Genomic DNA, 230,686 nt, shown 5'->3' with positions numbered 1-230,686 from the left:
GACCACTTTTCATCTGGTTCTCAGCTTCTGTAGTCTTAGTCTCAGTCAAGTCAGCCTTTACTCCCTTTTCGAATTCTTCCAGGGATTTATAATCGCTGTAGTACTCCTTGACAAAGTCCATGTTGTATTCAGGTACGTTCTCAACCTTCTTGCTGTTAATCTTTACTTCAAAGGTTGCTTCTTTGCCTGCTATATCCGGATTGTTCTCATAAGGATCTGGAAAAGTGATATCGAAAGTTACGGTATCGCCAACTTTCTTGTCAATGAGTTCGCTTTCAAAGCCCGGAATCATATTTCCGGAACCAATAGTCAAGCTCTGACCCTCAGCGCTGCCGCCGTCAAATGCCTTGCCATCCATGGTGCCCTTAAAGTCGATATTAACAGTATCTCCGTCCTTTACAGTACCCTCAGTTACGTCTTCAGAAGTCTTATGGGCTTCCAGTCTCTTCTGAATTTCCTCTTCTACTTCCTTGTCGGATACAGAAACAGAAACCTTCTCATATTCCAGTCCTTTATATTCTCCTACAGTCACGTATTCAGACAGATCGTAATCGCTGTAAGGTTCACTTTCACCGCAGGAAGTCATCGCAAAAACTGACGCCAGGCAAAGCACTGCAATCAGACTGCTTGATAATAGTTTTTTCTTCATGTCATTCCATCCTCTAATCTATAATACTTTGTCCGTTACCAGACTATACACATTCTAACACGGCTATCAGCAGTTTTCAAATGTTATCACGAGAATTCACATAAAATACACAATTTTTCACATGATTAAAAGACTATGATTGTGCTTCCAGTCTTTCGACCGCCTTTCTCGCTCTGTTTCTCTTCCTTGCTGTTGCGGACACTGTAATATATACCAACATGAGGACGGTTGCCAGATACGGAACTGCCGCCGTCAAATCACTTGGCACGCCCACGGACTGCAGCCTGATACCCAGTGCCTGCAGGAAGCCAAAGAGCAAGGCAGCACCGAATACTTTCGGCGGATTTGCCATACCGAATACCACGCATGCAAATGCGATAAAGCCGCGGCTTGCGCTCATGCCCTCTGTGAAGCAGTTAAGGAATCCTAGAGACAGATGTGCTCCTGCAAAACCACAGAAAATACCGCATAAAATACTGGAAATCACTTTCATCTTAACTGGACTGATACCTGCTGTCTCCAGCGCTTCCGGATGTTCTCCCGCCGCACGCAGCCAGAAACCGTAAGGGGTTCTATAAAGAAAAATCCATACTAGAATCACAAAGAGCCAAGACAGATAGACAAACAGAGAGTATCCGCTGAGAATATCTCCCAGTACAGGAATATCCTTAATCAGAGGAATTTCAATCGGGTCAAGCCCCTTGATGTTTGCGTCAGTCCAGGTACCAACCTTTCCGAACACGGAACGGAGCATGAAGATAGTCAGACCCCCTGCAAAGGTGTTAATCGTCATACCGATGATAAATTCATCACTCTTCAGCTTTACAACAAACAACGCAAAGAATAGCCCCACCAGAATTCCTACAAGAACCGCCGCGAGAATGCCCATCGGTGCGCTGACAAACATAAAACTGAATGCAACAGCAAAGAACGCCCCCATCAAAATCATGCCTTCCATGCCGATATTCATAATGCCGGCGTGCTCAGTAAAAAGCCCGCCCAGAGCAGCAAGAAGTACCGGAGTTGCATTACGAATGGTGTTTTGGAATAATCCAACACTGAATAGTCCTAAAATTTGATCCCACATTTTATTTCAGCTCCTTTCTTGCTTTTTTCTGTAATTTTTTATGTTCCAGCCATGTATTGATACCCTTTTCAGCAGCCATCAGGAAGATGATGATAGAGAAAATGATATCGTAAATCTGGGTGGAAACGCCAACCATCATATCCATATAAGCTGCGCCTACGCTCATAATCGCAAAGAAGAAACTCATGATGATGATCCCAACAGGGTTGTAGTTCATAATCATAGCAACCAGCATGCCATCGAAATAGAATTCGTTGCTGACAGCTTCGGTCATGTGGCCCTGAGATCCATAAACCAGGAACATACCTACAAATCCGCAGATTGCACCAGAAGCAACCATAGACCCAATCATCAGCTTACTGCTTGGAAGTCCTGCAAATCTTGCAAATCTTTCATTCTCACCGGTTACCTTAATCTGAAGACCTGTGCTGGTCATCTTCATCACATACCAGATAAAAAATGCTACTACTGCACCGCCGATAAAACCAGTGGTCAAATTGGATGCCTGAATCAGCTTTGTAAAGCGAAGCGTATCCGGAAGATACTCTGTACCCTTTGCAATAGCCGCACTAGGTGCATTCCATGGTCCATTTACAAGATATGTACAAACCTTGATTGCCACGGTATTTAACATAATAGTCGTAATGACTTCGCTGACACCAAGCTTTACTTTTAAAAGCGCCGGAATCCATGCATAAAAACCGCCTACTACAACGGCACCAATAAATGAAAGTACCACTACTACAATAGTCGGGAGATTGGAGCACCAAAGACCAATCATGGTCGAAGTCAAAGCGCCAAAAAACAGCTGCCCTTCACCGCCGACGTTAAAAAGTCCGCCCTTTGCACCGATTGCCGTAGCAAGTCCCAAAAGGCAAAGCAGCATAGCGCGCTCTAAGGTATTACCGATAAAACGGGGACTTCCCAGAGCACCTTCAATCATCGCTCCGTAAGCTTCAAAAGGATTAAATCCTGTCAGTACCATCAGCACTGCGCCGATGAGCAGCGCTGCGATAATGCAGGCTGCCAACGTTCCGATATATCTTACATTAATTTTTTCCTTTAGCTGATTCATGCCTGCACCTCCGCTTCTTCATTTCGGTGTCCGGTCATGTAGTAACTGATACCCATCTTATCAATTTCGCCTTCTTTGAACTCTCCTGTGATTTCACCTTCGTACATGGTGATAATCCGGTCACTGAGACGGAATACTTCGTCCAAATCTGCACTGACCAGCAAAATTGCACAACCTTCGTTACGCTTGTCGATGATACACTGATGAATGAATTCAATGGCGCCTACATCCACGCCTCTAGTCGGCTGAGCAATGATAACAATCGGCGTATCAAAGGAAAATTCTCTGGCGACGACAACTTTCTGCATATTGCCGCCGGACAAAGAGCCAACCTCTGTGTTAACACCAGCGCCTCTCATATCAAACTTTCTAAACAGCTCATTGGCATACCTAACAATGGAAGATCGTTTTAGGTGAATCTTATATTTGGAAAACTCAGGCAACGTTTCCTTGCCGATAATCAGGTTGTCCGTAATGGTGGACTTAGTAGATACACCGGTGGCAATTCTGTCCTCCGGAATATGAGCAAGGCCTAAATCACGAACCTGTCCCGGACGCAGACGAGCAATATCTGTGCCTGATACTTTTACTGTACCTGCCTCAATATGGCGCATACCTGTAATCGCCTCAAGAAGCTCACTCTGACCATTACCTTCAATTGCTGCAATGCCCAAAATCTCACCTGCATGTACCTGCAAATCCACGCCGCGAACAGCAAGAAGACCGCGATTATCTGCAACCTGAAGATTCTCTACTTCAATCATCACATCGCCCGGCGTTCCTTTCTTCTCCAGTTTATCAAAGAGTACGTCACGACCTACCATCATGGAAGCCAAAATCTTTTCGTTGACATCTTTAGTCTGCTCCACGCCTACCAGCTGACCCTGACGCATCACGCCAACTCTGTCAGAAATCGCCATAACCTCGTTAAGCTTATGGGTGATAATAATAACGGTCATTTCTTTTTCTTTGACAATACGTCTGATTACATCAAATAATTCCTCTGTTTCCTGCGGGGTCAGTACTGCCGTGGGCTCGTCCAGAATCAAAATATCAGCACCCCTGTACAACGTTTTTAAAATTTCGACTCTCTGCTGCAGTCCTACGCTAATTTCTTCAACCACAGCCTTTGGGTCAACTACCAGACCATAATCCTCCACTAGATTCGATACCGCCTTTTCGGCACCTTTTAGGTCATAAAAAAATCTGTTCTTCCTCGGTTCTTTACTGAGCACGATATTCTGCGCCACAGTAAAAGAGGGAACCAGCATAAAGTGCTGGTGCACCATGCCTACGCCATGTTCAATTGATTCCGTCGGCGTATGCTTTTCCATCTTGCTGCCTTTGATATAGACATTGCCGCTGGTCGGTGTGTTAATACCGTAAAGAATATTCATCAGAGTACTCTTGCCTGCACCATTTTCTCCAACCAGCGCGAAAATTTCGCCCTTCCTGATATCAAAGGAAACGTTATCATTTGCCAGTACGCCCGGAAACTGCATGGTCACATTTTCAAACTTTACAATCGTCTCCTGCAAAATTGTTTCCTCACATTTCTTAGTCTACATAAATGAAATAAGGCGCGGCGTTAAAACGCCACGCCCTAAATGGTTTATTGCTTTTAAAATTTAGAATACTGTATCTACTACGATATCTCCTGCAGTAATCTTAGCCATCTGTTCATCTAAAGCCTTGATGATATCATCAGAAACCAATACCTCTGCATCTTCCGGACCATATGCAACCTTTACATATTCGCCATCGGAACCAGCGTAGAATACCTGTCCGCCAATCCACTTGGAATCGTCGGAAGTGAAATCCTTTACGTAGTCAACGATAGACTTCTGTACGTTCTTAATCATGGAGCACAGAATCTCGTCTGCATACTCGGACATAGTGATTCTCTGATCCTGGTCAACGCCGATGCACTTAATTCCCAGTTCTTTTGCTTTCATGATAGCGCCGTTACCGGAACCGCCTGCTGCACAGAAGATAATGTCAGCACCCTTGGATGCCTGATCCTGTGCGTGTTCAGCACCAAGGTTAGTGTCAGACCAGTCGCCAGTGTAACCCTTGATTACCTTAACATCTTTGTTCAGGTCTTTACCAGCCTGCTCTGCACCCTGCTTGTAACCAACATAGAAGTCGTTGATAACAGGAATGTCAGCGCCGCCGATGAAGCCAACTACGTTGCTTTCGGTCATGGAACCAGCGATATATCCTACCAGATAAGAACCCTCGTTCTGCTTGTAGGAGATACAAGTCAGGTTAGGAATGTCAGCATAATCATCAACCACATTGTCAACCCAAATAAACTTAGTATCTGGATACTCTTTTGCTACAGTGCCAATCATAAGCAGTTCGGAACCTACACCGATTACTACATCAGAAGATTCTGCAGCAGTTCTCAGGCTCTGCTCGTATAAAGTCTCGTCAGTATTACATTCAGTAACTTTTACCTCGAAACCCTGTTCCTTCAACTCATTCAGACCTGCATTTGCAGAGTCGTTGAAAGACATGTCGCCCAGCTGCGTTGCAATAACTCCAGTAATTTTAACAGCCTTTGTTTCTGGCGCGTCAGCATCTCCGCCATCGTCGCTTGAGCCGCAGCTTGCCATAAATAAGGACATGGAAAGTACCATTACGGCAGCCAAGGTTAATGAAATAAATTTCTTCATCTTCATCCTCCGTATTATCATATTTGTAATAAATATTTTGACTAAATTTTACCACAACTATTTCATATTATCAACACAATTCCGCAGATTAAACAAATGTATACAAAATCATTTCTGCCTTTTTAAACCCAAAATTCAGCTGCTCCTTATCGTGACAGTCACTCCCCAGAATCACAGAACAGTCGCTCTTTGCAAGCTCCCGCAAAATAAAGGCCGCCGGATACGGCACACTGCGATAACCTCTCGCCATAGCACCGGTATTGATTTCGATAATCGGCTTTTTTTCAGAAGCCAGCACCTGGTCCAGTGCCGAAAGGGCTGCCGCCTTGTACCAGTCCGCCTCTTCATCGAAGTATTTATAGCCTTCGTTAAACTTGGTCACCAGATCAAAATGTCCTAAAATATCGCAGCCGGTCTTATCTACAACGTCAGCTACAGACTGAAAATAGCTCTCTACATAAGCTCTGTAGTCGCCGCCGAAGTACTTCTCCACGTCGGCTATCATATCCTGCTCGGACTTGTCCACACACACCGGTGTACCATCCTTTGCAAGGGCATAATGAACAGAGCCGATGATATAATCATACGGATAATCGTCTCCTTCGCCAAGGTAATCCCGCTCAACACCAAGGTAGATGTCAATCTGCCCCTGGTACATCTCCTTTAGACGCAGCACTTCCTCTCTGTATCGCAAGGTGTTTTCCCTGCTCATGCAAAACTCCTCATCGTTGACCGAATACTCGTGACCGGAAAACCCAAGGGCACAAAACCCGAGGTCGATGGCTTTTTTTACCATCTCCTCAGGTTCATCTTTTCCATCGCAAAAACAGGTATGGGTATGCAAATTGAAATTGCCTTTTGGGTTTAACAAAATCATTTCATTTTCTCCTGTTTCACTTTATGATCTATAATATGACGGGAAGCCAGTTCACTCATCACGTCATCTACAGTGATTCCCATTTCTACCATAAGTACCATCACATGATACGCAAGGTCTGCAATTTCGTAAATCGTCTCCGCCTTGTCATCCGCTTTTCCTGCAATAATGACTTCGGTGCACTCCTCGCCGACCTTCTTCAAAATCTTGTCGATTCCCTTTTCAAAGAGGTAGGAAGTGTAGGAGCCCTCCGGCATTTCCTCCTTGCGGCTCTGCAGCATTTTGTAGAGACCTTTTACAGAGAATCCCTCGGTTTCTTCTATTTCCAGCTCTCCCATTACAGGAAATTCAAAGCAGGAATCGCCGCCCAGATGGCAGGCAGGTCCCTCTTTGTTGACCATGACAACCAGTGCGTCACGGTCGCAATCAGCCGTAATGCTGACGATATGCTGCACATTGCCGCTGGTTTCGCCCTTTCTCCACAGTTCCTGTCTGGAACGAGACCAGAAGCAGGTTCTCTTTTCCTCCATGCTGATTGCAAGGCTCTCCCTGTTCATATAAGCAAGCGTGAGCACCTTCTTGGACTGTGCATCCACCACAATGGCAGGAATCAGTCCCTTTTCATCAAATTTCAATTCTTCTATTTTTACCATAATCTTCTCCTGCTGTCTTCTTTAATATATTTTACTTTTTGTGTCAAGCCCATGAAAGCCATAAACCATGTTTTAGTACCTAACTGCTGTTTTTGTAAAAAAGGTACTAACACACCCCAATCATCGTACGCATTATATGGAAATCAAAGAATAAATCCCCACATAATGAAAGAATTATTCATGGATAAATGTATCATAAGCAAAAAAACGTGATAAATCTCCGTCAAATTCCAAATAACTTCTTCAAAAAAACTTCGATTAACATAATATCACTCCGAATCTTAGTACCTTTTTCACAAAAATCCGGAATAGGTACGAAAATTCCAATATCCATACCGATCTACTTCCTCACGTGAATACCGGCTGCTGCCAGCTGATTCTTCAAATCTGAAATCGCAACTTCTCCAAAGTGAAAAATAGATGCTGCCAATCCTGCATCAATGGCCGGAATCGCTCTGAATAAATCTATAAAATCAGAAATGCTGCCCGCACCGCCTGAAGCAATCACAGGCACGGACACCAAATCATTTACCGCACGCAGAAGCTCGATATCAAAGCCTTTCTTTACGCCGTCAGTATCAATACTGTTGACCACAATCTCACCCGCACCGCTGGCTTCGCCCTGCTTAATCCATTCCAATGCATCAAGCCCAGTATCCTCTCTGCCGCCTTTTGCAAAAACATGAAAACTGCCGTCAACACGTTTCACATCGACAGAAAGCACTACGCACTGATCACCATATTTCTTGGCAGCCTCTGCAATAAGTCCTGGATTTTTGATAGCGCCAGAGTTGACAGAAACCTTATCCGCGCCGCATTTCAGCACCCGGTCAAAGTCTGCAATGGTGTTGATACCTCCGCCAACAGTCAGGGGAATGAACACTTTGGAAGCCACTTCCTTCAGAATCTCCGTAAACAGCGCCCGCTCTTCAAAAGAAGCGGTAATGTCATAAAATACCAACTCATCCGCACCGTTTTCGCTGTAATATTTGCCAAGCTCCACTGGCGAAGAGACGTCTGACAATCCTTCAAAATTCACACCCTTTACCACTCTGCCGTTTCGCACATCCAAACAGGGAATAATTCTTTTGGTAATCATTTTGCTCCTCCTTCATCAAAGAGGGCCGCAAAGACGTCTGCCTGCTCAATAGATTTCGCCAAAGCGATAGCTTTTTGCAGATCGATTGCGCCGTTATAAATCGCTTTTCCGATGATAGCGCCGTAAACGCCCATATCAAGAAGCGCCGCCACATCCGCCATAGAAGACACGCCGCCGGAAGCTACAATATCGACGGGATACTTCTCTGAAAGCTCTTTGTAAAGCGCCTGATTCGTTCCCTGCATAGCGCCGTCCTTTGAAATATCCGTACAGATAATGCAGCTGACGCCGTCATCTGCCAGCTTTTCAAAAATCTCATCTACGGTAATCTGAGACACTTCTTTCCAGCCATGAATTGCCACATGCCTTTCCGAAATATCCACGCCTACCGCAATTTTTTCTTTATATTTCCTAATCATTTCTGTAGTAAATTCCGGCTCTTTTACAGCAACAGTGCCGAGAATCACCCGGTACACACCGGCGTCAATATACCGCTTGATGGTCTCTTCGCTGCGGATTCCTCCGCCGATTTCTACTTTCAGACCGGTTTCTGCCGCTAGGCGTTTTACCACCTGAAAATTCGGGGTATCGCCGTCCTTTGCGCCGTCTAAATCTACCACATGGAGAAACTCTGCCCCCTTCGCCTCAAACTCCTTGGCATAGGCTACCGGGTCGTCTCCGTATACTGTCATCTGGTCGTAGTCGCCTTTTAGCAGGCGTACCACCTTGCCATCACGCAAATCGATGGCAGGAAAAATTTTCATAACCAAACTTCCTTTCTCTCTTTTATAGCTCGCAAAATGCACGCAGAATCTTCATACCGATTTCGCCGCTTTTTTCCGGGTGAAATTGAACGCCGTAAACGTTATCCTTTGCAACTGCCGCCGTCAGTTCTGCCCCGTATTCTGTCGTTGCAATGGTCGCTTCCTCGCACTCACTTCCATAATAGGTATGGACAAAATACACAAAATTGCCCTCTTCCAGATATTTGAATATCGGGCTTTTTTCTTTGTCCTTGGGGAAATGAAGCCCATTCCAGCCAATATGAGGCACCTTGTAACCGCAAGGCACCACACCCTCCATGGTGACAATTTCACCGGGGATTAAACCCAGACCTGCATGCTCACCGTATTCATAACTTTTCTCAAAGAGCAGCTGCATACCGAGACAAATGCCAAGAAGTGGTTTTCCTTTGGAAACTTCCGAAAGCACCACCTCAGCCATACCGCTTTCCCGCAGTTTTAAAGCCGCATCACCAAAAGCGCCGACACCGGGAAGTATCAGCTTATCTGCTTTTTCAATCACCGCCGGATCGCTGGTTAATACCGCTTCCTGTCCGATATAACGGAAAGAACTTTCCAGAGAAAAAATATTTCCTACGCCGTAATCTATGATGGCAATCATTTACAGCACTCCCTTCGTGGAAGGAATTTCGTCTTTATATTCCTCGTCAATTTTTACTGCTTTTGCCATAGCTCTGCCGAAAGCTTTGAACATGGCTTCAATGATGTGGTGGGTATTCTCCCCTGCAAGCTGCTTAAAGTGCAAAGTCACCTGCGCCTTTCTTACAAAACCAAGAAAAAATTCTTTCACCAGTTCCGTGTCAAAATCTCCCACTTTCTCACATGGCATTTCTACCTGTAAGCCCAGATAATCTCTTCCGGAAATATCCACTGCGCATATCATCAAAGTCTCATCCATAGGCAGAATGATATCGCCAAAGCGGCAGATTCCCCGCATGTCTGCGAGCGCCTCAGAAAAAGCGCTTCCCAGTACGATTCCAATGTCTTCTACGGTGTGGTGGTAATCCACGTCTGTATCTCCCTGACAGCTGACTGTAAGGTCAAATCTGCCGTGCCTTGCAAAGAGGGTCAGCATATGGTCTAAAAATCCACAGCCTGTATGAACAGCGCTTTCCCCTCTGCCGTCCATATTCAGCTTCAGACTGATTTGGGTTTCCGCTGTATTTCGATTGATTTCACTTGTTCTCATCTTTTTACCTCAAAATTTCTGATACTGCTTCTAAAAAGCAATCCATCTCTTCTCTTGTTCCAATGGTAATTCTATTGTACTGGCTGATTGCCTCTTTGTCAAAGTGGCGAATCAAAATGCCTTTTTCTCGCAGTTTTTCATAAAGAACCCCACCGTCCACATCGGGAGATTTTGCAAAGAGAAAATTGGCCTTAGACGGCACCACCTCAAAACCCATAGCAATCAGCTTTTCTGCAGTATAGGCTCTGGTTTCCATAATACGCCTGCAGTTTTCCATATAGTATTCATTTTCGGAAAGGGCTGCAATGCCTGCAGCGCTGGTCAGTCTGTTGACATTGTATGGATTCGTAGAAAACTTGATTTTTTCAAGATCCGCAACCAGCGCTGCTGACGCGATGGCAAAACCCAGACGCGCCCCCGCCATGCTCCTCGATTTAGAGAAAGTCTGCACCACCAGTAGATTCTCATATTTATGTATCAATTCTACCGCGCTGTCTGCTCCAAAGTCTACATAGGCTTCATCGATGAGCACCACCGATTCTCTGTTAGTTCTAACGATTTCCTCCACCTGCTGCAGGGAAAGAGCCTGCCCCGTCGGTGCGTTGGGATTTGCAATGACAATCATGCCGTCCTTACAGACATAATCCTTGGGATCGATGGAAAAATCTGGTTTCAGTGGCACTTTCACATAATCGGTTTCGTAAAGGTCCGCAAAGACCTCGTAAAATCCATAGGAAGTCTCCGGAAAGTAGACCTTGCCGCCTTCGCCCGCAAAAGCCATAAAGGCAAAGTTTAAAATGTCATCGGAACCGTTGGTTACAAACACGTTGTTTCTCTGCACCCTGTAAAGATTTGCGATGGCCTGCTTCAAATCCGACGAATCCGGATCCGAATAAAGACGTAGATTTGCAGCCTCACCTGCGTTTAATGCTGCAATGGTAGCAGGTCCCGGCGAATAAGGTGATTCGTTGGTATTCAGCTTAATCATCACCTGATCTTTCGGCTGCTCTCCCGGCGTATAAGGCTTTAATTTCCTGTATTTTTCTACCAAAAATTTACTCATTTATTTTTCCTCTTTTTCCTTCAGCTGGGAAGCCAGACTGTCACGAATCTGCTCAATCTCTGCCGTCTTAAACTTAAAGCCCGCCTTATTGGCAATAAGTCTTGCGCTGATTGGCACAATAGTCTTTACCACTTCCAGATTATTTTCCTTCAGGGTCTTTCCCGTCTCCACGATATCCACGATGACATCTGAAAGCCCCAGAATCGGTGCAATTTCAATAGAACCGTTGAGTTTGATGATATCGATGTCTCTGCTTTCCCTCTCGTAATAGGTTCTCGCGATATTTGGAAACTTTGTTGCAACCTTTAAGGTTCGCTCGGTGTTGTCGCGGAAAGTACTCTTTGCGGCAACCGCCATTCTGCATTTTCCAAGCTCCAAGTCCAAAAGCTCATAAACTTCTGGCTCGTATTCCAGCAAAATGTCCTTTCCCGCTACGCCGATATCTGCAGCTCCACGCTCCACATAAATAGTCACATCCGACGGCTTGACCCAGAAGTAGCGAACCCCCACTTCTTCGTTTTCAAAGATCAGCTTTCTGTTATCCTCTTTAATAGACGGACAAGGGTAGCCCGCCTTTTCAAACATATCATAAACCTTCTGCCCCAGTCTTCCCTTGGGCAGAGCCACATTAATCATTTCTTTCAAGGATTTTTACCTCCCCATCTTCCAGTTTCAAAAGTTTCCTGTAAGTCATTTTCTCCGGAATACTGCGCTCCAAAAGGACACTTTCGCCCTTGTCACGCAGATCCTTAGCCTCCTTCATCAAAAGGCGTAAATCCGATTTCTCATCGTAGAGAAAGACCACATCAAAGTCGTAGACTTTTTCACTAGGGTCAAGTCTGTCCAAAGAATCCAAATATACCGCAAAGCCAATAGCGCCGGCTTTCTTCCCCATTCGCTCCATCAGCTGATCATACTGACCGCCGGAGAGAATACTGTTTGGAATGCCCTTTATAAAACCTTTGTACAAAATACCGCTGTAATAGCCCATATCGTTGACGATGGAAAAGTCGATATTGATATTCTTTGCCAGCTTGTTGACCGCCAAAATGCTGCAGATGGTTTCAAGTTCGGTCAAGGCCACTCTTACCTCATCGGAAAGGCTGGCTTTTTTCAGAGCCGTTAACACCTTCTTATATCCTCCATAGGTTGATACCAAAGTCTCGATGGACTGATATACCGTTTCTTCGATTCCGTTCTCTTCACATAGCTTGCGAATTTCGTGCAAATTTTTTTCCGCGATGCACTTCAAAACCTGCCGCTGCAGCTCCTCGCAAAGCGGCGCAAGCACTGCCTTAATGACGCCCATATGGGAAATTTCCAAAACGTAGTTACTGCTGATTGTCGCAAGGCTCTTTGCCGCCAAAGCGGTTACCTCACAAATATGATAAAGGTCGATATCACCCATGCATTCAAGCCCCGTCTGCATAATTTCTTTATATGTATGAGAGGATTTAGACGCACGGTAAATGTTCTCGCTATAGTAAACTTTCTCTATATATCCTTCGCTGTGATGATAATTCTTAATAATGGAAAGTGTTAAGTCTGGCTTTAAAGCCATCAGTTTTCCGTTGTCGTTAAAAGTGATCATGCTGTCAATCTGCAGGAATTCCTTATTCTTAACGTAAAGATCGTATTCCTCAAATTTTCCCATCTTGAACTGTCTATAGCCGTACTTCTGGTATAGGTTTCTCAGTTCAAAAGTTGCTCTTTCATCACTTTTCAGTAAACTTCTGCTGATTTTCATTGTCTGTCTTTAACTCCTTTCAGCTTTCGTAGGGCACACTTTTTCCTTAAGTTCCGCCCTTCGCTTTACTATTTTACCACATTAAAGCATTAAATCAAGAGGCTCGCACTATGTTTTTATGTTTTTTTTGCTATACAAAGCGGAGGACCGATTCTCAGATCGCCGACCCTTCGTCCTGCTGCCAGTGGCGGATAAAATGCATATATTCGCACAAAAGAACCAAAATATGCACAGCCCTCTGCATATATTTTAAAAAAAACTTTAATATATGCATATTCTATGGTTTTGAAAAGGAATTTTATCACTTCCTTGCCGATATTTTTCGTTTTCTAGATGCTATTGTGCATATATCAAACACTTTCTCCAAAAATATGCACATCAGTGTGCATATAATCGGCAAAACTTCTGAAAATATGCACACTACAGTTTTCCGGTAGTGCACACTCATCCATAAAAAAACTGCCCGCTTTCATAATATGTAAGTAGACAGCTTTCGCTTATTTTCTCATCAACTTGTGAATCTGGTCAAGCTCTTCCTCAAAGTCCTTGGAAACAGCGCCTGGATTTCTGCGAAGAATGTTCACCGCTCTTCGGTACTCCTTATCGGTACGCTCTGCCAGTTTCTGTCTATGAGTCTCCAGCCTTTCATAAAAGTCCACACGCTCCTGCAGCGCTTCCTGCTTATCGGTAAAATAGTTTTCTGCATAATCGCGAAGTGCTGCCAGTTTTGTCTCATACTCTCTTCGGGATTCTCTCAAATTTCGCTCAAAGCGATTGCGGAACTTTTCTGCTTTCGCCCCCTGCTCTTCCTTAAATTTCCGAATATCATCTTCAGCAAGGGCATAGACAAAATCAATTCTGCTCTGCAGTCTGCGCAGTTCCTCGTTGCTCTCTGCTTTTTTGATCAGCATAGCCTTTAAATCCAGCGCTTCGTTTACAGAAATGGTCATATCCACCGAGATCAATATGACAAGCGCCATTGCCGCAGCATCAATTGCTCCCATTGGAATCTGCAGCACTAGTTCTTCAATGGGAGGATGCAGCACTCTGACCAAAAGAATGGAAAATCCGCCCCACGCCAGAGATACAAATAGACAGATATGCCCATTCAAATTCAGCCTGTGCTGTGAGTAATCCCAATAGCGCACGCCAAAAATCTTCTGCATCGCCGCACCAGTGCAGTACTCCAGGATTGTCGAACTAATCATGCCAAACAGATAAATCAGTGGCAGGCTGTTGCGCACACCTAAAGTGGCAAAGAGAATCACAATTGCACCCGACCCATAAATCGGCAAGAATGGTCCATGCATAAAACCTCGATTTTCAAAATGTCCTGTGCGAACAGACACATACACAGTCTCCCAAATCCAGCCCAGAAAACAATATATAAAAAATAGAAACACCCACTGTGTCGGACTATAATACATCGGTTTTCTTTCCCTCTTTATGACATAGTTCCGTATTCGGACAGCTTCCGCAATGGAAATTGCACTTTTCTTCGTTAATATATCTCTCTGCTTCATTTTTCGATGCCATGACAACGGTGGCAAAGCCAATCAGCCCCAATACCACAGCTACCACAACGATATATCCAATATGACTAAAAAAATATTCCATTTTATATGTCCTCCAACTCGTTTTTCGTTAATCCGCCTTCTGCCATTTTAGCACAAGAAACGCCGAATGAAAACAGGCATATTTTTCAGCCCTACGGCAGGGGTGCGAAAAATTATCAGCGAATTGAACTGTGACAAAAGTGACAAATTTCTTGATTTTTGTCACTTTTATCAAGATTGAATCCCGCAGCAAGAGGTTCGTTTAATCATTCCTCGAACACTTCTCAGCGTCAATGGCAAGCACCAGCATCAGCACATACAGCGCGTCCTTTGAATCTTCGATATCCAGCACGTAAGTATCTGTCCAGTGGAATAACTCTTTGGAAATCACGGCTACCTTTCTTCCATCGACACCGATGACTTCGTAATCCCATTCCATGAAATCTCCTTCGATATGCCAACCGTTAAAGTCGATATGATACCGTGGCTTCAGAAATGAAAACTCCTTGCTGATACTTCCGATATATCCCTCTCCTTCGTAGATTTCAAACTTAGGCAGCCATGTCAATACTTTCTCCCTGACTGTTCCGACTTCACTTCCCCGCGCGTCAAAAATTTTCAGGCAATGTCCCCAGGCAAGCTGCCCCTGCACCGTGTACACCGGTCGTTCTGATTCATCATATATATCATAACTGTCAAACCATGAAAAAAATCTCTGTTTAAATCTCAGCTTCATCCCGTACCTCTCATTAAAATCAAATTACCTGAAATTATTATACCACAAGCGCAGCACCTGGTGCTGCGGCGGCGTATGCCGCCTGTGCCGTAGGCACAGAGTTTGTGATTCAATGTTCTCTCAGGCGTCAGAATCTTCAATTCTGCTAACGCCGTGAGGTTATTATACCACATATTGATAGCAGCAGAAAGAGAAATCGCAGGTGCGGAAAGGCAAAACCTTGAAAACTTTTGCGGCTTTGTTCGCGGATTACCTGTTGCAGTTTCATGGGTTTGTCGTGATTACACAGTACATGCATCTTGAAAAAATTCCCATTCTATCGTATAATTAGAAGTAAGAAACCTGAAATCATGTGAATTTATATGAAAGGACAGAAATTATGAAAAGAAGAAAATTATTATCCCTCGTTCTTGCTTTTGCGTTGGTTCTAACCACTGCTTTCGCAGGTGCGGAAAGTATCTTTGCGGGGACTGTGTCTGACGCAGCTGGTACCCCAGCCACAGAAATTACAGCACAGGGCGCAAATTCAACAGAAGATATCAATGCATATGTCGCCAGAATGACCACAGGCAGTGACAATGTTACTGTCATTCCGGTCAAAACAACAAAAGGCGGCACCTTGGCAATTCCACTTTCCGGCGTTGAAGTAGGAAAAGGCGTTACCGTAACCCTGCACTCTACTTCTGCTGCAACCAGCGGAGACAAAATTGGCTACTCCAAATATCTAAGCAGTTCAAAAGTAGAAGACACCCTGTACGCAAAAGTAAAAAAAGCGGGCACTTACTATTTGAAGTTTGAAACTGCAAGCTACAACGCTGGCATGCCGCAGTCCGTAGGATTTCGCGCTATTCTCTATCCTGCAGGCGGCACGCTGACCAAAGGCAAAGTATTCTACGGCGCAAGTCCGGATAACAGTGGCGTTTCCTACTATAAGGTAACCGCCCCTGGCAACGGCTATCTGACTGTTAGCTTTCCAGAAAGACTAACCGACTACTCTAGTTTCAACATTAAACTGATGAATTCCAAGAAAAACAGTCTGTTCACCAACTTTGAATATCTGTCTTCCAGCAAGGCATACAAGACCACCATCGGCGTTGCGAAAGGCACCTATTACATTGCGGTAAAGAATTCTGACAATGCTTACGGTATCAAAGTTTCTTTCACCAGCGTCAAGGAAAGCAGCGGCTCTTCCAAGAGCAAGGCAAAGTCCATTTCCAAGGGCAGTACCAAGAAAGGCATCATCACTGCAGCGCAGAGTGCAACTTCTGGAGACTGGTACAAATTTAAAATAACCAAAACCCAGTATGTCAAATTTACCTTTAAAGTAAAGGCTAACGGCGGCGGCAGTTCTGGCGGACTGAAAGCAGCTTTCTATCAATCCGGTAAAACCTATCCGGCTACCAGCGTCAACTGTTACGGCGATGATGGCAAAGAAGTGCAGCTATACACCATCGGCAAAGGCACTAAGCTGGCGCCGGGCACTTACTACATCAAGGTCCAGAAGTATAGTCACGGAAATGGTTACTATACGCTGAAATGGAACAAGTAATAAAACTATAAGTATACAAAAACACCGGCTTATCATCAGTCGGTGTTTTTATGTTCAAAACTAGCCATGCATTCAATGCGTGGTTTCTTATATATAAAAAAGGCGGGAATACTCCCGCCCATTGTTTTTAGTTTTCTTTCAGTTTGGCTACCAGTTCGCCTGCTTTAACCTGCTGGCCTTCGTGTACATAGATTGTGTCTACGACGCCCTTTGCAGTTGCCAGAATATTGGTTTCCATCTTCATCGCTTCGATGACTGCGATCGGCTGTTTTTCTTCTACCGCTTCGCCTTCCTTCACCAAAATCTTCAGGATATTGCCCGGGATATTGGCGCCGATTTCCATCGGATCGTCCTCGTTTGCAAAACGTGCAGTTGCGATGGAAGAAACAGCAGACTGCATATCTTCGTCCTTAATCTTAACGATTCTTCTGTTGCCGTTGACTTCAAATACCAAATCGCGGTTGCCTTCCGGATCTACGCCTCTGATTTCGTGCAGCTTGATGACCAACACTTTTCCTTCCTCCAGCTTGACTTCACAGGTTTCACCTTCGGAAAGACCGTGGAAGTAGATATCGCTGCCCATGTATCTAAAGTTCCCATCCTTTTTCAGGCTCTTGTGGTAGTCTTCAAATACTTTAGAGTACATTGCATAACTGATGATATCCTGCGGCGTTGCATCTATTCCCAGTTCATCTTTCAGATGCGCTTTGATTGCACCGAAATCTTCCGGCGGTAAAAGTTCACCAGGTCTGCAGGTAATCGGTGTTTTACCTTTCAGCACAACTTTCTGAATATCTTCTGGGAAACCGCCTTCTGGCTGCCCCATCATACCTTCAAAGTAAGATACAGTGGAATCCGGGAAGTCGATATCCTTACCCTTTTCAACGATGTTCTCCGGTGTAATGTCGTTCTGTACCATAAAGATTGCCAAATCGCCCACTACCTTGGAGGACGGTGTTACCTTGATGATATCACCCAGCATCTGATTTACTGTTTTATACATATCCTTTACTTCCTGGAACTTGTGTCCAAGGCCGAAGGATTCTACCTGCGGTTTCAGGTTGGAGTACTGCCCGCCAGGGATTTCATACTTGTAGATTTCCGCAGTGGAAGTCGCCATATCGGATTCAAAGTTCTTGTAAACCGGTCTAACATCTCTCCAGTATTCGGAAATCTTCTGAATACCGTCAAGATCTATGCCTGTATCTCTGCTACTGTTTTCAACAGCAGCAACCACAGAGTTCAGCGCTGGCTGAGAAGTCAGACCGCTCATACTGTTAAATGCTGCATCTACTACGTCTACGCCTGCCTGTGCAGCCATCAGAATGGTAGCCACACCGTTTCCACTGGTATCGTGGGTGTGCAGATGAATCGGCATATCCACCTCTTCCTTCAGCGCTTTCACCAGCTTATAAGCTGCCATCGGCTTGAGAAGACCGGACATATCCTTGATGCCCAGAATGTGAGAGCCTCTCTTCTCCAGCTCCTTTGCCATTCTGATATAGTAATCCAGATTGTATTTGGTTCTGGAATCATCCAGAATATCTCCGGTGTAGCACAGGCATGCTTCTGCAATTTTGCCCTGTTTCAAGGTTTCATCCAGAGCTACTTCCATACCCTGAATCCAGTTCAGAGAGTCAAAGATACGGAACACATCGATACCAGCAGCCGCAGACTGCTTGACGAATTCTCTGATTACATTATCCGGATAGTTCTTGTAGCCGACTGCGTTGGCCCCTCTGATCAGCATCTGGAACATAACATTAGGAATCTTGGCACGCAGCGTTTCCAGTCTTTCCCATGGAGATTCCTTGAGGAACCTGAAGGAAGTATCGAAGGTTGCACCGCCCCACATTTCGATGGAGAACAGGTCTTTGCCGTAAAGCGCCATTGCCGGTGCAATCTTTTCCATATCTACAGTTCTGACCCTGGTTGCCATCAGGGACTGCTGAGCATCTCTTGTCGTGGTATCCGTAATCAGCAGTTTCTTCTGTTCTTTGGTCCATTTTGCAACAGCCTCCGGTCCTTCCATGTCGAGAAGCTGCTTAGTTCCTTTCAACGTGTTGATTTCGGTCATCGGAATCTTCGGGAATACCGGCACGTCAAACTGCGGCTTGACGCCTTTTGTCTCATTGACGACTTTATTTCCGATGAAGTTTAAAACCTTCAGTTCTTTATCATCAGCTTTTCTGATATTGAGCAGCTCAGGGTTAGCCCCGATAAAGCCGGTATCACAATCGCCCGCTTTAAAGGTAGGATGATTCAGTACATTAAGTAAAAAACCGATATTGGTCTTAACGCCTTTAATCTGAGTTTCACGCAGGGCTCTGATCGCCTTTCTGGTCGCGCCCTCAAAGGTATTGGAATATGCCGTAATCTTAACCAGTAAGCTGTCATAATATGGAGATACGACAGAACCGGTAAATCCATTGCCGCCGTCCAAACGAATGCCGTAGCCGGAAGCACTTCTGTAAAGTTCGATGGTTCCGGTATCAGGCGCAAAACCGTTGGCAGGGTCTTCTGTGGTAATTCTGCACTGAATCGCATTTCCTCTCATCTGAATATCTTTCTGGCTTCTGATGCCGACTTCGTCGGAATCAAGCGGATATCCTTCGGCGATGAGAATCTGAGATTGTACGATATCAATACCGGTTACCATTTCTGTTACCGTATGCTCTACCTGGATTCTCGGATTCATCTCGATAAAGTAGTGATTGCCATGTTTATCCAGCAAAAATTCAACTGTACCTGCACTTCTGTAGTTTACGGCTCTTGCGATTTTCAGCGCATCTTCGCAGATTGCCTTTCTCTTTTCCTCAGTCAGACACAGCGCCGGCGTAAACTCGATAACCTTCTGGTGTCTTCTCTGAATGGAGCAGTCTCTTTCGCAAAGATGCACTACATTGCCGTATTTGTCTCCCAAAATCTGCACTTCGATGTGCTTCGGGCTTTCTAAATATTTTTCAATAAAGATGTCGTCGATGCCGAAGGCTTTCTTCGCTTCGCTCTTTGCACTTCTATACTCCGGCAGCAGATCCTGCTCGTTTCTGACAATACGCATACCGCGTCCGCCGCCGCCGGCAGCAGCCTTGAGCATAATCGGATAGCCGCACTTCTGTGCAAACTCAACAGCTTCCTTTTCAGTTTGAATTGCCTTTTCTACACCTGGAATAGTAGGAACGCCTACCTTCATTGCGACCAGTTTGGACTGAATCTTGTCGCCCAGACTTCCCATCATCTTGTCAGTCGGTCCGATAAATTCGATGCCTGCGTTTTCACATGCCGCTGCGAACTCCTGATTCTCTGAAAGGAATCCATAGCCCGGATGAATGGCGTCTACACCCTTGGCTTTTGCTAGCTCGATGATTTCCTCGATGGCAAGGTAAGCCGCAACTGGCGCTTTGCCTTTGCCAATCTGATAGGATTCATCTGCTTTGGTTCTGAACAGCGAATTCTTGTCTTCTTCTGAGTAAACTGCAACGGTTCTAATCCCCAGCTCGTTACAAGCACGGAAAATTCGAATTGCAATCTCGCCTCTGTTGGCGACCAGCACTCTCTTGAATTTTTTAATTTCTTTCATTTTTCTCTCCCATTCTCTCATCTCACAGGTTCAGAATTTTTCCGCCCCAGAGATGTATAAAAAAATTAAAATAATTTAAAAAACTATTGAATGATATGAATATCAACCTGGGGATAAGGAATCTCAATACCCGCCTGGTCAAAAGCAATTTTTACATTTTCCTCTAAATAATATTTTACATCAAAATAGTCCTCTGTGGAACACCAAACTTTCAAATCCATCAAAATCGCATGGTCTCCATGGGACGATACACCGATAACAAACTCCGGTTCTTTTTGCGCCTTGGGACAACGCTCAGCAACAGCAAGCAGGATTTCCTTTGCTTTTCCGATATCCGCCTGATAACTGATGCCAAAGGTACAGTCCACTCTGCGCATCTGTTCTCTGGAATAATTGGTTAAAATTGATGTGGTAATGGTCCCATTGGGAATGGTCACCACTTTATTGTCAAAGGTATGCAGCTTCGTTGTCAAAAGGTCGATGGCGTCAACCACACCTATAGTTCCGCTTACCTCTATGGTATCATCTTTGTTAAAAGGTTTGTTCATCAATATGATGATGCCGCCTGCCACATTGCCGAGGCTGTCCTTAAGAGCCAGCGCAATGGCAGCGCCGCCTGCGCCCAGCACTGCAACTAGTGATGCCGGACTAATTCCCAGCATCGGCAGCACCGATACGATTAGTACGATCCACAGAATAATCCGGGTAGATTTTAGAATAAATAAATACAATGCTTCATCCAGATTGGATCGCTCCAGTGCCTTTTTCTCAATCCGCAGAATAATGCGAATGGCAATCCAGCCAAGTAGGACGACGAGCAGCGTTGTTCCAAGATCTATTAAAAGTTCTATGTTTTTTTGAGACATATATTATCTCCCTGATCTTCTTCTTTCAATCTCGCGAAGCAGCTTTTTGCGCAGCCTGATATCATCCGGTGTAATTTCTACCAATTCATCGTCAGCAATAAATTCCAACGCTTCTTCCAAAGTGAAAGTTCTCGGCGGTGAAAGTTTAACAGCATCATCATTTCCCGCTGCACGCATATTGGTGGCTTTCTTCGCTTTGCAAGGGTTTACCTCCATGTCATCACTTCTGGAATTCATGCCTACAATCATGCCTTCGTAAACTTTGGTTCCTGGATCCACAAACATCTGCACACGCTCACTGATACTAGCCAGTGCGTAAGGAGTGCATACGCCCTCTTCAATGGCAATGGCAACGCCGTTGGTTCTGCCTGCAATATCTCCCTTGTATGCTTCAAAGGTAAGGAATCTGCGCTCCATAGTCCCCTCTCCGTGGGTGTCGTTGATAAATTCAGAGCGGTAGCCTAAAAGTCCTCTTGTCGGCACGTGATATTCCAGCTTGGAATAGCCGTTTTCGCCGGTCATCTGCACCATAATCCCTTTACGGAGATTCAGTTTAGAGATTACTGTTCCAGTATATTCATCAGGCACGCTGAGCACCACTTCTTCAATAGGCTCCAGCTTTTTACCCTGTTCATCTTTTCTGTAAATCACTTCCGGCTTGGAAACCGCCAGTTCATATCCTTCTCTTCTCATATTTTCAATAAGAATAGAAAGGTGCAGTTCCCCTCTGCCGGATACTTTGAAACTGTCAGTGGAATCTGTATCCTCCACCATCAGACCTACATTGACCTCCAGTTCCTTGTTCAGTCTTTCCCTGATATGTCTTGAGGTGACAAATTTGCCAACTTTTCCGGCAAACGGCGACTTGTTTACCATAAAATTCATAGAAAGAGTCGGTTCTTCGATGTGAATCATCTCCATCGGCTCAGGTTTTGCCACATCGCAGATAGTCTCACCGATAGAAATATCTGCAATACCGGAAACTACGACAATATCACCGCACTCAGCCTGCGGCACTGCTATCCGCTTAAGCCCTCTGTATACAAAGACCTGATTGACCTTTCTCTGTACAATCTGACCGTCTTCCTTTGCAACGGCTACAGTCTGCCCTTCCTTCAAAACACCTCTCGTGATTCTGCCGATGCCTAATCTTCCGATATAGTCATCGTAAGCCAGCGTGGATACCTGCAGCTGCAGCGGTTCTTCTCGCAAATCAGCATAAGGCTCGCAGTGCTCGATAATCGTGTCAAAAAGCGGCGTAATGTCAAGACCTGCAAATCCTGCCGGCGTGTGTTTCATTTTCACATCACCTTGTTCTACAGAAAGCCCCTCCGCCTCCTTCGGGTCACGAACCGCAATCCCCTGTCTTGCAATCCCGTAAAGAATCGGAAAATCAAGCTGTGTATCGTTTGCATTTAGATCCATGAAAAGTTCATAAACCTCATCCACGACCTCATCAATTCTTGCGTCTTTTTTATCTATTTTATTAATGAATAAAATCGGATTCAGCCCCTGTTCCAAAGATTTGCTCAGTACAAATCTGGTCTGCGGCATCGGTCCCTCGCTGGAATCCACCAACAAAATTACCGTATCCACCGTCTTCATAATACGTTCCACTTCTGAAGAAAAGTCCGCATGCCCCGGCGTATCTACAATATTAATCTTTACATCACCGTGCATCACAGAACAGTTCTTGGAATAGATGGTAATGCCTCTTTCCCTTTCGATGTCATCACTATCCATAACACAGTCAGCAACTTCCTCGTTTGCTCGAAATACTCCGCTCTGATTGAGAAACGCATCAACCAGGGTGGATTTTCCCGCATCGACATGAGCGATGACTGCTATATTAATTATCTTTTGTTTGTCTGTCATTTCATTACCTTCTTTTTTTGAAAAAAATACTTATTAATTTTACCACGTTAACGCATCTTGTTCAATAGTTTGTGCAAGGTTTTTGTATTTTTTTGTTAAATTTTTATAATATTCATCTATATTTTTTGTGTATACAACTACAGTTCACCTTCCGGCGTTCTTTTGCATACTATAACGTATGATTAAATTTAGGAGGACTACTTATGCCTAGTGTTTTTTTAAGCCCCTCAACCCAGGAATACAACCTTTTTGTAAACGGCGGTACCGAGGAATACTATGCCAATCTCATCACCGATGCCATGATTCCTTATCTCAGAGCAAGCGGCATCACTTTTTCCAGAAACAATCCTGGCGGCACGGTGAGCAACTCTATCGCCGATTCCAATGCCGGAAACTACGATCTGCACTTTGCCATTCACTCCAACGCTGCACCGCCCAATCTTGCCGGCGCTATCAAAGGTCCCGACGTATATTATTACAGAGACTCCGCTGCCGGAAAAAGCGCTGCCGAAATTACCGCAAACAATCTAAAACAGATCTATCCAAATCCGTCTCTAGTCACTGCAGTTCCAACCACCACCCTGGCAGAACTGCGCCGCACAAAGGCTCCCGCCGTTCTGGTAGAGGTCGCCTACCATGATAACGTCGATGACGCTAACTGGATCAAAAACAATATCAACGCCATTGGACGCAACTTCGCACTTTCCATCGCCGATATTCTCGGCGTTCCTTTTGTAGAGGCCTGATGCTTCACAGCTGATCTATCGTAGGATTTACATGGTAAAAGTCACGCAGCGCTTCATACTGCCGCTGCGCTCTCTCTGCTCGGCTACTTCCTGCATTTGCATTCTTTACAGCCTTTATCATGATATTTCTTGCCGTATGCGCAAGGCTGGTAAATTCAATCATCGCTACATCATAGCCGCAGGCTTCCAGTTTAAGGCCGCGCAGACCGTCTGTCAGGTATTCTGTCAGGCGGTCTTTTAAAATTCCGTGTTTCAGCATAGGCTGATGGATTTCGCTCTTAATCTGAGAAAACAGCTCATGCTGGCAGCAAGGCACTGACAAGATTACCTTAGTATTCCAAGAAACTGCATTGATGAGTGCATAATCTGTAGCAGTATCACAAGCATGAAGCGTCACTACCATATCCGCATAGTCTGCGGTGTAGTCTGCAATATCACCCCGCAAGAACTGCAGTCCGTCGTATTGCAAATCTTCCGCAATTTTACTGCAGAACTGAATGACATCCTCTTTCAGATCCAGTCCGATAATTTCCACATCCCGCTCTTTCAAAATTTTCAAGTAGTAATAAAGCGCAAAAGTAAGATAAGCCTTGCCACAGCCAAAGTCAATGATTCGCAGCGTCCTGTCCTTTGGGAGAGACGAAAACACCTCCTCCACGATTTCCAGATACCGGTTAATCTGTCTATACTTGCTGTAGTGTTTTTGTATCACATTTCCGTCTTTGTCCATAACTCCAAGTCGCACCAAAAAGTCGCAAGGTGTCTTTTCTGGAATAATCCGCCTCTTTTCTCTGTTGTGTTCCAGGGTTGGCATGCCTTTTGTGGCAGGCTTTGTGGTAATTCTCGGCTTTTCCGGCTTTGCTGCCAGCACTTGCAAATCCTCAGAAAGCGTAAAAATGTTTACTTGTTTAAATTCCTCTCGCACAAGACGCATCGCCAAAGCTGCCGCTTCCGACTCCGAAAGATTCTCGTGAGTCACCTTTTTTTCGAAGGTACGCTCTGCCTGAAAGCACGACTTTCCCGAAATCTTCAGTGGTCTGATGGTGACCTTTGTACAAGCAAGTGATTTTTTGCGCTTGCCGGAAAAGATCATCCGTACCAATTCACCCGTTGAAAATATATCGTTAAGCAGTGTCTGCAATGTTTCCATTTTCTATAGTTCTCCTCTAGTTTATTCCTGTCAGATTCATCAGCTGCGGCGTCAAATAGCATTCAAGTACAGCTGCGACAATCAAAAGCGGTATTACGACCATCACAAAACCCTTAGCAATTCCATTGAGCTTAGGTAGAATTTTTTCATCCCTTGCCTTTCCGAAAATTTTCATGGTGAGGATTTTGCAAAGATAGATGCCCATAGCCATGGAAAGAAAAAAGGCTGGAAGTTCAAAAATCCCGTGAGGCAAAAGTCCAAATATAATAATCTTGGTCAGGCTGACAGCACCGCTTGCCTGCACGATTCCCAGCAGTGCGCCGATCATCATTGCATTGGAAAGCAGCGCCCAAGCAGGTAGGAATATAAATGGGATGAATCCGATTCCTACACAGGTAGCACAAGCAAAAAGATTGCTGCGAAAAAGGGATAGAAGCGAAAGTGTTCCATCTTTTCCTGTCACAGCTTCTACGTTTGGCATATAAAGCGCCAGCGCACTCTGTGCATCTTGGCTGTTTTCATAAAAATAAAAGCTAAAAACTGCAGTCACCACGATGAACACGACTCCTACAGCCAAGGTCATTTTCAGTAGTTTTTCTCTCATAAGCATCTCCTGTTTATCCGTAAATCTTTGCCAGAATCCACAGCATGGAATTAGTTGGAAGAATTCTGTACAAAAGCCCCAGAAATTCATTAGAAAGTCCGACAATTTTGTGCGCAGGAAGTTTCTTTCGCCGAACTAGTGCGCATACAGTGTCCGCCACCTTCACAGGGCTCATGCCGTTTTGCTCAGACTGTTCCATCTTTGCAACCGATGCTGCGATCCTTCCTTTATAAGTATCATCGCCCTCTGCTGTCTTTACTCGATTTTCTGTAAACTCAGTTTTCACATCGTTGAGCATGACAGTACAAGTTTCCACACCAAAAGGCTTCATTTCTATACCTAGTGCATCACTAAAGGCATTCACCCCGGCTTTGCTGGCTGCATAATAGCTCTGGAACGGAATAGGAAAAATTGCCGCAAGAGAGGAAATAAAGATAATTTTTCCTCCACCCTGCGCTCTCATCCGGTAAGCCGCCTGCTGTGCGCAGGCGATAGCACCGAATACATTGACTTCAAATTGTCTGCGATAATCCTTTTCGCTGGTAAATTCCGCCGCACCGGAAATCCCCATGCCTGCATTGACAACCAGCAGATCAATACAACCTGCCTTTTCCTGCACTTTCTCAAAAGCAGCAGCCACGCTTTCCCTTTTCGTCACATCGCAGCTAATCCAATCTATTTCAGAAAGATTTGCACTGCTTCTTGCAAGCCCAAAGACCTGGTATCCATCTGCAAGCAACGCCTTTGCGATTTCCAGGCCGATGCCCTTGGACGCGCCGGTCACTACTGCACATCTATGTTTCATACGTTATTTCATCTCCCTTTTATCATCTGACTCCAGTTTGCGATAAATCTCTTTGCGTGCACCTCTTGTGCGAATCAGACTTCTCATCCAGAACACGATAAGTAGAATCAGGAAGAGCACGCCTGCATCCATACGCCACTGCAAACTCCCATCTAATAAATCTATGACTGCAATTATCGCTGCAATCACAACAACCATGATTAAATCTTTAATTTTCTTGTTCAACTTGCTACCTCATTTCAATTCTTCTCTTATTGCTCAGCGCCATATACCCCGATATAGATTCGATTTCGACCGCTTCCATGCTCACGCAGAAGCCCCTTCTCGCAAAGTCTTCTCAATAGCTGGTAAGCTTTTGTAGTTTTTATTTGTAAAAGAGACTCTGTTTCTTTTCGGGTAATAAAGCCCTTTGCTCTCACATGGCGTAAAATACGTTCCTCTTCTGTGATATAAGGGATAGGCGCACCTTCTGAAGATGCATAAACGTATCTGATTTCCGGCATCTTAATACCCCCTAAAGCAAGTTCCTGCGCTTCATCACCGATTTGGTTCTTTTCATAAACTGTATCCTCATCAGAATTGCGGTTCGGAAGTGTTACTCGAAACGCGCCCTGTGCTGTCTCAATCTTTGGCTGTTTCGGCTCTTCCCTATACATCCGCATAATCTTGCTGATGCCTGTACCATAACTTTCAATCAGGCCCATCCTATAAAAAATTGAAGCCAAATTAGGATTTCTTGATTGAGAAACCCCTATAAGAATCGCTTCAAGGGATAACCCCTGCACCAGACCACCTAAAGAGATAAATTCTACACGATCCTCATAAATATTGACCAGCGTGCTTGCACTGAAAGCATAATCCCGATGTACAATGCAGTTGATCAAAGCCTCTCTGACTGCACCTTCTGGATAATCACGCCGATCAATTCTGTTTAATCCAGAAAAAGTGGCCTTTGTCTTATTACTCAAATCAATCAGTTCATACACACTGCGCAACTGCTTCAAAAGCGAACCAGAAAATTCTTTCCTGCTAAGAAAAACTTCCTTCTCCTTACCCTGAAAAATTGCGACTTTAATACTGTGTTCACACTGATCCGACAAGAGCTGCGCTAAGTTGGTGTAAAGACCGTCCTCTCCAATCAAATGCAGATTTCTCATCTGGGATATGCCAAACTCGATTTCTTTTTGCTGCATCTCAGCCTCTAACACAGAAAATGTAAGATTCTGCTCCATACTGCGACTGTCCTCATAAGATTTACCGCTGCCGTCCAGTATCAGCTTTCTGATACCCTCATCACTAACGGGCAAACAGGCGCTGCCCTGCCTGATATAAACCCCCGAAGGTCGCAATCCCTTGCTCTTTAAATAATACGGTCTTCTAGTTCCCACCTGCACTTCAATCTCAACAACTGCTTTTCCTTCTATCTCAACGGTTCTAATCTGTACAAAAGGCATGACATCCGGCATAATCCCATCAGAAAGAGCACTGGAAACCTGTAACATCACCGCATCCGAATCATCTACCCCTCTTACGCTTCCGTCATTTCTGATTCCAATATAAATGCTGCCTCCTTCTGCATTGGCAAAGGCAATGACTTCTTTCTTGATATCACCTGTGAAAACTTCTTTCCATTCCACGTCTATATTTTCAATCCGCTTCATCTCAGTTTCCCTCCTACAATAACTTCTTTCTTTTTATTATAACCAAAAAAACAAAAAATTCAACCGTAAAAGAAAGAAAAAGAAAGATTGTGAAATAAAAAATTCTATAACAAATGAAAAACAAGAGTCCATAAAGTCGCCAAGGACTACAGACTCCTGCTTTCTATGCATAAGTCTAATATTTTTTCTTTTCAGTGCATTAGAAAAAACGATTTTCAACAGAAAAAGGTTGCTTTATCGCAACCTTTTTGACTATAAAGATGGCCTGGTTTATTCCTTCAAATCCCAGTCGATAGCACTCTGCCCGCTGTCTTCCAAAAAAGCGTTAGCCTTTGAGAAATACTGTCCGCCGTAAAAGCCGTTATACGCAGACAGCGGGCTGGGATGAGCTCCAGTCAGAATCAGATGATTCGAATTTGTAATCAGGCTTTGTTTTGATTTTGCATTACCGCCCCAGAGAATGAACACCATAGGTTTTTCTCTCTGGTTGAGAAGCCTGATTACCTGATCGGTAAATATTTCCCAGCCCTTTCCTTTATGGGAATTAGGCTGATGTTCACGTACGGTAAGACATGTATTAAGCAGCAGCACCCCCTGCTCTGCCCATTTAACAAGGTAGCCGTGATCCGGCGGATTGAGCCCCAAATCATCCTTTAACTCCTTAAAAATGTTCACAAGTGAAGGCGGCTGTTTGATACCCGGCCGTACGGAAAAGGACATGCCGTGAGCCTGCCCCGGACCATGATAAGGGTCCTGACCCAAAATCACCACCTTGACATCATCATAGTCTGTATACTTTAGCGCATTGAAGATGTCATGCATATCCGGATAAATAGTTTTGCTCCTGTACTCCGCAATTAGAAACTGCCGCAGCTTTTGATAATATTCTTTTTCAAATTCTCCTGCTAATATTTCGTCCCAGTGATTTCCTATATTTACCATAATGATTTCATCCCTTCTGCGGGTTTTCAAGACCCATTTCTTCATATCTGAGCCATCTGCCCTTTTTAATATAAATCAGCATCATAACAGCACCAATCATCCATGTAATTGGATATCCTAGAATCAGCAAATTCAGCTGATGCGCAAAGCTGAGACTGGCTTTAATCCAAATTACCCTGCAAACGCACAACGAGAAGATGGAAATGACCATACCCTCAAAAGTTCTTCCGACACCGCGAATTGCGCCGATGGCAATCTGCAGAATCGCTAAAACCCAGTAGAATGGATACATATACTTCATCATATAAATGCCTGTCTCGATAACCGCCTGCTCGCCAGTGAAAATCCGAATAATGTATGGACCAAAGACCAGCATCACAGCACCTGCAACCAATGCATAAGCAGTACCCATGCCGATGGACGTTTTCATACCATGCTTGATTCGGTCAACCTTCTGCGCACCGAAGTTCTGTCCGCAGAAGGTCGTTGCTGCCATGCTGATACTTAAAACCGGCAGCAGAATAAAGCCGTCTACTCTGTTAAATGCTGCATAAGACGCCATAACTGTAGCACCAAAACTGTTGACACTGGACTGTACGATGACATTGGACAGTGAAATTACAATGTTTTGTACACCTGTTGGCAGACCAATTTTTACAATCTTTGCCAGTAAATTGTCGTAAAAGCGAATCGCTTTGAAGTGCAGTTTATACATTTCATTGGTGCGCCGCAAAAACCGCAGAATAAAGAAACAGGAAATAGCCTGCGCAATATCTGTCGCAATAGCCGCCCCCACTACCCCCATTTTAAGTACTGCAACAAAGATAATATCCAAAATAGTATTAGATACCGCCGCAATAATCAGGTAAATCAGTGCACGTCTGGAGTTTCCTACGGCATTTAAAATACCCGCCAGCATGTTATAAATGACTGCAAAAAAATGCCCCGCAAAGAAAATCTGCAGGTATGCCTTTGCATCTGCAAACACCTCTTCCGGCGTATTCATCCAGCGAAGAATCCATGGTGTAGTCAGAAATCCTACGACTGACAAAATAATGCCTGCGCAGATGGCAATTGCCAAGGTAGTATGAATTGCCTTAAACACACCATCTTTATTCTGCGCACCATAAGCCTGAGAGGTCATTACTCCCGCACCTGCCGAAGCACCAATACAAAATCCGATAAGAAGCTGAATGATAGCGCCGCTTGCACCTACTGCTGCCAGCGCCTGACTTCCTACGATGTTGCCTACAATTACAGAGTCCACAATATTATAAAGCTGCTGAAACAGATTCCCTAAAATCAGCGGAATTGAAAAAAGGAGGATTTCCTTCCAGATTGTGCCCGATGTCATTAAAGTGTTATTTTTTTCCATTTGATATCTCCTTTCCTCTAAAGCGTTACTTTCATGTAAACACATTTTCAGGCATAAAGTCAAGAGGTTATGCAAAGAAAAAACAATCTCCTCTTTTTTTCTTTCTTTTTTCATGTTAGAATAGTTTCATGAATAAGATATATATTTCAAAAGACGCAAATGTCAGACTAAAAGAATACTTAGAAACACTGGGTTACAGTTTGGAATTTGTAACATCAGATGGCATTGTCGATAAGGCAATTTCCAGTCATCCCGACACTTTTCTGTGTAAAATGGGCGTTGAAACCAATTCGCCTATTTTTTTCGCTGCTGCAGAAGACCTAGGCAAAGATTATCCTGCTGATGTAAGTTTTAATGCTGCCTGCACCGGCAAATATTTTATTCACAACCTTTCCCTGACCAACGAAAAACTGCTTCTCGCAGCCAAGGAAATGGGCATGGTTCTTATCGATGTTCATCAGGGCTACACCAAATGCAGCACGGTTATCGTGGATGAAACCTCTATTATCACCTACGATGAGGGAATTATCAAGGCTTGCAGCCAGTATCCGGATATTTCCGTACTTCGGGTTGCCCCTGGATTTGTTCGCCTTGACGGCTACGATACCGGCTTCATTGGAGGCGCTAGTGGAAGAGTCGGCAAAGAAATCATCTTCCACGGCGATTTGTTCGGGCACCCGGATTTTTCTTCCATCTTGGATTTTATCGAAAAGCGTGGACTTGCCTGCAAATGGTTTCCGCAGTTTAAGCTGACCGATATCGGGTCGATTTTATGAGCATGCGGGCTGCTTTGCGCTGAGATTGCGCTGAGACGGACTGGCTTTCGCTACGCAAGGCTGGGTTCCTGGCTATGCCGCCGCTCTGGGTTCAGACGTTGACAAATTTCTTGGTTTTTTGTATTTTTGTCAACAAATGCAAAGAAAAGAATCAATTTTTTCATCATTTTAATGCATTACTTTGACAAAATTGACAGATTTCCATTATTTTGTCAATTTAGTCAATGTTTTCAACAAAAAACCATGACAAAATTGACAAATTTCTTGATTTTTGTCAATCCTGTCAATATTTGTGTAAAATATCGGGTTTCCAATCAAGAATATGCTTCATTTATTGACAAAAAACCTTAAATAATAGGAATTTGTCAATACACAAAAACAAACAAGAGAGCAAATACAATTTGCAAACCTTGCAGTATATTCCGGAGATATCAAAAAATGCGGAAGGATGCGCACCGTAGAAATCACAAAATCAAAGATTTTGGATTTTCTGGCGTTTGACCTGCCATCGACTTCAGGCAGAAACCAGGCTAGGACTTCATGTAATGGAGGTGAAAGAAAGTGAAAAAGCATGCCATTATCCCCATCTTCATCCCTCATAAAGGCTGTCCCAACGACTGTATTTTCTGCAATCAGAAAAAGATTACAGCAAGGCAGCATGCGCCGACAGAGGAAGATGTTGTAAGCACTATCGAAACCTGGCTCTCAACACTGGAACCTGCTGGCACAGAAACGATTGAAATCGCTTTCTTCGGCGGCAGTTTTACGGGGATTCCAATAGAGGAACAGTCTGCCTATCTCGCTGTCGCCAAACGCTACAAGGATGCGGGTAGAATTCACAAAATCCACCTGTCCACAAGACCGGACTACATCAACGAACATATTTTAGACAATCTGAAAGCCTACGGCGCAGATGTCATTGAACTGGGTGTTCAGTCCTTTGATGACGAAGTTCTAAAACTTTCTGGAAGAGGGCACGACAGCGCCATCGTATACAAAAGCGCTCAGCTGATCAAGGACTACGGTTTTGAACTGGGGATCCAGCTGATGATCGGGCTTCCGGGAGATTCCCTCGACCGCTGTATTTTTTCGGCAAAAGAGACTGTTAAAATCAGTCCCTCCATTGCACGGCTTTATCCGACGGTGGTGATACGGGATACCGCCCTTTACGACCAGTATCTTTGCGGTCAATACATACCGCTGACACAGGAAGAAGCGGTGCTTCGCACCAAAGAAATGTACAAAATCCTCACAAACGCCGGTATCAACATCATTCGCGTCGGGCTGAAAAGCACAGATATCATAAACGAAGACGGCGATATCAACAGCGAAACTTATCACCCCGCTTTCCGCCAGCTGGTCTTAAGCGAACTGGCAAAAGAGGCGCTGGAAGCGCTTTTATTGGAGACAATGCTTCCGCAAAGCGAGACTGTGAAGGTAGACTTTTACGCAAACGGTAAAAACTTCTCAAATATGGTAGGACACTGCGGCTGCAACAAGGCGTATTTCCGAGAGAAATACCCGAACCTGCGAATTTTATATAAGGTCAATGACGCACTTTGCGACCATCAATTTGAAATTAATATTAAAGGAGATAAATAAATGAAAGAAACATCAAAAGCTGTAGTTACAGTCATAGGAAAAGACATGGTAGGAATCCTCGCCAAGGTTTCCACTGCCTGTGCAAATGCTAACGCAAACGTAATCGAGGTAACCCAGTCCGTACTGGACAGTTTTTTCTGTATGGTTATGATTATTGACATTACCGAAACTTCCCTTTCAATCGATGAGCTGCAGAAGTCTATCGCTGAAGCAGTTCCTGCTATGCAGGTTCATGTCATGCACGAGAATATCTTTAACTCCATGCACAGAATTTAATGGAAGGAGGGATATAAGAATATGCTGAATATGAGCGATATCATGGAAACCATTACCATGATTCAGGAAGAAAACTTAGATATCAGAACCATCACCATGGGCATTTCCTTAATCGACTGCGCTGACAGCGATATCGATAAGTCCTGCGAAAAGGTTTACAACAAAATTCTCCGCCTTGCCAAAGACCTGGTCAAGACCGGCGAATCCATTGAAAAAAAATACGGTATTCCTATCGTAAATAAACGAATTTCTGTTACCCCTATTTCCATGTTGGTGGGCGTTTCCGGCGGCGATCCCGTAAAATACGCAAAAACGCTGGACAAAGTTGCCCACGAGGTAGGCGTGAACTTTATCGGTGGCTTTTCCGCTCTGGTGCAGAAAGGCTTCAGCGCTGGCGACAGAGAGCTGATTGAGGCAATTCCTCGCGCTCTTGCAGAGACCGAACTGGTTTGTTCTTCCGTCAACGTAGGTTCTACTAAAGCCGGAATCAACATGGACGCAGTTAGACTCATGGGCGAAAAAGTACGACAGGCATCTGAACTGACGAAAGATAGACAGTGCATTGGTGCTGCCAAGCTGGTAGTATTTTGCAATGCCGTTGAAGATAATCCGTTTATGGCAGGCGCTTTCCACGGCGTAGGAGAAGCCGACTGCGTACTCAGCGTCGGTGTTTCAGGTCCAGGCGTTGTGCGTTCCGTCTTATCAAAGATGCCGGATGATGCACCGCTTAACGTAATCGCCGAAGCCATCAAGAAAACAGCATTTAAGATTACTCGTATGGGTCAGCTTGTCGGTATGGAAGCAGCTGAAATGCTCGGTGTTCCATTTGGAATTGTAGACCTTTCTCTGGCGCCGACTCCTGCCGTTGGCGATTCTGTCGCCCACATCTTAGAAGAAATCGGACTGGAGCAGTGCGGCGCTCACGGCACAACAGCTGCCCTTGCTATGCTCAACGACGCGGTTAAAAAAGGCGGCGTAATGGCATCCTCCAGTGTCGGCGGGCTTTCCGGTGCTTTCATTCCAGTCAGCGAAGACGCAGGCATGATCGCAGCTGCCAGAAACGGCGTACTTTCCATCGAAAAACTGGAAGCTATGACTGCTGTCTGCTCTGTAGGTCTTGACATGATCGTAATTCCAGGAGACACTGCCAGCGAAGTCATTTCCGCAATCATTGCAGATGAAGCAGCCATCGGTATGGTCAACTCCAAAACAACTGCGGTCAGAGTCATTCCTGCCATTGGACTTTCTGAAGGCGACGAACTTGACTTCGGCGGACTGTTGGGCTACGGACCGGTTATGCCTCTGCGTAGCCAATCCCCTGCCAAGATGATTCACCGCGGCGGCAGAATCCCTGCACCGCTACAGAGCTTGAAGAATTAACATTAGGAAATTAGTATTAAAAAAACCTGTCCGGCTTTTTCATTTGCCCGGCAGGTTTTTATTTTCCATTGAATTTTCGTACCTATTCCGTTTTTTTGCAAAAAAGGTATCAAAAATTAGGAGTTGTTTCATGCTAACTAAAAGGTTTTGAGCAAATGGACCAAAATTTATTGTACCTTTCTGTTTTTCAACGGAATATTTTCATGCAAATATTCCATTATACGAAAGTTTATTCCTTGATTTCCATATAATAGGAAAAATTATTCTGAGGGTTTAGTACCTTTTTTGCAAAAATCGCCTAAAGGTACCAATGATACATTTTGTTCATTTGCCATACCCACCTGAAGCTTTGCTCCGAGGAAGGATAGGGTTGTTATTTTAATATGAATCTCAGTCCCCCGGCGTTAAATGGATTACCGCAATTTCCGGCCGGTTAAGAAACCGCACCGGCACCGGACTGCTGCCGAGGCCCCCGCAAATAAAGAGCTTCATAGCGTCCATTTCGTAAAGACCCTTGGTATAAAAAGGTTCGCCGCCGGCAAGTTCCGGAAACCATGTTCCCCTGTTGTTCAGCCCGCCGACAAAGGGCAGCCGTACCTGTCCGCCGTGAGTATCTCCGCACATCGCTAAATCCACGCCAAAATCAGAAAAGGCTTTAGAATTGCTGATATGGGCCGCCAGAATATTGTATCGGCTCTCATCCAGTGTGAATTCATTATGCAAGTCGAAGGCGTCGGAATAGTAGACATTATCAATTCCATAAAGGCGCAGGCTGGTTTTCCCTATCTCAATATCACGACTTTCATATCGGATCACCTCTACTCCTGCCTTAGAAAGTCTCTCCTCGAACTCTGAATCATTGTCGTGTTCCCCATTTACTGCATAAACCGGATATTCTTCTGCAAGATCAGAAAGCAGCTGTTCTGCCACCTCCGCTCCCCGACTGTCGCCTGCAGAAAACATATCTCCCGTTGACACGATAAAGTCTGGTTTCGCTGTCTTAACTGCTTCTATCAGCCACTTGTTGTCCTCACCGAATTTCCACCCATGCAAATCCGTAATCTGTACGATGGTCACTTCATCTTGTATTTTTTCACTCTCGATGGTCACTTCCGTCGTTGTAAGCGTAAAAGTGCCATAGTACCAGATTCCTGCCAGAATCAGGCAGTACAGAATAAAGTGCAGGCAGCCATGATGTTTTCTTCGTCTCTTCACTTTTATTTCATTCATTTTCGTTTCAGACTGCGCAGGTAGTCTTTCGTCTCCTTGTCAATTCTATAGCTTTCAATCGCTTTTTGCAGTGATTTGTTATGAATCCATTTGTCCAGCGTCTGTCCTTCAAAAAGCCCGACAGTGCTGTCATACTGCTTAATCAGAGCAAAGCTGTAATACCAAGCAATTGCCATGTTGATATAATAGTCGTCTCTGTGTATCTGTGCTAAAATTTCCAGCATTTCCGGTCTGAATTCATCATCCAGAAATAGCTGCAGCTGAGTTACAATCCCATATCGTACCGTATAAGTATCCGCACTTTTCATCCATTCCAAAGTCTTGTTATAAAGCCTGTTTAAATCCTTCTTAAATGCCTTCGGCGTAAAGCTGTCGCAGGTCGCCCAGTTATCGATATAAGGCAAAAATTCCTCTGTCATGGAAAGCGCTGTATCAAAATCCTTTGCAATCTGTTCGATGAGAAATGCGTGAAGATTGTTTTCTTCATAATATTTATGCGGTAATTCTGTCAGGAATGCGGCAATCTTCTGATCTGCTGCCATCTTCTTTGCAAGTTCCTTTGCCAGCTTTCTGAGAGCCGGAGTACGTACGCCGATGATGTTCTCCTTCTCATAACCCGGCATGAGCCTTGCGTGAAAATCCCTATATTTCAAATCTTGCAATGCAAATAATTGTTCTTCAATTTGCTTCATTTTCAGTTACCTTTCTCTTATAAATTTCTTCCAGTATATCATCAATCCACTGTAATGTCATCGCATATCTTTCTCATAAATCTCTTACAATTTTCTTAAATCCGATTATACCTCTTGACAGATAGTACTACGCATTGTATAGTATTACACGAAAGGGGGTATAATCCATGATTAACCCACAGATGAAAAAGGGACTCCTCGACGTCTGCGTACTGTCAGTACTCAGCCGAGGCGATTCCTACGGATACAAAATCATCAAGGATTTATCCGACTATATCAAACTGTCAGAATCCACTTTATATCCCATTTTGAGGAGACTGGAAGCATCTGACTGCCTGATGGTCTACACCGTAGAGCACAACAGTCGTCTTCGCAAAATGTACAAACTGACAGAAACCGGCAAAACCCAGATCAGAGAATTCCTTACCGGCTGGGAAGAAATTGAAATTATTTATCGATACATCAAGGAGGGATTAGAACATGAATAAAGAAATCTTTCTGCACCAGCTGCGAATCAGGCTGACCCAACTTCCGCCACAGGAGACACAGAAACGACTTGATTATTATGCTGAGCTCATCGACGATATGGTCGAAGACGGTGTCAGTGAAGAGGCTGCAGTTGCCAGTTTTGGCGATGTAAATCTGCTTGCACAGCAAATTCTTAGGGAAGCTTCCCTGTCTCATCTAGTAAAAGCAAAAGCTACACCAAAGAAAGGATGGACAACAACCGCCATTATCCTGGCTGTCATCGGTTCTCCTCTCTGGGTGCCCCTGCTATTTGCGTTCATTGCAGTCATCGGCTCTATCTTTATCGTCATCGCAGCAGTCATCATTGCTATCTTCGCAGTAGTCATATCCATTGGATTTGCTGGGATTATACTGCTATTTAAAGCATTTACGCTAACAAGCAGTGGTATCGGTTATGTGCTGCTCACCATCGGCTTCAGCTTTATCTTTGTTGGTCTGTGCCTTCTGGGCATTCTTGCCGCAAAGGCTGCCGCAGTCTACCTTACTCAATTCTCACGCTATATCTATGGGCAGATAAAGAGTCTGTTCATCAAACAGGAGGTGTAATAGATGAAACACAGTACAAAAATTATCCTACTTGCCTCTGCAGGTCTGATTTCTTTCGGTCTCATTCTGTCCATTATCGGTCTAATCTGCGGCGGTTCTCTAACAAATATTATGGAGAGCGACCTCTGGCGTTTTGTAGGTTTTAAAAAAGTTCACTACGATAATACTTTTGAAAATGACAATACATATCACATCTCCGCATCTTCCATTCGTTCCATCAGTATCGACTGGATTGACGGCGATATTTCCGTCACCCCTTACGACGGCGATGACATCATTTTAACCGAATCCTCAAACAAAGAGTTAGACGATGAATACTGCCTTCGCTACCGGATTAAGCACGGCGTTCTTCAAGTCGAATACTGCAAATCCAACTACTATATCGGTTTTTCCTTCTCCGATAATGATGATAATCTCCCAATTAAAGCGTTGGAGATAAAAGTTCCCAAAAATATAGCGGAAAGTTTGCAGGAACTGGACGTTGACGCAATATCTTCCGACATCTATCTGGAAAATATCGCGGCGCAGGCGCTGTCTATTGATACCATTTCCGGAAACTTAACGGGGAATCTCCTGCTGGCTGATGACATCACCTTCGATTCTACCTCCGGCTCCATGGATTTAAAGCTGTCGCATTGTCCTTCTTCCTTTGAAATGTACACAATCAGCGGTGACTGTGTTGTGTATCTTCCAAAAAAGCCTAGTCTGGATTGTGACTTTGACACCATCAGCGGCAATTTCCACAGTGAATTTGACATCAATTTTAAGGATGAAGACGAATTCATCATCGGCAGCGGCAAAGCTTCCTTTGAATTTTCTTCCACCAGCGGAGACATGACCATAAAAAAACTGAAACTTTAGGAAATTCTTCCAATCTTCTTTGACCCTTCCCGGGAATTATGTTAAAATATTTTTAAGTATTTTAATTGCTGGGGAGGGCTTTTTTATGTGCGCATTTGTAGCATTCAATCAGGTAAAAAAAGTATATCATATGGGAGAGGTTTCCATCGAAGCACTGAAGGACGCTACCTTTGAAATAGAAAAAGGTGAAATCTGCGTCATCGTTGGCGCTTCCGGTGCAGGAAAGACCACCCTTTTGAATATTTTAGGCGGTATGGACACCTTGAGCGGGGGCTCCGTCATCTTAGATGGTACCGATATTTCAAAGTTCGACAAGAAACAGCTGACTGCCTATCGCCGCCATGACATAGGATTTGTGTTCCAGTTCTACAATCTGGTACAGAATCTGACCGCCCTCGAAAATGTCTCGCTGGCAACCCAGATTTGTAAAAATCCGCTGGATGCCCGCACCGTTATGGCGGAAGTGGGACTCGGTCACAGAATGAACAACTTCCCTGCCCAGCTTTCCGGTGGTGAACAGCAGCGTGTCGCCATCGCTCGCGCCCTTGCAAAAAATCCAAAGCTGCTCCTCTGCGATGAGCCCACGGGAGCTCTTGACTATAACACCGGCAAAGCTATTTTAAAACTGCTACAGGATACCAGCAGAAAAAATGGCATGACCGTCGTTATTATCACGCACAACTCCGCGCTAACTGCCATGGCTGACAGGATTATTCATATCAAAAACGGCACCGTTTTTTCTGAAGAAAAGAATCAACATATTGTTCCTGTTGAAGATATCGAATGGTAAGAGAGGTCGCCCATGCTAAAGAAATCTACATTTAGAGAAATCAAATCAAGTCTTGGTCGCTATCTTGCCATTCTCGCCATCGTCGCTCTGGGCGTAGGCTTTTTTTCCGGACTAAAGGTCACCCGGCAAGCCATGATTGCCACAGCAGGAAACTATCTTGATGCAAACAATTTTTTCGACTATCAGGTCATGAACTCACTGGGTTTCGAAGAAGAGGATGTCACTGCTATGGCAGCCCTTAAAGACGTAAAAAACGCCGAGGGCTCTATCAGCTGTGACGTGCTTTATCATACTGATAATGTAAAAACCGACCAAGTGCTGAAACTGCATTCCCTGCCTGAGAATATCAATACCTTAACTCTAAAAAGCGGTCGCATGCCAAAAGCTGCAAATGAATGCATTATCGACTACAACCTCCTCGATGAAGATCCCATAGGCTCTGTAATCCATTTGTCCAAGGATAACGAAGATGACACACTGGACATGCTGACCCATGACACCTATACCGTTGTGGGAACCTGTGTTTCCCCCATTTACCTGAATTTTGAAAGGGGCTCCACCGCTCTTGGAAATGGATCCGTTTCCGGTTTTGCCTACCTCGGAGACGGAGGTTTTGATACGGACTATTACACTGAAATTTACCTGTCCCTTGTTGAAAATTTTCCCATTTACACCAGTGCATACAAAGATCTCATCTCAAGAACGGAGGATGCCGTACAGACACAGGTTGACATACAAGCAGACCGCCGCTATGACGCTATCGTGACAGAGGCACGCAAAGAGCTTACAGAAGCTCAGAAAGAATATGACAAAAACTACAAGAAATATCAGAACGAAAAAGCTGATGCCCAGCGAGAACTTGCCAGTACCTATCAGAAGTTGACAGACGGCAGAGCCGAAATTGCCAAAAACAAAGAGAACTTAAACAAGCAGGAAAAACGCCTCAAAGATAATCAGGCTAAGGTAGAACAAGGGCTTGCTGAAACCGCAAAAAAACGAGAAGAATTTGAAGCAAATAAAGCTTATCTGCCACCGGAACAGGCTGCACAGACCGAAGCGCAGCTTTCTGCTGCCGAAAAAGAACTGCAAAAGAATCTAAAAGAAATTAAAACAGGTTTTACGCAAATAAGCGAAGGCAGAAAGAAGCTTTCCAAGTCCGAAAAAGAAATCGAAGACGGCTTCACCGCCTACTATAAAGGCAAAGCGGAAGCAGATGAAAAGTTTGCAAAAGCAGATGCGGAATTTAAAGATGCACGAATAGAACTTGCCGATGCCGAAAAAGAAATCGAAGACATCGAAACACCTGACACATATGTGCTGGACAGAAATACCAACATCGGCTACGCCTGTTTCGAAAATGACTCCGGTATTATCGATGGAATCGCAAAAATCTTTCCGATTTTCTTTTTTCTGGTAGCAGCCCTTGTGTGTATGACTACCATGACAAGGATGATTGATGAACAGCGAACCCAGATTGGCGTTCTGAAAGCTTTAGGCTACAGTAACGGCGCGGTCATCGAAAAATATATGTTCTATTCGGGAAGTGCCGCTTTAATTGGCTGTATCATCGGCTTCTTCTCCTGCTGTTACATCTTCCCGATTATCATCTGGCACGCCTACGGCATGATGTACGATTTCAGCGCAGACCTTGTCTATATCGTCGATAAACCGCTGGCAGCCTCTGCTCTTGCAGTTTCTCTGCTGTGTTCCATGGGGACTACCCTGTTCTCCTGCTATGCAGAGTTCAGAGAAGTGCCTGCCCAGCTGATTCGCCCCAAAGCCCCGAAAAATGGAAAGAGAATTCTTCTGGAGAGAATTCCTTTCCTCTGGAATAAGCTGAGCTTTCTCTATAAGGTATCGTTTAGAAATATTTTCCGCTACAAAAAGCGTTTTTTCATGATGGTACTGGGTATCAGCGGCTGTACTGCCCTGCTTCTGACAGGTCTCGGCGTCAGCGATTCTGTGCGAAACTTCGCTGACTATCAGTACGACGAAATTCAGGTATACGATTACAGCATCACATTTAATAAGGAAATGACAGAAACTCGCCAACAGCGCTTTTCTGAAAAAAATGCTTCTTCTATAGACAAGCTGATTTATCTCCACCTAAGCAGTGCCGACCTAGTGACAGAGGACGCTATAAAATCGGTCAACTTGATTGCAGCAGACAGTTCTGACTTTGGTGATTTCATAAGGCTTCATGATAACGCCGGTAATCCAATTTCCTACCCGAGCCAAAAGGAAGCGGTTATCTGCAGAAAGCTGGCTAACACCTATAATCTTTCGCCAGGCAGCGATTTTATTCTGCGAAACAAAGATGGAAAGGAAGTTCATCTTACCGTCAGCGCCGTCTGCGAAAATTACGTGCAAAACTACATCTATATTTCACCGAAGGCTGTAGAAAATGACTGGGGCGGTCTTCCGGAAATAAAAGCTGCGCTGGTTTATGCCGCTTCTGATTCTGCTGCAGACGGCTCAAATGCAGATACGGGCGATAACACCGCGCATATCTACAGTTCTTCCGCCAGCGTCCTAAATGATTCCTATGTAGCTGCAGTTTCTATCAACCACGATTTCAGAATCCGCGTAGAAAACATGATGGAAAGTCTGGACTACGTTATTCTGTTGGTTATCCTCAGCGCTGGCGCACTGGCGTTTATCGTGCTTTACAACTTAACCAACATTAACATTACAGAGCGAATTCGGGAAATCGCTACCATCAAAGTGCTGGGCTTTTATCCTGGTGAAACCTCTGCCTATGTGTTCCGCGAAAACTTTTTCCTGACAGGAATCAGTGCCCTCGTAGGACTTATTCTGGGGAAAGTACTCCATGCTTTTGTCATGAGCCAAATCCAAGTGGATTTAATTTGCTTCGACGTGCGAATCGCACCGCTCAGCTACGTACTTGCCGTGATTCTTACATTTGCCTTTGCCACAATAGTCAGTCTCGCCATGTACTATAAGCTGGAGAAAATCAGCATGACTGAATCACTAAAATCCATCGAATAAAACATCATGCTTCGCTGCGTATTTGCATACTTGCACAATTATCCACGACAGAAAAAAAGTTTTCTTAAAAGGCAATTTCGCCAAAAATAAGAAAACTTTTTTCTGTAGTCAACAAACGCGCAGCAGGCTCTCGTCTATTCAATATATCCTACTACATCGCCTGCCTTAAAAACATGTTCATCTTCGATGAGAATTTCTTTGAGGATGCCGCTGACCGGCGCCTTAATCTCTACGGTTTTCTTGTCCACTTCACCCTCACAGACGGTCTGCCCCTCCTTAACAGCTTCTCCCACTTCCACCAGCCATGTGATGGTTCCTTTTTTTGCTGTTAAATCAATAGGCTGCTTCATACACTCACAGTTTCTGTAAGGCTGCGGCTTTGGCAGCAGACTTTCCGGCACGATAATTTCCTTTGCCATCTCTTACGCCTCCTTCTCATCTTCTTCATAGAACGGACATTTCTCTTCCAGGCACTGGGCATTTTTCCCATGGTATCTGCATTTGATGTCATCTGAAATCTCCATATGTAACCCACATTTTTCGTTGATATACGGCACACCCTCCTGCGCCGCCAAAAAGGAAGTCCTCTTGCAGCACCTAGGTCCCGGATATTTGGAAATCGCAATCAGACTCTTACCAGTTCCCTCGTTTGCCCACTGCCAGTTTTCCACAGAAAGAGGCGACGCTCCGGTATATACACTGATAAAAATGCCAATGCCTACTGCCGCACCACAAGTACCGCAGTTTCCACAAAATCCAGGAGGCACGGTCTTTGCCCGTTCTTCTGTTAGCACAAGCCAGTTATCCAGTTCCTCCCAGGATTTTCCCTCCTGAATCGCCGCAATGCACAGCAACGCCGCCGGCATGATAAAGTGGTGATACGGACAGTGCATAGGCATGCCCTCCATGTTCATCAGCTTCATCAGCGCTTCGTCCGCTTTGAGATTTTTTCCCTCTTCATATATTTTTTTACAGACCGCTCTCATATCTGTAAAAACTTCATCTTTCATTATAAATGCCATGATTACTCACTCCTTCCTGCTAAAAAATTCAATATATCTTCTTTATTGGATGTTCCAAAATATGCCTCAAGCTTTATTCCCTTCAGGGCTTTTTCTATGGCGCTGTAAGAAAATTCAACGCCCTGCAGTCTCGCAGAGATTTCCCCAAAATCTTCCAGCCCCAAATAATCTCCGCTAAAAGAACAACTTTTGATTTCGCTACCCTTGATATTTCCATGAAAGGTCACTGTACCTACAGGAAATCTGCAGCTTGCCTCCATGGTACATATCGGATTCCTGCCGAAATTCCATTGTCTGTTTCCATATCTGCGCTCGATGAGAGTCGCGATTTCCTCTTCTTCATCTGGGCTCATTTTCCCAATGAGTTGACAACTTTTTGATAGTTCCTTTCCCCAGTCTTCAAAGAAAATATCTGCACTGATATGTCTAAGCGCAGGCACCAGTCCACGCAGATTGGAAACTCTGCTGCGTACAGAGGTAACGCCTTTCGACACTAATTTTTCCTTCTTTGGCGTCAGAACTTTTTCCATAGCAGCAAGATTACAATCAAAGAGAATGCAACCATGAAAAATCCCACGTTCTTCTCTCTGTGTCATGGCTGTACCGCTGATTTTCACTACATTTCCTGAGGAATCCGTCATACAGATGTCGTTTCTGCCGTTTGCAAAACATGGTGCGCCGCAGCTCTGCAGATAGCTTATCATCATCTGCAATCCCTGCGCTGCCTTCTCCTCAAAGACCCCATCTGGGAAAATGAAGGAAAAATTGATATTTCCCAAATCGTGAAAGACTGCGCCGCCTCCTGTCAATCTCCGCACTATTCCGATATGCTCACGTGCCGCAGCTGCCTCATCAACTTCTGCCAGCGTGTTCTGATGTCGACCGATGATAACTGAGGGGTTGTTGCGCCAAAGATAAACGGTATCTTCCTCCACATGATTAAAAAGCATCTCTTCCCTTGCCAAATTATGACTGGGGTTATGACTTCTTTCGATGATTAAATTCATAACAGACCTCGCACGGCTTCCTTTAATAGTTCTCCCTCCGTAGGGTGCGGAAATACCTGCTCCAAAAACTGCTCTGCAGTCATCTCAGCAGCAATCGCTGCCTGTCCGATTTGAATGATTTCTGAAGCCAAATGAGAAACCACATGAAAACCTTTTAAGATGTGGGGTTCTTTTTCCATGACTGCCTTTGCAAATGCGCCCTGCGTGCCGAAAATCACGCCGCCTGCCATCATATCTGTCGAAAGATAACTTTCTACCATGCCTTCTTTGCAAATACTGCCTGCTGCCGCTGCCTCAAGGGGCGTAAAGATACACTGGGCAGTAACGATGTTTGGTTTTATGCGTTCGGTTCTTTCCCCGGTCACCGCCGCACCAACTTGTCGGCCATCCTCTGCTGCCATATCCGCTGTAAAATGTACGCCTTTGCAGTCTCCAATCAAGTGAATTCCTGCCGTCTGTCCTTTAATCAACGGAAGCTTCGGCTTTCTTCCGCAGCAAAATACCATATTCTCAAAAACACCGGATACGCTGTTGGTCTCAAGCTGTACACCCAGGCTTCTCAGGTAGGAGGCCATGGCATCACTGATGTCCTTATCCCATCCCGGCAGAATTCGCGGCATATGCTCGTGCAGAGTAATCTGAACGCCCGAGGACTGTAAAATCACCGCAAGTTCCACCCCAAGGACGCCGCCTCCAATTATATCAAGTCGTTTTGGCAGATTTTCCAGCGTAAGAAGCTGTTCTGCAGTAAACTGCTGCTCTGCGGTAAAGTTTTCTGCACTGATTGGCTCTGAGCCAGTGGCAACAATAATTTCATCACACATCAGACAGGTTCCATCTGCCAGTGACACCTTGCCGGTCTCTATCTGGCTAACCTCCGCTTCTAACAGCTGAACCTTCTGCTTCTGCAGCATATATGTCATGCCGTACACAAGCTGCTGAATCTTCCCAGTAGCTAACTTACGCAGATCCTTCGGGGTTAGCTCCGTTTTCGCAAAACCGCTTCGAATTAGAGTCTCTGCCGATTTTATCACCTGCAAATAAACTCTGGTCGGAATACAGCCGCTGTTGACACAAGTACCTCCGATAGAGTTCTTTTCTATTAAAACTGTTTCAATTCCTCGGCGTCTAAGCCCCATTGCCGCCTCATAGCCAGCCGGACCGCCACCGATTACGATGACTTTCATGGAAACGGTCACCTCCTGTATCAGTGTTTTGGTAAAACTCTCAATTAAAACCCAATCTATCACTAGATATTATCTATTATAAAACTTTGTCTTATCTATTGCAACAAAAGCAGTACGAAGATTTTTGTATTCCGTGGTAAATCTATTGCATTTTTGCCGGCAGATGATAAAATAAGCTTAACAATATATTTTGTCGAAAAGGGGAACATTATGAAGAAAGCTAAACAAATCGGCGTAATTGCTTTGTTTCTTGCAGCAGTCTGCCTCATCTGTTTCTTTTTCGGACGCTCGGTTGGCAAATCTGCCGGTGTTTCCGAAATTGATGCAGTAGTGCTGGAGAATAAACTGACGGAAATTAGTGAGCTCGCCACGATTACTTACTCATACACCAATATGGCTGAATTTGAAAATAGTAAAGATTTTTACGGAATTAAACTTCCTTTCACCACCAAAGGATTTATCATTACCTACGATGGAGAGATTAAAGCCGGTGTCAATCTTTCCAATGCTGAGATTTCAGTTTCCGGGCAAAAGATTTCGATTACTCTCCCTGAGGCTGAAATTCTGTCCCATCAGATTGAGGAAGACAGTCTGGAGGTTTTCGACGAAACCACCAGCATTTTCAACCCGCTAAAGGTCACCGACTACAACAGCTTTAACAAAGACCAGAAAGCTGAGATGGAGAAAAAAGCCACTGCCAAGGGGCTCCTTACCGAAGCAAAGAAAAAAGCTGTAGATACAGTCAAGGGCTTTATCTTGCAGCTTATTCCGGAAGACTGGACAGTCGAGGTTGTCTAAGTTCTTCTTTGCACATCTCCTATTATTTTCCGAAAAATGTAGGTGGAATGTAGGTATAGAAAAAACCAACGGGCAAAACCGTTGGTTTTTTAATGATTTTCTGGCGGAGGACAACGCTTTGTACTTCGTACAAAGCTCCTACAGGAGCCTGCGAATATTGAACAGCAGAGGATCGCAGGCTCCTTTCGCTCTCCCATTTTGCATTGCGGGCGAAGTCCTGCGCAAAATGGGGATGGGACACTCTCACCCACGCGTGGATTCTCGCCCCATTAGATGCTAAGTCAAAAAATAAAAATGACACCCATCAGAGTGTCATTTTTATTTCTGGCGGAGGACATGGGACTCGAACCCACGGGGCTGTTACACCTTACCGCATTTCCAATGCGGCTCCTTAGCCACTCGGTCAATCCTCCAAGCACCATTATAATTTACCACAAGTTGAGGAAGATTGCAAGTAGTTTCTGCTATGTTTTTAAAACATTTTTTTGCAGCAGGTTTTTGATGCAAAACAAAACCTTTACTCTGCGCATAATTCTCTACCTATCTTTATTTCATCGTGCTACAGCAAATATCTTTGATATTGCCTGTCAGGCAGTGTATTACACACAAAAAAAGCGGCGCAGCCATATCTGCTTCCACGAATTTTCCGCTGACCGCACCAGGGTCTGTCCTGTCGTGTCCTGCAAGAGTTGTCCCCCGCCAAAAAATCATTGAAACGCATTCTGCCCACATTGACCCTGTTTACACATATTTTCATATTTTTCCTATTTACCCATTGACAAAGTAGGAAAAAACATTTATACTCATATTAACTTCACAGACAGGAAATTGAAAGAAAGGAGTCCCTATCATGAAAAATTACAATTCTGCTTTTGTAATGATAAATATGATGACAACTATGTACATGTGGATGTTCTCCCTGTGCATGTCTTTAAGTGCAGCAGAATTCGGTTGGGTCTCTCCTTCAAAAGTACGTCGCGTTATCGCTTAAACGATACACAAGGTTCAGTTACGTATCAGCCCGGAAGACAAATCGAATCTTCCGGGCTGTTTGATTTTTGTAAGAAAGGAATTAAGACAATGAAACACTATTTTCAGGAACTTGTCAGAGAGAATTTCCGATTCGGACGAATGTGACTAATCCGCATCACTGATGCTAAGCAGTAAATCTATATTATAAATGTAAAATCATATAAACAGAAAGGAAAATAATCATGGCAAACTATAAATTTGAAACACTCCAGCTCCACGTAGGACAAGAAACTCCAGACCCAGCAACTGACGCTCGTGCAGTTCCAATTTACGCTACAACTTCTTATGTATTTCATGATTCTGCACACGCTGCAGCACGCTTTGGACTTGCTGACGCAGGCAATATTTATGGTCGTCTTACCAATTCCACCCAGGACGTACTGGAGCAGCGCGTTGCCGCTTTAGAAGGCGGCAACGCCGCACTGGCGCTGGCTTCCGGCGCAGCTGCAATTACCTATACCCTGCAGGCGTTAGGGCAAAATGGCGGTCACTTTGTTTCACAGAAAACCATTTACGGCGGCAGTTACAACCTGCTGGCTCATACCCTACCTGGCTTTGGCATTACTGCAAGCTTTGTGGATATTCACAATCTGTCTGAGGTCGAGGGTGCTATCAACGAAAATACCCGTGGAATTTACATCGAAACCTTAGGAAATCCAAACAGTGATATTCCTGACATTGACGCGCTAGCACAACTTGCCCATAAGCATGGGCTGCCTCTCATCGTAGACAACACTTTTGGCACGCCTTATCTGATTCGTCCCATTGAACATGGCGCTGACATCGTCGTCCATTCTGCAACTAAATTTCTTGGCGGTCATGGTACAACTTTGGGTGGCATTATTGTAGACGCCGGCAAGTTTGACTGGGCAGCCTCCGGAAAATTCGACCCAATCGCCGCTCCAAATCCTAGCTACCACGGAGTTTCCTTTGTGGAAGCTGCAGGTCCGGCGGCCTTTGTCACCTATGTCCGCGCAATCCTGCTTCGTGACACCGGAGCGACCATCTCTCCATTTGCTGCATTTTTGCTCTTGCAGGGTGTAGAGACTTTATCCTTGCGACTTGACCGTCATGCAGAGAATACAAAAAAAGTTGTGGAATTTCTTACAAAGCACCCTCAGGTAGAAAAGGTAAACCATCCGTCTCTGCCTAATCATCCGGATCACGACTTATACCAGAAGTTCTTCCCAAACGGCGGTGCTTCCATCTTCACTTTTGAAATCAAAGGCGGCATTGCCGAAGCACACAAGTTTATCGACAATCTGCAGATTTTCTCTCTGCTTGCTAACGTAGCTGACGTTAAAAGTCTGGTGATTCATCCGGCTACAACGACCCACAGCCAGCTTAATGAAGAAGAATTGGCAGAGCAAGGTATCAAGCCGAACACCATTCGTCTGTCCATCGGCACAGAACATATTGATGATATTATTGCAGACCTCCAAGGCGGATTCAATGCAGTAAAATAAAATCCTTCTAAAAAGGCTTCAGCGAAAATGCTGAAGCCTTTTGTTTAACTGATTCAACTTATTATTTTACAGACTCTTCTACCACGTTCATCATTTCTTCGATATTAATTACGCCGGTATGTCTGACTTCTTTCTTATCTAAATCTTTTAAGCCCTTCGGCACGCGCACGCCGGTCTTTGCTGCCAACGCTTCCACATAGCGGAATCCATTTTCTTCCTCTCCAAGGCCGATTGATTTTGCAACGCTTTCAGCAAACTTATAAGCGCTAGCCGTGGATGCAATGACGGTCGGTGTGGTATCCCCTGTCTCCTTGCGATAATCTTCATAAACCTTATACGCCACTGCAGTGTGGGTATCCATAAGATAGCCATGCTCCGCATACATCTGGCTAATAGTCTCGTTGGTTTGTGCAACATCCGCATAGCCGCCATAAAAATCAGCAAGGCCTGCTTTGATTTTATCGCTGACTTTGTAAACCTTTTCGGTGTCTAACTGCGCCATCAGTGCCTTGATTTCCTCTCCATTTCCGCCGGATAAATGATACAGAAGCCGTTCCAGATTGCTGGAAATCAAAATGTCCATGGACGGTGAATTAGTCAGATAAAAGTCTCTCTTGATATCATATATACCTGTATTGATAAAGTCTGTCAAAACTTTGTTTTCGTTGGAAGCACAGATAAACTTGCCCACAGGAATGCCCATCTGCTTTGCATAGTAACCTGCCAAAATGTTCCCAAAGTTTCCGGTCGGCACCACGATGTTCATCTTTTCGCCATTTTTAATCGCACCGCTTTCCACCAGCTTTATGTAGCTGTAGACGTAGTACGCAACCTGTGGCACCAATCTGCCGATATTGATGGAATTAGCCGAAGAAAGCTTACACCCAGAGGCTGCCAGTTTTTCGGCAAATGCGTTGTCATTAAATATTTTCTTTACGCCAGTCTGCGCATCATCAAAGTTTCCGTTGATAGCAAAGACATGGGTGTTTGCACCCTCCTGAGTAATCATCTGACGCTCCTGCACCTGACTGACGCCCTGATTCGGGAAAAATACGATGATTTCTGTTCCCGGCACATCTGCAAAACCCTCCAAGGCAGCTTTTCCGGTATCTCCAGAGGTTGCAGTCAGAATGCAAATCTTCTTATCTTCATTTTCTTTCTTGATGGCAGTGGTCAGCAAATATGGCAGAATAGACAGAGCCATATCCTTAAAAGCTGCTGTTCTTCCATGATACAGTTCCAGAAAATATGCGCCGCCTGCTCTGACAATCGGTGCAATATCCGCAGCTTCAAATTTTTCATCATAAGCGCCGTTGATGCAGTACTGCATCTCTTCCTCAGTATAGTCATCGAAGAAAGCACCGATTACTGCGAGAGCAATCTCCTGATAGGTTTTTCCCATCATATCTTCTATATTAAACGGAATCGCCGGAATCTCAGTCGGAACGTAAAGACCCTTATCTTCAGAAAGTCCCTGAATAATCGCCTGTGCCCCTGTCAGTTCCTGCTTGCTCCCTCTTGTACTCTTAAATTTTCTCATTATAGCTTTCTCCTTCTATTTAAAATTTATAAAAATAAAAAATTCTACTAGACAACAATCATTTTTAAGTATATAATAAATAGCGTGAGATTTCAACTGCTCATTGATAATTTTTAAATATGCTTCCATGGTCAAGTGGTCAAGACGCAGCCCTCTCACGGCTGAATCAGGGGTTCGACTCCCCTTGGAAGTACCATAAACAACACCGCTCAAAACGTACTAATTTCAACGATTTGAGCGGTGTTTATTTTCCGTTAAAAGTACTATTTTATGCCTTTTTATGCTAAAAGCTCCTTTCTGCGGAATGCGCAAGATAAATTGACTATTGCATAATCTCTTCATTCGTGGTATATTGGTGTCAAGAGGAAACCCTTGAAAACGGTCAACCTGTAACGATTGAAATAACCGCTAAGTTTGTCAGGCTCAGGCGGTTATTTTATTTCCTTCACAATTCTGTAAAGAATCAGCAGATAAACTACATCAAATATGTACTCTGTCCGAATAGCAATATCCGTCATCGCTACCATAAGTTGAACATGCAACCCATAATCCATTAGCATATTCAACAATATAGCCCTCTTTTTCTGATATATTTTCACAAAGAAGCCAGCCTATTCCATCTTTGGAATAGTCCATGCCCCGCCCATATATCCTCCAACAATCCAAATATCATTGGCATATAAAATAATTTCCATTATCTAAGCTAGCAATCCATAACCCGTTTCCATAATAAATATTTTATTAAAAACCCCAAAAGTACTAAATCACTTCCATTTCACAAGTCTATGTAAAGGCACTCAGCCAGAGTGAGTGCCTCTTTTCACTAATGCATGCGGTTAAAACTCACTTCTTTACCCGTTTCGCTTTTTCCAGTGACTTTTGACCAAACAATCCGTCAGCAGTGATACGCTGACGGCGCTGAAAGCGCTTTACCGCATCTTTTGTTGCAGGTCCGTAAATACCGTCAACATCCAGAGAATTTCCATACCAGTTTAGAAATTGCTGCAGCTGTCTGACCTTTTTTCCACGGTCACCCAGAATGAAGTAGCCACGCTTTGGCAAGGTAATGGTACCGGTATAGGTATGCTTTTTCTCTCCGCTTCCACTACTAGTTTCATAATTTTTGTAGCACCAGTTTAAATCAAATTTGCCGGGCACATTCTTAAAACGCCCTACATCACTGTACTGCCACATAGCGGTCCTTCCTTTATAGGAATTCGTATCATTATACTGTGCTACCCACACATCAATTCCCTGTAAACTGCCTATTTTTTCAGTCAGCCAAGAGTAAGAAGCATAGACCCCAGCCTTTCGACCCTGTTTGCGGACCTCTTTGACAAAAGCTTTCACTACTTTAGTAAGTGCTCGCTTTGACAGTCTGCCCAGGGTCATAGCGTCCTCTACATCCATCCAGATTGGATAGTCGAAGGTCTTTCCTTTGCACAAAGCCACTGCGTGGCGAGCCTCTCGTCTAGCCTGAGACACCGTTACTGCGGTCGAGTAGTAATATGCCCCAAACCCCAGATTTGCTGCACGCGCCATCTGATAGTTATGAGAAAAGGTGCTATCCTCCATCGTTCCGCGATAGCCGCCTGCTCTTGCAATAACAAAGCGGACACCCGCCTTTTTCATCCTGTTATAATCAGCTTCCGTCAGCCTGCCGTTCCAATAACTAACATCAATGCCTTTCTTTTTTGCCATAAAAAACACCCCAGGTTATCCTATGCCGAGGTGTCCATTTCTGTGCTATTCCACAGCTTCCATTATATAAAATTATTCCTGTGTCTCAGGCATTTTGCTCAAATATTCTTCTCGAACAGCTGGCACATAGTACGTGCTGTAGCAAATGAGGTCATCATCTTCATCAATACGCACATCAAAAGCATAGTAAGGCATGAAAATATTGCACTGCGGTCCCGTCAGATATACAAGAGATGAACGCTCAATATTATCAAGAGACGGCAGCTTCGTATTGCCTGCCACGTACTTTCCCTTCTTGAGAAGTTGTTTTGCCTCTTCAGCTGTAATAATCGGGTACTCCTCAATCTTCTTGCCTGATGCCAGATTATCCATCATCATAATGCCGATTAGCTGTCCCTCATCGTTTAGTTCAAACCTCATACGCTTCAGGTTATATCCCACAATCTGCTCCTGCAGATTTTCTCCCCCGTCATAACCGGATAAAATCCAATGCGGCTTTCTCTCCTCATCGTAAAATATGCGAACACTGACCCTCGGGTTCGAGAATTCCATTAATCCCCCGTACTGTTCCAAAAGATACGCGGTCACCTGCTCCGCTTCTTCACTGTCCATTTCAGAATCTGCTGTCTTATGATCCTGCAGAAGTGACTTTGGCTGTGCAAATTTTATTTCCGTAAAATTATTATATGTCACAGTGATATTGCCATCGTCTGTATACGCAGTTGCCTTAAATGCTTTCTGCAAAGTTCCGTCTTCTGGCTTCGTATCATCGGATTTCTCTTTTCTCTCATACTTGATCTCATCTATCGTCATATTCATTTCAGCTGCAGCTGCCCGCAGTTTTTTGTCCAGAAAGGCATCGCTGACCGGTATCGCTTTTTCATCTGCCTCTCCTGCATAAGCGATGTTCTCATATACCGGAAGAAACTCAACCTCAGTATCTTCTTCCCATGGGTTTCCATCCTCTTGTGTCGATGGGTTTCCAAGCTTTTTCTTTGGCTCTTCCGCTTTCGTCGCATAGCGTTCAACTGACAAAGTCGGCAGCTTATCGCTCTCTTCTGCTGCCACATTCTGACCATTTCTATCGGAAGACCCATTTCCGATTTGCTCACCAGACGGCAGTAGCTGCACAGCGCCCAGTACGAACATCAAAAAACATGCCGCCGCTATACTGCTATAACGAAACCACTTCTTCCGCTGCATGCTCCTTCTCTGCGCTGACTGAAAATCTGCTGCTTCCTTAATATATGCATCATCAATTTCATTGATATGAAATAAAATATCCTCTTTCTTCATAACACGATTCCCTCACTTTCCAGAGATTTTTTCAGTTCTTTTCGCATACGAAAAAGCATGGATGTAATTCGGTTCGGATTCATCGAAAATTCCTCTGCAATTTCCTTAACAGAACACAAATACCAGTACCGTTTTACAAATACTATCCGATTCAATCTGGACTGCCTTGCCAGAAATTGATTGATAACCTCGACTACTGCCATTTCATCCGCCAGCGTTTCCACCTCTGAACGTTCACCGACACATTCCTCCAGTTCTGACAAAGCCAGCGCAACCTGTCCTTCCCCTCGCTTTTGGGCATTGCGCCCTTTATACCGGTTCAGCGCCAAATTTCTGGTTATCTTCCCCAAATAGGTGGAAAGCTGTACCGGTCGTTGAGGTGGAATTGCATTCCATGCACGCATGTAGGCATCATTGACACATTCCTCCGCGTCCTCGCTGCTTCTGAGGATATTGTAAGCTATGTAATTACAATATTTTCCGTATTTCTTGTCCGTCTCCGCAATAGCTTCTTCGCTTCGTGCAAAGTAAAGCTCTACGATTGTGCTGTCCTCCATAGCCATCTCCCTTCCCTAATCATCACCACTTTTTTTCTTCTCTATTGCAACTCTAACTTCATTTTATCAGGTGGGAAAAAAAATCGCAAGAAAAAAGGAGCAATACTGCTGCTTACGCATTGCTCCCGCATTTCATTTATTTCGATTGCTCCAGTTCGAGCTTTCGTTTCATATAGGTTGTTCCTGAAAATTTATTATGTTCATTCATCAGAATTTTCGCCTTGGCAATGTTGCCCTTTTTCAAAGCAATCAGAATCTCCGTATGGTCATTAATACTCTGCTTGCGGTTTTCGCTGACAGCCTGATAAGCAAAAGTGCACATATTGATTTGATTCTGCGTCTTTGCCGCACACTCTCTGATAGTCCTGTTGGTACAGTATTCTATCATAGTCTGATGAAAACAATCAGATGCCTTGTGAGAACCTTGCTCGTCATCGGTTTCATAAGCAGCTTTCTGCTCCGCAATGATATCCTCCAGTTCTTCAACGAGGTATTTTAGCGTATCCAGACCCTGATATGTATCAATGACGATATCAAAGAGATAGCAGTTGGCTTCAATCAGTCCCGCTTCTTCTTCCTCCGAAAGCTTGATAATACTAGGTCCTACATTATGCTTCTGCTCTACAAAACCTTCCTGAATCAGTCTATTAATAGTCTCTCTTACAGGGGTTCTGCTGACAGAAAAGGTTTTCGCCAGTTCCTCAATATTTAGTCTGTCTCCCGGCACCAGTTCCCGATTCTGTATTTTTTGCAAAATCAGGTCATAAATCTGATCGACAAGAGACGTTCTCTTTACTTTCATCTTTTCACTCCATTAGAACGGTCTTGGTTCTTCTCTTCTGCTGTTTTCTTTCTTGATAATATTGCTGACAACTACCCACATTATCAGTGCCAACACTGCGAAAATTAAAATAGCAACAAATGAAGAGTCATAAGCACCGCCGGATTTTTCTACCAAGCTGCTGCTGATGGTTGGTCCGATAATCGCTGCCGGAACCAAGTTGAACATGCCAACACCAAAGTTTACAGCAAAGTACTTCGGTCCGTAATATTTCTGAATCAATGTAGAACAGATGGTCGGGTTCGCTCCGTACGAAAGACCCATCGCTAAAAGTCCTACCAGAATCAGAATCATGGAACCGGTCTTTGCTCCCAGGAGCAGTGCGATGCCCCCTACAAACATGAAGATAATATCCACCATCATAGCAGTTTTTCCGTTGGTTTTATCGTAAATGCCGCCGACAATCACACGACCTGCGCCATTAAATACAGATACTACCATACCTACGATAGCCGGTGCACCGAATGCCACAGCGATAGACGCGGCGCTGTTGATGACCATCAGACCGCCCACACTAATCAGCACACACCAAAGCAGGAAGCACCAGAAAGAAGCAGTTTTCATAACACTTCCAATAGGGTCTCCATAAAGTTCTTTTGCCTGTCCACCGCCTGCAGGTGCCTCCGGCACTTTAATAAAGAAAGAGCCAACTCCCAAAACTACGAATATCATAATACCCAAAATCATAAAAGTGGTAAAAATCCCTTTGGAAGCAATCAGGCTGGTTGCAACGCTTCCAAGAATCAGCGCACCAAGACCGAATCCCATCATCATAATACCGCTGCAAAGACCTGGCTTATCTGGGAACCACTTATTCATGGTGCCGATTACACAATTATAGGTAAGACCTACGCCGCTTCCACCGAAAAATCCATAAAAAATATACAGCATAATCAAGCTGGAAGAAGAGTTTTCCGGATTCAGACGAGATACACCAAAAAATCCAATCAGCAGACAGACTGCAGATAGCAGGATAATCAGCTGCGGTTTGAACCTGGCTGCCAGTTTACCAGCAACAAATCCGCCCACGCAGAAGAAGACCATAGAGATAGTAAAAGTCATAGAAAGCTGTGACAGTGACCAATCTGTATAAACTTCGCTAAAAGGCGTTCTAAACAGTGACCAGCCATAGATAAGGCCACAGAAAATTAACAGCAATGTACCCACACACAGATACAACCATCGTTTGTTACTTGTCATTGAACGATTCTCCTTTTCTTTGAATTGAATTTGCGGTATCCTGGTCTGCCTTAGAGAAAAAAAGCGGATGAAATAAAGGCTATTCCACCCGCCGTCCCTCAGACAAACGCTTTATACCTAATGTATTTATAACTATTTTATAGATTTTCAAACAAAAAGTCAAGCAATATTCTTATACACTGGTGTTTTTCCGATTTATTCGCCAAAAACACACCAGACAAAGCAGAATTTGTACCCTAGAGGACGCCGGCGTTGCAAGTCCGATAGAAAACAGTGCTGCGCCGATGACTTCAACCTCCTTTGCATCTGCAAAAATCCCTGCCATGATTTCACCATGAAAAAATGAAAAATATCCCATAAAAATACCTGCAAGCAGAGAAGTTGCAATTCCCCATGCCAATGCCTTTTTTGCTCTGTCCAGTTTTTTTGCACCCACATTCTGTGCTACAAAGGCAGACATAGACTGCATATATGAGGAAGGCACCAGCATGACGAAGCCGCAGAGTTTTTCGGCAATTCCAAGTCCCGCCGAGGCAATAAGTCCCATTCCGTTGACAATAGCTAAAATCACCAAAAAAGATATACTCACTAAAAAGTCCTGCAGTGCAATAGGCGCACCCAGAGTCAAAATACGCTTTACCATAACTGGATTCATCGTGATTTTATCCTTGCTTAGCTTAAACGGAAGCTTTTTCCTCTTTATAATTCCCAGAGAAATCATCACACTAACAGCCTGCGCCAGTATGGTTGCGACAGCCGCACCCGATACTCCCATTTTCAAAACGGCCACAAAAAACAGATCTCCGCAAATATTAAACACACAAGCAATAGCAACTGTAATAAGTGGCATTTTTGAATCTCCAATTCCCCTAAAGATACTGCCAATTACGTTATATGCTACAATAAAAATACTGCCTGCGCTGCAGATTCTGATATAATATACTGTAAAATCAAAAGCCTCTTGCGACGCTTGCATGAGTTTTGCCACAGGTGCTGCAAAACCTACCATTACAGCTGTCATTATCAATGCAATCAGCGTAAACAAACAGATACCGCTTCCGATGACAGAACCAGCTTCTTCCGTTTTTCCCTCTCCGATTTTCTGTCCTGCAGAAATAGTGCAAGCAGCACTGGAAAGGCAAACCGCAAAAGCGCTGGTAAGATTGATCCATTTATAAAACTTCTTTCTTCCTTACGCATAACGCCTCCTTTCTAAAAATCACACAACTTACAATCAAGTTGTAAGGGGCTAACCTGTTACTCATTACTCGTTTCAATAAATAATAATTAAATCGCTAGCGCCTATTATTCCGTAAAAATGGGTGGTTCGCTCGAACCACCCATTTTATTTATGCTGCTGTTTTCTTTTAGGATCTCTTTTTTCTAATTCCATATACTGTGCCGCAAAGTCCAAGGACTGCTGCGCCAAGCACTGCAAGCCATGTCAGCATATTTGCTGTATCGCCTGTTCTTGGAATCCACCAAGGCAGTTCATCTGTATCTGCCGGTTCATTCTCGTTCAAAATATCCTTGATTTCGCTCGGGTCTTTGATATTCTTATCTGGTTTCCCGTCTCCATCTGTATCGATATTGGTATCTGGCTTGCCGTCTCCGTCCGTATCTACATTCAGATCCGGAATACCGTCGCCATCGGTGTCGATATTGATATCCGGAATGCCGTCGCCATCGGTGTCGATATTGATATCCGGTTTGCCGTCCCCATTGGTATCTACATTTACATCCGGTTTGCCATCTCCATTGGTGTCGATGTTGATATCTGGCTTGCCGTCTCCGTTAGTGTCGATATCCACATCTGGTTTGCCATCTCCATCTGTATCCTTGTTGATATCCGGTTTACCGTCTCCATTGGTATCTACATTTACATCTGGTTTGCCATCTCCGTTAGTGTCGATATCTAAATCTGGTTTACCATCTCCATCTGTGTCCTTGTTGATGTCTGGTTTACCGTCTCCATCTGTATCGATGTCCACATCCGGTTTACCATCTCCATCGGTATCCTTGTTGATGTCTGGTTTGCCATCTCCATTGGTATCTACATTCACATCCGGTTTGCCGTCTCCATTGGTGTCGATGTCCACATCCGGTTTGCCATCTCCATCTGTATCCTTGTTGATATCCGGTTTACCGTCTCCGTCTGTGTCGATGTCTACATCAGGTTTACCGTCCCCATCGGTGTCGATGTTGATGTCCGGCTTATCATCTCCGTCTGTGTCGATGTTGATGTCTGGAAATCCATCATCGTCGGTATCAATGTTAATATCTGGAATCCCATCATCGTTAGTATCTTTATTGATGTCCGGATCCAGAATCGTCGGCTTGATGATATTATAATTGATGTCAATAGTACATTTATTTCCATTTTCGTCGGTTACAGTCACGCTGACAACATACTTACCCGGTACAGAAAAGTCAATCGGATTAGTTTTCAAATCAATTGGATTACCATCTTTATCATAAACTTTAATGTCTTCGGCTGCTGCCTGAATCGGCTTTCTATCGTCACCTGTTCCCTCCATCAGCGGATAGCCTGCCTTACTGGTAAAGACGTATCTGTCATTAATCAGCTTAACAAAATAATCAACATCTGCTTTTGGTTTATCTTTGCTTACCTTTTCATTAATTCTGTCTTTAAAAAATCCATGAATTGGCCAGGTATCCGGCTGATCTGGATCAACGTTTGGATCTGGATTCTTCGGATCCGGTTCGATTCGCTCTGACCCTACAATCACCAGTTTGTTGCCATCTACTTTTTCATCATCTTTCAAATCGTCTTTGTCCTTGGTTATGACTGGCACTGGAGAATTGATGAATGGGAACTTGGATACGATTTCATCCAATGTCGGCGGCTTCGGGTTATCTCCAGGCGCCGCATCAGGATCTTCCCATGCAACCAGCTGTGCTTTTGTCGCGTTTTCAAAGTAATTGGTTCCCTGCACATATTCCGCAGTCACAACAAAATCTCCCGAATCAAGCTCCGGTACTGCCGGATATTTATCTTTTTCAAAGTCAAATGTCTTTGTAATGCTGCACACATTTCCAGTCACCGTCAGCTCATCTGCACTGGTCTTACTCAAATCAATCGGAGCACCTACCTTTACGCCGTTGATATAGAACTGTACCAATCCAGTCGGCGCTTTACAAGTCGCCTTGGTTCCATCGCCCGGCTGTACGGTTGCCTTCAGCTGCACCTTCTTAATTTTTCCGTAATTCAATTTATCAGAAGGATCATCCAGATTCTGCTCAATGGCATAAGTTGCCTGTACCTTGGACGGTACTTTTTCAATGATTGCCCAGCCTGTTGCTCTGTGACCCCAGTAACTTTCCGCAAATTTGCCCTCTGCATACTGCGTAGAAGTTACGGTCAGCTTATAGATTCCTGCATCAGTTGGCATCACATTGTTGCCCGCCATTTCCTGTTCCGGTTCAATCGCCTCGCCATCTTTTTTATCATAGCGCTGCACCTTAATCTTTACTTTCGTGCTGTCGCTTAACGTTTTCGCAATTTCCTCATCCGTTGTAATGGGATCATTTTCCCAATCATAACTCTCAAAAGCAATTCCATCGTACTTTTTACTCAGTGTTTTCGTCCATTTTTCTGGTAAATCAAAATCGATATATCGTTTCAACGTTGGCGTTTTGCCTTCTTCTACCTTTGGAATAAACAACGGGTCAACTGGCTTCGGCTTCCCATCTTTGTCTTCTACACCCAGTTTTACCGTAATTTCCTTCCCTACCGCGGTAGATGGCAGCCACAGATATAAGTTACCATCATCAAAACGTCCCGGAGAGCCGTAATCATACTTTTCACCGCCAATGAGCAGTTCCCAACCATAGACATAATCGTCAGTAATCCCTTCTGCAGACAAGTTGACTTTGGTCATAAATACTTTATTTTTTTCATTGGTGTAGTCTTCGCTGCCCCATGCTGTATCTCCAATTCCCTGGAATTTATTGGTACTTGCGCAGCGTACAGAGCCGCCGCTGATTACAACGTGACCACCTGCACCGCCTAAGTCCTTATAACTGCTGTTGGATACAGGCAGCAGGGTGCCGCCGGTCACTTTAATCGTGCAGCCCTTTGCGGTCGTTCCGCAGGCAGCACCAAACGCGTTGCCGTGACCGCCTCCGGTAGATTTTAAATATCCACCATTAATAACAATATCTCCACAGTTCCCTGTACCGGTTGCCGCTGTAGATACTTCTGTCTGTGCTGCGCCTCTCTGTCTGGTATTCGTATTGCCGGCACTCCATCCCGCACCGATACCAGCGCCATGATAGGCACCTGTCGCATCAATCTTGGCAGAGTTAAAAATCATTAAGCCGCCCTTTGGTCCCATATCAGGGGAGCCTCTAACCTTGCCTGCACCAGTTCCAATGCCAGAACCGCCGCCTTGTGCGCATTCACCGGAACCATAAGAACACTTAGCAGTAATGTCACCACCGTTAAAAATCATAGTGCCCGCATTTTCCTGCGGTCCAGTTCCAATGCCAGCAGAAGAATCTCCACCGGAAGCAACTAATTTTCCTCGTTTCGCACTGTTCAGTTTGCTCAGCGGATCACCCTTCTTCAGCTTTTGACCGTTCATCAAAGTTACATCTGCACCAATGACACCGTTTTCTGGTGTAATCATATTGCCTGCACTGTCTCTGTTCAAAACACTGTCATCAATAATCAGCGTAGAACCCTCTCCACAGTGTAACGCCGCCGTCGCATTGGTCGATGCATTCAGCGTATTGGTGGTATCGTCTGCCAGCGTAATATGACACTGGGTCGGCGTCATGAGATTGAACGGCGCATAGCCGGTAATATTGACGCCTGCCAGCGTAATATCCGCTTGAATATTAGGGCAGATTTCAATGGTCTGCGCTGTTGCAGCCGCAACATTTTTGTTTTTAATCGTCAGCGGCGTATTCGTCTTTACCTGCAGTACCTTTCTTCCGCTGATATCCGCAAGTTCATAGTCTTCTCCCTCTTTGCCGCCAGACACTAAAAAAGCGCCTACTTCTTTTTCCTCTGTAGGATCGTCGCTTGCTTCATCCGCCAATGCCATTGAGCGCATGACAGAATTTGCTTCTTCTGTAGGATCTTCTTCGACAGGTTCTTCATCTGTCGACACGTCTCCGTCAGTAGGTGCATCCGCATCCGGTGGATCGAGTGGGTCATCGCCAACCACTAAATCGCCTTCCACGCTGAGTTCTCCACCTACTATGACATCGCCCCCTATCTCCATGCTTTCGATTCTGCCTGCAGGTGCGTCAACCGCATAGGACTGACCCCCCCCCCAGCAATTTTTCGGAAGAAAGCAATCCTCCGCTAAACGCAGAGATTGCAAAAAACATGCATAACAATAGAGCTAATGTCTTCTTGTTAAAAGGTTTCACTGGTTTGCCTCCTTTTCGTTCTAAATTTCTAGCTCAGTCTGTTTGTCTAAACTTCAGAGTTTTATTACAAAAACGACAATACAAAGCACTGTCTCCTTTATCACACCTGAGACACGTACTTCCAATATCAATTTTTCAATAAACACTTCTAAAGATTTCCCTTTATTATACTACGTTCTGACAAACTGTGTCAAGAAAATCACTAATTCCGCTTAATTTTAATTCGTATTTTGAACCCAGTATTTGTTAGCTGTGTTTTCCATATTAAAATCCAAAATAATATAGAATTAATAATATTGACACCAGACATATATGTTGATATACTAATTATATCAAAGTTTTATCGTAGTTTTCAAAAGTGCATTAAAATTTTTCAGAATGACAGAAAATGAAGTTTTTTATAATTACTACGCATAAAACAAGGCGGTTATAGCTATTTGACAAAGAAATAGGAGCCAGCATATGAATCAGAAAAAAAGTATAAAATCCGGCGATGCATCAGTTATCATGGAAGCGTTGGAAGAACGTGCATTTTTCAGAAAATCCGCCAAAGAAGAAGTCGCTGCGTGGGCTGAGCGGAAGGCACAGCAACCGCCTATTCCACCAGAAGTTCAGAAAGCAGAAGAGCAGAAAGCCCTTCGAAAGGGAAAAGTCATGTTGGCATGCTTTGGCGTAGCAGTACTTGGGCTGATTTTATTTTTCATGAGATATGTGTGATATCTCTGGTAAATTCTTAAAATTCATTTTAAAAATAGGAGGTACGCCTTATGAAGGTAATGAAAACGCCGAAGGATATGGCATAATGAAGAAGCGGTCCGTAGAAAGCGGCAAGAAAATGGTATGAAAACGAAAAAAGAAGCCGCCTTTAACGGAAGAAGAGGTGCAGGAAAAAATGCTCCGTGAACGCCGCAAAGGATTTTCAATTGCTATCGGACTCAGCACCGCTTTTGTGGCAATCTTAGTTTTCTTTTTAATTGTAGATACTGATACTATTATGTTTATTTAGTTCGCCCTTTTTTTAGGGCGAATTTTTATTTGCAACAGTAATTCAACCACGAATCCGCCCCTTTGCTCTTATTTTAGGGATAGAAAGGGCAGATTTAGGATTTTTACTTTAAAAACGCAGGAGTTTTTTCAGAAACTCCTGCGTCATCAATTTACATATTTATTTGAATGCTTCCTGTACAGCTACCGCTACAGCCACGCTGGCGCCAACCATCGGGTTATTTCCCATACCTAAAAATCCCATCATTTCAACATGTGCAGGTACTGAAGAAGAGCCTGCAAACTGTGCATCAGAGTGCATTCTTCCCATAGTATCTGTCATGCCGTAGGAAGAAGGACCTGCTGCCATATTGTCCGGGTGCAGAGTTCTGCCTGTACCACCGCCGGAAGCAACAGAGAAGTACTTCTTTCCTTCAAGGACTCTTTCCTTCTTGTAAGTGCCTGCAACCGGGTGCTGGAACCTGGTTGGATTGGTGGAGTTACCAGTGATGGACACGTCCACATTTTCGTGGTGCATAATTGCTACGCCTTCCCTTACATCAAAAGCGCCGTAGCATTTTACTTTCGCTCTGTCCCCCTTGGAGTACGGTGTTTCTTTGACAACCTTCAGCTCCCCAGTAAAGAAATCAAAGTCTGTCTGCACATAGGTAAAGCCGTTGATTCTGGAAATAATCAGCGCCGCGTCCTTGCCAAGACCATTTAAAATTACTCGCAAAGGTTTTGTTCTGACTTTGTTGGCGGAATTTGCAATACCGATTGCGCCTTCTGCCGCCGCAAAGGATTCATGACCTGCAAGGAATGCAAAGCACTCGGTTTCCTCACTGAGCAGCATAGACGCCAGATTGCCGTGACCGATTCCGACCTTTCTGTCGTCCGCTACAGAGCCAGGAATGCAAAATGCCTGCAGGCCTTCTCCGATTGCCTTTGCCGCCTCTGCCGCGGTTACAGCTCCCTTTTTCATTGCGATAGCTGCACCAAGGACATATGCCCAGCAGGCGTCCTCAAAGCAGATAGGCTGAATTCCCTTTACGATTTCGTAAGGATCGAAACCCCTATCGGTACACATTTTACGGGCTTCCTCCAAATCCTTGATTCCATATTCTTTCATCGCCGCTTCAATTCCGGCGATTCTTCTATCGTAGTTTTCAAATAATTCCATCCCGGCACCTCCTATTCCTTACGCGGATCAATCTTCTTGACAGCTTCGTTAAATCTGCCGTAAACCCCGCTGGCTTTCTCGATAGCTTCCATTGGATCCACACCACTTTTGATAAAGTCCATCATACGACCGATGTTTACATACTTATAGCCGATGATATTGTTATCCTCATCAAGACCTTCCTCTAAAATGTATCCTTCTGCCAGCTCCAGATATCTAGGACCCTTTGCCGCAGTGGAATAAATAGTGCCAACCTGGCTTCTGGTGCCTTTACCCAGGTCTTCAAGTCCTGCACCGACAGCAAGTCCGCCTTCTGAAAAAGCAGACTGACTTCTTCCATATACAATCTGTAAAAACAGTTCTCTCATCGCCGTATTTATTGCGTCACAGACAAGGTCTGTGTTTAATGCCTCTAAGATTGTTTTTCCGACCAGAATTTCTCCTGCCATGGCTGCAGAATGAGTCATGCCGGAACATCCCAGCGTCTCAATCAGAGCTTCCTGGATTATGCCGTCCTTAACGTTGAGGGTTAATTTGCATGCACCCTGTTGCGGCGCACACCAGCCGACACCATGTGTCAATCCTGAGATATCTGCAATTTCTTTTGCCTGCACCCATCTGCCTTCTTCGGGAATAGGCGCTGGTCCGTGATTTGCATCTCTTCCAACGATACACATATTCTCGACTTCTTTTGTATAAATCATCTTCTACCTCCACTTAAGTTTCGTTACTTCTTTTAGTATATCATCGGCAGCGCATTTATTCAACTGGTTTTAACTGTATCTTCGACGATGATGAAGGTCAATCCCCCTAAATCACAAAGAAATTTTTCTGTTATGATGACTTAATGTAAAAAAGGGTCAATTGCCAAGGTGAATTCCAGTTTGCCTAAGTAAATGTCAGGTACGCAAGAGTGGAGGATGTAAAAAGCTATGGAAAGTAGTGAAATTGATGCCAGAATAGGGTAAAATAGTGTTAATGCAGGGAAATTCGGGCATAACAAAAAGCCGTCAGCATTCATATTTTTATTTTTGCCAGAGTGAATTCTGCCGGCTGATGGTCTTGTGAAACTAGCGATATATCCCGGTAATCCATTAAAAATTAAAGTTCTAGCAGTTCATCGTGTTTTACGTAGCATTTGCGTTCTTCGCACCATAAAGGCTGGGTGTCTGGTCCTTTCCAGCTGTCCCATGGACCGGCGGAATAGCCGTATTCCAGACGGTAGGCTTGCAGATAATTTAACTGCCAGCCGTCGCTGTCCAGATACTCCCATGGATTGGATTCAATCTCATGACCAGAGCGAACCCAGTTGCGAAGCATGTAACGTTCGCTGCGTGTCATGGGAACAACATCTTCCATTTCATGGAGTGCACAAAGGTTGAACTGATAGTCGATGGATTGTTTATCGTAAATGGTTCGTCTTTTCACAGGGATGCACCTCCTTTTCTAAAGATGGAAGACTTCAGGGTAACTTCTTTGGAAGGAATTCTGCGGCAGCCGAGAAGGTGAAGGGTTTCGGCACCGAAAAAGAATGCAAACATTTCGTGAGGGCATTTGTTGCTTAGGCTTTCCCTGCAGTAAGAATTAATATGATGCATCATGAGTGAAATATCCTCTTGGCAAAGGTGGTCGAAAGAAGTACCTTTCGGCAGGAAATAGCGGATAAACTCGTGATTGCGCTCAATGGATCCTTTCTGCCATGAAGCCTGCGGATCGCAGTAATAGACTGCGGTACGCTTTTTACCGGAAGGATCTTTTTCAATGGCTAGAGGATTGGAAAATTCACTGCCGTTATCGGTAAGGATTAGCGGAAAGAGGTGGCGAAACCGTTCTGATCCCAAAAGGTCATACAGTTTTTTAAAGACATCTGTGACGGATCTGGAATCATTGTAGTCACGCAGAAAGGCCAGCATGAATTCTGCTTTGACAAAATGAATGGTTAGAAGGACTTTGCCGCCTTTCTTTCCTTCAACGGAATCCATTTGGACAACAGGATAGTTTGGATGCTCTTCCATAAATTTTTTAAAATCCTCAAAGGTTCTGCCTTCGCGGCATTTACGGTCGACTTTGAAAGTCTTTTTCTTTTTCCGCGATTTGAAACGGACTTTCCTTGGAAGGTCAAGATTCTTTGCGGAAATCAGTCCGGCATCAATGATTCGGTAAAGGGAGCGTTCGCTAATCATCAGGGAATCGGTATTGGTTACACAGATATGATGAAGGGATTGTCCCTGACGGATTAGCGGAGAGACAATGCGGTCGAAATGCTGCAGCTCTTCTTCGGAAAAGGTAAAGCCTTTGCGGGATTCAGTCAGTTTGCTGCGGTATTCTTTGTCAGCTTGCTTGGCACGGTAAAAATGTTTTTCTAAAGTGCAGTGGGGTCTTGTTTTACAGCCATTACACACGTAGGGTGGCTTGTCCAGTTTTGGGCAGCTGTAAGCTTCAAAATCAGGACAGAAACGACTGCACATACCGCAACTCCTACAGAAGCGGTAATTTCTTCCTGCGTTGCAGGGAAAACACAGTCCGCCGACAAGACAGACATTACGTTTGGTGCAGGCATTGTACTTTTTGCGGAATCCGCCAATACGTTCAACCGACAGATGCGAACGGACTTCCTTTGAGATTGTGGAAGGATCCTTGTCAAGGGCGGATGCGATGGCTTTAAATGATGTACTATTGGAAAGCTGGGTTTCGATGACCATGCGGTCAGACAGTGTAAGATGTTTTTGATTTGTCATGATTGTTACCTCCATTGACCGGGATATGTCTTAAGGTAAATATATCATAAAAATGTGAGAAAAGCAGTTTGTCAGAGTAAATTCTATGTAAGTCTTTGCCATTTGAAATTCCAGTGATACGCAGAATTTATTTTGGCAAATAATATAATGTAAAAAAGTTGAAACTTTTTGCTGCCCTTTAGGACTCTATTTATATGAAAACATTTTATCTGGAGGAAGAACAAATCATTATGGACGCAAAAACACAAGCACAAATCGCAGCAAATATCGGATACTTACGCCGCCTTTTCGGCTATACGCAGACTGGACTTGCGAAAGCTCTGGACATGTCAAGATGTACTTATGCCTTACTGGAAAACGGCGAACGGCTTCCTACCGCAGATGTTCTGCTTCTTCTGTCGGATTTTTATCATATCAGTGTAGATACAATTTTACAGCTGGACTCCCAGAAACTTGTCAATGATGTGATTTTCGCAGACCGTTGCAGCAAACAGCAGCGCAATCTGCTGGAGTTGTATAATCAGTTGTCTCCTGAAGGAAAAAGAAAACTGATTACCAGATCCAAACAGCTTATTCTGGAAGAAGATATCGGCGAAGTCCCATCCTATCGCACCGCTTTATAGAAGAACGCCTGCAAACACAAAGAATATAGCCTGTGCAATGCGCACAGGCTATATTCCAACCTATAACATAATACTATATGGATCGTTTGTCCACAATCAGAATTTATCATATCTAATCTGTAGAAGTCAATCAAACTTTAGTCCTATTTACTTTTCTATGACCGCTTTTCTCTGCGGCATCCTGCACAAAAGCCGTAAATCACAGAATTTTTACACTGTAGCTGAAATCCGTGATCCTTTGCAACATGGCTCGCAATCTCTTCCATAAAGTGACAGTCCAGATGCTCAACAACACCACATGCCACACACTTCAGATGTAAATGCTCATCGCATTTGTGAGTCCGTTCTACATATTGATAGGTCGCCTTTGTACTCTCGCCATTCGCCTGAGGCATATATTTGATTAAATTTCCGTCAGCTTCTAATTTTTCCAGATAACGATAAATAGTCGTTACGTTAACCGGATGATTTGCCGACTGCATATGGGCATGAATTTCACTGACACTGACGGGCCTTTGCCCCGACTCTTTCAGATAGGACAAAATCCCAGCCCTGGCCCCTGTCTTATATTCTAATCCGCTTCGCCTAGTCATCATTATCCTCCCTATAGGCAAAATTCAATTATGATACCCCAGACTACACTAAAGATGTAAAGCACCGCTGCAATAGTCATATTTTCGCGTAAATGTCTATTTTCTTTAAAGAGCACTAAAAGCCCCATGCCTGCACTGACTAAAAGTCCACTGAACATCGGCCCTGCACCGATGATGCCATCCAAATAAAGCTGTGTAATCACCACTGACGCCGCACAGTTTGGAATCAGCCCCACAAGGGCGGAAACCGCCTGCCCAAGTACTGGCACATTGGAAAAAATCCTGTATAGATTCCCCTCTCCGACTAGCTCAATGGCGCCTCCAATTGCGACAGAAATCAAGAAAAGGAAAAAGAAAACTTTTACAGTATGCAGCACTGCATCAGCCAGCACGCCTGTGCCGCAATGACATGGCTCCGCAGGCAGTTCGAACTCAGAAGAAACCTTATTTCTTCGCGCCATAAATCCAAACAATATCTCTGCTAAAAAACCACTAATCATGGCAATGATAACCTTGGTCAGCAGAATCTTTACAATAACAGTTCCCGGCACTTTTTGCGAAATCAAAATCGGCAGCATTTCGTCCGAGGTTGACATATAAATCGCAATCAGCGTGCCAAAAGTCAGCACTCTATTCATATAGAAATACGAGGCTGCGGTAGAAAAGCCGCATTGCGGAAATGCTCCCAGAAGGCTTCCCCAGACAGGTCCGAACTTTCCGGCTCTCTGAATCATGCCTCTGGCGTGGCTGCCAGTTGCTCGTTCCAAAATTCCCATGACAAGATAAGTCAAAAAAAGAAACGGTATCAACCGTAAACTATCCATTAGTGCGTCTAGTAAAACTTCTGTCATATGCTCCTCTTTCAATTTAAATTTGCAACTCATTTGCATTTTATATTATAGCACCCCGCTATGCCAAAAGTCAAGGCATAAAAACAGCACACACCATGGCAATCATGGGTGTGCCGCATTTATCATTACAATTGTCCCAATATAGTATCCACCACAGCCGTTGCTACCTGGTCTTTTCCCATCAGTTCCAGCTGCCGTACTTCATCTTTTGTAATCAGTGTCACCAGATTGGTGTCAGTGCCAAATCCTGCACCGTCATCCTTCAGGTTGTTTGCCACAATCATATCTGCATTCTTGCGAAGCAGCTTTGCCTTAGAATTTTCCAGCATATTCTCTGTCTCCATAGAAAAACCGCAGAGAAACTGTCCATCCCTCTTATGTTCACCAAGGTGCTTCAAAATGTCCTGCGTCCTTTTCATCGGAATAGACAAATCGCCATCCTTTTTCTTTACCTTCTGATCACTGACATTGATCGGGGTATAGTCACTGACCGCAGCAGCTTTAATGATGATATCCATCTCTGCACTTCGCGAAACCACCGCTTCAAACATATCTGCTGCGCTTTCTACAGAAACTGTATCTATAAACATAGGCGGCACCGCTGTGGTCGCTGCCTTTACCAAAGTCACCTCTGCACCTCTGAGCATACATTCCTTTGCAATAGCAAAGCCCATCTTTCCGCTGGAATGATTGGTGATAAACCGAACTGGATCCATGGACTCTCTGGTAGCCCCTGCCGTTACCAGTACTTTCTTTCCGACCATGTCCTTTTCTCTTGCAACAGCCTTCTCAACATACTGAAACAGCACCTCAGGCTCTGGCATTTTTCCGCTGCCCGTATCACCGCAGGCCAGGTAACCAGTGGCAGGTGTAATCACTTCAATGCCATAATGCTGCAAAATCTTTATATTGTCCTGTGTGATTGCATTCTCGTACATCGCCGTATTCATCGCCGGTGCTACAATCTTCGGGCAGGTTGACGCCAAAAAAGTGGTAGTCAGCATATCGTCTGCAAGACCGTGCGCTAACTTCGCCATCACGTTAGCAGTTGCTGGCGCCACCAGAAACACGTCAGCCTTCTTTGCCAGTGCCACATGTTCTACATTGTGCTGAAAATTTCTATCGAATGTATCCACAACGCATTTATTTCCTGTCAGCGTCTCAAAGGTGATAGGATTGATGAAATTGCACGCATGTGCAGTCATAATCACATGCACCTCTGCCCCTGCCTTTACCAAACTGCTGGCAAGCGCTGCGCACTTATACGCTGCGATGCCGCCGCTGACACCTAAGAGAACGGTTTTATCTTTTAGCATAGTTTTCTCCTTAAGATACTCGTAGTTTTCCTTATCAGTATACGCCATACCCTCAGAAAAAACAAGAAGAAAGAACCTCCGATTGTCGATGATTTGTCAATTATCCGTTGCTACAGTCCCATTACGCCCAGTCAGAATGGGCAATTCGTTCTTACAATCCTTTCGCCTTCAAATCCTTCACTAATTCCACATAAAATTCTCGCACATCAAAGCCGGGAATATTTTCTCTGTTCAAATCAATCACATCGCCATGGGATACGCCGCGTTTGCCCTCCGCCTGAATTTCAATGCACCGGCTTCCCCATTTCATGGATTCAACCGATACCAGTCCGTCATTGGCTCCGTCAAAAAGTTTCACAAAGCGGTAGGTCAAGTTCAATGGAAACTTTCCGTATCCGGCTCTGTTCATTTTCGATGCCACACTTTGGCAGTAAATTCCATACTCCTGCACTGCCGCTTGCTCCGGTTCACGCATCTTCTCATTAAGAGCCTTGCAGCCACTTTCTGTGAGGTCAATAACAGCCGCTAGAAAATCCGGGTTCGGATCGCCCAGATATTTGACTGTCTGGTTATAGGTCTTTGCAATTTTTCCCCTAACCTTTTCCGGCACATGATAAAACAGCCACTCTGCGAATTTACAGCCGCAATGCGGCGTATTGATAGTAGTCAATGATGCAATTCGCGGCGCCGCTCCGCACATCGCAAGCGCATATCTGCTGTCCAAACCGCCTTTTGAATGTCCTATGATATTAACCTTTTCTGCTCCAGTCTTCTGGCAGATTTCTTCAATTCTTGCCGCAATCTCTTCTCCGCAGTCCGCTACTGAATCCGCCGACTGCTGTTTTCCATAAAAAATTTTCGCACCATTTCTTTGCAGTTCTCTCGGAATCCTGCCCCAGTAGTTCAGATATTTAAAGTCCCTGAAAAACACGCCATGCACCAAAAGCAGCGGATATTTTGTATGACAAACTTCGCTCTCTGCCCTCACTCGGTTCAGCTCAGCTTTCTCTGTTTCTGTTTCCACCTCTCGCTGTACAAGGTTAATTAGTTTCAACAAAACCAGCAGATTTACCACCGGAATTAATCCGGTAAAGGCGGCAACCAGCCTCCATTTCATGCCCAGCTGCGTAGATGTTAGATAAATCCGTATCATGCCGCACCAGAACAAAAGAGTCTCTATCCCTGCGCAAATCAGACCTATCGGTATTACTGTCCACCAGCCGGGCCAGGCGGTCAAAATCCAGCTGAATCCAATGAGGCAACACGCTGCAGAAGTCCATAAGAACACGCGCAGCTGCACCGTTCCGCAATACATCTGTCTGATGATTCGACTCTCAAACTCGCTCTTGCCTCGCCTCGGCACGCCAAGAGGCACTATGATAAACCAGATAGCAGCCAGTATCGGCAAAAATATAATAATGTAATATAATTTTTCCATAACCGAAGTCCTCTTTCTTTGTTAAAATGTCATTGCTACTATCACATCTATACTTTCGTACAAAGCAGCATTCTTTATATGATTAGAGTTATTTCTATTTCATTATATTATAGTTTTTTGTCATAATAAAGAAATAAATTGTTTTCGCCATGATTTTTCTATGTATTATCCAAATCCGCACCATTTTAGGATAAATATAAGTCAATGGTGCGTTTTTGCATTTCTGCAGTCTCTATGCTGCACCATATGACGCTCCATGAAAGACAATGGTGCGCCAGAAACTATATCGCAGAATAAATTCTTAAATTTTCACCCCATTTTAGGGATTTATATCCATAAACCAACATACATATTCCATAATATTCCATTTAATTCCAGAAATTTCACTTGTTTCAATGCTTAAATAAAAAAACCCGCACCATGAGACCTCATTTCGTCATATATGGTGCGGATGTCGATTTTTTCTCTTGAAAAATGCACCTTTCAGGGTATTTTCAAGAAAAATGGTGCAGAACGATTTTAGTTCGATTTACTCAGCATATGCTGCTGCTTGCCGATAAACATATAAAAGTATAAATATAATCTTAACTTTAAACATACTTTCTCATATACTTCAATGCATTCTTTTCAAGGCGGGATACCTGTGCCTGACTGATGGAGATTTCCTCTGCTACCTCCATCTGAGTCTTTCCTTCAAAAAAACGCATTTGTAAAATGTGCCGCTCTCTCTGAGAGAGTTTATTCATAGCTTCCGACAAGGAAATGTTTTCAATCCAGCGTTCATCGGTATTCTTCGTATCCTGCACCTGATCCATTACAAAAATTGCGTCCCCATCATCGTGGAATACCGGCTCAAAGAGAGAGACCGGTTCCTGAATGGAATCCAGAGCCAGCACTACATCTTCCCGTTCCACCTCAATATCCTCAGCAATCTCTGTAATAGATGGCTCTCTGGAAAGCTCATTAGAAAGCCGCTCCTTCGCCTGCAGCGCCTTGTAGGCAATATCCCGCAAAGAACGGGAAACCCTGATGCTGTTGTTGTCGCGCAAATATCTGCGTACTTCGCCGATAATCATCGGTACAGCATATGTGGAGAACTTCACACCGTGACTCAAATCAAAATTATCCAGCGCTTTAATCAGCCCGATACACCCTACCTGAAACAAATCATCGGGATTTTCACCGCGGTTGTTAAAGCGCTGAATAACGCTTAGAACCAGCCTTAAATTTCCCGTAATAAATTTTTCTCTGACCTGTTCATCTCCCGCTTTGATTGCACGAAGCATTTCCTGCATTTCGGCGTCCTTGTACACCGGAAGCTTTGCCGTATTGACACCGCATATTTCAACCTTATTCGCCATGATTCCACCAGCCTGTTCTATCAAGATTTCCACTTCAATTGAAAAAATCCCTGCCGCACACATATCTGCCGCTAATACTGATTTGCCGAAAATGCAAAAATGCAGCTGTTTCATCAATTAAAGTATGTATTTCCTATTCATAGCTTGCACTGGCAGGTATAAAAAATGCCCAGCAATTTATCCCAGTTTCTGCACCTCTTTCTGCAGCCGCTCAATAATTTTCTTTTCCAGTCTGGAAATATAACTTTGAGAAATTCCCATGGCATCAGCTACTTCCTTTTGGGTCATCTCTTTACCATTTTTCAGACCGAAGCGCATATCCATAATCTGCTTCTCCCGCTCATTTAACTTTGTCATCGCATGATACAAAAGATTCCTGTTTACTTCTTCTTCCAGTCTGGTGCTGACGATATCATTTTCCGTTCCCAGAATATCAGAAAGCAGCAGCTCATTGCCATCCCAATCCACATTGAGAGGTTCGTCAAGAGATACCTCGCTCTTTCGTTTCACATCCCTGCGCAAATACATAAGAATTTCATTTTCAATGCAGCGAGACGCATAGGTGGCTAGCTTTATGTTCTTATCTATTTTAAAAGTATTGACGGCTTTGATTAATCCTATCGTCCCAATCGAAATTAAATCTTCGACATTTATCCCCGCATTTTCAAATTTCTTGGCGATATACACCACCAGACGCAGATTCCGCTCGATAAGTACCGCCCTCGCCTCCTGGCTTCCCTTGGCATACTCCTGCAGCATTTTCTGTTCCTCGTCTCTGGCAAGAGGCGGTGGCAGCACATCGCTTCCCCCTATGTAAAAACACCCGCGTCCCGAAGTTCGAAACACTCTCTGCAAAAATTCCCTGATCGTCCTTAAAATCTGCATAAATACCCCTTTCCAGCATACTTTCCGGCAAAAGTATCTGTCCGTTTCCTTTTCCCCCTGATAAAAATTCTTTTCCCTCGCAAACTGCCAGAACCGGTTTTTTTACAGTCTGCGAAAGAACTGTCAAGGCATCAATTCTATAGCCGTCCAGCACTCCTTTTTCTGTTCCTACGGTGTGGTACGGCACGGCGGTATACCTCGCTTGCGGCATTTCCATGGTCTGCAGCAGTTTTTCCATGACCTCCCTGCGCACCACAGCTACCGGCTTTCCTGTAAACGGCTCAGAAAGAAAATTCCCCGAATCAATAAATCCCGTCAATTCCCAGCTAACCTCTCCCAGCTGCAAAATTACCGCAACTTCCGTCCTCATCTTCCTTCTTCGCTCCTTTACAAGACTTAGTACCAGCCTAATGAAAAGCGCCCCAAAGGATGCTGCCGCCGTTATCGTCATATAGGTTGCAGCCGGCATATATACGCCCCCTGCGGAAACCGCCCCTTCCCAGGAAAACATACCAAGAAAGGCAATAGCTACACCGCCGTAAAGGATTGTCACTGTGAAAAAAAGCGCCCCCAACAGCAGCACCCTTTTCATAGACTTTTTCCCAAAAGCAAGCAGTGAAATCAGTAGCACAAATCCCATTTTCCCAAGAAATCCAAGCAGGGGCGATACTGTTATAAACATAGTAAAGGCATACGCCCCGCAGCACAGACTGCACAAAATCCCCCGCAGAATTTTAAGTGGCTCCCCTGCCGCCTTTGCAGTAAAGTACAGTATAATCCCACCTGTTATAAAGTTCTCTAAAAAAAGATATTCCCCATAAACGACCAATAAAAAACGCCTCCTTCGCCGGTACTTATCAAGTATAGCGAAAAAGGCGTGTAAAATTTGTCAAAATCAGTCGTCAGAGAAAAATATTCTTATATAATCCCCCGCGCACCTAACACAACCAGCGAAATGCCCGCTGCAAAAACCAGAATAAGATAAACCGCCACCATGCATTTTCCCCTGCGGCAACGTTTCATTTCGCGCTCAGCTTCCTGTCTGCGTTCCTCTTCTGTCATAACACTCTCGCGTGCTTTCTGCGCCAGATATTCCTCTGCACCCTTTCTGACAGAAGCCTTAAAAAAAGCATCTTTGTCCATCTTCCTAAATGCATTTTGTATGTATTCCCGCATAATTCCTCCCGTTTACACGCCAATAAATTCTTTACAAAAATTGATAAATTCCCCAAAACCAGCCACAATGCCATATAGAATCTCCGCCACCATAATAAGCGCAAAGAATGCAAGTATCATCTTTCCGATTTTCCATCTCTTTGAATACTTCATCCCCTATACCTCCCTTAGGTCTGATTCTGCCAACAGCTACATAATCTCCTTTAAAGAAAACGCCAGTAATAGAAGCACTCCAGCAGCAAACAGCACCAAAATCAGCTTCCCTTTGGCCTTTTCCCGGCGCTCATCGTCCTCGATTTCCTCTCTGGAACGGTAGTCATGTTTGCGGCGCTCTACATACTCTGCGACTTCCTTATCAGAGTACTCCTTTGCCGATTTCCAGCGATTTTTCTTCTTTAACTGTTTAATGTACTCTTGCGTTTCCTTGTTGCTCATAGTTCCGCCCTTTCTCCCTCATAAACAATGACCGCCGGACCGCTTAAGTAAAGGTCTTTTACCTTGCCGTCCTCTCTGATTACATCTACGTAAAGAATGCCCCCTGGCATTTCTACCGCCGTGTGGTCGCCGGAAACCAGACCCTTCTCCGATAAAACGGTCACCACAGAGCCGGTTCCCGTTCCGCAGGCATAAGTAAAGTCCTCTACGCCCCGTTCAAAGGTACGTTCAAAAATCGTTCCATTCTCTGTGATTTCATAAAAATTCACATTAGCACCCTTGGGCAAATCCGGATGCTCCCGCAGCGCTTTTCCAAGTTCCCAAATCGCCGCAGGTTCCGTCTTTGCAAGACCCGGATACTCCACCACCAGATGAGGGAGTCCCGGATTTCCAAGCTCCACATAGGCAGTATTCCAAACATTACCGAGGGCATTCAAATTCACATCAAGAGCCAGCTTTGTCACATCGTTTAAGCGAATCTGATAATCCATAGCAGAAAGCCTCTTGCCGTACACTGGTCCCGCTGTGGTTTCCACAGTCATGGACTCTCCTGCGATACCCTTTTCATAGCCGTATTTACAGATGCATCTTGCTCCGTTTCCGCACATTTCGCCGATAGAGCCGTCAGCATTGATAAAAATCATGCCGAAGTCGCCCCCTGCTTTGGGCTCTACAACCGCCATCAGACCATCCGCCCCCACCGCCATTGCCCGCGGGCAAAGAGTTCTCGCTATATCGCAAAGGGTTTCCACAGGCAGATTCAAAGTTCTGTTATCAATGATGATAAAGTCGTTGCCTGCACCCTGCATTTTCGTAAATTTCATTCTGCTGCCTCCTCTTTCATTGCCAAATCTTTAAGCTCCGCGAGAGGAATCTCTGCGCCTTCAAGTCTGCGGTTTTCATCACTCCTTACAGAAATTCCAATCTGTTCAACCTTGATATAAACCGTCCGGTTTTCCTTTCCTTTAAACTTTTTAAACTGTCCTGCCATAGTTGCTGTAGTAAAGGACAAGCCTGTCACATCTGACTGCGCTGCCTTCATCACGCTACCGCAAGCCGGACACTTAAAATAGTATTCTCTATCCAAAAGTTTCCACTCATCACGAGTCAGCCACTTCGGATTTTTTTCCTTACAAAATGGACAGATCGTAAAAGTTGTATCGGCAAAACGCTGCGGAATGTCATACATACTTGCCGTGTCACGTTTAAAATTACTCATACGTTTCTCCTTGATTGCAGTATAGCATATGTTTCCTTAGAGTTGCAAGAAAAACTGTTGCTTCACTACATTGAAAGTTTTCTATCATTTCTTCAAAGAAGTTCAATCTCCTAAATAGCAAAATAGGAAAGGCAACCGCAAAGAAAGGATTGTTTCGTTACGGTTGCCCTGTGTTTTACATTTACATTAAAGCTGTTCGTTCATCAGCATATCATCATAAGACTGACGTTTCACTACAATGCGGGACTGTCCGTCGCGGACGAACACCACTGCAGGAATCGGGTTCTTATTGTAATTGCTTGCCATAGAGTATCCATATGCGCCTGTGGAATAAATGGCAAAGATGTCTCCTGTTTCCGGAGTCGGAACCTTTAAGTCATGAATCAGAATATCACCGGATTCGCAGCATTTTCCGCAAACTGTTACAGTTTCAGTTTTTTCAGCGTCTGCCTTGTTTGCGATAACGCCGGTATATTCCGCCTGATAAAGCGCCGGTCTGATATTGTCAGTCATACCGCCGTCAACAGAAACATACTTTCTGATGTCTCTAATATCCTTAATGCTTCCGATGGTATAAAGACTAACTCCGGCTTCAGCAACAATGCTTCTGCCCGGTTCGATGACTACCAGCGGTTTAGGCAGATCTTTTTCTGTAAACCACTGATCAATTCTTTCCATCATTGGGTCAAGGAAATAACTGTACGGCGGTCGTTTCTCATCTACATAAGTCACGCCAAATCCACCGCCCAGATTGAGTTCCTTTACTGTTTCTCCATAGGTATCTTTAATTTTTCCAGCCAGTTCTAAGATGATTTCCAGCGCCTGCAGATGGGAATCATTATCTAAAAGCTGAGAACCCACATGGAAATGCAGTCCATAAAACTCTACATATGGAGAATCGATTGCGGCTTTTATCTGCGGCATAATCACATCGTCATCGAGAGGAATTCCGAATTTGGAATCCTTCTTTCCGGTGACAATATAGTCATGACTGCTGCTTTTCACGCCAGGAGTTACTCGGAAGAGTATTTTGATTGTCTTATCCTTCTCCTTACAGATTTCTTCAATCATTGCAAGTTCAGAAAGTCCGTCTACAATAATTCTTCCAATTCCATACTCGACAGCAAGTTCAAGCTCGCTGCGCAGCTTATTATTTCCATTAAATTCAATGCGTTCAGCAGGAAAACCCGCTTTTATTGCGGTATACAGCTCACCGCCGGATACCACGTCTACACACATATTTTCGTCTTTTACCAGTTTAGCCATTGCCAGAGGGAAAAAAGCCTTTGCCGCATAGGCAACTCTTGTTCCTGGATATTTCTCCACGAAATCTCTGCGCAGTTCGCTAAATCTGTTTACAATATCGCGCTCAGAGTAGACATACAATGGTGTGTCATACTTCTGCGCAAGCTCTACAGTGCTGCATCCATCAATGTATAATGTATGCTCTTTTATTTCTCTCACCATTATCTTGCCTCTCAATTCTGCTATCTTTCTACCTTAAAAACTATACTCTTCTTTTCTGTGTCCATGGTGCAAAGTGCACCCATCGGAAGTGTCATCATCGGCTTTCCATGTCCTGACTCTACATTGTACATTACAGGAATATCAAGGTCCTCAAAGATTTCTTCCAAACACTTATAGACATCATAGGCTGGGCATTCTTCATTGACAATTTTCGTAAACTGTCCCAGAATAATCCCCGCGCAGTCTGCCAGCTTTCCGGCATTCTTTAAATGGTACGTCCATTTCTCAATCTTTGTTACAGGCTCACAAACCTCTTCGATGAATAAAATCTTACCCTTCGTGTCCGGTTCATAAGGCGTTCCAATGGCGGCAGAAAGGAGGGAGAGATTCCCTCCAATCAATCTGCCGGATGCCTTACCTGTTTTCATGACGTCTATTTCACAGCCCTTTGGATTGCAGAATTCAAATGTATCTTCTGCCTCCAGCGCTGCAAAAAATGACGCTTTTGTTTCTTCATCGAAACTATCTACCATATTGGAAGATACCATAGGTCCATGGAACGTAACCAAGTCACACTGCTGATTCAGCGCAAGGTGTAAACTGGTCACATCGCTGTAGCCTACGAAAACTTTTGGATTCGCTTTTACCAAATCAAAATCTATGTACTCCATAGCACGGCTTCCGCCATCGCCTCCGCGAATACAGAAAATGCCGTTCACTTCGGGATCTGCGAACATCTTATTGACCCATTCGCCACGAGTCTTGCCGCTTCCTGCCATATATCCGCCATAATCCTGGTCTAAGTTATCTGCCAGTTTTACCTGAAATCCAAGGTCTTCTACTGCCTTTTTACACTCTGCAACTCTATCAGTTCCAATCGCGGAACTGCTGCAAATCAGACCTACTGTATCACCTTTTTTTAATTTTTTTGGGTAACGCATTTTTATCTCACCCTCTATTAAAACCACATGATGTTAACAATCAGAGTTGCTGCAATCAGGGATGCCAGGTCACCTAAAAGACCAGCTGCGATAGAGTGTCTGGTGTTGCTGATTCCTACAGAACCGAAGTATACAGCTACTACATAGAAAGTGGTTTCAGTAGAACCCAGTGCAACAGAGGCAATTCTACCAATCTGGGACTGAGTACCGTACTGCGCTAACAGGTCTGCCATCATACCTTCTGCACCGCCGCCGGAGAAAGATCTCATGATTGCCATCGGCAGAACTTCAGACGGTAAACCGATTACGTTAGTTACAGGAGCAAGCAGGTCGCAAATGAAATCCATTGCACCGGATGCTCTGAACATACCGATAGCACAAAGCATTGCTACCAGGTAAGGAATAATCATAATGGCTGTTGAAAAGCCTTCTTTTGCGCCTTCTGTGAATACAGAATATACAGGAACTTTTTTACAAATTGCGTAAAAGGCTACCAGTGCAACAACAACTGGAATCGCCCAAATGGATATCGCTTCTAATACTGCTGTCATGTTCTTACCTCCTTAGAATGAAACTCTTCCGCCGTCTTTAGAGCTAACGGAAACATAATTTTCCGGCAGAACAATCGGATTGTCGCCGATGTACTCTTCGTTGATTTCCAGAGTACCTGCTGCCAGTTCCTTTTCGATTACGTTTTCCCACTTCCATCTCTTCATCTTCTGGAATAAGATAGTGCAAGTAACGCCCACGATAGTGGAGATAGCGGTTGCAATGATAACCGGTGCGATAATTTCAGCAGCACCCTGTGTCTGTACTGCAGAACGAAGACCCATAGCGGTTACCGGAATCAGAGTAATAGAGGTTGTAGAAACTGCCATCAGCATGCACTGTGCATTAGTAGCAATACCCCTAGTAGGGTTTAATGTCTGCAGTTCAGCCATCGCTTTCAGACCAAACGGAGTAGCAGCGTTACCGATACCTAAGATATTAGCAGCGAAGTACAGTGCCATTGCAGAGTTAGCAGGGTGGTCTGCCGGTACGTCAGGGAACAATAAACGCATTACCGGTGCGATTGCTTTACCAAGCTTTTCGCAAAGACCAGCTCTTTCCATTACTTTCATCAAACCGCAGAAGAAAGCCATGATACCAATCAGACCTAATGCGATATCAACAGCAGTCTGTGCAAAGTCGAAGACATTGTTCAGAACTGCCTCAATGTTACCAGTTACGCCGCCGGCAATAACTGCGATGACAACAAATGCCACCCAAATGTAATTCATCATAATTAAATATCCTCCTTAAAAAATGCGTATAGGTACTACACGATTCTTAATAATTGCTGATTTAAATTTCATTTCAAAGTTCTATGGTACAGTCTGCAGCCTTTCATAAAACTAAGAAATAATTCTTAAATCACTTGGCGAAAATCTATAGAGCAATATTCATGCCAATTCTTTTCATTCAGGCATGATTTTTGCTTGTATATATGCTTGGAAGGAAGCTTCCAGCAAAACAAAATAAAGGAGATCATTTCATGCAAGGACATTTTTCAGTCATTAATAAGCGAGGTTTTATTACCTCCTGTATATTAATCTTTATCAGTATTTTAGGATTTGCGTACAGCCTTTTCAGACAGGTAGGCGGCGGCTCCAAGCTGTGGATTGTACCGCTTATCCTTTTTGCCTGCTTCGCCCTAATCAGCCTTTTGATTCTTCGCGGCGTCGCTACAGCCGGCATTGATGTGCAAAACGGTCAGGTCATATTTGCCGCCGCAGGTGGAAATGGGCTCAGAGCACCGCAGTTTTCCCTGTCTGACTTAGAATCCGTTCAGCTTTACAACAGCGATGGTCCCATTGCAAATCCGGAAAGTTCCGTCCTTGCTGGAGCAAAGGTCGTCTTTACCACCAAAAATGACCAGCAATTTGTATATTATCCTGTAACGATTACATATAAGCAATTTCTTAATCTGAAGCAGGGACTTACTCAGCTTCAGTCACTATTATAAAATATTTCTATTTTTTAAATCTGACCTGCAAATCGCAGGTCTTTTTCTTACAATTTTTTACAATACTCTCCAAAATAGTCCTATATTTAGAACTTATAATCCGTAAATCCGGACAATTTCATAATTAACACTGTTGCAATCCTCATTTCAGGAAGTTTTTTTAGGCATGATTCTTGCTACTATTATCATAGTATAGAACTATATGCTGTTTCATCAGGAAATAGCACTCGGCTTTTTATATAGGAAAAGCCCAAAGAAAGGATCAATCATTATGTACAAAATTCAGTATCATTACACCAATCTTGCCAAGCAGGTTTTATTCGGCGTATGCTTTGTCTATGTCCTGCTTCGTTTTTTGATTATGGCAGAAATTATTATCTTCAAGATTGACGGTTATTACCAGGCGACCAACATTCCATTAACTCTCGTTATGTATCTTGTAATCTTCGCCCTGATTGTCTTCCTCTTCAGAGGTCACAAATACTGCTACAGCACTTATGACGAAAAGAGGCTGACCTACCACAACAGTCTTTTGAAAAGAAGTCGCAGCTTGGATTTTTCAGAAGCGCAGGTTGCCGTATTTGATACCAAAGGCGTCAGCTTTTACGCAAAAGACGGCGACAACTTTGAAAGTGCGAAGCCAATCTTCTTCCTGCCCTTTTTTAGAGACGGAAAAATCGAAGCCATACAGATTAACAAGTTTTACAAAATGTTAAAAGAATTGCCCGGCATGCGTGTTATCAAGCGTTTTCACGTTCTGCCTGGCTACGAAAAGAAATGGAATTTTGTCACCATCGCATATGGCTTCCTCGCGGTCATCGTATTTATGAACTGCGCTACCCCACTGACCGTATGTATCGTACTGCTCCAAAATCACTAAAAAAGGAGACTATCAAAACAATGAAACAATATGGCAATTTAGTAAGACTATTAGATATGGACCCCGATTTCATCATCGAACTGGTCTACGCAACAGCAGATAATTTTACAGGCAGCATCGTCTATGATTCTCCTGAATGCTATATCGATGTGGATACGGCTAAGCGCCTGATTATTGCCAAGAATTTAGCAAAGAAAGATGGCTATCGCATGAAAGTTTGGGACGCATTCCGCCCAACAAGCGCCCAGCAGCGATTTTGGGATCTGCTTCCCGACAATGACTTTGTCGCCTATCCACCGGACATGGAGACCATTACAGAGTTTAAGAACTCCCACATGAACGGTCAGTGCGTTGACGTAACCTTAACGGACATGGATGGTAATGACATCCTCATGCCAAGCGCTTTTGACGACTTTACAGAAAAAGCCCGCCTGGATTGTCAGACGACTTCCGGCGAGGCTCTTAAAAATGCTACATATTTGCGCGACATCATGGTTCGCGCAGGATTCAGTCCTTACAGCGGCGAATGGTGGCATTTCTATGATAGAAATTCAGTACCAGTAAGATACACAGAGACTATCCCTAGATAGTCTCTGTTTCATTTTTGTTGTCATTTCCATTGTCTGCCCGCATCTGTTCCTGCTCCATGCAGGCTTTCGCCTTGGCACTTTTCTTTTCTAATAAGTTCTGCATCATGCTCTTGTCATGGTTCTTCATGATATATACAAAAGACAGTGCAATAATCCCAAGGCCGATGAGGATTTTAATCATTGAAATTACCTCCCGATTACGTCTTTTAAAACGCGCAGTGCATTGCCGCTGCTGATTAAATCGATTTCATCACAAGTGAAGTGTTTCTCCATAGCGCCGATTAATTTACCAAAGCCAGCATAGTTCACCAGTTCACCGTTATCATCAATTCCATCAAAGTCGGAGCCGAATCCGATAGCTTCAATACCAGCTTTATCTCTCATGTACAACAGGTGCTCCACAATCCAGTCGATTTTCGGTGCTTCTTCGTCATCTTTTAAAAACGGTCCGTTAAAGTTTACACCGACAACGCCGCCTGCATTACCCAGAGTTTTCAGCTGATCATCAGTCAGGTTACGTCTGTGGCTGCAAAGGGCTCTAGCACAGGAGTGAGAAGCAACAAACGGCTTCTTGCTGTATTTTGCAACATCGTAGAAACCACCTTCGGACAGATGAGATACGTCGATTACCATGCCAAGACGGTTCATTTCCTCTACTACTTCAATACCAAACGGTTTCAGACCGCGCAGGTGTTCTTCCTGATTGTCGCTGCTTGGAAAACCAACAGAATTTTCAAAGTTCCACAGAACAGTCAAAAGTCTTACTCCCATATCGTAAACTTCGTGAAGTCTTTCCATTTTTCCATCCAAGAATACACCGTCTTCGATGGTCAACAAAGAAGATAAAATACCCTCTTCCTTGTTTTTCATAATGTCTTCCACAGTGTAAACCGGTCTGATGTGTGCCTTGTTTGCTTCCATAACCTGCTGATACCGAGCGTACATCCCCTTGATGATATCATAAGGATCCATCGTTTTCATCTCGCTTCTGGATATGTACATCGCAAAGAACTGCGCTAAACTGTCATTTTCCTTTAACAATTCCACGTTGATGGAAAGATCAGCATTATAAAAATCAAGTTCCGGCTTTCTCCATGCTTCAAGAAGTGTGTCGCAATGCATATCTACTATTTTCATTTTGTCTTCCTCCATTTATTATACATCTATCATATACTAAAAGCAAAAATTGTGCCACCTTTTTATATCATAAGAATTGTATCGGCACAAGACTTGCATAAGAATAGTAATCAGAAAAGAAAACTGATTACGGAGGGTTCCATGAAATATACAAGTGAAGAAATCAAAAACAAAGTAAATTCAGTCTATGACGAAGCTGTTTCACTGCGCCGTCATCTGCATATGTATCCCGAACTCAGCGAGCAGGAATACGAAACCAGCCGTTTTATCTGCGAGCAGCTAGATAAAATGGGGATTCCTTACGAAAAGGATATTGCAGGCTGCGGTGTCTCCGCCGTTATCTACGGCAAGAACAAAACCAAGGGTGTGGCACTGCGTGCCGATATCGATGCGCTTCCCATTACAGAAAAGGTTGAAATCCCATTTAAATCGAATAATCCTAATATTATGCACGCCTGCGGCCACGATATTCACACCGCAATCCTTCTTGGCACAGCAAAAGTTTTAAACGATATGAAGGAAGATTTACCCGGATCTGTTAGACTTCTGTTCCAGCCTTCTGAAGAAACCATCGGCGGTGCTCGCCAGATGATAGAAGCAGGCTGCCTGAATGAACCAGCTATTTCCGCAGTTTTGGGACTTCATGTAGACTCCGGCACCGATGCTGGCAGCGTAGAATTTATTCCTGGCTCCATGAACGCCGCGTGCAGCGAATTTTTCGTTACAGTAAAGGGAAAATCCTGCCACGGTGCACACCCTAACGATGGCATTGACGCCCTGCTTCCTGCCTGCACCATGGTATCCAGCCTGCAGTCCATCATTACAAGACGAATCGACCCAGCTGAATCGGTGCTGATTACCGTAGGAAAATTCAACAGCGGCACCAAAGAAAACATCGTCTCTGGCGAAGCTGTTTTCTCCGGCACCATGCGCGCCCTAGATATGAAAAACATGGATAAGCTGCGAACCTACCTCAAAGAACTTTGCGAGGGAATCGCTGCATCCTACGGTGCAAGCTGCGAAATCAGCTTTTCCGGCAGCTATCCAACGCTGGAAAACGACCCGCAGCTCTTCGACAGCGTGATGACAACGGCCAAGGAAATGCTGGGAGAAGACAAGGTAAAATTGACTGTAAAGCCTAGCCTGGGTGCTGACGATTTTGCTTTTTTCTGTCATGAAAGCCGCGGACTTTACTATAATATCGGTATCAGAAAACCTGGAGAAGACTTCGCTCACCCGATTCATAGCGAGCTGTTTCACCCGGATGAGGAATGTATTCGCACAGGCATGCTGGTGCAAATCGCCAGCGTACTGAAAATTTTAGAGGAGGAAGCATAAACATGACAAATACAGAAATCCTTCGCGACACACAAATTGTCGTCGATTTAAATAAGCTGGCTGGTAATATAACTAAAATCAAGGAGATGGTCGGCGCTGACGTCGACATCATGCCGGTTATCAAAGCCAACGGCTACGGTCACGGCGCCTGCGCCATCGCACAGACTTTGATGGATTGCGGCGCTTCCGCCCTGGCGGTTGCCACACTGACCGAGGCTTTAGAGTTAAAAGAAGCATATCCCGACTACCCAGTACTCATCATGGGCTATACCCCTGACAGGCTGCTCCACTGGGTTGTAGAAAAAGATATCATTCAGACCATCTGGTCCATCGAACAGGCTGAGAAGCTTGGACAACTGGCAGGTTCTCTTGACAAAACCGCCTGCGTTCATATCAAGGTGGACACCGGTTTTCACCGTCTTGGAAAATGTCCTTCTGATGAATTCGCAGCAGAAATCTCCGATATTTTCAAAGTTCCTCATCTTGCAGTACAGGGGATTTTCAGCCACCTAGCTCTCGCCGGTCTCTCTGAAGACGAGGAGCAGTACCAGCAGTTCACCGACTTTATCAAAAAACTAGAAGCCATAGGCTGCAAGTTCCGCTACAAGCACATTGCAGACAGTATCGCCTGCGTGGACTATCCGCAGTATCGCATGAATCTGGTGCGTCCGGGCGCTCTGCTTTACGGTATGAAAGGCGCTCAATACGCGGATATCAACGTAGAGCAAATTCTAACCTTTAAAACAGCAATTTCTCAGCTCCATGAAATTCCCGCAGGTGAAGGTCTCAGCTACGATTATCTCTGGAAGGCGGAGCGTGACAGCATCATCGCAACCCTGCCATTCGGCTACGCCGATGGCTATCCAAGAAACCTCCGAGATAAAGGCTATGTCATTATAAACGGCGCCCGGGCGCCTATCGTCGGCGTTATCTGCATGGATCAGTGTATGGCGGATGTCACCGATGTGCCGGATGTCTGCTGCGGTATGGAAGCCATCATCTACGGAGATGGAAAAGACGGCTCCATGACTATCGCAGAAGCAGCATCCCTGTCCGGCACCAACAAAAATGACATCATTGCAAGACTGACCGCAAGACCGCCAAGGGTTTATATTGGTAAATAGCCCTTGTTGCTGACAGGTGTTGATGCGCGTGCATATTTTAGATGAAACTGCCAAATATATGCACAGTACTGTACATATTTCCTAAAAAAAGGCTAAATATATGCAGAAAAAGGCAGTCAATTCGATTTTATCTTTCGAGTTGACTGCCTTTTATCGTCTCAATCTGCATATTTCACTGAAAATCCCTCAAAATATGCACACCTGCAAAGATAAACGTGCATATTTTAAGGGATTTTACTAAATTTATGCATACACAGTAGCAAATCGATCTTGCAAGCGCAGCGCTCCCTGCATCACTTAGAACAAAGAGTTATAGAAATCACTGCCTGCACCGAAAACAATCTGGCGCAATGCCATCAGTTCATCCATGTTTTCTGCGCTGATTCCCACTGTCATAGAATCAATTCTCTTAGTGCCAGGTACGCGCATTGCCCCATCAGCCAAATTCACCTGCTGAAAGGTCACTTCCATTTCCGGCTTTTCAGGTACAGCAACCGGCTTTCTGCTCTTAGCAGCTCTGACAGCTTTTTCCGCAGTGTCTCTCAGCATTTTCTGAGTCTGGGTTCTCGGCAGACATCTTGCACAAAATCTGCCCTCTGCATATTTTACGACTACAGTCTCCACTTCAGGGTCAAAAGTCTTCGCCTCTGCTTCCAGTGCCTGATCACCTGTCACCATGAGAAGGGGCACACCCTTTTCTGCTGCAAAGTAAGAATTCATGCCAAGTTCGCCTACACTCATGCCGGAGACCTTTAAATCTCTGATAGTTGCCGGATTAAAGGTATGATCCAAAATTGCATTCTGTGTGCCGAATTTAGCATGATAACCTACCAAAATCAATCCGTCAAATGACTCATCAAGGCCGTGAACCATAGAATTTCTGCGGGTGTCCCCTCTGGTAATCTGCGCCCTTTCATCCAGCATTTCCACTTTGATATTCTGAGAAATATTATGAGAATCGCAGACTACCACTTCTGTAGCACCCCCTGCGAAAGCACCGTCTACAACTGCGTTTACTTCCTCCGTCATAAAAATTCTTGCCTGCTGATAACCTGCCCCCACCTCTTCAACATCTTCCGGTGCAACGATTCCGTTAATGCCTTCCAAATCCGCTGAAATAAAAATCCTCATACTTAATTCCTCCGTTAATATTTTATGTTATACTTTTTTAGCTTGTCATAGAAAACCGTTCTGGACATATCAAGTTCCTCCATCGCCGCCTGTTTATCCCCATTGTATTTAATCAAAGCCATTTCTAAAATGCGGGCTTCTTCCTTTGCCAGCATCTCCTTCATAGTCACAGGAATATTTCCCTTTCCGATTTGCAGATGCTCCGAATAGATAATGTTGGACTCACACAGGGTAATCGCACGCTCAATTGCGTTTTCCAGTTCACGCACGTTACCTGGCCAGTTGTAGGAAATCAATTTCTGTAAAGCTTCACCAGAAAACTGTTTTTGTTCCAGTCCATAAGTATCGCAGACCTTCTCCAGAATCTGATTAATCAAAAGATAAAGGTCCGCTTTCCTTTCCCTAAGAGACGGGATCTCGATAGGAAATACGTTGATACGATAGAACAAATCCTGGCGGAATCTGCCCAGCGAAACTTCTTCTTCCAAATTTCTATTAGTCGCTGCAATCACACGCACATCCACTTTAATCGGCTTGGAAGAGCCGACTCTGTAAATGGTTTTGTTCTGCAGTACATGAAGCAGTTTCACTTGAATATCCAGCGGAATTTCACCTATTTCGTCTAGAAAAATCGTGCCGCCGTTGGCTGCCTCAAAGAATCCTGTCTTTCCTTCATTTTTTGCACCAGTAAAAGCACCCCCCACATATCCGAACAGTTCACTTTCAAATAAAGTCGGTGCAATAGCATTACAGTTTACTTCCACAAAAGGTGCGCCGGGCATGCCGATAGAATGAATTTCCCTCGCCAATTTGGATTTACCGGTCCCACTTTCTCCGGTAATAATCACATTAAATCTGCTTTTAGCCGCTTTCCACGCCATATATTTGACTTCCCGCGCCTTGTTGCTCTTGCCTGCAAAGCCAGAAAAAGCGTCTTCTGGATAGTCAAGGTTTTGTATCCCCCCTATCGTATTTTGTTCTTCAATTCGCTGAATAATCTGATCACGTTCGCTCAAAAGTCTCTCCAGATGTGAAGCATCCGATAGCAGCAAAAAGGCTCCATCAGCGCCAGCCTCATCTTCATCGGTCCACTTTACAATGCTGCAGTTAAAAGGTCTTTTATTGATTTCATAAAGCTGATTATAAACCTTTTCCTCCGTACCCTCCAGTACAAGCTGCAGTTTCTCTGTCAAAGGTGACTGCTGAAACAAATCCCAAAATCGCTGACCTGTCACATCCACATCCGTGTCCTCTACGCTCTTTGCCTGATAGGTTGCACCGCGTAGCAAATAGCCTAAATCTTCCTGTCTGACACTATACCCTTTTGCCTGAAAAAATTTAATATTACCGGTAATCCCGTCAATAATTACAACGTTTCCAACGGAATTAGAATATCTCAGTCTGTGAACCATGTCATTGACAGAAATCAGCGTTTCTTTTTTTCCTGTGTCAATAATGGCCTGAATATGAAATCCCCAATAATTCACGTCCAGTTTCATAGGGACATTCAGGGAGTGTTCTCTGATATATTTGTACTGCGGTTCAATCTTCTTATTTTTGTAAACACCGACCGCTACCAGCATGTCTCCTCTATGGATACCGGCATCATTGATATTGAGAAGCGTCAATTCTTCTCTGCCCATCAGACCATCGTCATCACCCAGCTTGTTGTCCGCAATAACGACAATATCACCTTCACAAATCTGCCCCGCATCATGTCCTGTCTTTGCATTAATGATAATCCCCGTTGTCTCTTTGGCCTTGCGATTGCAAAGCTGTATTTTTCCTTCGCTGTCAACAAAAATAATGCCCTGATTCATACTGTTCATCAGAAGCTCGATAGCCTCTTTCACATTACTTCTGTGCATGTTTTTTCCCTTCCTTCTTTAATCCCCGCTCTATTCTTATGCAAGAATCAAGCCAAAACTGTCTTACCAAAAAACAGGGTAGCCGATAACGTATTCTATCGACACCCTGTCAGATTGTTACATATTGTCAGCTGCTTCTTTTATTTTAATAATGGCGTCCTCTACAAGCTCTCCGACCGGCAGCATACTTACGCCTGCCACCAGATTATCACACCTGTTCATCGGAACCAGCACCTTAGCTGCATGACTTTGCCCTACGGCAACTGCCATATCAGGTGTCACTTCTCCAAGAAGCGAATCTGCAATGACAATACCGATAGGTCCAGCAATAATATCCGCCCGCTGACTTGCTACTATGACCGGGTTTTCTCCTGTTGCAGCCTCATCAGCCCCAGCCTTTAGCATAGTAGCCGTCGCAACAGCGTTGGTTCCCACCGCCATAATCTCCGCCCGTGAAAACTCTCTTCTGATTCCTTCTACAAGCAGCTTTCCCAATCTGCCGCCTTGTCCGTCTATTACTAGAAAACGCATGGTTCCTCCCTCAATGCCTTTTATCAGTACTATTCTACCACATCTTGAAGGAAAAGCAACGATATACGTTTATAATATTTTTTATCTTTTATAGGGCTACAATCCTATCGCTGATATGTTCCACCATAGGAAGATCGTGGGCGATAATCAGCATCGTCAGATTTCGCTTTTCGCACAACTCTTTGAGCAGATGAATAATCTGTGCCTGCAGAGAAACGTCAAGAGAGGTAATAGGTTCGTCTGCGATGAGAAAATCCGGATCTGTAATCAGTGCCCTTGCGATAGCCGCACGCTGCCTCTGTCCACCGGAAACATGGTAGGGATGCCTTTCTGCAAGTTCCGGAGAAAGTCCAACCAGTTCCATCATCTCCTTTACCTGCTCTTTCACTTCCGCCCTGCCCAGCGCTTTCCCTTCCTTTTTTCTGCTGGAAATCTGCAGCGGCTCTGCAATAATCTGAAAAAGACTCATACGCGGATTAAAAGCCGACGCACTATCTTGAAAAATCATTTGTTTTTTACAATCCGGCGCAAAAGTAATCGTACCGGCTGACGGCTTTTGAATCCCCGCAAGACATCTTGCAAGAGTCGATTTTCCGCAGCCGGAAGGTCCTACAATGCCGACGATTTCCCCTTTTTCAATGGTAAGAGAAAAATCTTCAAAGACCTTGTGTACACGTTTTTTTCCAAGGGAAAAATATTGAGAAAGTCCGCAAATTTTCACTAGCGGCTCTGAATCCACCGCCGCAAAAGACGCTTCTTCTCTAACTCTTCCATGAAAGTGACTGCCGCTCTTTCCATACTGCGCATAGTGCAGAAGCTGCTTCGTATACCCATGCTGCGGATTTTCAAAAATCGCCCCAGTCTTAGAGTTCTCCACAATAACACCGTCCTTCATGACGATAATTCGATCCGCCATCTCCTTTGCCAGTCCCAAATCATGGGTCACAAAAAGTATGCTGCAGCCTGCCTCACTGCTAACTTCTCGCAGCAGCTTGATGATCTGCCCCTGGGTATCTATATCCAGCGCCGTCGTCGGCTCATCACAGATGAGCAGCTTCGGATTACAAGCAAGGGCAATGGCAATAGCAACTCGCTGACGCATCCCGCCGGAAAAATGATGGGGATACTGATGAAAACGCACTTCTGCGTCCTCAATTCCCACCCGCCTCAGCAGGGAAATCGCCCTCGCTTTCGCTTTGCTTTTGCTGATTTTCTCGTGACGTAAAATCGGCTCCGTAATCTGACTGCCCACGGAAAACACCGGATCCAGAGAAGACATGGGGTCTTGAAAGACCATAGCGGCGCTGCGACCGCGCACATCTGTCAATTCCGCCTCAGTCATATGCGTCACATCCCGCCCGCAGAGATAAATATGTCCGCTGTCCACTTCTGCATGACGGCTATGCAGCATCATAACTGCACGACAGGTTGCCGTTTTGCCGCAACCCGACTCACCAACCAGAGCCACCTTTTCTCCGGGAAAAATTTCAAAATCAATCCCCTTTACCGCCTCCACTTTCCCGCCTGCACCGTGAAAGGACAATTTGAAGTTCTCTATTTTTAAAATACTATCCATAGTTTTACTGAATTTCCCACTCTGCTATATTCCAGAACACACCTACGCCGTGATGACCCAGCACTGTATTTTCTGTGATTCCCTTTACATTCTCACGTACTGCATAGGAGGCATCCACGTAAGCGATGAAGCTGTACGGCATAGCCTTTGTCAGTTCCTCCTGAAATTCCATATAAAGCTCTTTTCTTGCGCTGTCATCTTCTGTATGTCTTGCTTTTTCAAGAATCCTGTCAACTGCCGTATTTCCATAAGCGGTGTAATTATCGCCAGCACCGGTAGAGAAGATTTTATAGGTGTGGTCATCCGGATCAAAAGGACTTCCCCAGCCGATGATACAGCAGTCCTGATTTGCCCAGTCTAAAGAAGCTTTCGCCTCAGCTGTTGCATTAATTCCGATTGACCGAAGCTGTGCTGCACACATTTTCGCCATATCAACTCGCACTGAATCATCCGCCATGGCTGAAATGACAAATCCCAGTTCTTCTCCATCTTTCTCATAATAGCCGCTTTCTCCTTTTGTCCAGCCGGCTTCTTGTAAAAGCGTTTCTGCTTTCTTTGGATTATAGTCGAAACGCTCCATCTCTTCATTATTGTAAGCGCCCTTTTGCAGCGGTGAATAAGCCGCTTCCCCCTCGCCAAGAAGAACGCTTTTAACAATCGCGTCTCTGTCGATGGCATAACTGAGAATGCCGGCAAGTTCCGGATTTTCCGAAAATACAGGCTTAGCAAAATTATATGCAATGGCTCTGTAGTCTGCGGTTTTCATCTGATATATCCGGTATCCGCTCTCCTTTGCTACACTGGCGGAAGTCTTCGCCGTAATCATTGCCATATCGATTTCTCCAGAGCGAAGCTGCATGGCTCTTGCGTCAATCTCTGGAACAATTTTGAAAATCACCCGTTCAATTTTTGGTGTTCCACCGTAATACTGGTCAAATCGTTCCATGGTAATGGACTGACCTTGATCCCAAGAAACCAGTTTATAAGGACCTGCGCCCACCGGATTCTGATTGAAACTGTCAGTTGCCGGATCCCTCTCTTCCAAAAGGTGCTTCGGCAGAATGCCAATAGTCATGTAATCAGGAAATGCCACATTGATCTGCTTCAGTTTTATTTCTACGGTCAGATCATCAGGACAGTTTATCTCCTGAATATCTGTATAATTGGAAATAATTTCCGACTGATTATTCTCATCCAGAATCAGATCTAGTGTAAATTTTACATCAGCAGAAGTCAGCGGCTGTCCATCGTGAAAGGTCAGACCTTCTCGAAGTTGAAACGTATAGGTAAGAGTTTTCTCATCAAACTCCCACGTCTTTGCCAGCCCAGGCACTACATTATTCTCCGCATCATGCGCAGTTAACCCAGCAAACAGCAGCAGGTTGATCTCGCCATGCTCATAAAGTGCCGGATTGATGGCTGTATAATCCTGACTACCATATACCAGCGTGTTTTCACCAGCCGCCATTGCAGACACGGTGCTGCCATTTTCACTGCTATCTCCGCAGCCTGCCAGCGCCACTCCCACTATAATTACCAATATCATACATAATATCGTTGTCAATATTTTTCTTTTCATCTTCATTTTCCTCTTCTATAAGTTACTGTGAAGTTTGTTGTTTTGTTTTCTCACTGATTCTCCAATCGCAGTTACACAAACTAGCGTCACAATGAGCACCGTGCCAGGCAGAAGCACCATCCACCAGTTCCCGGAAAGCATCGCCTCCTGCGACATGGACAAAAGACTTCCCCATGACACCATGGTAAGCGGCAGCCCCAGTCCCAGAAAGCTCAATGTGGACTCTGTAATCATCGCCTGCCCGATATTGGTCACTACCATGAACATGATGGAAGAAATAAAATTAGGTAAAAAATGTCTCCATAAAATATACCAGAATCCACCCTCCATGGTTTTGACCGCCAGCACATAATCACTTCCCCGGATTTGTCTGACCTCGCTGCGAACTACCTTTGCGATTTGCATCCAGCCGGTCAGTCCGATGATAACAGCCAGGGAAAGCACTGTGGTTTTTCCCCAAAGAGCCTGCAGAAAAAGAATCAGTAAAATCTGCGGCAGACTCATGATAAGTTCTGAAAACCGCATGAGCAAATCACTAATCCATTCACCTGCCAGCCCGCTAACTGTCCCGTAAACCACCGCAATAGCTGTGGAAATCAACCCACTGATCAGTCCGATTAGGAGAGAAGCTCGTCCTCCGTATAAAATCAGAGTCAGTAAGTCTCTACCCATGGGGTCTGTTCCAAAGGGATGGGCTATACACGGCGCTACGCTTGCGGCACTGCTGTCCATCATTTCAGGGGAATAAGGCGATAGCACGCCTGCCAACCCGCAGCAGATAATAATCCCAAGAAGCGTGCAGAAAGCTGCCTTTGGCAGTTTTTTCTTAGGACTCATGCCCTCACCTCCCGAAATGTTTTCTCGTACTCCATGCGCGGATCAAGCCATTCGCTCAGAATTTGCGCCAGTATATTAAATACGACCACGATAGCGCCAGTCAGAAGTGTCAGCGCCATCAGCATATTATAATCCTGATACATAGCAGCTTCAAAACCGAGCATGCCAAGCCCCGGATATCCGAAAATCATTTCTACCACATAAGTGCCCCCAAGAATATGAGGCAGGGAAATCGCCATGATGACAAACATAGATGGCATAATATTGCGTAAGCAATGTTTTCTCATAATAGTCTTTGCGTCAATGCCTTCGGCTTTGCAAAGGAGCACGTAGTCCTTGCGGGTTTCCGCGAGCAGCTTGTTTCTCACCATATAGGCATAATACCACAGATGTTCTAAAACCATAACTGTCACCGGCAGAATCAGATGTAAAAAGCGATCTGTCAAATTTTCTCTGTTTCCAAGGGAGTAAGCGCCTCCTGCTGGCAGAATTTTCAAGGTTACCGCAAAGAGCAGAATCAATACCAGCGCCAGAAAAAAGGACGGTACATTGGCTGAAATGACACCAATTTTGCAGATGAGCCGGTCGGAAAGACTTCCCTCTCTGCGTGCGCAGAACATGCCCAATAAGATTGCAAATCCAAAGGTTAGCCCGTAAGACACACCGCCAAGAATCAGGGTGTTTGTCCACACATTTCCAATCACTGCCTGCACAGGCTGTTTGTACTTATAAGAAAGCCCTAGATTACCATCCAGAAAATTTTCAGCCCACCGCAAATACTGAGTCAGCATGGAATCATTGAGTCCCAGACGCTCTCTGGCAGCTTCCTGCTGCATGGTGCTCATACGCTCTATCCCGTCGCCGTAGTAGGCTTTAAGCGGATCACCTGGACAAAGACGAGCAATCACAAAGATCGCCACAGATAGAAGCACTAATATGATAAAAAGCTGCATTAATTTTTTACATATTTTTCTCATTAGATTTTCTCTTTGATATCCCTGATAGAAAGACCCTGCGCTTCCGCTATTTCCGCTACCTGTGCGAACTCCGGCTTTTCTCTGGTAACTCCATAGCCGCTGCAAACCTTCACATCAACTTTGCCCCAAGGCGTCTGTCTTGTCTCTACTCTTCGCTTGAGAGTAAAGCGCTCCAGCCCATATGCGCGCACCCCGATGGTGGTAGTGTGTTTTAAAATCAGCTCTGCAAACTTTTCTTTTTCTTCCGGTCTACACATGCAGACCAGTTTTACCGCCGGACGGGACTTTTTCATGATAATCTGCTCAAAATACACATCTAATGCGCCCTCTTTTAAGAGGGTTTCCATAGCAAAGCTCAGTTCTTCCCCTGTCATATCATCAAGGTTTGCTGCAAGCTCTACTACTTCATTGGCTGCAGCTTCCGCAATACCATCATCTCCCAAAAGCACTCTGACGCAGTTTGGTCTTTGCTCAAAGTCTTTTGTGCCCATACCATAGCCTATTTTTTCTACGGTCATGGCAGGCATAGTTTCAAAAGATGTTCCAAAATATTTCAAAAGAGCTGCGCCTGTCGGCGTGCACAGTTCCCCTTTGATTTCTCCGCCGTAAATCGGAAGTCCCTCAAGAAGCAGCGCTGTTGCAGGCGCTGGTACAGGCAGTATGCCATGGGCGCATTTTACGCTGCCGGATCCGACATGAATCGGCGATACCACAATGCGCTGTACTCCGATTTTTTCCATGAGCAGACAGTTTCCAACTACATCTGCTACTGCGTCCAGCGTTCCCACCTCGTGGAAATGAATTTCCTCCATGGTCTTTCCATGCACCTTCGATTCGGCACTTGCAATCAGTTTATAGACCGCTTTTGCATCAGTCTTTACTTTTTCAGCAACCTCCATAGCCTCTATCAGTTTGTAAATCTCCGCAATCCCGCTGTGATGATGGTGGTGTTCAGCGTGAACATGTTCATGATCGTGATGTCCATGGTGGCAAACACCTTCCTCTATACCGTCAACAGTAACTCGTATATGACTTCCCGTCACACCACACTTTTCGGACGGCTCCAAGGCAACTGTCACCTTCTCCGGCAGAAGGCTGTTCAGTTGCTTTAAAACTTGCTCTTTATCTTCTATCAATTCCAAAAGCGCCGCCATCAGCATATCCCCTGCAGCGCCCATATTACACTCTATATACAAAGTCTTCATTTATTTTCCACTCTCCATATTATTGATCAAATTTGCCTGATATCCAGCGCCAAAGCCATTGTCGATATTGACAACACTGACTCCGCTGGCGCAGGAGTTCAGCATGGACAAAAGTGCTGTCACACCGCCAAGGGCTGTGCCATAACCTACGCTGGTAGGTACCGCAATCACCGGACAGTCTGCAAGACCTCCGATGACAGAAGCAAGGGCTCCTTCCATCCCTGCAATAGCGATAATCACCCTGGCGCCCATAATTTTTTCTACATGGGCGAGAAGACGGTGAATACCCGCAACCCCTACATCGTAAAGCCGCTCTACACGATTACCCATGATTTCGGCAGTCAGCGCAGCTTCCTCTGCAACTGGAATATCGCTAGTGCCCCCTGTGGCAACCAGAATATAGCCTTCGTGCTTTGGCGCAATTTTTTGACCGACAAGTCCAACTCTTGCTTCCGCAAAATACGTAAAAGGAATATCCCTTTGAAAATATTCTGCAGCTTCTTGACTCATACGCGTAATGAGGATAGTCTTCTGCCCGCTGTTCCAAAGACTATGAGCGATTTTATCAATCTGCTCAGGACTTTTTCCCGCCCCATAAATAATCTCCGATGCACCCTGGCGGATCCCTCTGTGATGATCCAGCGATGCGATATCAATTTCCTCAAAAGGCGCCATTTTCAGTCCTAACAAAGCTTGTTCTACATCTATCTGTCCTGCAGCTACTTTCTGCAGCAGCTGCCTTACTTCGTGCTGTTCCATAGTTATTCCTTTCTGTTTTCCTTTATCGTGGCTGCATATCCAGCAGTATTATATTGAAATATGGTTTTAACGCTTCGGTTACGGACTCCCTCACAGCTACAAATTGATCCATTTGTGCATCTGGCAGTTGTACTCTGGCGCTGTCATGGAACATTCGGATCCGAAAATCAGAAAATCCCAGTTTCATCAGTGCAGCCTCTGCGCCTTCTATCCGGCACAGCTTTTCTTCGGTGATCTTTTCGCCTGTAGGCACTCTCGTCGCAAGGCAGGCATAAGATGGCTTATCCCAGGTAAAAAGCCCAGCCGCTTTCGAGCGATCTCTAACCTCTTTTTTTGTCATTCCGCAAAGCCTCAGCGGTGACAGAACTTTCATTTCGGAAAGCGCCCGCATGCCCGGTCTGTCCCCGGCATCATCAGAAGCATTAGTGCCGTCAATGATAACATCGTATCCGTCTGCTTTTGCCGCCTCAAGCAGCCTATCGAAAATGTGCTTTTTACAGTAATAACATCTGTTTTCCGGATTTGCTGCAACGGTTTCGTCCTCCAGAATATCGCACTCCAAAATGCGCAGCTTTGCAGAAAGCTCTGCAGCCAACCTCTTTGCATCCGAAAGCTCAAACTGCGGCTGAAATTGACTCTTTGCAAAATAGGCAGTCACATCCGCTTCCCATCTTTGCGCCGCATAAAGTAAATACGCAGAATCCACTCCGCCTGAAAAAGCCAAAGCTACCTTTCGATTTTCTTTAAAAAACTCTTCTAAATTTCTATATTCCATGTTCATCCTCTCTCGACAAAACAAAAACGCCACGAACAAAGCTGGGTTTCTGCGAAACCCTATCTGCCTTCGTGGCGCAATCTTTCTAATATGTAATTTATGATGCAATGTTTATCAGAACTTTTCAAAGTCTGCACGCAATTTCTTCATGAAATCTAATATATTTATTGTACCCCAGCCCGGCTCAAAAATCAAGTTTTTTTGAGCCGGAACCTGTTATCCCTAAGCTTTAAAATAGCCCTTTGATATGATACACCGAAAAAAATGTATTTGATTTCATGGATTTTATAATTAGTTTTGATAATTTAATTTTCCCCAACACCGAAATCGAATAAGGACACATTCTTCCCTGGCGACTATTCTATTATAGAAAAAACAGATTCGTTTATTGTTGTTTTTTACAGCATTTGAGATGTAAAATTCGTCTAAGATATATATAATTAATCATCAGAATCATTACCCCAATCAAATTTACAAACAAATGATACTCCCTATAGATAGTGCAGTTATATCTACTTTCATTTGTTTGCTGCGGCTGCTGAAACTATATAATAGATACTCCATTTCCATAGTAAAATCAATAAAAAAAGAAGTTATCAACATTCCATTTGAATGTCTAAACGCCACCATAAATGACAATAGTCCCAAGAGAAAAATTGGCATTAGAAAAATCTTCTTAAAGTATACAGGCTTACATAATAGTAGGTAGGACCCCACAATTGCAGCATCTAGCCCACACCATGCAATGTGTATAAAACTAGCCGTTCCTTCAACTGTAATATCTTGGAGCAAAGCGTTTATCTCCCAAGCAAAATTTATAAATATTGCGATTGGCGGTATATTCGTATTCCGATTTTTTACGTTATATACAATTATTAGTATATATGTAACACTCCAAAACAGACCTTGCAAAACGTCAAAATTCTGCATAAATGTCTTCCTTTCTCACTATAATGCGCAAAAAGACAACCTATAAAGGTCGTCTTTTTGCATATAAACTCTACATCAATTAAATCCTTCTCCAGGCTTTTGTTGACCAAGGGGTGTAAATCTTCTGATCTCCAACCACTTTATAGCCCCTTACCTTGTAGTAGTAAGTTCTGCCTTTCTTCAGTTCCTTGTTATTGATATAGTTTTTCTTTGTTGTTGTCTTGAAATATGGAGTCTTTCCAAATCCAGAGTATCTCTTGGTGGATTTATATACTTCATATCCGTCCAAACCAATGTCCTCGATGTTCTTTGGAACAGTCCACGTCACCTTAATTGCCTTCTTTCCGTTCAGCTTCGTCAGCTTGGAAGTCAGCTTAATCTTTGCTCCCTGCACTGCTGTGATTACTTCTTCGTCAGGAAGAGGTCCCAGCGGTGTATCCGGATCTTCGATTTCTGTCGGTGGCTGCGGCTCTACCGGTGTTGTCGGTTCCGTAGGACCCGGATTTGGGTCTACTGGAGGATTTACTGGACCAACTGGTATTGACGGTTCAGCAGCGCCGCAATCCCTGCATATTCCATTTTCATAAATGTGCTTACCTGTCGCCAGCACAACCTCGGACTCAATCAAAACTTTATCACACACACTGCACTTACTCCCAGCTGTCTTTCCATCCTTTACACAAGTTGCAGCTGTTTCTTCTATATCAACCGGTGTATGCGCTTCAGTTTTCGGAACTATCTTCTGCGCTTTTAATACAAGACCGCAAACCTCACAGTGACTGCCTTCAGTTAATCCAGTTGCAGCACAGGTTGCTTCCACAGCTTCATCAGCTACTGCCTTATGTCCCAGCTTTTCAATTACTACGCCGTTCATTTCTTTGTAGTCTTCATCAAAATTCATATGACAAGCGCTGCAAGTGTAGTGTGCAAGAATTCCATCTTCTTCACAGGTTGCCGCTTTACCCTCTATTAGTTTACCGTAATCATGACCTTTCGCATCAAGTATCATCTTGAAAACAAAGTCCTGACCATCTGCTGTGTACCGATAAACCGCTTCACCCGCCTCAGTACAGCTTGGTTCATCAACCTTCACCACATATGCCTCACTGCCGAGAACCGGTAATGTCTTGGTTTCTTCATTTCCACACGCACCACGTGCACATACTCTAGTTAAGACGCCTGCCGCCTCCTCTGTCGGATTAACAGTTACTTTCCACGCACCATAGTTATGACCCAATGCTGTAATAGTTACATCCTGCACTTCATTACCATCTTCATCGAAATTCCCATCGCAGCGCTGGCAATGTAAATGTGCAATAATGCCGTCTTTCTCACAGGTCGCTGCTTTTTCCTCTACAAAACGCTTACTGTGACCAAGCGCCTCAAGGCTTATATCTACCATAACTGATTCATCATTTTTCAGTGTATATCTATCCAGCCCTGTATCAGTACAATTCGGTTCTGTCACACGCACACACGTATAATCGTCTTCACTTAACATCGGAAGAATCTCTTCCTCATAAATATCCTCACATCCGATACATCTTCTGGACATATGTCCCGGTGCCAACTGGGTCGGTTTAGTATCAATCTCCCATTCGCTATAGATGTGTCCGGCTGCGTTAAGCTCTACCTCAAAGGAAAATGCCTCTTCGGTTTCCGTTTTATAAATGTAGATTGCGATTCCTCCCTCTGTACAGGTCGGCGCAGGATTCATCGCCACATCATATTCCTGGCTGTCTTCTGATAAAACCGGAAGTGTTACACTTTCTGTTTCTTCGCATATGCTGCAAGTTCTTTCCAGCGTACCTTCTGTCATTTCAGTTGGCGCTGCAGTGCACTCCCATTTTCCGTACTTATGACCGGAAGTAATCGTATACTTATATGCTACAACCGGACCAATCTGTTTACCGTCTTTATATGCAGCAGCTTTGATGGTGTATTCTACATCCTTGTCGCTATCACATTTTAGTGCGATCGGATTCTCATAAAGAGAACTGTCCGCAGTTGGATCACTTCCGTCCGTTGTATAACGAATTTCTGCTCCTGCTACACCCTCTATCCTGAGATCTACAGACTTATCACCCTCAAAGATTCCTTCCTTCTCGTAATCTTTGGCATCTACACTGGCAATCGGACTGCCTGCAGACCATTTACCCTTATTATAAGTATAGATGTATCCGGCTTTTCCTTCTGTGATTTCTGTAAATGCTTCGTCAGCATTGCATAACTGCGCCGGCGTAATTGCTATCTCATGGAAAGTCGCATCTGTATTGCTCTGTGTTATCTCATGTAACTTTCTGCTTCCGTCTACAGCATTTGATAATACAAACTGACCGGTTCCCTTGCTGCTGATAATATTGCCGCCGCCAGCTGTCGTATAAACGCCTCCATTTGCAGTCATTGTGCCGTTAATATCAATCTTTGCGTCTTTTAAATCATTTGCAGTACGGGTATATCTTTGCTGCTGATTTGCCACATACGCCGCAGCATAGAAATCCCGATTGCCAGTAATATAGCCTTTTCCTATCCATTCCTCTCTATCGTATACAAACAGATCTGCTCCTTCAGTTACTTCTAATTCACTGCCTTCTTCAATCGTTATTTCAGCACCCGGAAGCAAAGACATATCTTCGTTCACATGCATTGTTCCCTTCCGCATAATGATGGAAATATTTCCATTAATCGGAAGAACATAATCAGATGAATGCACGGTCTGCGAAATAATAGACAACTTTACATTGAGAGAAATTTCATTTACATTCAATCCGCCATTAACATCCAGATAAAGTCTATCGTTTGTTTTATCATATCTCTTTATCAGATAGCTGTTCTCATCTGTCAGCATATAAAGTCCGCCGTCACCGATAAAAGAAATCTCTGCGCTTGTATTAGTTTTGGCCGCATAAATACTCGTGTAGCCTTTTAATTGCGCACCTTTATAAAGTTTGAGCGGCGCTTCAATGTTCTGTATATAATATTGGGAGAACGGAAATACCTTTTCGCTTGCTTTGTTCAATTGAGATGTACAGCTTCCGCCTCTCCAGTCTCTAATCTGGAAGTACTCATAAACCTGTGCGCCCGGATTTGCCTGTACAAGTCCGTCTCCGGTGATATATCCATAAGCATAGAGTGATGCACCGGACTGTAGATCTATTCTTCCACTATCTGAAAGTTCTATATGGCTGTATGCACCTACGACAGCCCCAACATTCGGCTGCTGCGAAGAATGGGCCGCGCTGACACTGATTGCACCGCCGCTGGCTACAGTTAATGTTCCATTTACAGTCAATTTCCGATACTCTTTTCTCGTACCAGTTGTCGCAATTCCTGGTTTCGTTGTATAGCAGGTGTTTGCATCATCAAAAGGAATCAATAAAGTTACGCCGCTTGGAATCGTATAATCCCCTTCCATCACGCCGTTTCTCAATAGCGTGATGACCTTCGAATCACTGCTTTCTGCTTCACTGATTGCTTCATCCCAGCTAAAATAAACCTTTGAGCCTACTCCAAGCATCGGATCGGATGCTTTGCTGAATTTTGCAGAAATTGTTCCATCCTTAGTTGGGAAAAAGGAATAGCTTACATCCGTTGATAAAAGTTTATCATCCAGATACCAGCCCATAAACTCGTATTCCGTTTCACCTTCTCCGGTCTCCAGCAGATATCCTTCCGCCCCTGCCTTTGTGAATGTTTGGGTTTCGCTGATGGACTCGCCGTCTACGGTGTAACTGCCGTGTTCGGCCTCTGCAAAAGTTATGCTGGGATTCTCATTTTTCCCAAGCTGTATATCACTTATATCAACAGATGTCGTCTTCTCATCTTCTGCTGAGGTAATTACGATATTCACAGATGCGCCTGGCGCTAATTCAGTTTCAAAATCCCCGTTAAATAAACTCGTGTATGTCTCTTCGCCTATCTGCACGGAGCCTCCATTTGGGGTGGCTTTAAAAGCGAAATACAAAGTTTCTGCTTTATCGCTGGCATTTTTAATTACAAGTGTTGCCGTTGATGACTTTGCACTGCTGCAGCCGCCTCCCGCAGTTCCCGTTACGGATCCTGTAATTCCAGTGCCATCTTTTACTTCCCATGTGCCGCTTCCTTTTTCGCTCAAGCTGATATTCTGGTCGCTCAGCGCACCGGATATGCCTGCAAAAGCAGAATTTGGAGCCAAAATCATTGCAAACAGGCTAAACAGCAGGATTGCAATCAATAATTCCATGGATACACGTTTCAGTACACGTTTCAGCATTTCAAAACTCCTTTTACTAATTCCTTCTAAATTGCACTAACTCTCTTCTATCTAAACTGTTTTTTAACATTCTTATATTCAACTTTACTTCTTTGTTCCCGCAACTCTAAATAAACTGCGCTTCCAATAATAGCACTCAATACTGCCCAGATATGACCATAATGAAATGGTCCGAAAACCAGTTCTCCTGCACGCAGCCATTCTTCGCAAAATCTGAAACTACCATATGCAATCATATATAGTGGCCAAAGCTCTCCTAATTGAGTGCCCTTTCGATTTTTTATATAGAAAAAAATCAATAATCCGATATGAAATATAATCTCTAATTCTCGCGTCGGCCAGCGAAGGGATTCGCTTCCTGGCAAAAACTGCCCCTGACAGCAGCCGCTTACAATACAAGCAATTCTTGCAAATATCAGGGTTGTAATCGTACACATGACGAAAACATCAAATACATCATAAAACGGTCTGCGAAATAGTCTCGCGCCTATGAAATACACGATAGGCAAAAGAAAAATACTTCCGAAAAGAGACTGACCGCTTTCTAACGGGTTTCCCCATGTTTCTAATCCTGCAAATAACTTAACACACACCACTCCTGCGGCTGTATTTAAAGCAGACATAACAGGAATTAACGATGAGGGAATCTGTAGTCTGTGACGAAATATCCACAGCCAGCCACAACCTATTGCCGTGGCAAAAATCAAACAAATCAGTAATATATGTTCCTCTATCCAGGGAAAAAACACTTCTATATCTCCATTCCCTTATAATATCATTGTTGCTCTATCATCCGACTTTGATAAAAGGGCAGTCTGCGAAGACTGCCCATATCATCTTAATGAAACTATTAGGCACAGAACTATTTGATGGTTCTCCATGCTTTGGTTGACCACTGGGTGTAAACCTTCTGATCTCCCACCATCTTATAGCCTCTTACTTTGTAGTAGTAAGTCTTGCCTTTCTTCAGTTCTTTGTTATTAATATAGCTCTTCTTAGTAGTTGTCTTAAAATATGGAGTCTTTCCAAATCCAGAGTATCTCTTGGTGGATTTATATACTTCATATCCGTCCAGTTCTAACTCTTCAACTGCCGATGGCACTGTCCAAGTTACCTTTACTGCTTTTTTACCGTTCAAGGTTGTCAGCTTAGAAGTCAGCTTAATCTTAGCACCCTGTACTGCAGCGATAACTTCTTCATCAGGAAGAGGTCCCAACGGTGTATCAGGATCTTCGATATCTGTTGGAGGCTCTGGATCCACCGGAGTTGTTGGTGTAGTTGGACCAACTGGAGGAGTTACCGGCTGGTTGTCAGTAAATCTAGCAACAACTTCCATATCTCCAGTTACTCGCACGGTACCAGTAACTCTTGTATCTCCGATATACCATCCATCAAAGGTTGCATTTTCCTTTTCAGGAGTTTCTGCCGGCAGAGATACGCTTTCGCCGAACTTTGCAGTTTCTACAGTCTTTGTTCCTTCATTAATGAAAGTAATATCGTAATCGCCCAGAATAGTAACATTTACAGTTTGACCGTTAGCCTGACCTACTGCATCATCAAACATTTTAACAAAGAATGCGATAACAACTCTTGCGTCGTCAGCCGTTCTCAAAGTATCCAGCGGCTCCTGAATTTCGTCAGAGAATGCCAGGTCACTTCTTACTGTAACACCTCTCTTTAAGGTTGCAGCAGAACTGCTGACCTGTAAAGAGCTTCCCTTTGGCAAATATATTTCGATATTATTGCCATTCTCCGTAGTTACGCCTGTTTCTAAGTGTGCAGCATCTCTAATAGCAGCTTCAGAACCGCCAAGACCGTTCTGACTGCTTGGATTTACTGTGCAGTCCTTATCAAAGATTAATTTTTCATAGCCAATCTTTATATATGCGCCTGCCGGAATAAAAATCTTGCTGTCATCTGTTCCTGCAGTTACCTCCACCATATCAACTAATTTCTGCCAAGCTGCTCTGACTTTATCAGCACCGCCGATAGGGTTTGCCTCTACAGTAAACGTAGAAGGGTTCTTATCGGTAGCCTCTACTGCATAAGAAAAGTCAAGATTATCTACTTTTCCTTCTAAAACAGCAGATTCAAATGCAAAAAGATTCTGCAGCGCAGCACTTAGCGGAATACCTTTAAGATCAATTCCAGTATTAAGAGTATAGCTTGCTTCTCTCAGCCCTGTAATTCCAAGTCCAGCGATGTTTTTCATCTTCAACGTAGCAGTTGCTGAGTTTGCATCTACTTTTTCACCGACAATCTTAGCAACCACGCTGTAGTCATCATAAGCGGTTACAGATGCAGTCGTATCCCCAGACTCAAGTGCAAAATAAATTTTGCCGTTGTCGTCCCAGTTCTTTTCTGCAGCAAACGCCATCGTCGGCATAAAGCAAACCAGCATAGCTACTGTCAGAACTAAACTCATTACTTTTTTCATTCTTTCATCTCCTTTACTTAATATTAATAGTTTCATCTATATCATAGCTTTTGCTATCATACCACCTTAATTGGATTTCTCATGGTCGGCTCCAGTTTCCTTAAATATGTGCTAACCCCTCATAGAAATGTTTTAGCTGTCTGAAGAGAGGGCATCACATATTTGAAACATTTTATCCTTTTTTACTTATATATTATAGTACTCTACCCACGCCCCTTTGTCAAGTTATTAGAACTGAGAAGGTAACACCTGTGCGAACAGATTATCAAGCGTTTACAACCATTACAAATATTAAAATTTCAATGTTTCCATTCAACTCATTCATAGTTCTGACGCCATTTATTTTTTTATTATACCAAAACACAGTTAGAAATTTGTTATATTTTTGACAATACTTCGATTTATTACAGAAATCCATTTTCCCCAGAAAGAATCTACGCCAATCTTCCACAAAGGAAAGCTTCAGATGCGCGCCCGCAAACATTGTTATCCTCAGACAATAAAACAGCCCTCTGCAAGAATCTTCCCTCGCAAAGAGCTGCGGCTACAACCTTATTCCATATCTTCCAGCCTGCCATGTTTTTCATAGCGGCTGACACGACTGATTTTATTCTCATCGTCCACGAAGATTACGCTCGGCGGATTTTCCGATGCCTCTTCCGGCGTCATCTGTGCATACGCCATGATGATGACCTTATCTCCTTTCTGCACGCAGCGAGCTGCTGCGCCATTAAGACAGATAATACCGCTTCCTGCTTCCCCTGCAATGGTATAAGTCTCAAAACGCGCCCCGTTGTTGATGTCCACAATCTGCACTTTTTCGTATTCCAAAATGCCGGAAGCTTTAAGAAGCTCTACATCCACAGTAATGCTGCCCACATAGTCAAGTTCTGCCTGCGTTACTGTTGCACGATGAATTTTTCCTTTTAACATCTCGATGTACATGATTTTCCCCCTTAGCCTTCGTAAATAAAGTTGTCGATGAGTCTGGTCTTTCCGATATAGACTGCCATAGCTACCAGCACCGGCGGCTTCATCTCAGTAATCGGTTCCACAGAAACTGCGTCTACAGCCTGTACATAGTCAATCTTTGCCATAGGTTCTGCCTCGATGACCTTTTTCATGGCGGAAACGATATCGTCAGCAGATTTCTCACCGCTCTCTGCCATTTCGCTTCCCAGCTTTACCGCCCGTGAAAGCACCAGTGCCGCCTTGCGTTCTTCCGCGTTCAGATAAGTATTTCTGGAACTCTTTGCAAGACCGTCCGCTTCACGAATAATCGGGCAGCCGACAATTTCAATGCCAAAGTTCAAATCGCGCACCATGCGGCGAATAACGGAAAGCTGCTGCGCATCCTTCTGTCCGAAGTATGCTCTGTCCGGCGTCACGATGTTAAACAGTTTAGAAACCACCGTGCACACGCCGCTGAAATGAATCGGTCTGGACTTTCCGCAAAGCTCTCCTGTGAGGGCGCGCATGTCCACAAAGGTGCAGGCATCGTCCGCATACATTTCGGAAGGTTCCGGATTGAACAAAAGGGCTGCTCCTGCGTTTTCGCACAAGGCTGCGTCTCTATTCAAATCTCTCGGATAGCTTTCCAAATCCTCGCCTGGTCCGAACTGGGTCGGATTGACAAAATCGCTGACAACAACTCTATCGTTTTCTGCTGCCGCACGAAGAATTAAACTTTCGTGCCCTTCATGGAGAAAGCCCATGGTAGGCACCAGTCCTACGGTAAGCCCCTCTGCTTTCCAAGCCTTGACGGCCGTTCTGACTTCTTCTATGGTTTTTACGATTTTCATTCTCTTTGCTCCCTATTTTTTAGTACAATTTATTTATTACATCATCAGAAATTTTAAAAGTATGTTCTTCCGCCGGGAACGTACCTGCCTTGACCTCTTCGATATAGCCTGCAATGCCTTCCCTCATAGCTGCGCCAACATCAGCAAAACGCTTTACAAACTTTGGCTTAAAGTCGGAGAAAATTGCCAGCATATCCTGATATACAAGAACCTGTCCGTCACAGCCATTTCCTGCGCCAATACCGATGGTCGGAATAGAAATAGTCTCACTGATAATCTTTGCCAGCTTACCCGGAACGCATTCCAGCACTACTGCAAAAGCGCCTGCTTCTTCAACAGCCTTCGCCTCTTCAATCAGCTTCTTTGCTGCCTCTTCGCTCTTTCCCTGCACCTTAAATCCGCCAAAAGCATTGACAGACTGCGGGGTCAAACCGATATGGGCAACCACTGGAATAGATGCCTCTACAATAGCCTTAATCTGCGGGCAAACCGCTGCGCCGCCTTCCAGCTTTACAGCCTGACATCTGCCTTCTTTCATCAGTCTTCCGGCATTAACCACTGCATCATAGACGGAAGTCTGGTAACTCATAAAAGGCATGTCCCCAACTACCAGTGCGTTCTTAGTTCCTCTTGCAACCGCCGCAGTGTGGTGTATCATATCCTCCATGGTTACAGACAGTGTGTCCTCATATCCCAGCATAGTCATGCCCAGGGAATCTCCTACCAAAATAGTATTTACACCGACCTCATCCATCAGTTTTGCAGTAGAATAATCATATGCTGTCAGCATAGTGATTTTATCTCCGTCCAGTTTCTGCTGCTTTAATGTTGCCACCGTGTTTTTCATTGTTCTAACTCCTTTTTCAATTTCCTGTAATCTCTACTCGGATTTTTTCGTTCTGCAATCTTAACAAGTCTTACCGACAGCGTTCTATAGGCCGGCAAAATCTCCTCGTCTAAAGATTCTGCCGCTTTAAGCGCCTTTATATGCGCCGCCACGGTTTTGTCATCTCCTCGCTCGCAAGGTCCTGTCAGGGCTTTTTCCGCCCCGAACGAGGTCACCGCCTGCGCATTGCCCAGTATCAAAGGCGCCAACGCCTTCTCTGCGTCTTCCTGTTCAAAGCCGCACTGCTGTAAAAGTTGCGCTCCTATATCAGCAAGAGCAATCATCTGATTGCTGACCATGACTGCCGCTGCATGATAAAGGGTTTTCACCTCTGGACTGATGATTCCCACCTTGTTTCCAAGAGCTTCAAAGCACTGCCTCATCTCGTCAAGCCTCGCCGGGCTCCCTTCAATAGCAAAATATGCTTTTGGAAGTTCTTTGTAGGATTCGTACTTGCTGCTGATTGCATAAAGAGGATGAATGGAATACCTGAAGGCCCCCCTATCCTCCGCATTAAAAAAAACGGTCGATGGAATCGAACCGCTGCAATGACAAATATTCTTATCTTCAATAGGCAAACTGCGCATGTCATCCCAAATCTCACTGATACAGCCGTCGGGCACTGTAATGAAAAGGGTATCACTGTCGTTCACAATATCTGCTAAAGTTTCGTAGTATCTGCTGCCTGTAAAGGCTGCTGCGTCTTTGGCGGACGCGGGGCTTCTGCTGTAATAGCCGCTAAGGGATATACCACCCTCCGCCAGATACTTTCCCAGTGAGAAGCCGACCTTTCCGGCTCCTATAAAACCTGCTCTCATACCTATCACCTCCTGATTTTCTCGGGGAGTAGATATGCGCTAAGCTCTTCTGCCTCCAGTGTCGTTCCGTCAAAGCGGATACAGTCCAAAGACATTTCCTGTTTTAGATAAAAATTGGTATCGCTTCGGTTCATGAATGCCATCCATGTTTACTATAGCATTTTAACGCAGGTTTGTACAGTGTTTTTTGTTAGAAATACACGGCAAATACACGAAAAACGTTTAGTGATTTTCTGGGACAGACAAAGCTGACAGTTTTTTAGATTTTTGTCAGTTTTGTCTGTGTTTCTATCAAAAATCCTGACAGAGCTGACAATTATTTTTGATTTTGTCAGCTCTGTCAGGATTTCGGGCGTATTAAGATGGGGTTCTTCACGATTTGCTGACAAAATCCTGCATGCTGCTCTCATTTTGTCAGTATAGATGGTTAATAATATTTTTCATGCGTTTACCGTAGTTAGAAATACTGTATGGGTTGCTGCTGACTGCTGCAGATCGTCTGCAAATTTCTCCGGGTTAGATTCTTGTTATATTTCCAACAACACTCTCTATTTTTTGCTTTACCACAAAACAATCTAATTAAAACGAGACTGCAGCCCGGTTTAAACCAAACTGCAGTCTCTCACACTGTAATAACGATACGTCCCAGTATTCTTTCTGTTTTACGCCGTTCACGTCTTTACAGTCTCGACATTTCTCTCCATTTTATGCACATCTCTTCACCCTCTTGCAGCTATTCTCTGCCCTTGCGTCTTTGACAGACCGACATTGCTGCCAGCCCGCTTCCTGCGAGCAGAAGTCCTGCAATCCAAAGAGGCAGTCCACTGCCATCACCAGTCTGTGGTACATCACCAGTCTGCGGTACAGCACCTGCCGAAGAATGATCCAGCTCTGGCACATCCGCTAAAGGCGGCTCCATTTCCGGTACATCAGCAAGCGGTGGTTCCTCATCTGGTATCTGCGGATATTCAGAAAGCGGTGGTTCCTCGTCCTCGATATCAACTGGCTCCTTCGGAATCCATGTTGCAGTATAAACCACATTTCCCGTCACAGTATCACTGATTGTAATATCCCAGCCAGCAAAGACATATCCCTCTCTTTCTGGAATACCATCTTTAAATTCCGGGGTTGTTTCCCCATAATAAAGATTTGAGTTAATCTGATCTGTAAAAACATCTTCCCCTTCTACACCATCGGTATAAATTACAGTATAAGTAATCACCGGCGGTCTCGGTTTTACTGTCTTCACAGGTTCCCAGACTGCTACATAAGTGACATCCCCTGTTACAGTTTCGCTGATTTCTTTGTCCCAGCCGACAAAAGTATAACCTTCGCGAACCGGGGTTCCGTCAAATTTAGGTGTATCTTCTCCCAAACTCAGATTCGGATATACCTGTGTTTCAAAAACTTCATCATCTTCCACGCCGTCTTCATAGGTGACAACATATGTTTTCACATCACTGCCGCCTTCATTATACGGCGAATATGGTCCACTTACGTCTGCAAAACTCTCGTTTGCAAACACTACCGTCCCTGCTAAAATAAACATAAATAGAAGGGCGGCAGAACAAAAGAATTTTTTTACACTGCTTTTAAAAAGCATCTTTTTATCACTTCCTCTTCTTTCATTATTATTTTATTACTGCTCTAAAAAAGAATCGCTTCCATTTCCCAGAGCTACTTTGAATCTGATGTGCTTAATTTTTGATTCACTGCATCAGAAATGTCGACCATTTTGCTTTCCAGATATGCGCCCGGGCACTCCGTCTTTTTTGAAAACATTTTGTGCAAAGTCAGGTTCCCTGCAGCATCACCAGTATACACCAGCTTTTGTATCCCATTACGCCTGCAGATATCTGCACACAATGCAATAAGTTTCTCATAAGCGGCATCGCTGACATGCCAGCTGCCGCCGATTTCATCATTGGCGACTTCAATAGTAACTGCCATATCATCATTTTCCTTGCTGCTGGAGCTCCATGGACGGTTGCCTTCCTCTACATAAAGCGCCACTCTGCCGGTGCTGTCTATGGCATAGTTAGAAGAGGCTTTTCGGTCACTAGTCGAAAAATCTTTTCCTACCTGTTCCAGTGTAAAATTACCCGCCATATGATGAATTGTAATTTTTTGTATTTTCTCACCTCTCGGAAAATCCGCATTGGCAGTCAGCCAGATATAATCAATCATTGAACTGTTTCTTTCAATTACTTCCTGCTCTTCTGCTGCAGAAAGTTCCCGTCCTACCGTATCAGGAATGCTGGACATGAAGCGATACGCCATCAGCAATACAAAACAAGCCATGACACAAAATCCCAAAAGCAGCATCTTTTCGCCAGTATAACGCTTTTTATTTTTCATTTGTATGTTCTTTTTTCCCATGAAAATCGAGCTCCTTCTAAGTCCCTATACCACACAGCAATATACATTATATGCAAAATACAGCGCAAAACTGCCAAAAATTAGTCTTGTTACCTTTTCACTGATTACCTGCTTTTTCGCTTCATCATCCTCTGTTGTCAACATAACAAACGGCACCGCCGCCACATAAAGGAATGTCGTATCCATAAAGCTGTGCACCAGCGCTGCTGTGAAACCGCTCCTCTGTGCTGCACTCTCTTTTTTCTTGTAGTGCCGCAGTACAATAATCAGCAGCATTGCCAGCGCCACTAACCCCAGCTCTACGCCCACATGAATAAAAATATTGTGGATATGCCAGGTGTTAAAGTACTTATCGCTGTCCTGCAGATTAAGAATCCGCCACTGCTGCGGTCCCACACCCAGGATAGGATTTACAAAAAAATATCCTAAACCATTTCGCATCATACCAATCCGTTCTGCAAAAGTTGCAGTAGCGTTAGGTCTTAACAGAATTGCACCCAGTGCACCCAATGTGCCGACGCCTACCATAAAAAACGAAGTCAATGGACTTTCATTTAAAAACCGCTCTAATCGGCTCCACATCACTATGGCGATGAGACAATAAATAAACATGACCGCACAGACCCACGGCGCATTGGTTTTGTCCCCTGCGATATAAAGAAGTAATCCTGTTCCCACACCGAATCCAACTCTGGCAAAAAGCGAGGCAATCTCATTCATGGTGTATCTCCGCAAGACTATCATAACCAAAAGTCCGATTGCCATAGACAGAAAAGATCCCATTGAAAGGGTCAGCGCAAGGGCAATCAGCAGAAGCGGTTCCGCGTAAGAAAAGACACGGTTCCACCCCCCCTCATCAGTTTTTTTGTCCTCTTTACAACTGATAGCCGCAAACCAGCCTATGATGAGAAATGTCCCAAGCGCATTGGGATTCCCAAAGACTCCACCAAGTCTGCCGGCGTCCCCCTGCAATGCATCTGCCACAAACTGCAGGATTCCCATTGCCGCAATCATGCTCATCCAGACCACACTGAGTCGTTTTAAAAGAACTCTTTCCTCTGCGGATAAATATGAAAGCAGCAAAAGCATCACTGGAAAAATCGACTGAGTCGATGCAAACCCTTTAACAAAATTCCCATAAACCGCATAGGATGAACAGGCACTCATCACATTATAAAAAATCAATGGCAGCAAGATCCACAAATCTACCTTCGCTGCAGGCTGCATCATACCCGTCATACATAAAATGATACCCACAAGTCCTATCACTAAAACAGTGCCGGTTTGACAAAGGGTCAGAATAAAGAAAGCGAGAAACAAAAGGAGCAAAGTTACATGCTCCATCCAACTGCTGCATTTTTCTTCTAAACTATTGCCCATCTTTTCTCCTCCCCGAATTATAATATGCATGCAAAAAAAGCGTACTCTTTCTTCCTCTATACAAACTGCATATAAGTGCGCCTAAAAAATATCCCAAAACTCAAATCTAATCCTCAATCTAATATATTTTATCATAAGGCAACATGGCTTTCAAGATAATTATTTTCCCTCTTCCTCGTGTTTCTTTCTCTCTTAACGAATACAGCCGGGCGTCTTACTCTTCTTGTAAGATCCCCGGCTGTACCCGCTAAATATCTAAATTACACACTTTTGATTGTTCTTCGACTTTTATACTCTGTTTTTTCTTTTCAGGCTTACTGCTGTTACTGCAGCGCCACCTGTCGCAAACAGTAATAATCCTGCCCACAAAATTAAGCTGCTGTTGTCTCCAGTCGTTGGAATGTCAGAAAGGGGTACATCAGCATCGGAAATATCTGTCATCGGCTCATCCGGCGTATCTGGCGTATCCGCAAGAGGCGGCTCTTCTTCCGGCAAATCTGCAAGCGGTGGCTCTTCTTCCGGTAAACCTGCAAGAGGCGGCTCTTCATCATCAATATCTACAGACGTATCCGCGCCATCTGTATCATCTAAATCCGGAAGTTCCGGTGTTGTGCCCGGCTCACTTGGTCCAGGCTGCTCCGGTGTTGGCACTGGAGTCGGCTCCACTGGCTTCGGCTGCTCCGGTTCCGGCGTTACACCCGGTTTTTCTGGATCAGGTGTTACAGTTGGTTCATCCGGCTGCTCTGGTGTAACACCTGGTTCTTCTGGATCAGGCGTTACAGTTGGTTTATCTGGCTGCTCTGGCGTTACACCCGGTTCTTCTGGATCTGGTGTTACAACGCCCGGTGATTCCACACTGCCATAAGAATCATATGGGTCATAAGCATCATAAGAACCATAGAGTCCCTCAATACTGTCATCTGCGAAAACAACCGTCCCCGCTATTACAAACATAAACAAAAGGGCGGCAGCGCAAAAAAGTTTTTTTAGTCCACTATTAAATACCATTTTGGTCGCTCCTTTACTTTTTTCTTATAATTTATACCTCTATTATAAACATCGCCGGTTAGTTTTTTGTTATATGGTCGTTATATAATAAAAAAATCCGGACTTTTTTTCAAAAAGTCCAGATTTTTTTTCTAACCATTTTTCAAATCTTATACGCTCTGCCACCTGATAACTTTTTTCTGAATCCATGTCACCAAGGCAGAGAGCAAAGTTACCACAAAAGCCACCACCATGATACCGGCAATAACCTTTGTGTAATTTCCGTAAGTGTTATAATTTACAATGTAATAACCCATTCCTACAGTGGAGCCCATCATCTCAGCAAAGGTCAGCATCATCACTGCTGTCGTCATGGTGACCCGAAGTCCTTTGACAATACCCGGAATAGAGTAAGGCAACAGGATTTCGAAAATCATGGAAAAGCTTTTAAGTTCCAATGACCTCGCCGAATCGATAATATTTTTGTCGATTGATTCCACAGAAATAATCGTCTTTAAAAAGGTTGGCCAAAAAATTCCAAGAATAATAACCACCACAGAGGCACTGCGAAAGCTGGGCATAAGTGCAATGACATAAGGAGCAAAGACTACCGATGGAATCGGTGCCAGCACATTCGCAATTGGGTAAAACACTTCTTTCAGCCGCTTATGCCAGCCGCAAATCAGTCCCAAAAGCGTGCCACAGGCAAGTCCTACCAGCACACCGAGCAGAAGAATTTCCATAGAAGAAAGGATTCCTACTCCCATTTCCAAATAGTCCGTCCGAAAAGCATGGAACACGTTTTCTGGTGCCGGAATCAATACGGGATGACAAAGATTCAACTTAGTCACCATGATTTCCCAAATCAGAAACAGTGCCCATAAAATGGAAATAATGTCCGACGCCGAATCTCTCTTATTCGGAAAACGGACCAGCCTGTAAAGATAATATCCCTCCATCAATGCCGCCGCGCACAAAAAAGAAACATAGCTTTCCGTTGCCTTTTGGGCAGGAAGTAATATCGTTACGATGAGCGCAAAAAGCAGCAGATGGCTGATAACAATAGACATGCGTGTTTTCTTTATCATTCGTACCACCTCGCAAGCTCCGCTTTCAGGCTCAAACAGTCCACCTGTCCCAGTTCGTCACAACAGCAGCTGTTGATCTGGCTGTCGATGTATTTTTCCTGCGCCACTTTGCCATCTTTGATAAACACGATACGGCTAGCCATAATCATAGCTTCCTCTAAATCATGGGTCACAAAAATGACGGTCTTTTTTTCCTCACCGTTTTCCCATAGCTGGTGCAAAAGCTGCTGCAGCTCTTTTCTGATCTTGGTATCCAGCGCCCCAAAAGGCTCGTCTAAAAGCAGAAAAGGTGAATCCATTGCCAGAGCTCTTGCAATGGCTGTTCTCTGACGCATGCCGCCAGAAAGCTGGTAAGGGTATTTATCTACTGCATCTGCCAGCCCTGCCTTTTCCAGAAAATAGACTGCCCTCTGCTCCATCTCTTCCTTAGAAAAACGATCCGTTTTTTTCATGGCAAAGAGAACATTTTTCTTCACTGTCATCCATGGAAACAAAGAATACTGCTGAAAGACAATAGTCCGGTCCGCTGACGGACCGGCTAGTTCTTTTTCATCTATATAAATTTTGCCTGTCTGCGGCCGATCCAGCCCTGCTGCAAGACGCAGCAGGGTCGACTTTCCACATCCGGAGTGTCCGATTACGCAGAGGAACTCCCCGTCTTTTATATCTAGGCAAAGATCGCTGAGCACTTTACTGTCTCCCCCAGGATAAGTAAAATCCACGTGTTCAAATCTTATCATAATTAGTTATTCGCCTCAAATTCTTCTAGTAATGTTTCATAGATGTCTTTGTTTTCACCCTCGGCAATGAGGTATTTCAACGCGTCCTCATAGATGGACGTATCGATGTAATCGTTGATATCGTACTGAGTATTTGCATCGATATCACCGTTAGCTTTCATAACTTCATAGAAATCAGCTACTTTTTTCTTGTTCGGATCAAGAGATACCTTCATGGCATTCTTATATGCGTCAGTGCCGTACATAATCGCCTCTACATAGGCGGCATCCTGTCCGGAATATTTAACCAATGCTTCAATGCTGGCTTCTTTATCGTTTAAGAAAGTGGCGTATCCCCTCAGCGCAGCCATTTCAAACCTTACCAGCGCATCTCTCTTGGTTTCGATTGCTGTTCTTGATGTAGTCTGTCTGCAGCAAGGGAAATCACTTTCAAAGTCACCCACCTGGAAACCAATATGTGCGCCGGTCTGTTCTGCAACATAACCGTAACCGCTGTTTACCATACCAATATCCACTTCACCTTTGTTCACCGCTTCAACGATAGACTGGGAAGAATCCAAATAGATAAACTCTGCATTAACCCCTGCTTCTCTGAGAAGACCTTTCATAATCATATGACCGGTTTCCATTCTGAAACAGCCGAATTTCTTTCCTTCAAACTGAGAAAGCTCTGTATACTTCTCGTCACCCTTTACGATACCTTCGCTGCCCTCAGAAATGGTTCCGCCAAAGATAACAACATCAGTACCCTGAGAAATAAATGAACAGCTAGGAATTGAACCAAACGGTAAAATATCCAGTTTATCCATGCTGACAGCAGTCAGACCGTCCGGCAGAGAATTAATCTTCTCAAACTGCACATCAATACCGGCTTCGTCAAAATATCCCAGCTCCTCTGCAATTATAATGCAAGCAGTTTTAATGTCCTTACCAATCATGCCGACCTTCAAGGTTACAACTTCTTCTGCTTCACCAATCTTCTCGCCTTCATCGCTTCCGCACGCTGTTAAAGCCAGTGCAGAGCAAATCATTGCCAGGCAAAGAATCACAGATAATATTTTCTTTTTCATCACTTGTTCCTCTCTGTTTCTTTATTAGACTTCATCAACTACAAGTGATGGTACTATGACTTTTCAAAAAAATCAATAGGACTAAGTCAACTACTCGAAATTCTCCAAAAGATAGAAAAAATTCTACCAAAACCGACTTGCCGCTTCAAAAAGAGCCTCTCTTTCCTCTTCGCTAGCTCCCATTCTCCGGCAAATATCCGTCAGCTCCTCTTTTGAAAAGACAAAACCGTCTTCTGTGCAGAGCTTTGTAAACTGGTCTTTTCTGATACCGGTCTGTCCGAAAGACATCTCACCGGAGGTGATTTTTCTATCGTACAGCCGGAAAAATAATTGTTTGAATGTCATGCTTTCTCCCTCCATTTCTATTCACTTCTTCTGCTATTCTGCCTAACGCCTGAAATAAATTCTCGTGTTATGGAAAATCACCCTTTGTCTCACATAAAAAAATCCTAAAATACGCAAAACTTTCGCAGCGAATTAAAAGCAGCCCTTAGCTTCAATTTATCTAAAAAACATATAAATCATCATTTTTCCACAGTCAGAAAACAACTATCTGGTGATATGCCTCAGATCTTTTCTTTTTTCATCACCGTCTTCTTCCTTGTAAAGAAAGAAGACAGTTTGTCCGGCGCACCTGAATCGAATGAACCTCTTATAAAATCGCCTCGTCAAGAATAATAGTAAAAGGACCGTCGTTGAGCAGGGATACTTTCATCTCTGCGCCGAATTCTCCGGTTTCCACCACCGGCACGACCTTTCTGCATTCTTCCACAATGTAGTCATAAAGGGCTTCGGCTTCCGCTGGTGCGCCGGCGTCCACAAAGCTGGGGCGGTTGCCCTTTTTGCAGTTTGCGTAAAGGGTGAACTGGGATATGAGCAAAAGCTGACCGTCTACATCGGCAAGAGACAAATTGGTCTTGCCGTTTTCGTCTTCGAAGATTCGAAGCCCCAGTAGTTTCTTGATGTACTTGTCCGCAATTTCTTTGGTATCTTCTTTCCCTACGCCGATTAGCACCAGAAACCCTTTGTCAATTTTTCCCTTTATCTGATTATCTATAGTCACCGCCGCTTCCGTGACACGCTGAATTACAAATTTCATGTTTTTTCCTCCGTGTAAAATAAAATAGTCAATCTCTCAGACCTCTAAAACAATATAACCTGTTTCATCAAAATCATCAATACTGTTTTGTATTTTTTATTACATCATTCTCCCGCTTTGAAGTTGTACAGTGGTTTCAGTCTATCTAACGTATTTCACATGTCTGAGTTTTCTTCGTCAGGAAATAGGATTCGCATATAATTCCGCCGTGCATATAAAATACGGTCAATGTAAATGTCCTGCCCTGAAATGCGATAAAAGATTAAATACATGCCGATTACTAAAAAACGGTATTCACTTTCTGTATCAATGATAGATGACAAAGATGCGCCAATTTCTGCAAAGTCCTCTAACCTACTCACTTTATTAATAATTTTATCAACCGTTTTTGCTGCCGCATCCACGCTGCATAAATCAAAACTGATATAATCCCAAATCTCATCAAGATCTTTCAATGCTTCTGGTGAATAGTGCAGTTTATTTCCCATTTGCTCTCATCTTGAAATGTGCTTTCACATCATCGGCCGAAAGCCATCCCTTTTCCTCTCCCGAATTCTTACCCCGCGCAAGCTCGTTCATCAAAGCTATGGTTGCCTGCATTTTTTCAAAGTCCCGCATATCCACAATCGCATAGCGGCCTCTGCCATTTTTGGTAAGAAAAACAGGCGCGCCAACCGAAACGTCTCGCAGTACTTCACTGTAGTTTCGCAAGTCGGAAATCGGTTTAATATTTGGCATATAAATCAGCTCCTTTCATCGCTTTCATCATACACTATTTTGCTGTAAAATTCAACAGCAAAAATTACAGCAGATAGCGTAAGCACATAAAGTAGCAGTATGCATTACGTGAGATTGCATAGTCTGCACAGTAGTTATTCACCTGCTGACCGCTGGCTTTACAATCCTGGATGATACTTGGGTCACTGTTGAAGTTTAATATTTTTCGTTACAGTTTGAATTTCGTTGATAGATACCCCTCCGAGTTTAGAAAGTGCGCAAAGTTGACAAAGTTTTTCAACTAGAGCTATTATCTCAAAAATTCAGGTTGTGTGAAGACCTGCGGTGCTTTACCATTTATGTAAATACATAACGGCATCAATTTGATGCCGCTACTCACCTGCTTTTTAAGTTGTTCAGAATTACTTGTAAGATTACACTACTCTCAAACCGCCGTAAAAAAACGTGATGGCGTTTATAAGTTTGACTACCATATGAAATTACACTACTCTCAAACAATCGCTTACAGTGCTCTCTTCAATCTCATGTTTGACTACCATATGAAATTACACTACTCTCAAACTCTTTGTCTGCTTTATCTTCCATTTTCTACGTTTGACTACCATATGAAATTACACTACTCTCAAACAAATCTTGATTGCGCTTCTGATTTGGGTGAGTTTGACTACCATATGAAATTACACTACTCTCAAACAGCAAGCGCAGGAGCTTTTACAGAAGCGAAGTTTGACTACCATATGAAATTACACTACTCTCAAACAGGTTTATTGATTCGACATAATAAAAATCAGTTTGACTACCATATGAAATTACACTACTCTCAAACTGATAAAATCATTTGATTTTACTACTAATTGTTTGACTACCATATGAAATTACACTACTCTCAAACAGCGTCGTTGTCAGGTTTAAAATGATATCAGTTTGACTACCATATGAAATTACACTACTCTCAAACAAGCCGCGTTTCTTTCTCCGCAAGTTCGTCGTTTGACTACCATATGAAATTACACTACTCTCAAACTAAGTTCTGAGATATAATTACGTTCCTCAAGTTTGACTACCATATGAAATTACACTACTCTCAAACTTCGAGGGTTGTAATAGTCTGACCGCCCTGGTTTGACTACCATATGAAATTACACTACTCTCAAACTTCGAGGGTTGTAATAGTCTGACCGCCCTGGTTTGACTACCATATGAAATTACACTACTCTCAAACTTATAGTGTCCGCTCTACCTGCTTTAGACAGTTTGACTACCATATGAAATTACACTACTCTCAAACAAAAATCATGGTGTCAATTGGTTCAGTTGGGTTTGACTACCATATGAAATTACACTACTCTCAAACCTCAATTCTCAAGCACAGGCCACTACGCCCTCGTATCCATATGGTAAAACACTAGTGTATTTCACATAAATCTTTATCAATTATATACTCTTTTTTTATTTTTGGCAAACGCAACTGTCTGTTTTCTACAAATACAATGCACAAATCATAATGTGCTACCGCTTTTTCTATATGTTCATAATCCTCTTCATCTAAATATCCACTGCAATTTGCAATGATAAAGAGTTCCTTCTTTAGCAGTTTGTGCATGACAATCATATAATCTATCAGTTTTTCAACATATAATCCTGCCGGATCGGTCAAATGTACGCCGCAGTTTTTTAGAATATCCGAGACTGCAAAATCCGAATTATACTCGATTTCATAATCCGCGGCAAAACGCAGTTTCTCCAGCACCCCAAAGAGACTTCCGTAAATCTCACTAAGTTCAGAAACCAACTCCTGTTCCTGCGCAGCCGCCTCAAGCTCGGCAAAGAGCTTCTTTGAAATTTCTTTTTTCGCAAATGTCAAATCAAACGGGGATATAACAAGATCGCAGCACTTGATAAGCTCCAATTCTTTCTCGTCTTCCGAAAGGGCAAAAGCTGAGCACTCCTTTCCAAGCTGTCCGTGAAGACTTACAAGAAAATGTTCAAAAATAGCAGGACTTTCAAGGATAATTGAAAAAAGACCGCCTCTTTTCAATTCTATGGTAAAATTCAATTCGTAATACGTCAGTCTCATAATACTATCACCCTGTCATCTGAATCCACAATTGTATTTTGACCGCTTCCGACGACGAACTCCATTCTGTTATACTGTTTTTCCGTAATTACTAGCATTTGCACCAAACCCCGCGCAGGTTTATTGCTTCTGACCGCCTGCACGATTCCATCAGCAACCGTAGTATTCAGCGCTAGCTTGCAGTAAACACTTTCCTGCATCATCAGAAATCCTTTTTTGATTAAAAACTTGCGAAAATTCCTGTATTCTCTCTTATCTTCCAGAGATTCTGTCGGCAAGTCAAAAAATACAATTACTCTCATATATCTATAGCTCATCTCTATAAAATCTAATCAGCGATATATCGCCTTCATTGAGTGCGTCAAACAAACTCCTGCAGTATATCTTAATCGCATTGCTGACATAATGATATTTTCCGTCAATTTCCACGTTCTCACTGAGAAGATACACCAGCTCCATCTTCTCTTCCCGTTCAAATTTGACCGGTGACATTTCCCAGACTTTTTTATCCACCAGTATTCTGAACGGTTCCATGAAATCCGACGCCAGATTGAACTGGTTAAACATATTATCGTGAAAAAGTCCCAGCTGGGTCATATAGCCGCTGGCTGTAATTTCACGATTAAAATAGGAAAGCAGAATGCCATACCCATAGTTCAGCGCAGCATTGACTGAGTTTTCCTGACTTCTGGAAAAATCCATTCCAAATAACGCATTGAAGTAAACCTTCGCGGCATGACCTTCTCGATTGGTTTCATCTCCAAAAGAAAGTTCTTTTATATACTGTTTCAGCGTATCCGCCTGCTGGTAGCAGCCTCTTTCTTCCAAATGTAATGCCTGCTTGCGAATTTTTTCTGCAACAATTTCTGTCCAAACAGCTTTCTTGCTGCTGTCGCTCCATCCGATCTGTCTTTTTATCTTGATACTGGTATCATGACTGCCGTAGTAAGGCAACAGTTCTGAGTGAGGATTATGCTGTTCATCGCAGAAAATCACTTTCACCTTTCGCTTGGTCAGTTCACACAGCAGTACCACCGTAAGGGATACTGCTGTGGATTCAATCATCAGAAGACCGATTTCACTCAAGTGAACGCGCTTCGTCTCGTCCTGCTTTCTGACAACCAGGTAGTCCATCTTGTAGTCAAGCTTTGCGCAGCCTGTAATCACAACCGTCCGCCAGCTCATATCAAAGCTCGATTCTGTTTTCAAAGAGACCGGTGACAGACTGATTGACAAGGATTAACTTGCTCTTGCCAGCGGTATTTTTATTGACCGAAATACTTCCAGCATTCGCACTTCCTCCCACGGAAGTCAAATCTGCTTTCGTATTAATATCACAGCGAACCATATTCAGGATTTGGTTGATTACTCTTGCCTTATCTCTTAAGGATAACTGCAAAAACCTTTCTCCGCCTACCTCCAGCGTTTTCCACTGATTAGCAGGTCTCTTCTCATACACCGTCTTCAGTTTTTCCGTCAAAATATCGTAAAGATTGATTAAGCTTTCCTCACTCAGTTTGTCCCTCTTTTCATCTACATCAAACTGTACGTTCTTCTCCAGATACTTTTCGATATGGCGTATCAGTTCTTCACAGAAATCCAGCTTGGGTTGTAAACTATTTTTAAATAATATATTTTTAGAATCTACACCCCGAATTCTCATCGGATATCCATCCACGCGAATCAGTGCATTCTTCTTGATACAACCGCGAAGAATGCTTACATTTTTCAAGCCCTTTATCTTCGTGCAGTACTCCAGGTAAGCGTCCGGCTTGTGCGGCAGCATATTTGCAACATAAATAGGCACTTCCATGATGTTCCTGATTCGTTCACCCTTCTTTCCGTCAAACTCGATAAACGCAAAATACGAGGTATTCGGGCTCTTGTATCCGCCATACTTTTCCGGATCCAGGCCAGCCTTTAGCGGTATGTTTGCACCTTCAGTTTTCTTAGCAATAGTCGCATTAAACAGTTCCCCTTTTTCGCAGTAAGTGTGCTCCGTATATAAAATATTATTCTGTTTCACGATTTTCCTGATACGATCCAGGGTTCCGCCAAACTTATCACCGTCTGCATTGCGTTTTTTCCCATTGCCTTCCGGTGCTTCCCAAATGCAGGCATTTCCGCGATAAACATCAAAATCGAAAACTCTGTTCATGTGATAGTTCTTCTCTTTTTGATTTTTTAGCCATGTTCTTGGATTAGATGTGAATCTTGCGTCATACACATCACCAGCAACGATATTCAAGTAAGCGTCCTTCGCATGATGATAATCGTTTACCCTTCTTGACTTCAGGATATTAAGATCCCTTTGTCTGAACTGCGACACAATCCCTGCTTTCACTGGAATGACTCTTGTTGTATCGTACATTCTGTTCAGAAGATCAACAACTGCTTTCGAGGACTGTCGTGTTTCAACCATTTGCCGATTGATAAATCCAGCCAGTTCATCATCCGAAAAATCATCTTTCCTAGTCAGTCGTTCGTACTTCTTCCTTGTGATTAATCCCATTTTCAGCAGGCTGTCCCAGAATGGTTTCTGCTTCCTCTGAATCTCTTCAGAAATCATTTCATTACTCTTTTTAGCATTGAATTCTTTCTTCACTAAAACCAAATTATCCAAGCTGTCATCTTTTATTTTAGACTGCGGATAGATGTGGTCTCTATCCCAGCGGGCATTCGCCGTCATCAGCTGGTCTATGCTGATCTGCTCTCCCGTATACATACACCTTCCCATCTGCGTATAGTAAAGATAGAGTTTCATGCTATTGAAGTCACGTTCATCACGGTCTTCGATTTCCTTCGCCCAGTCACGCCCGTCTGCCTCGCAGCCTTCATAAAGGGCAAGGAGCCTTGCCTTTCTGGACACGGTTCTCTGCTTGTCATTATCCTCGCCTCTCGCCAATTCTACAAAAATCTTATCGGGCTCACTTCCCATGACTTTTTTAATTTCCTCTACAATCTGGATACTCTGCCAAATAGCCCGTTTTACCGCCGGCGATACATATAAATCTTTCACCAGCGCATCATAACTGATTTCCGTGACTTTTCCGGTTAATTCACCGTTAATTTTGTCGATTTCTTCCTTAAAAGTAAACCGGTTGCTAAGGAGCTGCATCAAATTGCAGTTTGTATGCCATAGCGCTTCTATAATGGTAAAAGACTCTCCCGTATCCTTATCAACACCTTCTACACCGCACAAAAACTTTTTAGAGAAATTGCCCCAACCACTATAATGAAGCCTGCGAACCGCTTTTAGCTGATCTGCATTTAATTCACTCGGATACTTTCTCTCGATAATTTTCATCAGTATGCTGTTGTCATCATCATAGATTGTTTTCCATCTTATAATGTCTTCCACCATAGACTTTACACGATCCTCGGCAATTCTTTCGCCAAATACCTGCTTTTCAAAATCCAGATAAGACGACAGATTTGCTTTAAAATCTTCATCAAAGCCGCTGAGATCTTCAAACTGCAAATCACGGTCGCTTTCTCTAAGGTAATTAAGAAGCTGCTTTCCCTTTACTTTCGTATGGGTTTTGAAAACATGGTTAAAAATATCCTGTTTCAACCCAACACTGATTTCTCTTCCTCTAATTCTAAGGTTATTCAGTTCATTCAAAACCATGTACCGGCTGTACAGCAAGGAATTTTTCGCAACTACATCTTCACCAATCAAATATGTACATTTATTTGTCATACGACGAATAAATTCTTCATTGGAGGCTTCTCTGTCAACTTTTTCATCAAAATTCCAAGGATAGATTTTTCCTTGCCCATCGTTTTTTCTTACAATCCAGGCATTTGCTCCCGTCTCTTTGTGCCGATCACTGAGCGGTCCTACATAATATGGCACTCTGAATGAGAAAATACACTTTATCTTTTCCGATACAGTTAAATTGTCCGCACCCTTTTCCCTTAAAAAGACAAGATAGTTTTCTGCATTTTCCAGTATTTTCACAAGCTCCGCCAGATGAATCTGATTTGGAACAGCGCCATTATCCTTGCTGCGCTGCAGTGGAAGCATTCTCTTTAATTCCGCCTGCTGCAGCAGTTCTTCCCAAACAATGCGGTCATTTTCCTCTACCTGCATCTGTTGCAAAAGCTTTTTTAATTCTTTGTAAAAATCATCTTCTGCGCACCTCTTTACATCGATTTTTTTTCCTCTGGTCTTTACGCTGCCGATATAACTTGCATAATTAACTTTTCCGCTGCAATCGTCAAAGAACTGCCTATACACTTTCTTAGTGCAGTACTTTTTCATCAATTTCCGCAGCTTGCTCAAATTATTTTTGTGCACTTCGTAGTGCTTCACCTTTGCAAAAGAAAAGTATTCCTGCCCATCTAAAACATCTGCCAAAACACTCCAATCATACACTGCTTTCATGCGATCGATGATAAAAATCTTGTCCGCTATGGCACTTTCCAGGCTTGGTCTTACACTCTCATCATAGCTGGCATCAGAAAAGCTGAATGACGTTTTCTCCAGTTCTGTAAGCTCTTCTTCAAAAATTTTCGCCAGGTCACCTTTGTTTCCTACAATAAATTTGCAGATTGCATCTATCGCTGCTTTTCTGCGTTTGGTTTCGTCCTTAATATATTCACCTTCATCTACTGTCAGAATACTGCTGAGGCGCTTTGCTTTTGCACTCTTTGCCAGCTTTTTATCTCTTAAAACATCTTCAAAGCTCTCTTTGCTTTCAACAGAAACTCCGATAGCAAGTTCTGTCTCAATCATATCAATCAGCTGTTCAAAGACCGCACCAAATTCAGTGGCGCGGCTAAGATCGCCATCGATGAGAAAATGACCTCTGTTTTTCAGGATATGATGAATTGCCAAATAAATCAGCCTGATATCATGTTCTTTCGGATTCTCCATCAGATCTTTTCTCAGGTGAAAGATTGTTGGATACTGTTTATAATAGTTGATGTCTGAATAGCTATCATCGGTAAACAACGGATACTTTTCCTGTACCTGCTTGTCCTCCATATGCAGTCTGCTCTCGTTAAGTCTAAGAAAAAATGTCGGATCAACTTTTGCCATCTCTTCCGCAAAGAGTTCCTGCAGCAGATTAATTCTCTGCTTCTTTCTCTGCAGTCTTCTTCTGGCTGTTCTTTTCCCGCGTCTTTCTTCTGCAGTCTTTCCTCTCTCAAAGAGCCGGATACCCCACATATCTTTCTTTTTAAATCTACACAGGTTATACTTTTCATCTGTTACTGCCCAGCCTACTGAGTTTGTGCCAATGTCCATTCCTACATAATACTTATTCATACTTTTCCCTTCCCATGTTGACAAATTGCAAATACTATAGTAGAATAAATTCATCTCAAATGACTACCATATGAGATTACACTACAGGTTCAAATAAAGAACTTTTCTAATCGCCCTTTGGGCTCCACATGATGTGGATAAACTCGCAGCTGCGAGTTTTTTCTTTTGCAAAAAAGTAGCAATATAAGCTATATATTGAGTTTGAATTTATATTTAAACTTATTATACCACATCTGATTTACTCAGACCATATAAATTTCAAGCTGAAACAGCGCACCCAATTATCGTCGGGTGCGCTGTTTCAATACATATTTACTTTTACAGCTTTCCTATCTCAAATCAAACTCCGGATTAATTGCATAGAAATTTTTAGAATCCAGATTATCCTGAACAATTCTCAGCGCTTCACCGAACCGCTGATAATGTACAATTTCTCTCTGGCGCAGGAAACGAATTGGATCCAGTACGTCAGGATCATCTACCATTCTCAGGATATTGTCATAAGTTGTTCTGGCTTTCTGTTCTGCCGCCATATCTTCATGTAAATCCGTAATGGCGTCACCCTTTGATGCAAAGCACAATGCATCAAAAGGGAATCCTGCCGCTGCCTGGGCATAAACGCCAGAAGTATGGTCTACGAAATATTCCTGAAATCCAGCTTCTTTTATCTGATCCATGGTCATATTCTTGGTCAGCTGATGCACAATAGTGGCTACCATTTCATAATGCCCGATTTCTTCGCTGCCGATGTCGGTAAGCACCGCTGCAACTTTTCTGTACGGCATAGAGTAACGCTGGGACAAATATCTGAGCGACGCACCAATTTCACCATCGGGTCCGCCATATTGGCTGATAATAAACTTCGCCATGGCCGGATTTGGATTTTTGATTTTTACAGGGTATTCTAATTTCTTCTCATAAGTCCACATACTAATCCTCCATTTCCCACGGCCAAGGTGTTTCTACCCATGCCCAGCCGTTATCGGTGTTGGTATCCTGCGCAGTCAAAGGACCAAACTGCTGCTCATACTCTTCCACAGCCTGCAGATACCGCATTCTTGTACTCGCATAAAAATCCAGTGCTTCCCTGTTGGTCGGGTGGGTATCAAGGAACAGTCCTGTATCAATCAGTGCAAAGTCATACATCTGCACCTGTCTCATTGCTTCTTCTCTCGTCATCTTCTCATACCTCCCTGTGCGCCCAGAAACGGTAAATTCAGGTCAGGGAAAATCGTTCCTGCCTTCAGACCCTCTTCGTATTCATACGGATTCTGCCATCTCTGCCAAGGCACATATGCCATAGCAAGCATCATTTTCTGCTGCGGCGGCTGCACACTGCAGTTCTGACAGCTGTCATCGTACAGACATGGCATACATGCAGATGTCTGCGGCGGTCTCGATGGCTGTGACGGCTCTGACGGCTGCGGTGGTTGTGGTGATGGCGCAACAGGTCCCTGCGGCGGCGTCGGCGGCGTTTCATCGCAAGCCGGTTTATCGCAGTCACAAGTGCCGCAAAGGTCCGATTCGCCTAAAATAATCGGCATACCAATATAAGGCTCCATTTTATTCAAAAGAAAAACCCCTTTCACAGTAAGATACTTTATACTATGTCAGGGATTCTTCTTTTGTGACTATTTTTTCGCTTCAGGTGCAGGAGCAATCTCCTTCAGAATCTTTTTACATGCCAGCATTTTTGCATAGCTTTCTACCGCCATGGTCAGTGCCAGCTCAGCAAGACTTTCCTTGCTTTCTTCTTCGCAAAGCCTGCTTGCTGTCTCCGTAAAAGTTTCATCTAAAATCTCAAGATATTGGTCGTAAAATGTTCGGATATCGCTGTGCTCCATCTCCTTCTCCAAAAGGGCTCCCGTCTCACTGACACTGAGCACCTGTTTTAAAAGACAGATTGCCGTCAGATAGGCAAGATGTTCTCTGCTGTACCGCTTTCCCTTTGCCCTTGGAAGCAGCCCATGTTTCACATAATTATTAATCATAGCTGCAGTCAAACTCTCATCGCCTAAAGGCTCAAGCCCGATATGTTGCCTGCTCATATAGCTGATGACCTGATCCATATAAAGATCAATATCCGGAATCTGGTCCCAGCCCTCAGGACGCATATTCTTTAGCTGCTCTTTAAATAGCTTTAATTCTTCCATTCCGTTTCTCCATATCGTGTTTCGTCATTTTCATTATTTTATTTCACTATATTTTAAAACGTTTATAAGAATTTTGCAAGATATTTTACAGCTTGCTCATGACGTAATCGGCAAACTCTTTGCAGGTAGCCCCAGAAGCAAAACCAGTTACCACTACTTTCTTCTCTTTTTCGCTGCATTCTTCCAATACAGCTGCCAGCCTGTCTGCCTTAGCTGTCAATCCGATGTGCCGAATCATCATTTCTGCAGCCTTGAAAATACTGGACGGGTTGGCATAATCGCCAAGACCCTCCTCTATCATTCTCGGTGCGCTGCCATGAATGGCTTCAAACATGGCGTACTGGTCGCCCATATTTGCGCTTCCTGCAGTACCTACGCCACCCTGAATTTCTGCTGCTTCATCGGTGATGATGTCACCGTAAAGATTTGGCAGCACAAATACCTGAAACTGATTTCTGATATCCTTGTTCACTAAGTTAGCAGTCATAATATCGATGTACCAGTCGTCCGCTTTGATGCCTGGATATTCTGCCGCCACCTCATGACATATTCTAGTAAAATTGCCGTCCGTCTTTTTCATGATATTTGCCTTGGTCACAATTGCTACACAGCCTTTTCCATTTGCCTTGGCATATTCAAAGGCAGCCTTTGCAATTCTGCGGGTTCCAGGCTCTGTAGTTACTTTAAAATCCATCGAAAGCTTGCCAGGCACTTCAACGCCCCGGCTTCCCAAAACGTACTCGCCCTCCGTATTTTCTCTGTAGAAAATCCAGTCAATCCCTTCTTCTGGTACTTGCACCGGGCGAACGTTAGCATATAAATCTAATTCTCTACGAAGAGTAACATTGGCACTTTCCAAAGTGCCGCCCTTTGGTGTAGTAGTCGGTCCTTTGAGCAGCACATCGCAGGATTTAATTTCTGCAAGGACATCTTCCGGCACAGCTTTTCCAAGCGCCATTCTGTTCTCAATAGTCAGGCCGTCAATTTTTTTCAGCACAATACGTCCTTCTGCGATTTCCTCAGCCAGCACCTTGTTCAGAAGTCTATCTGCCTGCTCCATGATAATAGGTCCTATTCCATCACCACCAACAATGCCAATGGTTATTTTCTCCATAGACGTAAAATCCTTAGGTACACTGCTGGTTTCCATTTTTTCTGTTCGCGCAAGCTGTTCCAAAAGCAGTGTACGAAACTGCTCGCAGGCTTTTTCAATATATGTATCCATCTTATTTTCCCTCTTTTGCTACGTATTTCAAAAGGCTCCCTGCCTTTAGAATTTCTTTCTGTCTCTGTGTAAAATTGCATTCCAGCGGAATTTCCTCACCGGTAGACAGGTTCGTCAGTGTAATCTTTCCGCTGTCCATACCTGCATAGATATCCGAAAGTTTCAGCTTATCCCCTTGAGACACTTTATCGTAATCCTCAGGATTTTGAAAGGTCAGCGGCATAATACCGGCATTAATGAGATTCGCAGCGTGAATTCGAGCAAAACTCTTAGTAATGACAGTGCGAACCCCCAGATAAAGTGGAACCAGCGCAGCATGCTCTCTGGAAGAACCCTGCCCATAGTTGTTTCCGCCTACGATGATACTCTCTCCCGCCGCCTTTGCTCTTTCCGGGAAGGTTTCATCGCACACACCGAAGCAGTACTGAGACAGGTGCGGAATGTTGGAGCGGTACGGCAGAATCTTTGCGCCTGCCGGCATAATGTGGTCTGTGGTGATGTTATCGCTAACTTTAAGCACCAACTCTGCTTCCAGACTGTCCTCCTGAGGTTTGCTGCTTGGAAAAGCCTTGATGTTCGGTCCTCGTAGAATCGGAAGTTCCTTTGCCTCCTCAACTGGTGCAGGTGCAATAATCGCACTATCATCAATTTTAAAGGCATCCGGCATAACAACTTCCGGCATCTCCCCAAGAAGCATAGGATCTGTAATCTCGCCGGTCAGTGCCGCTGCAACAGCGGTTTCCGGAGAAACCAGATATACTTTTCCATCGGCTGTGCCGGAACGCCCTTCAAAGTTTCTATTAAAAGTTCTAAGAGATACGCCGCCGGAATTTGGCGAAAATCCCATGCCGATACATGGTCCGCAGGCACACTCCAGTACTCTTGCACCGCTGGCTAAAATATCCGACAAAGCGCCGCAGTCAGCCAACATTGTCAGCACCTGCTTGGAGCCTGGTGAAATAGACAGACTTACCTCCGGTTTGATAGTCTTGCCTTTCAGCATAGCAGCCACTTTCAGCATGTCATACAGTGAAGAGTTAGTGCAGGAGCCAATGCAGACCTGATCCACCTTGGTACCTTTCAGAGTATGTACCGGCACTACATTATCCGGACTGTGAGGACATGCAATCATCGGCTGCAGCGCAGACAAATTAATGTCGATGATACGGTCGTACACTGCGTCAGAATCGCTGGAAAGAGGCATATAATCTTCTTCTCTGCCCTCCGCCGCCAAAAATGCGCGGGTTACCTCATCAGACGGGAAGATAGATGTGGTTGCGCCCAGTTCTGTGCCCATATTGGTAATAGTAGCTCTTTCCGGTACAGACAGAGTTTCTACGCCTGGACCTGCCCACTCAATGATGGCGCCTACGCCGCCCTTTACGGACAGAATACGCAGAATTTCCAGACTAATATCCTTTGCAGTCACAAAAGGATTCAGCTTTCCGGTCAAATTCACCTTGTACATCTTTGGCATGGTGATATAATAAGCGCCGCCGCCCATAGCAACTGCCACATCAAGGCCGCCCGCACCCATGGCGAGCATGCCGATACCTCCGCCTGTCGGCGTGTGGCTGTCAGATCCAATCAGAGTCTTGCCCGGTTTGCCAAAGCGCTCCAGGTGCACCTGATGACAAATGCCGTTGCCCGGTCTTGAAAAGTACAAGCCGTACTTCTTTGCCATAGACTGAATGAATCTATGATCGTCAGCATTTTCAAAACCAGACTGCAGCGTGTTATGGTCAATATAGGCAACAGAAAGCTCCGTTCTGACTCTAGGAATGCCCATGGTCTCAAATTCCAGATAAGCCATGGTGCCAGTTGCGTCCTGCGTCAGAGTCTGGTCTATCTTCAGTGCTATTTCACTGCCTGGTGTCATATCTCCGCTGATTAAATGTTCTTTAATGATCTTCTGTGCTATTGTCAGTCCCATACTGTTCGTTCACCTCCATGATATTGTTGTATGCGTGGTCAATATGCAAAAGCATAATCGTTTCAATCTTATCACCATCTTTATCTGCAATGGCATTATAAAGAGATTTGTGCTCTGCTACAGACGCCACAATCCTGTGAGATTTTTCCAGAGAAAGCCGCCTAAACTTCATCATCTTGTGATGGATTGGAGACAGGATCGTCTCAAAAGTCACACTGCCGCATTCTCTATAAAGGATATCGTGAAACTCCGTATCCAGGTCCCTCACCTTGATGACGTCACCTTTCTGCGCAAAAAATTCCTGCTGCTCTACATTTTCTTTCAGCGCTGCAAGCCCCTCTTCGCTGATATTCTCTGCCGCTCTTCTCGTTGCGATGATTTCGATTCTGCGTTTCACTTCAAACAAGTCTTTGACATCATTTTCTGTCACACCTACAACTACAGTCCCCTGCGGAGAATCTTTAATCAGCTTCTCGTGGGCCAGCTTTGCCATAGCCTCTCTGATTGGCGTTCTGCTGACACCCAGTTCCTCAGAAAGTCTGGTCTCACTGATGATTTCCCCTGGCGCATAAGTGCCGCTCAAAATGTTGTATTCTAATCTATCATAAACCTGATTTGCAAGAGAAATAGTCTTATATTCAATCATGGTAAGCCTCCTTACTGTTCACTCTCAGACGTTAATTCCCGAACCTTATCTTCCAGCTCTTTGTTAGATAAGCTGGTGGTTCGTCCGTCTGCATACATCTCATCAACCCATTCCTTCAGGGTGTGCACAATAGGCGTATCCTTGGACATTTTCTCCTCGCCGCAAAGGCCGTAATGCTCGTTCATCCAGTATGCAATGCCCGCAAGACCGCTGGTCTTGCTGACCGCAACCCCCGGCGTTCTTCCAAGAAGTTTCTTCGTGTCAAAGATATTGTAAATTTCCTCGTCCTTCATTAGCCCGTCGGCATGAATGCCTGCCTTCGTCACATTGAAATTCTCACCAACAAACGGCGTCATCGGTGGAATATTGTATCCCATCTTATCTCTGAAATATCTTCCGATTTCAGTAATTGCTGTCGGATCCATACCGTCCATGGAACCTTTCAGAGAGGCATATTCAAAGACCATAGCCTCAAGCGGGACATTTCCTGTACGTTCTCCAATACCCAGCAGAGAGCAGTTTACAGCGCAGGCACCGTAGAGCCACGCTGTAGAAGCATTCGCCACAGACTTATAAAAGTCATTATGCCCGTGCCACTCCAGCATCTCGCTGGGAACACCGGAGTACTGCTGCAATCCGTAAATAATTCCAGATACACTCCTTGGCAGCGCCGCTCCATTATACGGAACGCCATAACCCATAGTATCACAGGCTCTGATTTTTACCGGCACGCCAGCCTCCCTGGAAAGCTTCATAATCTCATTGACAAAAGGCACTACAAAGCCATAAAAATCTGCCCTGGTGATATCCTCCAGGTGACATCTAGGCACTACACCCTCCTCAAAGGCTTCTCGAATCGTTTCAAGATAGTAGTCCACCGCCTGTCTTCTCGTCATGTTCATCTTCTTAAAAATGTGGTAATCACTGCAGGATACCAAAATTCCGGTTTCCTTAATCCCCAGTTCTTTTACCAGACGAAAATCCTCTCGTTTCGCACGAATCCATGTAGTGATTTCCGGGAATTTCAAATCCAGTTCCATGCATTTTTCTACTGCCTGGCGGTCTTTTTTCGTATAAATAAAAAACTCAGACTGACGAATCAGTCCATATGGTCCGCCCAGTCTGGAAAGCAATTTGTATAGATCTACAATCTGCTCTACAGTATAAGGAGCCATAGATTGCTGTCCGTCTCGAAAGGAAGTATCTGTAATCCAAATATCTTCGGGCATGTTCATCGGCACCCGCCTATGGTTAAACACCACCTTCGGCACCTCAGAATAATTGTACATATCTCTATATAAATTGGGCTGCGGAATATCCTGCAAGTCATATTTATAGGTTGGTTGTTCCAACAGATTAGATTTCCTCGATATCTCTATCATATTTCTACCTCCTTTTTCCTTCATCCGCTTTTGTGCATTAACGCATTCGATTATCTGTATACAAGTATAATTGTTTTCATCTTGTTTGTCAATAGAATATGTATAATTGTTCTTAAATTGTTTTCACATTTTACTCATATCTTCTATCTTATGCAGGCACTGCTGCCCGTACAACGCATTTCCAATAAAAAAAGAGACTGTGTATTACAGTCCCAAAATTTCTTTTATTAGCTCCGGTCTTTCCGGTTTTTCTTTTCCTATCACAAAAGCCTTCTCCGCTTCCTTTACAGCAGCCGCCAGCTTTCCTTTACTGCTGCCGTAAAGGGTAGCCAAAACTTCTCCTTTGGCTGCCTTGTCGCCAACTTTGCGATGAAGGTAAATGCCCGCCGCCAAATCCACGGAATCTTCCTTCGACTGTCTGCCGGCGCCGGTATGCTGCGAAGCAAGCCCAATTGCCCTGGCGTCAATAGACGTAATAAAGCCAGCTTCAGGCGCAGTGAGTTCCATGCTGTACGCAGCCGACGGAAGCAAATCGTAGTCCTCTATGACCGCCGGATTTCCACCCTGTCTGGTAATCAGCGTTTTCAGCTTTGCCAATGCCGCCCCGCTGTACAGCGCCTGTTTCGCCATCATTTCTCCTTCTGCCGCAGTTTTTGCTCTTGCACCGAGGAAAATCATCACTCCTGCCAGTTTCAGAGAAAGTTCTGTGATATCCGCAGGACCATTGCCTTTAAGGGTCTCGATGGCCTCGATGACTTCCAAACTGTTTCCTACAGCGTGGCCCAGCGGCTGATTCATATCGGTCACTACCGCTACAGTTTTCTTGCCCGCTGCGCTGCCAATTTCGCACATCAGACTGCCCAGCTCCTCTGCCGCCGCCTGATTTTCCATAAAAGCGCCGCTGCCGCATTTTACATCTAGTACAATGGCATCGCTGCCTGCAGCAAGCTTTTTGCTCATAATGCTGGAGGCAATCAAGCTGAGATTTTCCACCGTGCCCGTCACATCCCGCAGTGCATAGATTTTTTTATCAGCCGGCGTGATATGGGCGGTCTGACCGATGACGGCAATGCCCGCCTCATTGACCTGTTTCAGGAAAGCTGCTGGCTCAAGGGTGGTCTGAAATCCAGGAATGGCCTCCAGCTTATCCACAGTTCCACCTGTAAATCCAAGGCCTCTGCCGCTCATCTTTGCGATAGGAATGCCGCATGCTGCAGCAAGGGGCGCACAAATCAGCGTGGTTTTATCTCCCACGCCGCCGGTGGAATGCTTATCTACCTTGATGCCGGAAATTCCAGACAAATCCACCGTATCGCCGGAATATCGCATAGCGTCAGTCAGCGCAAAGGTCTCTTCCTTATCCATCTTCTGGAAATAAATCGCCATCAAAAGTGCCGCCGCCTGATAATCAGGAATGTCGCCCTGCGCATAGCCCTTGACAAAAAATCCGATCTCCTCTGTTGTCAGTTTACCGCCGTCCCGTTTCTTTACGATGATATCGTTCATATTCATTTTAAAATCTCCTCTAAGAAGCTCTCTCCAATTGCAGTTTTTTCAGCACCTAAGTATGCCGCAATGCTCGCCCCGATATCAGCAAAGGATTTGCGCGTACCTAAATCGGTGCCTGCTTTGACATGCTTTCCATAGACCACCAGCGGAATGTACTCTCTGGTGTGATCCCATCCAGCGTGTACCGGATCGTTGCCGTGATCAGCACAAATCATTAGAATATCGTCCTCACCCATAGCTGCTGTGATTTCAGGAAGTCTTCTGTCAAACTCCATAATCGCTCTGCCGTAGCCTTCTGCGTCTCTTCTGTGACCGAATTTAGAGTCAAAATCCACAAGGTTTGTAAAAATTAGACCGCCAAAATCATCAGCCAGCGCCTTGATGGTCTGATCCACTCCGTCCATGTTGCTCTCTGTATGTATCGAGGTGGTAACACCGCTGCCGTTGAAAATATCGCTGATTTTACCGACAGCATAAACGTTCTGTCCCGCTTCACTGACAAAATCCAGGAGCGTTTTCTGCGGCGGTGAAACGGCATAGTCCTTTCTGTCTGAGGTCCTGACCCGCTTTCCGTCTTCCATTACATAAGGTCTTGCGATAACTCTACCGCAAGCAAACTCTCCGGTGAGAAGTTCTCTCGCCGCCTGGCAGATTTCGTAAAGCCTTGGCAGCGGAATCACCGCCGTATTTGCAGCAATCTGAAAAACGCTGTCAGCCGATGTATAGACGATAGGCTTGCCGCTAGCCTCGTGCTCCGCTCCAAGCTGCTCGATAATTTCTGTGCCGGAAGCCGGATAATTGCCCAAACAGGAAATTCCGATTTTTTCCTCAAAAGCATCCATAAACGCCTTCGGAAATCCGTCCGGATAAGTCTTAAAGGGTGTCCTTGTTTCAATTCCGGCAATTTCCCAATGGCCTGTAATAGTATCCTTTCCTTTAGAAACCTCTGCCAGCCTGCCGAAAGCGCCTTTTGGTGCATCTTCCCTAAGCGCACCTTCAAGGACACCTTCAATATTGCCAAAGCCCATTTTTTTCAGGTTTGGCACCGCAAAGCCGGGCGTATTTGCCGCCGCATGGGCAAAGGTATTTGCTCCCATATCTCCATAGCTGGCTGCATCAGGAAGTGCCCCTACACCCACACTGTCTGTCACCATCAAAATTACTCTTCTCATTTCCTAATCACCTGCTTTCTATTCTTCTGACTGATAAATAAGTTCCGGTTTTCCCTCCAGAAAATCGAGAGAAACCAATCTATATTCTACACCGTCAAGTCGTCCTTTTAGTCCGTTTTTAAATGCGTCCTTTCCATGAAGGTGCCCATAAACACAGGTTTTCACCCCATGTTCTGCCATCAAAGCGGTAAATCCTGACGGCTGCAATTTGTCGTTAGTAGGCGGAAAATGCAAAGCCGCAACGATATGCTCTGCGCCCTGCCTCTTTGCTTCATCCAAAGACAGTCCAAGACGAATCAGTTCCCTTTCGTAGATCTTTTTATCGTGGGCGGAAAAGCCGTCACTTCCGGGGCACACCCATCCGCGGCTACCACAAACTGCCACGCTGCCAGCCATATAACATTTGTTCTGCAGGAACGTAATATCATCAAACAGTTTATTCAGCTTGCTGACAGAGGTCCACCACAAATCGTGGTTTCCCTTGGTAATCACCTTTCTGCCCGGCAGCTGGTGAATCCACGCAAGGTCAGCCATAGCTTCCTCCTGCCTGAGTCCCCAGGAAATATCTCCCGGTAGAATTACCACATCTTCTCTTGTAACAAGACGCTTCCAGTGGTTCGCCACATTTTCTGCATGGTTTTGCCATCTGCTTCCAAAAATATCCATCGGTTTTTCAATGCGTGCATCCATGGACAAATGTAAATCAGCAATTGCAAATATCTTCACCTTTTATTTCTCCTCTAAATCAAGCAAAACTGCAGATTCATCGTCGTTTAAGGTCGTCACCTTGCGCAGCTTGCTGCGAATCATCCGCGAGCGAGTGCCCACCAGCTTGTCAAGATCGTCGTTTGCCTGATTGATTTTTTTCTGCGCTGCCGCAAGAACGCTTTCAAATTTTTCAAATTCATTTTTTACAGCACCCAAAATATCCCATACCTCACTGGAATGTTTCTGGATTGCCAAAGTCTTAAAGCCCATCTGCAGACTGTTGAGCAGCGCTGCCATGGTAGTCGGACCTGCGATATTGACCTTATAGTCTCTCTGCAGCGTCTCCACAAGTCCGCGCCGCACCACTTCCGCATAAAGTCCCTCAAAAGGCAGGAACATAATGCCAAAGTCCGTTGTATTTGGCGGTTCTACGTATTTATCACGAATATCCTTTGCTTCGGATTTGATAATACGTTCCAAGTTCTTTCCTGCTGCTTCGATGGCTGCACTGTCTCCCTCATCATATGCGTCGACCAGCTTTGCATATGCATCTGCAGGAAATTTTGCATCGATAGGGAGGTAAACAGTTCTATCGTCCTCACCCGGCAGCTTCACTGCATATTCGACACGCTCAGAGCCAGTGCTTCTGGTCGTCACATTTTCCTCATACTGATCAGGTGACAATATCTGTTCCAAAATGGCTCCCAGCTGAATTTCACCGAGAATTCCTCTAGTCTTTACATTGGAAAGAACCTTCTTCAAATCGCCTACCCCCGTTGCCAGAGTCTGCATTTCGCCGAGACCTTTATAAACCTGCTCCAGTCTCTCGCTGACCAGCTTAAAGGACTGCCCAATGCGATCCTCTAAAGTTTTCTGCAGCTTCTCATCTACAGTCTGGCGCATTTGCTCAAGCTGCTTGTTGTTATCTTCCGTAAGCTCACCGATTTTCTGCGACATGGTGCTGCGAATATTTTCCAGCTTCTGCTCATTTTCCATGGTCATATAACGAAATCTCTCACTCAGTTCCGCAAGGCGCTTGTCCTGCATTTGAGTTACCTCTTTCTGGTTTCCGCTTACCATATCCCCAAAGTTCTTAAAAGAATTATTTATGTATTGAATGGTCTCCACTCTGGATTCCTTGATTTCTTTCTGCACCGCCGAAAACTTGCCCAGCACTGCAATGAGAAGGATCAGAATGATAACGCCCAGTATCACCAATGCGATATCCATCATTTTGCCTTACCTCTTTCTTTCATTAAAGTTTCTTTTACTCATACATATATAGTATACCATTTTTTGAAAGGATTCAAAAGTAGAAATGTGTAATCTCCTATCACTTTTAGACTGTATTTTTTTCGGTGAATTCGGACTTTTCACCCTCACCCCCAGATATCTGCTTCTAGTTCTATTTCCCGTCATGGTATTTCTTGGAATACTAGGACAGATTCTCCCCAAAATCCCATTTCTTAAAACCACTTCTCCTCTGATCAATCAACTTTTCTACGGATTTATAGGACTGGGCTGCACCACTTGTGCCTTAGCTGCGCTGACACCATTGACCGATTCCAAAAGCCGCAGCCGCATGGCACTGATCCTCATTTTGCTGGTTCCATGTTCTGCCCAGCTTACCCTCCTTGCCGCCTTTGCATCCATGGTTACCTTACGAGTCTTTTTAGTGTTTTTTCTGTTTTTTGTTCTGTTCGCCGGGGTTTTATACTTAGGGCTGGGGATGCTGTTTCCACTGACAGATACCATGGTAAAGCCGGAAAGCGCAAACGGAAACTTTTCTATTCTGCAAATCCTAAGAGAAGCCTTTCGATCAGTATCTGATACCGCACCAGCATTCTGCGCTGGCAGTGTTATTATCAGTATTCTTCTTTACTTCGGCACCTTAGATGCATTATCTTCTCTCTGTGCACCAATACTTGAGAATGTGTTTCACTTGCCTTCCGAAGCTGCATCTTTGCTGCTTTTAAACATTCTAAAACGGGATTTCGGTGCAGCATCTTTACTCTCCCTTGCAGGAAGCGGCATATTCAGCGCTGCCCAGCTTTTGAGCTGCGTGGTAATGATGACCTTTTCTGTGCCTTGCTTTAACTCCGCAGTCCTTCTGGTAAAACAACAAAGACTTCCCGGTGCCATATGTATCTGGCTAGGAAGTCTTATGATTTCTTTACTGACAGGCAAAATCGTCTGCGAAGTACTCTTTATATGCGGCTTCTAGTTTTTTCAGTTCTCAAGCTGCACCTGCCCGCACATAGCTCCGGTCCTCTTGCCGCCTTTGCAGCGTGTATCGTAGTTGCACGATAGGAAGCAGTAATCTGATAATATGCCTCCATCCGATCTTTTTATGCCCGCTGATAGTCCATGCTGCTACCTCCTTATTGCTTCTATTTTACTATGATTTCAAAAAAACGTCTATAATTTTTGATATAGTTTTCGAGTCCAATCCGCCGTTCTCATCATCATACGTAGTTATAAGATTTTTCCATGGCACGATTCCCGCCTTACGATACTCTTCAAGTTTGTACTCTGCATGTTCACGGTATTCCGGCTGACCCATCATACCAAAATGCTCCCAATAAAATATTTTCTGTTCTGGTACTTTCAAAATCTCAAAATCTGGATAAAAAACTTTCCCACCAATCAGAATCTGTGGCTCATAGCGATAAGTAATCTGATTCAAAAACAGCTGATTAGCTATATCCAATTCGGACTTCGACCTGACCTTATGACCCTTGATTGTTGTCATTTTCAAATGTTCCTGCAAATAGAAGTTTCTTTCCTGATTTTCATTCTCAAAGTTTTCCGGAGATGATATTCCGCACAGAGCATAACATTCCTCCGGCAGCATCTGATATGCTTTACCTAACTTAGGCAAAACTGAAAGCGGATCATAATTCTGATATTTTTCAAGTAAGCGCTCCATTGCTAAAAGATTCGTCTCAATCTGTCTAATGCTTTTCTCAAGGTAGCCTCGCTCCTTTAACTGGTCAATTAAAAGCTGCTTGCTGCCTGGGATATAAAATTCCTCTCTCCCATTAGCATTATAGTCTCTCTTATAGTAGTAGCCATTTTTCATTACCAGCTTTCCCTTCGGCAGCTTACGTAGTCGATGCTCAAAAGTCTGTTTCTGCATTTCCTGCAGACGTTTTTCATTTTCAATGATTCCTCTAATGTCTTCCATATTGTCCTTTCGTACCTATTTAAGATTTTTTGAAATAAGGTACTAATTCTTTAGCCAAAATCACAACAAAATTTCACAATTTGCTCAAGCCATGTTACAAATTATTACATTTTATCCATTATATCCTATATCCGAACAAATTGCTACCCTTCTTCACAAAAAAATAGCGACAATTTGCCGCTATTTTTAAGATTCACTTGAATTTTTATCACACTTTTGATACCTTTTTTTCAAAAATCAATATTCGGTACTAAAGCCCGTCAGCTGTCAACATTATTTCAGTGCATTCAACGCCTGATCAAAGTCTGCAATGATATCCTCGATATCTTCGCAGCCTACAGATACACGAATCAGCTCCGGTTTGATACCTCCGGCCAGCTGATCTTCTTCGCTAAGCTGTCTGTGGGTCGTGGACGCAGGATGCAGCACACTGGTTCTAATATCGCCTACATGCACCACGATACTTGCCAGTTTTAAATTTTTCAACACTTCTTCACCGCCGGCCTTGCCGCCCTTTGCGCCAAAAGCAAGTACGCCACTGGCACCTTTTGGCAAATATTTCTGTGCTCTTTCATAATCCTCATCACCAGGCAGCCCCGGATACTTCACCCAATCAACCATTGGATGATTCTTAAGGAACTGTGCCAGAGCTAAAGCGTTGCTGCTGTGTCTGTCCATTCGAAGATGCAGAGTATCCAGTCCCTGGAAGGTAAGAAACGCATTCATAGGTGCCATAGTGCAGCCCAAATCTCTAAGCATCTGCGCTCTCAGCTTTACACAAAATGCCTGATTTCCAAACTTCTCAAAGTATTTCAAACCGTGATAGCTCTCATCCGGTTCTACCATGCCAGGATACTTGTCTGCATATTTATTCCAGTCGAAATTACCGCCTTCAATTACCATGCCCCCTACACTGGTTGCATGTCCGTCTGCCCACTTGGTTGTAGAGTGGGTTACAAAATTTGCACCATGCTTCAATGGCTGACACAGGTATGGAGATGCCAGAGTATTATCCACCACGAGAGGCACGCCAACCTCGCCAGCAGCCTCAGCAAACTTTTCAATATCTAGAACGGTCAATGCAGGATTTCCTAAAGATTCGCCAAAAATTGCCTTAGTATTAGGCTTTGCCTGTGCTACGATTTCTTCCTTGGAAAGGTTGTAATCGATGAAAGTAGTTTCAATCCCCATCTTTCTCAAAGTAACGTTAAACAGGTTAAATGTGCCTCCATAAATATTTCCGCATGCGATAATATGATCGCCTGCTTCACAAATATTCAGCATGGTAATCAGGTTTGCAGCCTGTCCTGCACTAGTTGCAATACCCGCGGTTCCACCCTCCAGCGCTGCCATCTTTTCTTCCAGCGCATTAACGGTTGGACTTCCCAGTCTGGTATACATAAAGTCTGCACTTTCTAAATCAAAAAGCTTAGCCACATCTTCTGCATCATAGTATCTGTAAGTGGTATTCTGGACAATCGGCAATACTTGCGGTTTCCCACTCTCTGCCTTATATCCGCTGTGAATACAGCTTGTATTGAATTTATACTCCGACATAATTTCACTCCTTTAATAAACATATTTGCCTTCTATTTTATACCAATCCCAGCATAAAATCAAATATATAATAAGAAAGTCGGCTGCGCCGATTCTATCTATAGGTAGACTTTCTTGATATTCCGGAAATATCGAAAAATGGATATTTCCTACATAATAAAAAAGAGGTGACTGATTTTGATTGAAATTTACGGGATATTTTTTACCTTCGGACTGGGTGTACTTCTCCACTTTACCTATGAGTGGTCCGGTCGCAGTCTGCTGATTTCCTTTCTTGCTCCAACAAACGAAAGCGTCTTCGAACATTTAAAGCTTTTGCTGACTCCGTTTCTGCTTTGGAGCCTCAATGAGTACGTTCATTACGGTCAGTTTACGCAAAATTTTATCCCTGCTAAAACCATAGGGCTTCTTGCAGGGATCGTATTCATCGTATTATGTTTTTACAGCTATACCGCCATCTGTGGCAGAAATTTTCTTCCTGCAGATATCGGCATCTTTGCAGCTTCTGTGGTAATCGCCTTTAGTTCCTCCCACGCTCTCATGACTCTGGAGTTTTTAGGAAAGGTTTCCATCAGGCTCCTTTCTGGCACCGTACTGATTCTGCTGCTTCTCTTTTTTGCAGCCTGTTCCATCTGTGCTCCCTATGGTCGCCTTTTTAGAAGTCCTTATCCTTGCCAGAACAAAAAGCACTGTAAGTAGCTATAATGACTACAAAAAACAGTCCCGCCGCCGGCCATATAATCCAGCTTCTGCCCCAATCGTGGGTGAGAAGACTATAGACTAGATAAATCAGTACAATACACGGCCAGTAAATTCCGCCGATTCTGTTTGCAAAGTCCTCCCCTTTTCGCATCCCTTTTTTCATTTGCGGCGAATAGTCTTCTCTCTGCATCAGCACATTATAGCAGCCATAAGGAACGCCTGTAGTAATAAGCAGGTAAACACCGCTGCCAACCATAACAAACAAAATGCACGGCGGAATATTCTCTGCTAAGTGAAGCACCGACTCGTTGAGAATTACCGGAATCACAGAAAGAATACAGAGGAGTACGCCGACAGCAATTTTCGATGCAAACTGCGGTCTGTCTTTCTGCTGCATATCCTCCAGCATACGAATCGCACTTTCATCCAAGGAAAGGTTCTCTTTCTTCAGATAATCAAACCTGCTCATAGCTACACCATTTATAATAAACAGCACTACGGCAGCCGCAATCAGAACAAACATCAGTACCACACCCAGCGCGCTGCCTCTTTCCTCTCCGAAGATTTCTTCTCCCATGACAGGAAAAATCAGAGATACTAAAATCAACATAACTCCTGCCCCGATTCCCTGAGACAAGCGTTCCATGGAAGCAATATAAGTTCTGCACTCCTCTTTCGTTACTCTGCGCCCTGAAAACATTCCCTCAGTATGCGAATAACAACTTTCCTGCGACTTCTTGCTTTTATCAATGCCCAGCTCACAAATCAGCTCATCTACACTGCCGAATTCTGCAATAACTGTGCCTATCGCTTCATTTTCACTTTTACCTTCAGCTTTCAATGCTGTATATTTTTCCTCCATCATAAAAGCCATTTCTTGCTTTACCCTTCTGACTTCACCTGTATCCGCAAGTTCAGCAAACATGCTCTCTAAATAATTCAAAATAATTTCCACTACACATCCTCCTCTATTATAAATTTCTCCACAACCTCTTTAGTAACCTGCCATTCCCGACATTTTTCGTTGTAATAAGCTCTGCCTTCTTCTGTAATGCGGTAGTAGGTGCGGGGCTTTCCGCCGCTGGCGCTGTTTCCTGCAAAAACTTCTACATAGCCGTTCCTCTCAAGCCTGGTAAATGCCGAATAAAGGGTAGTTTCTTTGATAATATATTTCTCCTCGGTCAGTTCCTTAATCCGTTTGGAAATCTCATAGCCATAAGAGGGTGCCTCTCGTAAAAGATACAAAATCATGGTATCATTATAGCCCCGAATCACATCACTGCTAATCACCTGGCAGACCTCCTTTCCAGTATTACGTCTGTCGTAGTACTTTTATGTTCCAATCATAGCACAACTACTACGACAGGTCAAGTAGTTTTTCTTCATTTAAAAAGCTGCCGCACAACTTCTGTGCAGCAGCTTTAGGTTATAAATAATTTATTTTACACCGTTTTTTCTTCTGATTCCAAATACCATGCCGCAAAGTGCCAGCACTGCAGCAGCAAGTCCTGCAACCCAGAGCAGCATATTAGCTGTATCTCCAGTTCTTGGAATCCACCAAGGTAGCTCGTCTGTTTCAGGATTCTGTTCCTTGATAATGTTCTTAATATCTTCTGGAGATTTGATATTTTTATCTGGCTTGCCATCTCCATCAGTGTCGATATTGACATCCGGTTTACCATCTCCATCCGTATCCACGTTCAAATCTGGGATGCCATCTCCATCGGTGTCAATGTTGATATCTGGTTTGCCGTCTCCATCAATATCGATGTTGATATCCGGTTTGCCATCTCCATTGGTGTCAATGTTGATATCCGGTTTGCCATCTCCATCCTTATCGATGTTGATGTCTGGCTTTCCGTCTCCATCTTTATCGATGTTGATGTCTGGCTTTCCGTCTCCATCCTTATCGATGTTAATGTCCGGTTTGCCGTCCCCATCTTTATCAATGTTGATGTCTGGCTTTCCGTCTCCATCTTTATCGATGTTGATGTCTGGCTTTCCGTCCCCATCCTTATCGATGTTAATGTCTGGCTTTCCATCGCCATTGGTATCTACATTTACATCCGGTTTACCATCTCCGTTGGTGTCAATATCCAAATCCGGTTTACCGTCTCCATCGGTATCTTTGTTAATATCTGGCTTTCCATCGCCATCGGTATCAACGTTCACATCCGGTTTACCATCTCCGTTGGTGTCGATGTCTAAATCCGGTTTGCCGTCTCCGTCAGTATCTTTATTGATATCCGGTTTGCCGTCTCCGTTGGTGTCAATATCTACATCCGGTTTGCCATCTCCATCGGTGTCTTTATTGATATCTGGTTTGCCGTCTCCATCGGTATCAATGTCGACGTCCGGTTTACCATCATCATCGGTATCAATATTGATATCCGGCTTATCATCGCCATCGGTATCAATGTTAATATCAGGGAGTCCATCGTCATCCGTATCAATATTGATGTCTGGAATTCCATCGTCATTGGTATCCTTATTAAGGTCAAGATCCTGAATAATCGGCTTTGTTACATTGTACGCCAGATTAATCGTCGTCTTGTTTCCCTGTGCATCGGTAACAGTTGTAGTAATCACATATTTTCCAGGCTCAGATAAATCAATCTCTTGAATTTCATTGCCATCGGCATCCCTAATTGTAACGTCTGCAACTTTTAAAGGATTTCCTTTTTCATCTTTCAGTAAACGTCCATCAATCCCGATAAATACATACCGATCGTTGAAAAATTCTACTAGCTCATCCTTCGAAACGGTCTTATCTTTTTCCGTCTTCCGGTTTACTTTGTCATTGACTTTTCCATGCAATCTAAAAATATCACCATCGTCTTCGATTCTCTCGATCTCACCTGGCTCCAGGATAGTTCCCTTCGGCTCTTCATCCGGATGATCCGGGTCACTGCCAGCACTTGGAATCACTGGAGTTGGCGGATTTACAAATGGGAAGTTGGTCGGCTCATCTGTATCAGAGCCACCTGGTGTACCCGGCTTTTCTTCCGGTTTGACAAGAGAATAAGATTCTTCGTAGTTATAACCTTCTGTATATTTTGCTTCTACTACAAACTTGCCGGATTCCAGCTTCGGAATAGCTGGATAAGCACCTGTATTAAAAGAAATCACTTTATCAATCACGCCATATGCATACTCTTCTCCGTTGATTTCTTCCGTTGCTGTTTTTGCATTCGCTTTAATCGGCTCTCCAACTTTTACACCGTTGACATAAAACTGAATATATCCATCTGGCGCTTTGCAGGTAGGTTTTCTCTTTGCTGCCCCCTGTTTTGCCTTGGCTTTAAAGGTCATCTTCGTTACAATGGTTTCATGGGTAGCCGGGTCTTCTCCATATTCGATATCATAAGTCGCGTCTGCAATTTCTGATGGAATCTTATTGATAATTGCCCAGCCCGTTGCACGATGCCCCCAGTAACTTTGTGCAAAGTTCTCATAGCCTGCAAGCGTACCGTCAGAATATTGGGTCGAGGTCATCGTAAATTTCAAAATACCTGCGTCTTCCGGCAGCTTATTTCCAAGCAGCTGTTCTTGCTCAATCGGTTTCCCATTCTGTTTATCATAACGCTGCGCCTTATACGACACCTTTGAAGGATTATCTAAATATTTATTGTCTATTTTTCCGGTATAAAGTCCGATCTTCGTATCGATGACATTACCAGAAGCATCTGTGATTTCGTTTTCAATCGTTGATACGTCAATGGCATTAAACGGTAAGCCATCGTAATCTTTGGTCATCTTCTCCTGACTATATTCATCTGGCAATTCAAAGTCTACATATCGTTTCAAAGGTGCTGCTGCATTAGGATCCTCCGTAGGTTTAACGGAACTAATGAAAAGCGGTTCTATATCCATTGCGATTTCATTACCATTTTCATCTACTGTTACAGGCTTCAAGCTTACTTTTACTTCCTGCCCTGCAACTGGTTTTCCCTGAAATTCGTATGGCAGCCATAGATATAGTTTGCCGTCATCAAAGAAAGACGGTGCACCATATTCGTATTTTTGACCACCAATCGATAACTCCCAATCTGTAATCGCATGATTTTCGATAAACTCTTCCTTTGTCGTACCATCTGCCATTTCGTGCTTAATCTTTTCGCTAGATAAGTTCACAGTTGTTACAAAGACCCTTGTTTTCTTCGTTAAGTCTCCATAAGCCGTACCACCATTACATTGGAATTTTCCCGGTGCAGATAATCGAATGGAACCGCCTGTAACCACAACGTCACCGCCGGCGCCTCCGATATCATACCAGCCTGCCTGCGATTTCGGCAACAATGTGCCCCCGGTAATCGTAATAGTCTTGCCAGTATTGGTTCCAGCGCATCCCTGACCAAACGCATTACTATGCTCAAATCCCTCCGATTTGAGGAATCCACCGTTGATATTGATATCACCGGCAATGGTACTCTTCGGCGTTTGACATAAAATCGCATCTGTAAACGCATAGGTGGTTTCTGCTCCATTGGACATCCCACCTATATAGGTGCAGCCGCCACCAACGCCCGCGCCATGAAAAGAACCCTTTGCATCAATGTCTCCGCCGTTAAACGTAGTCACTGTACTACCACCGGCATGCCCGCCGCCGATGCCGCATCCCGCTCCATATCGGCTTTCTGTCGGACCGTTGGCATATGCCTTAATAACACCACCGTTAAAAGTCATATCTCCACTGTTTTCAATCGGACCGCCTCCAATTGCTGATGCGCGAAGGCCGCCGTTGACTTCTAAAGTACCTGGATTGGCACTATCCAGCATTGTCAATCGATCGCCTGCCTTAACCACAGTGCCATCAGCAAGAACTGCATCTCTGGATACTTTGCCATCTTTCGGCGCTACAAATTGTCCATTCTGATCTACATTTCTACGACTATCGTCAATGGTCAATTTAGAACCTTCTCCGCAGCGAATACCCGGAGACTGAATATTTCCATTGCTATTATTACAAGTAAGCCTATTCGTACTGCCATCGGCAAGGGTCAAATGCAAAGAAGTCGGATTACTCAAATCCTCTTTATTTGTCACGATATTTACCGGATAGTATGCATTAATATCTACACCTGCAAAGGTTAAATCCGCATGCACACCTGCCTCAATAAAAATCCCTGCATTTGACGTACCACTAGTGGATATCGTCAATGGTGTGCCTTTTTTAATAACAAGTGCCTGAAATGTTCGCGGCACTACACTACCTACTGTAGGCACATACTGACCAGCAGTGCTTTCTGCATTTCCATATCCCTGCGTATTATATACAGTTTCTTTATACTCATAATCCACGCCATATGTACCGCCGGTTACATTAAATGCACCAGTGTCATTTGACTGTGGATCAATGCCGTCATCAGAAAATGCAACCATGCGTTTACCGCTCTCAGTCTGATTTTCTTCCTCTTCACCCACTTCTGCCGCATCTACATCTTCCGTTTCTTTGTCAACGTCAACATCGGCGCCATCTACAATGCCGCCCTCTGCATCAACATTTTCATCCGGTATTTCACTGCCTTCCGGCTGCACTTCGTGCTCGGCTTCAGTTAAAGGTGCCTCAGTCGCATAGGACTGACCCCCCCCCAGCCATTTTCCGGAAGAAAGCAAGCCACCACCGAATGCTGAGAAAACGAAAAACAGACACAACATGCGAGCTAAAAGCTTCTTGTTGTAATGTTTCATTTGGTTTGCCTCCCTTTTTCGTTTTGGTAAGTTCTTACTTCTTTCTTAAGTTAATAGACTTTTGAATGGTAAGAAGCGATGGAGCGCTATATCAAACTCTTCCTTCGCTTCATTCTTTTTCATCAAAAATCATTTTTATTCTACACCCGCAGGAAGTCGTTGTCAAGTTTCTGCTAATAGCTCCTCTTCATGGGACTTAAAAAACTCGAAATATCTGCGTACATTCTCAAGTTCAGTCCATCTGCGCTCAGTAACTGGCAGAGCATCAAGATCATAGATTTTGCTCTGTTTTGTCGCCAAAATAAAGGGCGAATGGCTCGCTATAATAAACTGACAATTAAAGAATCTTGCAGAATCTTCGATAAATCCAGTCAGTTCCTGCTGATATGCTGCCGACAAACTGTTTTCTGGCTCGTCCAAAAGATAAATTTGGTTTGCCTCTATCTTTTCTGTAAAGTACATAAATGCACTTTCTCCATTGGAACGTCCACGGGCATTTCCCGGCATATTCTGCCTGATAAACTCCGACTTCGTATTTCTCCGAGCGGAATTAACCTGTTTCAGTTTCTCATAGTCGTCAAGACTTTTCAGCTGAAATTTCTCACACCGCAGCTGTCTGTATGCCTCCATCAGATCTTCTCGTTTTGTGTCCACACCATGGTTAAGGGCTCGCAGATCAAAGAGATAGTCAAAAACATCATCACTGGTGATAATGGTGCTATCCTGATAGTAAGATTCCCACTCTACTTGACACATTCTGGAAAAATCCGCAAAAAAACTGCTATTGTTATAAGGTGCGCTGCGCTGTGCGCCTATGGCTTCAGCGATAACATTGAGCAAGGTCGTCTTACCCGAACCATTGCTGCCATAAAATATGGTAATCGGTTCAAAATCTACAGCAGAAAACCCCTTCTGCGGAAAAATGCCAAAGGGGTAAAAACTGTCATAACAAGTCTGCCTTATATCGTTAAGAAAAAGTTCTTCCGCTATCATTTCCGGCAGTTTGAAGTTTTTCAAATATACCATCATATGTCCCCCTGATGTCCTTTTACAGAGCCTGTTGCTCCATGCGCAGCAAATCCTCTATAATTCTGTTCACTTGCCAAATCGCCTGATCCACCTGCTCCTTCGCCTGGCTGATCTTAGACTGGACAAACACATCTGCCAAAATTCCGTCGAAGAAAAAATCGGCAAAAGTTAGAAATCCTCCAATATCAATCTGGAAATCCAATATTCCACTGACGTCTTTCAATTCTCTCTGAAAGACCATTACCTGCCGTTTTGCTGATTCCAATTCCCGCTTTGCACTCCCCATCTTCATGTGTTTGCCGATTCCTCCAATCAGGTCAAAGCCCAACATATCAGCAATTCCAAAGCCGGAGGCTGCACTCAGTTCATCTCTTGCGCGATTTAAGTACTGCAGAGTCAGTCTGCCTGTATCAATCGCTTCCCTGATTTCCCGCAGTTGCTGTGCCCTATCCATTTTTACCCTCCAATCATTACTTAAGTATCTTTTCTGCCCATTCCGCTTCCTTAAAGCCTGTGAGCACATAATTTTCTCCAATTACAAGGGGACGCTTTACCAGCATACCATCGCTGGCAAGCAGGATAATCTGCTCCTCTTCACTCATATTCGGCAATTTTTTCGAAAGTTCCATCTCCCTGTAGATCATCCCACTGGTATTGAAAAACTTTTTCAGCGGAAGACCGCTCATCTCATACCAGCTGCGAATCTGCTGCGAATCTGGATTCTGCGTCTTAATATCAAAGAGTTCATACTCTGCACCATTTTCATCAAGCCACGCGAGAGCTTTCTTGCAGGTGGAACATTTTGGATAACAATATACTTTCATCTACACAACCTCCATCAGTTTCTGTTCTGTCCTGATTTCACCCGGCGTCGGGTAAGTCTTCAGGACTTTCTCAAAATTCGCTTTCGCCTTCTTTGCCGCCTCTTCATCTTTGCTGAACCGAACTGCATAGGCATAAAGCGTCCTTTGGGTATTTGGATACCCCTTTATTGACTTCATAAACTTTTTCAGCTGTTTCGTATACAGTCTGTCCACTTCTTCTTTCCTACATTGTCCGATGAGTTCCAAAAATAGAAGTTCCATTTGAGCAAAATTCTTATAGAAGGGCAGCAGTTTTGGCGAGCTGAATAACTTGTATCCTGCCGCCTGTGCCTCATCAAATCTTCCCTCATCCATGCGCCTTTGCATTTCTGCGAAAGCAATGGCCTCTACCAGAGGATTACCCGAAAAATCCCCTTCCGGCACTACAAAATATTCTTCCGGCATTTCAGCAAGCCGCTTGCCGTCCGTCTGCTGCAGCTTATTAATCCTCATCTGTCGCCAAAACGCATCTGCACTTTCTTTATCCCTGCGAAATGTCTTGATATTATAGCCGTCGTTGGCAACGCCGCCCATCTTCAGAGGAACCAGATTGGTTACTGCAAAGTAAAGCCCCATCAATCCCAGTATCAAACATATCATACGCCCAGTCGTTTCCTGTGGGCACAGCGACATACCTATAAATCCTAACGCACTGAACAGCAGATTGGAAAGACCGCCGCCTAAATTGTATAAAACAGCCGGATATCCTCCATCCTCGTCCTTGTCAGGAGGATCCAAAAGACACTGACCGCCGGTTCCCGGAATACTGAACTTTTTGCGAAGGATTTTGTCCTCTTGCTTGACAAAGATAAGACTGCCGATCCGAAAAGATACGAACTTATAGCCAGAAAGCAGCCCGCAGACCAGATGCCCCGCTTCGTGAGTGATGATAAGCACATACACAATCACTGCAAAGCTGAGTATCAAAAGCGGAATCTCCAGTCCATGACCACTAAAGATCTCCATGCCAAAATATCCCAAAAGGCCGCCGCAAATCATACCAACGATATAAGGCAGCGTCGACACTAGCTTTGCCTTAACTTTCTTTTTGTTTTCCACGCAGTACCTCCATAGCCTCCACATAGCCGTCAAAGCCCTTGCCCATAATCGTCGCAACACAGGCATCCCTGACAAAGGACACCTGTCTAAAGTCCTCACGCTGACGCACATCGGAAATGTGTACCTCCACAGAAGGTATTCCTACAGACTTCAGGGCGTCCAACAGTGCCACACTGGTGTGGGTGTACGCCGCCGGGTTGATTACAATGCCGTCAAATTTACCGTAAGCCTCCTGAATGGCATCCACCATGGAGCCCTCATGATTGGACTGAAAAAAAGCGACTTCCACGTTGAGTCGGGAAGCCGCCTTTTCAACATATTCCACCAAATTGGAGTAAGTCGCTTTTCCGTAAATTTCCGGCTCTCTGATTCCCAGCATATTGATGTTGGGTCCATTGATTACCAGAATCTTCATCATTCTCTCTCCTCATTATTATTGATGTAAAAATCGCTCCAGTAGGAATAAGCGTCCTTTCGCTCCTCGTACATCTGCGCAAGCGGCATGGATTTCGAAAGAGGTCTCCCATCTGTTTCCAGCTTATCAAGGTCGCGCTTAATCCAAATCACGATTCCGTTTTGTTTCAAAATGTTGTAGTTGACTTTTTTCTTAACAACGCCACCGCCGGTCGCAATGACAAGACCGGTCTGCACACAGGCCTTTTCAAGCATTTCGGTTTCCACCTTTCGGAAATATGCTTCGCCTTTCTGGTCAAAAATTTCCGGAATAGACATGCCTTCGTGTTCGACAATCATATCATCGATATCCACGAATTTACGCCCCATTCTATTCGCGATTTCGCCGCCGATCAGTGTCTTTCCTGCCCCCGGCATACCGATTAGAATCATATTCATCGTCTCGCTGCGAACTTCATCAATCGCGCTGTCGATTTCTTCGTCTTCAATTTCTTTATGCTGGAACAGCTCGCTGGCCTGCTTTCCCTGCGCTACCAGCATTTCCAGCCCGCCGGTTGCCGGAATAGATTTCTCTATGGCGTCCAGCACCAGCTTGGTTCTGTTAGGGTTATATATCACATCCACAACACCGCAGCAGTTTTTAAAATCATCTAAGTTGACCGGTGATTTCCCGTTGTTCGGATACATTCCTACAGGCGTTGTGTTGACAATAATTTCCGCATCAAAATGCTGACTGATATTCTCATAATTATGTTCACCACTGCGTGAAATTATGAGAATTTCAGCAGCGTTCAAATCCTTTAGGACTGCTCTTGCGGTCAGAGACGCCCCGCCGCTTCCAAGAACCAGACACTTCATGCCTTTCACTTCGATCTTGTTCTTTTCAAGCATATACTTGAACCCAAAATAGTCTGTATTATAGCCATGCAGTCTTCCTTCTTCATCTCGGATCACTGTGTTGACACAACCGACGGCTTTTGCCGTATCGGAAAGTTCATCGCACATCTCCATGGCTACTTTCTTATACGGAATAGTCACATTGAAGCCGCCATAGCTTTCATCATGCAGCATGCTTTCCAAATCCTCTGGTTTCGTCTCGCAAAGTTCAAAGGTATAATCTCCGAACTTACTGTGAATCAGGGGCGAATAGCTGTGCCCCAGCTTTCCGCCAATCAGTCCAAATTTTTTCATGTTAAATCTCCATATAACTTCCTAAGTACTTGAACTCCTGTGTCAGATCTTCAAGCTGGTTCATCAGTCTGACAAATTCCTCAGAGTAAACCTCGGATACGATGTCAAAATAGAACATGTAGTCGAAATCTCTTTCTGGAATCGGACGACTCTCCAGTTTAAAAATCTGAATACCAAGTGCATTAAATCTAGCCAGTACATTGTACAGAGAACCCGGTTTATGGGAAACCACCAGTTTCAGACTCGTCTTGTCAGCACCGGGATAAATCTCTAAATTCTTGCTGATGCAGATAAATCTGGTATAGTTGTTTCCATTATCCTGTACTCCTTCTTCCAGACACTCCAAGCTGTAAAGCTGTCCACACTCATAGGCCGCCAGCGCAGCAACGTCCGTTCTGTCGGATTCGGCTACCATCTTAGCCGCTTCTGCAGTATTTTCGCAAATGGTAATCTTTGCGTGAGGGAAATGTTTCAGATAGTCATCACACTGCATAATTGCCTGTTCATGAGAAAAAATCTCCTTGATGTCCTCTTTCTTTGTTCCTCTCTTGGCTAAAAGACTATGGTCGATCTTCAGCTTGATACTTCTGACAATGTAGAAGTTGTACTTCATCATCAAATCGTAAATCTGGTTCACTGAACCTGCCGTACTGTTTTCGACAGGCAGAATGCCGTACTGGCACAGCCCCTTATCGATAGCTGCAAATACACCGTTGAAATTCTTCACATACATAATCTTCGGCATTTTAAACAGTCTCTCGCAGGCCTCCTGAGAATAAGCGCCGGTCACTCCCTGGCAAGCTACGCTGGCCTTTGCCGGAAATACCTTAGGTGTGTTTTCCAGTGCATCAGCGATAGATTTTGCCAGCGGCGATTCCTTCTGGGTAATCTTTCTCTGGTGATCTTTGCTCATCTCCATAATTGTATTATATAACACTCTGGTGTAAGATGCCATATCTTCTGAGGCTAAATCTGTAAGTTTGTCAATTTTTTCTCTTTCTCTCATAGCATCCAGCACCGGAAGTTCATTATTTTTCTTGTAACGTGCGATTTCTTCCGCCACTCTCATTCGCTCTTCCAGTTTTTTTACGATTTCTTCGTCAATCGCATCAATTTTGCTTCTATAGTCGTCCATACTCATTTTTTTCAATCTCCTTTATTTCTCATAGTATCGGTATCGATATTGATATAATTCATAAATTGCAACAGCTGTCGCTGCTTCTACACACGGCACTGCTCTTGGCACGATACAAGGGTCGTGTCTTCCCTCTACTTTTAGCATCGCATTCTCGCCCTTTTCGTAGCTGATACTGTGCTGCTCTGTAGATATGGAAGGAGTCGGCTTGACTGCAACACGAAAAACGATTGGCATGCCAGAGCTGATTCCACCCAGAATACCGCCGTGATTATTGGTCTTCGTCTTCACCGTATCACCTTCAAAATAAAACGCATCGTTATTTTCACTGCCGCAGATTTTTGCCGCCTCAAATCCCCTGCCAAACTCAATTCCCTTGACAGCAGGGATTCCGAAGACCGCCTGGGCAATTTTGTTTTCCAGTCCGTCAAACATCGGCTCTCCAACGCCTGCAGGAACGCCGGTGATGGTGCATTCGATAATGCCGCCTACAGAGTCGCCTCGCTCCATAGCCTCTTCGATTGCCTTGGTAGGCTGCACGGCGTTTCCGCCGATTTCTTTAATTTTAGCGGAAATCTCGATTCCTTCTTTTTCCAGAATCTGCTTCATAATGCCGCCTGCAATGCAAAGAGGCGCAGTCAGACGTCCTGAAAAATGCCCGCCTCCGCTGACATCTTCAAAACCGCCGTATTTTACGTGTGCTGTATAATCTGCATGACCTGGTCTTGGAATATCTCTGATATTGTCGTAATCCCCTGACCTGGTATTGGTATTTTCTATCATCGCTGTCAGCGGTGCGCCGCAGGTAGTATTTCCTACAAGACCGCTTAAAAATGCCGGCATATCGGCCTCTTTTCGGGGCGTACTGTATTTGCTCCGTCCAGGGGCACGCCGGTTCATAAAGACTTGAAGCTTTTCCATGTCGATGGAAAAACCTGCCGGAAGTCCCTCAATGGTTACGCCGATGGCCGCAGAATGGGACTGTCCGAAAATAGTAATTTTTACATGATTTCCATAAGAAGAAGACATGTCTTTTCCTTTCTCCCTACAAACAATAACTGATCTATTTCTAAATCCTGACGTTTCCATCAAGCTCTAGTTTCTTTAAATCCCAGAAAAAATCCGGATAGGACTTGCTTACCGCCTCCGCACCGGTAATGATAACCGGCTCTTTGCAAAGAAGCGAGGAAATAGCTGCCATCATGACGATTCTGTGGTCATTCGCACCATCTGCAGTTCCGCCACTCATCTGCTCTCCCGCAAGCCCTCTATGATAAGACCTTCCGGAAGTTCCTTAACCTTTGCACCGAGACCATTTAAAACTTGCGACACAGTGGCAAGGCGATCGCTTTCTTTGATTCGCAGTCTGCCTGCATTTTCAATGACGGTTCTGCCTTCCGCCGCACATGCCAACACCGCCAGTATCGGCACCATATCGGGAATCTGAGAAGCGTCTATGGTAATGCCCCTAAGTTTTCCTGGCTTTACAATGACTTCGTTTTCTCCCTGCCAAACCTCTGCGCCAAAATTTTTCAGCAAATCGAGAATCTTCTTATCGCCCTGCAGTGACTGCTGGGAAAGCCCTTTGACGCAAATACCGCCTTCTGCCAGCGCGCCTGCCACTAGGAAAAAGCAGCTGTTAGACCAATCGCCTTCCACCACATAACTTTGCGGTGCTTGATACGTTTGACCGCCGGGAACTGTAAATCCTGTATCGCTTTCTTCTATTTGTATGCCAAATTTTCTAATTACCTGCAGAGTCATATCCACATATCCGCGTGATTCCAACTTTCCTTCGAGCAGAATTTTACTGTCTCCCGTAAGAAGCGGCAGTGCGAACAAAAGTCCGCTGATATATTGGCTGGATACATTGCCCGGCATGGTATAGGTTCCTGCCTTAAGTTTTCCGCTAATGACAAGTGGTCTGCTTCCCTTTGGACTTAAAACGCAACCGTGAGCTGTCAACTCTTCATAAAGAGGAGACAGCGGTCTTTCCGGAAGACGTCCTTCCCCGTAAAAAGAAGCCCTATGTCCCAGGGCACCCATCACAGGCAGCAGAAATCTGAGGGTGGAACCGCTTTCGCCGCAGTGCATGGTTTCTTCTCCTGCAAGGAATGCAGATAAGCAAGCAGCTGTTGCCTCGATATCTTTAGATCCACTGTCTACGTGGATCTGACAGGTTCTGCCCGATGTCAGCTGCGACAACGCTGCACAGATCATAGCTCTGTGCGCGTCAGACTTTGAGGCAATAGCCGTAATCTCCCTCATAAAATTTCTCCCAGTTCTTCTATGGTTACTCTCTGAAGACGGCAACAGCCGATTTCTTCCGGCACAACTAAGTCAATATAGCCGCCTTTCCTTTTTTTGTCTGTCTTCATTATATCATAAAGCACATCTTTCGATTGCGCAATAGAAAGGTCAAACTCATAGAGATTTAAAATTTCTACAATGCGGTCTGCAGTTTCTTCGCTGCACCAGCCCTGCTTTTTTGAAACCTCTGCAATCATGGTCATGCCTTTTGCAACGGCTTTTCCGTGACTGACGGTAAAATCCGCCGCCTTTTCAATGGCGTGACCAATGGTATGGCCGAAGTTCAGCAGCTGTCTGACCCCTGTATCGAACTCGTCTTCTTCCACAATGCGGGTTTTGATTTCCGCGCAGCGGTCGATGATTTCGTTCATCTGCGAAGAAGCCGCCGCTTTGTCACAGAGCAGGTTGAACAAATCAGAATCCGCTAAAACTCCGTACTTAATGACCTCTGCCATACCGTCTTGGTAGATTGTTTTCGGCAGACTCTCCAAAAGGCTCGCATCCCGCAAGATTAGGGCTGGTCTGTGAAATGCACCGACAAGATTTTTACCAGCAGGTATATTGATTGCTGTCTTGCCGCCAATGGAAGAGTCAACTGCCGCAAGGAGGGTTGTAGGTACCTGAATGACTGGAATGCCTCTCAGATATGTAGCCGCTGCGAATCCCGCAAGATCGCCCACAACGCCGCCTCCCAGTGCTACCAGGGCATCGGTCCTGGTCAGCGGTATTTCTGCAAGTGCATTCATAAGTTTCAGATACTGCATCCCGCTTTTGGATTCCTCTCCCGGAGGAACCACAAAGCTATATACATCAAAGCCTTCGCATTTGAGACTTTGCATGCATCGATTTAAATATAATTTTTCAACGTTTTCGTCTGTCACAACTACGATGCTGTTTCCTTTTACTACGGTTTTGGCCTGATAGCCAACCTCCTCTAACTGCATTTTTTCTCTACCTCTACCTTTCTATCTCTGCCCTCTTTCAAAAGTCTGAGCATTTCCTGCTCATCACAATCAGAAAGGGCCTTGCTGTATTTGGAAAGTTCTGCGATGAGAACATCTAATTCATATTTCAAGTTGTCTCTGTTTTCTAAAAACAGTTCTGTCCACATCTCTGCGTCAAGATAAGCAACTCTTGTAAAGTCTCTATAGCTTCCCGCAGACACTGCCACACCCATTTCCAGTGCTGTATCACTTTTGATAAACGCATTGGACACCACGTGTGCCATCTGCGATGTAAAGGCAATCATCTTGTCATGTTCTTCTGCCGAAGTGATAACAAGCTTTGTAAATCCTGCCGGCAAAATCAGTTTCTTTGCTCGCTCCATAAAGTGAATGTCGTTGTGGTCAGGCGGAACCAGCGCAAAGATAGCACCTTCATAAAGATCCGCTCTGCTGTTTTTAAAGCCGCCGAACTGATTTCCTGCCATAGGGTGACCTCCTGCATAGGTAAAGCCGTATTCTTTCGCCAGTTTAAAGCCTTCCTCGCAGATATTTCGTTTTGTTCCGCAACAGTCAATGACCAGGGCTGTCTTTGGCAGCTTCGGTGCATTTTCAGAAAGCCACGCTGCTGCCGGTACCGGTGGAATTGCCACCAATATCAAATCGCATTCTTCAAATCTATCTTCACTGAGTTCATCATCGATGGCTTCTGCCAGCTTTGCAAAGGCAGTAATCAGTCTATCTTTATCAAAGCCGAAAACTGTTGCACCGGCTTTCTTATATGCCTTTGCAAGAGAGCCTCCAATAAGACCCAGTCCCACAATTCCAATTTTCATTTAAATAACCCCTCTGATTTTATTTACGGTTTCCATCACATCTGCAAACTGTGCTGGTGTCAAGGACTGCGGTCCATCGCAAAGAGCTTTCGCCGGATTGTTGTGAACCTCTATCATCAGTCCGTCAGCACCGCAAGCTGTCGCTGCAAGTGCCATCGGCTTTACCAGATTTGCATGACCAGTTGCATGACTTGGGTCGATGACTACCGGAAGGTGGGTCAAATTGTGCAGCACCGGTACTGCCGATAAATCAAGAGTATTTCTGGTGTAGGTTTCAAAGGTCCTCACACCTCTTTCGCAGAGAATGATATTTTCATTTCCGCCTGCCATGATGTACTCTGCACTCATGAGCAGTTCTTTAATCGTATTTGCAAGCCCCCTCTTGAGCAAAATGGTCTTTCTGGTTTTTCCCAGTTCCTTTAACAGTTCAAAGTTCTGCATATTTCTAGCGCCGACCTGAATGACATCTACCTCTTCGAAGAGCGGAAGATGGTTGGCGTTCATAATTTCTGTTACAATTGGAAGACCTGTTGCTTTCTTCGCTTCCAGCAGAAGTTCGATACCTTCTGCTTTCATGCCTTGGAAATCGTATGGAGAAGTTCTAGGCTTAAAAGCTCCGCCGCGCAGCATGGTGGCGCCCGCTGCCTTTACACCCTCTGCAACTTCCTTGATCTGCTCCGGATTTTCTACAGAGCAAGGACCTGCAATGACTGCAAAATGTCCGCCGCCGCATTTAGCACCCATGACGTCGATGACTGAATCCTCCGGGTGAAATTGTCTATTTGCACTTTTAAACGGATCTGAAATCCGCGCAACCTTTTCTACGATGTCCAGAAGCTCCAGCATTTCCACATCAATATCATGTGTATCACCGATGAGCCCAAGCACTGCCATCTGATTTTCTCCGATATAGGAATGCACCTGCACACCCTGCTCTTCAAACCATTGTATCAGCTGCTCTCTCTGTTCATCACCGGTGCCCGGCTTCAGTACTGTAATCATTTCTTTCTTACCTCCGTTATGTTTTTATTCTAGTTGGGTTAATCTTTTTAAAATGCGAAAAACTCCGCCAGCCGGTAGACTGCGGAGTTTCTCAAGTAATTTGTCATTATTTTAGGATTTAATTATAGCAATTACTCAAAACTTTTCTGTGCAGCACAACCGACTCTTCCTTGTTAGTAAAGAAAAAGTAATAAAAGTAATATGCAGCTGCAAAGATGAAGTTTCTCATAACTTTTGTTTCCTTTCATAAACTCGATGTTAATACTCTAACACAGGTTCTTAGATAAATCAAGTGCTTTTTCACAACTTTTTTGTATTTTTTTGTGCACTTTCCACAATTTTTGTTTTTGCGTCAGTCTGACGAGTTTAGGACGTGCTATCTGCAGGCTAGTGCACGGTGGCTCGCCAAACTGGTTCCCTGTGGTTTTGCACTTCTGACCGCACACCCTTGCGGCTACCAGGTTATCCTGCAGAACTTTGTTTCATTAAGCTGTGCCAGCGTTTTTGTTTCACCATATGGATAATACCGGACATACTCCCTATTTTCAATAATCTCCAGTGTATCTTCTACAGGTAGTATTTCAAATTCCTCGCCTGGACGAAAAACATACATACTAAAACCCGTGCTTATGCAAGAAAGTTCATCCCCGCTCATGCTGCAAATCCGATAAAGAGGCATTCCGATTTCTGCTGTATACTCTTCACCTGTTTCCAACGAGATGCTCCTTGCTGTCCACTTATTCCCATCTGATGTGGTGCAGCAGAACAGGTAATCTTTACAGATTCCAAAGTCCGACATTTTTTCCGGCAAATCGTACTCCCTGTAAATTCCCTTCACATTACCGATTAAAAGCTTTCCGTCAACATGTATCGCCCAATCAGTCCCATTGGAGTAAAATTCGGTTTCCGAGAGGCTGTAATCTGTTTCCCTCACCACGGTTTTCGGATTGTCCAAATCAGCTTTGTTGATTCCGAAACCATATCCGGTTTTTTCATCAAAATCTTCATACAGATAGTACACTTCTTTATCTAACATAGTAAATCCGGGCAGCATATCAAACATACTGCTGCAGCGACCGGAGTCAAGAACCTTGCTCCCTTCATCCGAGATATATTTGATGTGCCATTGAATCCTTTCATCCAACGACGCCTCCGGCCCCAGCGGTGTATACACTGCATAAATAATACCATTTTCAAATGGCATCGCATGATAGATGTAGACATCATCCTCACCCAGATCATAACAGGTCTCTTCCTTTTCGGCCAGAAGATCATAAACAATAAATCTCTCCGTCGTAGCGCCAAAGCTTGGTGCTGACATACTAGGAGGTTCAAGTTTATTTACCGCAGCATATACCTTTGTGTCTGAAACATAAAAGGGTTCCAGTTCTTCATCCTCTGTCAATTTATACTTCAAGGTCAGCATATCCTTTTCAGGCTTATTTAGCTTTTCCTTACAACCATAGCTGGATAAAACTAGCACAATTAGAAGTAATAAAGTCACCGCCTTTTGATAGGTCTTCATGTTTCCTCCCCCCAGCATTGTGAAATGCTGTTAAGAATTATTTTGCCATTATATACCATCCATTACTTGCATTAAGCGCCTGGCTCATCTCTGTCCATGTGCAAGTCCTCTCTCCATAATAATCGTTGTTTAGGTATGGTTAAACTTTTATGTCCTCCCACTCTAGCTGGTGAAACCACAGAGTCTACATAACTTTCAGCTTTAACTTTCAATTCCTTAATCTCATTCCAATACGCTTCATCTTTCATCTGTGAATTTTGATCAAACTGTACCGCATCCGCCGCATATCCCATGACTGTAGTAGAAAAAATTAAAATACCAGCAAGTCCAAATATCAGCATAAAGTTTAAACGCTTCTTCATCTTTTTCCTCCTCATCACATAAAAGTTACTTTGTTTCCAAACCAACACATTATCACTATTTCTCAGACTGTAGATAAAAGCTCAGACCACAGTGCAAGGTTTGAGCTTTTTCTATGCTCATAGTATCCCTTCTAAAAAGATATGTTTTCCCCAAATCACTTTACGCAATTTAACCAAAAACGGAGTGCGATGAGGGACTTTCTGCCCCATATGCTTCCTGTATTCAAGAAGTTTAACCAATTTTTTCATGTTCAGACACGCAAAGGTTAGTCCAACTTTCATGGACATTTTCTCTTTCCCTACTAAATTAGTATATCTCATTGCATGGTGCTCTTTGGTAGTTCCAAAGATTCTCTCTATGGTTTCTTTCCTTTGTCCATAGATATCTTTCATACTTCGGCTATGTCTAATATCTTCGCAAATCTCCATATACTCTTCCCATATATGTCGAGTCACTACTTTTACATGATTTTTGCTTTGCGTACATTGGGATAAATATGGACAGTCTGCACATTTTTTCCCATCGCTTTTGTATTCTCTGTATCCTTGCCTGTTTGTTGTTGTATACTTCAGTATCTGATTTGCCAAGCACAAATAGCAATTCATATACATACTCATACTTCTTAAAAATCCTGCCTTTGTCATTGGCCTTTTGTACGGGAACAATGGTTTTACACCATCATCAATTAACCATTTTGCGATTGCCGGAGTCTTGTAGCCTGCATCCATTACAAGTACTTTTGCATCATACTTTCTCAGTTTTTCATATAACGCAGGAAAGGTTTTACTGTCATGCTCATTGCCGGGATGAATTGTATAATCTAATATCCACCCATTTTTATCACAGGCTGTTTCTGTTGTGTATGCAAAGACTTCTTTGTGCTCTCCTTTATGAAACCAGCCACTTTCAGGGTCTGTCGTGCTTTGCTTTTGCTCTCGGCCTACTTCTGTATTTGAATCACAAAGTCCACCGGAATCTCCGCCATCACAATCGGAATCGTCGTCTTTTTCTTTCAGTTCCTTTTTTCCGTGTGAGAGCCTGTCTGCATTGATTTCTGCTTTCAACTGTTCGTCATAAAAGCGAGCTTGTTTCTTTGCTATGGAAATCTTCTTCGCTTTTTTTCGATTTGCCGCTGCCTTAATATGTGTTGCGTCTACAAATATTGTATCCGTGTTGATGACATTGCATTTTAAACATTGTAAAAGAATTTCCTGGAAGATTTGTTCAAACAAATCAGTGCCTTCAAAACGTCCTTTGTAGTTTTTTCCGAATGTACTAAAATGAGGTACTTTATCGTAGAAATCCAGCCCAAGAAACCAACGATATGCTACATTTACTTCAATTTCTTTGATGGTCTGACGCATACTTTTAATTCCATACATATATTGAATGATAGGAATTTTAATTAGCATAACAGGGTCAATGCTGGGTCTTCCGGTTTGTGTAGAATATTTTTCTTCCACCAAGTCATAAATAAAGTTAAAATCTACGTATTTGTCAATTTTTCGAAGAAGATGGTCTTCCGGCACTAATTGGTCTAAAGAAATCATTTGAATTTGTGTTTTCTTAAAAATTCTTTATGGGTGTGCTATTTCCTCAGAGCATTTTTGTACCCTCAGATTTTGACATCATTTTATAATCATATATAACATTAAACTTATTTGTACGAAAGAAATGGCTAGAAATACGCCTAACTCTTCTCCAAAGAAATACGCCAAGATTGGAACTATGGTCAGATATAGTATCACCATAATTACAAATGAGAATAAAATACTCTTGGCAATCTTTTTTACATTCATTTAGGATTAACCTCCATAGAAGCTAAATGTTGCTTTATTTTCAACTATTCAAGTGTGATTGTTTTGCTTCCCATGTCCTTTGTCGACGTTCCAAAAGATACACTTGCACCATTCCAGCTAACGCTCGGCGTTAATGTAACCATACTATGACCATACGTTACTTTGCACTCTATGTTTTTTAATGCCTGTTGAGAAGAATATAAAGTGATATACGCATTTCCTCCATTCTTCAGACCAGCAACAAACTTAATTTCAAGGGCACATCCATGGTTAGGATCTTTTTCTGCCACCGTTCCTTTTGTTGTTTTTTTGACTTTATCAGTCGACGAATAATGCTTTATAGTGATGTCCGCATCTTTCGATGCCAATGATTTTCCCCATGAAAAAACAAGTTTATCTATATATGTTGTGCTTGGACATAGATCCCATTTCCAGGTTGCCATCAATCTAGCATTTGTAGTTCCTTTTGTTAATGTTCCAGTCGTAGTATAAGATAATGATCTTAAAGTTAATTCCACTTTTGCCCATACAACTCGCAATACCTCGTCAGAAATTTGATTCTCGTCAAGATTTTTAACTGAATATATGGCATTAATCCTTTCTTGATCATATCCTAACGCTTTTAATTCAAGAATACTCTTCTCAGATAGTTTTTTCAACTCCGCCTTAGGATTTTTTTCGCGAAGCTCTTTTATGTTCTTGTCACTATAACCTTCAAGTTTCAATTCCGAATCACTTTTTTGTGATAAATCTTTATATAAATCATATTCACTAATCACAAAATTATTAGCGTCTTCTTTTAAAGGTTTTTCAGGTCTATCGGTGTTTGCAAAAGTGATATTTGAAGTCCCAATCATTAGGCAAAGCACTAATAATAAGGCAATTAGTCTTTCTGCACTTTTTTTCATAGTTACCCCTTTCATTGCAATTTATAATTGTTCAAAGCTGTATAGTAAAAAAGCTCACATCAGAATCTCTCCTCCCCTGTATCTCTTTGTCCCCTTGCCCAAAGAACCGTATTATCCGAAAATTCAATCTATATCCTTGCCATTATAATATCACGCTTTTTTATATATGTCAATAAAATATATGGAAAAATTTCATTTATAGATGATTTTTTTACATGACCGATTGACTTGTGTTTCTTTTGGGGTATAATAAGGATATAGGAGAATTTAGGACAGAAAGGGTTTTTATGAAAAAGAAAAACGCTGCCGCCGGCGGCAGGGACGTCCTGGATAATTTCGAAGCCCAGTTCAAGAAATCTACCCTTCCCCTGATGGTGCTTACACTTTTATCAGAGCAGGAGCAAATGTACGCTTATGAAATTACCCAGGAGTGTCTGCGGCGCACAGACGGTATTTACAAGATGCCCCTCCTTTATACCACTCTCAGCAAACTGCTGGAACAAGGCTTTGTCGAAGAAGTTGGAAAAACCATTTCAGAAAGCAACCGAGTCAGAGTGTATTACCGCATCACAGAAGAAGGAATTTCGCATCTGCACAGACTAAAATCTCTGTATGTCAAGCTGAGCCGCGCGGTTCAGTCCGTCGTATATACTGAGAAAGAAAGGGACGACTGATGTATACGCCAAACCAGGAGATTGAACAATATCTGCAGCAAATTGAAGCAGCGATCTATCATCTAGCAGAATCCGACGGCTTTATTGACGGACTCCGCCAGCAACTATATGACTATGCCGAAGTGCACACAATCCTTTCGATTTCCGCACTAGTAGAGGAATTCGGCACACCGGAAGAAGTTGCGGCAGATTTTTTAGAAACATGTTCTGCCCTCAAGCCGAAGAAAATTGCTAAATCCAGAAAACGAGGCTGGCTAAAAACTGCTATCATTCTTGCTTTGGTTGCAATCGTAATCGGCGAGATGCTGCATCTCCATGATTTAAGAAAGCATACACAAGTCATGGCGACTGATGTCATCATAATTCACGATAATGAAGAAAATGCAGATGATGATGTAATAGAAGAATAAAATACAAGTAAAGGAGAAAGTCGAAGTGAAACGTAAAATTATCACTCTATTTTCAATGACTGCTATGGTAATGGCGTTTACAATCCCTATATCTGCTGCAACGCAAACAGATACCACCTATGAGAAAGAATTCTATCCAGATGGTTCCTATGCAATCATTACAACTACTATAGAAACGAGTTCTATCATTCCATTGGCAAGCGAAAAAACTAAGTCCGCCAGCAGAACCTATACTTACTATGCTGCAAATAGCAGCAAAGAATGGGATTTCACTTTAACCGGAACCTTCACTTGCAATGGAACTACCGCCAAAGCAACAAAAGCAGATACCAGCTACAATCTCCATGTTTCCGGCTGGAAGTGCATTTACAAACACGGAAGCGTTTCCGGTGCAGTCGCTACTGGACAAGGTACATTCCAATATAAATCAGATATCACAAAAAATGTTTCTTTAAGTCTGAAATGCTCTCCAACAGGAGTCATTTCCTCCCTATAAATTCAGCAACCACTATACTGCAATATATCCTATAAAGAAAACTGCCTGTACTGGTCGATTGACAAAATCGCCTGCAGGCAGTTTTCTACTTTAATCCATTTTGTCGGTCAAGCTAATTTTGACACTTTCCCCTCAGAATCGCATCAATTGTGTCATTTTTGCGATTACCGCAGATTGTCGCTATCTTATGGTTGTTAAATCACCTTGCAGGTCCAGTCCTCAATATTCCAGATATCGGTGACGATGTCCTGATAAAATTCCGGTTCATGGCTGACCAGAATGACAGTACCTTTAAAGTCACGAACTGCTTCTTTCAGTACATCTTTGGCAACAGGGTCAAGGTGATTGGTCGGCTCGTCCAAAACCAGCAGGTTCATCGGTCTCTGCATCAGCTTGCAGAGACGGAACTTGGCATTTTCTCCACCGGACAAAACGCGCACCTGACTTTCGATATGCTCATTGGTCAATCCACACTTTGCAAGAGCGCGGCGCACCTCTCCATTATCCAGCGCCGGAAATTCGTCCCAGAAATCCTGCAAAGCAGTTTTATCGCTGCCATCGTGTTCCTGCTCAAAGTAAGCTGGCTCCGCATAGTAGTCCAGCTTTACACTGCCACCAAAAGCTGGGATAATTCCAAGCATGGTTTTCAGCAAAGTAGACTTTCCGAGACCGTTAACTCCTTTAATGGCAATCTTCTTGCCCCTCTCCACATGGAAAGTCAGCGGCTTCGTCAGTGCGTCATCATAGCCCAGCACCAGGTTTTCCGCTTCAATGACATACTTACCCGGCGCACGAGAATAGTCAAAGCGGAAAGTCGGCTTCGGTTTTTCTTTAATCAACTCAATTTTTTCCATCTTGTCCAGCTTTTTCTGGCGGGATTTTGCCATGTTGGTGGTTGCGATTCTCGCCTTGTTTCTGGCAATAAAATCTTCTAAATCTGCGATTTCCTTCTGCTGTTTCTTGTACGCCTGCTCCAGCTGTGCCCGCTTGATATCATACATGTGCATAAAATCATCGTAGTTTCCGCTATAGCGGGTCAGCACTGCATCCTCTACATGGTAAATCACGTTGACCACGTCGTTCAAAAACGGAATGTCGTGGGATACCAGAATAAACGCATTTTCATAGTTCTGCAAAAATCTAGTCAACCAGATAATGTGATTCTCATCCAGATAGTTGGTTGGCTCGTCCAATATCAAAATCATTGGGTTCTGCAAAAGCAGCTTTGTCAAAAGCACCTTGGAACGCTGTCCACCTGAAAGCTCTGACACGTCCTTGTCAAGACCAATGTCAGCAAGTCCCAGACCACCTGCGAATTCTTCAATCCGGGAATCGATGGTGTAAAACCCACTGTGCTCCAAGATATCCTGAATCTCTGCAGCGTCTTCCATGAGGCGCGTCATCTCATCATCCGATGCTGTAGCCATTTTGTCATAGGCTTCCAGCATTTCTTTTTCAAGGTCAAAGTAGTAGCTAAAAGCCTCCCGCAGCACCTCTCTGATGGTCTTTCCCTGACTCAGCGTTGTGCGCTGATCCAGATAACCTGTAGTGATATGATTACACCAGCTGACTGTACCTGCATCAGGCATTAGATTGCCGGTTATAATATTTAAAAAGGTAGTCTTTCCTTCGCCGTTAGCGCCGACAAGACCTACATGTTCTCCTTTATTTAAACGAAAAGAAGCGTCCTCCAGGATCTGCCTGCCGCCGAATCCGTGAGACACTTTTTCTACTGTTAAAACGCTCATCTATTTTACTCCTTCATAAATCAAAGTACATATTTCATTAAATTTTATCATTTTTGGGGTGGGACTGCAAGTAGATATTCCGCACATAAAGCTGACACGCAAAAGAATTGCAGACATTCCAGAACAGGTGGCGAGGGTCAGTTTCACAGGGAATTTTCGGCATAGAAGTTTGATGGAAAGCATGATACACCGCACTTTCGATGTGTCCGCAAAACTCATTATAAGCCTTCTCTTTCTCGTTGATTCTAATAGAAAGTTTAATCAGCCGAGAAATCTCTTCGATCGTATAAACTGGCTTCAAAATGGCAATGACAAAAAGAGAAGCAACAGTCGTTCTGTCGTACTTCTTGTTGACAGGCGGTGCGATGAACTTTTGCTTGACATAATTGTTTATCATGGTCTTTGTCATGATTTTTTTGCCGTCAAAGGTCAGATAAGGTCCCAGCCATTCCTCCAGCAAAGACAATACTTGGTCCAGATACAAATCGATGGAAGGCAGTTCCTCCCAGCGCGGTAATCTAAATTGTTCCAGTCCTTTGCTTTTTCCCATGGTTGTTTCCTTTCCTCCTTTTTTGCTATGAAAATCATACCACAGCGAAAAGTTTCTGTCAACCGTTGACAAAGTCATTATAATGAGTTAATATAGTTTCAATAACTACGTAAATATTATAGGATTTGTACCGCCAATTTTTAAACATAAGGAGATATAAAATTGAAAAAAATTCAGGAACTGAAACAGGTCTTTCATCCGGTATTTCACGAAGATTTCAGAGCGCTGCTGGACTACAGCGCAAAAGCTTACCGCAGCGATGACGCCTTTATTGTAAAACATAAAAAGGGAAAGAAAGAAGTCTCCTACGAGCATATTACCTTCGAGGAATTTCGTCACCGAGTAGACTATCTGGGCACCGCTTTTTTACAGCGGGGCTTTCAGGGAAAGCGTATCGCTATCATTGGAAAAAACTGCTGCGAGTGGATGCTAGCATATTTTTCAACCCTTTGCGGACTCGGCATCAGTGTACCGCTGGACAAAGGACTTCCTTATGAAGAAGTGGAATCTTCTCTGATTCGCAGCAAAGCCGATGTGCTTGTCTTTGATCCTGCGCACCTTGATATCGTAACTGCCCTGCAGGAAAATCAGAATACACAGGTTAAAAACTTCATATCTATATCACCTTTAGAGGGTTATGAAGACATTCCTGCTCTGATCAAGGAAGGGCACGACGCACTAACTGCAGGTTTTGTCGAATATCGCAAATTGCCGATTGATGGAAAAGCGACCTCAATTATTCTGTTCACCTCTGGCACCACTTCCATGGCTAAGGCGGTACAACTGTCCCAGTACAACATTACTGCCAATGTCTATGCCATGCTTAAAGTGGAAGATATCCGTCACGGTGATATCAACATGGCATTTCTGCCGTACCATCACACCTTTGGCTCAACAGGTCAAGTCGTTATGCTGGCTGCCGGTGTAACCACCACCTTCTGCGACGGGCTGAAATATCTGCAGAAAAACATCGTTGAATACAAAGTTTCGCTCTTTGTCTGTGTACCGCTTCTCATCGAGTCTATCTATAAAAAGATTATGGCAACAGTAAAAAAGCAAGGACTGGAAAAGAAAGTTACTTTCGGTCTGAAGTTATCCAAGCTGCTGCTGAAAGTCGGTATTGACATACGCCGCAAACTATTTAAGGAAATTTTAGACCAACTAGGCGGTAATTTGCGCTACGTCATCAGCGGCGCATCTGCCATCGACCCAGAAGCGCTGGAGGGCTTTAATAACTTTGGTATCACCGCAGTACAGGGCTACGGTATGACAGAAGCTTCTCCTGTACTTGCCGCAGAAAATACCTGGCAGCATAAAACAGGCTCCATCGGTATGGCGATGCCCGGCGTTGAACTTGCCATTGATGAGCCTAACAGCGAAGGTATCGGTGAGCTTATCGCCCGCGGTCCAAATGTAATGTGCGGTTATTACGAAAACGAAGAAGAAACTGCTGCTATTTTAGCTGACGGCTGGCTCCATACCGGCGATCTTGCCTATCTGGATAAAGATGGTTATGTCTTCATCTGCGGCAGAAAGAAAAACGTCATCGTTTTAAAAAACGGCAAGAACGTATATCCGGAAGAACTTGAGATTCTCATAAGTAATCTGCCTTATGTAGAAGAAAATATGGTCTTTGGTCAGCCGCGCAAAGCAGACGGGGACGAAAAAGATCTTGCACTTTGTGCAAAGATTGTTTATAAGCCAGATTATATGAAAGAAACTTATGGTACCACTGACCCTGACGAAATCGAACAGATCATAAAAAAAGATATCGATATCATGAACGAAGAACTGCCGACCTACAAGCAGATGCTTCGTATCATCGTCACCGACCAGCCTATGATTAAGACCACTACCGGCAAGGTCAAGCGTCACGAAGAAGCAAAGCATTTGTAAATTATTACCACAAAAAATCAAGAAACAAGGACAGCCCTGCCTGAAGGATACCCTCGCAGATGCTGTCCTTTATTCATTTCTATTTTTTCTTGTCAATTTTTAACTTTCTCACTATGGCAACAAGCCCTATCATCGATACAATCAGCAAATCAATATAGAAATGTAGTGCCGTTTGGTCACCCGTATTTGGTCTGCCTTCCTGCCAATTCATCTGATGCAAATTGTCATTTTTCTGGTTTTTATTTGTGCCGCTCTGGTTGCCGGTTCCACCGGAATTCCCAGAACTGCCTCCTGGCTTTTGATTCGGCTTGCTGTCGCCTGGTTTGTCCTGTCCTGGTTTATTATCGCCTGGCTTATCGATATCTTCTTTCAGCTTCTGGTAAACCAATACAATTTCCTGATCCTCTGCAGTAAAGACACCCTGACTTTCTCCCTCGGCACGCACATATTTATATCCGCTGATTTCATACTGCTGCAGCTGATACTTGTCACCGATATAGCCAATGTAAGTGTCTTCCTCTCGAATGATATTACCATCCTCATCTACAAAACGAATTACCACTCTGCCCGTCATGACCACATTTGGACTTCGCTTGTACACATAAGTTACAATCTGCACATCCTCGCTGAACGTACCGCTTTCACTGCCCTCAACACGCAGAAACTTGTATCCGCTGATATTCTTTTGACTGGTCTGATAGACTTGTCCGACGAATCCGTTATAGATACTGTCAAATTGTATCGTGTTGCCGTCTTCATCCACATACTTCGCAATCACCGTAGACGCCTTGTCCTCCGGCACATAATACATGATGACAGTCTTTACCCGTTCCTCAATTTCGCCTTCTTCCGCACTGCCTGCGGCTGCCCGTGCTGCATCGTAAAACGGTCCTTCAGATCGAATAAACTGATAGCCCGAAATCTGGTAGCGAACAGCTTTATAAGCGTCTCCGATGTCACCATTAAAGACATCGTCATGTCTGATAGTCAGACCTTCTTCCGTCTGATAGCGAACTATAACAGTACCACCCCTCTCCGGATTTTCAGGAGTATCCGGATCTTCTGGAACATAAATGTAGGTAACTGTCTGATTTTCCTTTTTATAGATCAAAGATTCTGATCCAACTATCTCTTTCAACTGGTAACCTGGTATGGTCAGCGCCGAAGTCTGGCAGCTTTCCCCTAAAACGCCCTGATATACAAGATTACTGTGAAGGGTATTTCCTGTTTCATCTACATAGCTTGCTGTTATCTGCCCTTTTTCAGGCACAGGCTTTTCTGCCGCTTTGCGGTAAACATAGGTGACAAGCTGCGGCTCCCTTTGAAAACGCCCTTGCTCGCTGCCTGTAACTTTAACAAACTCATAGCCTGCAATCTCAATTTGAGAGGTCTTATAACTGCTGCCGTTTTTTCCCTTATAGATGATATCATCGCAAAGCAGATTGCCGTCCTCATCTACATACCTTGCCGTTACTGTATCCGGCATCGTAAGCTTATAATAGTGGGTTACCTCTGCAGTTTCCATGCTGAGTGTGCCTTGAAGTTCTCCTTCTGTTCGAACATACTCATAACCATGGAACTGCTGCACCTCTACTTCATAGGGCGCTCCAACTCTGCCATGTATCAGCAGATCATCCCGCACCGGTTTTCCTTCGTCATCAACAAAATGCACGATAACCCTGCCTTCGTTAATTTTCTCATACACATGGGTGATAACCTGGTTACCCGGCTGGAACGTGCCTGTCGCATCTCCTTCTGTTCTGATATGCTCATAGCCGGAAATGTACGGCGCTGTCACATCATACGCCTCGTCCACATAATCAGTAAAAGAAGCTTCGTCTTTAATCGGCTTTCCGTCTAAATCCACGTACTTTACGGTAATGCTGCCCCGCTGCCTGTAAATATATTTTACCACCTGCACATCTTCACTGAATGTACCGGTTTCATTGCCTTCTACCCGGATAAACTCATAGCCTTCTATATCAAGTTTTTCGGTGCGGTAGCTTTGTCCAACTCCGCCTGAGTAAACTTTTGTCTCCGCCACAGTTCTGCCTGCAGTATCCAGATATCTTGCCAGCACGTCACTGGCGAGAGGTATGTAGAGCACTGTAACTACCTTGACGCCATCCTCAATAACACCGCTTTCTTCACCAATCACTTTATCAAATTTATACTTGGCAATATCCTTTAGCGGCGCAACATAGGCAGCTCCAATATTGCCATTGCACAGAACATCACTGCTGATGGTATAGCCCTGATTATCCTGATAGCGTATGATGACACTGCCACCCTTATCAGAGTCCGGATCGTCTTCCGCTTTTTTCGTGTAAACATAGGTTACAACAATCGGATCTTCCGTATAATTACCTGCTGCAGAACCTATGATTTCTTTAAAAGTATAGCCTGGAATATAAAGCTGTGAAGTCTGATACGCTTCCCCTACATAGCCTTTATATATCATGTCTGGATTGATTTGATTTCCATCCTCATCCTGATATACTGCCGTTACCATACTATTCTCATCTACTGGCAGTTTTTCCTCAGGCTTATAGATAAAAGTAACAAGCTGTGGCTTTTTAGTGTAAGTCCCGCTTACATTTCCTTCAACTCGAACAAAATCATAATCCTCAATCTCCAGCTGATTTGCCTTATATGTCTTTCCTTCCGCACCTTTTCCTACGATATCTTCGCAAAGCTGATTTCCGTCTTCATCAACATATCTGGCTGTTACTGTATAAGGAATCAGGCATTTGTATCGGAATGTAACATCCACTTCATCACTGTCTGGGAATGTACCGCTGGTAGGCGCCCCCTCTGCACGCAGATACTGGTATCCGAACACCTCTTTGTGCGCTACAGAGTAAGGCTTTCCGCTCTTACCGCTGACTTTTTCGTCAGGTAATACTTCATCTCCATCTTCGTCAGTATAATGGATATTGACCGTTCCGTTCGGTAAAAGTGCCTCAATTACATCATCAGGATCCATGTATTTATCCCAGATTTTCAGGTTGTAGACTTTGCCGCCGGGAGAGGCTTCTGCGTTAGTAGCAACATCATCAAAGAAGAACCCCAGTCTGGTTTTTCCACCAATGACCGTCGGTACACCCTGACCACTGCTGTCTTGCACAGACATATCAAATTTTTTATTGACACCATCTACGATATAAGCCTCAAATGTACCGCTCTTATTTCTTCTTACGATTAAATCAACCACCTGATTCGGCTGTGTTACACTGGCGCCGTTGACCCCATAATTGTAGAAATTCAGATGTCCACCATTATAGAAGTAAAACCCTGTATCAACGGTTGAATTCTTATAATCGATAATTTTTCTCCAACCACCGAGAGTGTTTTCAAAAGAAAATTTCAGACCGATGGTATATTCTTCCCCAATATCCTTATCAATATCGATATAAAAACCGCCGCCTCTTGCGGTATTGGAGTGCCACTGCCAATACGTTCCATTGTCAGCATCTTCTCCAAAGCTGGTGGTCGCATTGCTTCTGTTGTTATCCCCAGTAGAACTCCACGCGGTCAGTGTAGAATGACCTTTGGCATCTGTCAAATTATTGTTGAAATTATACTGCACATAAGGCGTTGTATCCTTTTCTTCCTCTGCGTATAGTATGTTAAAAGGAATTGTGCCGATAAGAAGCAAAATGCAAAGAAGTAAACATTTTGTTTTTGTCATTTTCTGTTTCATAAGGCGCCCCTTTCCTACAAAAATCCCGTATATCTTTCTTGATACTTCGTCAAATTTTACTCATCCATGCTATATTCTAGCACAAATTTTTTTCTTAGTAAACTCCTTTCCTTTTGGAAAAAACTGAAATACGATTTGTGTAAGTACTGTTTTGTTTAATTCCTGCTAGATGTATACCGTATCGCACCACAAGATAGCAGAAATAAAACAAAGACTCCCTCAAAATGAAGGAGTCCTCCTGATATGTATAAAAGCTTGTTTTTATTATGATTAGTCAGGTTTCATTTCCTGTTTTTACTGCACCTGAAGTCTTTTCAACGTCTGATCATGCTTTTTTATAAGTTGTCCCTGACTTTTGGTTACTTTCTTTAGAATCGCGATATCTTCATATGCCTCCGGCAGCTTTTCCGATTCACTTTTATAGCGCTCAAAGGTGCTAAGATATACCGCCTCAATATTTGACAAGCCTGGTATGACTCTCTTGTCAATCTGACACTTCATATCTCCTACAGTTGCTTCCAGCTTTCCAATTCGTTCATTGGCAGCCCGCATGCTGGTGTTCAGCATATTAAGCTGACTGTTGGCAAGCTCCATATTCTCTTCCAGTTTGCTGGTTCTATCCTTGAGGACTTCCATATTCTCTTCTAGCTTGCCGGTTCTATCCTTGACGATTTCCATATTCTCTTCCAGCTTGCTGGTTCTATCCTTGAGAATTTCCATATTCTCTTCCAGCTTGCTGGTTCTATCCTTGAGAATTTCCATATTCTCTTCCAGCTTGCTGGTTCTATCCTTGAGAATTTCCATATTCTCTTCCAGCTTGCTGGTCCTAGCCTTGAGAATTTCCATATCGTCTTCCAATCTATCCAACCTGACTTCCAGGCTGCCAACTCTGGCTTCCAGCCTATCCATTCTCTCTTCCAGACCACCGACTCTGGCTTCCAGCCTATCTATTTTCTCTTCCAAAGGTTTAATCCGCTCATCCACAATCAGTCCAATGGCTCTTAAATCATCTCTGCCTAAAATCATATCCTCTCTCCTCCTAAAGCATACAATCCACTCTTCCTACCCCAATCATATCATAAAGGACTATGCCCCTCCAGCCTTTTTTGGTCTCAAAAAAGAAGTTCTATTATTTAAATTACTCCCCATACTGTTGAAAATTCCTCTTTCGCTTGCATCACATATAATTCATTCTTTCCTTGCGCTTTTACACAGTATTCCTCAATTATCACAGCGAGGAAGAGAATATCCGTCAAAAAATGTTTATTTCTGGAAAATCTATTTGCTTACTGTATATTTTTCCCTGTTATTCATACTTCTCAATAGCAATGTACTGCCTGTCTTTCCTGGACTTGCCGCCCACTTCTCGCAAACAGGCTTTGCCTTTTCCCCTTAGTGAAATTTTATCCCCTTCTTTCAACTGAAAATCCGGTTTCACCGTCTCCATATTGTTGACAAAAACGATTCCCCTTGTGATTGCCTCCGCTGCCTTTCCGCGAGAGAGTGAAAATCCCGAAGCCACAATACTATCAAGACGCAGGGACGCTACCGTATCAGTAATTTCTCTCACCTTTGCTTCCGGCACGATGAGCTTAGAAATGTCCAATTTTTCCAGCGAAAGACTGACTCTACCGGCTTTGCAGTAATTCTGCAAAATAAAGTCCGCAATTTCCGCAAGCACTATGATGTCTGCACCGTCATCGCGCACCAAAATATCGCCGATCATCTCCCTCTTCATACCGAGTCCGATGAGAGAGCCTAAATAATCCCGGTGCGTCAACGACTTACTTTTCTCCGATACCTTTGCCCTCACTATCACCAAAGGATTCTCATTCTTCAAATCCGCATACTCCGGCAGATTTAAAAAAATCACTCGCTCCGCCTGGTCATATCCTCCGTAAAACAAAGTCCTCAAGGCAGGTCTTTCTGCCGCCATTTCAGGATCTTCCTCCTGCTTCTGTGTAAAAACCTGGACAAAATTTTTCTTGCAGAAAATCCTCGCTAAAGACTGCTGGTGCAGGTCCATAAATCCGGTATGGGTTGCAATAAATTTATTTTCGCACTGAGCGATTTTATCCTCTATTTGACCTAGAAAAAAGTTATCTTCTTTCATCTATACACTCCTTATAAACTTCCAGTATTTCTTTCTTTTTATTTTACCATATTTATTCCGTCACGAAAATATCAATTTTTTCAATCACAAGATTAATATTTTTAATTTTTATATTGACTTTTTGAATTTACGATGTTAAATTATTGATATCGGAAGGGAGGAAAACGAGTTATTTATGAAGAAGATCATCAGCCGCTGTCCCGTCTGCGACGGGCAACTGAAGGTAACGAGACTGAAATGCAGCCGCTGTGAAACCGTCATCGAAAACGATTTTACACTGAGCAAGTTCGATTATCTTACAGAAGAAGAACTGTATTTCACAGAAACCTTTATCCGCTGTCGCGGCAATATTAAAGAAGTTGAGAAAGAACTGGGCATTTCCTATCCTACAGTGCGCGCTCGCCTGGACGGCATTATCAGAGCGCTGGGATATGAAAATGCAGCCAAAAAAGATGCGGAAGCAATGCGCAGAGAGGAAATCTTAAATTCGCTAGAAAAGGGAGAGATTACAGCAAAGCAGGCGCTTGCCATGCTGAAGTAAAACAAAATGAATCAATTTATGGAGGTAACCACAAGTGGAAGAGAAAATGAGAATTTTAAAAATGCTAGAAGAAGGAACCATCACCGCAGAAGAGGCGTCCGATCTGATAGAGGCACTGCAAAGCACAGATACACAGACCACCCTAATGGCTGAAAAGCCTTACAATAAACGGATGCTTCGCATCCTTGTGGACAATGAATCAAACGGTGACAAGGTCACAGTACAGTTCCCTGTGGGTGCTGTAAAAAAAATTCTAAAAGTCACAGGAAAACTGCCCCTGCCGGAAGAACAGATGCAGGATTTCGATTTAGCCGAATTGATGGAAGCCATCAACGAATGTCTGGATGAAGAACTAGACGGTGACATCGTCAATGTTACTTCTTCCGCCGAAAATACCACTATCCGAATCTGTATTGAATAGGTGATTCCCATGAAAATCAAAATTCACGCAGATAAATATCATATGACCATTCCTGTGCCCGTCAGTCTTGCAGGCGTTGCACTTAAGGTTATCCCAAATTCTGCCTTTGACGCCATGAAGGAATCCGTTCCTAAGGAGTTTGAACACTTAGTCAGCCGCAAAGCAATACAATTTTACTACAAGATGTGCAGGGAAATCATGGCGGAGTATCCCGGTCTTGAAATCGTTCATGTCGAATCCCATGACGGCGCAATGGTGTCCATCAGACTCTAACAAATTTTTTCACTACTAAAGAGTAAATATTTGGGATTAAGATTTATCTTTGGTATTATACATTTTTTGAAAAAGCTTACTATCCGTCGGGCAGGCGAGCCACTTTTTATAGATGGTTAAGAAACCCCTGCCGCGAAACTCTGCAAAATTACCTTGCATTTTTTTAGAAGATGTGCTATATTTTTATTCACCAAAAAGATTCACATACATACTTTGTTTAAGAGGGAGTAGCTGGCAGCCTGCTAAATCGCACGCAGCGAAAGCAGCATGGCTGTAGTAACATGCGTCAATACAATTACCAAGAGGTAATTCGCATCTACTTGAAATAGCGAGACTTTTAAAGCATATTTTTATATTTGCTTTAAAGGTCTCTTTTTTGTTATCCAGGTGAAATCTGGGCATACTTAAGTTTAGAGAAACAGGAGGTTCATTTATGTATTACAATCAAGACATCAGTCAGGTGCTAAAAGCCTTTTCTTCCGCTTCTTCCGGGCTCAGCCCGCAGCAGATTGAAGAAAGCCGCAAAACCTACGGAGAAAATAAGCTTTACGAAAAAAAGAAGAAGAGCGCCCTAAGAATCTTTGCAGAACAGTTCCGCGATCTTTTAGTTATCATTCTGATTATTGCAGCAGCAATTTCTTTCTTTACAGGAAATCAAGAAAGTACCATCGTAATTCTGGTGGTGCTCATTCTCAATGCCATTCTTGGCACTGTGCAGTCCATCAAAGCCGAAAAATCCCTGACAAGTCTGAAAAATCTCTCTGCGCCTATTGCAAAGGTTATTCGCAGCGGAGAAGCACAGGAAATTCCCGCTACCCAGCTTGTCTGCGGTGATATCATCCGTCTTGATGCCGGCGATATCGTTGCCGGAGATGGTCGTATCATCGAAAGTCATTCTTTGAAAGTCAGTGAAAGTTCTCTGACTGGAGAATCTGAGAGTGTCGAAAAAAGTGCAGATATGATTACTGATCATAAAGTAGCGCTGGGAGATCAAACTAATATGGTATTCTCCGGTTCATTGGTTACTTATGGAAGGGCGCTTGCCGTTGTTACCGCTGTCGGCAATTCCACAGAACTTGGAAAAATTGCAAATCTGATGAATCAGACTGCCCAGCGGAAAACGCCCCTGCAGGTCACCATGGATAAATTCAGCCGAAACCTTTCCATCGGTATACTCCTTGTCTGCGCTGGTGTCTTTGCACTCAATCTCTATCGCGGCATGGAGTTCAGCGAATCCCTGCTCTTTGCAGTGGCATTAGCTGTAGCTGCCATTCCAGAAGCACTGTCCTCCATCATCACCATATCCCTTGCCATCGGCACCTCCCGCATGGCTGATCAGAATGCTATCATCAAAGAGCTAAACGCTGTCGAGGGGCTAGGCTGCGTTTCCATCATCTGCTCCGACAAAACCGGTACCCTAACCCAAAATAAAATGACAGTAGAGCAGCTTTCCGTTTCTTCTGAGAAGAAAGAGCCGCTTCTGCAAGCATCCATACTCTGTAACGATACAGTCATCACAGACGGTGCAGTTTCCGGCGATCCAACGGAAACTGCACTGGTCACCTACTATATGACCGAAAAAGATGACTACGATAAAGTAATGGCAGACTTCCCCCGTCTTTCGGAACTTCCCTTCGATTCCGACCGAAAGTTGATGAGTACTCTGCATGAAATAAACGGGGATCCAACCATGTATACTAAGGGCGCCTTAGATGTGATTTTAGCGCGAACCTCCACCCTTTCAGAAGATGAAAAAGAACAAATCCGTCAGACTAATACTGCTCTATCGAAGCAGGGGCTGCGAGTTCTCGCCTTTGCCCGTAAGATTCTGCCTGCACAAAAGGACCTGACCCTGGATGATGAACAAGATCTTGAATATCTAGGTCTGGTTGCCGAAATGGATCCGCCGCGTCCAGAATCTGCGCAGGCAGTAAAAGACTGTAAAACTGCCGGTATCAAAGCTATTATGATTACTGGTGACCACAAGGTGACTGCCTCTGCCATCGCAAAGCGAATCGGCATAATGGAAGAGGGAGATATTGCTGTAACCGGCACAGAACTTGACGCTATGAGTGACGACCAATTACAAGAAAAGCTGCCTCACATCAGTGTTTATGCCAGAGTCAGCCCCGATAACAAAATCAGAATTGTTAATGCCTGGCAATCCCGCGCCCACATCGTCGCCATGACCGGCGACGGCGTCAACGACGCCCCGGCACTGAGAAGTGCCGATGTGGGCGTAGCCATGGGAATCACAGGAACCGAAGTCGCAAAGGACTCCGCTTCCATGATATTGACCGACGATAATTTTGCTACCATCATCAAATCCGTACTCAACGGAAGAAACATCTATGCAAATATCCAAAATGCAATTCAGTTTCTTCTTTCCGGTAATGCTGCCGGAATCCTGACCGTGCTCTACGCCGCCCTCATGGCGCTGCCAGCGCCATTTACCGCAGTGCAGCTTCTGTTCATTAACCTGATTACAGACAGTCTGCCTGCCCTTGCCATCAGCATGGAACCTGCAAATCCTGCACTGATACACAATAAACCCCGTGCAAAAAACGCTTCCATACTGTCTGCAAATGCGCTGTTAAAAATCACAGTTCAGGGACTTCTAATCAGTGCAGCTGCCATTATTGCTTTTCACATGGGGCTAAAAACCAGTACTACTGCAGCTTCCACCATGGCGTTTGCCACATTATGCTTTGCAAGACTTTGGCACGGCTTTAACTGCAGAGGAAAAGCCTCCATTTTCCAGCTGGGCATATTTCGTAACATTTACACGATTGCAGCTTTTGCCCTTGGCGCCGCTCTGCTCTTTGCCATCTTGCGGCTTTCCATCTTTGAAACAGCTTTTGGCATCGCGCCGCTTTCTATCGATCAGCTGCTCCTGGTCTGTCTGCTCGCCTTTGTGCCTACACTGCTCATACAAATATGGAGGCTGGTAAAGACCGCATTCCAGCCAAGCAGCTCCGCTTCGTAACACGCATTTTAGCAAAGAAAGCAGATAACTATAATAAAAAGTCTTAAAACTGCCAAAATCCCGAACTTTTAGGCGATTACTGCCCAAAAGTTCGGGATTTCTATATAGATTCCTGCATTTTGCTTTAACGATTAGCCGGGTTCTCATCTCGCCCTCCTGCCAGCTTCCACTTATATAATACCAGCGCCAGTATTAACGCCATAGTTTCTGAAACACCCATAGACAGCCATACGCCGATTTCTCCAAAGAGTTTTGCAAAGAGCAGCAGGCAAATTGTTACAAAGATCAAACCTCTGCCCATAGAGATTGCCATGGCTGGTTTGTTTTGTTCCAGCGCTGTGAAATATCCCGCCAGAATAATCACCACGCCCAGCGGCAGGAAAGAAAACGAAAACAGCTTAAACGCCCGCACCCCATCCAGGTACAGCGCCATATCAAGGCTTGGATCGATGAAGACCGCCACCACCGGATTAGGGTAGAGTGCACCGACAGCAAAAGACAGCACCGAAGCTACTGCCGCACTAAAAATCGCAATGCGAAGAATATACCGATGAACCGTATTTTCCTTCCTGCCGTGATAAAAACTGACAAGAGGCTGCATGCCCTGATTAATCCCCATCATGGTCATCAGAATCAGCTGAGAAACGTAAGCGATGACCGTATAGATTACCACACCATTATCTCCAGAGACACGTATCAGCACATTGTTGAACATGAAAATAATCACGCCTACAGAAAACTCCGTGACACTGTCGGCTATGCCCAGTTTGGCAAAACCCAGCACCTCCCTGATATGCCATTTGATTTTTACAAACTTAAAGTAGGATTTTTTTGAAAGAAAATGACTCAAAAATACTGTAAAGGTTAGCACCTGAGAAATCCCCGTAGCAATAGCTGCACCCTTTATCCCCCACTGAAATACCATGACAAAGAAATAGTCCAGCGTAATATTGGTAACCGCTCCCACACAGGTCGTCATAATAGCCTTCTTTGGAAAGCCGTCCGCCTTAATCAAAACTTCCATATTATAAGAAGTCATATAGCATGGCACAAAGCAAACAATAATGCGCAGATAATCCTCTACATATTCTATCGTACCCTCCGTCGCACCCAAAAGCAGAGCGAGTCTATGCAAATTCAGCTGTGCTGCAATTACCACAATCCATGCCAGGCAAAATACAGTTACCGTACTGGTGGTAAAAATCCGACTTGCTTCCTTTTGATTATTTTGTCCTTTACAAATAGAAGCTTTTGTGCTGGCGCCCACCGCAAATAAAATGCCCAAAGCAAAAGCAGCATTAATCAGCGGCATAGCAATGTTGACAGCAGCCAGCGCCGTAGTGCTTACACCTCTTGACACAAACATGCCGTCCACCATAGTATAAATGGTGTAAACCCACATTGCTGCCACCGATGGCAGCGCATAGCTGAAAAATTTATGTTTAATCTCCCGTTTTACATCTAAATCCATGATTTCCTCCCATGCTCTTCCCTTTCATTATAAACCTTGGTATAATACCAAGGTAAAGGAGTTTTTTTATGAAAGAATACTACAAAATCGGAGAAATTTCAGCCCTGTATGGAATCGGTACCGACTCCCTGCGCTACTATGAGGAAATCGGGATTTTAAAGCCACATCGTGACAATAACGGCTACAGAATGTACGGTATTGGCGATATCCGCACGTTGAACATCCTGAGAGATCTGCGCACCATTGGCTTTTCTATGGAGGAAATCAAAAATCATCTGGCAGATTTTGATCTTGCCAAAACCCTGGCCCTTTTTCAGCAGGAAATTTCTGTTATCGACGAAAAAATGCTGACCCTGCAAAACCTGAAAAGTCAGCTGACAGACCGCATTTCAGAAATTGAGAGTCATAGAAGGAGCGCACCAGGCAGCGAACAGCCTCACGTCGAAGTCCTGCCTGTACGAAAAATTCTAAAGCTGAGTGAGAGGGTTTACCGTGATGAGGATTTGGACTTTGTCATCAAAAAACTGCAAAAGGAGCACGAATCACACCTCTATCTCATCGGAAACAGCAGAGCCGGAGCCACTATTCCGCTGGATTTTATCGAAAAAGGCCACTATGGTCACTTCAACTCCGCTTTCTGTATTGTGGACAAAGGCAGCTTCGATACAACGCTTCCCGCAGGCAAATATCTTTGCGCAACCTGCTGCGGCAGCTACCAGAACATCCCTGCTGCATGGAAAAACTTTTTCATCCACATGAAAAAAAGCGGGTACACTGCTGACAGCGACCCGCTTGAACTCTATATGATTGATAATCACGACACCAACTGCGAGGACGAATACATCACCCAGCTGCAGGTTAAAATTCGCGGCTGATATACGCTGCTATATCACACCATGAAGTGACAAAACACTGCATCCGATGCCTACTGCAAGGGCTCCTATCATGAAATAGCTGAAAGTTTTCATTCTGTCTTTTGTCGCAAAGGAAAACAAAATGATGGAAGCAAGGGCTCCGGTGATACTTAAAATCCCGGGATAAAACCATCCCTGATTCACTAGAGACCACGGGCTCAATCCTAGGCTATGAAAGACTTCTACCCCAAAGCAGTATCCGCTTTTCATCTCCATTCCAAAGAACAGAAAGAAAAGAAGCAGCCCTATCGCTAATATACGAATCAGTATGTTCTTCTTGTTTGTCTTTTGTGCTGCATTTTCCATAAAAACCCCTCCTTTTGATTCGATTATATCATAGAATTCTTATGTCTGCAACACCAACTTGCCAGTCAAATGTCTCAGTTTCCCAGCTCTTTCAGCGACTTAAAGGTATATCCCTCGTCTTTCCACCTTTTAATCAGTTCCTGCAAAATCTTTGCATTGGTCTTAGAAGTGGAGTGAAGAAGTATCACCGCCCCATTATGAGTCCTTGGCAGCAGTTTTTCCAACGCTTCCTCTCTGGTCGGCTGTTTGTCAACATACCAATCTACGTAAGCAAGACTCCAAAAGACGGTGGTATAGCCCAGCTTTTTCGCCTGCTCCAAATTGGAGGTGCTGAACTTGCCCTGGGGCGGTCTGTAGAACTTTTGCATTTCTTTTCCTGTAACCTCTTTATAGATTTTTTCTACCCCTTCCAGTTCCTCTTTTAATGCCGCCTCGTCGGTGATAGCTGACATATCCGGGTGGTGCATGGTGTGATTGCCGACGATATGCCCTTCCTTCGCCATGCGCTTTACTAAATCCCCGTTTTCCTTCATATAAGTTCCTACCAGGAAAAATGCCGCAGGCACTTTTTCTTTTTTCAGCACGTCTAAAATCTCTCCAGTGCATCCGTTTTCAAAGCCAGCGTCAAAGGTTAAATACAATACCTTTTCTTTGGAATCACTGCAGTAATATGCATCGTATTTAGCGAGTTCTTCACTGCTGGCATTTCCCACAGGCGGCTGCCCTTCAGTCTGAAAAGACAGACCCCAGTCCGTAGCCTGCGTGCTTCCTGCGGTCATCTGTTCCGGTCCTTTCTTCGCCTCTCCCGGTTTGACGACTCGATAGCCCGCAGCAAGACCGATAGCCAGTACCGCCGCCAATGCGCCTACTCCCACTTGCCTTACTCTCTTTTTATTAATATCGATAAACATGGTACACTATATGCAAAACGCTCACCGCCTATGACTGCCAAGCCATTAAATCTGCACCATGACGTTATATTTCAATGTCAAATGGTGCAGACTCTTCTTCAACGGCTCCCCAATCCGCACCATTGACCCTCATTTTAGAAAAAATGGTGCAAAAATACGATGCCAGCTTAGAAATAGCCGCTTCTATTTTTCTATAATTTTACGGTAAACCTGGTCCCAAACTCAGGTCTGGACAGTACTTCGATTTCTCCCTTATGGGCGTCGATAATCCACTTTGCAATGGAAAGCCCAAGGCCAGTTCCCGATTCTGATCGGCTCCTGGCAGCGTCTGCCCGATAAAACCGCTCAAATACATGCACCACTTCCGAAGAAGCCATCCCGATTCCTTCATCCTGAACAATATAAGCAGGTCTTCCGTCAATGCGCTTTGTTCTAAGATAAATAGTATCTCCTGAGCCTGAATACTTAGCCGCATTTTGTACTAGAATGCGCAGGGACTGTTTCAGCATGGCGCGATCTGCACGCAGCCAAAGACCCGGTTCACCCTCAAAGCGGTACACATGATCCTCATCAATCATCTCCGATTCTTCCCACACCTCTTCTACAATTTCCGTCAGATTCACCTGCGTGAACTCCAGCGTATTCCGTCCGCTGTCACCTCTGGCAAGAAACAAAAGCTGTTCAATGAGGTTTTTCATATGTTCAGACTCGTTCTTAATTGCTTCGATGGATTCCTCCAGAATTTTTTCGTCTTCCTTGCCCCAGCGATCCAGCATATTAACATACCCCTGAATAACCGAAATAGGCGTGCGCAACTCGTGGGAAGCGTCAGAAACAAAACGATCCTGCTGCCTGTGGCTTTCCCGCATGCGCTCAATCAGATTATTGATGGCAATCTCCAGACTGCGAAGATCCTGATCTCCCGTGGAAACTTTTGCCTCTGGATTTTCCGGATCCAGTCCTGATACCGCCTGTTCAAAACTTTCCATTTTTGCACTGTCAAAAGCCATGTTAGAAAGCTTTTCTGTTCTGACTGCAATGTCGTTAAGGGGTTTCATCAGATGACGAACCTTTTTGGTGTGAAACAAATCCTCAATAAGCATAACTGCCTGAAGGATTAACAAAATCAGCGCCGGTATTTTAAAGAATGCACCATAATCCCGAATGTAATAGGAATAGACTTTTCCTGATTCTGTCTCTATGATATACCGCCAGTTTTCATAGTTACCCCAGATAAAATCCCGATTGCTGACCATTTCTGAATCCGGCACCAGTCCCTCTCTCCAAAGGAAAAAGCTGACGCAAATAGTAATCAGCAATATCAGGTCGATGGCGATGAAATTAGCAAACTGGCGCAGCCAGAACTCAAAATTTATCTTCCTGGCAATAGAGGTCATGCGGCTTGCTTCGTTCATCTTTTTAATCCTCTTTGACTGCATAGCCTACGCCTCGCACAGTTGTAACAAATTTAATGCCGAAACGATCGTCAAGTTTGCTTCTGATGTGGCGCACATATACATCTATGATATTCGTTTCCCCCATATAATCATAGCCGCATACACTGTCCAAAAGCTTTTCCCGATTCAAAACAATATTCTTATTTTCCATGAGAATGCGAACCAGCTCATATTCTCTGTGATTTAGCTCTACGATTTCGCCGTTATAGGTGACCTCGTGACGATCTGTATCCATGGTGACTCCTTTTACGGTAAATTTTCGAGTATGCTTCTGTCCACTGCGTTTCTTGAATACGACACGAATTCTCGCAAGCAGTTCTTCAATTGCAAAAGGCTTGGTAATATAGTCGTCCGCCCCAGAATCAAGTCCGGAAACCTTATCCATAACCGCATCTCTGGCCGTCAGCATAATAACTGGCATATCAGAAGCCCTTCTGAGCCTTCTGAGCACTTCCAAACCGTTGAGACCGGGCAGCATGATGTCAAGAAGCATCAGATCAAAGCCGCCGCTTTCCGCTAGTTCCAAACCCTGTCTGCCGTCAAAAGCCTTGACTACTGAGTATCCTTCATGAGCAAGTTCAAGTTCCACAAATCTTGCTATTTTGGTATCGTCTTCTACCAGTAAAATTTTCTCTGCCACCTGTATCTCTCCTACTTTCGCTGTTATTTATTTTTCGGGTTGGAAGATCCCTTCACGAACTCTTGGGAAAACTCCTGTCTCACTGTTTCCGCAGCTTCTGCTGCCTTGTCACACGCTTTGTTGATATCTACAGACTGTGTGATTGTTCCACTGAAGCTATAGCTATAACCGAAGAACATTCCTACAATCATCAGCGGCACGATTACCCAAAATGTGCAGCACAGAAGTAAAATCAAAACGATAACCGGCGCATTGACAACTTCCTGCCCATAGCGTTTGACGATAAAAAAGTTTTCACAGCCCTTTTTAATAAGCTGTCCAAACCATTTCAAAATGCGCACCATGATGTTTCCAAACTTCTCACCGTCTTTTTCCTCGTAGCACATTGCAGCCTCTCGAAACGCCTCGCTGGTTTCCTCTGTTTTGGTTGTGTAAGAACCCATTTCCGGTTTCTTGATTTTGCCCTGACTTTCAAGAAGTACGATGGCGTCCAGCAGATCCTCTCCTGCTTCTTCTAAAGCGTTCTTCGCCTCTGCATAAGATACACCTGTCTTTTCGATGATTTTTTCAATTTTTTCAAGCTTATCCATGATAATTTCCTTTCCATTTTTAATCGTTTTCTATGGTATCCCCTTTTGTATACTTATCTTACCTCGTCAACATGAAAGAAAAAGGAAAGAAAGATTAAAAATAGATTAACGTTTTAATAAATCTCTAATGACTTCTCCTGCGATAAGAAGTCCCGCCACCGGCGGCACAAAACTGATACTGCCCGGTGTTCTGCTTCCTGTTTTCACCGGTTCTTCTTTAGAATATAGAACTTTTACGTCTTTGACCCCTCGGTCCCGCAGTTCTTTTCTGATAACCTTTGCCAAAGGACAAACGCTGGTATTACTAATATCGGTAATCTCAAAGCGTGAAGCATCCAGCTTGTTTCCTGTTCCCATGGAGGAAATCACCGGCGTTGCTGCCTCCTTACACCTGCAAATAATATCCAGTTTGGCTGAAGTGGTATCAATAGCGTCCACCACATAGTCGTAGTCCGTAAAGTCAAACTGTGCCGCTTCCTGCGTATCAGGCAGGTAAAAACACCCATAGGTGCTTACTTTACAGCTCGGGTTGATAGATAAAATCCTCTGCTCCATAACCTTTATTTTTTCCATGCCCAGGGTATCATAGGTTGCAATAATCTGCCTATTGATATTGCTTTCTGAAATCACATCGTTATCTACAATAGAAATCATCCCAACTCCTGCTCTCGCCAGAGCTTCACACACATAGCCTCCAACACCACCTGCGCCGAAGACGAGAACCTTTGCCAAAGCCAGGCTGTTGACACCTGCCTCCCCAATCAGTAACTCTGTTCTCTCTGTCCTGCTCATCTTCTAAGTTCTCCTATCACGCCGTAAATAGTTTCACCGCCATATCCCTTGCTGCCAAGACGCCTTGCAATCCTTCCCAAAATTTTTTCCGGAATTTCCTCGTCTCTGCTGACACCTGCAATACGCAGCACCTTCTCCGCTTCTGCCAGCGCCATCGCCCGCTCGTCGTATTCGTTTTCTTCTTCCTGCAAGTAATCCTCAAAAGCATTTTCTATAGTCAAACTGTCCACGCCCTTCTGACGCAGTTCCTGAAAAACCTTTCTCTTGCCCTTGCCTTTTTCAAAGGCATAGCGAAAATAGGATAGGCAGTACGTGGCATCGTTTAAGTATCCATAGGATAAAAAACGCTGAATAAGCGCTTCAATTTCCTCTTCCTCAAAACCCTTTTCTGCTAATTTCTTTTTCATCTCAAAAACAGTGCGGCTTCTGGCGGATAAATACCGCAAAGCCGCATTGTCTATACTGACTGCCATAAGTCCTCCCGATTACAATATTATAATACGCGAATCACTACCTGTGCCTCATCATCTGTACATGCCGCACATTTGATATCCGGTGCAATTTCTATTTCTGTAAAAAAATATTCTCTGTCATTCCAGGCTACCGTGCCAAGCAAATTACTGTTTCTGTCTGCAACAGACGGCATATCGCTAAAAATACCCTGTCCCGTGCACTTGCAAAGTGCTTCTTTTCTGACCCAAACATCGAAGAAGCCTTCCTGTCCCCAAAGCTCCACGTAGTGCTGTTCTTCTTTTGTAAAGAGTCTTCTCGCAATCTCCTCATATTTGCAGTCCTTCACATACTGCAAATCAAGTCCGCAAGGCTGCTGAGAAACCATGCACATCCACAGCGCTCCACTGTGAGACAGTGAAAATTCCAAAGGAATATCCACAAAATATGGCTTTCCTTTATCTTCTCTCAAAATCTCCGCCTCCAGTACCGGATAATCTACACCGGCTTCTCCGCAGTAGCGAACAGCAGCCTGCCTGATAAGGTCATATCCCTTTTCCCCTTTTTCAAAAGGTCCGTCATAAATATAAATACTACTCAAAATCTCATCTCCCCTCAACATTCTTATAAAGAAAAAAGCAAGGACACACAAACGGCGCCCTTACTGAACTTCTCTATTTTCTCTTCTGATTATCAAGGCGCTCTAATACTCTCTGGTAGCCGTCCGCCCCGTAAACCAGACATTTATTAATGCGACTGATTGTCGCAGTAGAAGCCTTTGTCATCTCTTCAATTTCACTGTATGTTTTCTTTAAAGAAAGAAGCTTCGCAACCTGAAGCCGTTGTGCAATGGCATGAATTTCGTTAATCGTGCAGATATCCTCGAAAAATCTATAGCAGTCCTCTCTGTCTTTCAGGGTCAGTATTCCATCGAACAACTCATCAATATCGTCTCTTTTGAACTTTGAATCGTAGGCCATGAACAGGCTCCTTTCTTCTTTCAATATTTTCATTTTCAATTATATCACTTTTACCTGTGAAAGTCAAAGGCAATTCTCTGTCTGATTGTCCGCTGATTAGCCACTTTACACCAAAGCCATCAATCGCTGACTGTGTCAGAAATGTTCATGGTCTGTAAGCTGATACACTGCACGCCATATTTCATTGATTTTTCTTAAATAATGGCACTGCCATCCCGAAAACTGCCACATTCTTCAACTATTTCGGAAATTATGGCGAGACTCCACTTGGGTTTTGACTAAAAATGCCCTAGAAGGACTCCTCGACAAACCTTTTTCCGGTTTTCACTTGCTTATCTAAGATGGCAGCTCCGTTAGGTCCGCCAGTTTTGTCTGGTAAAAGATGAAACGTGGCACATCTAAGCTACCGTATGCCATTTTATCCCGGAAATAAGGAAAATGTGGCACATTTCAACCCGCCGATGCCATAAAACACAAAAATGCAGCGAAAAGTGGCGCTCTAACCCAAGAAAAAACCTGCAGGCCTAAAATCTACAGGATTCGTTTATGCTTTATTAACACTATAGCCACAGCTGAACAAATCGCATCAGGAATTTAAACAGCACCTACAATCAAAAAGGCTTTAGAGTTAAGTCTAAAACCTTTTATACTACAGCACTTGCCCAAAGTGGCTCTACGAAAGCAGCGAAATTGCCTTTTTAAGCTGCATATCTTCCTTTTCATTTTTCGGCTGTTTCACCTTGTAATCCGGCTTGATTCCGATGCCGTGAATTTTATGATTCTTTGGTGACAGATACTGCATAGTGGTCAGCTTCAGAGAAGTGCTATCACTGAACATCATGGAATTCTGAATGATTCCTTTCCCATAGGTTGTCATTCCCACCAACTTTCCGCCCTCATTATCCTTGACGGCGGCAGCCAGAATCTCTGAAGCACTTGCACTGTTTTCATTGATTAAAAGGACATATTTCAGTTTCGTGCAGCTTTCGTCGGAGTTATAGTACTCTTTCTTTCCCTTGCTATCCTCGGTGTGGACGATAGTGCATTCCGGCAGCAATGCATCTGCAATTTCAATACTCTGTTCCATAATACCGCCCAGATTATCCCGAATATCTATGACAACACCTTTAATTTTTTTGTTATTTTCAAAAGCCGACAATTCCCGTTTGAACTGCTCAGCTGTAGATTTTTCAAAGCCAGTAATTCTGATATAGCCATAGGAATCGCCCACTGTGCCCGCATAAACGCTGCGCTCCTCCACAACTCCTCTGACGATGGATACAGTCTTTTCTTTTTTGCCACGCAGATAAGTCAGTTTTACAACAGTCCCCTCCTCCCCCTGAATGGCGGTGGAAACCTCATCTAAGGTACTGTATGACTTTCCGTCTACCTTGCGAATAATATCACCAGCCTTGATTCCGCTGATGTCTGCTGGTCCTTCTTTAATAACGCTGGAAATCTCCATCTGTCCCTTTTCATTTTCTGTGAAGGTAATGCCGATACCACTGAATACTCCCGTAACATAGCGATTCCATTTTTCCGTTTCTTCTTCATTCATGTAACTGGAATACCTATCCCCCAAAGAATCCACCAGCGCCTTATACATGACTTCCATCTGTTCTCTCTCATCGGTTTCCCAAAGAAACTTATCATTGATAGTATTCTGCAGCGTATACAACTTACTATACTTTTGCGACATATCGGTAAGCATATTATAGTCCTTGCCCTGCACCAGCTTTACGCCGGCTGCACTAGTAAGCAGATAAAATCCGCCTGCCGTCAAAAGCAAGGTTACAAGTACCGTGCACAGTATGACTGCTGCAAATTGTCGTTTCTTAATCTTTATCATTTCCTCTCACCTATTCCTCTATGGCCTGCACCGTAATCTGCAGATACTGTTTCCCATTCCATGTCTGACTTTCCAGATTTCCAGTAACTGTAAGAGGCTGACCTTTTTTCAGTAATTCATCGTATGACTTTGCCTCTTTAAATATGACGCACTGAATCTCCCTGCCGTCATCCAAAACGCCGATGAACTTGGTATACTGATTCTGGTTGCCCATCTTTCTGATGGACCCAGGTCTAAGTCTAATACTGACTAGAGGCTGAGGGTTTTCACATCCGAAAGGCTCCAGCATCTTAAGCTCCGCAACCAGCTGCAGATTAACATCACCTGCTTCCAATTTTAAATCTGCCTGAATGTGTGCATCCGCCAACTCCGGATTGTCAGCAAGAATTCTTCCCATCGACTCATTTAAACGACTGCGCAAAGTATCAAGATGCTGCTTTTTCATGGTAAATCCGCAGGCCGCCGCATGACCACCGAACCGCTCAAAGAGTTCCTCGTTATCTTTTAAAAGGTTGTAAAGGTCTATTCCCTCAATACCCCTTCCAGTGCCTTTAAGGCAATCTCCCGCCGTAGGAGTAACAATCACTGTAGGTCTATGGTAGATTTCCTTCAGCTTTCCTGCAACAATGCCAGTAATCCCCTCATGGGCATCCTCCAAATCTATAACAAGAAAAGGGGCAGTCTGATATTTTTCTTCTACAATATTGCAGCACTGTTCAAAGGTTTCGCTCTGAATTTTCTTTCTCTGCTGATTGCAGGAAATTAAAGTTTCCACCCCTTCTTTCACCTTTTCGCTGTCCTTTTCCATCATCAAAGACGCTGCAATTTTGGCATCCTGCATACGCCCAGACGCATTGAGATGCGGTACGATTACGTAAGAGATATTCTCCGATTTAATCTTTCCTCTCTGTAGACTGGTTCCCTCGATAAGCTTTGAAAGCCCCGGTCTTTGGGTCAGGTTTAGTGACCGAATTCCATATTTGGCCAAAGTGCGGTTTTCATCAACCAAAGGCACAATATCTCCAATGGTGCCCACGCCAACAAGATCCAACGTTCTGTTAACTGCAGACTTTGGAAGCCCTGTCTCCGCTGCAATTGCCTGCGCCAGCTTAAAGGCTACTCCTACTCCTGCCAGATGTTTAAAAGGATATGGACAGCCTGGCTGCATAGGATTAATCACCAGGCAGTCCGCCACTTTATCTGTAATGGTATGATGGTCTGTTACCAGTATTTTAAGTCCGATTTCCTTGGCATGTTCTACCTCTGCGCAGGATACACTGCCACAGTCCACGGTAATCACAAGATCAATTCCCGCTGCCTTGATTTTGTCCAGGGCTCCGCAGTTAAGTCCGTACCCTTCCTCAAAGCGGGACGGAATATAATATGCCAGATTGGACGTCAAATTGGACAAGACCTCCATAAGCACTGCCGTAGAAGTGATTCCATCAGCATCGTAATCTCCATAGATACAGATTTTCTCGTCCTCTTCAATAGAAGACAATATTAAATCCACTCCTGCCTCCATGTTAAGAAGCAGGAATGGATCGTAAGTCTTCTGAGGTTTGTCCGACAGAAACTCTTCAATATCAGCTTCCGTCTCAATACCTCTTTTATGCAATAACTCGTATATTCTAGGTTGTAAATTCATTCTTCACCCTTTATTTAAAAATATGACATCGGATCCACATAAGAGCCGTTGATTCTGACTTCAAAGTGCAGATGAGGTCCAGTGGACACACCACTGTTTCCGGAGTATGCAATAATCTGCCCCCGTTTGACATGCTGTCCTACGCTAACCTCCACGTGGTCGTTATGACCGTACAGAGTACTGATTCCGCTTCCGTGGTCAATTACTACTGCTACGCCATATCCGCCGTAAGAATTGCTTGCCACGATAACGGTTCCATCAGCCGCTGCATAGACAGGTGAACCATAGCTGGCGCCGATATCCACACCCGTATGTCCAGTATAATAGCCTGTCACAGGGTGAATACGGAAACCAAACGGTGACGTAATGTAAGTGGAATTGGTCGGCCACATAAATTTGCCGCCCTCGTAGACTTTATTCTGATCCTGCATATTTGCAATTTCATCACCGATTCGCTCGGCTTCCGAATTAAGCTCGTCTAGCTTTTCCTGCAGTGCAGTCTGGTCCTCTTTCAGAGAATCTCGCTTCTCCTGAGCTTCGCTTTTTTTCTCGCCAAGTTCCTTTTGCTCACGCTCAAGGACATTCTGTTTTTCTTCCAGCTCTTTCTGCTGGTCTTCCAAAGTCACAAGGATATTCTGGTCATTTTTATAGATTTTCTGAATCATCTCCAGATTGGATATGAACTCAGAAATACTGCTGGAACCAAGAAGCACATCCAGATAGCCTACAGAACCATTTTTGTACATAGTTCTAAGACGTTTGTTAAGACCGTCTTCCCTTGCTTTTATCTCTTTGATGGTCTTTGCAATTTCAGCCTCCGCTTTTTCAAGCTCAGCTTCCTTTTTCTCAATGGAAACTTGAATTTTGTTAATTTCTGCCTGCTGATCCTCAATTTTGGAAACCAGCTCCTGCATATCGTCTTTGACTTCTTTTGTCTGCTCTTTAATCTCATTCAACTCTTCCTGCTTATCCGCCTTTGTGTCCGCATAACTGAGACCATAAGTGCTAAAGACTGCGACAAGCACAAATATTAAAAAGCAGATTAAACTTTTCTTTTTCATATCTTATCTCCTCATATTGATTCAATTCTTTTTTGCATCGAAGTTTATGTATCCAAAAATCTTCTCATAGAGATGATGCTGCCCCATGCGCCGATACTGATACCCATCGCCAAAAAGATACAAATCAAATTCACTGCAAGGTATCCTGCAGGCACCAGCGGGGACGATAATATAGTCATCACCTGTGTACCAATTAAATCCACGATCTTGCTGTAAATGCCGAAAGTGATTCCCGCCGAAACCATGGAAGCCAGAATGCCGATGATAATGCCTTCCGCAAGAAACGGTCCTCTAATAAACCAGTTGGTCGCACCGACATATTTCATGATAGAAATTTCTCTGGACCTTGCAAAGACAGTAAGCTTAATGGTGTTGGACACAACTACAATGGAAACTACTACTAAAAATGCCATGATAATCAAAGCAGCTATCTGCAAAAATCCAGTTACCTTTGTAAGTTTTTCAACGGTTTCCTGATAATATTTCACATCCTCTACGCCATCAAGACTTGCCGCATAATCAGTAACCGCTCCTGCGCTCTCCAAAGTATCTACTGTAATCAGTACGGAATTCGGAAGCGGGTTATTGCCCAGTGAATCCAAAAGGTAGCTGCTCTCTCCCCAGCGGGATTTCATAATGTTCAGAGCATCTTCTTTGGTTCTGTATTCCACCTTCTCAACACCCTTGCGTCCCTCGATTTTATCCATGATATCCTGCGCTTCTTCGGTAGTTGTCTCATCCAGTAGGAAAATCTCTACTTGATCATAATCAGATTTTACCATTTCAGTAAAAAGATTAATATTAACTGTAATCACAAAGAACAACCCCAAAATCAGCATCATCGCCGTAATGGCAAATACCGATGCAAGACTCATCGCCTTGTTTCTGCCAATCTGCACAAAAGCCTGTTTGATATTATAAAGAATCTGACTCATCGCTGTCGCCCTCCTCTTCTGCCAAAGATTCGGCTTCTTGATTGTTTTCAAGCTTTCCATATTCAGTGGTCTTAAACCGCATCGTCTTAAATTTTTCGCTGTCATCTGCCAAGTCTGGCAAAGCACAGTTGTCCTCACTGACAGCAAATTCTTCCAAAGTCAGAGACTCCATTTCAGAAACTTCCGGCTCAGCAGCCTCTGGTTCAGAGTGTTCTTCTACAGAAGCTTCTTCAAAAATCTCAATTTCGGGTTCAGCAACAAGCAGCGGCTCCGTTTCTTCCACCTTGTATTCATATGCCTGTCGACATGCTGCAGTAGATTTGTAATCAAAAGGCTCAAACTCATAATCCGCGGGCTCATAACCGTAGGATTTTTCTTCGAAAATTTCTTCTGCAAAGCCCTGTGACTCTTCTTCAAAGCCGTACTGTCCGAATTCGTCCCTAACAATATGCCCACCTTCAATCGCTACAACACGCTTTTGCATACGGTCTACGATATCCTTGGCATGCGTTACCATAACGATGGTCGTTCCCGTAATATTAATCTGATTTAATAAATCCATAATTTCTGCTGCAGTGTCCGGGTCCAGATTTCCGGTCGGTTCATCTGCAATGAGCACAGTCGGATTATTGATGATTGCTCTTGCAATAGCAACACGCTGCTGCTCTCCTGCAGAAAGCTCATCAGGATACTTATCCGCCTTATCACTAATACCCACAAGGCTCAAAACCTGTGGCACTTTCTTTCTAATCTGTCTCTTTGGTCTATGTAAGATTTCCATAGCGAATGCTACGTTTTCATATACAGTCTTCTTAGGCAATAGCCTGAAATCCTGAAATACGATGCCAATTTTTCTTCTAAGACCCGGAATTTCACGGTTGCTCAAAGTCGTAACCTCCTGCCCGTCAACCACAATACTTCCGGAATCAGCGTCGATTTCCTTCAGGATTAATTTGATAAATGTAGACTTCCCTGCACCGCTGGGTCCTACAAGGAAAACGAAATCTCCCTTATTAATATGGATACTTGCATTCTCAAGACCAATGTTCGTATTATATGTTTTCGTCACATTGTCGAATGTTATCATAGTGATCCCTTTCGTTTTAAATTTTGTATTTTGTGTTTTACACACACATCTAAATTATACTATATTTCGACCCGTTTTTAAAGGCAAAATAGGACATATTCTGTCGATTACTGTGAAAATTTTGTGAAAATGTCCAAAAGTTTACTTTTTATTTCTTTATTTTCCCATGAAAAGCGGCATGCAAATTCGTCAGCATAAAACAATTCTGGGGCAAACTGGGGTATCCACAGCAACTTTCGATTTTTTAAATATGCAGCAATCTGTCTGCGGCTAACTCCACTGTTACTCCTGTTCACAACCCAGTCAGCAGCAATGCCAGAAAGTTCTATGGTCTTTAGACGCTGGAACCGTTCTTTATGGCGAATCAGCTTCGATGGCATAGGATCAGCTACGATAATCAGCTTGTCCATGTCCGGCAGATGACTGTCCCATGACTGTTCCGCCGCAAAATCAAAGATACAGATTTCCCCCTTTGCACTTTGAATTAGTCTGGCCTGCTGGACGCCGTCAAGGTCTTTCCCCTGCTCCAAAATCCAAGGTGTCGGCAAAATCCAGTTAATTCCTTTCTCCATATTTTTCTTTCCCCTCGCTGGTTTATTCTCCAAAATCAGCCTATAAACATCGTGAAACTGCCTGTTGCTAAAGCGCTGATCCATAGCTGTCGCATCATAAAGAAGACTATTGCATCTGCTGGGTGTCAAACATTGTGTAAATGTCACACTATTCCCCATACCAACAAAATAAAAGGCCAGAGAAGTTGCAACAAAGGTTGTTCCAACACTCTGACCAAGTCCAGTCACTCCGATATTCAGTTGCTGCGGATTCTTCCACTCGTCATTCTCTTTACTGTCCTGCATTCTAATAAAAGTTCTCTCCAGCATAATTTTCCTCTTTACTCTTCAAATCGTAACTACAGTATACATCCAACAAAAAGTAAAATCAAGGGAATTTTGTAATTTAATTACAAAATTCCCTTGTGCAAGGAAGGAGCCCTCTATTTTGCATACTCTGCTCTAAGCTCAATAGTATCTGGCAGTCCCTTTAAATCCGTCTTTACCACTGCAATAGGATAACAGCTAATTTGTGCCATATTCTCAGGTTCTGCCGGATCCGCAAAGGTTGCATAAACGACTAAATTGCTCTTATCCTCCTTGTTTTCCAAGGTAAGCTTATCAATTTCCGCCTCGTAGCCCGCCGTCGGCTTTTCCCCTCTTGTTACGATGATGTAGATTTCACCACCTACTTTGCAAGCAAGCGCTCGTTCTAAATCCCTATATTCCGGCAAAATGTCCGCTTCCAGTTCTCTAGGCATGACTTTCTCCGAAACCTTTTCAAATTTTACGCTAGTCTCTCCGGATTTTAGTCCAAATGCCACTATGAGTCCAATCAGCAAAATCGCCGCTGCCGCAATGGCAATTATCTCCTTTTTCATAAGGCCATCTCCTTTCTCTGCTCTATTAGCACTGTATGAGACAGCCCCTAAAAATATGCAAATTTACTGCAATAACTCCGTTATAGCGCACCTAAAGCTTTGGAAAACGGCTGAAAGCAAAGGCTCCTTGCACAACACTTATGAACCTAACGCATCACCGACACAAAAATGCCAGCGTTAATCATTTTCTGCTAACGCTGGCATCTATATTTCTAATAAATCTCTCTGACAGCTGCTACAATAGCATCTGCTGTCATACCATATTTTTCTTTCAGTTCATCAGGTTTTCCGGATTCTCCGTATGTATCCTGCTGACCGACCATAATCATCTTCGCAGGCTGCTTTGTGCAGAGCACTTCTGCCACCGCACTGCCAAGACCGCCGATGACGGAGTGTTCTTCAGCCGTTACGATTTTACCTGTTTCCTTTGCAGCTTCCACGACTAAATCTACATCTAGCGGTTTGATGGTGTGCATGTCAATCACGCGCACATCGACACCCTCTTCAGCCAGCTGAGAAGCTGCTTCCATAGCCTCTGCAACCATAATGCCTGTGGCGATGACGGTCACGTTTCTGCCCGGACGAAGGACATTACCCTTTCCCAGTTTGATTTCCGCCGTTTCATCGTAGAACACAGGAACCGCCGCTCTTCCCAGTCTTACATAACAAGGTCCCTCAAAGCCGACTGCTTGCTTTAGCAGCATTCTTGCGCTGACACCATCGGACGGATTCACTACCGTCATGCCCGGAATAGTTCGCATCAGCGCCAGGTCCTCAAAAGTCTGATGGCTTGCGCCGTCTTCTCCTACAGTAATCCCAGCGTGGGTTGCACAAATTTTTACATTTGCGCCGGTGTAACCGATGGAATTTCTGATAATCTCAAAGGCTCTGCCTGCTGCAAACATTGCGAAAGTAGACGCACAGACCACTTTTCCCGATAGTGCAAGACCAGCAGCCGTTCCATAAAGATTCTGCTCTGCAATTCCCATATTAAAGAACCGATCTGGATAAGTTTTGCTAAATTCAGCGGTCATAGTAGACTTAGACAAATCCGCATCCATTACAACCAGATTCGGATTTTCTGCCCCCATTTCTACCAAAGCTTTTCCGTAAGCCGCTCTTGTTGCCATCTTATCTGCCATTACCATTCACCTCCCAGTTCCTCTACTGCAAGCTTTGCTTCTTCATCACTTGGGGCTTTGCCATGCCAGCCTGGATTGTCTTCCATAAAGGAAACGCCTTTTCCCTTATGGGTCTTTGCGATAATTACAGTCGGTTTTTCCTTGCAGGCTCTCGCCTTTGCAAAAGCATCCAGTATTTCATCAAAGTCATGTCCGTCAATGACAATTACATTCCAGCCAAAGGCCGCAAATTTTTCGTCGATTGGCTTTACGGTCATAACATCGTCGTTCTTTCCGTCGATTTGCAGACCGTTAAAGTCTACGATAGCCACCATGTTGTCAAGCTTATAATGTGCTGCAGACATGGCTGCTTCCCAGACCAGACCTTCCTGTAGTTCTCCATCTCCTAAAAGGGTGTAGATTCTGCCCGGATTTCCGTCCATTTTATTTGCCAGCGCCATGCCGACACTGACAGAGATGCCCTGGCCCAAAGATCCAGTAGACATTTCAATGCCCGGCACTTTGTGCATATTTGGATGTCCCTGAAAATTGCTTCCTAGCTTACGCAGGCGCATCATATCAGAAACCGGATAGTATCCGCGTTCTGCCAAAGCTGCATACTGCACAGGGCCTGCATGTCCCTTGGATAAAATAAATTTATCCCGGTCCTCCTTTTTGGGGTTCTCCGGGTCTATGTTCATTTCGTTAAAATACAGCGCTGTCACGATATCAGCCGCTGAAAGGGAGCCTCCGGGATGGCCGGAAGCCGCACTATGTATTGCGCGGACTACGTCAATTCTGACTTTCGCCGCCAGTGTTTCCAATTGTTTTTTGTCCATCTTATCCTCCATTATATTTATTTATAGAGAGCCGGAAATCCCGGCTCTCGCGTAAATCAAAGCTGTTATTTTTCAGTGATTTCTAGCCTCGGTAATGCCCAGACTCACAGACAGTGCCTGATCTACTGTAGGCAGCTGTTTCTCACTGAGCGTACCGATATGCTCCTTCAGTCTTCGCTTATCAATGGTGCGAAGCTGTTCTAAAAGCACAACTGAATTTTTGCTAAGTCCGCCGTCGGCGGCGGCAAGTTCCACATGTGTCGGCAATTTTGCCTTTGTCTGCGATGTAATGGCAGCCACAATGATGGTTGGGCTGAATTTATTTCCTACGTCATTTTGAACTACAAGTACTGGTCTGATACCCCCTTGTTCGGAGCCGACTACGGGACTTAGATCCGCAAAATAAAGGTCTCCCTTTTTTACTATCAAAGTCCAACACTCCTTGTCTTAATCGATAATTTCTTTTAAAGCAAAAGGTACGTAATCTGCAATATCACTGGCAGTAAGACCATGCTGACCGATTTTTTCTGCGGCCATATCGCCCGCCATACCGTGTACAAATACTCCTGCTCTGGCTGCATCGTCTGTAGAAAGACCCTGCCCTGCCAGGGATACGATGATTCCCGTAAGAACATCCCCTGCACCGGCAGTCGCCATGCCCGGATTACCTGTAGTATTAATATATGCATCGCCGCCGGAAAGAGCCACCAGTGTATCTGCACCTTTTACGATAACAGCGCAGTGAAATTTTTCCCAAAGAGCCTGTCCGATTTCTTCCTTGGCACAGCCTTTGATCTGCTTTCCAAGAAGCCTTCCCGCCTCCCCTATGTGCGGGGTCAGAATAACCCTGGCTTTGGTACTTCTGAGCAAAACCTGCAGTTTTGCATCCTTTGCTATGGTGTTCAGTCCATCAGCATCGATGATAAACGTACCTGCGTATTCGGTTAATATCCTTTTCAGGATTTCTCTGGTTCTTCTATCAACTCCCATCCCCGGACCTGCTGCAATGGCGTCGTAGCCTGCCAGGTTCCTCTTTGCTTTTCCCCATGGAAGACAGATGCTTTCCGGTACAGAAATTTGTATAACCGGAAAAATCTTTCTCCTCGTACAGACGTTAACCAGACCGCTGCCGCATTTGAGGGCTGCTTTGGAAGAGAACACGGCGGCGCCTGCCATTTCTCTGCTTCCTGCAACAATCAGTACTTTGCCGCAGCTTCCTTTATGTACGTCTTTGGGGCGTCTTCTAATTACAGTATGGACAAAATTTTTGTCCGTTAAACCTGTTATTTGCATTTTTTTAATCCCATTATCTTTATAAACCTAAAATAACCATTGCCATCACAAAATAAATGCTCAGCGCCACAATATCAGAAACCGATGAAATGGCAGGATTTGCAATGAGCGCCGGGTCCAGATTGAGTTTTTTTACAAGAAGCGGCACCATGCTGCCAAGCACCTTTGCAAAGATCACAATGAACAGCATCGCAAGGCAAACTGTCAATGCTACACTATAATCATTGCCGTCAAGCCAGATAATTCGTCCAAAATTAATGATACTTAAAACAGCTCCCAAAAGGGCTCCTATACGCACTTCTTTCCATAAAATCTTAAACACATCAGAAGTATCCACCTCATCGGTGGCAAGACCTCTGATAATCAGCGTTGCCGCCTGAGAGCCTGTGTTTCCGCCAGTTCCCATCAGCATCGGCATATACGCCACCAGGCAGATGATTTCAGAAAGCCTTCCTTCAAAGCCTGTAATCAGCATGCCTGTAAACACATAGGCAACCATGAGGATTACAAGCCATGGCAGCCGGTTCAGGGCATGCTGCATGACCGACTTGTCCAGATATCCCTTGTCGGAATTCTCAAAGTCAATGACACCGTTCATTCTCTCGATATCTTCAGTCGCCTCTTCTTCCATTACATCCAGAATATCATCGACAGTAATAATTCCGACGAGACGGTGCTCGTTGTCCACAACAGGCAATGCCAAAAATCCGTATTTCTTAAAATCTTCAGAGACGTCTTCCTGGTCATCAAATACATTCTCATACACATAGTCTGTGCGCATAATGTTCATAATCTTGGTGTCATCACTGGAAATTACCAGCGTACTTAAAGATACAATGCCAAGCAGCTTTCGCCCGTTGTCTCTGACATAGCAGGTATAGATGGTTTCTGCATCCATGCCTACTTCTTTGATATGTTCCAGCGCCTGCGCTACATTCCACTCCTTGCGCAGACTGATATAGTCCGGCGTCATCAGACTGCCGGCGCTGTTATCCGGATAATTGAGAAAAGTGTTGATCAGCTTTCTCTCGTTCTTCGGTGTTTTTTCTAAAATTCTGTCCACCATATTGGCGGGCAGTTCCTCCAGAATATCGATCTTATCGTCGAAGTCCAGTTCCTGTAAAATAAAATCGATTTCCTTATCTGTGATTACATTTACAATTTCTACTTGATTATCAGTAGACAGTTCTGAAAAGACTTCTGCAGAAACATCCTTTGGAAGCAGCCGGAAAAGGATGATTGTCATATCAATATCGGTTTCTTCCGTGATATCTTCCAGCATGTAGGCAATGTCTACTGCATTAAATTTGAGAAGTTCATCTCTCGCCTGAAAATATCGTTTGTTTTCAAGGAGTTCTAATATCTTTTCAAAGGATTCTTCCCACAATACATCTGCGTCAATAATGACTCTGTTATCCATCTGTCATTCCTCACTTTCACTTGTATTTTCCCTGGCTGTTCTTACTGAACCCAGAAAAATACCGCTAGTGCGAGGATTTTATCCGGCCAGTGAAGCCAAGGATTCTTTTGTTTTTGTTAATGCGTCGATACTTCGTTTGGACGTAGGCCCATTATCCATGTCTTCACTTCCCTTCATAATTATATGTATAGACATTCTTTAACAGTTAATTATACCTCGAAATAGCTCGTGCTTGCAACCTTTTTAGAAAAAAACTTTGTATAACATTCCCTCATACCCGGCAGACAAACTTTCATATAAGAATCTGCATTCGTCAAAATGATTTTGTAAATTTTTACCACATCTTGAAATCGTTGAAATTTCAGTCATTTCCATGTCAGGATTGTTCTTTAAAAAAACCAATCCTTTCCACCCTGAAAGGGTTGACTAAAAAATGTCAAAGTGTTATATTGGAAGAAACAAGAACCATATTATAACATCTTGTAACACTAATTTCTAAAGTTTAATAAGAGAAAAGAGGAGATTAAAATGGGAAAATTAGTTGATCAGTATATTGAAATCGCTAAGAAAAGAAACCCTGGTGAACCAGAATTTATTCAGACTGTAGAAGAAGTATTAACTTCCATCGAGCCTGTTCTGGAAGCACATCCTGAATACGTTGAAGCTGGTCTGATCGAAAGATTGATCGAGCCAGAAAGAGGCATCAGCTTCAGAGTTCCTTGGGTTGACGACGAAGGTAAAGTTCAGGTAAACAGAGGTTACAGATATGAATTCAACAGCGCAATCGGACCTTACAAAGGCGGTCTGCGTTTCGCTGCTAACGTATATCCTGGCATCATCAAGTTCCTGGGATTTGAACAGATCTTCAAAAACAGCTTAACCGGTCTTCCTATCGGCGGCGGCAAAGGTGGTTCTGACTTCGATCCTACTGGAAAATCCGATGCTGAAGTTATGAGATTCTGCCAGTCCTTCATGACTGAGCTTTACAGACACATCGGACCTCACACTGACGTTCCTGCTGGTGACATGGGCGTTGGCGCAAGAGAAATCGGTTACCTCTTCGGACAGTACAAGAGACTGAGCAACAGATACGAAGGCGTTCTGACTGGTAAAGGTCTTGCTTACGGCGGACTTGCAGGAAGAACTGAAGCTACTGGTTACGGTATCGTATTCTTCGCAAGAGAAATGCTGAAACACTGCGGCGAAGAACTGGCAGGCAAAACCGTTGCAGTATCCGGTTTCGGTAACGTTACTTGGGGTACAGTACAGAAGCTGAACCAGCTGGGTGCTAAAGTTATCACTATCTCCGGACCAGACGGATACATCTACGATCCAGACGGCGTAACTCCAGGTGAAAAAGAAGACTACTTACTCGAACTGAGAGCTTCCGGAAAGAACATCTGCGCACCTTATGCAGACAAGTTCCCTGGCGCTACTTTCTACGCTGGCAAGAAACCTTGGGAAGTTAAGGCTGACCTGTACATCCCTTGTGCAACACAGAACGAAATCCGCATCGAAGATGCTAAGACTATGGTCGCTAACGGCTGTAAGTTCCTCTGCGAAGGTGCTAACATGCCGACCACAAACGAAGCAATCGAATACCTGCAGGAAAACGGCGTAATCGTTGGACCTTCCAAGGCTGCAAACGCTGGCGGCGTAGCTTGCTCCTGCATCGAAATGGGACAGAACGCAGGTCACACTGTATTCTCCCCTGCTCAGGTTTATGAACAGCTTGAAACTATCATGGTTAACATCCACAAGAACGCTGCTGCTGCTTGTGAAAAATACGGTCTGGGCTATGACCTGATCAAGGGCGCAAACATCGCTGGTTTCGAAAAGGTTGCAGAAGCTATGATGGCTCAGGGTATTGTATAATGATTTGCTCTGTGAGCAGAGCGAACAGTTAAGCAAACCTTATGCTTTGGGAGACCTAACCCAACGAGCAAAGCGAATTGCAGGTAGGTCCCCTGTCAGGAGTGCAGCACTTCAGCGCGTGGCACTCTACGGCTAATCCCCAAGAGAACAAGCACTCTGTGCGAAGTTCGATTGGCAAGGATTTAGTCGTATAATGGCTCCTGCCCGAGCAAACAATATTCCAAAAACAAAATTGAGGACTGCATTTCGCAGTCCTCTTTTGATTAACTCCAGTAGGATAAGTTTAACCCAAATTGTGTTTTTATTAAAAAAGTGTATAAATACATCGGCTTCTCCCTTCGCATGTCTTACATTTTTTGCAAGATGCTTCGTAAATCTCCATTAACCTTGCAAAAAAAGCAAGTTTTCTGCTTAAAAATCACTTCAGCAGACATCTTTGTAAGTATGAAAGAGAATCCCTCGCATCATTCTTATACATTTTTTTAGTATTTTCTAGTTTTCGGTTAAGATTTGGGCATCCGCTTATACACTTTTTTATCAAAAATCCGTTTTAGGTTAAAGTCTAGTCTCCTCTCCTCATCTCGCACGCCTTATTTACCTGCCCTGCACACCTAGATCTCTCCGCTTTACCGCAAACCGCACAAAGTACAGCACCAGCATAACGCACCAGGACAACCCTTCTGCATAAGCGATGACCATATTATCCCAAAGTCCGACCAGTGTGTAGGACATGATAATACGTGAAATCAGCGCAACAATACCAATGACACTGGAATATGCCACATCACCAATACCTTCCAGCGCGCCGCGAAATGCCATGCAAAGTCCGTAAATCGGATAGAAACAGCCAAATCTGCGGAAGAAATTGCCGCCAATCAACGCGGCTTCCTCACCAACGCCGAACATGGACACCAGGTACTGCCCCATAAATACAACAAACAGCGTCAGTACCACGGAGATAACCGCCGCCAGAGCCGTCCCCGCCTTAAAAAAGCGAAAAATTCTTTTTTTGTCACCTGCACCGTCAGACTGAGCAGCCATCGTCGAAATCGCAGTCCCCATATGTACCACCGGAAGTAGCGCCACCGTATCCACTCTGTATGCTGTCGTAATTGCCGCCACCGTCTGCGTGCCAAAACCATTCATAAAATTCTGCAAAACCATATTTCCAAGAGCATTGACGCTGCTTTGAATCATCGGTGGAATTCCAAGTCGCAGTCCTTCCCTCAGCATTTTTCTATCCACAAGCGTCCTTCCGCGAGAAAGAGAAAAACGCAGCATTGAGTGTTTCTTTGCGGCATAGCAAATGATAAATATCGTCATCAAGATTTGTGCCACCGTTGTCGCAAGCGCGGCTCCGACAACGCCCCAGCCCATTGCCGCCACGAAAAGCACATCCAGCACGAAGTTAACCGCCGAAGAAAGCAGAATCGCAAAAAAAGGTGCTTTGCTATCGCCAATTGCGCGAAGTGCCGCAAAATACACATTATATACTGCCAGAAAAGGAATGCCAATGAAACTCAGCTGCAAATACCGCTCTGACAACACAAAAATTTCAGCAGGCGTATTGAGAAGCCTGAGCATCGCTCCTGACAGGGCTACTCCCGCCACGGAAAGAACCAGAAACACCCCGCCGACCGCAAAAAGAAAGGTAGATAAAATAGCAGAAAGCCGGTCCGTTTCTGCTGCGCCATATTTTCTCGCAAATAAAATGCCAAGGCCACCCGTAAAACCTGTCATCACCATGACAAAAAATCCGATGATTACACCCGTCGCGCCGATTGCAGCCAGTGCATTTTCACCTTCTACATTCCCTACGATGAACGCATCTACCCAGCTGTACAGCTGCTGCAAAATACCACTGAGAATTAAAGGCAAACTGAATTTGACCAGAATCATAAAAACCTTTTCATTCGTTATTCTTTCTTCCAAAACTTTCGCCCTCCTCTCAAAAAAACCGTATACAAGACTAGCCTGCATACGGTAGGTGCTCACCCGTTTTCTATTTATTCTATTACCAGTATAACCCATAGCCTCCTGCTGTACAAGAGGGAAATTATACACTTTCCCGCAAATATTTTTGTAATTTCTCCAAAAGACCCTCCGTCACGTAATACCCTTCCCGGTAAGCCTTCTTCATTTTTTCTGGGTTCCGCTCTGTTCTTCCTATATCCAAATCCCCCATCGGTGCAATCACAAAAGCTCTTCCGGTCTCTTCTTCAGCCGCCACAAGTTCCAGTGACTGGTTATAAGTCTGCGCCCGCTTTTCGTAAGACGCAACCATATTCGGATAATCCCTGTATTTCCGCTTCATCACCTTCAGCAGCATGCCATTTGTCCGCTTTTTTCGATAATCTCTGGGTCTTGTAAGAATCACTATATTCTTTTCGTTTCCCTGCCGGATGGATTGCGCCAGTGGAATAGAATCCGAAATGCCACCGTCCATATAAAGCCCGCCGCCGATTTCTACCATATTGGCAAGAAAAGGAAGCGATGCCGACGCCCTCACCCATTCCACATCGCGAAACATATCTCCCACCACAGGATATTCAGCTTCACCAGTTACGCAATTTGTGACTACCGGCTGAAATTTAATTCCGCTTGCAGTAAACGCATCGTTATCAATTGGATACAGCTGCTCTGGAATCGTATGATAAATAAATTCAGCCCCAAACAAGTCTCCTGTCGTCCGCAAACTATGCAGACTGCAGTATTCTTTTCTATCGAGATAATCCAGGTTGACTGCAAGCGCCCGGTCCCTCTGTCCTGCCACATAGCTGCATCCGTGACACGCGCCTGCCGACACGCCGATGACGTTATCAAAGCGAATTCCTGCGTCCAAAAAACAATCTAAAACACCGGCGGCAAAGATCCCACGCATGCCGCCTCCTTCAATTACCAGTCCTTTACTCATACTTCCCCTCCAATTTCATCTCAATACCGCAGCCGGCGCCAAACAAATACAGATACGCTTCCTTTACCGGCTTTCCATAAGTTTTTGCAAGCGCGCGGCAGTAAATGGCAATCTGCTGCCTGTACATCTGCCGCAGTCTGTCCGCTTCCTGTTCAAAAGGCTTTTCTCTATCAATCCAGTTGGTTTTATAATCAAACAGTACCAGACCGTCTTCCTCTTCAAAACTGCAGTCAATAATACCCTGCACGATAACATTTTCTCCATCCATCTCCATCTGCAGGTTAAACGGTCTTTCTCTCTGCAGACTACCCGCAGCAAACGCCTTTGCGCAGCGCTTTCCCAGTTCGCTTTCAAAGAAGTCCGTAATCCGCGAAAGCCTTACTGCTGCAATTTCTTCCGCTGTAAAAATTTCCTGCTCTATCATTTCTGCGACAGCAGTTTTCAGATAATCTATGCCCTCTCTGGCCGCCGCTGCGAAGTCAATTCGCTCCATAATTCCATGATATACAGTACCTCGCTCCGCTGCAGTAAGCTTTTTTTCACCTTGCCGAAACTTCGGCACCGCTAGCTCTTCCACAAAGGAGGACTCCAGCAGCTCTGCCTTTCGGTTGATTTCTGTAACCGAGTACTTGGATTTCAGACTCCTGGCATGTTCATAAGGATAGAAGAAATCCAGTTTTCTCAAGACCCTCAATCCTTCTTCCTCCGAAACCTCTCCGTCATAAATAGCCTGACTCATCGGATTTACAAAATATATCGGTTCCTCACTTTGCCCACCTGAAAGCAGATTGGCATTGATCATTTCCAGCGAAGAAGCCTGATCTGCCATGGACAGGTACATAGAATCACCTCCCATAGCGCTTTCCCTGGCTGCAAGGAACTTTTCTCCATCCTTAACCGTTCCCGTCATATAGAGAATATCCTTTGCGCGGGTTAAAGCCACGTACAGAATTCTGATTTCCTCCTGCACCTCTTCTCTATGGACCTGTTTCTGCAAAAGCCGTTGAAGCAGGGTCTGTTTGTACCAGTGGCCTTCATAATCGCTGAGAGTCATTGCGACACCAATATCCTTGTGCAACGTTATGCCGCTTCCCATCTTGGTGTAATTGAGTCTGCGACCCATGCCACTGACGATAACCATAGGAAACTCCAGCCCTTTACTTTTATGAATCGTCATAATGCGCACCAGATTGTCGTTTTCTCCCACCAGCTTTACCTGCCCCATGGAGACTTTTCGCTGCTTCACCGCCTCGATATACCGGACAAAGCTGTAAAGGGAGCTTTGTCTATCCTTACTGTAGCTTTCCGCCTTATCGACCAGCGCACGAAGGTTTGCCTGCCTCTGCGTACCGCTGGGCATGGCGCCGATTTCGACATAGTATCCGGTTTCCAAAAGCAGATTCCAGATAAATTTTCCAAGGGGCAACGATGTTGCCATGGTTTTCCATTCTTTTAACTTTGCAAGAACCTCTCTGCACCTTTGTGCAAGTTCCTGATTTGCTCCGCTCTCTGCGTAAGCCGAAAAAGCCTGGCTGTAGGTTCCCTCCTTGTGGGCTGCACGAATCAGCGCCAAGTCCTCAGAGGAAAAACCAAAAATTTCAGCGTGAAGTGTGCTGATTAATGGCACATCCTGCATTTTATTGTCTATTACCGATAGAAGATTCATGAACACATTAATCTCCATCGTGTCAAAGTAGCCCTCGCTGTCATCCACAAAGCTTTCAATGCCGTTTTGCTTTAAAATCTGATAAAATACATCGGCATAATTTCGCACGCCGCGCATGAGAATTACGATGTCGCGAAGACAGATTTCCCGCTCCCTTCCTGCCTTATGGTCATAAAACCGTTTTCCCAGATTTTCCTTGATGATCCGGCTGACGGCAAGGGCTTCAATTTCGGCATTTTTCAAATTAGCAAGTTCTTCATCGCCTGCGTCCACTGTGGCAACATCCACTACCTTGACCTCAGGCAGATAACTGTATTCTCCGTCGTAGTCAAGACCAGGATAGAGCATTGCCTCCTCATTATAGTCCTCCATAACACCTGTAAAAATCTTGTTAATTTCTTTCAGAATCACCGGCTTACTTCGGAAATTTTTGTTCAAATCAATTTTAATGGAATTTGCGTTCTCTTTTCCATAACTGATATACTTCTCTTTGAAAATCTCCGGCTCTGCCAGTCGGAATTTATAGATACTCTGTTTAATATCGCCTACCATGAATAAATTATTCTCTCGCTTAATCTTGGAGATAATCTCTTCCTGCAAAATATTGGTATCCTGATACTCGTCGATAAAAATATACTGAAATTTGTTTCTGTAAAACTCTGCTGCTTGGGGCTCCTTTAGAATTTCCAGGCAGAAATGCTCGATATCGTTGAAATCCACCAGCTTTTTTTCTGCCTTCGCCGCTTTAAAAATTCCGTCAAAATCCAGAAGCAGCTTCTGCAAGGTTTTCGCCATCGGCGCAGTCTTGTTCATTTCCTCAATCTGCTCGCAAAAAGGCGCAAGGAAAAAGGTCTTCTGCATTTCATCAATCAAAGAAGCGGCTTTCTTTCGGCATGCCGCAACCTGCTCTTTAATCAGGGCATAGTCCTCTTTCTCATCTTTTTTTGTAGTCAGACGCAGACTCTTAAATGCCGCCGCTGCTTCTCCCAATTCCTCAAAGGCTTTCTGCCCGACAAGCGCTGCAATATGCTGATATTGAGGCAGTTCCTCCAAAGCAACCTTTTCTGCCATTCGGCAAAGACCTGCCTCATCTAGCAGATCAGCGCTGCGCTGTGCGTATTCCAGCGCCTTTTCTGCAGACTCCTCAATAAAATCCCAGATATACGCCATCAGAGGTGAAGCTTTCATTTCCTCTTCATTCATGGAAAGCTGCGCAATTTTTTCATCCAGCCACTGCCACGGATAAGGAAGAGACTGCAGCACGTTATATGCTTCTTCCAAAATCGTGCGGATTTTACTCTGGTTACGGTCGCCGGAATACCAGTTAAGAAATCCGTAAAACTCCTCGCTATCCGCTGCAAACCAGTTTTCCAGCAGCAAATCCATAGCATCTTCTTTAAGAATCGTCCTCTGCGCATCATCGCAGATGGAAAAGCCTGGCTCAATCTCTGCCTGATAAAAAAAGCGCCGAATGACATCCAGGGCAAAGGCGTGGAAAGTGCTGATATTTGCTCTTGCAAGCAGCGCCAGCTGTTCTCTCAGCTTACCTGCCTGCTCTGGCGCCTTATCGATTTCTTCGATGAGTGCTTTGCGGATTTTCTCCTTCATCTCCGCTGCCGCCGCATTGGTAAAAGTTACAATCAGCATCCGATCGATAGGCACGCCTTCTTCTATAACAAGTTTTTTAATGCGCTCCACCAAAACAGCAGTCTTACCCGAGCCCGCTGCTGCTGCTACCAGTATATTTTTATCACGCTGGTCGATTGCCAGCTGCTGTTCTTTGGTCCAAGCCATATCTGCCTCCATATTTTATCACTGCTTATTCCATTATACCAAAAAATTTGCTATAATGAAGAAAGAATCTTAGAAACGGAGATGAATTTATGTATATAAACAATAGACCAACCATGCTGATGATTTTAGATGGGTTTGGGCTCAACCCTGAAAGGGCTGGCAACGCCATTGCCGCCGCTAAAACGCCCAACTTGGATATGATTTTTTCAAAATATCCGAAGACCAGTTTATCAGCCAGCGGTCTTTCCGTAGGGCTTCCCGAAGGACAGATGGGAAATTCCGAAGTGGGACACCTGAATATCGGCGCAGGCCGTATCGTATACCAGGAACTTACCCGAATCACAAAATCCATCGAGGATGGAGATTTTTTTGAAAATCCAGCGCTGAATACAGCAATGGAGCACGCTCTTTCCTGCGATTCTACGCTGCACCTTTTGGGACTTCTTTCCGATGGCGGTGTCCACAGTCATATCAGCCATCTCTTTGCCCTCCTTACCATGGCGAAAAAGAAAGGGCTTTCCAAGGTACTTGTCCACTGCTTCCTCGATGGTCGCGATGTTCCTCCAAGGTGTGCAAATCAGTATATCGAAGCACTTCAAAATCACATGCACCAACTGGGAGTTGGCGAAATCGCTGTAATTTCTGGCAGGTATTACGCTATGGACAGAGATAAACGCTGGGACAGAGTCGAAAAAGCTTATGATGCCATGACGCTGGGACAGGGTCTTTCTGCCGCTACAGGCTGCAGTGCAGTAACCACTGCTTATCAGCGGGATGAAAATGACGAATTTGTTCTGCCAACCGTTACCGGCGCCGGCACAGTAAACGATGATGACGCCATGATTATGTTTAACTTCCGTCCGGACAGAGCAAGAGAAATCACCCGTGCCTTTGCAGATCCCGATTTCGATGGCTTCCCTCGCAAAAAGACCATCAAGAATTTAAAATATGTCTGCATGACCCAGTACGATGCATCCATGCCAAATGTAGAAGTCGCCTTCCCGCCGCAGACTCTAAAAAATACCTTCGGTGATTACATTGCGTCTTTGGGACTTACCCAGCTTCGCATTGCCGAAACCGAAAAATACGCCCATGTAACCTTTTTCTTTAACGGCGGCATCGAAGCGCCTGCAGACGGCGAAGATCGGATTCTGGTACCTTCTCCGAAGGTTACCACCTATGATCTTCAGCCTGAGATGAGCGCCCTTGCGGTAACAGAACGGGTACTAGCGCAAATTGAGGCAGGCAAGTATGATTGTATCGTACTCAACTTCGCCAATGCAGATATGGTAGGACATACCGGTATCATGGAGGCTGCTGTCAAAGCGATCGAAACCTTAGACATATGCGTGCCAAAAATTGTCGATGCTGTACTTGCCAAAGGCGGTCAAATTCTTCTGACTGCAGACCACGGCAACGCTGACTGTATGGTCGACAAAGCAGGTAATGTGGTAACTGCCCACTCTCTGAATCCCGTTCCGCTTGTACATATTGCGAAAAATCCGGTTGATCTTGCTGACGGCGGCAAACTGTGCGATATCGCACCGACTATGCTGCGTCTGATGGGACTTTCCATTCCAGAAGAAATGACCGGAAAGAGCCTAATAAAATAATTCCTTTATGAAAAACGAGGTCGTCCTCTTGGGCGATACCTCGTTTTTTACTTACGCTTGTCTCTGTTTCACAAACTCAATTGCCTCTTTGCCAGACAGATGGTCGATAGCAATTTCAACCATGGTGACTTGTTTAAAGGATCCATCAATTTCCTTTGCCATAGCCTCCGGTGTTTCATCGGGAGAATATCTCTTCCCCAGAGCCTCCAGCGCTGCTCTCTTTTCAGCAGGGTCGTCCAGAACTCTCGCTTTTCCAAAGGCTATAACACTACGGAAATAAGTAGTGAACTCCTCCGGCACCACCTGATCCGTATCGATAACGCAAAAAGACACTTTCTCACAGCGAGCGATTGCGTCCAGCTTATGTCCTTCCTTTGCGCAATGGAAATAAATCTTGCCGTCTGTGTACACATAGCTGAGCGGCACTGCATAAGGATAACCATCGTCGCCTGCTGCAGCTAAAACGCCTGCAGTATTCCGCTCTAAAACTGCTGCACTGTCCTCAAAGGACATAGCCTGCTTCGTTCTTCTCATTACTCTAAACATACTAATAACCTTTCCTTTCTTAAAAAAAATACCGCCTCCCATTCACTCCTTCTAAGGCCTAACGGCGTGAATAAAAAGCGTTACCCGGCGGTAATTCATTCAGTTTCTAACTAGAGTTTAATACAAAAAAATCGCCTCGTCAAGAAAAATTTGACGAGGCTGCATCTTGAATTTTTATTCTTCCTGTTGGTATTCCTTTTCCATTTCTTCCCGCTCAAGTTCCTCTCGCTTTACCATAGCTTTGATACGGGCAGTCTGGGAATCGTTGACATGTTTTTCTAAAAAAGCCTTGGTATTATCACTTAAATCTTTGCCATGCCTTTCGTTAAAATCTGCCACTTTTTCCTGAAATTCATCCCACTCAGGCTGTCTTTTCTTCTTCATCCATTCAGTCGCAAAGTGTAAGATTAAACCAAGCACCAGTATCACGATTAGAAGTATCAACTTCGGAATTATTCTTGTTGCCGGATTCATACTTCCACCTCCTACTATCATGACAAGTTCCTTTATTTTATACATTATATCATGTCTAAGTAGTAATGTAAATGTGGAGGCGGAATTTTCTCATAATTATTTACACTTGATACTTTCCAATAATCTTTTCCGCTACCTTAATCCCGTCGCAAGCCGCGCTCATAATGCCGCCTGCATAGCCGGTTCCCTCTCCTGCCGGATAAAAGCCTCCAAAGGTTCCCTCCATGTTTTCGTTTCTCGCAAAACGAACCGGCGAAGAGCTTCTTGTCTCCACTGCGGTAAGTACTGCGCTGTCATCATCAAAACCGGCAAGTTTTCTGCCCAAATGCGGCATTGCCTCTCTGATAGATTCCACCGCAAAATCAGGAAGCGATCCAATTACCGCAGCAGCAGTATCTTCATCGTCTCTAAATTCCGCCCAAGTCGTCTTCGGTGCCCGATAAGTTCCTCCACCCAGCGCAAATGCCAGTTTCTCATATTTTTCCTGGAATTCGATTCCTGCCAGTGGACTCGGTGATCCGAAGTCTTCACAGCGCACGTCGACCAAAAGACCGCTGTTGGCAGTACCGCTGTCTCTTGCTCGATTGCTCATCCCGTTGGTCACCACACCGCCTTCCTGAGAAGACGCAACTACTACCTGTCCACCTGGACACATACAGAACGTATATACACCACGACCGTTTGCACAGTGATGAGAAAGTTTATAGTCTGCCGGCGGAAGCTGCGATGCTCCGTCACCATACTGTGCTCTGTCAATGAGCCTCTGAGGATGTTCAATCCGCACCCCAATAGAAAATGGCTTCTGCTGCATTTTAATTCCACGACCGGCAAGATAGCGAAAAGTATCTCTAGCGCTGTGTCCAATGGCAAGCACTACATCTTCTGTAAAAATTTCTTCCTCCTTGCCGTCCTTCACCACCACGACGGATTTTACACACTTATTTTTCGTCTTCACTTTCACAAAACGAGTATTAAAGCGAACCTCACCGCCAAGGCGAATGATTTCTTCGCGAATGTTTTTTACAACGGTTCTAAGAACATCTGTACCGATATGCGCCCTCTGTTTATAGAGAATGTCCGGGTCTGCCCCCGCTCTGACAAAATCAGAAAGAACCCGCCGGATCCGAGGATCTTTAATGCCGGTTGTCAGCTTTCCATCGGAAAAGGTGCCTGCGCCTCCTTCTCCAAACTGAACATTGGACTCCGGATTCAAAATCCCGTCTTCCCAAAACTTTTCTACATCCTGCACCCTCTGTTCAATTTCTGCACCTCGTTCGATAATCAGAGGTTTCAGCCCGCGTCTTGCCAAAGTCAAACCTGCAAACATACCGCAAGGCCCAAACCCGATGATAACCGGTCTGTGATTCAGTTCCCGATCACCGCAAGGCACTTCTATATAGGTCATATCCGGCGCTTCCTCCACGCCTGTCTTTCCGCCGCAGCGAATGTGAATATAGTCTCTGGGACGCTGTCTTGTCACCACAGAAAAGTCTACAGAGTAGACTTTCTTTATATCTTTTTTATCTCTGGCGTCAATGGACTCTTTAACAATTTCTACATCTGTCAGAATATAGTCTCTATTTCCCAGTTTCTTTAATATTTTCTTCGGTAAATCGGCTGTAGATTCCTGCAGGCTCAGTTTCACCTGATGAATTCTATATCTGGGCGTCATTTTGCCATCCCCTTTCCAGCCAGCATGCCTGTCTCCCATGCGTACTGGAGATTAAATCCGCCGCATGGACCATCATAATCCAGTACCTCGCCAGCAAAATACAAGTTTTTTACAAGGCGTGACTCCATCGTCTGCGCCAACACTTCGCTAAGTTCTACGCCACCTTTTGTCACCTGCGCAAAATCCCATCCCTTCACACCTTTCGGCGAAAGAGGAAACGCCTTTAAGAGCCGTCCGCTCTCTGCTGTATCCCCCTCGGCAAGACGTTCAATCATCTCTGCAACAGGCCTTTTTACAAGAAACTGCAGCAATCTCGATGCTGCGATACCTTGCGCCTTGCGTAATTCCAAAACACTGACCATATCCTCTCTATCCGGAAAAAAATCTATTTCAATTTTATAGTCATCAAAGCCATCTGCAAAAGAAGCCCCCGGAGGAATCAACAGAAACCTAGACAGATTGAAAACACAAATTCCAGAAACGCCTGTCTTAGTAAACTGAACCTCACCATTTTCAGAAAAAATAAGCTCATTCTGATAAAGCAGCTTCACCTGTGCCTTTGCGCGAATCCCGGCAAGTTTTTCCAGATTCTCCTTCACTTCAACTGCCGTAAGAACTGGAACCGGTTTTCGAATCTGATGCCCCAGACTCTTTGCAAACCGAAATCCGTCTCCCGTGCTGCCAAAAGCCGCACCTGCCTTACCGCCGCAAGAGATGAGAAGCTTCTGCGATTGGATTGTTTTGTTCTTCAGTTCAACAACAAAACAATCCTGTTTTTCGATGGACTGGACCTCTGAAGATGTCATAACTTCAATGCCAAGCTCCCGTATTTTTTGCTCCAGCGCCTCTCGCACCGCCGCTGCGTCTTCTATATATGGGTAAACTCTTCCTGCAGAATCGGTTCTCGTTAAAATTCCCAATCCTTCAAAAAAAGCCAAGGTCTGATCCACATTGGGGCAGGCTACATTGGAAAGATTGCATTTTCCATTTCCAGTCGCAGAAATCTTTCTCCCAAGCTGATTCTTTTTCTCTAAAATCAGAATCCTGCGAGCGGGGTTCTCCTCCTTTGCACAAATCGCCGCGGTCATTCCTGCAGCGCCGCCGCCAATTATACATATATCTAACATTTTTAGCTGCTTCCTTTCATTTATCCTTTTGGAAAATCTTCGTTGCACTCGTTTTCTGCGGGTTAGGCTCGCCGTAGCTTTCTTCCAATCGAACTTCACCTTCAGTTCGTTCTCTTGGGAAAGCCTCGCGTTTACGCACCTATCCCAATTCGTCTAAGAATTGCTGGAAGGTGCTATACAGGAATTGCCCAGCGCAAGCTGGTCTGCAATTCTTCAGTTGACCTACCTGCGCAGAAACCTTCGCTACACTCGTTTTCTGCGGGTTAGGTCATAAAAAACAACAGGATTTCTCATCTTTTGAGAAACCCCGTCCGCATACTACAGTGTTTTATCCTCTGGTGTATTAGTCTCCCCAATCGGTTCACTAATTATCTCATGAAATTCTTTCGCTTCTTCTGCTTCTTTCACAGCGTTACGCGCTTTTCTAGCTTTTTTAATCGCCTTTTTCATTTCTCTCTTGGCTTCCTTGGCTGCCTCTTCCGCCTCTGCGATCTTCTCATCCTTAGTCTTGATCAAATCCGGCTTGTTGTATACGATATCAAAGCCAATTTTAATCACATTAGCGCCCTGCACAACAAAGCAGATACCCAAAATCATCAGTACGGATAAATGCAACATAGACGAATTGAAGAATGCGTAGATACCAATCGCCAAATTTAAAAGGCTCACACTAAATGCCCAATAAAAATCGATATTCTTCTCCTTAGTATCTGTCTCAAAGGCAAGCACGGAAAATCCTCTGATTCCCGAAATCATGCTCCACATACCAAATACGACAGGAACTGCAATATCTGCTGCCAGCCGTCCGGTTAAAACTACGATACCTAAAATAAATGTGGTAAGTCCATCGATAAGCACCCAGTGGCCCGCATCTACATCGTTTCTAATTCTCTTATATACAAAACATTCTACAAGTCCAACAAACATTAGAATGCTTCCAATCGGAAATGCCAGTGATAGAAATGATAACCCGGCATTTGCAATGGAAAATACCCCTAAGAAAGTAAGCAGAATGCCCGCAATCACAGTAATAATTCTCAATTAAGAAGACCTCCTTGTCCAGCTTTTGTTCTGTAACATTATACTGGCTGCCGGAAATAAAGTCAAGAAACAGCCGATATTATAGTGCGGCAAACGCATGAAAAAACTTTCAGAAATTGAACATTGACAAATTCCTGGATATTTTGTATTTTTGTCAATAAATGCGCGTTAAAATACCGATTTTTTCATATTTTACGTTCTAATATTGACAATATTGACAAACTCTCGATTTTTTGTCAATTTGGTCAATGTTTTTGCCCTAAACCCTTGCAAAAATTGACAGATTTCCTGATTTTTGTCCATTTTAGCAAGATTGAGGGGATTTAAGAGCGCTTTTCACCTGCTGCACTGGTGGTTTATTGACAAAAATACGCGGGATGGAAGAAATTTGTCAATGTTAGCTGGTATAGAACGTTTTCGTGCGTTTGCCGTGGGCATTATAGGTGCGCAAAACCCAACAGACCGCAAGCTATATATCGAAACTGCAGATCATAGCACAGACATTGACAAATTAGATGAATTTCTAAAAAAGTCAATTTTGTCACACTGCGATTCCGACTCCAGTTGTTTTCTACTACGCCAAAGAAGCCATTCACACTTTCGCTGCTGGCACCACTTCCAAAGAAACACCTTTTCCAAGGCGTGCTGCAAGCTTTTCAAGAAAACCTCCGGCGCACTGTCCCTCCGGCGCCTCCCCTACAATCACTCGGTCAGCGTAATTCTTTTCCGCAAGTTTTGCTAAAGTGCCGATAGCATCCTGCGATCGCTCCACGGTTAGCTGTGCGCCTGCTTCCTTCGCTTTTTCATAGAGAAATTCCAGAGCCTCGCCTTCCTCGCTGTTGTTCAGAAAGTTCTCGTTTTCTGGCGCAATATGTATTACAAAAATCTGTTCCTCCCCTGCATGCTGCAATGCCTTTCCATAATCGATGAGCCGCTGGCAGGTTTTCTGTTTGGTTACACAAACCATAATATTTCCCATAAAGTCCTCCAATAAAATCTATTGATTTTAGTATAGCATATTTTCCCCCACAATTGTGATTGTTATTTGAAAGAAGTATGATAAAATAAAAATATGGAAAGAGTTATTTTACATTGTGATATGAATAATTTTTATGCTTCAGTAGAGCTTCTGTCAAGACCCGACCTAAAAGGTATGCCCGTTGCTGTCTGCGGCGACCCTGAAGGCAGACACGGTATTGTCCTCGCCAAAAATCAATTAGCTAAAGATGCCGGCGTTATTACAGCAGAAACCGTCTGGCAGGCAAAGAAAAAATGCCTGGGTCTTCAATTTGTGCGACCTCACCACGATAGATACAAGGAATACAGCGATCGCATCAATAAAATTTATCTGGAATACACCGATATGGTAGAGCCTTTCAGCATTGATGAATCCTGGCTTGATGTCACAGCCAGCCAGAAACTCTTTGGCAGTGGTAAGCAGATTGGCGACGCCATTCGCCGGCGGATCAAGTCAGAACTCGGATTAACCTTGTCAGTAGGCGTTTCTTACAACAAAATCTTCGCCAAGATGGGCAGTGAATATAAAAAGCCCGATGCTACCACAGAGATTACACAAGAAAATTTCAAAGAACTGCTCTGGAATAAGCCAGTAGGCGAACTGTTTTTTGTCGGGTTTGCCACCGCAGAAAAATTAAAGAACCTCAATATTCACACCATCGGAGATCTTGCCTGCGCAAATCCAAAGGCGCTGGAAGCGCTGCTAGGAAAACAGGGACCGCTTCTTCACAGCTATGCATGCGGCAAGGATGACAGCCCAGTCTGCCTGTTTAACCAGCGAGAGAAAATCAAATCTGTGGGAAACGGCATTACCTTTCGCAGAAATCTAACAGGACTAGAAGATATCACCACTGCCCTGACCAGCCTTTCCGATACCGTTGCCAGCCGTCTTCGCAAGTACCAGATGAAATGCTTTGGCGTCAAAGTGGATATCAAAGATCCTAACTTCAAAACGATTTCCCGACAGAAGCAGCTTCCGGTCTCCACTAACCTTGCCGCAGATTTAAAAAAAGCCGCTCTGGAGATTATCAAATCCTCCTGGCGGCTAACAGACCCTATCAGACTTCTGACTCTGACAGCAATCAATCTGACCGATGAAACCTGCGAAGAGCAGCTTTCTCTCTTTGATGCGCCTGCAGAATCCCGCGAAAAAGGTGAATCCATCGAGCGGACTATGGACGATATCCGAAAAAAATTCGGAAACAGTTCCATCACCTTCGGTCAAATTCTTGACAACGACATCGGCATCGACTTATGATTCTATGAACTGCACGCTTTCAATCGTGTCGATACGCAGGAGGTACTCCTCCTGCTTTTTATGATTCATTCTGAGTTTAACCCAGTCCTCATCTGCATCCAAAAGGATGCAGTCTTTTTTCTCCACCGCATAGTCCATCGCCTCCGCAGAAAGTTCCAGCTTGATATGTTTTCCAGTATTCTTCGCAAGAATCTCCCGCAGTGATTCTTTTTCCGCATCAACGTATCCCTCCTCTTTCAAAATGCCTTCCAGTTTTTTGACCCGGCTCGAGAGAGAGGAAATCTTAAACCAGCAAAGCAGCCCAAAGATAAAGCCGAAAACGCCAAAATATTCCATCACTTGTCCTCCCTTTCAAATTTAATCGAAGCGATGGAAGCAATCTGTATCAGTTTCGTCTCTGTTTTCTTTCCATTCTGATATTCTACATATGCCCAGCTTCCGTCAAAGTCTAAAATCCTGCACGTCTTACTATTTATATCAAAATCTACGTCTTCGTCTGTAAACGTGATTTTTATAGGTTTCCCTGCCGCTTCCCGAAGAAGTCTGGTCACCACAGGCTTCGACACAGTTTTTCTGCTGCTGCGCCCGGCATCTGCCTCCATATTATCATGCAAAAGATAGTCACAGCTTACACCCAAAATCTCAGAAAGCATCACAATTTTCTCCATTTCCGGATACACCGTCTGGGACTCCCATCTCGATACCGTCTGCCGCGTCACCTGCATCCGCTCTGCCAGCTGTTCCTGGGTCAGATTCATTTCCTTTCGCGCCTGTGCAATTTTACTTCCAATTTCCATAAATACCTCCTGTTTTCATGGGTTTATCTTACTCCAAACGCAAGGATTATGCAATGGCAGATTCGTTTCTAAATGTAACATTTGGGTTGCGCCGGAAGGAATTTTGCAGGAAGCCCCTCAGATCTGGAACACCCGCGCAGGAAAGAACGCGGGCGAATCGCTTACCACTGCACCTTCTCGATTCGGTCAAACGCCTCGCAAAGCAAGTCCACACCAACCGTGCAAGCAATTCGCACATAGCCTTCGCCGCATGCGCCAAAGGCAGGACCCGGCAATGTCAGCACGTGCGCATCCTGCAGAATTTTCTCTGCAGCCGCCGCGCTGGAAAGGCCGGTTTCTTTGATATTCACAAACAGATAAAAGCTTCCCTTTGGCGGGTAAAGCACCGAAAGTCCACGAATCCCGTTTACCCGCTCCGCCGCATAAAACATCCGCCGGTGATATTCTTTAGCCATTGCAGGCTGAATTTCATGCCGATGGCGGAGTGCGTGAATCGCCGCTCTCTGCGATACCGACGGCGCTGTAAAGACGACATTTTCGTTGACCTGCTGTATGGTTTTGATGATGTAATCCGGTGCGATAATATTGCCAATTCGCCAGCCGGTCATGGTGAAGTTTTTGGAAAAAGAGTTCAGGATGATCGTTCGCTCCCGCATTCCCGGAAGAGACGCAAAAGGCACGAACGGATTCTGATAGCTGAACGCCGTATAAATGTCGTCGGAAATGACCAGAAGGTCATGCTTCACCGCAAGTTCTGCCAGTTGCTCCATGGTCTCCAGGCTCAGGCAATTCCCCGTTGGATTAGACGGTGAATTAATGACCAGCGCCTTTGTCCTCTCCGTAGTCAGGCTTTCCAGACGTTCTATATTAATTTGAAAGTCTTCTTCCTCGTAAGTAGCAAGTTCCACAGGAATGCCTCGCGCAAGCTCCACCTGCTGCGGATATGGCGTAAAAAATGGCGCCTGCAAAATCACTTCATCACCATCGTCTAAGATGGCCTGCAGACTCAAATACATGCCAAGGCTGGCAGAAGCGCAGACAAAGACCTCCTCATCTCGTACACCCATACCGTATTCTTCTCGGTAAAATCTACAGATTTCTGCCCGCAACTCCGGATCGCCCCGAAAATCCGTATATTTAGTATGGCCTGCCTTGGCATCCGCAAAAGCGCCGTCAATAATGATGTCGTCCGTAATCAGATCCGGATCTCCGAGGCTCAGATTGATCACATCGTCAAAGGTCTTCGCCATCTCGTCAGACTTGCCCATAGCAGTCTGCTGATCCTTCCAGTAACGTTTCGCGATAAATTTGTGTTTCATGGTTTTATCCTTTCAAAAAATCTCTCTGCATTGCGGCGATTTTTTCTTCATCACAAAAAATTTTTGCCGCAGTATACGCCAGAATTTTCGCTCCCTGCGTCAGCGCCGAAACCGCTTTGTCTGTATGCATCAGCTGCTCAAATTCTCTGCTGTGCAGTACAGTCTCATCATCTCCTATTTTTAGGCATGGCTGAAAGGTCGGACAATAAAAACTCACATTTCCGATATCGGAGGATCCAAAGATCGCGGACGCATCCCGCTGCGCAAGACCAAGCTCATCAAAGACCTCTTGAATTGCGCTCACCCCGGTTTCATTTACTTTCAGATTATAGAAATCTTCGCCGCACTTTTCTTTTTTCCACGTCGTTCTTGTCGCTTTGGCAGCGCCGGAGGCACAATCATCAAGAAATCCATCTAAATACTGCACATAGTCCTTATCCAGCGCACGAATCATCTGTTTGACCGTCGCATGTTCCGGTACAATATTGGGGAAATCACCCCCATGGGAAATAATTCCGTGAAACTGCGCATCTGCAGTTGTGTGCTGCCGCAGCATATCAATCGCGTGCAAAAACAGCTGCGCCGCATTCAGTGCGTTGTATCCTTCCCAAGGCGCCGCAGACGCATGAGCTGCCTTGCCGTAAAAGTGATAATCTCGAATTAGGCAGCACTGTAATACTGGTTCTACAATATTTCTATGATTCAGATGTATCATGATTACCATATCATATTGGTCAAAAACTCCTTGCACTGCCATATGACATTTTTGACCTTCTACTTCCTCATCAGGTGTTCCGATGATATGAAAGTCTGTATCCAGCTGTTCCTGCAAATCCTTTACTGCAAGCCCTGCAAGAATGCTGATTGCGCCGCTCAAAGAATGACCGCAGCCGTGACCGATTTCCGGAAGCGCGTCATATTCCACTAAAAATGCGACCTTATGGCGGTGTGTATTCGGTCCGAAGACAGCGCGAAACGCAGTATCTATCCCGGCAAAAGGAAACTCAATTGTATATTGGTGCCCTGTAAGCAGCTTTACAATCCGCCTCGCTGTTTCAAATTCCTGTCCGGAAATCTCGGGATGTTCGGCAGTAATTGTATTATACTGTGCCACCTCCTCCAAGGATTCCGCTATCTTCTCATCTATTATCGCAGTCAACTGCTCATACTTCATCGTTTCTCTCCTTTTCAAAGAGGGCTGTTCATGCCGAATATTTCTGCTGAACAGCCCGTTTTCATTTCTATCAGTTTAATTTAAGTTGTGATTTAAAATGGTCCAAGATGCATGGAATGTGCCGCGATGACAAAGATAATGCCCAACAGATATTCAAGTCCAATCAAAGGCAAAATCCATTTTGCCCACTTATTCCAAGGCACTTTTCCCGCTGCAAGAGCCGCCATAAAGTAGCCGGAAGTCGGTGTCAAAATATTGGAAATTCCATCTCCCAACTGGAAAGCGATACAGGTTGTCTGTCTCGTAACACCTACCAAATCGCCCAGCGGTGCCATAATTGGAACCGATACAGCCGCCTGTCCTGAAGCAGAAGGAATAACAAAGTTGAGCAGACATTGGAACACGTACATACCAACTGCCGAAACCGTTGACGGTAGCTTGCCCAGCATAAGCGCCGCACCATGCAAAATGGTATGTACAATCTGTCCATCGGTGAGAACAACAAGGATGCCCCGGGCAAAACCAACTACCAGCGCGCCGCCAGCGATGCCTGCCATGCCCTGACCAAATAGCTCTGCATAGCGGTTAAAGCCTATATCTTTCGCAATAAAGGCAACGATAATAGACATTCCAAAGAAAATTGCCGCCAGCTCATCCATATACCAGCCAAGCTTGATTACGCCATAAATCAAAAGCGCTACAGAAGCAGCAAACACTAAAAGAATCGCTTTTTCTCTTCCACCAAATTCCGGTAGACTTTCCAGATTAATCGAATCATGTCTGGTTTTATCTGCCTCGTACATCAGGGATTTTTCTGGATTTTTGCGAATCTTGAGCGCATACCAGGTCAGGAACACCGTAACCAAAAGTGTCATACAACTGAACATCACAATACGAAATCCCATTTCAGATCCCAGCGGAAGCTCCGCGATTCCCTGTGATATCTGTACGTTGAACGGGTTCAGAAACGCCGCCGCATAGCCTGCACCACATCCGCACAAAACGACAGCCGCACCGGTAAGGGAGTCAAATCCCATCGCCAGCAGAATCGGGATAAAAATCGGTACAAAGGCAATGGTTTCCTCACACATACCAAAGGTCGCGCCGCAAATGGAAAATAAGATGACAAACACCGGAACCAGTACAATGGACCGGTTGGAAAGCTTTCTTACAAGTCTGCCAACCCCTGCGTCAATGGCTCTCGTTTCCGTCAGAATATTCATCGCGCCGCCAATCATAAACAAAAAGAAGATAATCTGTGCCGCCTCCTGCATACCGCGAGGTACTGCGGTCAAAAACTGAAGCGGTGTTACCGGTGTAGACTCCACTTGATGATAAGTCTCTGAGTCTACAACTTCTCGCTGCGCACCGGTCTCCGGCACTGTAATGGTGTGCATATCATATTGGCCCGCGGGCACCAGATAGGTTAATACTGCGCAGATTAGCATAATTGCCAAAAGCAGAATATACACATGAGGTACCGCTAATTTCTTTTTCTTTTTCTCTTCCATCTTTTTTCTCCTACTTTCTCATCCTGCCTGAGGAGCAAACCAACGCTTATGCTTCCAGCGCGGCCAGAGCCTCTTGTCTTTCTTTCTCGCGCTCAACCAAAATTTGCTGATATTCTTCTTCGGTCATCTTTTCCATAGTGATACCGGTAAATCCATAGAACGCTGATACCAGCGGACAAATCAGATTAAGGAACGCATATGGCGCATAGCCTCCAGCGCCCCACTGCGGAATCCCGAAGACACCCTGCATGTAAGCGCCACAGGCATTCCAAGGCACCAAATTTGAAGTAAGGGTCGATGAGTCTTCCAGACATCTGGAAAGATTTTTTCTCTTTAGACGCATATCCTCGAACACTTCCTTGTACATCTTTCCTGTCATAGCGATGGAAAGATATAAATCTCCCGGAATGATGTTGATAAAAATTGCGGTCAGAAGGGTCGTCAGAACAACCGGTCTTCTGCCTTTCACAATATGCATCAGACCTTCTGTGATGGAGGTCAGCATACCTGTGCATTCCATCACGCCGCCAAGAGCCATGGCACAGAGCATCAGAAGAACCGTCCACATCATGGAATCCATACCGCCTCTTGTGAGCAGTTCCACAAGCTCAGGCATCACACTGTCAGGATCCGCGAACTCAAATCCATAGTGCCATACGCCCAAGGTATCTCCGATATTTACCCCCTGGAAAATGACGGCGAAAATGCTGCCCAGCACTGCGCCAAAAATCATGCCCGGCAGCGCCGGCATTTTAAACGCAATCATGAGAATTACCAGAAGCGGCGGCAAAACCAGCACCGGATTAATGTTAAATGACTCCAAAATACCGTTTCTTAGCGCGTCTACCTGTGACATGTCAGTGCTGCCCGAATAGCGCAGACCGATAATCGCATACAAAATCATCGCAATGACGCTGGTCGGAATCACGGTATACATCATATGGCGAATATGTTCAAAGAGATTTACGCCCGCTACCGCCGACGCCATATTGGTAGTATCTGAGAGCGGCGACATTTTGTCTCCAAAATATGCGCCGGAAATAACTGCGCCTGCCGCAATTCCGGTCGGAATGCCTAGACCTCCACCGATACCGATTAGTGCGATACCCACTGTACCCGCTGTACCCCAGGAGGTTCCTGTGGACAAAGATACAATCGCGCAGATAATCATAGTTGCTACCAGAAACAGTCCCGGCGTCAGAATCCCAAGCCCATAGTAAACCATGGCAGGTACAACGCCGGCCTGAATCCAGGAACCAACTAAAGCGCCAGTTGCTATGATGATTAAAAGGGACTGCATCATACTGTTGACTGTTTTAATCATACCTTTTTCAACATATGACCATTTCCAGCCGTTGAGTGCTGCGACAACCGCCGCGAAAATAGCAGATAAAATCAAGCCTACATGAATATCGCCGTAGCTGCAGGCGAAGGCGCTGCCAAAGAGGCTTTCCCATACGCCCAGACAATAGCAAATTGAAAATGCCGCAAATAAAAGAACCAAAAGCGACTGCCAAATTGGAATTTTCTTACCCATAATTTTGTCCTTTCTTGTTAAAATATAAAGTTATAAGTTCTTTGCGTCTGTTAAAATTCTCAGCAAATCACTGAGCACGCCGTAAGCAGTCTGATCAATTTCCGGTTCATAAACATGCTCAATGATAGACACCTCTCCCATTAAATCCGTATTAACGGTTACCGCAGCCGCCGTTCCGTTGATGCTTGCGAGAAGTTCATCACCGTTTACCGTCTGCGGCGCTACAACGCCGACTGGTTTTCCATCCTCAATCCATCCATGACATACCAGTTTAATTTTCTGATGATTCCTTGCTGCATCTGCAAGCTGTTCTTTTGTAATCGCACTAATCCCAGTTCGTTTGATTTCCGTCGGTGTAATCTTCACATCCATCAAAACATTCATCAAAGCAGTCAGTTTAGCAGCCGCGTCCCAGCCTTCCAAATCCATTGTCGGATCGGCCTCGACAAATCCTCTCCTCTGCCCTTCTTTCACTGCTTCTTCATAAGAAACCCCTTTTTCCATCTGATCTAGTACATAATTAGTTGTAGCGTTGAGAATGCCCTTTACTTCTGTAATCCTGCACGCTTTCAGCGTTTCCTTCGCCAGATTAAATACAGGTACGCCGTCCATCACGGTCGCTTCATGACAAAAAAGCACGTGATTTTTCGCAGCCAGTTCCACAAGGTCTCTGTACGCCCATGCGATTGGACCTTTGTTGGCTGTAATTACGTGCTTTCCTCTGTTCATGGCATGTTTAATATGATCGATTGCGGGCATACCGGTCATAATATTGATTGGTGTCAATTCCACCATAATATCATAGTCCGCCTCATCAATCACAGAAAGTGCAGGCACATTCTGCGCGAAAATTCCCGCCTCCATTTGATCCGTATCGATACCGCAAGGATCGATCAGCGCACCCAAGCTTCTTGTGCAGACTACTGTAACCTGCACATTGCAGTCATAGTGTTCTTCTATATAGCTACGCCTTTTCTGCAGCATCTTCGTAAATGCCTTTCCCACGTTTCCATATCCGATTAAAGCTAATTTTATATCTCTCATGGTGTTATCCTTTCCCAAACAGATTGGGGAATGCTTTTCCGGCATTCCCCATCCGGAAATTATTTCTTATTTTAGAACCAGTTCGTCGACAGCTTTCTTGTAGTAGTCAACGTCTGCTTCTGTGTGGAGTGCTTCTTTTTCTTTCAGCAGCGGATACATGAAGTATACCAGCAAGCCTTTTTCAGTATGTAATCTGTTTTCTGCCTGCGGAATCAAAACGGACTGATCGCTATCCCATACTTCGTCAGAAATCTCATAGCCTCTGTTTCCAGGCAGATTGTGCATTACCTTAATGGAAGGTTTTGCCTTGGACAGTAATTCCTTATTTACAGAATACTTAGGGAAGAAGGTCGCAATCTTCTTATCCTTCAGATGGTCACTGCCGTGATACCACCATGCGTCTGTGGCGATAAAGTCAACCTGGTCGATGTATTCATACGGATCATCTGTCTGAATGAATTTACCGCCGGATTTTTCCATTTCTGCCTTGCAGTACGCTACGTCTTCCGGTGCCATTTCTGCTTCCTTCGGTGCGCAGGAGATAAAGGTTACGCCCATCTTGGACAGAAGTCTTGCTTCAGTTCTGCATACGCCGCCGATGTTATCGCCCAGTACGGAATTATCGCCGATGAACATATAAACCAGATCTTCGATTTTCTTGCCTTCCGGCATATATTCTGTCATCGTGAACAGGTCGCACAGCGCCTGAGTTGGATGCATGCATTTGGAGCTCATACCGCTGAATACAGGTACGTCAGAGTACTTTGCAAGCTCAATGATGGTATCCTGAGATTCTGTACGAATTTCGATGGCATCGCACATACCGGACAGTACCTGCGCGGTATCCTTGATGGTTTCTCTGTCTTCACCGCAGTGGAGCGTCTTGGTTTCCAGATACAGTGCATGTCCTCCAAGCTGTGTCATAGCTGCCTCAAAGGAAACTCTGGTTCTGGTTGACGGCTGGTCAAACATCATTGCCAAAGATTGATCCTTCAAGAGCGGGAGTCTGATTCCTTTTCTCTCTGCATCTTTTAACGTTTTGATTACCTTGAGCATCTCAAGATATTCTTCTTTAGTAAAATCATCTGTTTCAATAAAATGTCTTACGTTCATTTATTTTTCCTCCATTTTTTATCTTAAATATCTTCACGAACCAGCGGCATACTCATACATCTTGGACCGCCTCTGCCTCTGGACAGTTCGCCGCATGGCATTTCCAATACTTTGATGCCATTTTGTCTGAGCAGCTCGTTGGTAATTTCGTTTCTGCTGTAGGTCACCACAGTGCCTGGCGCAATGGCCAGCGTGTTGGTTCCGTCGTTCCACTGTTCTCGCTCAGAATCTATGAAGGAACCGCCCGCGCAGCGCAGCACCTTTATGCTGTCCAGTCCCAGCGCCTGACTCAGAACCTTTTCAATGGTATCGGATCTGTCCTTATATACCAGCTCTCCGTTCTTTCCAAGACTGATTTCAAATACGTTCAGCGTGGATTCGATGCCAGGATGTACGGTGAATTTATCGTAATCAATCATCGTCAAAACAGTATCCAAGTGCATAAACTTTCTGTCCTTTGGAATGGTAAATGCCAGAACCTTCTTGAAGCTGTCATTTGGCAGAACTTTTCTTGCAAGCTGCTCGATGGCTTCCGGCTGGGTTCTCAGACTGCAGCCAATACCGATGACTTCTTTGGACAGAATGGCAATATCGCCGCCTTCAATGCCAAATGGGCTCTCGTTGGAAAGCCACATCGGCGTATCCTCGTCCGCGAAATCAGGATTGTTTTCAAAGATATGCTGCCATACTACGGTTTCCAGATCTCTTCCCAGCTTCTCCATATTGTGAAAACTCATACCACGTCCGATGGAAGAACCCGGGTCTCTTGCGTAATACAGGTTTGCCAGTGGTTCTGTGTAATACAGCTCGTATTCTTCGTCCGGGAAGAAGCGTGAGAAGTCCTCCGTCTTCTTTTCGCCGATGTCAGATTTTCTGATACCTGCCATAATTCTGTCAGCCATAGCCTCTGGTTCCAGGCTCATCAGATATTCAAAGATCTGTCCGCGAAGATGCGCGCTATAGATTCCGTGTTTATTTAAGAACTTTTCGACAAACGTCTCTCTGCTTCCTTCTTTTGTAAAGGAGGCGCGGAACAAATCTTCTATGTAGACAACTTCCGTACCCTCACTTTTTAAGATATCGGCGAAGCAATCGTGTTCATACTGCGCTCCCTTTTTCCACGGAATGTCGTCAAACAGATGACGCGGCATCGTCTGCGGAATTACGCCGTCGATTTCATCCCCCGGGCGGTGCAGCAACACTTTTTTCAGTTTTCCGATTTCGGAATATACATGAATTTTGCTCATGACCTTTTCTCCTTTGTGTTTAATACTCCTTTAATAAATCAGCGATGATGGAAAGACCCTTCTGCAGCACATCCGGACTAAACGCATATCCGATTCTGAAACAGTGTTCCATTTCAAAAGCGGAACCCGGTGTAGTCAGTACGCCTCTTTCCTTGACCAGTTTGACACAGAAATCAAAGGAAGGAACATCCTTATCGTAGAATACCAATGCGGTCGTTCCAGCTGCCGGCTTCACATAGCTGACGCCTTCTGTTTCGCTGACCCATTTGTCCAGGATTTCTCTGCCCTGTTCCAAAATCTTCGCACTTCTTGCAAAGATTTTGTCCTTGTTCGCAAGAGCCATGCTTGCTAGAATATCATCGATATAGCCGCAGCTGATGGTATCGTAGTCTCTTCTGCCATGGCACTGCGCCATCAAATCCTTATCCTTAGTCGCAATCCATCCCATTCTCAGTCCTGCAAGACCGAAAATCTTAGACATGCTGGAGGTGGCAACACCTTTGTCATACAGATCAGCGATGGAGTACATATAGCTGCCGTCAGCTGGTACGCCTCTATACGCTTCATCGCAGAGGATGTATGCGCCGACCTTTTCCGCCATCTTTACGATTTCCTTCATCATATCTTCCGGAACAAACGCACCTGTTGGATTGTCTGGATTGCAGATGGAAATCAGTTTTGTGTTTTCATCAATCAGCTGCTCCAGCTCCTGCAAATCCGGCAGGAAATTATTTTCTTTCTTCAGCCAAGACATTCTTACTTCCGCGCCGATGGACTCCGGAATGGAGTAGTGCTGCTGATAGGTCGGCAGTACGGTCACTACATTGTCTGTAGGCTCAACCAAGCACGCGATGACCATGTGGTTAGCGCTAATGCCGCCATGGGTTGGCACTACATCGTCTGCTGTTAAATTGCGATAAAGTGACGCGATGCCATTTTTCAGCTCAGGGGAACCGTGAATGTGGCCGTACACCAGTCTCTCCCCTTTTAGTTCTTCCATAAACTCTGCCGGATCTTTTCCACACAACTCCAGAAGCTCTCCCACTTCCAGAGAATCGACGCAGGTCTCCCCGAGGTCGTAAGTCAAGAAGCCTTCATACTCATCCATCCAGCGTTCCACTTTAAATCTTTCTAATTTCATCTTTTTTCTCCTTCATTTATGTTTTTACATGAACTGACTATAATTCAATCGTCTGCCCCAGTCCTGCTTTTTCTGCTTCTTTCAGCGCCAGCATACCGGTCAGAAGGTCCAAAAGGGCTGTGCCTGTCGCATCGAAGACGGTAATCTGGTCTTCACTTTCTCTGCCGGAAGCCTTTTTCGTAATCACATCGCCGATTAAGCCTGCAATATCTGCTTCCTTCAGGATTCCCTTTTTAATTGGAATTTCAATTTCTCCAACTTCCACACACTGCTTAATGTCATCGACAAATACCTTCGCATCCGCAAAGATTTCCGGATCGATTTCCTCTTTTCCGCTCATATCGGAACCGATGCAGGAGAAATGTGTTCCGGGTTTTACCCATTCCTTCTTAATAATCGGCTCTCTGGACGGTGTCACGGTAATGATAATGTCGCTTTCTGCAGTTGCCTTTGCGATATCCTCGACCGCTTCAAAGGACGCGTTCACATCCTCCATCCCAAAATCTGTTTTCAACGTATCTCTAAGGCCGCCTGCAAAACGCTGCGCGTTTCCAAAATCCAGCCCATCGTAAATCATAACTTTCTCAAGCTGTGGGAAGCTAAGCAGGGTGGCTGCCGCCTGGAATGTCGCCACATGACCCGCTCCTACAATCAAAAGATTCTTCGCATCCTTTCTTGCCAATAGTTTTGCGCCGATTGCGCCTGCCGCGCCGGTTCTGATGCCTGTAATATGGGATCCGTCTACGATACCCAGCGGCGCGCCGTTCCTTGCGTCGAAAATTAAAATCGTTCCCAATAGAGCCGGAAGACCTACTTTATCGTTATCCTCAAACCAGGATACAGACTTCAGACCGTAAATGCCAGCGGACTTCAGCCAGCCCGACTTGATATCCATTTCGGCCTTCTCTTCCTCAAAAATTTCAGTAATCAGCGGCCAAATCACTGCGTCATCAGCCGATTGTGCCCGGTATACTTCTTCAATGGCGGAAATCACGTCCTGCATGTTCAGCACCTGCTTCGTCTCCTCCATCTTCAAAACTTTCATGTGAATCACTTTTATTTCGCATCTCCTTTCTGCACAATTTGTAAACACTTTACTTTGTATGCTTTCATTGTATCGTGAAAAAAATATCAATTTTTAAGTATATATATGATTTATTTCCGATTCTTTTGGTATTTTTCCAATCAATTTCCCCGAAAATATTTGTATAATAATATGAAATACATTGTAAAATGAAGGAGGGGCACGGAATATGGCACTAACAGTAAAAGACCTTTTAGAATTGAACTCTTTGAAAGGCTGCCGGCTCATTGCCGGAGAAAACGGACTTTCAAAACCAATCATATCTGCCGGCATCGCAGACTTTGAATTTGCAGATTTCGCAGATCCACACGAAAAAGACGTATTTCAACGTGACTCTCTAGTACTCAGCACGATGCTTTTCGCAAAGGGAAACCCTTCTCTTATTTTGTCTGCTGTGAAGAGTTTCTATGATTTAGGTATTTCAGCCTTTGCATACAAGCCTTCCATTTTCGAGTTTCTTCCACCGGAGGTTATTGATTTCGCAAATCAAATGGACTTTCCAATCATAGAATTTTCTACAAACCAGTTTATTGATGAAATTATCTTTGACATCATGGATGCGGTAAGAAAGGACAATGATGATTTTTTCTCGGAAGAAAATATAGACAAAATGATTTCTGACGGCATGACAAAAGCCCAAGTCTACGCACTCAGCAAAAACGTTTCTCTTAAATTCAAAGAGCATATCATGGCAATCTATCTAAAGAGCAGCTGCCACGAGTTTCAGCTGGAACTGGATCGCTACCACCGCAAATTTTCTCTCAATCGTGCTCTGGTGCAGAAGGCGCTTTTATGTAAATACAAAAACGGTCTTTTCGCAGTTTTGACGGCTCGCCAAAATAACGAAAAGCACTTTTCCATCATTTTGCAGGAATTAATCGAATTTCTGTCTATTCCCACAGAGAATTTATATATCAGCTGCAGTGGAATTCACAATCCGTTCAAGGATTTGGATCAATGTATCAGAGAAAGCTATTACACTCATCTGGCCTCCCTTGCGGAAGGAAAACACTTTCACAGCTTTTCTCAAATCGGTCCATGGCAGCTTCTCATTCCATACGCCCAGTCTGATGTGATGAAGGATTATATGAATTCCCGCATTCAGCCGATTTTAGAAAAGCAGGATTTTTATGATACTCTGCGGGCGCTGACGCTCTGCCGCGGCGATATTTTCAAAACAGCCAGTCTCTTAAATTGCCATCACAACACCGTCCGCTACCGTCTTAGCAAAATCAAGCAGTTCCTCTTCAGCGCAGAAATGAGCGACCAGGAATTTTATGCGGATATTTCTCTTGCTGTGCGGCTTTATATGCTGCAGGAATAGTGAATTTTTTCCTTGCGTAGATTTGTCAAATTGAGTATAGCATAGCAGATAACAATTCCTAAAGAAATCATTGTAAAGCTCGCATCCGGAAAACAACCGGTATTTGATACCGTAGATGCCCTCTTTGATAAATTGGAGACAGAATGATTATTTTGCTAGATGTAGGACACCAAGACATATTGAAGCAATTCTAGAATTTGTTCAAAATAAAATAGAAGTGAGGTTTCCTCGCCTTTATTTCATTTTTTATTAATTTTTAACGCACAACATTACGAAAGCCGCAGCAGCGCCGCTGCCTGATAGATTTCAAACAAGAAAGGCATCGTCTCAAAGTCCTTTCCAAGCAACTTTTTCATTTTATTCAAACGATATAAAACGGTATTTCTGTGAGTATGAAGCAGTTCTGCCGTTTTTTTAATCTGTCCGCCTGCATCGAGCAAATGTACTGAAAGCGTCAGCACCAGATTTTCCTCTGGACTGTCCAGAACCGGCGAAATCAAGCGCAAATAATGTGATCCTGCTTCCGTATACTGCATATCTGCCGCGCGTTTTGCGAAGGCAAGCTGCTCTGCGTTCAAAAGCTTTTCCTGTGGATAAATCTTTTCCGCACAGGCAAAATAATTGCAAAACAATTCATACTCAGCCCGAATATCATCATACAGCGATACAGAAAAAATCGCCGCCCCAGACTCTGCAGACAGAATATCCTCACAGGAAAAGTATTCCAGCAAGTATTCTTCCTCCACCGTAAAAAAGGAAACTGTATGCTCTCCGAGTACATCGATAATCACATCCTGGTCAAAAGACTCAAACTTTTTCCGCAAAAGAGACAGCGCAGTTCTATCTGAATGCGTTATAAATAGTACCGTTCGGTATTTTTCCAAAGCAAGCCTTTGTTTTTCCGCAATCTGGGCAGCCAGCCTCCTATCCCCTTTCAGCACAGCGGGAATCAGAAACTCCCGACTATAGGTATCCAGATTGTAATTCCAGGTTGCGGAAAAAAGCCGAATCACCGAAATTGCGTCGCTCAAAACCTGTATTGACAATGAATCATATTGACTGACTGCCAACAAAATCAACTCATTTCCATTATTTCCCGTAAAACTCTGCCGATAATAAATTCCCCTGCTTCCCTGAAAAGACAGTTTATCCTTTCTCATGCAATACTCCGCGATGATCTGATTAAGCGGAAACACATTTCCCTGCGGCCAAAAGGAGGATGCAATCACGCCCAGCTTCCCATCGCATAGAATGAACGCCGCTCTCGCGTAATCACTGAGCAAGCTCAAAACACATTCGATATTTCTATGTTCTGCTGAAAGAGCCGCAATCCTCTGCATCATCTGTTCCGCGAAGAACTGCTGATTTGTCCTTTTCAGAAAGACCGCATTCATCACATCTGTAATAACATCACTGTACTTCAGTCCCATATCCCCGCCAGGCAACACGATGATTGGAAGATTCAGCTGATTCCCAACCTCAATTACCTTCTGATCTATCCTCTGTAAAATTACATCCGTGTAAAAAAGTATCACGCCGGCACAACCCATTCGCTTAAATCTTTTCAGA

The 230,686-nt window shown here is 44.3% G+C and carries 214 protein-coding genes, 2 tRNA genes, 2 pseudogenes and 1 CRISPR repeat array (2 of these 219 running past the window's edge); of the genes and pseudogenes, 37 read left to right on the top strand and 181 right to left on the bottom strand.

All coding sequences use genetic code 11. The features are described from left to right. From tig to V1225_RS07320, 17 genes are all read right to left on the bottom strand, one after another. On the bottom strand, positions 1–649 hold the 5' portion of the coding sequence (gene tig, locus V1225_RS07400) for a trigger factor (protein ID WP_338545932.1). It extends 440 nt beyond the left edge of the window; only the first 649 of its 1,089 coding nucleotides appear in the window; it begins with the start codon at positions 647–649; the stop codon falls past the left edge of the window. Positions 650–782: 133 nt separating this feature from the next. Beyond that, positions 783–1,736 (bottom strand): ABC transporter permease, encoded by a 954-nt coding sequence (locus tag V1225_RS07395; protein WP_201759531.1) that lies wholly within the window; start codon positions 1,734–1,736, stop codon positions 783–785. Position 1,737: 1 nt separating this feature from the next. Further along, a complete protein-coding gene (locus V1225_RS07390) occupies positions 1,738–2,811 on the bottom strand; it encodes an ABC transporter permease (RefSeq protein ID WP_338545929.1) in 1,074 nt (357 codons plus the stop codon). Continuing rightward, positions 2,808–4,349, bottom strand: a complete 1,542-nt coding sequence (locus V1225_RS07385) for an ABC transporter ATP-binding protein (protein ID WP_161908235.1) — start codon at positions 4,347–4,349, stop codon at positions 2,808–2,810. The genes V1225_RS07390 and V1225_RS07385 overlap by 4 nt, the downstream gene beginning before the upstream one ends. Positions 4,350–4,439: 90 nt before the next feature. Continuing rightward, positions 4,440–5,489, bottom strand: a complete 1,050-nt coding sequence (locus tag V1225_RS07380) for a BMP family ABC transporter substrate-binding protein (RefSeq protein WP_338545926.1) — start codon at positions 5,487–5,489, stop codon at positions 4,440–4,442. 88 nt (positions 5,490–5,577) lie between these two features. Then, positions 5,578–6,366 (bottom strand): histidinol-phosphatase, encoded by a 789-nt coding sequence (locus V1225_RS07375; RefSeq protein ID WP_338545924.1) that lies wholly within the window; start codon positions 6,364–6,366, stop codon positions 5,578–5,580. Next, entirely contained in the window at positions 6,363–7,019 is a 657-nt protein-coding gene (hisIE, locus tag V1225_RS07370) for a bifunctional phosphoribosyl-AMP cyclohydrolase/phosphoribosyl-ATP diphosphatase HisIE (protein WP_338545922.1), read from the bottom strand. The genes V1225_RS07375 and hisIE overlap by 4 nt, the downstream gene beginning before the upstream one ends. Before the next feature lie 340 nt (positions 7,020–7,359). Further along, positions 7,360–8,118 (bottom strand): imidazole glycerol phosphate synthase subunit HisF, encoded by a 759-nt coding sequence (hisF, locus tag V1225_RS07365; protein WP_160202680.1) that lies wholly within the window; start codon positions 8,116–8,118, stop codon positions 7,360–7,362. Next, positions 8,115–8,882 carry a 1-(5-phosphoribosyl)-5-[(5-phosphoribosylamino)methylideneamino]imidazole-4-carboxamide isomerase gene (gene hisA / locus V1225_RS07360; RefSeq protein ID WP_160202681.1) on the bottom strand — a complete coding sequence of 256 codons (768 nt, stop codon included), beginning with the start codon at positions 8,880–8,882 and terminating at the stop codon, positions 8,115–8,117. The genes hisF and hisA overlap by 4 nt, the downstream gene beginning before the upstream one ends. 22 nt (positions 8,883–8,904) lie before the next feature. Further along, a complete protein-coding gene (hisH, locus tag V1225_RS07355) occupies positions 8,905–9,522 on the bottom strand; it encodes an imidazole glycerol phosphate synthase subunit HisH (RefSeq protein WP_160202682.1) in 618 nt (205 codons plus the stop codon). After that, positions 9,523–10,110, bottom strand: coding sequence for an imidazoleglycerol-phosphate dehydratase HisB (gene hisB / locus V1225_RS07350; protein WP_160202683.1), 588 nt, complete (start codon positions 10,108–10,110; stop codon positions 9,523–9,525). Positions 10,111–10,114: 4 nt separating this feature from the next. Next, positions 10,115–11,173, bottom strand: a complete 1,059-nt coding sequence (gene hisC / locus V1225_RS07345) for a histidinol-phosphate transaminase (RefSeq protein ID WP_160202684.1) — start codon at positions 11,171–11,173, stop codon at positions 10,115–10,117. Beyond that, entirely contained in the window at positions 11,174–11,809 is a 636-nt protein-coding gene (hisG, locus tag V1225_RS07340; RefSeq protein ID WP_160202731.1) for an ATP phosphoribosyltransferase, read from the bottom strand. After that, a complete protein-coding gene (locus tag V1225_RS07335) occupies positions 11,802–12,920 on the bottom strand; it encodes an ATP phosphoribosyltransferase regulatory subunit (RefSeq protein ID WP_160202685.1) in 1,119 nt (372 codons plus the stop codon). Before V1225_RS07335 ends, hisG begins: the two co-directional genes overlap by 8 nt. Positions 12,921–13,417: 497 nt before the next feature. Further along, positions 13,418–14,347, bottom strand: a complete 930-nt coding sequence (locus V1225_RS07330) for a hypothetical protein (RefSeq protein ID WP_160202686.1) — start codon at positions 14,345–14,347, stop codon at positions 13,418–13,420. Then, complete coding sequence (locus V1225_RS07325) at positions 14,337–14,537, bottom strand: hypothetical protein (RefSeq protein ID WP_338548137.1); 201 nt, start codon at positions 14,535–14,537, stop codon at positions 14,337–14,339. The genes V1225_RS07330 and V1225_RS07325 overlap by 11 nt, the downstream gene beginning before the upstream one ends. 201 nt (positions 14,538–14,738) lie before the next feature. After that, on the bottom strand, positions 14,739–15,212 hold the full coding sequence (locus tag V1225_RS07320) for an LURP-one-related family protein (RefSeq protein ID WP_160202688.1): 474 nt from the start codon (positions 15,210–15,212) through the stop codon (positions 14,739–14,741). A gap of 379 nt (positions 15,213–15,591) precedes the next feature. Here V1225_RS07320 and V1225_RS07315 point away from each other — a divergent pair, with 379 nt between their 5' ends. Next, the gene (locus V1225_RS07315) at positions 15,592–16,761 is read left to right on the top strand and encodes a hypothetical protein (RefSeq protein ID WP_160202689.1); all 1,170 of its coding nucleotides are present in this window, start codon (positions 15,592–15,594) and stop codon (positions 16,759–16,761) included. Between the two features lie 127 nt (positions 16,762–16,888). Here V1225_RS07315 and V1225_RS07310 read toward each other — a convergent pair whose 3' ends face one another. The 3 genes from V1225_RS07310 to typA all read right to left on the bottom strand — a co-directional run bounded on the left by V1225_RS07310 (position 16,889) and on the right by typA (position 23,082). Next, complete coding sequence (locus tag V1225_RS07310; RefSeq protein ID WP_161908244.1) at positions 16,889–20,341, bottom strand: pyruvate carboxylase; 3,453 nt, start codon at positions 20,339–20,341, stop codon at positions 16,889–16,891. Positions 20,342–20,424: 83 nt separating this feature from the next. Next, complete coding sequence (locus V1225_RS07305) at positions 20,425–21,207, bottom strand: mechanosensitive ion channel family protein (protein WP_160202690.1); 783 nt, start codon at positions 21,205–21,207, stop codon at positions 20,425–20,427. A 3-nt stretch (positions 21,208–21,210) separates the two neighbouring features. Next, on the bottom strand, positions 21,211–23,082 hold the full coding sequence (gene typA / locus V1225_RS07300) for a translational GTPase TypA (protein WP_160202691.1): 1,872 nt from the start codon (positions 23,080–23,082) through the stop codon (positions 21,211–21,213). Between the two features lie 203 nt (positions 23,083–23,285). On the opposite strand from typA, the gene V1225_RS07295 reads away from it, so the two are divergent. Continuing rightward, complete coding sequence (locus tag V1225_RS07295; RefSeq protein WP_160202692.1) at positions 23,286–23,828, top strand: N-acetylmuramoyl-L-alanine amidase; 543 nt, start codon at positions 23,286–23,288, stop codon at positions 23,826–23,828. Between the two features lie 4 nt (positions 23,829–23,832). Here the strand turns inward: V1225_RS07295 and V1225_RS07290 are convergent, their stop codons facing one another. The 7 genes from V1225_RS07290 to V1225_RS07260 form a co-directional block, all read right to left on the bottom strand. Beyond that, entirely contained in the window at positions 23,833–24,978 is a 1,146-nt protein-coding gene (locus V1225_RS07290; RefSeq protein WP_338548132.1) for an SAM-dependent methyltransferase, read from the bottom strand. 16 nt (positions 24,979–24,994) lie between these two features. Next, positions 24,995–25,582, bottom strand: coding sequence for a stage II sporulation protein M (locus tag V1225_RS07285; RefSeq protein ID WP_338548130.1), 588 nt, complete (start codon positions 25,580–25,582; stop codon positions 24,995–24,997). 13 nt (positions 25,583–25,595) lie between these two features. Further along, complete coding sequence (locus tag V1225_RS07280) at positions 25,596–26,387, bottom strand: SDR family oxidoreductase (protein ID WP_160202695.1); 792 nt, start codon at positions 26,385–26,387, stop codon at positions 25,596–25,598. Between the two features lie 3 nt (positions 26,388–26,390). Further along, entirely contained in the window at positions 26,391–26,612 is a 222-nt protein-coding gene (locus V1225_RS07275) for a hypothetical protein (protein WP_160202696.1), read from the bottom strand. A gap of 26 nt (positions 26,613–26,638) precedes the next feature. Then, on the bottom strand, positions 26,639–28,048 hold the full coding sequence (locus V1225_RS07270; protein WP_251612679.1) for an RNA-binding domain-containing protein: 1,410 nt from the start codon (positions 28,046–28,048) through the stop codon (positions 26,639–26,641). 270 nt (positions 28,049–28,318) lie between these two features. Then, positions 28,319–28,990, bottom strand: coding sequence for a uracil-DNA glycosylase (locus V1225_RS07265; RefSeq protein WP_160202698.1), 672 nt, complete (start codon positions 28,988–28,990; stop codon positions 28,319–28,321). A 7-nt stretch (positions 28,991–28,997) separates the two neighbouring features. Next, positions 28,998–30,365 (bottom strand): MATE family efflux transporter, encoded by a 1,368-nt coding sequence (locus V1225_RS07260; RefSeq protein WP_160202699.1) that lies wholly within the window; start codon positions 30,363–30,365, stop codon positions 28,998–29,000. A gap of 128 nt (positions 30,366–30,493) precedes the next feature. Here V1225_RS07260 and V1225_RS07255 point away from each other — a divergent pair, with 128 nt between their 5' ends. From V1225_RS07255 to V1225_RS07240, 4 genes are all read left to right on the top strand, one after another. Next, a complete protein-coding gene (locus tag V1225_RS07255) occupies positions 30,494–31,141 on the top strand; it encodes a DUF6873 family GME fold protein (protein ID WP_160202700.1) in 648 nt (215 codons plus the stop codon). Between the two features lie 561 nt (positions 31,142–31,702). Continuing rightward, positions 31,703–32,743, top strand: coding sequence for a radical SAM protein (locus V1225_RS07250; RefSeq protein WP_160202701.1), 1,041 nt, complete (start codon positions 31,703–31,705; stop codon positions 32,741–32,743). After that, a complete protein-coding gene (locus V1225_RS07245; RefSeq protein WP_160202702.1) occupies positions 32,744–33,019 on the top strand; it encodes an ACT domain-containing protein in 276 nt (91 codons plus the stop codon). A 21-nt stretch (positions 33,020–33,040) separates the two neighbouring features. Continuing rightward, entirely contained in the window at positions 33,041–34,399 is a 1,359-nt protein-coding gene (locus V1225_RS07240; RefSeq protein ID WP_160202703.1) for a PFL family protein, read from the top strand. 390 nt (positions 34,400–34,789) lie between these two features. Here the strand turns inward: V1225_RS07240 and V1225_RS07235 are convergent, their stop codons facing one another. Together V1225_RS07235 and V1225_RS07230 are read right to left on the bottom strand one after the other, a co-directional pair. Continuing rightward, positions 34,790–35,614 carry a metallophosphoesterase gene (locus tag V1225_RS07235; protein WP_161908251.1) on the bottom strand — a complete coding sequence of 275 codons (825 nt, stop codon included), beginning with the start codon at positions 35,612–35,614 and terminating at the stop codon, positions 34,790–34,792. An 11-nt stretch (positions 35,615–35,625) separates the two neighbouring features. After that, positions 35,626–36,321, bottom strand: coding sequence for a DNA alkylation repair protein (locus tag V1225_RS07230; protein WP_161908252.1), 696 nt, complete (start codon positions 36,319–36,321; stop codon positions 35,626–35,628). Between the two features lie 167 nt (positions 36,322–36,488). Here V1225_RS07230 and V1225_RS07225 point away from each other — a divergent pair, with 167 nt between their 5' ends. The 5 genes from V1225_RS07225 to V1225_RS07205 all read left to right on the top strand — a co-directional run bounded on the left by V1225_RS07225 (position 36,489) and on the right by V1225_RS07205 (position 42,055). Continuing rightward, positions 36,489–36,809, top strand: a complete 321-nt coding sequence (locus V1225_RS07225) for a PadR family transcriptional regulator (protein WP_201759594.1) — start codon at positions 36,489–36,491, stop codon at positions 36,807–36,809. Continuing rightward, a complete protein-coding gene (locus V1225_RS07220) occupies positions 36,802–37,395 on the top strand; it encodes a DUF1700 domain-containing protein (RefSeq protein WP_160202706.1) in 594 nt (197 codons plus the stop codon). Before V1225_RS07225 ends, V1225_RS07220 begins: the two co-directional genes overlap by 8 nt. Positions 37,396–37,398: 3 nt before the next feature. Next, positions 37,399–38,256 (top strand): DUF4097 family beta strand repeat-containing protein, encoded by an 858-nt coding sequence (locus V1225_RS07215; protein WP_338548121.1) that lies wholly within the window; start codon positions 37,399–37,401, stop codon positions 38,254–38,256. 85 nt (positions 38,257–38,341) lie between these two features. Then, entirely contained in the window at positions 38,342–39,046 is a 705-nt protein-coding gene (locus V1225_RS07210; protein WP_160202708.1) for an ABC transporter ATP-binding protein, read from the top strand. Between the two features lie 12 nt (positions 39,047–39,058). Beyond that, complete coding sequence (locus V1225_RS07205) at positions 39,059–42,055, top strand: FtsX-like permease family protein (RefSeq protein WP_338548119.1); 2,997 nt, start codon at positions 39,059–39,061, stop codon at positions 42,053–42,055. Positions 42,056–42,189: 134 nt separating this feature from the next. Here V1225_RS07205 and V1225_RS07200 read toward each other — a convergent pair whose 3' ends face one another. From V1225_RS07200 to V1225_RS07185, 4 genes are read right to left on the bottom strand one after another with little or no spacing between them, the layout of a single operon-like run. After that, positions 42,190–42,474 (bottom strand): lipoyl domain-containing protein, encoded by a 285-nt coding sequence (locus tag V1225_RS07200; protein WP_161908255.1) that lies wholly within the window; start codon positions 42,472–42,474, stop codon positions 42,190–42,192. A 3-nt stretch (positions 42,475–42,477) separates the two neighbouring features. Continuing rightward, entirely contained in the window at positions 42,478–43,077 is a 600-nt protein-coding gene (locus V1225_RS07195) for a DUF5714 domain-containing protein (protein ID WP_338548116.1), read from the bottom strand. 2 nt (positions 43,078–43,079) lie between these two features. Further along, positions 43,080–44,084 (bottom strand): lipoate--protein ligase, encoded by a 1,005-nt coding sequence (locus V1225_RS07190; protein WP_338548114.1) that lies wholly within the window; start codon positions 44,082–44,084, stop codon positions 43,080–43,082. Next, positions 44,081–45,271 (bottom strand): FAD-dependent oxidoreductase, encoded by a 1,191-nt coding sequence (locus V1225_RS07185; RefSeq protein ID WP_338548112.1) that lies wholly within the window; start codon positions 45,269–45,271, stop codon positions 44,081–44,083. Before V1225_RS07185 ends, V1225_RS07190 begins: the two co-directional genes overlap by 4 nt. Positions 45,272–45,481: 210 nt before the next feature. Between V1225_RS07185 and V1225_RS07180 the strand changes: the two genes are divergently transcribed. After that, positions 45,482–46,069 (top strand): DUF4230 domain-containing protein, encoded by a 588-nt coding sequence (locus V1225_RS07180; RefSeq protein ID WP_160202714.1) that lies wholly within the window; start codon positions 45,482–45,484, stop codon positions 46,067–46,069. A 325-nt stretch (positions 46,070–46,394) separates the two neighbouring features. On the opposite strand, the gene V1225_RS07175 is transcribed toward V1225_RS07180, so the two are convergent. Both V1225_RS07175 and V1225_RS07170 read right to left on the bottom strand, forming a co-directional pair. Then, a tRNA-Ser gene (locus V1225_RS07175) sits at positions 46,395–46,482 on the bottom strand. A 133-nt stretch (positions 46,483–46,615) separates the two neighbouring features. Next, complete coding sequence (locus V1225_RS07170; RefSeq protein WP_160202715.1) at positions 46,616–46,780, bottom strand: hypothetical protein; 165 nt, start codon at positions 46,778–46,780, stop codon at positions 46,616–46,618. A gap of 139 nt (positions 46,781–46,919) precedes the next feature. Between V1225_RS07170 and V1225_RS07165 the strand changes: the two genes are divergently transcribed. Then, the gene (locus V1225_RS07165; protein WP_160202716.1) at positions 46,920–47,060 is read left to right on the top strand and encodes a hypothetical protein; all 141 of its coding nucleotides are present in this window, start codon (positions 46,920–46,922) and stop codon (positions 47,058–47,060) included. 223 nt (positions 47,061–47,283) lie between these two features. Further along, positions 47,284–48,567 carry an O-acetylhomoserine aminocarboxypropyltransferase/cysteine synthase family protein gene (locus tag V1225_RS07160; RefSeq protein WP_251630236.1) on the top strand — a complete coding sequence of 428 codons (1,284 nt, stop codon included), beginning with the start codon at positions 47,284–47,286 and terminating at the stop codon, positions 48,565–48,567. A gap of 61 nt (positions 48,568–48,628) precedes the next feature. Here the strand turns inward: V1225_RS07160 and thrC are convergent, their stop codons facing one another. Beyond that, positions 48,629–50,107, bottom strand: a complete 1,479-nt coding sequence (thrC, locus tag V1225_RS07155; RefSeq protein ID WP_160202718.1) for a threonine synthase — start codon at positions 50,105–50,107, stop codon at positions 48,629–48,631. A 121-nt stretch (positions 50,108–50,228) separates the two neighbouring features. On the opposite strand from thrC, the gene V1225_RS07150 reads away from it, so the two are divergent. Beyond that, positions 50,229–50,303: transfer RNA gene (locus V1225_RS07150), tRNA-Glu, on the top strand. A 235-nt stretch (positions 50,304–50,538) separates the two neighbouring features. Here V1225_RS07150 and V1225_RS07145 read toward each other — a convergent pair. The 8 genes from V1225_RS07145 to V1225_RS07110 form a co-directional block, all read right to left on the bottom strand. After that, a complete protein-coding gene (locus V1225_RS07145) occupies positions 50,539–50,673 on the bottom strand; it encodes a hypothetical protein (RefSeq protein ID WP_279261549.1) in 135 nt (44 codons plus the stop codon). A gap of 277 nt (positions 50,674–50,950) precedes the next feature. Further along, positions 50,951–51,808 (bottom strand): GH25 family lysozyme, encoded by an 858-nt coding sequence (locus V1225_RS07140; RefSeq protein WP_161908262.1) that lies wholly within the window; start codon positions 51,806–51,808, stop codon positions 50,951–50,953. A gap of 72 nt (positions 51,809–51,880) precedes the next feature. Beyond that, positions 51,881–53,104: a hypothetical protein gene (locus tag V1225_RS07135; RefSeq protein ID WP_160201580.1), complete on the bottom strand. Its 1,224-nt coding sequence runs from the start codon at positions 53,102–53,104 to the stop codon at positions 51,881–51,883. After that, positions 53,101–53,661, bottom strand: coding sequence for a sigma-70 family RNA polymerase sigma factor (locus V1225_RS07130; protein ID WP_160201579.1), 561 nt, complete (start codon positions 53,659–53,661; stop codon positions 53,101–53,103). The genes V1225_RS07135 and V1225_RS07130 overlap by 4 nt, the downstream gene beginning before the upstream one ends. A gap of 136 nt (positions 53,662–53,797) precedes the next feature. After that, a complete protein-coding gene (locus V1225_RS07125) occupies positions 53,798–54,463 on the bottom strand; it encodes a GntR family transcriptional regulator (protein ID WP_160201578.1) in 666 nt (221 codons plus the stop codon). 12 nt (positions 54,464–54,475) lie between these two features. Then, complete coding sequence (locus V1225_RS07120) at positions 54,476–55,702, bottom strand: MFS transporter (RefSeq protein WP_160201577.1); 1,227 nt, start codon at positions 55,700–55,702, stop codon at positions 54,476–54,478. Between the two features lie 172 nt (positions 55,703–55,874). Beyond that, positions 55,875–56,819, bottom strand: a complete 945-nt coding sequence (locus V1225_RS07115; RefSeq protein ID WP_251613179.1) for an MATE family efflux transporter — start codon at positions 56,817–56,819, stop codon at positions 55,875–55,877. A 250-nt stretch (positions 56,820–57,069) separates the two neighbouring features. Next, positions 57,070–60,954, bottom strand: coding sequence for a hypothetical protein (locus V1225_RS07110; RefSeq protein WP_251630238.1), 3,885 nt, complete (start codon positions 60,952–60,954; stop codon positions 57,070–57,072). A 613-nt stretch (positions 60,955–61,567) separates the two neighbouring features. Between V1225_RS07110 and V1225_RS07105 the strand changes: the two genes are divergently transcribed. After that, a complete protein-coding gene (locus tag V1225_RS07105; RefSeq protein WP_251630239.1) occupies positions 61,568–61,822 on the top strand; it encodes a hypothetical protein in 255 nt (84 codons plus the stop codon). A 448-nt stretch (positions 61,823–62,270) separates the two neighbouring features. Here the strand turns inward: V1225_RS07105 and V1225_RS07100 are convergent, their stop codons facing one another. The 4 genes from V1225_RS07100 to V1225_RS07085 form a co-directional block, all read right to left on the bottom strand. Further along, positions 62,271–63,269 (bottom strand): GGGtGRT protein, encoded by a 999-nt coding sequence (locus V1225_RS07100; RefSeq protein ID WP_161908287.1) that lies wholly within the window; start codon positions 63,267–63,269, stop codon positions 62,271–62,273. Between the two features lie 11 nt (positions 63,270–63,280). Next, on the bottom strand, positions 63,281–63,973 hold the full coding sequence (locus tag V1225_RS07095) for a hypothetical protein (RefSeq protein ID WP_160201575.1): 693 nt from the start codon (positions 63,971–63,973) through the stop codon (positions 63,281–63,283). A gap of 397 nt (positions 63,974–64,370) precedes the next feature. Then, a complete protein-coding gene (locus V1225_RS07090) occupies positions 64,371–64,697 on the bottom strand; it encodes a hypothetical protein (protein WP_251632575.1) in 327 nt (108 codons plus the stop codon). Next, positions 64,694–66,007, bottom strand: coding sequence for an IS30 family transposase (locus V1225_RS07085; protein ID WP_338546425.1), 1,314 nt, complete (start codon positions 66,005–66,007; stop codon positions 64,694–64,696). Before V1225_RS07085 ends, V1225_RS07090 begins: the two co-directional genes overlap by 4 nt. 194 nt (positions 66,008–66,201) lie before the next feature. Between V1225_RS07085 and V1225_RS07080 the strand changes: the two genes are divergently transcribed. Then, a complete protein-coding gene (locus V1225_RS07080; protein WP_161908288.1) occupies positions 66,202–66,630 on the top strand; it encodes a helix-turn-helix transcriptional regulator in 429 nt (142 codons plus the stop codon). A 155-nt stretch (positions 66,631–66,785) separates the two neighbouring features. On the opposite strand, the gene V1225_RS07075 is transcribed toward V1225_RS07080, so the two are convergent. The 16 genes and pseudogenes from V1225_RS07075 to V1225_RS07000 form a co-directional block, all read right to left on the bottom strand. After that, the gene (locus V1225_RS07075; RefSeq protein ID WP_251630240.1) at positions 66,786–67,226 is read right to left on the bottom strand and encodes a transcriptional repressor; all 441 of its coding nucleotides are present in this window, start codon (positions 67,224–67,226) and stop codon (positions 66,786–66,788) included. 8 nt (positions 67,227–67,234) lie between these two features. Then, entirely contained in the window at positions 67,235–68,074 is an 840-nt protein-coding gene (locus tag V1225_RS07070) for a putative manganese transporter (RefSeq protein WP_161908289.1), read from the bottom strand. A gap of 125 nt (positions 68,075–68,199) precedes the next feature. After that, entirely contained in the window at positions 68,200–69,390 is a 1,191-nt protein-coding gene (gene coaBC / locus V1225_RS07065) for a bifunctional phosphopantothenoylcysteine decarboxylase/phosphopantothenate--cysteine ligase CoaBC (RefSeq protein WP_251630241.1), read from the bottom strand. A 151-nt stretch (positions 69,391–69,541) separates the two neighbouring features. Further along, the gene (locus tag V1225_RS07060; RefSeq protein ID WP_160201571.1) at positions 69,542–70,828 is read right to left on the bottom strand and encodes an alpha/beta fold hydrolase; all 1,287 of its coding nucleotides are present in this window, start codon (positions 70,826–70,828) and stop codon (positions 69,542–69,544) included. 590 nt (positions 70,829–71,418) lie between these two features. Then, the gene (sigG, locus tag V1225_RS07055) at positions 71,419–72,192 is read right to left on the bottom strand and encodes an RNA polymerase sporulation sigma factor SigG (protein ID WP_161880230.1); all 774 of its coding nucleotides are present in this window, start codon (positions 72,190–72,192) and stop codon (positions 71,419–71,421) included. Positions 72,193–72,366: 174 nt separating this feature from the next. Further along, on the bottom strand, positions 72,367–73,074 hold the full coding sequence (gene sigE / locus V1225_RS07050; RefSeq protein ID WP_160201570.1) for an RNA polymerase sporulation sigma factor SigE: 708 nt from the start codon (positions 73,072–73,074) through the stop codon (positions 72,367–72,369). An 82-nt stretch (positions 73,075–73,156) separates the two neighbouring features. After that, positions 73,157–73,903, bottom strand: a pseudogene (locus V1225_RS07045) (sigma-E processing peptidase SpoIIGA); the annotation flags it as partial. Positions 73,904–73,992: 89 nt separating this feature from the next. Beyond that, complete coding sequence (locus V1225_RS07040) at positions 73,993–74,250, bottom strand: hypothetical protein (protein WP_338548098.1); 258 nt, start codon at positions 74,248–74,250, stop codon at positions 73,993–73,995. 12 nt (positions 74,251–74,262) lie between these two features. After that, complete coding sequence (locus V1225_RS07035) at positions 74,263–74,403, bottom strand: hypothetical protein (RefSeq protein WP_338548096.1); 141 nt, start codon at positions 74,401–74,403, stop codon at positions 74,263–74,265. A gap of 36 nt (positions 74,404–74,439) precedes the next feature. Continuing rightward, complete coding sequence (locus V1225_RS07030) at positions 74,440–74,685, bottom strand: hypothetical protein (protein ID WP_251612747.1); 246 nt, start codon at positions 74,683–74,685, stop codon at positions 74,440–74,442. Further along, a complete protein-coding gene (gene dapF / locus V1225_RS07025; RefSeq protein WP_338548094.1) occupies positions 74,682–75,509 on the bottom strand; it encodes a diaminopimelate epimerase in 828 nt (275 codons plus the stop codon). The genes V1225_RS07030 and dapF overlap by 4 nt, the downstream gene beginning before the upstream one ends. Beyond that, positions 75,506–75,904: a hypothetical protein gene (locus V1225_RS07020; protein WP_251612750.1), complete on the bottom strand. Its 399-nt coding sequence runs from the start codon at positions 75,902–75,904 to the stop codon at positions 75,506–75,508. Before V1225_RS07020 ends, dapF begins: the two co-directional genes overlap by 4 nt. Positions 75,905–76,090: 186 nt before the next feature. Continuing rightward, on the bottom strand, positions 76,091–77,371 hold the full coding sequence (gene lysA, locus V1225_RS07015) for a diaminopimelate decarboxylase (RefSeq protein WP_251612753.1): 1,281 nt from the start codon (positions 77,369–77,371) through the stop codon (positions 76,091–76,093). A 20-nt stretch (positions 77,372–77,391) separates the two neighbouring features. Beyond that, complete coding sequence (locus V1225_RS07010) at positions 77,392–78,312, bottom strand: LD-carboxypeptidase (RefSeq protein WP_338548091.1); 921 nt, start codon at positions 78,310–78,312, stop codon at positions 77,392–77,394. A 17-nt stretch (positions 78,313–78,329) separates the two neighbouring features. Continuing rightward, positions 78,330–78,863, bottom strand: a complete 534-nt coding sequence (locus V1225_RS07005) for a spore maturation protein (RefSeq protein ID WP_160201561.1) — start codon at positions 78,861–78,863, stop codon at positions 78,330–78,332. Positions 78,864–78,875: 12 nt separating this feature from the next. Further along, positions 78,876–79,595 carry a nucleoside recognition domain-containing protein gene (locus V1225_RS07000; protein ID WP_338548089.1) on the bottom strand — a complete coding sequence of 240 codons (720 nt, stop codon included), beginning with the start codon at positions 79,593–79,595 and terminating at the stop codon, positions 78,876–78,878. A gap of 251 nt (positions 79,596–79,846) precedes the next feature. Here V1225_RS07000 and V1225_RS06995 point away from each other — a divergent pair, with 251 nt between their 5' ends. The 3 genes from V1225_RS06995 to V1225_RS06985 all read left to right on the top strand — a co-directional run bounded on the left by V1225_RS06995 (position 79,847) and on the right by V1225_RS06985 (position 81,787). Then, complete coding sequence (locus tag V1225_RS06995; protein WP_251630247.1) at positions 79,847–80,317, top strand: hypothetical protein; 471 nt, start codon at positions 79,847–79,849, stop codon at positions 80,315–80,317. A 271-nt stretch (positions 80,318–80,588) separates the two neighbouring features. Further along, complete coding sequence (locus tag V1225_RS06990; RefSeq protein ID WP_161908298.1) at positions 80,589–81,197, top strand: hypothetical protein; 609 nt, start codon at positions 80,589–80,591, stop codon at positions 81,195–81,197. A 20-nt stretch (positions 81,198–81,217) separates the two neighbouring features. Further along, the gene (locus V1225_RS06985; RefSeq protein ID WP_161908299.1) at positions 81,218–81,787 is read left to right on the top strand and encodes a M15 family metallopeptidase; all 570 of its coding nucleotides are present in this window, start codon (positions 81,218–81,220) and stop codon (positions 81,785–81,787) included. On the opposite strand, the gene V1225_RS06980 is transcribed toward V1225_RS06985, so the two are convergent. Both V1225_RS06980 and V1225_RS06975 read right to left on the bottom strand, forming a co-directional pair. Beyond that, complete coding sequence (locus V1225_RS06980) at positions 81,780–81,968, bottom strand: hypothetical protein (RefSeq protein ID WP_160201556.1); 189 nt, start codon at positions 81,966–81,968, stop codon at positions 81,780–81,782. The genes V1225_RS06985 and V1225_RS06980 overlap by 8 nt on opposite strands. Before the next feature lie 5 nt (positions 81,969–81,973). Further along, complete coding sequence (locus tag V1225_RS06975) at positions 81,974–82,924, bottom strand: membrane dipeptidase (RefSeq protein ID WP_251630249.1); 951 nt, start codon at positions 82,922–82,924, stop codon at positions 81,974–81,976. Between the two features lie 141 nt (positions 82,925–83,065). On the opposite strand from V1225_RS06975, the gene V1225_RS06970 reads away from it, so the two are divergent. Together V1225_RS06970 and alr are read left to right on the top strand one after the other, a co-directional pair. After that, positions 83,066–84,262: a M20 family metallopeptidase gene (locus tag V1225_RS06970; protein ID WP_160201554.1), complete on the top strand. Its 1,197-nt coding sequence runs from the start codon at positions 83,066–83,068 to the stop codon at positions 84,260–84,262. 2 nt (positions 84,263–84,264) lie between these two features. Beyond that, on the top strand, positions 84,265–85,386 hold the full coding sequence (gene alr / locus V1225_RS06965) for an alanine racemase (RefSeq protein ID WP_338548083.1): 1,122 nt from the start codon (positions 84,265–84,267) through the stop codon (positions 85,384–85,386). A gap of 297 nt (positions 85,387–85,683) precedes the next feature. Here the strand turns inward: alr and V1225_RS06960 are convergent, their stop codons facing one another. The 45 genes from V1225_RS06960 to rmuC form a co-directional block, all read right to left on the bottom strand. Beyond that, complete coding sequence (locus V1225_RS06960; protein ID WP_251612788.1) at positions 85,684–86,517, bottom strand: M55 family metallopeptidase; 834 nt, start codon at positions 86,515–86,517, stop codon at positions 85,684–85,686. A 14-nt stretch (positions 86,518–86,531) separates the two neighbouring features. Next, on the bottom strand, positions 86,532–88,385 hold the full coding sequence (locus V1225_RS06955) for a sigma 54-interacting transcriptional regulator (protein WP_160201551.1): 1,854 nt from the start codon (positions 88,383–88,385) through the stop codon (positions 86,532–86,534). A gap of 117 nt (positions 88,386–88,502) precedes the next feature. After that, positions 88,503–88,916 carry a DUF3842 family protein gene (locus V1225_RS06950; protein WP_160201550.1) on the bottom strand — a complete coding sequence of 138 codons (414 nt, stop codon included), beginning with the start codon at positions 88,914–88,916 and terminating at the stop codon, positions 88,503–88,505. A gap of 88 nt (positions 88,917–89,004) precedes the next feature. Continuing rightward, the gene (locus V1225_RS06945; protein WP_338548080.1) at positions 89,005–90,492 is read right to left on the bottom strand and encodes an ABC transporter ATP-binding protein; all 1,488 of its coding nucleotides are present in this window, start codon (positions 90,490–90,492) and stop codon (positions 89,005–89,007) included. A 4-nt stretch (positions 90,493–90,496) separates the two neighbouring features. Continuing rightward, positions 90,497–92,071, bottom strand: a complete 1,575-nt coding sequence (locus V1225_RS06940) for an ABC transporter substrate-binding protein (RefSeq protein ID WP_338548078.1) — start codon at positions 92,069–92,071, stop codon at positions 90,497–90,499. 15 nt (positions 92,072–92,086) lie between these two features. After that, a complete protein-coding gene (locus tag V1225_RS06935) occupies positions 92,087–92,908 on the bottom strand; it encodes an ABC transporter permease (RefSeq protein WP_161909224.1) in 822 nt (273 codons plus the stop codon). After that, entirely contained in the window at positions 92,905–93,885 is a 981-nt protein-coding gene (locus V1225_RS06930; RefSeq protein ID WP_161909225.1) for an ABC transporter permease, read from the bottom strand. The genes V1225_RS06935 and V1225_RS06930 overlap by 4 nt, the downstream gene beginning before the upstream one ends. Continuing rightward, the gene (larC, locus tag V1225_RS06925) at positions 93,885–95,090 is read right to left on the bottom strand and encodes a nickel pincer cofactor biosynthesis protein LarC (protein ID WP_251612796.1); all 1,206 of its coding nucleotides are present in this window, start codon (positions 95,088–95,090) and stop codon (positions 93,885–93,887) included. The genes V1225_RS06930 and larC overlap by 1 nt, the downstream gene beginning before the upstream one ends. Continuing rightward, positions 95,091–95,849, bottom strand: a complete 759-nt coding sequence (larB, locus tag V1225_RS06920) for a nickel pincer cofactor biosynthesis protein LarB (protein ID WP_160200630.1) — start codon at positions 95,847–95,849, stop codon at positions 95,091–95,093. Between the two features lie 22 nt (positions 95,850–95,871). Then, the gene (gene larE / locus V1225_RS06915; protein ID WP_251612798.1) at positions 95,872–96,624 is read right to left on the bottom strand and encodes an ATP-dependent sacrificial sulfur transferase LarE; all 753 of its coding nucleotides are present in this window, start codon (positions 96,622–96,624) and stop codon (positions 95,872–95,874) included. A gap of 471 nt (positions 96,625–97,095) precedes the next feature. Continuing rightward, positions 97,096–97,554 (bottom strand): hypothetical protein, encoded by a 459-nt coding sequence (locus tag V1225_RS06910; protein ID WP_160200632.1) that lies wholly within the window; start codon positions 97,552–97,554, stop codon positions 97,096–97,098. Positions 97,555–97,633: 79 nt separating this feature from the next. Beyond that, positions 97,634–101,806 carry an FN3 associated domain-containing protein gene (locus tag V1225_RS06905; RefSeq protein WP_338548072.1) on the bottom strand — a complete coding sequence of 1,391 codons (4,173 nt, stop codon included), beginning with the start codon at positions 101,804–101,806 and terminating at the stop codon, positions 97,634–97,636. A gap of 47 nt (positions 101,807–101,853) precedes the next feature. Continuing rightward, positions 101,854–102,555 carry a prolipoprotein diacylglyceryl transferase family protein gene (locus V1225_RS06900; RefSeq protein WP_338548071.1) on the bottom strand — a complete coding sequence of 234 codons (702 nt, stop codon included), beginning with the start codon at positions 102,553–102,555 and terminating at the stop codon, positions 101,854–101,856. Between the two features lie 113 nt (positions 102,556–102,668). Continuing rightward, a complete protein-coding gene (locus V1225_RS06895; protein WP_338548069.1) occupies positions 102,669–104,243 on the bottom strand; it encodes an InlB B-repeat-containing protein in 1,575 nt (524 codons plus the stop codon). Between the two features lie 552 nt (positions 104,244–104,795). Continuing rightward, positions 104,796–105,188 carry an aspartate 1-decarboxylase gene (panD, locus tag V1225_RS06890; RefSeq protein ID WP_160200635.1) on the bottom strand — a complete coding sequence of 131 codons (393 nt, stop codon included), beginning with the start codon at positions 105,186–105,188 and terminating at the stop codon, positions 104,796–104,798. 11 nt (positions 105,189–105,199) lie between these two features. After that, a complete protein-coding gene (gene panC / locus V1225_RS06885) occupies positions 105,200–106,045 on the bottom strand; it encodes a pantoate--beta-alanine ligase (RefSeq protein WP_338548066.1) in 846 nt (281 codons plus the stop codon). A gap of 19 nt (positions 106,046–106,064) precedes the next feature. After that, complete coding sequence (gene panB, locus V1225_RS06880) at positions 106,065–106,892, bottom strand: 3-methyl-2-oxobutanoate hydroxymethyltransferase (protein WP_160200637.1); 828 nt, start codon at positions 106,890–106,892, stop codon at positions 106,065–106,067. Beyond that, positions 106,889–107,749, bottom strand: coding sequence for a Rossmann-like and DUF2520 domain-containing protein (locus tag V1225_RS06875; RefSeq protein ID WP_338548063.1), 861 nt, complete (start codon positions 107,747–107,749; stop codon positions 106,889–106,891). Before V1225_RS06875 ends, panB begins: the two co-directional genes overlap by 4 nt. A gap of 733 nt (positions 107,750–108,482) precedes the next feature. Continuing rightward, positions 108,483–109,274, bottom strand: a complete 792-nt coding sequence (locus tag V1225_RS06870) for an InlB B-repeat-containing protein (RefSeq protein WP_338548061.1) — start codon at positions 109,272–109,274, stop codon at positions 108,483–108,485. A gap of 152 nt (positions 109,275–109,426) precedes the next feature. After that, positions 109,427–110,128 carry a peptidoglycan recognition family protein gene (locus V1225_RS06865; protein ID WP_160200640.1) on the bottom strand — a complete coding sequence of 234 codons (702 nt, stop codon included), beginning with the start codon at positions 110,126–110,128 and terminating at the stop codon, positions 109,427–109,429. Positions 110,129–110,152: 24 nt separating this feature from the next. Then, entirely contained in the window at positions 110,153–111,508 is a 1,356-nt protein-coding gene (locus tag V1225_RS06860) for an O-antigen ligase family protein (RefSeq protein WP_161908727.1), read from the bottom strand. Between the two features lie 288 nt (positions 111,509–111,796). Continuing rightward, on the bottom strand, positions 111,797–112,516 hold the full coding sequence (locus V1225_RS06855; RefSeq protein ID WP_161908726.1) for a hypothetical protein: 720 nt from the start codon (positions 112,514–112,516) through the stop codon (positions 111,797–111,799). A gap of 149 nt (positions 112,517–112,665) precedes the next feature. Then, the gene (locus V1225_RS06850) at positions 112,666–113,583 is read right to left on the bottom strand and encodes an ABC transporter permease subunit (protein WP_160200643.1); all 918 of its coding nucleotides are present in this window, start codon (positions 113,581–113,583) and stop codon (positions 112,666–112,668) included. Next, positions 113,580–114,323, bottom strand: a complete 744-nt coding sequence (locus tag V1225_RS06845; protein WP_161908724.1) for an ABC transporter ATP-binding protein — start codon at positions 114,321–114,323, stop codon at positions 113,580–113,582. The genes V1225_RS06850 and V1225_RS06845 overlap by 4 nt, the downstream gene beginning before the upstream one ends. 2 nt (positions 114,324–114,325) lie before the next feature. Continuing rightward, on the bottom strand, positions 114,326–115,393 hold the full coding sequence (locus V1225_RS06840; RefSeq protein WP_161908723.1) for an ABC transporter substrate-binding protein: 1,068 nt from the start codon (positions 115,391–115,393) through the stop codon (positions 114,326–114,328). Between the two features lie 123 nt (positions 115,394–115,516). Further along, positions 115,517–115,738, bottom strand: a complete 222-nt coding sequence (locus tag V1225_RS06835) for a hypothetical protein (RefSeq protein ID WP_160200646.1) — start codon at positions 115,736–115,738, stop codon at positions 115,517–115,519. Between the two features lie 307 nt (positions 115,739–116,045). After that, positions 116,046–116,492 carry a D-aminoacyl-tRNA deacylase gene (dtd, locus tag V1225_RS06830; RefSeq protein WP_160200647.1) on the bottom strand — a complete coding sequence of 149 codons (447 nt, stop codon included), beginning with the start codon at positions 116,490–116,492 and terminating at the stop codon, positions 116,046–116,048. A gap of 155 nt (positions 116,493–116,647) precedes the next feature. After that, positions 116,648–116,980 (bottom strand): type II toxin-antitoxin system RelE/ParE family toxin, encoded by a 333-nt coding sequence (locus tag V1225_RS06825; protein WP_160200648.1) that lies wholly within the window; start codon positions 116,978–116,980, stop codon positions 116,648–116,650. After that, complete coding sequence (locus V1225_RS06820) at positions 116,970–117,230, bottom strand: type II toxin-antitoxin system prevent-host-death family antitoxin (RefSeq protein WP_160200649.1); 261 nt, start codon at positions 117,228–117,230, stop codon at positions 116,970–116,972. The genes V1225_RS06825 and V1225_RS06820 overlap by 11 nt, the downstream gene beginning before the upstream one ends. A 394-nt stretch (positions 117,231–117,624) precedes the next feature. Continuing rightward, positions 117,625–118,584: a CRISPR direct-repeat array (repeat unit 36 nt; unit sequence GTTTGACTACCATATGAAATTACACTACTCTCAAAC). Positions 118,585–118,635: 51 nt separating this feature from the next. Then, positions 118,636–119,307 carry a type II-A CRISPR-associated protein Csn2 gene (gene csn2 / locus V1225_RS06815; RefSeq protein ID WP_160200650.1) on the bottom strand — a complete coding sequence of 224 codons (672 nt, stop codon included), beginning with the start codon at positions 119,305–119,307 and terminating at the stop codon, positions 118,636–118,638. Beyond that, positions 119,304–119,609, bottom strand: coding sequence for a CRISPR-associated endonuclease Cas2 (cas2, locus tag V1225_RS06810; protein WP_160200651.1), 306 nt, complete (start codon positions 119,607–119,609; stop codon positions 119,304–119,306). The genes csn2 and cas2 overlap by 4 nt, the downstream gene beginning before the upstream one ends. A 4-nt stretch (positions 119,610–119,613) precedes the next feature. Further along, positions 119,614–120,492: a type II CRISPR-associated endonuclease Cas1 gene (gene cas1, locus V1225_RS06805; protein WP_338548054.1), complete on the bottom strand. Its 879-nt coding sequence runs from the start codon at positions 120,490–120,492 to the stop codon at positions 119,614–119,616. A 1-nt stretch (position 120,493) separates the two neighbouring features. Further along, positions 120,494–124,582 (bottom strand): type II CRISPR RNA-guided endonuclease Cas9, encoded by a 4,089-nt coding sequence (gene cas9, locus V1225_RS06800; protein ID WP_160200652.1) that lies wholly within the window; start codon positions 124,580–124,582, stop codon positions 120,494–120,496. 329 nt (positions 124,583–124,911) lie between these two features. Further along, the gene (locus V1225_RS06795) at positions 124,912–125,511 is read right to left on the bottom strand and encodes a manganese catalase family protein (RefSeq protein ID WP_160200653.1); all 600 of its coding nucleotides are present in this window, start codon (positions 125,509–125,511) and stop codon (positions 124,912–124,914) included. Position 125,512: 1 nt separating this feature from the next. After that, positions 125,513–125,761, bottom strand: a complete 249-nt coding sequence (locus tag V1225_RS06790) for a spore coat protein CotJB (protein ID WP_160200654.1) — start codon at positions 125,759–125,761, stop codon at positions 125,513–125,515. Next, positions 125,758–126,144 (bottom strand): spore coat associated protein CotJA, encoded by a 387-nt coding sequence (locus V1225_RS06785; protein ID WP_243150976.1) that lies wholly within the window; start codon positions 126,142–126,144, stop codon positions 125,758–125,760. Before V1225_RS06785 ends, V1225_RS06790 begins: the two co-directional genes overlap by 4 nt. Before the next feature lie 69 nt (positions 126,145–126,213). Further along, positions 126,214–126,735: a DUF1836 domain-containing protein gene (locus V1225_RS06780; RefSeq protein ID WP_160200655.1), complete on the bottom strand. Its 522-nt coding sequence runs from the start codon at positions 126,733–126,735 to the stop codon at positions 126,214–126,216. 85 nt (positions 126,736–126,820) lie between these two features. Next, positions 126,821–127,960, bottom strand: coding sequence for an isocitrate/isopropylmalate family dehydrogenase (locus tag V1225_RS06775; protein WP_251613013.1), 1,140 nt, complete (start codon positions 127,958–127,960; stop codon positions 126,821–126,823). Between the two features lies 1 nt (position 127,961). Further along, positions 127,962–129,893 (bottom strand): aconitate hydratase, encoded by a 1,932-nt coding sequence (locus tag V1225_RS06770; protein ID WP_160200657.1) that lies wholly within the window; start codon positions 129,891–129,893, stop codon positions 127,962–127,964. Beyond that, entirely contained in the window at positions 129,862–130,539 is a 678-nt protein-coding gene (locus tag V1225_RS06765) for a GntR family transcriptional regulator (protein ID WP_160200658.1), read from the bottom strand. The genes V1225_RS06770 and V1225_RS06765 overlap by 32 nt, the downstream gene beginning before the upstream one ends. 11 nt (positions 130,540–130,550) lie before the next feature. After that, positions 130,551–131,921 (bottom strand): 2-isopropylmalate synthase, encoded by a 1,371-nt coding sequence (locus V1225_RS06760; protein WP_160200659.1) that lies wholly within the window; start codon positions 131,919–131,921, stop codon positions 130,551–130,553. 204 nt (positions 131,922–132,125) lie between these two features. Then, positions 132,126–133,433, bottom strand: a complete 1,308-nt coding sequence (locus V1225_RS06755; protein ID WP_251613016.1) for a pyrimidine-nucleoside phosphorylase — start codon at positions 133,431–133,433, stop codon at positions 132,126–132,128. Continuing rightward, positions 133,430–134,602 carry a phosphopentomutase gene (locus V1225_RS06750; RefSeq protein ID WP_251613019.1) on the bottom strand — a complete coding sequence of 391 codons (1,173 nt, stop codon included), beginning with the start codon at positions 134,600–134,602 and terminating at the stop codon, positions 133,430–133,432. Before V1225_RS06750 ends, V1225_RS06755 begins: the two co-directional genes overlap by 4 nt. A gap of 18 nt (positions 134,603–134,620) precedes the next feature. Next, the gene (locus tag V1225_RS06745; protein WP_251613022.1) at positions 134,621–135,328 is read right to left on the bottom strand and encodes a metallophosphoesterase; all 708 of its coding nucleotides are present in this window, start codon (positions 135,326–135,328) and stop codon (positions 134,621–134,623) included. A gap of 3 nt (positions 135,329–135,331) precedes the next feature. Then, positions 135,332–136,543 carry a DNA recombination protein RmuC gene (rmuC, locus tag V1225_RS06740; RefSeq protein ID WP_160200663.1) on the bottom strand — a complete coding sequence of 404 codons (1,212 nt, stop codon included), beginning with the start codon at positions 136,541–136,543 and terminating at the stop codon, positions 135,332–135,334. Positions 136,544–136,628: 85 nt separating this feature from the next. On the opposite strand from rmuC, the gene V1225_RS06735 reads away from it, so the two are divergent. Further along, the gene (locus V1225_RS06735; protein ID WP_161908717.1) at positions 136,629–137,534 is read left to right on the top strand and encodes a nucleoside recognition domain-containing protein; all 906 of its coding nucleotides are present in this window, start codon (positions 136,629–136,631) and stop codon (positions 137,532–137,534) included. Positions 137,535–137,708: 174 nt separating this feature from the next. On the opposite strand, the gene V1225_RS06730 is transcribed toward V1225_RS06735, so the two are convergent. Further along, positions 137,709–138,497, bottom strand: coding sequence for a hypothetical protein (locus V1225_RS06730; RefSeq protein ID WP_160200666.1), 789 nt, complete (start codon positions 138,495–138,497; stop codon positions 137,709–137,711). Between the two features lie 273 nt (positions 138,498–138,770). Next, complete coding sequence (locus V1225_RS06725; RefSeq protein ID WP_338548044.1) at positions 138,771–140,054, bottom strand: O-acetylhomoserine aminocarboxypropyltransferase/cysteine synthase family protein; 1,284 nt, start codon at positions 140,052–140,054, stop codon at positions 138,771–138,773. A 177-nt stretch (positions 140,055–140,231) separates the two neighbouring features. Between V1225_RS06725 and V1225_RS06720 the strand changes: the two genes are divergently transcribed. Continuing rightward, positions 140,232–140,753: a DUF6512 family protein gene (locus V1225_RS06720; protein WP_160200668.1), complete on the top strand. Its 522-nt coding sequence runs from the start codon at positions 140,232–140,234 to the stop codon at positions 140,751–140,753. Here V1225_RS06720 and V1225_RS06715 read toward each other — a convergent pair. The 20 genes from V1225_RS06715 to V1225_RS06620 form a co-directional block, all read right to left on the bottom strand. After that, the gene (locus tag V1225_RS06715) at positions 140,710–141,711 is read right to left on the bottom strand and encodes a permease prefix domain 1-containing protein (protein WP_160200669.1); all 1,002 of its coding nucleotides are present in this window, start codon (positions 141,709–141,711) and stop codon (positions 140,710–140,712) included. The two genes, V1225_RS06720 and V1225_RS06715, sit on opposite strands and share 44 nt — an antisense overlap. Beyond that, positions 141,711–142,046: a PadR family transcriptional regulator gene (locus V1225_RS06710; protein ID WP_330588321.1), complete on the bottom strand. Its 336-nt coding sequence runs from the start codon at positions 142,044–142,046 to the stop codon at positions 141,711–141,713. The genes V1225_RS06715 and V1225_RS06710 overlap by 1 nt, the downstream gene beginning before the upstream one ends. Positions 142,047–142,193: 147 nt before the next feature. Then, positions 142,194–146,447 (bottom strand): hypothetical protein, encoded by a 4,254-nt coding sequence (locus V1225_RS06705; RefSeq protein WP_338548042.1) that lies wholly within the window; start codon positions 146,445–146,447, stop codon positions 142,194–142,196. Between the two features lie 162 nt (positions 146,448–146,609). Beyond that, positions 146,610–147,476, bottom strand: coding sequence for an AAA family ATPase (locus tag V1225_RS06700; protein ID WP_338548040.1), 867 nt, complete (start codon positions 147,474–147,476; stop codon positions 146,610–146,612). A gap of 19 nt (positions 147,477–147,495) precedes the next feature. Beyond that, positions 147,496–147,930 (bottom strand): hypothetical protein, encoded by a 435-nt coding sequence (locus V1225_RS06695; RefSeq protein WP_161908711.1) that lies wholly within the window; start codon positions 147,928–147,930, stop codon positions 147,496–147,498. A 16-nt stretch (positions 147,931–147,946) separates the two neighbouring features. Continuing rightward, complete coding sequence (locus V1225_RS06690; protein WP_161908710.1) at positions 147,947–148,300, bottom strand: arsenate reductase family protein; 354 nt, start codon at positions 148,298–148,300, stop codon at positions 147,947–147,949. Continuing rightward, positions 148,301–149,398, bottom strand: coding sequence for a M50 family metallopeptidase (locus tag V1225_RS06685; protein WP_251630272.1), 1,098 nt, complete (start codon positions 149,396–149,398; stop codon positions 148,301–148,303). Next, positions 149,376–149,816, bottom strand: a complete 441-nt coding sequence (gene aroQ, locus V1225_RS06680; RefSeq protein ID WP_338548036.1) for a type II 3-dehydroquinate dehydratase — start codon at positions 149,814–149,816, stop codon at positions 149,376–149,378. Before aroQ ends, V1225_RS06685 begins: the two co-directional genes overlap by 23 nt. Beyond that, positions 149,813–151,003: a shikimate kinase gene (locus V1225_RS06675; RefSeq protein WP_251613058.1), complete on the bottom strand. Its 1,191-nt coding sequence runs from the start codon at positions 151,001–151,003 to the stop codon at positions 149,813–149,815. Before V1225_RS06675 ends, aroQ begins: the two co-directional genes overlap by 4 nt. A gap of 1 nt (position 151,004) precedes the next feature. After that, complete coding sequence (locus V1225_RS06670) at positions 151,005–152,144, bottom strand: bifunctional chorismate mutase/prephenate dehydratase (protein WP_243150978.1); 1,140 nt, start codon at positions 152,142–152,144, stop codon at positions 151,005–151,007. A 15-nt stretch (positions 152,145–152,159) separates the two neighbouring features. Continuing rightward, complete coding sequence (locus V1225_RS06665) at positions 152,160–153,167, bottom strand: chorismate synthase (RefSeq protein WP_338548033.1); 1,008 nt, start codon at positions 153,165–153,167, stop codon at positions 152,160–152,162. Positions 153,168–153,207: 40 nt separating this feature from the next. Continuing rightward, entirely contained in the window at positions 153,208–153,387 is a 180-nt protein-coding gene (locus tag V1225_RS06660; protein ID WP_338548031.1) for a hypothetical protein, read from the bottom strand. Next, the gene (locus V1225_RS06655) at positions 153,384–154,406 is read right to left on the bottom strand and encodes a 3-phosphoshikimate 1-carboxyvinyltransferase (RefSeq protein WP_338548029.1); all 1,023 of its coding nucleotides are present in this window, start codon (positions 154,404–154,406) and stop codon (positions 153,384–153,386) included. The genes V1225_RS06660 and V1225_RS06655 overlap by 4 nt, the downstream gene beginning before the upstream one ends. Next, complete coding sequence (aroB, locus tag V1225_RS06650) at positions 154,403–155,392, bottom strand: 3-dehydroquinate synthase (protein WP_338548027.1); 990 nt, start codon at positions 155,390–155,392, stop codon at positions 154,403–154,405. Before aroB ends, V1225_RS06655 begins: the two co-directional genes overlap by 4 nt. Further along, positions 155,383–156,225: a prephenate dehydrogenase gene (locus V1225_RS06645; protein ID WP_161908704.1), complete on the bottom strand. Its 843-nt coding sequence runs from the start codon at positions 156,223–156,225 to the stop codon at positions 155,383–155,385. Before V1225_RS06645 ends, aroB begins: the two co-directional genes overlap by 10 nt. Next, positions 156,226–157,227 (bottom strand): 3-deoxy-7-phosphoheptulonate synthase, encoded by a 1,002-nt coding sequence (aroF, locus tag V1225_RS06640; RefSeq protein ID WP_160200680.1) that lies wholly within the window; start codon positions 157,225–157,227, stop codon positions 156,226–156,228. It lies immediately after the preceding gene. Positions 157,228–157,681: 454 nt separating this feature from the next. Further along, positions 157,682–158,752 carry a hypothetical protein gene (locus V1225_RS06635; RefSeq protein ID WP_338548024.1) on the bottom strand — a complete coding sequence of 357 codons (1,071 nt, stop codon included), beginning with the start codon at positions 158,750–158,752 and terminating at the stop codon, positions 157,682–157,684. Positions 158,753–158,823: 71 nt separating this feature from the next. Next, a complete protein-coding gene (locus V1225_RS06630; RefSeq protein WP_338548022.1) occupies positions 158,824–159,114 on the bottom strand; it encodes a hypothetical protein in 291 nt (96 codons plus the stop codon). Between the two features lie 117 nt (positions 159,115–159,231). Further along, a complete protein-coding gene (locus tag V1225_RS06625) occupies positions 159,232–160,665 on the bottom strand; it encodes an IS1182 family transposase (protein ID WP_338548020.1) in 1,434 nt (477 codons plus the stop codon). 293 nt (positions 160,666–160,958) lie between these two features. Further along, entirely contained in the window at positions 160,959–161,822 is an 864-nt protein-coding gene (locus V1225_RS06620; protein WP_338548018.1) for a hypothetical protein, read from the bottom strand. A gap of 287 nt (positions 161,823–162,109) precedes the next feature. On the opposite strand from V1225_RS06620, the gene V1225_RS06615 reads away from it, so the two are divergent. From V1225_RS06615 to V1225_RS06605, 3 genes are read left to right on the top strand one after another with little or no spacing between them, the layout of a single operon-like run. Further along, positions 162,110–162,496 carry a PadR family transcriptional regulator gene (locus V1225_RS06615; RefSeq protein ID WP_160200684.1) on the top strand — a complete coding sequence of 129 codons (387 nt, stop codon included), beginning with the start codon at positions 162,110–162,112 and terminating at the stop codon, positions 162,494–162,496. Continuing rightward, positions 162,496–162,906 carry a hypothetical protein gene (locus V1225_RS06610; RefSeq protein ID WP_160200685.1) on the top strand — a complete coding sequence of 137 codons (411 nt, stop codon included), beginning with the start codon at positions 162,496–162,498 and terminating at the stop codon, positions 162,904–162,906. Before V1225_RS06615 ends, V1225_RS06610 begins: the two co-directional genes overlap by 1 nt. Positions 162,907–162,931: 25 nt before the next feature. Beyond that, the gene (locus V1225_RS06605) at positions 162,932–163,402 is read left to right on the top strand and encodes a hypothetical protein (RefSeq protein ID WP_338548015.1); all 471 of its coding nucleotides are present in this window, start codon (positions 162,932–162,934) and stop codon (positions 163,400–163,402) included. A 194-nt stretch (positions 163,403–163,596) separates the two neighbouring features. Here the strand turns inward: V1225_RS06605 and V1225_RS06600 are convergent, their stop codons facing one another. Next, entirely contained in the window at positions 163,597–165,150 is a 1,554-nt protein-coding gene (locus tag V1225_RS06600) for an ABC-F family ATP-binding cassette domain-containing protein (protein ID WP_160200687.1), read from the bottom strand. Positions 165,151–165,187: 37 nt separating this feature from the next. Beyond that, positions 165,188–165,700 carry a DUF1836 domain-containing protein gene (locus V1225_RS06595; protein WP_161908698.1) on the bottom strand — a complete coding sequence of 171 codons (513 nt, stop codon included), beginning with the start codon at positions 165,698–165,700 and terminating at the stop codon, positions 165,188–165,190. Positions 165,701–165,862: 162 nt separating this feature from the next. Here V1225_RS06595 and V1225_RS06590 point away from each other — a divergent pair, with 162 nt between their 5' ends. After that, the gene (locus V1225_RS06590) at positions 165,863–167,596 is read left to right on the top strand and encodes an AMP-binding protein (protein ID WP_338548012.1); all 1,734 of its coding nucleotides are present in this window, start codon (positions 165,863–165,865) and stop codon (positions 167,594–167,596) included. A 79-nt stretch (positions 167,597–167,675) separates the two neighbouring features. On the opposite strand, the gene V1225_RS06585 is transcribed toward V1225_RS06590, so the two are convergent. From V1225_RS06585 to V1225_RS06575, 3 genes are all read right to left on the bottom strand, one after another. Next, positions 167,676–171,299, bottom strand: coding sequence for a MucBP domain-containing protein (locus tag V1225_RS06585; RefSeq protein WP_338548010.1), 3,624 nt, complete (start codon positions 171,297–171,299; stop codon positions 167,676–167,678). A 294-nt stretch (positions 171,300–171,593) separates the two neighbouring features. Continuing rightward, positions 171,594–172,325: a hypothetical protein gene (locus V1225_RS06580; protein WP_338548008.1), complete on the bottom strand. Its 732-nt coding sequence runs from the start codon at positions 172,323–172,325 to the stop codon at positions 171,594–171,596. A gap of 280 nt (positions 172,326–172,605) precedes the next feature. Continuing rightward, positions 172,606–173,412: a YlmH/Sll1252 family protein gene (locus tag V1225_RS06575; protein ID WP_338548006.1), complete on the bottom strand. Its 807-nt coding sequence runs from the start codon at positions 173,410–173,412 to the stop codon at positions 172,606–172,608. Between the two features lie 175 nt (positions 173,413–173,587). Between V1225_RS06575 and V1225_RS06570 the strand changes: the two genes are divergently transcribed. From V1225_RS06570 to V1225_RS06555, 4 genes are all read left to right on the top strand, one after another. Next, the gene (locus tag V1225_RS06570; RefSeq protein WP_160200693.1) at positions 173,588–173,953 is read left to right on the top strand and encodes a DUF2089 domain-containing protein; all 366 of its coding nucleotides are present in this window, start codon (positions 173,588–173,590) and stop codon (positions 173,951–173,953) included. A gap of 34 nt (positions 173,954–173,987) precedes the next feature. Then, positions 173,988–174,374, top strand: coding sequence for a hypothetical protein (locus tag V1225_RS06565; RefSeq protein WP_160200694.1), 387 nt, complete (start codon positions 173,988–173,990; stop codon positions 174,372–174,374). A 9-nt stretch (positions 174,375–174,383) separates the two neighbouring features. Continuing rightward, positions 174,384–174,647 carry a hypothetical protein gene (locus tag V1225_RS06560; RefSeq protein ID WP_161908693.1) on the top strand — a complete coding sequence of 88 codons (264 nt, stop codon included), beginning with the start codon at positions 174,384–174,386 and terminating at the stop codon, positions 174,645–174,647. 433 nt (positions 174,648–175,080) lie between these two features. Beyond that, positions 175,081–177,633: a cation-translocating P-type ATPase gene (locus V1225_RS06555; protein WP_338548003.1), complete on the top strand. Its 2,553-nt coding sequence runs from the start codon at positions 175,081–175,083 to the stop codon at positions 177,631–177,633. 124 nt (positions 177,634–177,757) lie between these two features. Here V1225_RS06555 and V1225_RS06550 read toward each other — a convergent pair whose 3' ends face one another. Beyond that, positions 177,758–179,104, bottom strand: a complete 1,347-nt coding sequence (locus V1225_RS06550) for an MATE family efflux transporter (RefSeq protein WP_161908691.1) — start codon at positions 179,102–179,104, stop codon at positions 177,758–177,760. 68 nt (positions 179,105–179,172) lie between these two features. Between V1225_RS06550 and V1225_RS06545 the strand changes: the two genes are divergently transcribed. Beyond that, entirely contained in the window at positions 179,173–179,979 is an 807-nt protein-coding gene (locus V1225_RS06545; protein ID WP_338548001.1) for a MerR family transcriptional regulator, read from the top strand. Between the two features lie 9 nt (positions 179,980–179,988). Here the strand turns inward: V1225_RS06545 and V1225_RS06540 are convergent, their stop codons facing one another. The 21 genes and pseudogenes from V1225_RS06540 to mgtE form a co-directional block, all read right to left on the bottom strand. After that, positions 179,989–180,324 (bottom strand): hypothetical protein, encoded by a 336-nt coding sequence (locus V1225_RS06540; protein WP_251613104.1) that lies wholly within the window; start codon positions 180,322–180,324, stop codon positions 179,989–179,991. 74 nt (positions 180,325–180,398) lie between these two features. Then, positions 180,399–181,199, bottom strand: a complete 801-nt coding sequence (pdaA, locus tag V1225_RS06535; protein WP_251630282.1) for a delta-lactam-biosynthetic de-N-acetylase — start codon at positions 181,197–181,199, stop codon at positions 180,399–180,401. Between the two features lie 227 nt (positions 181,200–181,426). Further along, positions 181,427–182,650, bottom strand: coding sequence for an ATP-binding protein (locus tag V1225_RS06530; RefSeq protein WP_160200701.1), 1,224 nt, complete (start codon positions 182,648–182,650; stop codon positions 181,427–181,429). Between the two features lie 4 nt (positions 182,651–182,654). Beyond that, the gene (locus V1225_RS06525) at positions 182,655–183,332 is read right to left on the bottom strand and encodes a response regulator transcription factor (protein WP_338547997.1); all 678 of its coding nucleotides are present in this window, start codon (positions 183,330–183,332) and stop codon (positions 182,655–182,657) included. Between the two features lie 23 nt (positions 183,333–183,355). Further along, complete coding sequence (locus V1225_RS06520) at positions 183,356–183,922, bottom strand: DUF4342 domain-containing protein (RefSeq protein ID WP_160200703.1); 567 nt, start codon at positions 183,920–183,922, stop codon at positions 183,356–183,358. A 105-nt stretch (positions 183,923–184,027) separates the two neighbouring features. Then, positions 184,028–184,714, bottom strand: coding sequence for a tRNA threonylcarbamoyladenosine dehydratase (locus V1225_RS06515; protein WP_160200704.1), 687 nt, complete (start codon positions 184,712–184,714; stop codon positions 184,028–184,030). Then, on the bottom strand, positions 184,711–185,187 hold the full coding sequence (locus V1225_RS06510) for a regulatory protein RecX (RefSeq protein ID WP_160200705.1): 477 nt from the start codon (positions 185,185–185,187) through the stop codon (positions 184,711–184,713). The genes V1225_RS06515 and V1225_RS06510 overlap by 4 nt, the downstream gene beginning before the upstream one ends. A gap of 20 nt (positions 185,188–185,207) precedes the next feature. Continuing rightward, positions 185,208–185,765: a 4'-phosphopantetheinyl transferase superfamily protein gene (locus V1225_RS06505; RefSeq protein WP_160200706.1), complete on the bottom strand. Its 558-nt coding sequence runs from the start codon at positions 185,763–185,765 to the stop codon at positions 185,208–185,210. Positions 185,766–185,838: 73 nt separating this feature from the next. Continuing rightward, entirely contained in the window at positions 185,839–186,144 is a 306-nt protein-coding gene (locus V1225_RS06500) for a YerC/YecD family TrpR-related protein (protein WP_160200707.1), read from the bottom strand. Between the two features lie 673 nt (positions 186,145–186,817). Then, the gene (locus V1225_RS06495; RefSeq protein WP_338547992.1) at positions 186,818–187,993 is read right to left on the bottom strand and encodes a S41 family peptidase; all 1,176 of its coding nucleotides are present in this window, start codon (positions 187,991–187,993) and stop codon (positions 186,818–186,820) included. A gap of 10 nt (positions 187,994–188,003) precedes the next feature. Further along, complete coding sequence (gene recJ, locus V1225_RS06490; RefSeq protein WP_338547990.1) at positions 188,004–189,641, bottom strand: single-stranded-DNA-specific exonuclease RecJ; 1,638 nt, start codon at positions 189,639–189,641, stop codon at positions 188,004–188,006. A gap of 14 nt (positions 189,642–189,655) precedes the next feature. Further along, the gene (locus tag V1225_RS06485; RefSeq protein WP_161908684.1) at positions 189,656–190,702 is read right to left on the bottom strand and encodes a peptidoglycan DD-metalloendopeptidase family protein; all 1,047 of its coding nucleotides are present in this window, start codon (positions 190,700–190,702) and stop codon (positions 189,656–189,658) included. 44 nt (positions 190,703–190,746) lie between these two features. After that, a complete protein-coding gene (gene ftsX, locus V1225_RS06480) occupies positions 190,747–191,637 on the bottom strand; it encodes a permease-like cell division protein FtsX (RefSeq protein WP_160200711.1) in 891 nt (296 codons plus the stop codon). Between the two features lie 412 nt (positions 191,638–192,049). Beyond that, positions 192,050–192,724, bottom strand: a pseudogene (gene ftsE / locus V1225_RS06475) (cell division ATP-binding protein FtsE); the annotation flags it as partial. 107 nt (positions 192,725–192,831) lie between these two features. After that, entirely contained in the window at positions 192,832–193,605 is a 774-nt protein-coding gene (locus V1225_RS06470; RefSeq protein ID WP_160200712.1) for a hypothetical protein, read from the bottom strand. A gap of 113 nt (positions 193,606–193,718) precedes the next feature. Continuing rightward, a complete protein-coding gene (locus V1225_RS06465; protein ID WP_338547985.1) occupies positions 193,719–194,156 on the bottom strand; it encodes a protease complex subunit PrcB family protein in 438 nt (145 codons plus the stop codon). Positions 194,157–194,368: 212 nt separating this feature from the next. Further along, complete coding sequence (locus V1225_RS06460) at positions 194,369–195,298, bottom strand: transketolase family protein (RefSeq protein WP_338547983.1); 930 nt, start codon at positions 195,296–195,298, stop codon at positions 194,369–194,371. Then, on the bottom strand, positions 195,298–196,116 hold the full coding sequence (locus tag V1225_RS06455; protein WP_161908681.1) for a transketolase: 819 nt from the start codon (positions 196,114–196,116) through the stop codon (positions 195,298–195,300). The genes V1225_RS06460 and V1225_RS06455 overlap by 1 nt, the downstream gene beginning before the upstream one ends. Positions 196,117–196,188: 72 nt before the next feature. Then, the gene (locus tag V1225_RS06450) at positions 196,189–196,545 is read right to left on the bottom strand and encodes a type II toxin-antitoxin system PemK/MazF family toxin (protein ID WP_160200716.1); all 357 of its coding nucleotides are present in this window, start codon (positions 196,543–196,545) and stop codon (positions 196,189–196,191) included. An 18-nt stretch (positions 196,546–196,563) separates the two neighbouring features. Continuing rightward, the gene (locus V1225_RS06445) at positions 196,564–197,409 is read right to left on the bottom strand and encodes an NAD(P)H-hydrate dehydratase (protein WP_338547980.1); all 846 of its coding nucleotides are present in this window, start codon (positions 197,407–197,409) and stop codon (positions 196,564–196,566) included. Between the two features lie 19 nt (positions 197,410–197,428). Beyond that, positions 197,429–198,829 (bottom strand): magnesium transporter, encoded by a 1,401-nt coding sequence (gene mgtE, locus V1225_RS06440; protein WP_160200718.1) that lies wholly within the window; start codon positions 198,827–198,829, stop codon positions 197,429–197,431. A gap of 528 nt (positions 198,830–199,357) precedes the next feature. On the opposite strand from mgtE, the gene gdhA reads away from it, so the two are divergent. Next, positions 199,358–200,704: an NADP-specific glutamate dehydrogenase gene (gene gdhA, locus V1225_RS06435; RefSeq protein WP_160200719.1), complete on the top strand. Its 1,347-nt coding sequence runs from the start codon at positions 199,358–199,360 to the stop codon at positions 200,702–200,704. Positions 200,705–201,298: 594 nt separating this feature from the next. On the opposite strand, the gene V1225_RS06430 is transcribed toward gdhA, so the two are convergent. From V1225_RS06430 to addA, 3 genes are all read right to left on the bottom strand, one after another. After that, positions 201,299–202,636 (bottom strand): MATE family efflux transporter, encoded by a 1,338-nt coding sequence (locus tag V1225_RS06430; RefSeq protein WP_338547978.1) that lies wholly within the window; start codon positions 202,634–202,636, stop codon positions 201,299–201,301. A gap of 124 nt (positions 202,637–202,760) precedes the next feature. Further along, positions 202,761–203,618: a patatin family protein gene (locus tag V1225_RS06425; RefSeq protein WP_251613143.1), complete on the bottom strand. Its 858-nt coding sequence runs from the start codon at positions 203,616–203,618 to the stop codon at positions 202,761–202,763. Next, positions 203,611–207,078: a helicase-exonuclease AddAB subunit AddA gene (addA, locus tag V1225_RS06420; RefSeq protein ID WP_251613145.1), complete on the bottom strand. Its 3,468-nt coding sequence runs from the start codon at positions 207,076–207,078 to the stop codon at positions 203,611–203,613. Before addA ends, V1225_RS06425 begins: the two co-directional genes overlap by 8 nt. 89 nt (positions 207,079–207,167) lie before the next feature. Here addA and gpmI point away from each other — a divergent pair, with 89 nt between their 5' ends. Beyond that, positions 207,168–208,691, top strand: coding sequence for a 2,3-bisphosphoglycerate-independent phosphoglycerate mutase (gene gpmI, locus V1225_RS06415; protein ID WP_338547974.1), 1,524 nt, complete (start codon positions 207,168–207,170; stop codon positions 208,689–208,691). A gap of 51 nt (positions 208,692–208,742) precedes the next feature. Here the strand turns inward: gpmI and V1225_RS06410 are convergent, their stop codons facing one another. The 6 genes from V1225_RS06410 to V1225_RS06385 all read right to left on the bottom strand — a co-directional run bounded on the left by V1225_RS06410 (position 208,743) and on the right by V1225_RS06385 (position 214,530). Beyond that, positions 208,743–209,237, bottom strand: a complete 495-nt coding sequence (locus V1225_RS06410) for a pyridoxamine 5'-phosphate oxidase family protein (protein WP_161908678.1) — start codon at positions 209,235–209,237, stop codon at positions 208,743–208,745. Positions 209,238–209,411: 174 nt separating this feature from the next. After that, positions 209,412–209,711, bottom strand: a complete 300-nt coding sequence (locus V1225_RS06405; RefSeq protein WP_161908677.1) for a hypothetical protein — start codon at positions 209,709–209,711, stop codon at positions 209,412–209,414. A 100-nt stretch (positions 209,712–209,811) separates the two neighbouring features. Further along, complete coding sequence (locus tag V1225_RS06400) at positions 209,812–211,383, bottom strand: FAD-dependent protein (RefSeq protein ID WP_338547972.1); 1,572 nt, start codon at positions 211,381–211,383, stop codon at positions 209,812–209,814. Then, positions 211,380–212,510: an aminoacetone oxidase family FAD-binding enzyme gene (locus V1225_RS06395; RefSeq protein ID WP_338547970.1), complete on the bottom strand. Its 1,131-nt coding sequence runs from the start codon at positions 212,508–212,510 to the stop codon at positions 211,380–211,382. The genes V1225_RS06400 and V1225_RS06395 overlap by 4 nt, the downstream gene beginning before the upstream one ends. Positions 212,511–212,828: 318 nt before the next feature. Then, the gene (locus V1225_RS06390) at positions 212,829–213,551 is read right to left on the bottom strand and encodes a DUF308 domain-containing protein (protein WP_161908674.1); all 723 of its coding nucleotides are present in this window, start codon (positions 213,549–213,551) and stop codon (positions 212,829–212,831) included. A gap of 592 nt (positions 213,552–214,143) precedes the next feature. Further along, on the bottom strand, positions 214,144–214,530 hold the full coding sequence (locus tag V1225_RS06385; RefSeq protein WP_161908673.1) for a universal stress protein UspA: 387 nt from the start codon (positions 214,528–214,530) through the stop codon (positions 214,144–214,146). A gap of 93 nt (positions 214,531–214,623) precedes the next feature. Here V1225_RS06385 and dinB point away from each other — a divergent pair, with 93 nt between their 5' ends. After that, positions 214,624–215,826 (top strand): DNA polymerase IV, encoded by a 1,203-nt coding sequence (gene dinB, locus V1225_RS06380; RefSeq protein ID WP_338547967.1) that lies wholly within the window; start codon positions 214,624–214,626, stop codon positions 215,824–215,826. On the opposite strand, the gene V1225_RS06375 is transcribed toward dinB, so the two are convergent. The 11 genes from V1225_RS06375 to V1225_RS06325 all read right to left on the bottom strand — a co-directional run bounded on the left by V1225_RS06375 (position 215,821) and on the right by V1225_RS06325 (position 227,754). Beyond that, positions 215,821–216,162: a hypothetical protein gene (locus V1225_RS06375; RefSeq protein ID WP_338547965.1), complete on the bottom strand. Its 342-nt coding sequence runs from the start codon at positions 216,160–216,162 to the stop codon at positions 215,821–215,823. The genes dinB and V1225_RS06375 overlap by 6 nt on opposite strands. Next, the gene (locus tag V1225_RS06370; protein WP_338547964.1) at positions 216,162–216,623 is read right to left on the bottom strand and encodes a helix-turn-helix transcriptional regulator; all 462 of its coding nucleotides are present in this window, start codon (positions 216,621–216,623) and stop codon (positions 216,162–216,164) included. Before V1225_RS06370 ends, V1225_RS06375 begins: the two co-directional genes overlap by 1 nt. A gap of 161 nt (positions 216,624–216,784) precedes the next feature. Continuing rightward, the gene (locus V1225_RS06365; RefSeq protein ID WP_338547963.1) at positions 216,785–217,942 is read right to left on the bottom strand and encodes a pyridoxal phosphate-dependent aminotransferase; all 1,158 of its coding nucleotides are present in this window, start codon (positions 217,940–217,942) and stop codon (positions 216,785–216,787) included. A 4-nt stretch (positions 217,943–217,946) separates the two neighbouring features. Beyond that, positions 217,947–219,116, bottom strand: coding sequence for an amidohydrolase (locus V1225_RS06360; protein ID WP_338547961.1), 1,170 nt, complete (start codon positions 219,114–219,116; stop codon positions 217,947–217,949). Between the two features lie 92 nt (positions 219,117–219,208). Continuing rightward, the gene (locus tag V1225_RS06355) at positions 219,209–220,627 is read right to left on the bottom strand and encodes a YfcC family protein (protein ID WP_338547959.1); all 1,419 of its coding nucleotides are present in this window, start codon (positions 220,625–220,627) and stop codon (positions 219,209–219,211) included. Between the two features lie 46 nt (positions 220,628–220,673). After that, positions 220,674–222,164: a Na+/H+ antiporter NhaC gene (gene nhaC / locus V1225_RS06350; RefSeq protein ID WP_338547957.1), complete on the bottom strand. Its 1,491-nt coding sequence runs from the start codon at positions 222,162–222,164 to the stop codon at positions 220,674–220,676. A 30-nt stretch (positions 222,165–222,194) separates the two neighbouring features. Continuing rightward, positions 222,195–223,208 carry a homoserine dehydrogenase gene (locus V1225_RS06345; protein WP_161908665.1) on the bottom strand — a complete coding sequence of 338 codons (1,014 nt, stop codon included), beginning with the start codon at positions 223,206–223,208 and terminating at the stop codon, positions 222,195–222,197. 66 nt (positions 223,209–223,274) lie between these two features. Continuing rightward, positions 223,275–224,321 carry an ornithine carbamoyltransferase gene (argF, locus tag V1225_RS06340; protein WP_161908664.1) on the bottom strand — a complete coding sequence of 349 codons (1,047 nt, stop codon included), beginning with the start codon at positions 224,319–224,321 and terminating at the stop codon, positions 223,275–223,277. Positions 224,322–224,344: 23 nt separating this feature from the next. Next, positions 224,345–225,568: an arginine deiminase gene (locus V1225_RS06335; protein WP_161908663.1), complete on the bottom strand. Its 1,224-nt coding sequence runs from the start codon at positions 225,566–225,568 to the stop codon at positions 224,345–224,347. Positions 225,569–225,587: 19 nt separating this feature from the next. Beyond that, on the bottom strand, positions 225,588–226,709 hold the full coding sequence (locus V1225_RS06330) for an aminotransferase (RefSeq protein WP_338547953.1): 1,122 nt from the start codon (positions 226,707–226,709) through the stop codon (positions 225,588–225,590). A gap of 37 nt (positions 226,710–226,746) precedes the next feature. Continuing rightward, complete coding sequence (locus tag V1225_RS06325; protein ID WP_243151192.1) at positions 226,747–227,754, bottom strand: ornithine cyclodeaminase family protein; 1,008 nt, start codon at positions 227,752–227,754, stop codon at positions 226,747–226,749. A gap of 208 nt (positions 227,755–227,962) precedes the next feature. Here V1225_RS06325 and V1225_RS06320 point away from each other — a divergent pair, with 208 nt between their 5' ends. Beyond that, positions 227,963–229,117 (top strand): PucR family transcriptional regulator, encoded by a 1,155-nt coding sequence (locus tag V1225_RS06320; RefSeq protein ID WP_161908660.1) that lies wholly within the window; start codon positions 227,963–227,965, stop codon positions 229,115–229,117. 269 nt (positions 229,118–229,386) lie between these two features. Here V1225_RS06320 and V1225_RS06315 read toward each other — a convergent pair whose 3' ends face one another. Further along, a protein-coding gene (locus V1225_RS06315; protein ID WP_161908659.1) for a PucR family transcriptional regulator crosses the window boundary here: on the bottom strand, positions 229,387–230,686 show its 3' portion. It continues 206 nt past the right edge of the window; only the last 1,300 of its 1,506 coding nucleotides appear in the window; its start codon lies beyond the right edge, outside the window; it ends in the stop codon at positions 229,387–229,389.

It is taken from the genome of Emergencia sp. JLR.KK010, assembly GCF_037018265.1.
GTDB classification, from domain to species: domain Bacteria; phylum Bacillota; class Clostridia; order Peptostreptococcales; family Anaerovoracaceae; genus Senimuribacter; species Senimuribacter intestinalis.
The sequence above is the reverse complement of the archived record's forward strand: the minus strand, read 5'-3'. Positions and strand labels throughout refer to the sequence as shown.

Coding starts and splice junctions, on each gene's coding strand:
- V1225_RS07395 (WP_201759531.1), bottom strand. CDS start 1,736: ATGTGGGATCAAATTTTAGGACTATTCAGTGTTGGATTATTCCAAAAC.
- V1225_RS07390 (WP_338545929.1), bottom strand. CDS start 2,811: ATGAATCAGCTAAAGGAAAAAATTAATGTAAGATATATCGGAACGTTG.
- V1225_RS07380 (WP_338545926.1), bottom strand. CDS start 5,489: ATGAAGAAATTTATTTCATTAACCTTGGCTGCCGTAATGGTACTTTCC.
- V1225_RS07375 (WP_338545924.1), bottom strand. CDS start 6,366: ATGATTTTGTTAAACCCAAAAGGCAATTTCAATTTGCATACCCATACC.
- hisIE (WP_338545922.1), bottom strand. CDS start 7,019: ATGGTAAAAATAGAAGAATTGAAATTTGATGAAAAGGGACTGATTCCT.
- hisF (WP_160202680.1), bottom strand. CDS start 8,118: ATGATTACCAAAAGAATTATTCCCTGTTTGGATGTGCGAAACGGCAGA.
- hisA (WP_160202681.1), bottom strand. CDS start 8,882: ATGAAAATTTTTCCTGCCATCGATTTGCGTGATGGCAAGGTGGTACGC.
- hisH (WP_160202682.1), bottom strand. CDS start 9,522: ATGATTGCCATCATAGATTACGGCGTAGGAAATATTTTTTCTCTGGAA.
- hisB (WP_160202683.1), bottom strand. CDS start 10,110: ATGAGAACAAGTGAAATCAATCGAAATACAGCGGAAACCCAAATCAGT.
- hisC (WP_160202684.1), bottom strand. CDS start 11,173: ATGAGTAAATTTTTGGTAGAAAAATACAGGAAATTAAAGCCTTATACG.
- hisG (WP_160202731.1), bottom strand. CDS start 11,809: ATGATTAATGTGGCTCTGCCCAAGGGAAGACTGGGGCAGAAGGTTTAT.
- V1225_RS07335 (WP_160202685.1), bottom strand. CDS start 12,920: ATGAAAATCAGCAGAAGTTTACTGAAAAGTGATGAAAGAGCAACTTTT.
- V1225_RS07330 (WP_160202686.1), bottom strand. CDS start 14,347: ATGTATTATAGTCCGACACAGTGGGTGTTTCTATTTTTTATATATTGT.
- V1225_RS07325 (WP_338548137.1), bottom strand. CDS start 14,537: ATGGAATATTTTTTTAGTCATATTGGATATATCGTTGTGGTAGCTGTG.
- V1225_RS07320 (WP_160202688.1), bottom strand. CDS start 15,212: ATGAAGCTGAGATTTAAACAGAGATTTTTTTCATGGTTTGACAGTTAT.
- V1225_RS07315 (WP_160202689.1), top strand. CDS start 15,592: ATGAAAAGAAGAAAATTATTATCCCTCGTTCTTGCTTTTGCGTTGGTT.
- V1225_RS07310 (WP_161908244.1), bottom strand. CDS start 20,341: ATGAAAGAAATTAAAAAATTCAAGAGAGTGCTGGTCGCCAACAGAGGC.
- V1225_RS07305 (WP_160202690.1), bottom strand. CDS start 21,207: ATGTCTCAAAAAAACATAGAACTTTTAATAGATCTTGGAACAACGCTG.
- typA (WP_160202691.1), bottom strand. CDS start 23,082: ATGACAGACAAACAAAAGATAATTAATATAGCAGTCATCGCTCATGTC.
- V1225_RS07295 (WP_160202692.1), top strand. CDS start 23,286: ATGCCTAGTGTTTTTTTAAGCCCCTCAACCCAGGAATACAACCTTTTT.
- V1225_RS07290 (WP_338548132.1), bottom strand. CDS start 24,978: ATGGAAACATTGCAGACACTGCTTAACGATATATTTTCAACGGGTGAA.
- V1225_RS07285 (WP_338548130.1), bottom strand. CDS start 25,582: ATGAGAGAAAAACTACTGAAAATGACCTTGGCTGTAGGAGTCGTGTTC.
- V1225_RS07280 (WP_160202695.1), bottom strand. CDS start 26,387: ATGAAACATAGATGTGCAGTAGTGACCGGCGCGTCCAAGGGCATCGGC.
- V1225_RS07270 (WP_251612679.1), bottom strand. CDS start 28,048: ATGAAGCGGATTGAAAATATAGACGTGGAATGGAAAGAAGTTTTCACA.
- V1225_RS07265 (WP_160202698.1), bottom strand. CDS start 28,990: ATGGTAAATATAGGAAATCACTGGGACGAAATATTAGCAGGAGAATTT.
- V1225_RS07260 (WP_160202699.1), bottom strand. CDS start 30,365: ATGGAAAAAAATAACACTTTAATGACATCGGGCACAATCTGGAAGGAA.
- V1225_RS07255 (WP_160202700.1), top strand. CDS start 30,494: ATGAATAAGATATATATTTCAAAAGACGCAAATGTCAGACTAAAAGAA.
- V1225_RS07245 (WP_160202702.1), top strand. CDS start 32,744: ATGAAAGAAACATCAAAAGCTGTAGTTACAGTCATAGGAAAAGACATG.
- V1225_RS07240 (WP_160202703.1), top strand. CDS start 33,041: ATGCTGAATATGAGCGATATCATGGAAACCATTACCATGATTCAGGAA.
- V1225_RS07230 (WP_161908252.1), bottom strand. CDS start 36,321: ATGAAGCAAATTGAAGAACAATTATTTGCATTGCAAGATTTGAAATAT.
- V1225_RS07225 (WP_201759594.1), top strand. CDS start 36,489: ATGATTAACCCACAGATGAAAAAGGGACTCCTCGACGTCTGCGTACTG.
- V1225_RS07220 (WP_160202706.1), top strand. CDS start 36,802: ATGAATAAAGAAATCTTTCTGCACCAGCTGCGAATCAGGCTGACCCAA.
- V1225_RS07215 (WP_338548121.1), top strand. CDS start 37,399: ATGAAACACAGTACAAAAATTATCCTACTTGCCTCTGCAGGTCTGATT.
- V1225_RS07210 (WP_160202708.1), top strand. CDS start 38,342: ATGTGCGCATTTGTAGCATTCAATCAGGTAAAAAAAGTATATCATATG.
- V1225_RS07205 (WP_338548119.1), top strand. CDS start 39,059: ATGCTAAAGAAATCTACATTTAGAGAAATCAAATCAAGTCTTGGTCGC.
- V1225_RS07200 (WP_161908255.1), bottom strand. CDS start 42,474: ATGGCAAAGGAAATTATCGTGCCGGAAAGTCTGCTGCCAAAGCCGCAG.
- V1225_RS07195 (WP_338548116.1), bottom strand. CDS start 43,077: ATGGCATTTATAATGAAAGATGAAGTTTTTACAGATATGAGAGCGGTC.
- V1225_RS07190 (WP_338548114.1), bottom strand. CDS start 44,084: ATGAATTTAATCATCGAAAGAAGTCATAACCCCAGTCATAATTTGGCA.
- V1225_RS07185 (WP_338548112.1), bottom strand. CDS start 45,271: ATGAAAGTCATCGTAATCGGTGGCGGTCCGGCTGGCTATGAGGCGGCA.
- V1225_RS07180 (WP_160202714.1), top strand. CDS start 45,482: ATGAAGAAAGCTAAACAAATCGGCGTAATTGCTTTGTTTCTTGCAGCA.
- V1225_RS07170 (WP_160202715.1), bottom strand. CDS start 46,780: ATGATTTTTTGGCGGGGGACAACTCTTGCAGGACACGACAGGACAGAC.
- V1225_RS07165 (WP_160202716.1), top strand. CDS start 46,920: ATGAAAAATTACAATTCTGCTTTTGTAATGATAAATATGATGACAACT.
- V1225_RS07160 (WP_251630236.1), top strand. CDS start 47,284: ATGGCAAACTATAAATTTGAAACACTCCAGCTCCACGTAGGACAAGAA.
- thrC (WP_160202718.1), bottom strand. CDS start 50,107: ATGAGAAAATTTAAGAGTACAAGAGGGAGCAAGCAGGAACTGACAGGG.
- V1225_RS07140 (WP_161908262.1), bottom strand. CDS start 51,808: ATGGCAAAAAAGAAAGGCATTGATGTTAGTTATTGGAACGGCAGGCTG.
- V1225_RS07135 (WP_160201580.1), bottom strand. CDS start 53,104: ATGAAGAAAGAGGATATTTTATTTCATATCAATGAAATTGATGATGCA.
- V1225_RS07130 (WP_160201579.1), bottom strand. CDS start 53,661: ATGGAGGACAGCACAATCGTAGAGCTTTACTTTGCACGAAGCGAAGAA.
- V1225_RS07125 (WP_160201578.1), bottom strand. CDS start 54,463: ATGAAAGTAAAGAGAACGTCTCTTGTCGATCAGATTTATGACCTGATT.
- V1225_RS07120 (WP_160201577.1), bottom strand. CDS start 55,702: ATGACAAGTAACAAACGATGGTTGTATCTGTGTGTGGGTACATTGCTG.
- V1225_RS07110 (WP_251630238.1), bottom strand. CDS start 60,954: ATGGAGATAGGGGGCGATGTCATAGTAGGTGGAGAACTCAGCGTGGAA.
- V1225_RS07105 (WP_251630239.1), top strand. CDS start 61,568: ATGAATCAGAAAAAAAGTATAAAATCCGGCGATGCATCAGTTATCATG.
- V1225_RS07100 (WP_161908287.1), bottom strand. CDS start 63,269: ATGGAATTATTTGAAAACTACGATAGAAGAATCGCCGGAATTGAAGCG.
- V1225_RS07095 (WP_160201575.1), bottom strand. CDS start 63,973: ATGATTTATACAAAAGAAGTCGAGAATATGTGTATCGTTGGAAGAGAT.
- V1225_RS07085 (WP_338546425.1), bottom strand. CDS start 66,007: ATGACAAATCAAAAACATCTTACACTGTCTGACCGCATGGTCATCGAA.
- V1225_RS07080 (WP_161908288.1), top strand. CDS start 66,202: ATGAAAACATTTTATCTGGAGGAAGAACAAATCATTATGGACGCAAAA.
- V1225_RS07075 (WP_251630240.1), bottom strand. CDS start 67,226: ATGATGACTAGGCGAAGCGGATTAGAATATAAGACAGGGGCCAGGGCT.
- V1225_RS07070 (WP_161908289.1), bottom strand. CDS start 68,074: ATGACAGAAGTTTTACTAGACGCACTAATGGATAGTTTACGGTTGATA.
- coaBC (WP_251630241.1), bottom strand. CDS start 69,390: ATGCTAAAAGATAAAACCGTTCTCTTAGGTGTCAGCGGCGGCATCGCA.
- V1225_RS07060 (WP_160201571.1), bottom strand. CDS start 70,828: ATGGAAAAATTATATTACATTATTATATTTTTGCCGATACTGGCTGCT.
- sigE (WP_160201570.1), bottom strand. CDS start 73,074: ATGCAGATTTTAAGGACGATCAGGGAATTTTTGCAGAGAGTGTTTCGA.
- V1225_RS07040 (WP_338548098.1), bottom strand. CDS start 74,250: ATGCGGGAATACATACAAAATGCATTTAGGAAGATGGACAAAGATGCT.
- V1225_RS07035 (WP_338548096.1), bottom strand. CDS start 74,403: ATGAAGTATTCAAAGAGATGGAAAATCGGAAAGATGATACTTGCATTC.
- V1225_RS07030 (WP_251612747.1), bottom strand. CDS start 74,685: ATGAGCAACAAGGAAACGCAAGAGTACATTAAACAGTTAAAGAAGAAA.
- dapF (WP_338548094.1), bottom strand. CDS start 75,509: ATGAAATTTACGAAAATGCAGGGTGCAGGCAACGACTTTATCATCATT.
- V1225_RS07020 (WP_251612750.1), bottom strand. CDS start 75,904: ATGAGTAATTTTAAACGTGACACGGCAAGTATGTATGACATTCCGCAG.
- lysA (WP_251612753.1), bottom strand. CDS start 77,371: ATGGTGAGAGAAATAAAAGAGCATACATTATACATTGATGGATGCAGC.
- V1225_RS07010 (WP_338548091.1), bottom strand. CDS start 78,312: ATGCGTTACCCAAAAAAATTAAAAAAAGGTGATACAGTAGGTCTGATT.
- V1225_RS07005 (WP_160201561.1), bottom strand. CDS start 78,863: ATGACAGCAGTATTAGAAGCGATATCCATTTGGGCGATTCCAGTTGTT.
- V1225_RS07000 (WP_338548089.1), bottom strand. CDS start 79,595: ATGATGAATTACATTTGGGTGGCATTTGTTGTCATCGCAGTTATTGCC.
- V1225_RS06995 (WP_251630247.1), top strand. CDS start 79,847: ATGCAAGGACATTTTTCAGTCATTAATAAGCGAGGTTTTATTACCTCC.
- V1225_RS06990 (WP_161908298.1), top strand. CDS start 80,589: ATGTACAAAATTCAGTATCATTACACCAATCTTGCCAAGCAGGTTTTA.
- V1225_RS06985 (WP_161908299.1), top strand. CDS start 81,218: ATGAAACAATATGGCAATTTAGTAAGACTATTAGATATGGACCCCGAT.
- V1225_RS06980 (WP_160201556.1), bottom strand. CDS start 81,968: ATGATTAAAATCCTCATCGGCCTTGGGATTATTGCACTGTCTTTTGTA.
- V1225_RS06975 (WP_251630249.1), bottom strand. CDS start 82,924: ATGAAAATAGTAGATATGCATTGCGACACACTTCTTGAAGCATGGAGA.
- V1225_RS06970 (WP_160201554.1), top strand. CDS start 83,066: ATGAAATATACAAGTGAAGAAATCAAAAACAAAGTAAATTCAGTCTAT.
- alr (WP_338548083.1), top strand. CDS start 84,265: ATGACAAATACAGAAATCCTTCGCGACACACAAATTGTCGTCGATTTA.
- V1225_RS06960 (WP_251612788.1), bottom strand. CDS start 86,517: ATGAGGATTTTTATTTCAGCGGATTTGGAAGGCATTAACGGAATCGTT.
- V1225_RS06955 (WP_160201551.1), bottom strand. CDS start 88,385: ATGCACAGAAGTAATGTGAAAGAGGCTATCGAGCTTCTGATGAACAGT.
- V1225_RS06950 (WP_160201550.1), bottom strand. CDS start 88,916: ATGCGTTTTCTAGTAATAGACGGACAAGGCGGCAGATTGGGAAAGCTG.
- V1225_RS06945 (WP_338548080.1), bottom strand. CDS start 90,492: ATGGATAGTATTTTAAAAATAGAGAACTTCAAATTGTCCTTTCACGGT.
- V1225_RS06940 (WP_338548078.1), bottom strand. CDS start 92,071: ATGAAAAGAAAAATATTGACAACGATATTATGTATGATATTGGTAATT.
- V1225_RS06935 (WP_161909224.1), bottom strand. CDS start 92,908: ATGAGTCCTAAGAAAAAACTGCCAAAGGCAGCTTTCTGCACGCTTCTT.
- V1225_RS06930 (WP_161909225.1), bottom strand. CDS start 93,885: ATGAGAAAAATATGTAAAAAATTAATGCAGCTTTTTATCATATTAGTG.
- larC (WP_251612796.1), bottom strand. CDS start 95,090: ATGAAGACTTTGTATATAGAGTGTAATATGGGCGCTGCAGGGGATATG.
- larB (WP_160200630.1), bottom strand. CDS start 95,849: ATGGAACAGCACGAAGTAAGGCAGCTGCTGCAGAAAGTAGCTGCAGGA.
- larE (WP_251612798.1), bottom strand. CDS start 96,624: ATGGAATATAGAAATTTAGAAGAGTTTTTTAAAGAAAATCGAAAGGTA.
- V1225_RS06910 (WP_160200632.1), bottom strand. CDS start 97,554: ATGCAGAATTTTGACGTTTTGCAAGGTCTGTTTTGGAGTGTTACATAT.
- V1225_RS06905 (WP_338548072.1), bottom strand. CDS start 101,806: ATGCTGAAACGTGTACTGAAACGTGTATCCATGGAATTATTGATTGCA.
- V1225_RS06895 (WP_338548069.1), bottom strand. CDS start 104,243: ATGAAAAAAGTAATGAGTTTAGTTCTGACAGTAGCTATGCTGGTTTGC.
- panD (WP_160200635.1), bottom strand. CDS start 105,188: ATGTACATCGAGATGTTAAAAGGAAAAATTCATCGTGCAACAGTAACG.
- panC (WP_338548066.1), bottom strand. CDS start 106,045: ATGAAAATCGTAAAAACCATAGAAGAAGTCAGAACGGCCGTCAAGGCT.
- panB (WP_160200637.1), bottom strand. CDS start 106,892: ATGAAAAACACGGTGGCAACATTAAAGCAGCAGAAACTGGACGGAGAT.
- V1225_RS06875 (WP_338548063.1), bottom strand. CDS start 107,749: ATGAGAGCAGGTTTTATAGGAGCCGGAAAGGTCGGCTTCTCACTGGGA.
- V1225_RS06865 (WP_160200640.1), bottom strand. CDS start 110,128: ATGGGAAAAAAGAACATACAAATGAAAAATAAAAAGCGTTATACTGGC.
- V1225_RS06860 (WP_161908727.1), bottom strand. CDS start 111,508: ATGGGCAATAGTTTAGAAGAAAAATGCAGCAGTTGGATGGAGCATGTA.
- V1225_RS06855 (WP_161908726.1), bottom strand. CDS start 112,516: ATGGTATTTAATAGTGGACTAAAAAAACTTTTTTGCGCTGCCGCCCTT.
- V1225_RS06850 (WP_160200643.1), bottom strand. CDS start 113,583: ATGATAAAGAAAACACGCATGTCTATTGTTATCAGCCATCTGCTGCTT.
- V1225_RS06845 (WP_161908724.1), bottom strand. CDS start 114,323: ATGATAAGATTTGAACACGTGGATTTTACTTATCCTGGGGGAGACAGT.
- V1225_RS06840 (WP_161908723.1), bottom strand. CDS start 115,393: ATGAAAAAGAAAATATTATCTGTGATTCTTTGCCTGGCAATGATTTGC.
- V1225_RS06835 (WP_160200646.1), bottom strand. CDS start 115,738: ATGACATTCAAACAATTATTTTTCCGGCTGTACGATAGAAAAATCACC.
- dtd (WP_160200647.1), bottom strand. CDS start 116,492: ATGAAATTTGTAATTCAGCGTGTCACGGAAGCGGCGGTGACTATAGAT.
- V1225_RS06825 (WP_160200648.1), bottom strand. CDS start 116,980: ATGGGAAATAAACTGCACTATTCACCAGAAGCATTGAAAGATCTTGAT.
- V1225_RS06820 (WP_160200649.1), bottom strand. CDS start 117,230: ATGCCAAATATTAAACCGATTTCCGACTTGCGAAACTACAGTGAAGTA.
- csn2 (WP_160200650.1), bottom strand. CDS start 119,307: ATGAGACTGACGTATTACGAATTGAATTTTACCATAGAATTGAAAAGA.
- cas2 (WP_160200651.1), bottom strand. CDS start 119,609: ATGAGAGTAATTGTATTTTTTGACTTGCCGACAGAATCTCTGGAAGAT.
- cas1 (WP_338548054.1), bottom strand. CDS start 120,492: ATGAGCTGGCGGACGGTTGTGATTACAGGCTGCGCAAAGCTTGACTAC.
- cas9 (WP_160200652.1), bottom strand. CDS start 124,582: ATGAATAAGTATTATGTAGGAATGGACATTGGCACAAACTCAGTAGGC.
- V1225_RS06795 (WP_160200653.1), bottom strand. CDS start 125,511: ATGTGGACTTATGAGAAGAAATTAGAATACCCTGTAAAAATCAAAAAT.
- V1225_RS06790 (WP_160200654.1), bottom strand. CDS start 125,761: ATGACGAGAGAAGAAGCAATGAGACAGGTGCAGATGTATGACTTTGCA.
- V1225_RS06785 (WP_243150976.1), bottom strand. CDS start 126,144: ATGGAGCCTTATATTGGTATGCCGATTATTTTAGGCGAATCGGACCTT.
- V1225_RS06780 (WP_160200655.1), bottom strand. CDS start 126,735: ATGGAAGAATTAAAGCTATTTAAAGAGCAGCTAAAGAATATGCGTCCT.
- V1225_RS06775 (WP_251613013.1), bottom strand. CDS start 127,960: ATGGATACATATATTGAAAAAGCCTGCGAGCAGTTTCGTACACTGCTT.
- V1225_RS06770 (WP_160200657.1), bottom strand. CDS start 129,893: ATGGGACTGACAATAGCACAGAAGATCATTAAAGAACATTTAATCAGC.
- V1225_RS06765 (WP_160200658.1), bottom strand. CDS start 130,539: ATGATTGAATATAAGACTATTTCTCTTGCAAATCAGGTTTATGATAGA.
- V1225_RS06760 (WP_160200659.1), bottom strand. CDS start 131,921: ATGATAGAGATATCGAGGAAATCTAATCTGTTGGAACAACCAACCTAT.
- V1225_RS06755 (WP_251613016.1), bottom strand. CDS start 133,433: ATGAATATGAACGATATCATCGTAAAGAAACGGGACGGCGGTAAACTG.
- V1225_RS06750 (WP_251613019.1), bottom strand. CDS start 134,602: ATGAGAAGAGTAATTTTGATGGTGACAGACAGTGTGGGTGTAGGGGCA.
- rmuC (WP_160200663.1), bottom strand. CDS start 136,543: ATGATGGATATCGCATTGGTGATACTGGGCGTTATCATTCTGATCCTT.
- V1225_RS06735 (WP_161908717.1), top strand. CDS start 136,629: ATGTGTAATCTCCTATCACTTTTAGACTGTATTTTTTTCGGTGAATTC.
- V1225_RS06730 (WP_160200666.1), bottom strand. CDS start 138,497: ATGGAAGACATTAGAGGAATCATTGAAAATGAAAAACGTCTGCAGGAA.
- V1225_RS06725 (WP_338548044.1), bottom strand. CDS start 140,054: ATGTCGGAGTATAAATTCAATACAAGCTGTATTCACAGCGGATATAAG.
- V1225_RS06705 (WP_338548042.1), bottom strand. CDS start 146,447: ATGAAACATTACAACAAGAAGCTTTTAGCTCGCATGTTGTGTCTGTTT.
- V1225_RS06700 (WP_338548040.1), bottom strand. CDS start 147,476: ATGATGGTATATTTGAAAAACTTCAAACTGCCGGAAATGATAGCGGAA.
- V1225_RS06695 (WP_161908711.1), bottom strand. CDS start 147,930: ATGGATAGGGCACAGCAACTGCGGGAAATCAGGGAAGCGATTGATACA.
- V1225_RS06690 (WP_161908710.1), bottom strand. CDS start 148,300: ATGAAAGTATATTGTTATCCAAAATGTTCCACCTGCAAGAAAGCTCTC.
- aroQ (WP_338548036.1), bottom strand. CDS start 149,816: ATGATGAAGATTCTGGTAATCAATGGACCCAACATCAATATGCTGGGA.
- V1225_RS06675 (WP_251613058.1), bottom strand. CDS start 151,003: ATGAAAAAATTTGGACTGATTGGCGGAAAGCTGGGGCACAGCTATTCG.
- V1225_RS06670 (WP_243150978.1), bottom strand. CDS start 152,144: ATGAGTATGGACGACTATAGAAGCAAAATTGATGCGATTGACGAAGAA.
- V1225_RS06665 (WP_338548033.1), bottom strand. CDS start 153,167: ATGTCTTCTTCTTATGGAAATCATGTAAAAATTACTATTTTCGGACAG.
- V1225_RS06660 (WP_338548031.1), bottom strand. CDS start 153,387: ATGAGTGGCGGAACTGCAGATGGTGCGAATGACCACAGAATCGTCATG.
- V1225_RS06655 (WP_338548029.1), bottom strand. CDS start 154,406: ATGAGGGAGATTACGGCTATTGCCTCAAAGTCTGACGCGCACAGAGCT.
- aroB (WP_338548027.1), bottom strand. CDS start 155,392: ATGCAGTTAGAGGAGGTTGGCTATCAGGCCAAAACCGTAGTAAAAGGA.
- V1225_RS06645 (WP_161908704.1), bottom strand. CDS start 156,225: ATGAAAATTGGAATTGTGGGACTGGGTCTTATTGGAGGCTCTCTTGCA.
- aroF (WP_160200680.1), bottom strand. CDS start 157,227: ATGATTACAGTACTGAAGCCGGGCACCGGTGATGAACAGAGAGAGCAG.
- V1225_RS06635 (WP_338548024.1), bottom strand. CDS start 158,752: ATGAAGACCTATCAAAAGGCGGTGACTTTATTACTTCTAATTGTGCTA.
- V1225_RS06630 (WP_338548022.1), bottom strand. CDS start 159,114: ATGAAGAAGCGTTTAAACTTTATGCTGATATTTGGACTTGCTGGTATT.
- V1225_RS06625 (WP_338548020.1), bottom strand. CDS start 160,665: ATGATTTCTTTAGACCAATTAGTGCCGGAAGACCATCTTCTTCGAAAA.
- V1225_RS06620 (WP_338548018.1), bottom strand. CDS start 161,822: ATGAAAAAAAGTGCAGAAAGACTAATTGCCTTATTATTAGTGCTTTGC.
- V1225_RS06615 (WP_160200684.1), top strand. CDS start 162,110: ATGAAAAAGAAAAACGCTGCCGCCGGCGGCAGGGACGTCCTGGATAAT.
- V1225_RS06610 (WP_160200685.1), top strand. CDS start 162,496: ATGTATACGCCAAACCAGGAGATTGAACAATATCTGCAGCAAATTGAA.
- V1225_RS06600 (WP_160200687.1), bottom strand. CDS start 165,150: ATGAGCGTTTTAACAGTAGAAAAAGTGTCTCACGGATTCGGCGGCAGG.
- V1225_RS06595 (WP_161908698.1), bottom strand. CDS start 165,700: ATGGGAAAAAGCAAAGGACTGGAACAATTTAGATTACCGCGCTGGGAG.
- V1225_RS06585 (WP_338548010.1), bottom strand. CDS start 171,299: ATGAAACAGAAAATGACAAAAACAAAATGTTTACTTCTTTGCATTTTG.
- V1225_RS06580 (WP_338548008.1), bottom strand. CDS start 172,325: ATGATTTTAGGCAGAGATGATTTAAGAGCCATTGGACTGATTGTGGAT.
- V1225_RS06575 (WP_338548006.1), bottom strand. CDS start 173,412: ATGAAAGAAGATAACTTTTTTCTAGGTCAAATAGAGGATAAAATCGCT.
- V1225_RS06570 (WP_160200693.1), top strand. CDS start 173,588: ATGAAGAAGATCATCAGCCGCTGTCCCGTCTGCGACGGGCAACTGAAG.
- V1225_RS06560 (WP_161908693.1), top strand. CDS start 174,384: ATGAAAATCAAAATTCACGCAGATAAATATCATATGACCATTCCTGTG.
- V1225_RS06555 (WP_338548003.1), top strand. CDS start 175,081: ATGTATTACAATCAAGACATCAGTCAGGTGCTAAAAGCCTTTTCTTCC.
- V1225_RS06550 (WP_161908691.1), bottom strand. CDS start 179,104: ATGGATTTAGATGTAAAACGGGAGATTAAACATAAATTTTTCAGCTAT.
- V1225_RS06545 (WP_338548001.1), top strand. CDS start 179,173: ATGAAAGAATACTACAAAATCGGAGAAATTTCAGCCCTGTATGGAATC.
- V1225_RS06540 (WP_251613104.1), bottom strand. CDS start 180,324: ATGGAAAATGCAGCACAAAAGACAAACAAGAAGAACATACTGATTCGT.
- V1225_RS06530 (WP_160200701.1), bottom strand. CDS start 182,650: ATGAACGAAGCAAGCCGCATGACCTCTATTGCCAGGAAGATAAATTTT.
- V1225_RS06520 (WP_160200703.1), bottom strand. CDS start 183,922: ATGGATAAGCTTGAAAAAATTGAAAAAATCATCGAAAAGACAGGTGTA.
- V1225_RS06515 (WP_160200704.1), bottom strand. CDS start 184,714: ATGAGCAGGACAGAGAGAACAGAGTTACTGATTGGGGAGGCAGGTGTC.
- V1225_RS06510 (WP_160200705.1), bottom strand. CDS start 185,187: ATGGCAGTCAGTATAGACAATGCGGCTTTGCGGTATTTATCCGCCAGA.
- V1225_RS06500 (WP_160200707.1), bottom strand. CDS start 186,144: ATGGCCTACGATTCAAAGTTCAAAAGAGACGATATTGATGAGTTGTTC.
- V1225_RS06495 (WP_338547992.1), bottom strand. CDS start 187,993: ATGATAAAGATTAAGAAACGACAATTTGCAGCAGTCATACTGTGCACG.
- recJ (WP_338547990.1), bottom strand. CDS start 189,641: ATGAATTTACAACCTAGAATATACGAGTTATTGCATAAAAGAGGTATT.
- V1225_RS06485 (WP_161908684.1), bottom strand. CDS start 190,702: ATGAAAAAGAAAAGTTTAATCTGCTTTTTAATATTTGTGCTTGTCGCA.
- ftsX (WP_160200711.1), bottom strand. CDS start 191,637: ATGAGTCAGATTCTTTATAATATCAAACAGGCTTTTGTGCAGATTGGC.
- V1225_RS06470 (WP_160200712.1), bottom strand. CDS start 193,605: ATGCTGGAGAGAACTTTTATTAGAATGCAGGACAGTAAAGAGAATGAC.
- V1225_RS06465 (WP_338547985.1), bottom strand. CDS start 194,156: ATGAAAAAGGAGATAATTGCCATTGCGGCAGCGGCGATTTTGCTGATT.
- V1225_RS06460 (WP_338547983.1), bottom strand. CDS start 195,298: ATGGCAGATAAGATGGCAACAAGAGCGGCTTACGGAAAAGCTTTGGTA.
- V1225_RS06455 (WP_161908681.1), bottom strand. CDS start 196,116: ATGGACAAAAAACAATTGGAAACACTGGCGGCGAAAGTCAGAATTGAC.
- V1225_RS06445 (WP_338547980.1), bottom strand. CDS start 197,409: ATGCAAATAACAGGTTTAACGGACAAAAATTTTGTCCATACTGTAATT.
- mgtE (WP_160200718.1), bottom strand. CDS start 198,829: ATGGATAACAGAGTCATTATTGACGCAGATGTATTGTGGGAAGAATCC.
- gdhA (WP_160200719.1), top strand. CDS start 199,358: ATGGGAAAATTAGTTGATCAGTATATTGAAATCGCTAAGAAAAGAAAC.
- V1225_RS06425 (WP_251613143.1), bottom strand. CDS start 203,618: ATGAGTAAAGGACTGGTAATTGAAGGAGGCGGCATGCGTGGGATCTTT.
- addA (WP_251613145.1), bottom strand. CDS start 207,078: ATGGCTTGGACCAAAGAACAGCAGCTGGCAATCGACCAGCGTGATAAA.
- gpmI (WP_338547974.1), top strand. CDS start 207,168: ATGTATATAAACAATAGACCAACCATGCTGATGATTTTAGATGGGTTT.
- V1225_RS06410 (WP_161908678.1), bottom strand. CDS start 209,237: ATGTTTAGAGTAATGAGAAGAACGAAGCAGGCTATGTCCTTTGAGGAC.
- V1225_RS06405 (WP_161908677.1), bottom strand. CDS start 209,711: ATGAATCCGGCAACAAGAATAATTCCGAAGTTGATACTTCTAATCGTG.
- V1225_RS06400 (WP_338547972.1), bottom strand. CDS start 211,383: ATGACGCCCAGATATAGAATTCATCAGGTGAAACTGAGCCTGCAGGAA.
- V1225_RS06395 (WP_338547970.1), bottom strand. CDS start 212,510: ATGTTAGATATATGTATAATTGGCGGCGGCGCTGCAGGAATGACCGCG.
- V1225_RS06385 (WP_161908673.1), bottom strand. CDS start 214,530: ATGGGAAATATTATGGTTTGTGTAACCAAACAGAAAACCTGCCAGCGG.
- dinB (WP_338547967.1), top strand. CDS start 214,624: ATGGAAAGAGTTATTTTACATTGTGATATGAATAATTTTTATGCTTCA.
- V1225_RS06375 (WP_338547965.1), bottom strand. CDS start 216,162: ATGGAATATTTTGGCGTTTTCGGCTTTATCTTTGGGCTGCTTTGCTGG.
- V1225_RS06370 (WP_338547964.1), bottom strand. CDS start 216,623: ATGGAAATTGGAAGTAAAATTGCACAGGCGCGAAAGGAAATGAATCTG.
- V1225_RS06365 (WP_338547963.1), bottom strand. CDS start 217,942: ATGAAACACAAATTTATCGCGAAACGTTACTGGAAGGATCAGCAGACT.
- V1225_RS06360 (WP_338547961.1), bottom strand. CDS start 219,116: ATGAAGTATGAGCAGTTGACTGCGATAATAGATGAGAAGATAGCGGAA.
- V1225_RS06355 (WP_338547959.1), bottom strand. CDS start 220,627: ATGGAAGAGAAAAAGAAAAAGAAATTAGCGGTACCTCATGTGTATATT.
- nhaC (WP_338547957.1), bottom strand. CDS start 222,164: ATGGGTAAGAAAATTCCAATTTGGCAGTCGCTTTTGGTTCTTTTATTT.
- V1225_RS06345 (WP_161908665.1), bottom strand. CDS start 223,208: ATGAGAGATATAAAATTAGCTTTAATCGGATATGGAAACGTGGGAAAG.
- argF (WP_161908664.1), bottom strand. CDS start 224,321: ATGAACGTAAGACATTTTATTGAAACAGATGATTTTACTAAAGAAGAA.
- V1225_RS06335 (WP_161908663.1), bottom strand. CDS start 225,568: ATGAGCAAAATTCATGTATATTCCGAAATCGGAAAACTGAAAAAAGTG.
- V1225_RS06330 (WP_338547953.1), bottom strand. CDS start 226,709: ATGAAATTAGAAAGATTTAAAGTGGAACGCTGGATGGATGAGTATGAA.
- V1225_RS06325 (WP_243151192.1), bottom strand. CDS start 227,754: ATGAAAGTTTTGAAGATGGAGGAGACGAAGCAGGTGCTGAACATGCAG.
- V1225_RS06320 (WP_161908660.1), top strand. CDS start 227,963: ATGGCACTAACAGTAAAAGACCTTTTAGAATTGAACTCTTTGAAAGGC.